The 229,685-nt window shown below is 68.9% G+C and carries 200 protein-coding genes, 3 rRNA genes and 2 pseudogenes (2 of these 205 only partly in view); 101 read left to right on the forward strand and 104 right to left on the reverse strand.

All coding sequences use genetic code 11. The features are described 5' to 3' along the window. From BMW26_RS14685 to BMW26_RS14705, 5 genes are all read left to right on the forward strand, one after another. On the forward strand, positions 1-183 hold the end of the coding sequence (locus tag BMW26_RS14685) for a DUF2975 domain-containing protein (RefSeq protein WP_053097734.1). It extends 438 nt beyond the left edge of the window; only the last 183 of its 621 coding nucleotides appear in the window; its start codon lies off the left edge, out of view; the stop codon is at positions 181-183. A gap of 2 nt (positions 184-185) precedes the next feature. Then, positions 186-821 carry a hypothetical protein gene (locus BMW26_RS14690; RefSeq protein WP_157557447.1) on the forward strand — a complete coding sequence of 212 codons (636 nt, stop codon included), beginning with the start codon at positions 186-188 and terminating at the stop codon, positions 819-821. Further along, positions 818-1,048, forward strand: a complete 231-nt coding sequence (locus tag BMW26_RS14695; RefSeq protein WP_053097736.1) for a helix-turn-helix domain-containing protein — start codon at positions 818-820, stop codon at positions 1,046-1,048. Before BMW26_RS14690 ends, BMW26_RS14695 begins: the two co-directional genes overlap by 4 nt. Positions 1,049-1,189: 141 nt before the next feature. Next, positions 1,190-1,528, forward strand: a complete 339-nt coding sequence (locus BMW26_RS14700; RefSeq protein WP_053097737.1) for a hypothetical protein — start codon at positions 1,190-1,192, stop codon at positions 1,526-1,528. Positions 1,529-1,672: 144 nt separating this feature from the next. Then, a complete protein-coding gene (locus BMW26_RS14705) occupies positions 1,673-3,100 on the forward strand; it encodes a dicarboxylate/amino acid:cation symporter (protein WP_072591880.1) in 1,428 nt (475 codons plus the stop codon). Positions 3,101-3,163: 63 nt separating this feature from the next. Here the strand turns inward: BMW26_RS14705 and BMW26_RS14710 are convergent, their stop codons facing one another. Both BMW26_RS14710 and BMW26_RS14715 read right to left on the reverse strand, forming a co-directional pair. Further along, a complete protein-coding gene (locus BMW26_RS14710) occupies positions 3,164-4,894 on the reverse strand; it encodes a cation:proton antiporter (protein WP_072591881.1) in 1,731 nt (576 codons plus the stop codon). A gap of 75 nt (positions 4,895-4,969) precedes the next feature. Further along, the gene (locus BMW26_RS14715) at positions 4,970-5,254 is read right to left on the reverse strand and encodes a MerR family transcriptional regulator (RefSeq protein ID WP_053097740.1); all 285 of its coding nucleotides are present in this window, start codon (positions 5,252-5,254) and stop codon (positions 4,970-4,972) included. A 123-nt stretch (positions 5,255-5,377) separates the two neighbouring features. On the opposite strand from BMW26_RS14715, the gene BMW26_RS14720 reads away from it, so the two are divergent. From BMW26_RS14720 to BMW26_RS14765, 11 genes are all read left to right on the forward strand, one after another. Then, positions 5,378-5,800: an Hsp20/alpha crystallin family protein gene (locus BMW26_RS14720; protein ID WP_053097741.1), complete on the forward strand. Its 423-nt coding sequence runs from the start codon at positions 5,378-5,380 to the stop codon at positions 5,798-5,800. Positions 5,801-5,864: 64 nt separating this feature from the next. Further along, a complete protein-coding gene (locus BMW26_RS14725; RefSeq protein WP_072591882.1) occupies positions 5,865-6,101 on the forward strand; it encodes a DUF2795 domain-containing protein in 237 nt (78 codons plus the stop codon). 63 nt (positions 6,102-6,164) lie between these two features. After that, a complete protein-coding gene (locus BMW26_RS14730) occupies positions 6,165-7,205 on the forward strand; it encodes an LLM class flavin-dependent oxidoreductase (RefSeq protein WP_157538247.1) in 1,041 nt (346 codons plus the stop codon). 308 nt (positions 7,206-7,513) lie between these two features. Next, the gene (locus BMW26_RS14735) at positions 7,514-8,434 is read left to right on the forward strand and encodes a hypothetical protein (RefSeq protein ID WP_072591883.1); all 921 of its coding nucleotides are present in this window, start codon (positions 7,514-7,516) and stop codon (positions 8,432-8,434) included. A 231-nt stretch (positions 8,435-8,665) separates the two neighbouring features. Then, positions 8,666-8,875: a hypothetical protein gene (locus tag BMW26_RS14740; RefSeq protein WP_053099248.1), complete on the forward strand. Its 210-nt coding sequence runs from the start codon at positions 8,666-8,668 to the stop codon at positions 8,873-8,875. A 108-nt stretch (positions 8,876-8,983) separates the two neighbouring features. Next, positions 8,984-10,216: a molybdopterin molybdotransferase MoeA gene (locus BMW26_RS14745; RefSeq protein ID WP_072591884.1), complete on the forward strand. Its 1,233-nt coding sequence runs from the start codon at positions 8,984-8,986 to the stop codon at positions 10,214-10,216. After that, complete coding sequence (gene mobA, locus BMW26_RS14750; protein ID WP_157557448.1) at positions 10,213-10,950, forward strand: molybdenum cofactor guanylyltransferase; 738 nt, start codon at positions 10,213-10,215, stop codon at positions 10,948-10,950. The genes BMW26_RS14745 and mobA overlap by 4 nt, the downstream gene beginning before the upstream one ends. After that, the gene (locus BMW26_RS17660; RefSeq protein WP_198032343.1) at positions 10,947-11,231 is read left to right on the forward strand and encodes a DUF6457 domain-containing protein; all 285 of its coding nucleotides are present in this window, start codon (positions 10,947-10,949) and stop codon (positions 11,229-11,231) included. Before mobA ends, BMW26_RS17660 begins: the two co-directional genes overlap by 4 nt. 125 nt (positions 11,232-11,356) lie before the next feature. Further along, complete coding sequence (locus BMW26_RS14755) at positions 11,357-12,748, forward strand: MFS transporter (protein WP_053097747.1); 1,392 nt, start codon at positions 11,357-11,359, stop codon at positions 12,746-12,748. A gap of 2 nt (positions 12,749-12,750) precedes the next feature. Next, positions 12,751-14,295 (forward strand): FAD-dependent oxidoreductase, encoded by a 1,545-nt coding sequence (locus tag BMW26_RS14760; RefSeq protein ID WP_072591885.1) that lies wholly within the window; start codon positions 12,751-12,753, stop codon positions 14,293-14,295. Then, positions 14,292-16,358 (forward strand): molybdopterin oxidoreductase family protein, encoded by a 2,067-nt coding sequence (locus tag BMW26_RS14765; RefSeq protein WP_072591886.1) that lies wholly within the window; start codon positions 14,292-14,294, stop codon positions 16,356-16,358. Before BMW26_RS14760 ends, BMW26_RS14765 begins: the two co-directional genes overlap by 4 nt. Positions 16,359-16,373: 15 nt before the next feature. On the opposite strand, the gene pheA is transcribed toward BMW26_RS14765, so the two are convergent. Further along, entirely contained in the window at positions 16,374-17,324 is a 951-nt protein-coding gene (gene pheA, locus BMW26_RS14770; RefSeq protein WP_053097750.1) for a prephenate dehydratase, read from the reverse strand. Between the two features lie 62 nt (positions 17,325-17,386). Here pheA and pgm point away from each other — a divergent pair, with 62 nt between their 5' ends. After that, a complete protein-coding gene (pgm, locus tag BMW26_RS14775) occupies positions 17,387-19,030 on the forward strand; it encodes a phosphoglucomutase (alpha-D-glucose-1,6-bisphosphate-dependent) (RefSeq protein WP_072591887.1) in 1,644 nt (547 codons plus the stop codon). A 490-nt stretch (positions 19,031-19,520) separates the two neighbouring features. On the opposite strand, the gene BMW26_RS14780 is transcribed toward pgm, so the two are convergent. From BMW26_RS14780 to BMW26_RS14815, 7 genes are all read right to left on the reverse strand, one after another. Then, positions 19,521-20,621: a glycerate kinase gene (locus tag BMW26_RS14780; RefSeq protein WP_072591888.1), complete on the reverse strand. Its 1,101-nt coding sequence runs from the start codon at positions 20,619-20,621 to the stop codon at positions 19,521-19,523. Next, positions 20,618-21,676, reverse strand: a complete 1,059-nt coding sequence (locus BMW26_RS14785; protein ID WP_083569389.1) for a LacI family DNA-binding transcriptional regulator — start codon at positions 21,674-21,676, stop codon at positions 20,618-20,620. Before BMW26_RS14785 ends, BMW26_RS14780 begins: the two co-directional genes overlap by 4 nt. 71 nt (positions 21,677-21,747) lie before the next feature. Beyond that, complete coding sequence (locus BMW26_RS14790) at positions 21,748-22,506, reverse strand: sugar phosphate isomerase/epimerase family protein (protein WP_083569390.1); 759 nt, start codon at positions 22,504-22,506, stop codon at positions 21,748-21,750. A 741-nt stretch (positions 22,507-23,247) separates the two neighbouring features. Next, complete coding sequence (locus tag BMW26_RS14800; protein WP_072591891.1) at positions 23,248-24,111, reverse strand: sugar phosphate isomerase/epimerase family protein; 864 nt, start codon at positions 24,109-24,111, stop codon at positions 23,248-23,250. Next, positions 24,108-25,280 (reverse strand): dihydrodipicolinate synthase family protein, encoded by a 1,173-nt coding sequence (locus BMW26_RS14805; RefSeq protein WP_056279283.1) that lies wholly within the window; start codon positions 25,278-25,280, stop codon positions 24,108-24,110. The genes BMW26_RS14800 and BMW26_RS14805 overlap by 4 nt, the downstream gene beginning before the upstream one ends. 2 nt (positions 25,281-25,282) lie before the next feature. After that, on the reverse strand, positions 25,283-26,446 hold the full coding sequence (locus BMW26_RS14810; RefSeq protein WP_053097757.1) for a Gfo/Idh/MocA family protein: 1,164 nt from the start codon (positions 26,444-26,446) through the stop codon (positions 25,283-25,285). A gap of 259 nt (positions 26,447-26,705) precedes the next feature. Beyond that, a complete protein-coding gene (locus tag BMW26_RS14815; RefSeq protein WP_072592369.1) occupies positions 26,706-27,659 on the reverse strand; it encodes a LacI family DNA-binding transcriptional regulator in 954 nt (317 codons plus the stop codon). 158 nt (positions 27,660-27,817) lie between these two features. Here BMW26_RS14815 and galT point away from each other — a divergent pair, with 158 nt between their 5' ends. The 3 genes from galT (at position 27,818) to galE (ending at position 31,303) form a co-directional block, all read left to right on the forward strand. Next, positions 27,818-29,038 carry a galactose-1-phosphate uridylyltransferase gene (gene galT, locus BMW26_RS14820; RefSeq protein WP_072591892.1) on the forward strand — a complete coding sequence of 407 codons (1,221 nt, stop codon included), beginning with the start codon at positions 27,818-27,820 and terminating at the stop codon, positions 29,036-29,038. Beyond that, positions 29,035-30,231 carry a galactokinase gene (gene galK, locus BMW26_RS14825; RefSeq protein WP_072591893.1) on the forward strand — a complete coding sequence of 399 codons (1,197 nt, stop codon included), beginning with the start codon at positions 29,035-29,037 and terminating at the stop codon, positions 30,229-30,231. The genes galT and galK overlap by 4 nt, the downstream gene beginning before the upstream one ends. A 94-nt stretch (positions 30,232-30,325) precedes the next feature. Next, on the forward strand, positions 30,326-31,303 hold the full coding sequence (galE, locus tag BMW26_RS14830; protein ID WP_072591894.1) for a UDP-glucose 4-epimerase GalE: 978 nt from the start codon (positions 30,326-30,328) through the stop codon (positions 31,301-31,303). A gap of 6 nt (positions 31,304-31,309) precedes the next feature. Here the strand turns inward: galE and BMW26_RS14835 are convergent, their stop codons facing one another. Genes BMW26_RS14835 through BMW26_RS14845 form a run of 3 tightly spaced genes read right to left on the reverse strand, consistent with a single transcriptional unit; the run spans position 31,310 to position 34,676 of the window. Continuing rightward, a complete protein-coding gene (locus BMW26_RS14835) occupies positions 31,310-32,635 on the reverse strand; it encodes an MFS transporter (protein WP_072591895.1) in 1,326 nt (441 codons plus the stop codon). Beyond that, the gene (locus BMW26_RS14840; RefSeq protein WP_072591896.1) at positions 32,632-33,540 is read right to left on the reverse strand and encodes a polysaccharide deacetylase family protein; all 909 of its coding nucleotides are present in this window, start codon (positions 33,538-33,540) and stop codon (positions 32,632-32,634) included. The genes BMW26_RS14835 and BMW26_RS14840 overlap by 4 nt, the downstream gene beginning before the upstream one ends. Then, positions 33,537-34,676: an ROK family transcriptional regulator gene (locus BMW26_RS14845; protein ID WP_072591897.1), complete on the reverse strand. Its 1,140-nt coding sequence runs from the start codon at positions 34,674-34,676 to the stop codon at positions 33,537-33,539. The genes BMW26_RS14840 and BMW26_RS14845 overlap by 4 nt, the downstream gene beginning before the upstream one ends. 157 nt (positions 34,677-34,833) lie before the next feature. Between BMW26_RS14845 and BMW26_RS14850 the strand changes: the two genes are divergently transcribed. After that, entirely contained in the window at positions 34,834-35,121 is a 288-nt protein-coding gene (locus BMW26_RS14850) for a hypothetical protein (protein ID WP_053097764.1), read from the forward strand. Between the two features lie 14 nt (positions 35,122-35,135). Here BMW26_RS14850 and BMW26_RS14855 read toward each other — a convergent pair whose 3' ends face one another. Then, on the reverse strand, positions 35,136-36,569 hold the full coding sequence (locus BMW26_RS14855) for a gamma-aminobutyraldehyde dehydrogenase (protein WP_072592370.1): 1,434 nt from the start codon (positions 36,567-36,569) through the stop codon (positions 35,136-35,138). 100 nt (positions 36,570-36,669) lie between these two features. Here BMW26_RS14855 and BMW26_RS14860 point away from each other — a divergent pair, with 100 nt between their 5' ends. From BMW26_RS14860 to BMW26_RS14870, 3 genes are read left to right on the forward strand one after another with little or no spacing between them, the layout of a single operon-like run. Beyond that, positions 36,670-37,137 carry an Lrp/AsnC family transcriptional regulator gene (locus BMW26_RS14860; protein ID WP_053097765.1) on the forward strand — a complete coding sequence of 156 codons (468 nt, stop codon included), beginning with the start codon at positions 36,670-36,672 and terminating at the stop codon, positions 37,135-37,137. A gap of 28 nt (positions 37,138-37,165) precedes the next feature. Next, positions 37,166-38,572: an NAD(P)/FAD-dependent oxidoreductase gene (locus BMW26_RS14865; protein ID WP_072591898.1), complete on the forward strand. Its 1,407-nt coding sequence runs from the start codon at positions 37,166-37,168 to the stop codon at positions 38,570-38,572. After that, positions 38,569-38,931: a cupin domain-containing protein gene (locus BMW26_RS14870; protein ID WP_072591899.1), complete on the forward strand. Its 363-nt coding sequence runs from the start codon at positions 38,569-38,571 to the stop codon at positions 38,929-38,931. Before BMW26_RS14865 ends, BMW26_RS14870 begins: the two co-directional genes overlap by 4 nt. Positions 38,932-38,961: 30 nt before the next feature. On the opposite strand, the gene BMW26_RS14875 is transcribed toward BMW26_RS14870, so the two are convergent. The 3 genes from BMW26_RS14875 to BMW26_RS14885 form a co-directional block, all read right to left on the reverse strand. Next, positions 38,962-39,741, reverse strand: a complete 780-nt coding sequence (locus BMW26_RS14875; RefSeq protein ID WP_232224479.1) for a CPBP family intramembrane glutamic endopeptidase — start codon at positions 39,739-39,741, stop codon at positions 38,962-38,964. Positions 39,742-39,851: 110 nt separating this feature from the next. Beyond that, positions 39,852-40,517 (reverse strand): hypothetical protein, encoded by a 666-nt coding sequence (locus BMW26_RS14880; protein WP_157557449.1) that lies wholly within the window; start codon positions 40,515-40,517, stop codon positions 39,852-39,854. Positions 40,518-40,631: 114 nt separating this feature from the next. Continuing rightward, on the reverse strand, positions 40,632-41,489 hold the full coding sequence (locus tag BMW26_RS14885) for an alpha/beta hydrolase (RefSeq protein ID WP_072592372.1): 858 nt from the start codon (positions 41,487-41,489) through the stop codon (positions 40,632-40,634). Between the two features lie 35 nt (positions 41,490-41,524). On the opposite strand from BMW26_RS14885, the gene BMW26_RS14890 reads away from it, so the two are divergent. After that, positions 41,525-42,073 (forward strand): AAA family ATPase, encoded by a 549-nt coding sequence (locus BMW26_RS14890; RefSeq protein ID WP_072591901.1) that lies wholly within the window; start codon positions 41,525-41,527, stop codon positions 42,071-42,073. Between the two features lie 27 nt (positions 42,074-42,100). Here the strand turns inward: BMW26_RS14890 and BMW26_RS14895 are convergent, their stop codons facing one another. Next, a complete protein-coding gene (locus BMW26_RS14895) occupies positions 42,101-42,670 on the reverse strand; it encodes a TetR/AcrR family transcriptional regulator (protein ID WP_072591902.1) in 570 nt (189 codons plus the stop codon). 147 nt (positions 42,671-42,817) lie between these two features. On the opposite strand from BMW26_RS14895, the gene BMW26_RS14900 reads away from it, so the two are divergent. From BMW26_RS14900 to BMW26_RS14935, 8 genes are all read left to right on the forward strand, one after another. After that, a complete protein-coding gene (locus tag BMW26_RS14900; protein WP_072591903.1) occupies positions 42,818-44,476 on the forward strand; it encodes a CocE/NonD family hydrolase in 1,659 nt (552 codons plus the stop codon). Continuing rightward, entirely contained in the window at positions 44,473-44,907 is a 435-nt protein-coding gene (locus BMW26_RS14905; RefSeq protein WP_042541469.1) for a DUF3237 domain-containing protein, read from the forward strand. The genes BMW26_RS14900 and BMW26_RS14905 overlap by 4 nt, the downstream gene beginning before the upstream one ends. A 110-nt stretch (positions 44,908-45,017) precedes the next feature. Continuing rightward, complete coding sequence (locus BMW26_RS14910; RefSeq protein ID WP_072591904.1) at positions 45,018-46,667, forward strand: ABC transporter substrate-binding protein; 1,650 nt, start codon at positions 45,018-45,020, stop codon at positions 46,665-46,667. A gap of 30 nt (positions 46,668-46,697) precedes the next feature. Next, positions 46,698-47,645: an ABC transporter permease gene (locus BMW26_RS14915; RefSeq protein WP_056279229.1), complete on the forward strand. Its 948-nt coding sequence runs from the start codon at positions 46,698-46,700 to the stop codon at positions 47,643-47,645. Continuing rightward, complete coding sequence (locus BMW26_RS14920; RefSeq protein WP_072591905.1) at positions 47,642-48,505, forward strand: ABC transporter permease; 864 nt, start codon at positions 47,642-47,644, stop codon at positions 48,503-48,505. The genes BMW26_RS14915 and BMW26_RS14920 overlap by 4 nt, the downstream gene beginning before the upstream one ends. After that, on the forward strand, positions 48,502-50,199 hold the full coding sequence (gene nikE / locus BMW26_RS14925) for a nickel ABC transporter ATP-binding protein NikE (RefSeq protein ID WP_072591906.1): 1,698 nt from the start codon (positions 48,502-48,504) through the stop codon (positions 50,197-50,199). The genes BMW26_RS14920 and nikE overlap by 4 nt, the downstream gene beginning before the upstream one ends. After that, positions 50,196-50,663 carry a DUF3237 domain-containing protein gene (locus BMW26_RS14930; protein ID WP_072591907.1) on the forward strand — a complete coding sequence of 156 codons (468 nt, stop codon included), beginning with the start codon at positions 50,196-50,198 and terminating at the stop codon, positions 50,661-50,663. The genes nikE and BMW26_RS14930 overlap by 4 nt, the downstream gene beginning before the upstream one ends. Before the next feature lie 4 nt (positions 50,664-50,667). Then, positions 50,668-52,344 (forward strand): amidohydrolase, encoded by a 1,677-nt coding sequence (locus BMW26_RS14935; RefSeq protein WP_232224480.1) that lies wholly within the window; start codon positions 50,668-50,670, stop codon positions 52,342-52,344. A 42-nt stretch (positions 52,345-52,386) separates the two neighbouring features. On the opposite strand, the gene BMW26_RS14940 is transcribed toward BMW26_RS14935, so the two are convergent. From BMW26_RS14940 to BMW26_RS14960, 5 genes are read right to left on the reverse strand one after another with little or no spacing between them, the layout of a single operon-like run. Then, a complete protein-coding gene (locus BMW26_RS14940; protein ID WP_072591908.1) occupies positions 52,387-53,970 on the reverse strand; it encodes an ABC transporter ATP-binding protein in 1,584 nt (527 codons plus the stop codon). Continuing rightward, a complete protein-coding gene (locus tag BMW26_RS14945) occupies positions 53,967-54,833 on the reverse strand; it encodes an ABC transporter permease (RefSeq protein ID WP_072591909.1) in 867 nt (288 codons plus the stop codon). Before BMW26_RS14945 ends, BMW26_RS14940 begins: the two co-directional genes overlap by 4 nt. Continuing rightward, complete coding sequence (locus BMW26_RS14950) at positions 54,830-55,786, reverse strand: ABC transporter permease (RefSeq protein ID WP_082586693.1); 957 nt, start codon at positions 55,784-55,786, stop codon at positions 54,830-54,832. Before BMW26_RS14950 ends, BMW26_RS14945 begins: the two co-directional genes overlap by 4 nt. Further along, a complete protein-coding gene (locus BMW26_RS14955; RefSeq protein ID WP_072591910.1) occupies positions 55,783-57,441 on the reverse strand; it encodes an ABC transporter substrate-binding protein in 1,659 nt (552 codons plus the stop codon). The genes BMW26_RS14950 and BMW26_RS14955 overlap by 4 nt, the downstream gene beginning before the upstream one ends. Then, a complete protein-coding gene (locus BMW26_RS14960; RefSeq protein ID WP_072591911.1) occupies positions 57,438-59,138 on the reverse strand; it encodes an amidohydrolase in 1,701 nt (566 codons plus the stop codon). The genes BMW26_RS14955 and BMW26_RS14960 overlap by 4 nt, the downstream gene beginning before the upstream one ends. Positions 59,139-59,300: 162 nt before the next feature. Between BMW26_RS14960 and BMW26_RS14965 the strand changes: the two genes are divergently transcribed. From BMW26_RS14965 to BMW26_RS14980, 4 genes are all read left to right on the forward strand, one after another. Next, positions 59,301-59,957, forward strand: coding sequence for a TetR/AcrR family transcriptional regulator (locus BMW26_RS14965; RefSeq protein ID WP_072591912.1), 657 nt, complete (start codon positions 59,301-59,303; stop codon positions 59,955-59,957). Positions 59,958-60,051: 94 nt separating this feature from the next. Further along, positions 60,052-61,314, forward strand: a complete 1,263-nt coding sequence (locus BMW26_RS14970; protein ID WP_072591913.1) for a flavin-dependent oxidoreductase — start codon at positions 60,052-60,054, stop codon at positions 61,312-61,314. Next, positions 61,311-61,766 carry a MarR family winged helix-turn-helix transcriptional regulator gene (locus tag BMW26_RS14975; RefSeq protein ID WP_072591914.1) on the forward strand — a complete coding sequence of 152 codons (456 nt, stop codon included), beginning with the start codon at positions 61,311-61,313 and terminating at the stop codon, positions 61,764-61,766. The genes BMW26_RS14970 and BMW26_RS14975 overlap by 4 nt, the downstream gene beginning before the upstream one ends. Beyond that, a complete protein-coding gene (locus BMW26_RS14980; protein WP_072591915.1) occupies positions 61,763-62,236 on the forward strand; it encodes a DUF3237 domain-containing protein in 474 nt (157 codons plus the stop codon). The genes BMW26_RS14975 and BMW26_RS14980 overlap by 4 nt, the downstream gene beginning before the upstream one ends. A gap of 56 nt (positions 62,237-62,292) precedes the next feature. Here the strand turns inward: BMW26_RS14980 and BMW26_RS14985 are convergent, their stop codons facing one another. Then, complete coding sequence (locus BMW26_RS14985) at positions 62,293-63,759, reverse strand: carboxylesterase/lipase family protein (RefSeq protein WP_072591916.1); 1,467 nt, start codon at positions 63,757-63,759, stop codon at positions 62,293-62,295. Positions 63,760-63,883: 124 nt separating this feature from the next. Here BMW26_RS14985 and BMW26_RS14990 point away from each other — a divergent pair, with 124 nt between their 5' ends. Further along, positions 63,884-64,429: a hypothetical protein gene (locus BMW26_RS14990; protein ID WP_072591917.1), complete on the forward strand. Its 546-nt coding sequence runs from the start codon at positions 63,884-63,886 to the stop codon at positions 64,427-64,429. Positions 64,430-64,480: 51 nt separating this feature from the next. Here BMW26_RS14990 and BMW26_RS14995 read toward each other — a convergent pair whose 3' ends face one another. The 5 genes from BMW26_RS14995 to BMW26_RS15015 all read right to left on the reverse strand — a co-directional run bounded on the left by BMW26_RS14995 (position 64,481) and on the right by BMW26_RS15015 (position 69,130). Then, positions 64,481-65,446: a DNA-methyltransferase gene (locus BMW26_RS14995; protein WP_232224481.1), complete on the reverse strand. Its 966-nt coding sequence runs from the start codon at positions 65,444-65,446 to the stop codon at positions 64,481-64,483. Positions 65,447-65,484: 38 nt separating this feature from the next. Beyond that, the gene (locus BMW26_RS15000) at positions 65,485-66,534 is read right to left on the reverse strand and encodes a lipoate--protein ligase family protein (RefSeq protein WP_072591918.1); all 1,050 of its coding nucleotides are present in this window, start codon (positions 66,532-66,534) and stop codon (positions 65,485-65,487) included. A 49-nt stretch (positions 66,535-66,583) separates the two neighbouring features. Beyond that, complete coding sequence (locus tag BMW26_RS15005; protein WP_072591919.1) at positions 66,584-67,321, reverse strand: DUF1684 domain-containing protein; 738 nt, start codon at positions 67,319-67,321, stop codon at positions 66,584-66,586. Between the two features lie 161 nt (positions 67,322-67,482). Then, positions 67,483-68,337, reverse strand: a complete 855-nt coding sequence (locus tag BMW26_RS15010) for an alpha/beta fold hydrolase (protein ID WP_072591920.1) — start codon at positions 68,335-68,337, stop codon at positions 67,483-67,485. Positions 68,338-68,392: 55 nt separating this feature from the next. After that, on the reverse strand, positions 68,393-69,130 hold the full coding sequence (locus BMW26_RS15015; RefSeq protein WP_072591921.1) for a copper homeostasis protein CutC: 738 nt from the start codon (positions 69,128-69,130) through the stop codon (positions 68,393-68,395). A gap of 81 nt (positions 69,131-69,211) precedes the next feature. Between BMW26_RS15015 and BMW26_RS15020 the strand changes: the two genes are divergently transcribed. From BMW26_RS15020 to BMW26_RS17495, 3 genes are all read left to right on the forward strand, one after another. Then, positions 69,212-69,652, forward strand: coding sequence for a MarR family transcriptional regulator (locus tag BMW26_RS15020; protein WP_056279186.1), 441 nt, complete (start codon positions 69,212-69,214; stop codon positions 69,650-69,652). Between the two features lie 5 nt (positions 69,653-69,657). After that, the gene (locus BMW26_RS15025; protein ID WP_082298048.1) at positions 69,658-71,004 is read left to right on the forward strand and encodes an MFS transporter; all 1,347 of its coding nucleotides are present in this window, start codon (positions 69,658-69,660) and stop codon (positions 71,002-71,004) included. Between the two features lie 91 nt (positions 71,005-71,095). Beyond that, on the forward strand, positions 71,096-71,536 hold the full coding sequence (locus BMW26_RS17495; protein ID WP_083569392.1) for a hypothetical protein: 441 nt from the start codon (positions 71,096-71,098) through the stop codon (positions 71,534-71,536). Between the two features lie 70 nt (positions 71,537-71,606). Here BMW26_RS17495 and BMW26_RS15035 read toward each other — a convergent pair whose 3' ends face one another. Then, positions 71,607-72,158 carry a hypothetical protein gene (locus BMW26_RS15035; protein WP_072591922.1) on the reverse strand — a complete coding sequence of 184 codons (552 nt, stop codon included), beginning with the start codon at positions 72,156-72,158 and terminating at the stop codon, positions 71,607-71,609. Between the two features lie 134 nt (positions 72,159-72,292). Between BMW26_RS15035 and BMW26_RS15040 the strand changes: the two genes are divergently transcribed. Then, entirely contained in the window at positions 72,293-74,821 is a 2,529-nt protein-coding gene (locus tag BMW26_RS15040) for a LuxR C-terminal-related transcriptional regulator (protein WP_157557450.1), read from the forward strand. Between the two features lie 111 nt (positions 74,822-74,932). Here BMW26_RS15040 and BMW26_RS15045 read toward each other — a convergent pair whose 3' ends face one another. Continuing rightward, the gene (locus BMW26_RS15045) at positions 74,933-80,125 is read right to left on the reverse strand and encodes a beta strand repeat-containing protein (RefSeq protein ID WP_072591923.1); all 5,193 of its coding nucleotides are present in this window, start codon (positions 80,123-80,125) and stop codon (positions 74,933-74,935) included. 302 nt (positions 80,126-80,427) lie between these two features. Here BMW26_RS15045 and BMW26_RS15050 point away from each other — a divergent pair, with 302 nt between their 5' ends. The 5 genes from BMW26_RS15050 to BMW26_RS15070 are packed head-to-tail and all read left to right on the forward strand — an operon-like array spanning position 80,428 to position 85,150. Further along, entirely contained in the window at positions 80,428-81,363 is a 936-nt protein-coding gene (locus BMW26_RS15050; RefSeq protein ID WP_072591924.1) for an ABC transporter substrate-binding protein, read from the forward strand. Continuing rightward, complete coding sequence (locus BMW26_RS15055; RefSeq protein WP_083569394.1) at positions 81,360-82,412, forward strand: iron chelate uptake ABC transporter family permease subunit; 1,053 nt, start codon at positions 81,360-81,362, stop codon at positions 82,410-82,412. The genes BMW26_RS15050 and BMW26_RS15055 overlap by 4 nt, the downstream gene beginning before the upstream one ends. Next, complete coding sequence (locus BMW26_RS15060) at positions 82,409-83,473, forward strand: FecCD family ABC transporter permease (RefSeq protein ID WP_232224482.1); 1,065 nt, start codon at positions 82,409-82,411, stop codon at positions 83,471-83,473. The genes BMW26_RS15055 and BMW26_RS15060 overlap by 4 nt, the downstream gene beginning before the upstream one ends. Then, positions 83,466-84,302, forward strand: coding sequence for an ABC transporter ATP-binding protein (locus tag BMW26_RS15065; protein ID WP_053097784.1), 837 nt, complete (start codon positions 83,466-83,468; stop codon positions 84,300-84,302). The genes BMW26_RS15060 and BMW26_RS15065 overlap by 8 nt, the downstream gene beginning before the upstream one ends. Then, positions 84,299-85,150, forward strand: a complete 852-nt coding sequence (locus tag BMW26_RS15070; RefSeq protein WP_072591925.1) for a siderophore-interacting protein — start codon at positions 84,299-84,301, stop codon at positions 85,148-85,150. Before BMW26_RS15065 ends, BMW26_RS15070 begins: the two co-directional genes overlap by 4 nt. Before the next feature lie 73 nt (positions 85,151-85,223). Here the strand turns inward: BMW26_RS15070 and BMW26_RS17665 are convergent. Beyond that, positions 85,224-85,343: pseudogene (locus BMW26_RS17665) on the reverse strand (class 1b ribonucleoside-diphosphate reductase subunit beta); the annotation flags it as partial. Between the two features lie 365 nt (positions 85,344-85,708). On the opposite strand from BMW26_RS17665, the gene BMW26_RS17670 reads away from it, so the two are divergent. Continuing rightward, positions 85,709-85,951, forward strand: coding sequence for a tyrosine-type recombinase/integrase (locus BMW26_RS17670; RefSeq protein WP_072591926.1), 243 nt, complete (start codon positions 85,709-85,711; stop codon positions 85,949-85,951). 596 nt (positions 85,952-86,547) lie between these two features. On the opposite strand, the gene nrdF is transcribed toward BMW26_RS17670, so the two are convergent. The 4 genes from nrdF to nrdH are packed head-to-tail and all read right to left on the reverse strand — an operon-like array spanning position 86,548 to position 90,404. Next, positions 86,548-87,528: a class 1b ribonucleoside-diphosphate reductase subunit beta gene (gene nrdF / locus BMW26_RS15085; protein ID WP_056279164.1), complete on the reverse strand. Its 981-nt coding sequence runs from the start codon at positions 87,526-87,528 to the stop codon at positions 86,548-86,550. Between the two features lie 33 nt (positions 87,529-87,561). After that, positions 87,562-89,682, reverse strand: a complete 2,121-nt coding sequence (gene nrdE / locus BMW26_RS15090) for a class 1b ribonucleoside-diphosphate reductase subunit alpha (RefSeq protein ID WP_056280194.1) — start codon at positions 89,680-89,682, stop codon at positions 87,562-87,564. Positions 89,683-89,702: 20 nt separating this feature from the next. Continuing rightward, a complete protein-coding gene (gene nrdI, locus BMW26_RS15095; RefSeq protein WP_053097788.1) occupies positions 89,703-90,164 on the reverse strand; it encodes a class Ib ribonucleoside-diphosphate reductase assembly flavoprotein NrdI in 462 nt (153 codons plus the stop codon). Between the two features lie 6 nt (positions 90,165-90,170). Further along, a complete protein-coding gene (gene nrdH, locus BMW26_RS15100; RefSeq protein ID WP_042537838.1) occupies positions 90,171-90,404 on the reverse strand; it encodes a glutaredoxin-like protein NrdH in 234 nt (77 codons plus the stop codon). A gap of 434 nt (positions 90,405-90,838) precedes the next feature. On the opposite strand from nrdH, the gene BMW26_RS15105 reads away from it, so the two are divergent. The 6 genes from BMW26_RS15105 (at position 90,839) to BMW26_RS15130 (ending at position 96,820) form a co-directional block, all read left to right on the forward strand. After that, entirely contained in the window at positions 90,839-92,002 is a 1,164-nt protein-coding gene (locus BMW26_RS15105; protein WP_056279162.1) for an MFS transporter, read from the forward strand. Beyond that, positions 91,999-92,913 (forward strand): sugar kinase, encoded by a 915-nt coding sequence (locus BMW26_RS15110; protein ID WP_072591928.1) that lies wholly within the window; start codon positions 91,999-92,001, stop codon positions 92,911-92,913. Before BMW26_RS15105 ends, BMW26_RS15110 begins: the two co-directional genes overlap by 4 nt. Before the next feature lie 44 nt (positions 92,914-92,957). Next, a complete protein-coding gene (locus BMW26_RS15115; RefSeq protein WP_072591929.1) occupies positions 92,958-93,716 on the forward strand; it encodes an alpha/beta fold hydrolase in 759 nt (252 codons plus the stop codon). After that, entirely contained in the window at positions 93,713-94,873 is a 1,161-nt protein-coding gene (locus BMW26_RS15120; protein WP_072591930.1) for an acyl-CoA dehydrogenase family protein, read from the forward strand. The genes BMW26_RS15115 and BMW26_RS15120 overlap by 4 nt, the downstream gene beginning before the upstream one ends. Positions 94,874-94,961: 88 nt before the next feature. Further along, a complete protein-coding gene (locus BMW26_RS15125; protein ID WP_053097793.1) occupies positions 94,962-95,429 on the forward strand; it encodes an Lrp/AsnC family transcriptional regulator in 468 nt (155 codons plus the stop codon). Then, positions 95,426-96,820: an aspartate aminotransferase family protein gene (locus tag BMW26_RS15130; protein ID WP_072591931.1), complete on the forward strand. Its 1,395-nt coding sequence runs from the start codon at positions 95,426-95,428 to the stop codon at positions 96,818-96,820. Before BMW26_RS15125 ends, BMW26_RS15130 begins: the two co-directional genes overlap by 4 nt. A gap of 1 nt (position 96,821) precedes the next feature. Here BMW26_RS15130 and BMW26_RS15135 read toward each other — a convergent pair whose 3' ends face one another. Beyond that, positions 96,822-98,285: a PucR family transcriptional regulator gene (locus tag BMW26_RS15135; protein ID WP_232224483.1), complete on the reverse strand. Its 1,464-nt coding sequence runs from the start codon at positions 98,283-98,285 to the stop codon at positions 96,822-96,824. A gap of 174 nt (positions 98,286-98,459) precedes the next feature. Here BMW26_RS15135 and BMW26_RS15140 point away from each other — a divergent pair, with 174 nt between their 5' ends. Continuing rightward, positions 98,460-99,944 carry a CoA-acylating methylmalonate-semialdehyde dehydrogenase gene (locus tag BMW26_RS15140; RefSeq protein WP_072591932.1) on the forward strand — a complete coding sequence of 495 codons (1,485 nt, stop codon included), beginning with the start codon at positions 98,460-98,462 and terminating at the stop codon, positions 99,942-99,944. A 36-nt stretch (positions 99,945-99,980) separates the two neighbouring features. Further along, a complete protein-coding gene (locus BMW26_RS15145; RefSeq protein ID WP_072591933.1) occupies positions 99,981-101,369 on the forward strand; it encodes an aspartate aminotransferase family protein in 1,389 nt (462 codons plus the stop codon). A 34-nt stretch (positions 101,370-101,403) separates the two neighbouring features. Here the strand turns inward: BMW26_RS15145 and BMW26_RS15150 are convergent, their stop codons facing one another. From BMW26_RS15150 to BMW26_RS15170, 5 genes are read right to left on the reverse strand one after another with little or no spacing between them, the layout of a single operon-like run. Beyond that, positions 101,404-102,132: a FadR/GntR family transcriptional regulator gene (locus BMW26_RS15150; protein WP_072591934.1), complete on the reverse strand. Its 729-nt coding sequence runs from the start codon at positions 102,130-102,132 to the stop codon at positions 101,404-101,406. A gap of 33 nt (positions 102,133-102,165) precedes the next feature. Then, positions 102,166-102,945: a 3-oxoacyl-ACP reductase gene (locus tag BMW26_RS15155; RefSeq protein ID WP_053097800.1), complete on the reverse strand. Its 780-nt coding sequence runs from the start codon at positions 102,943-102,945 to the stop codon at positions 102,166-102,168. 47 nt (positions 102,946-102,992) lie between these two features. Continuing rightward, positions 102,993-104,354, reverse strand: a complete 1,362-nt coding sequence (locus BMW26_RS15160; protein WP_072591935.1) for an aldehyde dehydrogenase family protein — start codon at positions 104,352-104,354, stop codon at positions 102,993-102,995. Continuing rightward, positions 104,351-105,103, reverse strand: a complete 753-nt coding sequence (locus BMW26_RS15165) for a gamma-glutamyl-gamma-aminobutyrate hydrolase family protein (protein WP_072591936.1) — start codon at positions 105,101-105,103, stop codon at positions 104,351-104,353. The genes BMW26_RS15160 and BMW26_RS15165 overlap by 4 nt, the downstream gene beginning before the upstream one ends. Then, a complete protein-coding gene (locus BMW26_RS15170; RefSeq protein ID WP_072591937.1) occupies positions 105,084-106,439 on the reverse strand; it encodes a glutamine synthetase family protein in 1,356 nt (451 codons plus the stop codon). The genes BMW26_RS15165 and BMW26_RS15170 overlap by 20 nt, the downstream gene beginning before the upstream one ends. A gap of 156 nt (positions 106,440-106,595) precedes the next feature. On the opposite strand from BMW26_RS15170, the gene BMW26_RS15175 reads away from it, so the two are divergent. Next, positions 106,596-108,143 (forward strand): amino acid permease, encoded by a 1,548-nt coding sequence (locus BMW26_RS15175; protein ID WP_072591938.1) that lies wholly within the window; start codon positions 106,596-106,598, stop codon positions 108,141-108,143. 22 nt (positions 108,144-108,165) lie between these two features. Here BMW26_RS15175 and BMW26_RS15180 read toward each other — a convergent pair whose 3' ends face one another. From BMW26_RS15180 to BMW26_RS15190, 3 genes are read right to left on the reverse strand one after another with little or no spacing between them, the layout of a single operon-like run. Beyond that, positions 108,166-108,438, reverse strand: coding sequence for a metal-sensitive transcriptional regulator (locus tag BMW26_RS15180; protein ID WP_053097810.1), 273 nt, complete (start codon positions 108,436-108,438; stop codon positions 108,166-108,168). 29 nt (positions 108,439-108,467) lie between these two features. Further along, positions 108,468-108,881 (reverse strand): type II toxin-antitoxin system VapC family toxin, encoded by a 414-nt coding sequence (locus BMW26_RS15185; protein ID WP_053097812.1) that lies wholly within the window; start codon positions 108,879-108,881, stop codon positions 108,468-108,470. Continuing rightward, positions 108,878-109,159 carry a type II toxin-antitoxin system prevent-host-death family antitoxin gene (locus BMW26_RS15190; protein WP_053099257.1) on the reverse strand — a complete coding sequence of 94 codons (282 nt, stop codon included), beginning with the start codon at positions 109,157-109,159 and terminating at the stop codon, positions 108,878-108,880. Before BMW26_RS15190 ends, BMW26_RS15185 begins: the two co-directional genes overlap by 4 nt. A gap of 127 nt (positions 109,160-109,286) precedes the next feature. Between BMW26_RS15190 and BMW26_RS15195 the strand changes: the two genes are divergently transcribed. Beyond that, a complete protein-coding gene (locus tag BMW26_RS15195) occupies positions 109,287-110,564 on the forward strand; it encodes a DUF445 domain-containing protein (RefSeq protein ID WP_053097814.1) in 1,278 nt (425 codons plus the stop codon). Positions 110,565-110,699: 135 nt separating this feature from the next. Further along, positions 110,700-112,160, forward strand: coding sequence for a cardiolipin synthase (cls, locus tag BMW26_RS15200; protein WP_072591939.1), 1,461 nt, complete (start codon positions 110,700-110,702; stop codon positions 112,158-112,160). Positions 112,161-112,182: 22 nt separating this feature from the next. Here the strand turns inward: cls and BMW26_RS15205 are convergent, their stop codons facing one another. Genes BMW26_RS15205 through hutH form a run of 4 tightly spaced genes read right to left on the reverse strand, consistent with a single transcriptional unit; the run spans position 112,183 to position 117,496 of the window. Next, complete coding sequence (locus BMW26_RS15205) at positions 112,183-113,088, reverse strand: arginase family protein (protein WP_053097818.1); 906 nt, start codon at positions 113,086-113,088, stop codon at positions 112,183-112,185. Next, a complete protein-coding gene (hutI, locus tag BMW26_RS15210) occupies positions 113,069-114,286 on the reverse strand; it encodes an imidazolonepropionase (protein ID WP_072591940.1) in 1,218 nt (405 codons plus the stop codon). The genes BMW26_RS15205 and hutI overlap by 20 nt, the downstream gene beginning before the upstream one ends. Further along, positions 114,283-115,962 carry a urocanate hydratase gene (gene hutU / locus BMW26_RS15215; RefSeq protein WP_072591941.1) on the reverse strand — a complete coding sequence of 560 codons (1,680 nt, stop codon included), beginning with the start codon at positions 115,960-115,962 and terminating at the stop codon, positions 114,283-114,285. The genes hutI and hutU overlap by 4 nt, the downstream gene beginning before the upstream one ends. Further along, entirely contained in the window at positions 115,955-117,496 is a 1,542-nt protein-coding gene (hutH, locus tag BMW26_RS15220; RefSeq protein WP_072591942.1) for a histidine ammonia-lyase, read from the reverse strand. Before hutH ends, hutU begins: the two co-directional genes overlap by 8 nt. A gap of 52 nt (positions 117,497-117,548) precedes the next feature. Here hutH and BMW26_RS15225 point away from each other — a divergent pair, with 52 nt between their 5' ends. Further along, positions 117,549-118,325 carry an IclR family transcriptional regulator gene (locus tag BMW26_RS15225; protein WP_442922970.1) on the forward strand — a complete coding sequence of 259 codons (777 nt, stop codon included), beginning with the start codon at positions 117,549-117,551 and terminating at the stop codon, positions 118,323-118,325. A gap of 104 nt (positions 118,326-118,429) precedes the next feature. Here BMW26_RS15225 and rrf read toward each other — a convergent pair. The 11 genes from rrf to BMW26_RS15280 all read right to left on the reverse strand — a co-directional run bounded on the left by rrf (position 118,430) and on the right by BMW26_RS15280 (position 133,547). Next, positions 118,430-118,547: ribosomal RNA gene (gene rrf, locus BMW26_RS15230) — 5S ribosomal RNA — on the reverse strand. Positions 118,548-118,656: 109 nt separating this feature from the next. Beyond that, a 23S ribosomal RNA gene (locus BMW26_RS15235) occupies positions 118,657-121,761 on the reverse strand. Positions 121,762-122,173: 412 nt separating this feature from the next. Then, positions 122,174-123,698 (reverse strand): 16S ribosomal RNA (locus tag BMW26_RS15240). Together the 16S, 23S and 5S rRNA genes form the textbook arrangement of a ribosomal RNA operon. 595 nt (positions 123,699-124,293) lie before the next feature. Further along, a complete protein-coding gene (gene rocD, locus BMW26_RS15245; protein ID WP_072591944.1) occupies positions 124,294-125,505 on the reverse strand; it encodes an ornithine--oxo-acid transaminase in 1,212 nt (403 codons plus the stop codon). Next, positions 125,502-126,389, reverse strand: coding sequence for a dimethylargininase (gene ddaH / locus BMW26_RS15250; protein WP_053097827.1), 888 nt, complete (start codon positions 126,387-126,389; stop codon positions 125,502-125,504). The genes rocD and ddaH overlap by 4 nt, the downstream gene beginning before the upstream one ends. A 165-nt stretch (positions 126,390-126,554) precedes the next feature. Further along, entirely contained in the window at positions 126,555-127,571 is a 1,017-nt protein-coding gene (locus BMW26_RS15255) for an NAD(P)-dependent alcohol dehydrogenase (protein ID WP_072591945.1), read from the reverse strand. Position 127,572: 1 nt separating this feature from the next. Beyond that, positions 127,573-127,803 (reverse strand): helix-turn-helix transcriptional regulator, encoded by a 231-nt coding sequence (locus tag BMW26_RS15260; protein WP_053097831.1) that lies wholly within the window; start codon positions 127,801-127,803, stop codon positions 127,573-127,575. Beyond that, the gene (locus BMW26_RS15265) at positions 127,803-128,237 is read right to left on the reverse strand and encodes a hypothetical protein (protein WP_072591946.1); all 435 of its coding nucleotides are present in this window, start codon (positions 128,235-128,237) and stop codon (positions 127,803-127,805) included. Before BMW26_RS15265 ends, BMW26_RS15260 begins: the two co-directional genes overlap by 1 nt. Positions 128,238-128,325: 88 nt before the next feature. Next, on the reverse strand, positions 128,326-132,027 hold the full coding sequence (locus tag BMW26_RS15270; RefSeq protein WP_072591947.1) for a proline dehydrogenase family protein: 3,702 nt from the start codon (positions 132,025-132,027) through the stop codon (positions 128,326-128,328). 130 nt (positions 132,028-132,157) lie between these two features. Next, positions 132,158-132,982 (reverse strand): hypothetical protein, encoded by an 825-nt coding sequence (locus tag BMW26_RS15275; RefSeq protein WP_230101220.1) that lies wholly within the window; start codon positions 132,980-132,982, stop codon positions 132,158-132,160. 4 nt (positions 132,983-132,986) lie between these two features. After that, a complete protein-coding gene (locus BMW26_RS15280) occupies positions 132,987-133,547 on the reverse strand; it encodes an acyl-CoA thioesterase (RefSeq protein ID WP_072592381.1) in 561 nt (186 codons plus the stop codon). Positions 133,548-133,677: 130 nt separating this feature from the next. Here BMW26_RS15280 and BMW26_RS15285 point away from each other — a divergent pair, with 130 nt between their 5' ends. After that, positions 133,678-134,184 (forward strand): GNAT family N-acetyltransferase, encoded by a 507-nt coding sequence (locus tag BMW26_RS15285; protein WP_053097837.1) that lies wholly within the window; start codon positions 133,678-133,680, stop codon positions 134,182-134,184. Between the two features lie 110 nt (positions 134,185-134,294). Here BMW26_RS15285 and BMW26_RS15290 read toward each other — a convergent pair whose 3' ends face one another. The 3 genes from BMW26_RS15290 to BMW26_RS15300 are packed head-to-tail and all read right to left on the reverse strand — an operon-like array spanning position 134,295 to position 137,738. Continuing rightward, positions 134,295-135,986 carry a cytochrome b/b6 domain-containing protein gene (locus BMW26_RS15290; RefSeq protein ID WP_072591948.1) on the reverse strand — a complete coding sequence of 564 codons (1,692 nt, stop codon included), beginning with the start codon at positions 135,984-135,986 and terminating at the stop codon, positions 134,295-134,297. A gap of 2 nt (positions 135,987-135,988) precedes the next feature. Beyond that, positions 135,989-136,960, reverse strand: coding sequence for an electron transfer flavoprotein subunit alpha/FixB family protein (locus tag BMW26_RS15295; RefSeq protein ID WP_072591949.1), 972 nt, complete (start codon positions 136,958-136,960; stop codon positions 135,989-135,991). Between the two features lies 1 nt (position 136,961). Beyond that, positions 136,962-137,738, reverse strand: a complete 777-nt coding sequence (locus BMW26_RS15300) for an electron transfer flavoprotein subunit beta/FixA family protein (protein WP_053097843.1) — start codon at positions 137,736-137,738, stop codon at positions 136,962-136,964. A 133-nt stretch (positions 137,739-137,871) separates the two neighbouring features. On the opposite strand from BMW26_RS15300, the gene BMW26_RS15305 reads away from it, so the two are divergent. The 3 genes from BMW26_RS15305 to BMW26_RS15315 are packed head-to-tail and all read left to right on the forward strand — an operon-like array spanning position 137,872 to position 139,320. Further along, complete coding sequence (locus BMW26_RS15305) at positions 137,872-138,408, forward strand: MarR family winged helix-turn-helix transcriptional regulator (RefSeq protein WP_053099260.1); 537 nt, start codon at positions 137,872-137,874, stop codon at positions 138,406-138,408. Position 138,409: 1 nt separating this feature from the next. Then, a complete protein-coding gene (locus BMW26_RS15310) occupies positions 138,410-138,880 on the forward strand; it encodes an SRPBCC family protein (protein ID WP_053097845.1) in 471 nt (156 codons plus the stop codon). After that, positions 138,877-139,320, forward strand: a complete 444-nt coding sequence (locus BMW26_RS15315; RefSeq protein WP_053097846.1) for a YdeI/OmpD-associated family protein — start codon at positions 138,877-138,879, stop codon at positions 139,318-139,320. Before BMW26_RS15310 ends, BMW26_RS15315 begins: the two co-directional genes overlap by 4 nt. Before the next feature lie 121 nt (positions 139,321-139,441). Here the strand turns inward: BMW26_RS15315 and BMW26_RS15320 are convergent, their stop codons facing one another. The 4 genes from BMW26_RS15320 to BMW26_RS15335 are packed head-to-tail and all read right to left on the reverse strand — an operon-like array spanning position 139,442 to position 143,872. Next, positions 139,442-140,218, reverse strand: coding sequence for an enoyl-CoA hydratase-related protein (locus tag BMW26_RS15320; protein WP_053097849.1), 777 nt, complete (start codon positions 140,216-140,218; stop codon positions 139,442-139,444). A 44-nt stretch (positions 140,219-140,262) separates the two neighbouring features. Further along, positions 140,263-141,165, reverse strand: a complete 903-nt coding sequence (gene mmsB, locus BMW26_RS15325) for a 3-hydroxyisobutyrate dehydrogenase (RefSeq protein WP_072591950.1) — start codon at positions 141,163-141,165, stop codon at positions 140,263-140,265. Next, a complete protein-coding gene (locus BMW26_RS15330) occupies positions 141,162-142,343 on the reverse strand; it encodes an acyl-CoA dehydrogenase family protein (protein WP_072591951.1) in 1,182 nt (393 codons plus the stop codon). The genes mmsB and BMW26_RS15330 overlap by 4 nt, the downstream gene beginning before the upstream one ends. Positions 142,344-142,369: 26 nt before the next feature. After that, positions 142,370-143,872, reverse strand: coding sequence for a CoA-acylating methylmalonate-semialdehyde dehydrogenase (locus BMW26_RS15335; protein WP_072591952.1), 1,503 nt, complete (start codon positions 143,870-143,872; stop codon positions 142,370-142,372). 169 nt (positions 143,873-144,041) lie between these two features. On the opposite strand from BMW26_RS15335, the gene BMW26_RS15340 reads away from it, so the two are divergent. Then, positions 144,042-146,081: a beta-galactosidase gene (locus BMW26_RS15340; RefSeq protein WP_083569395.1), complete on the forward strand. Its 2,040-nt coding sequence runs from the start codon at positions 144,042-144,044 to the stop codon at positions 146,079-146,081. Positions 146,082-146,150: 69 nt separating this feature from the next. On the opposite strand, the gene pulA is transcribed toward BMW26_RS15340, so the two are convergent. Together pulA and BMW26_RS15355 are read right to left on the reverse strand one after the other, a co-directional pair. Beyond that, positions 146,151-152,183 (reverse strand): pullulanase-type alpha-1,6-glucosidase, encoded by a 6,033-nt coding sequence (pulA, locus tag BMW26_RS15350; RefSeq protein WP_083569396.1) that lies wholly within the window; start codon positions 152,181-152,183, stop codon positions 146,151-146,153. 407 nt (positions 152,184-152,590) lie between these two features. Beyond that, positions 152,591-153,775: a thiolase family protein gene (locus tag BMW26_RS15355; RefSeq protein ID WP_072591953.1), complete on the reverse strand. Its 1,185-nt coding sequence runs from the start codon at positions 153,773-153,775 to the stop codon at positions 152,591-152,593. A 349-nt stretch (positions 153,776-154,124) separates the two neighbouring features. Between BMW26_RS15355 and BMW26_RS15360 the strand changes: the two genes are divergently transcribed. Further along, positions 154,125-154,712, forward strand: a complete 588-nt coding sequence (locus BMW26_RS15360) for an antibiotic biosynthesis monooxygenase (protein ID WP_053097861.1) — start codon at positions 154,125-154,127, stop codon at positions 154,710-154,712. A gap of 437 nt (positions 154,713-155,149) precedes the next feature. Here BMW26_RS15360 and BMW26_RS15365 read toward each other — a convergent pair whose 3' ends face one another. After that, the gene (locus BMW26_RS15365) at positions 155,150-156,049 is read right to left on the reverse strand and encodes a LysR family transcriptional regulator (protein WP_072591954.1); all 900 of its coding nucleotides are present in this window, start codon (positions 156,047-156,049) and stop codon (positions 155,150-155,152) included. Between the two features lie 93 nt (positions 156,050-156,142). Here BMW26_RS15365 and BMW26_RS18095 point away from each other — a divergent pair. Further along, a pseudogene (locus tag BMW26_RS18095) lies at positions 156,143-156,550 on the forward strand (DJ-1/PfpI family protein); the annotation flags it as partial. Between the two features lie 623 nt (positions 156,551-157,173). Here BMW26_RS18095 and BMW26_RS15375 read toward each other — a convergent pair. From BMW26_RS15375 to BMW26_RS15395, 5 genes are all read right to left on the reverse strand, one after another. Then, the gene (locus BMW26_RS15375; protein ID WP_072591955.1) at positions 157,174-158,103 is read right to left on the reverse strand and encodes an aldose 1-epimerase family protein; all 930 of its coding nucleotides are present in this window, start codon (positions 158,101-158,103) and stop codon (positions 157,174-157,176) included. After that, on the reverse strand, positions 158,103-159,626 hold the full coding sequence (araA, locus tag BMW26_RS15380) for an L-arabinose isomerase (RefSeq protein WP_072591956.1): 1,524 nt from the start codon (positions 159,624-159,626) through the stop codon (positions 158,103-158,105). The genes BMW26_RS15375 and araA overlap by 1 nt, the downstream gene beginning before the upstream one ends. 48 nt (positions 159,627-159,674) lie before the next feature. Continuing rightward, on the reverse strand, positions 159,675-161,276 hold the full coding sequence (locus BMW26_RS15385; protein WP_072591957.1) for a xylulokinase: 1,602 nt from the start codon (positions 161,274-161,276) through the stop codon (positions 159,675-159,677). Continuing rightward, a complete protein-coding gene (locus BMW26_RS15390) occupies positions 161,273-161,992 on the reverse strand; it encodes an L-ribulose-5-phosphate 4-epimerase (protein ID WP_072591958.1) in 720 nt (239 codons plus the stop codon). Before BMW26_RS15390 ends, BMW26_RS15385 begins: the two co-directional genes overlap by 4 nt. Positions 161,993-162,236: 244 nt before the next feature. Continuing rightward, entirely contained in the window at positions 162,237-163,250 is a 1,014-nt protein-coding gene (locus BMW26_RS15395) for a LacI family DNA-binding transcriptional regulator (RefSeq protein WP_072591959.1), read from the reverse strand. Positions 163,251-163,307: 57 nt separating this feature from the next. On the opposite strand from BMW26_RS15395, the gene BMW26_RS15400 reads away from it, so the two are divergent. Next, positions 163,308-164,153: an NAD-dependent epimerase/dehydratase family protein gene (locus BMW26_RS15400; protein WP_072591960.1), complete on the forward strand. Its 846-nt coding sequence runs from the start codon at positions 163,308-163,310 to the stop codon at positions 164,151-164,153. 464 nt (positions 164,154-164,617) lie between these two features. Beyond that, the gene (locus BMW26_RS15405; protein ID WP_232224485.1) at positions 164,618-165,358 is read left to right on the forward strand and encodes a hypothetical protein; all 741 of its coding nucleotides are present in this window, start codon (positions 164,618-164,620) and stop codon (positions 165,356-165,358) included. Positions 165,359-165,406: 48 nt separating this feature from the next. On the opposite strand, the gene BMW26_RS15410 is transcribed toward BMW26_RS15405, so the two are convergent. After that, positions 165,407-166,429, reverse strand: a complete 1,023-nt coding sequence (locus BMW26_RS15410; RefSeq protein WP_053097877.1) for a LacI family DNA-binding transcriptional regulator — start codon at positions 166,427-166,429, stop codon at positions 165,407-165,409. A 192-nt stretch (positions 166,430-166,621) separates the two neighbouring features. Between BMW26_RS15410 and BMW26_RS15415 the strand changes: the two genes are divergently transcribed. The 4 genes from BMW26_RS15415 (at position 166,622) to BMW26_RS15430 (ending at position 171,657) form a co-directional block, all read left to right on the forward strand. Continuing rightward, positions 166,622-167,920 (forward strand): ABC transporter substrate-binding protein, encoded by a 1,299-nt coding sequence (locus tag BMW26_RS15415; RefSeq protein WP_072591962.1) that lies wholly within the window; start codon positions 166,622-166,624, stop codon positions 167,918-167,920. Positions 167,921-167,990: 70 nt separating this feature from the next. Continuing rightward, the gene (locus tag BMW26_RS15420) at positions 167,991-168,896 is read left to right on the forward strand and encodes a carbohydrate ABC transporter permease (RefSeq protein ID WP_053097880.1); all 906 of its coding nucleotides are present in this window, start codon (positions 167,991-167,993) and stop codon (positions 168,894-168,896) included. Positions 168,897-168,901: 5 nt separating this feature from the next. Next, positions 168,902-169,792, forward strand: a complete 891-nt coding sequence (locus tag BMW26_RS15425; protein WP_082297903.1) for a carbohydrate ABC transporter permease — start codon at positions 168,902-168,904, stop codon at positions 169,790-169,792. After that, entirely contained in the window at positions 169,789-171,657 is a 1,869-nt protein-coding gene (locus tag BMW26_RS15430; RefSeq protein WP_157557451.1) for a beta-L-arabinofuranosidase domain-containing protein, read from the forward strand. The genes BMW26_RS15425 and BMW26_RS15430 overlap by 4 nt, the downstream gene beginning before the upstream one ends. Before the next feature lies 1 nt (position 171,658). On the opposite strand, the gene BMW26_RS15435 is transcribed toward BMW26_RS15430, so the two are convergent. The 11 genes from BMW26_RS15435 to BMW26_RS15485 form a co-directional block, all read right to left on the reverse strand. Beyond that, on the reverse strand, positions 171,659-171,943 hold the full coding sequence (locus BMW26_RS15435; RefSeq protein WP_072591964.1) for a WXG100 family type VII secretion target: 285 nt from the start codon (positions 171,941-171,943) through the stop codon (positions 171,659-171,661). After that, complete coding sequence (locus tag BMW26_RS15440; RefSeq protein ID WP_232224486.1) at positions 171,943-172,338, reverse strand: hypothetical protein; 396 nt, start codon at positions 172,336-172,338, stop codon at positions 171,943-171,945. The genes BMW26_RS15435 and BMW26_RS15440 overlap by 1 nt, the downstream gene beginning before the upstream one ends. Before the next feature lie 145 nt (positions 172,339-172,483). Beyond that, a complete protein-coding gene (locus BMW26_RS15445; protein ID WP_072591966.1) occupies positions 172,484-173,797 on the reverse strand; it encodes a putative T7SS-secreted protein in 1,314 nt (437 codons plus the stop codon). Beyond that, positions 173,797-174,087, reverse strand: a complete 291-nt coding sequence (locus tag BMW26_RS15450; protein ID WP_072591967.1) for a type VII secretion target — start codon at positions 174,085-174,087, stop codon at positions 173,797-173,799. The genes BMW26_RS15445 and BMW26_RS15450 overlap by 1 nt, the downstream gene beginning before the upstream one ends. 166 nt (positions 174,088-174,253) lie before the next feature. Continuing rightward, positions 174,254-175,291, reverse strand: a complete 1,038-nt coding sequence (locus BMW26_RS15455) for an ABC transporter permease (protein ID WP_072591968.1) — start codon at positions 175,289-175,291, stop codon at positions 174,254-174,256. Beyond that, positions 175,288-176,355: an ABC transporter permease gene (locus BMW26_RS15460; RefSeq protein WP_053097897.1), complete on the reverse strand. Its 1,068-nt coding sequence runs from the start codon at positions 176,353-176,355 to the stop codon at positions 175,288-175,290. The genes BMW26_RS15455 and BMW26_RS15460 overlap by 4 nt, the downstream gene beginning before the upstream one ends. Beyond that, a complete protein-coding gene (locus tag BMW26_RS15465) occupies positions 176,352-177,959 on the reverse strand; it encodes a sugar ABC transporter ATP-binding protein (RefSeq protein WP_072591969.1) in 1,608 nt (535 codons plus the stop codon). Before BMW26_RS15465 ends, BMW26_RS15460 begins: the two co-directional genes overlap by 4 nt. Before the next feature lie 86 nt (positions 177,960-178,045). Continuing rightward, the gene (locus BMW26_RS15470) at positions 178,046-179,041 is read right to left on the reverse strand and encodes a substrate-binding domain-containing protein (RefSeq protein ID WP_072591970.1); all 996 of its coding nucleotides are present in this window, start codon (positions 179,039-179,041) and stop codon (positions 178,046-178,048) included. A gap of 180 nt (positions 179,042-179,221) precedes the next feature. Continuing rightward, positions 179,222-180,769 carry a sugar ABC transporter ATP-binding protein gene (locus BMW26_RS15475; RefSeq protein ID WP_056280582.1) on the reverse strand — a complete coding sequence of 516 codons (1,548 nt, stop codon included), beginning with the start codon at positions 180,767-180,769 and terminating at the stop codon, positions 179,222-179,224. Further along, entirely contained in the window at positions 180,766-181,785 is a 1,020-nt protein-coding gene (locus BMW26_RS15480) for a LacI family DNA-binding transcriptional regulator (RefSeq protein ID WP_053097905.1), read from the reverse strand. Before BMW26_RS15480 ends, BMW26_RS15475 begins: the two co-directional genes overlap by 4 nt. Positions 181,786-181,868: 83 nt before the next feature. Next, on the reverse strand, positions 181,869-183,128 hold the full coding sequence (locus BMW26_RS15485; RefSeq protein WP_072591971.1) for a D-arabinono-1,4-lactone oxidase: 1,260 nt from the start codon (positions 183,126-183,128) through the stop codon (positions 181,869-181,871). Between the two features lie 79 nt (positions 183,129-183,207). Here BMW26_RS15485 and BMW26_RS15490 point away from each other — a divergent pair, with 79 nt between their 5' ends. From BMW26_RS15490 to arfA, 5 genes are all read left to right on the forward strand, one after another. Beyond that, positions 183,208-184,254 carry a LacI family DNA-binding transcriptional regulator gene (locus BMW26_RS15490; protein ID WP_072591972.1) on the forward strand — a complete coding sequence of 349 codons (1,047 nt, stop codon included), beginning with the start codon at positions 183,208-183,210 and terminating at the stop codon, positions 184,252-184,254. A gap of 93 nt (positions 184,255-184,347) precedes the next feature. After that, positions 184,348-185,685: an extracellular solute-binding protein gene (locus BMW26_RS15495; RefSeq protein WP_056280572.1), complete on the forward strand. Its 1,338-nt coding sequence runs from the start codon at positions 184,348-184,350 to the stop codon at positions 185,683-185,685. Beyond that, complete coding sequence (locus tag BMW26_RS15500; protein WP_053097910.1) at positions 185,682-186,632, forward strand: carbohydrate ABC transporter permease; 951 nt, start codon at positions 185,682-185,684, stop codon at positions 186,630-186,632. Before BMW26_RS15495 ends, BMW26_RS15500 begins: the two co-directional genes overlap by 4 nt. Then, a complete protein-coding gene (locus BMW26_RS15505; RefSeq protein WP_053097912.1) occupies positions 186,632-187,537 on the forward strand; it encodes a carbohydrate ABC transporter permease in 906 nt (301 codons plus the stop codon). The genes BMW26_RS15500 and BMW26_RS15505 overlap by 1 nt, the downstream gene beginning before the upstream one ends. A 38-nt stretch (positions 187,538-187,575) precedes the next feature. Further along, positions 187,576-189,099 (forward strand): arabinosylfuranosidase ArfA, encoded by a 1,524-nt coding sequence (gene arfA / locus BMW26_RS15510; protein WP_072591973.1) that lies wholly within the window; start codon positions 187,576-187,578, stop codon positions 189,097-189,099. Positions 189,100-189,290: 191 nt separating this feature from the next. On the opposite strand, the gene BMW26_RS15515 is transcribed toward arfA, so the two are convergent. Continuing rightward, positions 189,291-191,453 (reverse strand): S1 family peptidase, encoded by a 2,163-nt coding sequence (locus BMW26_RS15515; RefSeq protein ID WP_072591974.1) that lies wholly within the window; start codon positions 191,451-191,453, stop codon positions 189,291-189,293. Between the two features lie 305 nt (positions 191,454-191,758). On the opposite strand from BMW26_RS15515, the gene BMW26_RS15520 reads away from it, so the two are divergent. Next, positions 191,759-192,190 carry an META domain-containing protein gene (locus BMW26_RS15520; RefSeq protein ID WP_162253870.1) on the forward strand — a complete coding sequence of 144 codons (432 nt, stop codon included), beginning with the start codon at positions 191,759-191,761 and terminating at the stop codon, positions 192,188-192,190. Positions 192,191-192,261: 71 nt separating this feature from the next. Here the strand turns inward: BMW26_RS15520 and BMW26_RS15525 are convergent, their stop codons facing one another. The 5 genes from BMW26_RS15525 to BMW26_RS15545 all read right to left on the reverse strand — a co-directional run bounded on the left by BMW26_RS15525 (position 192,262) and on the right by BMW26_RS15545 (position 197,546). After that, positions 192,262-193,395: a bifunctional 2-methylcitrate synthase/citrate synthase gene (locus tag BMW26_RS15525; protein ID WP_072591975.1), complete on the reverse strand. Its 1,134-nt coding sequence runs from the start codon at positions 193,393-193,395 to the stop codon at positions 192,262-192,264. A gap of 2 nt (positions 193,396-193,397) precedes the next feature. Then, complete coding sequence (prpB, locus tag BMW26_RS15530; protein WP_053097922.1) at positions 193,398-194,300, reverse strand: methylisocitrate lyase; 903 nt, start codon at positions 194,298-194,300, stop codon at positions 193,398-193,400. Next, positions 194,300-195,826 carry an MmgE/PrpD family protein gene (locus BMW26_RS15535; protein WP_072591976.1) on the reverse strand — a complete coding sequence of 509 codons (1,527 nt, stop codon included), beginning with the start codon at positions 195,824-195,826 and terminating at the stop codon, positions 194,300-194,302. Before BMW26_RS15535 ends, prpB begins: the two co-directional genes overlap by 1 nt. After that, a complete protein-coding gene (locus BMW26_RS15540; RefSeq protein WP_056280558.1) occupies positions 195,823-196,491 on the reverse strand; it encodes a GntR family transcriptional regulator in 669 nt (222 codons plus the stop codon). The genes BMW26_RS15535 and BMW26_RS15540 overlap by 4 nt, the downstream gene beginning before the upstream one ends. A 74-nt stretch (positions 196,492-196,565) precedes the next feature. Then, positions 196,566-197,546 carry an EamA family transporter gene (locus BMW26_RS15545; protein ID WP_072591977.1) on the reverse strand — a complete coding sequence of 327 codons (981 nt, stop codon included), beginning with the start codon at positions 197,544-197,546 and terminating at the stop codon, positions 196,566-196,568. A 39-nt stretch (positions 197,547-197,585) separates the two neighbouring features. On the opposite strand from BMW26_RS15545, the gene BMW26_RS15550 reads away from it, so the two are divergent. The 8 genes from BMW26_RS15550 to BMW26_RS15585 all read left to right on the forward strand — a co-directional run bounded on the left by BMW26_RS15550 (position 197,586) and on the right by BMW26_RS15585 (position 204,682). Continuing rightward, positions 197,586-198,122, forward strand: coding sequence for a CGNR zinc finger domain-containing protein (locus BMW26_RS15550; protein ID WP_053097930.1), 537 nt, complete (start codon positions 197,586-197,588; stop codon positions 198,120-198,122). Positions 198,123-198,162: 40 nt separating this feature from the next. After that, positions 198,163-199,149 (forward strand): acetylxylan esterase, encoded by a 987-nt coding sequence (locus BMW26_RS15555; RefSeq protein ID WP_072591978.1) that lies wholly within the window; start codon positions 198,163-198,165, stop codon positions 199,147-199,149. A gap of 172 nt (positions 199,150-199,321) precedes the next feature. Continuing rightward, positions 199,322-199,912, forward strand: coding sequence for a glucose-6-phosphate isomerase family protein (locus tag BMW26_RS15560; protein WP_072591979.1), 591 nt, complete (start codon positions 199,322-199,324; stop codon positions 199,910-199,912). A 9-nt stretch (positions 199,913-199,921) separates the two neighbouring features. Next, positions 199,922-201,424 carry a xylulokinase gene (gene xylB, locus BMW26_RS15565; protein WP_072591980.1) on the forward strand — a complete coding sequence of 501 codons (1,503 nt, stop codon included), beginning with the start codon at positions 199,922-199,924 and terminating at the stop codon, positions 201,422-201,424. Further along, positions 201,424-202,380 carry a phosphoglycerate dehydrogenase gene (locus BMW26_RS15570; RefSeq protein ID WP_083569397.1) on the forward strand — a complete coding sequence of 319 codons (957 nt, stop codon included), beginning with the start codon at positions 201,424-201,426 and terminating at the stop codon, positions 202,378-202,380. The genes xylB and BMW26_RS15570 overlap by 1 nt, the downstream gene beginning before the upstream one ends. A gap of 11 nt (positions 202,381-202,391) precedes the next feature. Further along, entirely contained in the window at positions 202,392-203,345 is a 954-nt protein-coding gene (locus BMW26_RS15575; RefSeq protein WP_072591981.1) for a shikimate dehydrogenase family protein, read from the forward strand. Further along, on the forward strand, positions 203,345-204,313 hold the full coding sequence (locus BMW26_RS15580; RefSeq protein ID WP_072591982.1) for a phosphotriesterase family protein: 969 nt from the start codon (positions 203,345-203,347) through the stop codon (positions 204,311-204,313). The genes BMW26_RS15575 and BMW26_RS15580 overlap by 1 nt, the downstream gene beginning before the upstream one ends. 72 nt (positions 204,314-204,385) lie before the next feature. Continuing rightward, entirely contained in the window at positions 204,386-204,682 is a 297-nt protein-coding gene (locus tag BMW26_RS15585) for a putative quinol monooxygenase (RefSeq protein WP_053097943.1), read from the forward strand. Positions 204,683-204,763: 81 nt separating this feature from the next. Here the strand turns inward: BMW26_RS15585 and BMW26_RS15590 are convergent, their stop codons facing one another. The 4 genes from BMW26_RS15590 to BMW26_RS15605 all read right to left on the reverse strand — a co-directional run bounded on the left by BMW26_RS15590 (position 204,764) and on the right by BMW26_RS15605 (position 209,405). Further along, complete coding sequence (locus tag BMW26_RS15590; protein ID WP_056280540.1) at positions 204,764-205,762, reverse strand: ABC transporter substrate-binding protein; 999 nt, start codon at positions 205,760-205,762, stop codon at positions 204,764-204,766. A 49-nt stretch (positions 205,763-205,811) separates the two neighbouring features. Continuing rightward, complete coding sequence (locus BMW26_RS15595) at positions 205,812-206,846, reverse strand: ABC transporter permease (protein ID WP_171821947.1); 1,035 nt, start codon at positions 206,844-206,846, stop codon at positions 205,812-205,814. Further along, on the reverse strand, positions 206,846-208,348 hold the full coding sequence (locus tag BMW26_RS15600; RefSeq protein WP_056280538.1) for a sugar ABC transporter ATP-binding protein: 1,503 nt from the start codon (positions 208,346-208,348) through the stop codon (positions 206,846-206,848). The genes BMW26_RS15595 and BMW26_RS15600 overlap by 1 nt, the downstream gene beginning before the upstream one ends. Before the next feature lie 187 nt (positions 208,349-208,535). Further along, the gene (locus BMW26_RS15605) at positions 208,536-209,405 is read right to left on the reverse strand and encodes a sugar phosphate isomerase/epimerase family protein (protein WP_072591983.1); all 870 of its coding nucleotides are present in this window, start codon (positions 209,403-209,405) and stop codon (positions 208,536-208,538) included. A 190-nt stretch (positions 209,406-209,595) separates the two neighbouring features. Between BMW26_RS15605 and BMW26_RS15610 the strand changes: the two genes are divergently transcribed. Next, complete coding sequence (locus BMW26_RS15610) at positions 209,596-210,597, forward strand: LacI family DNA-binding transcriptional regulator (RefSeq protein ID WP_072591984.1); 1,002 nt, start codon at positions 209,596-209,598, stop codon at positions 210,595-210,597. Positions 210,598-210,734: 137 nt separating this feature from the next. Here the strand turns inward: BMW26_RS15610 and BMW26_RS15615 are convergent, their stop codons facing one another. After that, positions 210,735-211,700, reverse strand: coding sequence for an aldo/keto reductase (locus BMW26_RS15615; RefSeq protein WP_072591985.1), 966 nt, complete (start codon positions 211,698-211,700; stop codon positions 210,735-210,737). After that, a complete protein-coding gene (locus BMW26_RS15620; RefSeq protein WP_072591986.1) occupies positions 211,687-212,982 on the reverse strand; it encodes an L-fuconate dehydratase in 1,296 nt (431 codons plus the stop codon). Before BMW26_RS15620 ends, BMW26_RS15615 begins: the two co-directional genes overlap by 14 nt. Before the next feature lie 135 nt (positions 212,983-213,117). On the opposite strand from BMW26_RS15620, the gene BMW26_RS15625 reads away from it, so the two are divergent. Further along, on the forward strand, positions 213,118-213,978 hold the full coding sequence (locus BMW26_RS15625) for a fumarylacetoacetate hydrolase family protein (RefSeq protein WP_056280521.1): 861 nt from the start codon (positions 213,118-213,120) through the stop codon (positions 213,976-213,978). Next, complete coding sequence (locus BMW26_RS15630) at positions 213,960-214,733, forward strand: SDR family NAD(P)-dependent oxidoreductase (protein ID WP_053097956.1); 774 nt, start codon at positions 213,960-213,962, stop codon at positions 214,731-214,733. The genes BMW26_RS15625 and BMW26_RS15630 overlap by 19 nt, the downstream gene beginning before the upstream one ends. A 46-nt stretch (positions 214,734-214,779) precedes the next feature. Here BMW26_RS15630 and BMW26_RS15635 read toward each other — a convergent pair whose 3' ends face one another. Then, positions 214,780-215,760 carry an amidohydrolase family protein gene (locus tag BMW26_RS15635; RefSeq protein ID WP_072591987.1) on the reverse strand — a complete coding sequence of 327 codons (981 nt, stop codon included), beginning with the start codon at positions 215,758-215,760 and terminating at the stop codon, positions 214,780-214,782. 46 nt (positions 215,761-215,806) lie between these two features. Here BMW26_RS15635 and BMW26_RS15640 point away from each other — a divergent pair, with 46 nt between their 5' ends. Further along, complete coding sequence (locus BMW26_RS15640) at positions 215,807-216,484, forward strand: FadR/GntR family transcriptional regulator (protein ID WP_053097960.1); 678 nt, start codon at positions 215,807-215,809, stop codon at positions 216,482-216,484. Positions 216,485-216,656: 172 nt separating this feature from the next. On the opposite strand, the gene BMW26_RS15645 is transcribed toward BMW26_RS15640, so the two are convergent. Next, entirely contained in the window at positions 216,657-217,319 is a 663-nt protein-coding gene (locus BMW26_RS15645; protein WP_053097962.1) for a transaldolase family protein, read from the reverse strand. A 107-nt stretch (positions 217,320-217,426) separates the two neighbouring features. On the opposite strand from BMW26_RS15645, the gene BMW26_RS15650 reads away from it, so the two are divergent. The 6 genes from BMW26_RS15650 (at position 217,427) to BMW26_RS15675 (ending at position 222,260) form a co-directional block, all read left to right on the forward strand. Next, a complete protein-coding gene (locus BMW26_RS15650) occupies positions 217,427-218,377 on the forward strand; it encodes a ribokinase (RefSeq protein WP_072591988.1) in 951 nt (316 codons plus the stop codon). A gap of 18 nt (positions 218,378-218,395) precedes the next feature. After that, positions 218,396-218,800 (forward strand): D-ribose pyranase, encoded by a 405-nt coding sequence (gene rbsD, locus BMW26_RS15655; protein WP_072591989.1) that lies wholly within the window; start codon positions 218,396-218,398, stop codon positions 218,798-218,800. 1 nt (position 218,801) lies between these two features. Then, on the forward strand, positions 218,802-219,605 hold the full coding sequence (locus BMW26_RS15660) for a GntR family transcriptional regulator (RefSeq protein WP_053097965.1): 804 nt from the start codon (positions 218,802-218,804) through the stop codon (positions 219,603-219,605). A gap of 113 nt (positions 219,606-219,718) precedes the next feature. Continuing rightward, positions 219,719-220,531 (forward strand): hypothetical protein, encoded by an 813-nt coding sequence (locus tag BMW26_RS15665; RefSeq protein ID WP_072591990.1) that lies wholly within the window; start codon positions 219,719-219,721, stop codon positions 220,529-220,531. A gap of 20 nt (positions 220,532-220,551) precedes the next feature. Further along, positions 220,552-221,610: a PLP-dependent cysteine synthase family protein gene (locus BMW26_RS15670; protein ID WP_072591991.1), complete on the forward strand. Its 1,059-nt coding sequence runs from the start codon at positions 220,552-220,554 to the stop codon at positions 221,608-221,610. Between the two features lie 134 nt (positions 221,611-221,744). After that, entirely contained in the window at positions 221,745-222,260 is a 516-nt protein-coding gene (locus BMW26_RS15675) for a glycine cleavage system protein R (RefSeq protein ID WP_072591992.1), read from the forward strand. A 120-nt stretch (positions 222,261-222,380) separates the two neighbouring features. On the opposite strand, the gene BMW26_RS15680 is transcribed toward BMW26_RS15675, so the two are convergent. Further along, positions 222,381-223,097, reverse strand: a complete 717-nt coding sequence (locus BMW26_RS15680; RefSeq protein ID WP_072592383.1) for a FadR/GntR family transcriptional regulator — start codon at positions 223,095-223,097, stop codon at positions 222,381-222,383. A gap of 165 nt (positions 223,098-223,262) precedes the next feature. On the opposite strand from BMW26_RS15680, the gene BMW26_RS15685 reads away from it, so the two are divergent. Genes BMW26_RS15685 through BMW26_RS15700 form a run of 4 tightly spaced genes read left to right on the forward strand, consistent with a single transcriptional unit; the run spans position 223,263 to position 227,728 of the window. After that, on the forward strand, positions 223,263-224,498 hold the full coding sequence (locus BMW26_RS15685; protein WP_072591993.1) for an aminotransferase class V-fold PLP-dependent enzyme: 1,236 nt from the start codon (positions 223,263-223,265) through the stop codon (positions 224,496-224,498). Positions 224,499-224,558: 60 nt separating this feature from the next. Next, positions 224,559-225,872: an ABC transporter substrate-binding protein gene (locus BMW26_RS15690; RefSeq protein WP_072591994.1), complete on the forward strand. Its 1,314-nt coding sequence runs from the start codon at positions 224,559-224,561 to the stop codon at positions 225,870-225,872. Positions 225,873-225,875: 3 nt separating this feature from the next. Continuing rightward, positions 225,876-226,826 (forward strand): carbohydrate ABC transporter permease, encoded by a 951-nt coding sequence (locus BMW26_RS15695; RefSeq protein ID WP_053097971.1) that lies wholly within the window; start codon positions 225,876-225,878, stop codon positions 226,824-226,826. Continuing rightward, positions 226,823-227,728, forward strand: a complete 906-nt coding sequence (locus tag BMW26_RS15700; protein ID WP_198032345.1) for a carbohydrate ABC transporter permease — start codon at positions 226,823-226,825, stop codon at positions 227,726-227,728. The genes BMW26_RS15695 and BMW26_RS15700 overlap by 4 nt, the downstream gene beginning before the upstream one ends. Positions 227,729-227,790: 62 nt before the next feature. On the opposite strand, the gene BMW26_RS15705 is transcribed toward BMW26_RS15700, so the two are convergent. Continuing rightward, positions 227,791-228,804, reverse strand: coding sequence for an aldo/keto reductase family protein (locus BMW26_RS15705; protein WP_072591995.1), 1,014 nt, complete (start codon positions 228,802-228,804; stop codon positions 227,791-227,793). A 39-nt stretch (positions 228,805-228,843) separates the two neighbouring features. Next, positions 228,844-229,685: the 3' portion of a DUF4407 domain-containing protein gene (locus BMW26_RS15710; protein ID WP_072591996.1), read on the reverse strand. Its footprint extends 787 nt past the window's final position; the window shows 842 of its 1,629 coding nt (coding positions 788-1,629); its start codon lies beyond the right edge, outside the window — the gene reads right to left on this strand; its stop codon occupies positions 228,844-228,846.

The following is a 229,685-nucleotide window of genomic DNA, read 5'->3' on the forward strand; positions in this document are numbered from 1 at the left end:
CGCTTCTTCGACAACATGCTGGCCAACGCGACGGTCGCCAGGATCACCGACAACGGGGTGGACAACGCCGTGATCAGCGTCGAGCCGTTCACGTTCGTCCTCGGGGCGTTCGTCATCGCCCTCATCAGCACGGTCTTCGTGATCGGCGACCGGCTGCAGCGCGACACGGACGGGCTCGTCTGATGATGAGCACGACCACCGCGACACGTTCGCAGACCGCGGATGCGATCACCGTGATCCTCTTCGGCGCAGCCGCTCTGGTCGTGACCGCGATCAGCACCGTCCTCCGCGTGCTTGGAACCTTCCGAGATCAAGGTATCGCGTGGTCCATTCCGATCGACGAGCAGCCGATCGACGCGACCGTCGGCTCAGGATCCGCGTCGGTCGAGGGGATCGCTCGGGAGGCGATGGTGTTCGCCACCGGGGTGGACGCCGCTTCGACCGCAGCGATCATCGGCTCTCTCGTCCTCTGGGCGCTCGCCCCGCTGATCGTCATCGTCGGCGTGATGCTCGTCGCCTGGAACTTCCTCCGCGGACGCTTCTTCGTGCGGAGCAACGCACGGGCCTTCGACGCGATCGGCTGGACCCTCGTGCTCGCTCCGATGTTCATCGTGCTGCTCGAGAAACTGGGGCTGAACGGGGTGTCCGCCGCGGTGGGCATCGGCTCGGGCGAGCCGGTGCATCCGATCGAGTTCTGGTCCATCGTCCCGATCTTCGCGACCGGCGTCGCGGTGGGCCTCATCGCAGCAGCGTTCCGTCAGGGCATCCGCCTGCAGCGCACGAACGCGGCCCTCGAGGATGAGACTCGGGGTCTCGTATGAGCCCGGCGGAGAACGACGACGAGCTCACCGGCATCCACTGCCGACTCGACGAGCTGCTCGCCGAGCGAGGGATGACGCTGACCGAGCTGAGCGCACGCGTCGGGGTGAGCATCGTCAACCTGTCGGTGCTCAAGAACGACCGCGCGCGGGCGATTCGGTACTCGACCCTGCGCGCGATCTGCGACGCGCTCGACTGCGAGGTCGGCGACCTGCTGGTGCTCGCGTAGGGGGGACCGCGATGCGCGGCTCCGGTTCCGATGACCGCCCTTGGTGACGGACGTGGATGACGGCCGCGGGACAGCATCACGGACGGCACGCTCAGCGCAACCCCTTCTATGAATCTCCTGTGGGTCGATAGCGTTGACGGCATGAAGCTCAACGACCGGAACCTGCGCACACCCTCCCGCATCCTCATGGCTCTGCCCATCGCCGCACTCGCCTTCTCGCTGGCCGCCTGCGGAGGAACGTCCCGCCCCGCGGTCGACGACGTCGCCGACGGCATCCAGAAGGTCTACGAAGAGCAGGGACTCGGTGATGTCGTGACGGACGACGTCGCGACCTGCTTCGCCGACGCCCTCGTCGACTCCGACCTGAGCAACGAGACCCTCACCTACATCGCCAACGGCGAGGACAAGCAGTCCAGCGAAGAGGACAAGGCACTCACCACGCAGATCCTCACCGACAACCTGGAGAAGTGCGCGGGCTGACCCCCGCCGGGCCGACCCCGAAGGATGACGGATGCTGCGGCATCCGTCATCCTTCGTCATCTCCGCCTCCGGTCGCGGGCGCGGCTCCTAGCGTGGACGGATAGCGCGCACACGGCGCGCACCGATTCTGGAGTCCCCGATCCAATGAGCACCACCGTCCGCGCCACGAAGGCGCCAGACACCCGCGGTCCCGTCCGGAAGCTGCTGACGTCGTTCGGCTTCCAGATCCTCGCCGCACTCGTCCTCGGCATCGCCGCCGGCCTGATCGCCCGTCAGCTCGGAGCGACCGGCGACGAGCCGAACGGCCTCTCGGCCACCCTCGACACGATCGGCAGCTCGTACGTCACGCTGCTGCGCACGGCCGTCGTGCCGCTGATCTTCACCGCGATCGTGGCGAGCATCTCGAACCTGCGGCGGGTGCAGAACGCCGCACGCCTGGCCGGCCAGACGCTGCTGTGGTTCGCGATCACCGCGTTCATCGCCGTGAGCATCGGCATCGTGCTCGGACTCGTGATCCAGCCCGGGTCGCGCGCCGGCGACGACCTCGCCCCGAGCGCGCCCTACACCGTGGGCACCTGGTGGAACTTCCTGCTCGGTCTGATCCCGCAGAACTTCCTCGGCCTCAGCGTCAGCACCAACCCCGGCGCGACCGAGGGCACGTTCTCCTCGAGCGTCAACTTCAACATCCTGCAGGTCATCGTGATCGCGGTCGCCGTCGGCATCGCGGCGCTCAAGGCCGGCAAGAAGGCCGAGCCCTTCCTCGCGTTCACGGAGTCGCTGCTCAAGGTCATCCAGCGCGTGCTGTGGTGGATCATCCGCATCGCCCCCATCGGCACCTTCGGCCTGATCGGCGCCGCAGTCGTCGAGTACGGCTGGGAGAAGCTCGCCTCGCTCGGCTGGTTCGCGATCGCCGTGTACATCGGTCTCGCTCTGGTGCTCTTCGTCGTCTACCCGGTGCTCGTGAAGACCAACGGCCTGTCGATCAGGCAGTACTTCTCGGGCGTCTGGCCCGCCGTGCAGCTGGCGTTCGTCAGCCGCTCGTCGATCGGCACCCTGCCCCTCACCGAGCGCGTGACCGAGCGCAACCTCGGCGTTCCCCGCTCGTACGCCTCCTTCGCCGTGCCGTTCGGCGCGACCACCAAGATGGACGGCTGCGCCGCCATCTATCCGGCCATCGCCGCGATCTTCGTCGCGCAGTTCTTCGGCATCGAACTCACCCTCGTGCAGTACCTGCTGATCGTGCTCGTCTCGGTCGTCGGCTCGGCGGCCACCGCGGGCACCACGGGAGCGACCGTGATGCTCACCCTGACGCTGTCGACGCTCGGCCTGCCGCTCGAGGGCGTCGGCCTGCTGCTCGCGATCGACCCGATCCTCGACATGGGCCGCACCGCGGTCAACGTCGCGGGCCAGGCGCTCGTGCCCACCATCGTCGCCAAGCGCGAGGGGATCCTCGACGAGGAGCTCTACAACGCGCCCCGCGAGGGCCTGCCGTTCGCCGACGACTCGGCCGACGACGACGCACCCGAGGAGGATGCCGCGGCATCCGAGACCGAGCCGGCCAGCACCCGCTGACCTCTCTCCGTCACCGCCCGAGCGCCTCGTCCCTTCCGGGGCGGGGCGCTCGTCCGTCTCCCGCTATGCGCGACCCTGCTGGCGGGTGGCACCGCGGGTGTCGAGCGCGAGCTCCTCGGCATCCATCGCCGTCATCAGCTCGCGCATGAGCTCTTCATCGAGGTTGCCCGCGTCCCTCTCCGCGAGAAGGATGTCGCGGCGCACCTGCAGCCATCCCCGGCTCAGGGCAGCCAGGTCGTCGAAGGACGGGCGAGCTGCGGCATCCTCGACCTGCTGCGCGTCGTCGGTGTCCTTCTCGACGCGGGTCATGCGCTTCGTGAACGCATCGAACACTCCCAGGTCGACCTCGCCGTACTTGGCCTCCCACTCGACGCGCTTCTCGGCCAGGAACGCCTTGCCGGCCTCTCGGCTCTTCTCCCGCACCGCGGCGAGCGCACGCTGGTCGTCGTCGTGATCGACGTCTCCCTCGATCCCGAGGCGGCGGATCAGCATCGGCAGCGTGAGCCCCTGCAGCAGCAGCGTGCCCACGGTCACCACGAACGCCACCACGACGATCGCGTGCGAGGCCTCCTCGTCGAGCGTCGCGAGATCGGCGGCCGCGAGAGCGATCGCGAGCGTCACGACGCCGCGCATACCGGCCCATGAGATCACCGCGCTGTCCTTCCAGGTCAGCTGCAGCCCGGCCATCTGGTCGCGCACGATGTGCGTGCGCAGCTCGTCGGCCGTGAACTGCCCCCACCGCCGGGACTTCTCATGACGTTTCTCGAACTCCCCGCTCTCGACGCCGCGATCCCAGCGCTGAAGGCGCTTGCGGTCCTGGAAGTTCGCCCACGCGCTCGTCGGATAGATGTACAGCGGACGCACCACGAGCACGACCAGCAGCACGATGCCCGACAGCACGAGGATCTGCTCGACGGACTCGCTGCCGAGGTCGCGGAGCACCCGGGGGAACTGCAGACCGATGTACGCGAAGACGAAGCTCTCGAGCAGCAGATCGGCCGACAGCCAGAGCGGCTTCTCCTGCTGGCGGGTCGTGTAGTCGGTGCGAGGCGAGTTGTATCCGACGTACAGGCCCATCGCGACGACCGCGAGCACTCCGGAACCCAGCAGGTGCTCGGCGATCGCATAGGCGCCGAACGGTGCGAGCAGGCCGAAGGTCCCGATCACGACCGCATCGTTGATCCTCATGCGGAGCTGATGCAGCAGGATGCCGAAGACGAGTCCGATCGCGACACCCACGGCGACGGCCAGCAGGAACTGCCCCACGCCGCCCCACACCGACACGGTCGCGCCCGCGAGGATCGCCGCGAACACGCGGTACAGCGTCAACGAGGTCGCATCGTTGATCAGACTCTCGCCCGAGAGCACCGTCATGATGCGGCGCGGCAGACCGAGCTTGCGGCCGATCGCGGCGGCCGACACCGCATCCGGCGGCGCCACGATCGCGCCGAGCAGCAGGGCGCCCGGCAGGGTCAGCGACGGCATGATCCACCAGGCCACGAACCCCACCGCGAGCGCCGTGAGCAGCACGAGCCAGATGCCGAGCCGGCGGATCTGCGGGAGGCTGCGCTTGAAGCCGACGAACGAGACGTCCAGGGCCGCCGAATAGAGCAGCGGCGGCAGCACGAGGTTCAGCAGCAGATGGCCGTCGATCTCGACATCCGGCACGAAGGGCAGGAAGGATGCCGCGAGCGCCACGACAGTGACGAGGAGCGGCGCCGGCCAGCCGCGCCATCGGGCGATCGCGGCCACCACGACAGCACCGACGAGCACGTAGAAGATCTCGGCATCCATGCCCCTAAAGTACTGCCCTCCCGCGTCGGTCGCGGGGCGCAGCCGCGTCGGTCACGGGGCGCAGCGGGCCGCGGATCAGGGGCGATCGTCGGCGAGCTCGTCGCGGAGGCCGGCGTTCTCGTCCTCCAGATCGAGCACGCGACGGATGCCGACGATGTTGATGCCCTCGACGCGGAGCCCGGTCACCCGGCGGATGCGCTCGAGGTCGTCATCGCTGTAGCGGCGCGTGCCGCCCTCGCTGCGCGCGGGCGTGACCAGCCCCTTCGCCTCGAAGAGTCGGAGGCTGGCCTCGGGGACCCCGCTGAGCTGCGCGGCGACGGCGATGCCGTAGACCGGCATGCTCGGATCACGATCACCCATGGGCACCTCCCTCTCGACGCACTTGCATTCTATCTCGCGTTGTTCTATAAAAAATCTATAGCAACGATTGCAGATAATCTGCACCGGAGAACGCCCGCTCGGGCCACACGAAAGGAGACACTCATGGCCATGTCCTTCGATCCGTTCAGTCAGCTCGACCGCTTCGCTGCGAGCGTGCTGGACTCCGTCCGCGCACCGCGTCTCATGCCGGTGGACCTCTACCGCGACGGCGACAGGTACATCCTGCACGCCGACCTCCCCGGCATCGATCCGGGCTCGATCGACGTCGACCTCGACGGCGGACAGCTCACGATCCGCGCGCAGCGCACGGCCGACGGTCGCGAAGGCGTCCGCTGGCTCGCACGCGAACGCGGCGCGGGCTCGTTCCTCCGCCAGTTCTCGCTCGGCGACGGCGTCGACCTCGACGCGATCAGCGCCTCGTACGAGAGCGGCGTGCTCTCGGTGATCATCCCGGTCAGCGAGCGCGCGAAGCCCCGCAAGATCGAGGTCGAGTCGAGCGACAACCGACAGTCGATCACCGCCTGACCCTTCGGTGGGCCGGGGCGCACACCCCGGCCCACCCCGCTCTCCCTTCGGAAAGGACGATCCCATGCGCCCCTCTTCTGCTCTCGACCGGTTCCTCCGCGGCATGGAGTACCCGGCGACACGAGACGACCTGCTCCGCGAAGCAGCCCGCGACGGCCTCGGCCCCGATGACCGAACGGCCCTCGCCCAGCTTCCCGAGCAGAGCTTCAGCGCCGCCTGGCACATCCGCTATCACCTCACGCGACGCGCGCTCACCGAGGAGTTCGCGCCCTCGGCATCCGCAGGTCTCGTCGCTGTCTGAGACGCACCGGCGACGATGGGGCGGACGGGAATGCCCCGCCCGCCCCCGCCGTTGCATTCGGGGATGACTTCCACCGCGCTCTCCGTCCTCGACCTCGTCCCGGTTCGCACCGGCCAGACCAGTGCCGAGGCGATCTCCTCCTCCCTCGATCTCGCCGCGACCGCCGACCGGCTCGGCTACCGCCGCTACTGGTTCGCCGAGCACCACAACATGCCGGCCGTGGCATCCACCACTCCTCCGGTGCTGATCGCCGCCGCCGCGATGCGCACGACGCAGATCCGTCTCGGATCCGGCGGAGTGATGCTCCCCAACCATGCACCGCTCATCGTCGCCGAGCAGTTCGCCGCCCTCGAGGCCATCGCGCCCGGACGCATCGACCTCGGCCTCGGTCGCGCCCCCGGCAGCGACCCCGTCATCACCCAGCTGCTGCGTGGATCGGGCACGACCAGCGACGTCGAGCAGTTCCCGCGCAACGTGCAGGACATCGCCGCACTCATCTCGGGCGAGGGCGCCACCGTGCGCTTCACCTCGGGTGGCGAGTACACGGTGCACGCGACCCCGGCCGCCACCGGAAGCCCCGAGGTGTGGTTGCTCGGATCGAGCGACTACTCGGCGCAGCTCGCGGCATCCCACGGCCTGCCCTACGTCTTCGCCAACCACTTCTCGGGACAGGGCCTCGAGCGCGCGCTCGACCTCTACCGCACCGGCTACCAGCCGAGCGAAGAGCACCCCGAGCCGCGGACGTTCCTCACGGTCAACGTCGTCGCCGCGCCGACGCAGGAAGAGGCCGAGGCGCGCGCCCTTCCGCAGCTGCGCATGATGTCGCGCCTGCGCCTCAACAAGCCGCTCATCGCACTCGAGACCGTCGAAGAGGCCCTCGCCGCAGAATCGGATGCCGCGACCGACCAGGTCGTCGAAGCCGCCCGCTCGCGCTGGTTCGTCGGCACCGGCGAGTCGGTCGCCGCCGAGGTGCGCGCGTTCGCCGAGAAGTACGGCGTCGACGAGGTCATGCTGTCGCCCGTCGCCGGTGCATACGAGTCCGAGCCTCGTGACGCCGCCGCCGGCCGCGCCCAGACGCTCGAGCTCATCGCCGCCGCCCTGTAGGCGCCGCGGGCGCCGCTCGCGCTTGTCGCCGCGCGCGCTCGCGCACGCGAGCGGGGCCACTTCCGCATCCCGCCGCCAGGCGGGGCCACTTGTGCATCCGAAACGCCGGTTTCAGATGCAGAAGTGGCCCCGCTCGCGGCACCCGATGCAGAACTGGCCCCGCTCGCGGCACCGGATACAGAAGTGGCCCCGCCCCACGCCGGAAGAACGCGGCGCTCAATCTGTCCACAGGCGCGACTTGTCCACATCTCTCGGGATCTCGCGGTCATCAGGCCCGGAAGACGCATCCGACCAGCGAGCCTGATGGGATGCGCCATCGGATACTCCTGCCCGACGAACTCGGGCACCATTTCTCCGTGCGGCAGGCCGCGGCCGCCGGTGTCGGTCGGGGTCGCGCATCCGCGCGCGATCTCGACAGGCCCTTCCGCGGGGTGCGTTCGGTCACGGCTGCGGAGACACCACTCGATCGCGTCGTCGCCCTCGCGCCCCTCCTGCACCGTGGTCAGCTCATCGGCGGGGAGACGGCGATGCGGGTGTGGGGGTATCCGCATCCCGGCATCTGGAACGTCGAGACAGCGATTTTCGTGGTCGTGACGACGGGTTCGGCGCGCGTCCGCAGCCGCGGCGTCACCGGCCGACGCCTGGCAGAGGGACGGGCCCATCCCTGGCGAATCGGTGGAATTCCGGTCGTCGATCCGGCCGCGGCTCTGTTCATGTGCGCCGCGACGATGACCGACGACCATGTGGTCATCGCCCTCGACGCAGTGCTGAGCACGGCCGACAACTATCCCGGGCTGCGTCAGGGGCGCCCTCCCCTGACAGAGACCGACATCGAACAGCGCCTGCAGGCCTGGGGCCGCTTCCCCGGCTCTCGACGAGTCCGTGACGCGCTGTCCCGTGCGCGCGAAGGAGTGGAATCGCCCAAGGAGACCGAGACGCGGTTGCTCATCGTCGCGGGAGGTCTTCCTGAACCCGTCGTGCAGTACGAGATCCACGAGAACGGACTCCTCATCGCGCGCAGCGACATGGCCTATCCCGACCTCAGGATCTCGATCGAGTACGAGGGCGACGGCCACCGCACGAGTCGCGATCAGTGGCGCCGCGACATCCAGCGGCAGCGAGATCTCGAGGACCTCGGCTGGATCGTCATCCGCGTGACTCAGCTCGACCTGGACGACGGGCGACCGCTGATGGACCGCATCCGTCGCGCGATGGCATCCCGTCGCTGACGCTCGCACATCTCTGCGTCCCGCCCCACCCCTCCCACGCCCGCAGGCGGGGCCATTTCCGCATCCGGCGTCCAGGCGGGGCCAGTTCCGCATCCGGATCATCCGTTTGCGATGCACAACTGGCCCCGCATCGCCGGCGCCATGTGGCGAAAGCCGCCAAGACTCCGCGTCAGGGGCTGGTATTCCGGTGCGCCGGGGCGTAGGGTCACCCGCAACGGAAGGGGTTCGATGATGAGCACTACCAAGACCCTGGCCCTCTGGGTGGCGTACGGCACGAACGGCGTCGTCGGCAGCATCCGACATGACGACGAGGGATACACCGTCGTCATGGCCGGATCCGATGCGGCGACAGGCACGTACCCGACCTTGGAATCGGCGAAGGGCGCGTTGCATTCGCACATGCTGCCGGGCAGCGGTTGGCCGATGTTCCGCGAGCACTGACTTTCGAACGGGGAAACAAGGGGCAGAGGGGCGGCGCGGTCGCGGGGCATCCCCGCGACCGTCGTACGCTGACTGCATGCGAATCACCACTCCCCTCGCTCCTCCGGCATGCTGACGGTCGAGGAGCAGCGGGCGAAGGTGATCGCCGCCACCCGACCGCTGGATGCCGAATCGGTGCCGCTCGCACGGGCGGCGGGCCGCGTCCTCGCCACGACCGTGCACGCTCGGGTCGATGTGCCGGTGTTCGACAACTCGGCGATGGACGGATATGCGGTCCTGTTCACCGACGTCGAGTCGGCCACGGCCGTGCACCCCGTCGAGCTCGCGGTGGTCGCCGACCTCCCGGCGGGGTCAGCCGACGAACCCGAGCTGCGTGAGGGACGAGCCGCACGCATCATGACCGGCGCCCCTGTGCCGCACACGGCCACCGTCGTCGTGCCGTTCGAGCACACCCGCGACGGCCTGCAGGCGTGGGACGCGCCTGCGATCGTGGTCACCGCGCCGACTCGCGCGGGTGCCAACATCCGCCGCCGCGGCGAGGAGCTGCGCGCCGGAGCCGTCGTCGCGACAGCGGGCACCACCCTCGGCCCGCTCCAGCTCACGGCCATCGCGGCCACCGGCATCGACACGGTGCCGGTGCATCGTCGTCCTCGCGTCGCGGTCATCTCGACCGGCAGCGAGCTCGCCGACCCCGGCGCCGACCTCGCCCGCGGGCAGATCCCCGAGTCGAACTCGGTGCTGCTCGCTGCGCTGTGCGCGGAGACGGGCGCTGACGTCGTCTCGGTCGACACGGTGACAGACGAGGATGCCGCCTTCACCGCACTCCTCGATCGCGCGCTCGTCGATGCGCGCGTCGATGTCGTGGTCACGTCCGGCGGAGTCAGCGCCGGCGCCCACGAGGTCGTGAAGAACGTGCTGCGCGATCGCATCGAGTTCGTGGCGGTCGCCATGCAGCCGGGCAGGCCTCAGGCTTTCGGACGCCTCGGCGACGCGCTGGTGTTCGGACTGCCCGGCAATCCGGCGAGCGTCGCCGCGTCGTTCGAGGCCTTCGTGCGGCCGGCGCTGCTCGCCCTCCAGGGTCGCGCAGGCCTGCAGCGCCCGATGCTCCGCCTCGCCAGCACCGCAGCGTGGCGCAGCCCGGTGGGACGACAGCAGTACGTGCCCGTCGCCCTCGACCGATCCGACCCGGCCGCCTGGTCGGTGCGCCCGGCGGCCGCCGACGGGTCATCGGGCGCGCATCTGGCGGCAGGACTCGCCAGAGCGGATGCCTATGCCGTCGTGCCCGCCGACGTATCAGCCGTCGCAGCAGGCGACCTGGTCGATGTGATGCTGCTCTCATGACAGGGACGCGCACGACCGAGACACCGGACGCCGCGACACCGGCGTCCGGGCCGACTGCCGCGATCATCCTCGCCGGCGGGCGGGCCTCACGACTCGACGGGACTGCCAAGCCGTTGCTCGAGGTCGGCGGCCGCACCCTGCTCGACCGCGCCATCGCCGCCGTCGACGGCTGCGACCCCATCGTGGTCGTAGGTCCGCCGGCGCCGACCCGTGTTCGCGTCGTATGGACCCGGGAGACCCCGGAGTTCGGCGGACCGGTCGCCGGCATCGCCGCAGGCCTCGCTCTCGTCGACACCGCCGACGTCCTGCTGCTGGCGGCCGACCTGCCGAACGCCGAAGGCGCCGTGGCGCTGCTGCACCGGCATCCGCCCCTCTCCGCCGACGCCGACGGCAAAATCGGCAAGGCCGACGCCGACGGCAAAATCGGCAAGGCCGACGCCCCCAGCACGAATGGTGCGCACGGCATCGACGGCGTCTGCCTGATCGACGCGTCGGGACGCATGCAGTGGCTCGTCGGCCGCTACCGCACCGATGCCCTGCGATCCGCCGCCGCGGCTCTCCCCGACGGCGGCCGCAACGCGTCGTTGCGATCGCTGCTGGCGCGCCTGCGCATCAGCGCGATTCCGGCGGGAGACCTGGCAACGGATGTCGACACGTGGGACGATCTCGAACGGGCCCGCGCCGCGGCACCGATGCCCCCGCGCGACGGAGCACCAGACGAGGAGACGACATGACCGACAAGCCGCAACACCTTCCGGTCGAAGCCCTGGACGACTGGACCACGGCGGTCTGCAGCGCGCTCGGGATCGATCGCGAGTCCGTCGATGTCGCCCTGCTCCTGGATCTCGCCCGGGATGTCGCGCACGGCGTCGCCCGCCCGGCCGCACCGCTCAGCGCCTACCTCGCCGGCCTCGCCGCAGGTCGCGCGGGCGGCAGCCGCGAGGACACCGCTGCGGCGGTCGCCACCATCACCGAGCTGGCCGGGGAATGGCGCGCCGACGAACAGGATTCCTGAAGTTCTCTCATCGCCCACCTCGCCGATGTGATCGAGAAGTAATCGTCCGGTAATCGCACTCGTGCGGCCCTGCAACATCCGCCGCCTACGTTCAGAGCATTCACCTCTCGAACGCAGGAGCCGCGATGTCCCAGATCACCGGAAGAAGCAGCGTCGACACCCCCGCCGTGACCCTCACGCGCCGCCCCGGCCGGTGGATCGACGGCTGGAACCCCGAGGATTCGGCCTTCTGGGCCACCGAGGGCAAGGCGATCGCCCGCCGCAACCTCGGCTGGTCGATCTTCGCCGAGTTCCTCGGGTTCATCATCTGGCAGCTCTGGAGCATCGTTGTCGTGCTGCTCCCCGCCGCCGGGTTCACGCTGAGCACCACCGAGTCGTTCTGGCTGATCTCGCTGCCGAGCCTCGTCGGCGCGACGCTGCGGTTCCCGTACACGTTCCTCGTCGCCCGCTTCGGCGGACGCAACTGGACCATCGTCTCGGCGCTGCTGCTGCTGATCCCCGCCGTCCTGCTCGGCATCGTCGTGCAGGATCCCGAGACCCCGTTCGGCGTGCTGCTCGCCGTCGCGGCTCTCGCCGGTTTCGGCGGCGGCAACTTCGCCAGCTCCATGGCGAACATCACCTACTTCTTCCCGCAGAAGGAGAAGGGCTGGGCGCTCGGGCTCAACGCCGCCGGCGGCAACCTCGGCACCTCGGTCGCCCAGCTCGCGGTGCCGATCGTCGTGTCGATCACCGCCGCGTCGACCTTCAGCCTGTCGTTCGCCGGCTGGATGTGGGTGCCGCTGATCCTCGTGGCCGTGTGGGGAGCATGGCGCCACATGGACAACCTGTCGTCGGCCAAGGCGGACTTCGCCGGGGCCGCCGCCGCACTGCGCGAACCGCACCTGTGGGTGCTGTCGCTGCTGTACATCGGCACGTTCGGATCGTTCATCGGCTTCTCGAGCGTCTTCCCGAAGCTCATCGCCGACACCTTCCCCGAGTTCTCGACGTTCCAGATCGGCAGCGCCTCACTGTCGCTGGCCTTCCTCGGAGCCCTCGTCGGCTCGCTCGCCCGCCCCTACGGAGGAAAGCTCGCCGACCGCTTCGGCGGAGCACGGATGACGATCGCCGCGTTCTCGCTCATGATCGTCGGCGCCCTGTCGCTGCTCGTCACTCTCGAGGCGAACAGCTTCGCGCTCTTCCTCGGATGCTTCCTGCTGCTGTTCGTCGCGGCGGGCGTCGGCAACGGCGCGACCTACCGGATGATCCCCAACGTCTTCGCCGCACGCGGTGCCGCGACCGCGGGCGACGCGCTCGCTGTCAGCACCCAGCGCAAGGGTGCGGCCGCCCTGGGGCTGATCTCGGCAATCGGCGCCTACGGCGGATTCGTGATCCCGCAGGTTCTCGCGGCGGCGAAGAGCGGCACAGGTTCGTACGCTCCGGCATTCGGCGGATTCGTCGCCGCCTACATCGTGCTGCTCCTCATCACGGTCTTCGTCTATCTGATGCCTCGGCCCTCGCTCGCCGGACACCGGATCTGACCATGACCGAGCGCATCGTCGTCATCGGCGCGGGGCCTGTCGGCATCCGCTTCACCGAAGAGCTCCTGCCGCTCGTGGCAGGGGGTCGGGCGACGGTCACCGTGCTGGGCGCCGAGACGGCGGATCCGTACAACCGGGTGCTGCTCGCGGAATACGCCGTGGGCGAGGCCTCGTCCGACGAGCTCACTCTCGCCACTGCCGCGAGCCTCACCGGTGTGGATCTGCGGCTGGGGGCGCGAGCGGTGCGGATCGATCGGGATGCGCGGGTCGTCGAGCTGGTCGACGGATCGACCGTCGGGTATGACCGCCTGGTGCTCGCGACCGGCGCGCGATCGATCGTCCCGTCGCTCGAAGGCCTCGAGACGCTCGGTCCGGACACCACCGGCCTCGACAGCAGTCTGACCACAGGGGTCTGCGTGCTCCGCGATCTGTCGGATGCCGAGCAGGTGCGCGCCGTGGTCGCACGCGGCGGCCGGGTCGTGGTGCTCGGAGCCGGCGTGCTGGGGATCGAGCTCGCCATGCTGCTCGCTGACGCCGGCGCCGTGCCCTCCGTGGCCCACTTCGGTCCGATGCCGATGCCCCGCCAACTCGACCGGGGGTCGGCGAGCATCCTCTCGACCGCTCTCGCCTCGGCCGGCGTCACGCTGGTGCCGCACACCCGAGCCGAGGGAGTGATCGGAGTCGAGGGCGACGACGGCATCCGCCGGTTCCGTGCACTCGCGAGCTCCGACGGCAAGCGCATCGAGGGCGATCTGCTCGTGCTGTCGTGCGGCGTCAGGGCGCGCACCGAGCTCGCCGAGGCCGCGGGACTCCGCGTCGGCAACGGCGTGCTCGTCGACGGCGCACTGCGCTCGTGGTCGGATCCGCGCATCCATGCGATCGGGGACTGCGCCCACATCGCCGACCCCGCCGAGTTCCTGCACGACCGCCAGGTGCCGGGCGGACCGCACGGCCTCGTCGGCCCCGGCTGGCGTCAGGCGAGCTGGCTCGCCGCGGCCATCGCCGCCGAGCTCGACAGTGCCGACGACCACCCGGGCGAGTTCGCCGACGAGCACCCCGGCGTCGTCGTGCTCAAGGGCGAGCTGGTCGACATCGCATCCGCGGGCGACGTCTCGGCCGACCCCTTCGCCCCTGTCCCGGCCGGTGAGGATGCCCCCGGCATCGCCGTCTGGGCCGACCCCGAGCACGGCACCTACGTGAAGATGGCGACGCGCGACGGCATCCTCACCGGATTCGTGGCGGTCGGGATGCCGCGGGCCGCCGCCGAACTGAGCGTGCTGTACCTGCGCGGCGGCGAGCTGCCCGCCGACCGCTCGCTGCTGCTGCGTCTCGATGATCCTGACGCTGATGCGATCGCACCGGCCGGTCGTGACGCGACCCTCTGCATCTGCAACGCCGTCACCGTCGGCCAGATCGAGGACGCGATCGACGACGGCTGCTCGTCGGTGGCTGCGGTCGGCGAGTGCACCCGCGCCGGCACCGGATGCGGAGGATGCCGCGCCCGCATCACCGAGATGCTGCACGCCCACGCGGGGGCCGTCGCATGACCGACACCCACTGCCCCTACTGCGCGCTGCAGTGCGCGATGACGCTGACCCCGACCGTGGGCGCACCGCTGCCGGTCACCGTCGCCGGACGCGACTTCCCGACAAACCGCGGCGGGCTGTGCAAGAAGGGGTGGACCTCGGCCGAGCTGCTCGCCGACGCCGGTCGCCTCACCACTCCCCTGGTGCGCGGGACCGACGGCGAACTGCACCCGGCGGACTGGGACGTGACTCTCGATCTGATCGCCGCGCGGCTGCGTCTGATCGCCGAGGAGGACGGCCCCGATGCGGTCGGCGTCTTCGGCGGCGGCGGGCTCACGAACGAGAAGGCGTACCAGTTGGGCAAGTTCGCCCGCATCGCGCTGCGCACGTCGCGCATCGACTACAACGGCCGCTTCTGCATGTCATCCGCTGCGGCCGCCGCCAACCGCTCCTTCGGAATCGACCGCGGCCTGCCGTTCCCGCTGACCGACCTCGACACCGCCGAGACGGTGCTGCTGCTGGGATCGAACGTCGGCGACACCATGCCGCCGTTCGTCTCGCATCTGCAGGGCGCCAGGGCCCGCGGCGGTCTCATCGTCGTCGATCCTCGCCGCAGCTCGACGGCACGATTGAGCGCCGACGGCGCCGGGATCCACGTGCAGCCGGTGCCCGGCACCGATCTCGCGCTGCTGCTCGCAGTGATCCATGTCGTGATCGCCGAGGAGCTCTACGACGACGGCTATGTGCGCCAGCGCACATCGGGCTTCGACGCCCTCCGCCAGTCGGTGTCGGCGTGGTGGCCCGAGCGCGCCGAGACCGTCACCGGGGTGGCGGCGCGCAGCATCCGCGATCTGGCACGCAGACTGGCGGACTCCGACTCGACCTACATCCTCACCGGCCGCGGCGTCGAGCAGCATGTCGACGGCACCGACACCGCCACGGCCGCCATCAACCTCGCACTGCTCCTGGGTCTTCCGGGGACACCGGGGTGCGGCTACGGCACGCTGACCGGGCAGGGCAACGGCCAGGGCGGACGCGAGCACGGACAGAAAGCCGACCAGCTTCCGGGGTACCAGTCGATCAGCGACCCGGCCGCCCGCGCCTCGGTCGCGGCCGTGTGGGGCGTCGACCCCGACGACCTTCCCGGGCCCGGCATCCCCGCGGTCGAGCTGCTACAGAGCGCCGGACTCCCGGGCGGCGTGCGAGCGCTGCTCGTGCACGGCTCGAACGTGTTCGTGTCGGCGCCGAACGTGTCGACCGTGCGCGAGGCCCTGGGCCGGCTCGATCTGCTCGTCGTCTCGGACTTCTTCCTCTCGGAGACCGCGAAGGCCGCCGACATCGTGCTCCCCGTGCTGCAGTGGGCCGAGGAGGAGGGCACGATGACCAACCTCGAGGGCCGCGTGCTGCGTCGCCGCCGAGCGGTCGACGCCCCCGCCGGCGCCCGCAGCGAGCTGTGGATCATGGCCGAGCTCGCCCGTCGCCTCGACGCCCCCGGCACCTGGAGCCTTGTGCCGTCGGAGGTGTTCGGCGAGCTGGCCCGCGCCTCCGCCGGCGGCCGCGCCGACTACTCCGGCCTCAGCCACGAGCTGCTCGACCTCGGCATCGAGGCGCACTGGCCTTTCCCGATCGGGAGCCTCGGCACCCCTCGACTGTTCGCCGACCGCTTCGCGCACGCCGACGGGCGCGCGAAGCTCGTCGCCGTGCGGGCTCGGGAGCATCCGACGGCGAGCGCCGACCGGCTCACCCTGATCACCGGGCGCCTGCTCGAGCAGTACCAGAGCGGAGCGCAGACCCGCCGCATCCCCGAGCTCACCGAGAAGCGGCCCGATCTCGTCGCGCAGCTGCACCCTGCGACCGCGCGTCGTCATGGGATCGGCGAGGGCGACGGCATCCGTCTCTCGAACTCCCGCGGCACCCTGCGGGCGCGGGCCGAGCTGACGCACGACATCAGGCCCGACACGGTGTTCCTGCCGTTCCACTACGCGGATGCCGAGAGCGCCAATCTGCTCACCGACGACCGGGTCGATCCGCACTCGGCGATGCCCGAGTTCAAACGGGCTCTGGTCGAGCTCCGAGCCGTCTGATCGTGGAGGCGGCGCTCAGTCGTCCGGCTCGCCGCTGAGGATGCCGCGCAGCCAGTCGCGCGCCTCGACGAAGATGTCGTCGGAGTAGCGCTCGGGATACTGCACGATCTGCCGGTCGGCTCGCGGATACGACCCGAGGAACACCACGCGCGGGCTGAAACGGCGGATGCCGAGCAGGGCGTCGGCCATGCGCTCGTGCTCGATGTGGCCGTCGGCGTCGATCACGAACCGGTAGCGGCCGAGCTCGTCGCCGATCGGACGCGACTGGATCAGCGAGAGGTTGATGCCGCGGGTCGAGAACTGCTCGAGCATCTCGAGCAGGGATCCGGGATGATCGTTCGGCAGCTCGACGATCAGCGAGGTCTTGTCGGCCCCGGTCGGCGCCGGCGCCGTGGTGGTGCGGGTCACGAGCACGAAGCGGGTGACGGCCTGGGCGTTGTCGCCGATGTCCTCGGCCAGCACGTCGACGTCGAGGTGCTTCACGACGCCCGGGGCGGCGATGGCCGCCTGGGCGGGAAGGCCGCCGTCGAGCATGCCGATCGCCGACGCGACGTTGCTCGCCGCAGGCACATGCGAGTGCCGGGGCAGGTGCTCCCCGAGCCAGCCGTGGCACTGGGCGTAGGCGACCGGGTGAGCGGCGATCACGCTGATGTCCGCCAGGGTCGTGCCCCGAGGCGCCACGAGCACGAAGTTCACCGGCACGAGGTACTCGCCGATGATCCGCAGGCCCGGCAGAGTGGCCAGCGCATCCTGCGTGGTCGAGACGCCGCCCTCGATCGAGTTCTCGATCGCGATCATCGCGGCGTCGCTGCGCCCCTCGAGCACATCCGCGAGGGCTTCTCCGACGTTGTGCACGGCACGCCAGTCCTGACCCCGTGCTTCAGCGACCTGTTCGAGCGCCGCTTCGGTGAATGTTCCGGCGGGGCCGAGATAGCTGTAGGTGCGGCGTTCAGTCACGCGTTTCACCTTAGGGCACCGGCACACGCCCAGAAGATGCGCGGATGCCGAGATGGGGGCAGACTGTCTGCATGACGAGCCGCGCCGGCCTCCCTGCCGAGGAATCTGATCTGATCGATGTCGACGAGCTGATCGCCGCTTACTACGACCGCGTGCCCGACCCCGGGGTCGCCGCCGAGCGGGTCGCGTTCGGCACCAGCGGTCACCGCGGGTCGTCGCTGACCAAGAGCTTCAACGAGAACCACATCCTGGCGACCACCCAGGCGATCGTCGACTACCGTGCGAGCCAGGGGATCACCGGTCCCCTGTTCCTCGGCCGCGACACCCACGCGCTCTCGCTGCCCGCCGAGCGCAGCGCCATCGAGGTGCTCGTGGCCAACGGCGTCGACGTCCGCGTCGACTCGCGCGACGCCTGGGTGCCGACGCCCGCGCTCAGCCACGCGATCCTCACCTTCAACCGCGACCTCGCGTCGGATGCCGCCGGCCGCGCCGACGGCATCGTCGTCACCCCGTCGCACAACCCGCCTCGCGACGGCGGCTTCAAGTACAACCCGCCGCACGGTGGACCGGCCGACACCGACGCGACCGGCTGGATCGCCGACCGCGCCAACGAGCTGATCGCCGGCGGTCTCGTCGACGTCAAGCGCGAGCGGTTCGCCGACATCGACTGGGACGCGCTTCCGGGGTACGACTTCCGTGACGCCTACGTGCGCGACCTGACGACGATCATCGACATCGACGCCATCCGCACCGCCGGCGTGCGCATCGGCGCCGACCCGCTCGGTGGCGCATCCGTCGAGTACTGGGCGCTCATCAAGGAGGTCTACGACCTCGACCTGACCGTCGTGAACCCCGAGGTCGACCCGACCTGGCGCTTCATGACACTCGACTGGGACGAGAAGATCCGCATGGATCCGTCCTCCCCGTCGGCCATGGCCTCGCTCGTCGCCAAGAAGGGCGACTACGACGTGCTGACCGGCAACGACGCGGATGCCGACCGCCACGGCATCGTCACCCCCGACGCCGGGCTCATGAACCCGAACCACTACCTCGCGGTCGCGATCGACTACCTGTTCTCGCACCGCTCCGAGTGGCCGCGCGACGCCGCGATCGGCAAGACCCTCGTGTCGTCGATGATCATCGACCGGGTCGCCGAATCGCTCGGACGCCGCCTCCTCGAGGTGCCGGTGGGCTTCAAGTGGTTCGTGCCCGGTCTGCTCGACGGCTCGGTCGCGTTCGGCGGCGAGGAGTCTGCCGGAGCATCGTTCCTCCGCAAGGACGGCACCGTCTGGTCGACCGACAAGGACGGCATCCTGCTGTGCCTGCTCGCGGCCGAGATCATCGCGGTCACCGGCAAGACGCCGTCGGAGCGGTATGCCGAGCTGGAGCAGGCCTTCGGCTCGTCGGCCTACCAGCGCGTCGACGCCCCGGCGACGCCCGCGCAGAAGGCGACGCTGGGCAAGCTCGCTCCGGATGCCGTCTCGGCGACGACCCTCGCGGGTGAGGAGATCACCGCCAAGCTGTCGCACGCTCCCGGCAACGGTGCGGCGATCGGCGGCCTCAAGGTGCAGACCGAGCACGCCTGGTTCGCCGCCCGCCCCTCGGGCACGGAAGACGTCTACAAGCTGTATGCCGAGAGCCTGCGCGGCCCGGAGCACCTCGCCGAGGTGCAGGCCGAGGCGCGAGCCGTGGTGTCCGCCGCCCTCGGGGGCTGATCCCCGCGTCCTTCGGGCTGTTCTTCTGCCCCCGCACGTCGCCCGTGTGGGGGCAGAAGTGCATCCGGACCGGAACGCTTTCGTGGCGGAACGCCCCCGTGGCGGAACGCCCGCGTGGCGGACTGCCCCACGGCATCCCCTCCTTGTGCGTGCGGGGTCAATTACGCACCCGAAACGGCTGATCCCGATGCGAAAGTGGCCCCGGCTGGCGTCCGCGATGCGAAACTGACCCCGACTGGCGGGCGAAAATGCCCTCGCGTCCCCTATCTCGCCGCCCCTGCGTGTGCGGGGTCAGTTACGCATCCGAAACGGCCATCCCCGGTGCGAAAGTGGCCCCGGCTGGCGAGCCGGCTGCGAAAGTGGTCCCGACTGGCTGGCGGGCGGATGCTGCGGGGGGCGGGGCAACCCGGGCGGAAGAATGCGGACGAATGCGGACGGATGCTGCGCACCAGCGACCCCACCGTGGGCCGACGCGCGCCGAGGCGATGCGTCAGACCGAGCGGGCGAGCAGGGCTCCGGCCTCGCGCAACCAGCGGGCGGGGTCGGCGAGCGCGGCATCCGACGATCCGGCGATCTCGGTGAGCGACGCGGATGCCGTGAACAGCGCGGTGTCGGAGTCGGCCGTGATGCGTCCGGCGGCGAGCAGGGCGGTCGCACCGGTCGTCGACGCGAGGCCGGCGATGAACGAGGGCACCTTGCCGTCTCCGGACTGACCGTCGTACGACCCCTCCCCTGTGATGACATGGTCGGCGTCGGCGATCGCGTCGGCGAGGCCGATCAGGTCCGCCACCTCGGCAGCGCCCGGGGCGAGCGTCGCACCCCAGACGACCAGCGCACCGCCCGTGCCACCGGCGGCTCCGGTGCCCGGCAGTGCGGAGTCGAGGCCGAGCAGTTCGGCGAGGCCCGCTAGTCCGGCATCCACTTCGGCGAGCTCCGGGCCGACGAGACCCTTCTGCGGTCCGAACACGGCGGCGGCGCCCCGCGGGCCGACGAGGGGATTCGTGACGTCGGTGAGCACGCGCACCTGCGGCGCCGTGCGCAGGCCGCTCAGGTCGACGGAGGCGATGTCGGCGAGACCGCGGGCTCCTCGCGCGACCGGCTCACCGGCGTCATCGAGGAATCGCGCACCGAGGGCGGTCAGCATCCCGGTGCCGCCGTCGGTCGACGCGCTCGACCCGATGCCGACGACCAGTCGCGTGACGCCGTGGTCGAGGGCGGCGGCGATCGCCTGACCGAATCCGGTGGTGTCGGCATCCCACGGACGCAGTTCGTCGAGCAGTTCGATGCCCGAGGTCGACGCGAGGTCGACGACGGCGGTCCCCCCGGGAGAATCCCCCGAGACGGGAAGCAGCAGCCAGCTCGTCTCCAGCGGCAGCCCCGCGGGTCCGTCGACGACGACCGGCATGCGTCGCGCTCCCGGCACGGCCGCCTCGAACGCGGCGACGGTGCCCTCGCCGCCGTCAGCCATGGGACGGTGCACGAACGTCGCGGTCGGCTCGACCGATGACCAGCCTTCGGCGAGCGATGCCGCCGCATCCGCCGCGGTGATCGTGCCCTTGAAGCTGTCCGGCGCCAGCACCACGCGGGTCATCGGGTGAGTCCGGGGGTGCTCGCCCGCACGATGACCTCGAGCGGAAGCGGAGCCTGCTGCCAGTCGGCGTCGACCGTCGCACGGAAGGCCTGATATCCGACCTCGCTGAGCGGCACGCGCACGGTGGTGAGCGCCGGGGTGACATCGCTGCTCGAGGGCACGTCATCGAAGCCGCAGACCGCGATGTCGGCACCGACCTCACGACCGGCCCCGCGGATCGCCGCCATCGCTCCGATCGCGACCACGTCGCTCATGCCGAACACGAGGGTGCCGGGTTCGACGCCGTCGGAGAGGGCCGCCGTCATCGCCTGCGCACCCGATTCGCGGCGGAAGTCGCCGCGGATCACCCGCCCGATCGCCCCGCCGTCGGTCTCGAAGCCGGCGCGGAATCCGGCGAGACGCTCGTCCGACGTCAGCACTCCCTCGGCCGCGCCGATCGCGATGGCGGAGCGGTATCCGAGAGACGCCATGCGGCGACCGAGCGCTTCGGCGCCGGCGCGGTTGTCGATCTCGACGTGGCGGTTGTCTGCGCTGCCGGCGCCGAACGTGACCACGCGTCCACCGAAGCGGGCGTACTCCGCGAGCTCGCGTGAGGTGTCGGAGTCCGTCGGCTCGTTCGTGCGCGATGCGGCGAGGATCAGGCCCTGGGGTCGCTGCCCACGGAGGGCCCGCACGATGCGCGCCTCGCGTGCCGGATCTCGCTCGGTGATCGCGATCGTCACGACCAGGCCCTGTTCGTCGGCTCCGCGAGCGACACCGGCCGCGATGAGTCCGAAGTAGGGGTCGGCGATGTCGGCGACCAGCAGTGCGATGACGGGCGAGCTTCCTCGGGCGGTCGCCTGCGCCGATGCGTTCGCCGTGTAGCCCAGTTCGGCGGCCGCCTGCTCGACGCGCTCACGGAAGGACTCGGCCACCTTGCGCTCGGATCCGTTGAGAACACGGGATGCCGTGGCGAGCGAGACCCCGGCCTCACGGGCGACGTCGTGCAGGGTCGGGGCCGCGCCCCGCGAATGCCGCGGCTGACGCACGCGGGAAGGGCTTTCCTGCTGACTCATGCCCTGAGCATACTGCGCGGTGAGGGCGATGCCGGGGAGGGTCCGGCAACCGGGCTGCGGGGGCGCATGGCTCAGAGGGAGAGGTAGGCGCGCAGCGTCGCCGCCTCGCCACGCAGCAGCGTCGGATCATCGCCGGGTACGAACTCGAGCAGCGCATCGCGGGGCGGAGTCGTCGCGGACAGCGCATCCGCGAAGAAGCGGGTCCACAGGGCATCCCTCGCCCGCAGCGGAAGCCTCTCGTGATCCGGCCACCACGAGAACACGTGCGCGGCGCTGACCCGGTCGGCGACCGCGCGGTACTCGTCGAGCACCGCATCGACCGTGGCACCGACCGTCGGCTGCCAGTACGAGCTGAGCGTCGGCCGAGCCACCTCATCGAGCACCCGCAGCGTCGTCGGGGCGGTGTCGGCGAGCGTCCCGGAGTGGAACTCGAGCGCGAGCGAGATTCCCCGGGCGGCGGCCTCATCGACAGCATCCTGCAGTCGGGCGATCGTCGACGCCCAGTCCTGCGGCGACGCCTCGTCGGAGCCGATCGGCCCAGCCCAGACGCGCACGCGATCGACACCGAGCGCCTCGGCGGTGTCGAGCACGGGGGTGATCGGCTCGTCGGCACCGGCACGGAAGTACGAGCCGTAGGAGCACGCGACGAGCCCGGCATCCGTCGTGAGTGTCGCCACCCTCGCGGCCTGCTCGACGTCGCCGGGCAGCACATGCGAATCGGCTCCCCACTCGATGACCTCGAGTCGGGCGTCGGCGGCGAGGTCGACCACCTGGTCGGCGCTCAGCGACCGGAAGGTCACCGAGCAGAGCCCTGGGCGGATCTTCGTCATGACGTCATCCTCTCAATCGTTCGGCGGGGTGTCTCGGGGCTTGCGCCGTGCGCGACCGCCGCGTACAGGTGGGCGGTTCCCGGGTGGGGATCCGGTCTTCGGCGGCGTTCTGTACGTCCGGTCTTTTCCGGTCCGGTCCGGTCCCGTCGGACGAGAAGACCGCCGTCCCCCGTCCCATCTGCAGGTCCCAGGCACGGATGCAGGACAGAAACCGTGTTACGGCCCTGCATCCGTGCTCGGGTCCTGCACGTGCTCCGGCGAACGGTCCGGTCCGGTTCCGGCGAACGGTCCGGTCTTTTCCGGTCCGGTCTTTTCCGGTCCGGTCCCGTCGGACGAGAAGACCGCCGCACCCCCTCCCATCTGCAGGACGCAGACACGGATGCAGGACAGAAACGGTGCCACGGCCCTGCATCCGTGCTCGAGTCCTGCACGTGCTCCGGCGAACGGTCCGGTCCGGTTCCGGCGAACGGTCCGGTCCGGTTCCGGCGAACGGTCCGGTCCGGTTCCGGTTCCCTCGGCCGGTCCGGTTCGGTCTTGTCTTGTCTGGTCCGGTCCGGTCCGACGAGAAGACCGCCGCACCCCGTCCCACCTGCAGGACCCAGGCACGGATGCAGGACAGAAACGGTGTCACGGCCCTGCATCCGTGCTCGAGTCCTGCAGACGGTAGAAGCGTGGCCCACTCGCGGACGTTCGCGGCCGGTGCCCGAGCGAAACCCGACCCCGACCGGATCCCGGCGGCCGTCAGCGCAGGTGCGGCGAGATCGCGATGCCGAAGGTCTCGGCCGTCCGACGGACGACGTGCTCGGGAGCGTCCGCCCAGATGTCGGCGTTGAAGATCTCGACCTCGATGTCACGGTCGTATCCGGTGTCGATCACGGCTCGCGTGAGCGAGCCGAAGTCGATCACGCCGTCACCCGTGTAGTGCCGCGACAGCAGCACATCGGCGGCGAGCGGGGTCTTCCAGTCGCACACCTGGTACGTCGCGATGCGCCCTTCGCGACCGGCGCGCGTGATCTGCTCGAGCACCTGCGGATCCCACCAGATGTGGAACGTGTCCACCGCCGCGCCCACGACGTCGGCATCGAAATCGGCCGCGATGTCGAGCGCCTGCCCGAGCGTCGAGACGACCGCGCGGTCGGAGGCGTACATCGGATGCAGGGGCTCGATCGCGAGCGTCACGCCCGCCGCTTTCGCGTCGGACGCGAGCACGCCGATCGCGTCGCGCACACGCTCGCGTGCGCCGATCAGATCGCGCGATCCCACCGGGATGCCGCCGGCCACGAGCACGAGAACGGCCGTCGATCCGTCGGCGCCCGCGGCGGCGAGGGTCGCGGTCTCCTCGATCGCTCGGCGGTTGTCGTCGAGCGCAGCAATGCGATCCGGCCCCTCCGGAAGGGTGAAGAAACCACCGCGGCAGTGGGTCGTGAAGCGCAGCCCCGAATCGGCGAGCATCTGCGCGGCGACGTCGAGCCCGACCTCGTTCACGGGCTCGCGCCACAGGCCGATCGCCTGGATGCCGGCATCCGCCGTCACCCGCAGCGCCGTCGCGAGGTCTGCGTGCTTGATCGTGGCCTGGTTGATCGACAGGCGCGGGTCGACGGTCACAGGTCCACTCCGTTCAGGCGGAGCATCCCGTGCCAGCGCTCGCGTGCGAGTTCGGGATTCTCGAGGGCGAGCGACGCGTTCGCCAGCTCGACGATGCGGCTGAGGTGCGGAAGGCTGCGCGCCGAGTGCAGTCCGCCGACCATCTGGAACGCGGGCTGGTGCCCGTTGAGCCAGGCGAGGAAGGCGACACCGGTCTTGTAATAGAAGGTCGGCGCGGCGAACACCTGGCGGCTGAGCTCTTCGGTCGGGCCGAGTATCTCGAGGTAGAGCTCGGGGTCCCCGGCATCGAGCGCCTGGATCGCCGCGGAGGCGACCGGGGTGATGGCGGCGAACGCGCCGAGCAGCGCGTCGGAGTGCCCGTCACCCTGCCCCACGGTGTCTCCGCCGATGAGGCCGACGTAGTTGAAGTCGTCGCCGGTGAACATGCGCACACCCTGCGGCAGTCGCTCGCGCACCGAGATCTCCGACTCGGCGTTCAGGAGGCTCATCTTCACGCCGGCGACCTTGTCGGGGTTCTCGGCGATCACGTCGAGCAGCACAGCGGATGCCGTCTGCCAGTCGTCCGCTCCGAAGTACCCGGCGAGCTCGGGGTCGAAAGCCGTGCCGAGCCAGTGCAGCACGACCGGGACGGTGGCCGCCGAGAGCACCTCGCGATAGACGCGACGGTAGTCGTCGGCGTTCTCAGCGACACGGGCGAGGTGGCGAGAGGCCATGAGCACCGGGCCCGCCCCCTGCTCCTCGGTGAAGTGCAGCTGCTCCTTGTAGGCGTCGATCACCTGGTCGAGCGAGATGTGCGACTCGGCGACGTGATCGGTGTTGACGCCGACCACGACCGAGCCGCCCTCCTCGCGGGCGACCTCGGCGCTGCGCGCGATGAGCTCGCGCGTCGCCGCGGCATCCAGCCCCATGTTCCGCTGAGCGGTGTCCATGGCGTCGGCGACGCCCAGACCCCACGAGTACACGTTGCGGCGGAACGCCAGAGTCGAGTCCCAGTCGATGTCGGCGGGCTGCCCCGGGGTGTTGTCGGCGTGCACCTTCGGCACGACGTGGGCTGCGGCGTACGCGACGCGGCTCTGCAGCGGAGAGGCCGGACGCGTATACCCGCCGCCCTCGCGCAGCTCGGCATCCGTCACCGCGCCCGCGGCGTCGAGAAGTCGGAGAGTGGTCATGCTCAGCCCAGCGTCAGCGGGGTGAGCGCGACCTTGCGGCCTTCGGCGCTGGAGGTCAGCCCCGCCTCGGCGAACTGCACGCCGCGGGCGCCCGAGAGCAGGTCGAAGGGGTACTTCGTGCCCTCGACGAACGAGACCAGGTACTCCTCCCACTGCTGACGGAAGCCGTTGAGGAAGACGTCGTTGGTCGGGACGTTCTGCCAGTCGGCGTCGTAGTCGTGGCTGTCTTCGAGGTCGGGGTTCCAGACCGGCTTCGGAGTCGCGTTGCGGGGCTGGATCTTCGCGCCGAAGAGTCCGACGACCGCGGATCCGTGGGTGCCGTCGACCTGGAACTCGACGAGCTCGTCGCGGTTGACGCGCACCGTCCAGCTGGAGTTGATCTCGGCGACGATGCCGCCCTCGATCTCGAAGATGCCGTACGCGGCGTCCTCGGCGGTGGCGGTGTAGTGCTCGCCGTTCTCGTCCCAGCGGTCGGCGATGTGCACGGCGGCCTGCGCGTAGACGCTCTTGACCTCGCCGAACAGGTTCTCGAGCACGTAGTTCCAGTGCGGGAACATGTCGACGATGATGCCGCCGCCGTCTTCGGTGCGGTAGTTCCAGCTGGGGCGCTGCGCGGGCTGCCAGTCACCCTCGAAGACCCAGTACCCGAACTCGCCGCGCACCGAGAGGATGCGGCCGAAGAAACCGGAGTCGATGAGGCGCTTGAGCTTCTGCAGGCCCGGCAGGTAGAGCTTGTCGTGTACGACGCCGGTCTTGACGCCGGCCTCGTCCGCGAGACGCGCGAGCTCGAGGGCCTCGTCGAGCGACTCGGCGGTCGGCTTCTCGGTGTAGATCGCCTTGCCGGCCGCGATCGCCTTGCGCAGGGCCGAGGCGCGGGCCTTGGTCACGAGGAAATCGGCGTAGATCTCCCACTTCGGGTCGGCGAGCGCTGCGTCGAGGTCGGTCGTGTAGTCGTCGATGCCGTGCTTCGCGGCGAGCTCGGCGAGCTTGGCCTCGTTGCGGCCGACAAGCAGCGGCTTGACCGTGATGCGGGATCCGTCGGGCAGCTCGATGCCGCCCTGGTCGCGGATCGCGAGGATCGACCGCACGAGGTGCTGCCGGTAGCCCATGCGCCCGGAGACGCCGTTCATGATGATCCCGATCTCGCGGGGTGTCGCCTGTGACATTGCTGGTCCGTTCTGTGGGAAGCCGGTGCGCCGGTCGCCCGATGTGGGTAAGCGCTTTCCGTCAGCATGCCACGACTCCGTCGGGCGCGCAAGCGGCGGGTGGAAACCGCTATCCGGGTTCGCGGGGCGGTGGCGTGGCCGCCCCTGCCGCGTGCGTGGTCACAAACGCATCCGAAAGGCGCGATTCAGGTGCGTTTCTGGCCACGCACCGTAGGGGGCGGGGCCGGGGTGCGGGGGCAGAGGGTGCGGGCGGCGCGGCTCAGCGCGTGCTGGAGCGTTCGACCAGAAGCGTCGGCACGACGACAGCGGATGCCGCACCGCCCGCGGCACCCTCGATCTCGGCGACGAGCAGGCCGACCGCCCGGTGGGCGAGGGCGGTGAAATCCTGACGGATCGTCGTCAGCGGTGGGCGGTAGTTGGCGGCATCCGGCACGTCGTCGAAGCCGATGACGCTGACGTCCTCGGGAACCCGCCGCCCCGACTCGGCGAGCGCACGGAGGAGCCCGAGCGCCATCTGGTCGTTGGCGCAGAAAACGGCGGATGCTGCTCGCAGCGCCTCGCCCGCGGCGAACCCTGCCTCGGCGGTCCAGTCGCCGCGGACGACCTCGGTCGCCTCGACCCCGACCTCCGCGAGCGCCTTCCGCCATCCGCGCTCGCGCTCGGCGGCCGCGAACGAGTCGGCAGGCCCGGCGAGGTGGTGCACCGTCTCGTGTCCGAGGCCCAGCAGGTGAGCGGTCGCCGCAGCGGCGCCTCCGACATGGTCGCTGTGCACGACGGCGAGATCCGCAGACCCCGGGGCGTCGACGACCACGAGGCGCAGTCCCGGCGGCCGATCGGCTGCGGGTACCAGCGCCGACGCCTCGTTCAGCACGATCGCGCCGTCGACCTCCTGCTCGGCCAGGCGCTCGAAGGCGTCGGCCACGCTGTCGCCCGCGGTGACGAGGGTGAGGGCGTAGCCGCGTTCAGCCGCGGCCTCGGCGGTGGCCTGCAGCATCCGCGAGTTGCCGACCGTCGCGAGAGTGGTGACGACGAGTCCGATGGTCTGCGAGCGTCCTGTGCGCAGAGCGCGCGCTGCGCGGTGGGGGCGGTAGCCGAGCTCGGCCATCGCGGCTTCGACGCGCCGGCGGGTCGCGGGGTCGACGCGAGGGCTGTCGTTGACGACGCGCGACACGGTCTGACCCGAGACGCCGGCACGGGAGGCGACCATCGCCATCGAGACACGACCGGACGGGGCCTGGCGGCGGCGCGGGCGCGCGGCGCCGCGACGCAGATCATCGTCGCGCAGCAGCTCGTCGTCCACGGGCACCCTCTCTACGCGCTCACAACTCCGGAATGTTGACGTTACCACGGCGCTGTGCGTACCATGTTTACGTGAACACGCCCGAATCTCCCGAGTTGCGAACCGAGACCCTCTCCGCCGGCATCGTCAAGCGCGCGACGACGCTCGCCGACGGCCGCGAACTGATCTACTTCGACGATCCCGACACGACGCTCGGCGCCGACCGCGCCGTCGACAGCCGCACGCTCGACGCCCGCGGCGAGACCGCCACGATGCGCCTCGATGTGCTGACCGGCGACTGGATCACGGTCGCCGCCAACCGGCAGAACCGGGTGATGATGCCGAGCGCCGATGCCGACCCGCTCGCTCCGCAGTCGCCGACCAACCCGTCTGAGGTGCCGTCGCTCTACGACGTCGCCGTCTTCGAGAACCGCTCGCCCGCGTTCGGCCCCGCTCTCGCCGAAGCCACCGGCACCGCCCCCGCAGCGAGCAACCCTCCGCGCGGGCTCGACGACCTCAGCGCCCTCGGACTCGGCCGCACCCGCACCTCGGTCGGACGCTGCGAGGTCGTGTGCTTCAGCCCCGAGCACACCGGCTCGTTCGGCACCCAGTCGGTGACGCGCGCCCGCACGGTGATCGAGGCCTGGGCCGACCGCACCGCCGCCCTCTCGAAGCTGCCGGGCATCCAGCAGATCTTCCCGTTCGAGAACCGCGGCGAGGCCATCGGCGTCACGCTGCCCCACCCCCACGGCCAGATCTACGCCTACCCCTACGTGACGCCGCGCACCACGCGCCTGCTCGACTCGATCGACCGCACCGCGCCCGACCTGTTCCAGCACATCCTCGAGTCCGAGCAGGCGTCCGAGAGGGTCGTCTTCCGCGGGGAGCACTGGACGGCGTTCGTGCCCTTCGCCGCCCGCTGGCCGCTGGAGGTGCACCTCATGCCGCACCGCCACGTTCCGGACTTCGCCGAGACGACGGATGCCGAACGCGACGAGCTCGCGCCCCTCTACCTGCGACTGCTCCGCGGTGTCGACGCGCTCTACGACACCCCGACGCCCTACATCGCCGCCTGGCACCAGGCCCCGGTGAACGTCGGCCGAGACAGCGTGCGCCTGCACCTGCAGCTGACCAGCCCCCGCCGGGCGGTCGACAAGCTCAAGTTCCTCGCGGGATCCGAGGCCGCGATGTGGGCCTGGGCCGCCGAGGTCACCCCCGAGCAGGGTGCGGCCCGCATCCGCGAGGCCATCGCGAAGGCCGACGCCGCACACACCGCATCCGCAGACCAGAACGCAGACGAGGCATCCGCATGACCACCACCCAGGACGCCGCGCGCGCACTCTTCACCGACCTCACCGGTCGCACCCCCGAAGGCGTCTGGTCGGCGCCGGGGCGCGTGAACCTGATCGGCGAGCACACCGACTACAACGACGGATTCGTGCTGCCCTTCGCCATCCCGCATCGCACAGTCGCCGCCGTGGGAATCCGTGACGACCGCCGCATCCGCGTCGCCTCGACCTTCGCCGACGAGCCGGTCGAGGTCTCCCTCGACGACCTCGACGAGCTGTTCCCGACCCCGACCGGCACCGCGCCGCGCGTGCCCGAGTGGGCCGCCTACCCCCTCGGCGTCGCGTGGGCGCTGCGCCAGGCCGACGGTGTCGCTCCGTCCGCGGCCACCGGTTCAGGACTCGACATCGCCATCGCGTCCGACGTGCCCGTGGGTGCGGGGCTCTCGTCGTCGGCGGCGATCGAGGGTGCCACGGCATCCGCGCTCAACGACCTCTGGGCCGCCGGGCTCGACCGCGTCGCCCTCGCCCGTGTCGGCCGGAAGGCCGAGAACGAGGCGGTCGGCGCACCGACCGGCATCATGGACCAGATGGCGTCGGTGCTCGGCGAGCCGGATGCCGCGATCTTCCTCGACTGCCGCTCGCTCGATGCGAACCTCGTGCAGGTCGGCATCGCCGAGGCCGGCCTCGCGATCCTCGTGATGGACACCCGGGTCAAGCACGCGCACTCCACGGGCGGATACGGCGAGCGCCGTGCGGCCTGCGAGCGCGGTGCCGCGATCATGGGCGTGCCGAGCCTGCGCGACGTCTCGGTCGACGACCTGCCCCGCGCCGAGGAGCTCATGGACGACGTGACGTTCCGCCGCGTGCGGCACGTGGTCACCGAGAACCAGCGCGTGCTCGACACCGTCGTGGTGCTGCGCGAAGACGGTGCCCGTGCGATCGGCGACCTGCTCGTGGCCTCGCACGCCTCGATGCGCGATGACTTCGAGATCTCGGTCCCCGAGCTCGACACGGCGGTCGAAACGGCCATCGCGGCCGGCGCACTCGGTGCTCGCATGACCGGCGGAGGCTTCGGCGGTGCGGCGATCGCGCTGATCGAGCAGGACTCGGTGCAGCAGGTGACGGATGCCGTGTCGGCGGCGTTCGCCGCATCCGGTTTCACCTCCCCCGTGATCTTCACCGTCACGCCGTCGGCCGGAGCGCATCGCGACGCGTGACCGCTGCCCGCTCGACCACGTCGTGAACGAGCGGCCTCAGAGTCCGCCGATCGCGACCTGAGATACTGAACACTTCCCCACCCTGAGGAGCACAATGTCCTGGATCGTGACCGGCGGCGCCGGCTACATCGGCTCGCACGTCGTTCGCGCACTGGCGGATGCCGGGCTCACGCCCGTCGTCCTCGACGACCTCTCGAGCGGCGTCGCATCGTTCGTGCCCGAAGGCGTGGCTTTCGTGCAGGGCAGCATCCTCGACCGTGAACTGGTCGAGAAGGCGCTGCGCGATCACAACGCCGAGGGCGTCATCCACGTCGCCGGATACAAGTACGCCGGCGTCTCGGTGCAGCGTCCGCTGCACACCTACGCGCAGAACGTCGAGGGCACTCGGGTGATCCTCGAGGCGATGGATGCCGCGGGCGTCACCAACATCGTGTTCTCGTCGTCGGCGGCCGTGTTCGGCACTCCCGATGTGGCGCTCGTCGTCGAGGAGACCGCCAAAAAGCCGGCGAGCCCCTACGGCGAGTCCAAGCTCATCGGCGAGTGGCTGCTCCGCGACCAGGCGATCGCGACCGCCGACTCCGACAAGCCGCTGCGTCACACCTCGCTGCGCTACTTCAACGTGGTCGGCTCGGCCGACCCGTCGGTCTATGACGTGAGCCCGCACAACCTCTTCCCGATCGTGTTCGAGAAGCTCATCGCCGGCGAGACCCCCCGCATCAACGGCGACGACTACGACACCGAGGACGGCACCAACGTGCGCGACTACGTGCACGTCGGCGACATCGCCGCCGCCCACGTCGCGGCAGCGAAGCGTCTCGCCGGTGGCGAGCCGATCGAGGCCGCGTACAACCTCGGCTCGGGCGACGGCCTCAGCGTGAAGCAGATCATGGACGCGGTCGCACGCGTCACGGGCATCGACTTCACCCCTGAGATCGGCCCTCGGCGTCCGGGAGACCCCGACCGCATCGTCGCGACCGGCGAGCTCGCCGCGCGTGACCTCGACTGGAAGATGCGATACACGGTCGACGAGATGGTGCGCACGGGCTGGGAGGCCCGTCGGGCCGCGTCCTGACGTCGGTCAGAGATCGCGCGTGCGGATCGGGTAGAGCCAGAAGCACAGCCACGCGAGGGCGGCGAAGACGAGCGGGACCACCGCGACCATGACGCGGATCCCGCCGTCGACGGCCTCCGGCTGCGCATCTCCGAGCGAGGCGTCGAAGCCGGATGCCGTGAGCACCACCGCCGCCACGACGGCCTGCAGCACGACCGAGCCGCGCACGACGAAGCCGTTCACCCCGAAGTACGCGCCCTCGCGTCGATGACCGGTGCGCGTGGCGTCCTCGTCGATGATCTGGGCGAGCACGACCTCGAGCAGCTGCAGCAGACCGCCGACGCCGACGCCCACCGCGACGCCGATGAGCGCCGCGGCGAGCACGGTCGACGGCAGCAGGTAGCCGAGCACGGAGATCCCGAACACGGCGACGCTCCACAGCAGCGCGGCGCGGGGTGAGGTGCGGCGCACGATCGCGCTCCACAGCACGATCGACGGGATGGCTGTGACGAAGATCGCCCCCAGCAGCAGGCTCGCCTCTCCCTCGGCGGCGCCCAGCGAGTAGCGCACGTAGAACGGCAGCGCCGCGAGGATGACGGCGATCGAGGTCTGGATGAACAGCGAGCCGAGCACGTAGGGCACGAACGCCCGGTTCGCGAACGTGTACTTCAGCTGGTCGCCCCAGCGCATCGCCTCGGATGCGGCCTCGGGCACTCGACGCTCGATCATGCCGCCGAAGAACGACCAGACGAGCAGCACGAGGCAGACCGCCGAGAGCACGAGGGCCATTCCCGGCCAGCCGATCGAGTCGTACAGCGCAGGGGCACCCGCGGTGCCGAGCACCATGCCGAGGATCGCGAAGATCTGCCGGGGCACGTTGCCACGCGCCCGCTCATCGGTGGTGCGGAAGATCTCGGGGAACAGCGCCGAGATGTTCAGCACGACCACGACGAAGGCGATGTCGTACACCGCCACCACGATCAGGAACCAGACGATCAGCCCGGCGGTCGGCAGCTCAGGCGGCATCCACACCAGCGCGAAGGCGACCACGAGCGGCACGATGCCGAGACCGATCCACGGGATGCGGCGGCCCCACGGCGTGCGGATGCGATCGGACAGCGCCCCGACGACCGGGTTGAGCACCGCGTTCAGCACGCCGTGCGCGATCATCGCCGCGGCCACCCACGCTGGCGCGACACCGAGGTGGGTGACGTAGAAGTAGACGACGAACGCCGAGAACGTCTGCGCCATGAGCTGGGTCGGGAACCCCGATGCTCCGAACGCGATGGCCTGAGCCCTCGTGGGGGCGGCGTCGAGTCGTCGGTCGCGCAGCCGCGTCGTCAACGAGGTCATGCGCGTCGGCTCCGCTGCAGATCGCGCAGATCGCGCCATCCGAGCCGCACCAGTCCCTCGTCGTCGAACACCTGCAGCACCTCGGGGTCGGAGAGCAGGCGAAGCTCGTGCCCGCGTTTGGCCGCACCGAAGTCGACGGCCGCGCGCAGCTCGTCGTCGTCGACCATCGGATGCAGGTAGATCTCGGTCACTCCGGCCGGAACCGCGCGCAGCAGCGCGATGAACCCGTCGCGCACCTGTTCGTACGACTCGTCCGGCGCCTCTTCGAACGGGTGGCTCCACAGCCGATCGATGATCTCGACGCCGAGCGCGTCGGCGGCGGCCGAGGCCTCGGCGAGCTTCGCCTGCAGGGCGGCGTCGTCGCCGGTCCCGTCCATGCTGCGCGGCAGCCGGAACGGCAGGCCGTTGCGGGCGGCGAGCTCGAACACCGGGCCGAGGAAGTCCCGCCCGGTCAGCAGACCGTAGACAGACCCCATGTGGTTGTCGAGATGCGTCACGTCGACCCCGGCATCCAGCGCCGTCTGCAGCTGTGCGGCGATCTCGGCGGTGACGTCGTCGACCGACGCGAGCTCTTCGATCGCGAGAACGCCGGCGGGAAAGTACCCCGCGTCGTCGACGAGGGTGGTGTCGGTGCCGGTCAGGGGCCGCCAGCGGTAGTCGGTCCACTCGCTCGTGAGCACGAGGTGCACGCCGACGTCGAGGTCGGCGCGCGAGGCCGCGAAAGCGAGCGCCTCGGGTGCCCACGCGCACGGCACCATGAGCGTCGTCGAGTCGATGTGCCCCGCATCGAGCAGCTGCATGATCGCCGTGTTGGCCGCGTGGCACATGCCGAAGTCGTCGGCGTTGATGATCACGCCCCTGGCTCCGGGCGCAAGGCCGAGGCGATCCGCGAGGTCCGAGGTCATCGCCGACTCCTGTCCGATGCGGGAAGCAACCGCGAGAAGACGGTCGCGCGAAGAGCGGATGCCGCCTCACCGACCGCCCCGACCAGCGGCGCCTCTGGGCCGAACGACGAGACGAGGAGGGTGAGCGGGAGCTGCGGGGCGAGCTCTTCGGCGAAGGCGACCGCCGCTCGGGCCAGCGCCGGGTGGGCGGCCGTGCCGCTGAGGAGGAACGCCTCGGGGTCGAGCACGAGCGCGATGCTGCCAGCGATCAGGGTGAGTCTGCGTCCCATCTCGGCGGCCATGGCGAGTGCGGCCGGATCGCCGGCGGAGGCGGCGTCGAGATGCTGGTCGATCGTCTCGTCCGGGTCACGCCCGTTCGCCAGGGCGAGGTCGCGCACGACGGCGTCACCGAGCACGGGAGCGCCGATCGGCAGCGGACTCTGCGGCAGATACATGACCTCGCCGGCCACGCCCGAGAAGCCCCGGTGCAGGGAGCCGTCGATCACGATGCCGGCGCCGAGTCCGTCGTCGAGGAGCAGCAGCGCGAAGCTGCTGAGCGCCGCGCCGGCGCCCTCGGAGAGCTCGGCGAGCGCCGCGAGGTTGACGTCGTTCTCCACCCGCACCGGGCAGCCGAGGCGCGTCGACAGGGCGTTCTTGAACGCGCCGCCGTCGGGACCCTGATCATCGCGGATGCCCCCGTCGGCGGTGACGATGCCCGGGATGCCGACGACCGCCAGCAGCAGCGGACCGGCCACCGCCCTCTGACAGGCATCGATGAGGCCGGCGATGTGCTGCACGCGGTCCCCGCGCACGGGGAAGGCGGCGTGGCTCTCGGCCCGCACGGCTCCGGTGGGGTCGACCAGCGCGACGTGGGCGGCGTGGGCGTCGACGTGCACTGCCGCGGCGAGTCCGAGATGAGGATGCAGCGAGACGCGCCCTGCTGCCGGTCCCCGCGTGTCACGGTCGACGCCCGCAGCGGCGACCGCCGACGATGATTCGAGCATCCGCAGCACCTGCGTCACCGCAGTGCGCGAGAGACCGGTCTCGGCGACCAGTTCGGCGCGGGTGAGCGGGCCTCGGCGCGCGAGCGTCTCGAGGATCGCGCGGCCGTTGAGTGTTCGGAGCAGGGTCTGGGGCCCCGCAAGTGGTCGTGCCAAGTTGATCCCCCCGGATTCGACGTCCGCCCCAGCTTGACACATCGCGTCATACGTGTCGAGAGATCCGGACCCTGATCCGCGTCATGATCCACGGCCGTGCGCGTCTTGCTTCAGGGAGCCACCGCGGCCCCGTACGACCACAGGGAGGAGGCATCCGATGCGACCGACCATCCCGCACCGACTCGACCGACGTCCGTCGTCGCGCATCGACACTCCGACCCCGGCCGTGTACCCCTATGAGGTGACGGCCCTGCTCGAGCGCGGATGGTGGGTGCTGCACGTCGCCGACCTCGACGTGCGCGGCGTCGCCGCGACGCTCGCCGAGGTCAGATCGGCCGCCGAGCTGCTGCTCGCGCGAGCGCTCGATGCCCCCGTCGGCAGTGTGCCGATGACGATCTCGGTGGTGCGGTTCACGCGAGGGTCGCTCATCCGCTCGCGCTGGTAGCCCGAGACCCTGTCTCAGTCCAGCGCGGACATCACGTGCTTGATGCGCGTGTAGTCGTCGAAGCCGTACTGCGAGAGGTCTTTGCCGTAGCCCGAGTGCTTGAAACCGCCGTGAGGCATGTCGGAGACGAACGGGATGTGGGTGTTGATCCACACGCAGCCGAAGTCGAGGTCGCGCGAGAAGCGCATCGCGCGGGCATGATCGGTGGTCCACACCGAGGATGCGAGGGCGTAGGGCACGTCGTTCGCCATCTCGAGCGCCTGCTCCTCGGTCTCGAACGACTGCACGGTCAGCACCGGGCCGAAGATCTCGCCCTGCACGGCCTCGTCGTCCTGATGCAGACCCGACACGATGGTCGCCTCGAAGAAGTAGCCCTTCTCACCCTGACGCGCACCGCCGGTCTCGATCGAGGCGTGTGCAGGCAGGCGGTCGACGAAGCCCTGCACCTGAGCGAGCTGGGCAGCGCTGCTGAGAGGACCGTAGAGCACGCCCTCCTCGTGCGGGGCGCCCGTGCGGGCATCCGTCTTCGCCTTCGCGACCAGCGCGGCGACGAACTCGTCGTGCACAGACGAGTGCACGAGCACGCGGGTGGCCGCGGTGCAGTCCTGTCCGGCGTTGAAGAACGCGCCGGTGACGATGCCGGATGCCGCCTTGTCGAGGTTCGCATCGGGGAAGACGATCGCGGGCGCCTTGCCGCCGAGCTCGAGGTGCACCCGTTTGACGTCGTTCGCCGCGGATCGCGCGACGGCCATCCCGGCGCGCACGGATCCGGTGATGGCGACCATCTGCGGCGTCGGATGCTCGACCAGCGCCACGCCGGTGTCGCGGTCGCCGAGCACGACGTTGAGCGTGCCGGCGGGCGTGTGCAGCGCGACGATCTCGGCGAGCAGCAGGGTGGTCAGGGGCGTCGACTCGGCGGGCTTCAGCACCACCGTGTTGCCTGCGGCGAGCGCCGGGGCGATCTTCCACACGGCCATGTTCAGCGGATAGTTCCAGGGGGTGACCTGTCCGATCACGCCGATCGGCTCGCGTCGCACGAACGAGGTGTGGCCGGCGAGGTACTCCCCCGCCGCGCGTCCTTCGAGACTGCGGGCGGCTCCGGCGAAGAAGCGCAGCTGGTCGATCGACTGCAGGATCTCGTCGGCCACGAGGCTGGCACGCGGCTTGCCGGTGTCCTTCGACTCGAGGTCGGCGAACTCCTCGGCGCGGGTCTGCATCTCATCGGCGATGCGGAACAGCGCGAGCTGGCGATCGGCGGGAGTGGTGTCGCGCCAGATCGGGAACGCGGCGGATGCGGCGGCATAGGCGGCGTCCACGTCGGAGGCGTCCGAGACCGGCAGCTCGCCGTAGGCCTCCTCGGTCACCGGGTCGATCAGCGGCATCCGCTTCTGTCCGCTCAGGGGAACGTACTGCCCGCCGATGAAGTTCTGAAGGAGTTCTGTGGCCATGCTCGCCATGCTAGCGACCGGATCACGAATACAGAAGAGTGAAGTGACCTTAACGATGGAATCAGTTGCCAGGGAGCGCCGATCCTGTCAATATCGACACATGAGCACCACGCCGAAGCAGCCCGTGTTGGACGACATCTCGAAGCGGATCGTCGAGCTGCTGCAGGAGGACGGTCGACGGCCCTATGCCGAGATCGGCCGAGAGGTGGGGCTCAGCGAGGCGGCGGCGCGTCAGCGCGTGCAGCGGATGACCGAGGCGGGCATCATCCAGATCGTCGCGGTGACCGACCCGATGCAGCTCGGCTTCAACCGCATGTCCATGATCGGCATCCGCGTCACGGGCGACCCGCGGCTGATCGCGGAGGAGCTGACGAAGATCACCGAGCTCGCGTACGTCGTCGTCACGCTCGGCACGTTCGACATCCTCGTCGAGGCGGTGTGCGAGAGCGACAGCCACCTGCTCGATCTGATCGCGACCCGCATCCGTACGATCCCCGGCATCACGCACACCGAGAGCCTGCTCTACGCAGGGCTCTACAAAGACCTCTACAACTGGGGCACGCGCTAAGGCGCGGGTCCGGAACCAGGAGAACACCATGGGAACCACGGTCTTCGAACGTCGCCGCCCCGCGGATGCCGTGATCGATGCCTCGCTGCGCAACACTGCGTTCAGCGTGTTCTGGCTCGATGATGTCGAGCGCGTCTCGCACCCCGCGCTCACCGACCGCATCACCGCCGACCTCGCCATCGTCGGCGGGGGCTATGCCGGCCTGTGGACCGCCGTGCGCGCGAAGGAGCGCGATCCTCAGCGCAAGGTCGTGCTGCTCGAGGCGTCGCGCATCGCGTGGGCGGCGTCGGGCCGCAACGGAGGGTTCTGCGAGGCGAGCATCACGCACGGACACGAGAACGGCCTCACGCGCTGGCCCGACGAGATCGACCGCCTGGAAGAGCTGGGGATCGAGAACCTCGACGGCATCGAAGAGACCGTGAAGCGGTACGGCATGGATGCCGACTTCGAGCGCACCGGTCAACTCGCCGTGGCCGTCGAGCCGCACCAGGTGGAGTGGCTGCGCGAGGAGGAGGGATTCCTCGACCGCGAGGCCGTGCAGGCCGAGGTGCATTCCGACACGTTCCTCGCCGGCGCCTGGGAGCGCGATGCCTGTGCGCTCGTGCACCCCGCCAAGCTCGGTCTCGAGCTGGCGCGCGTCGCGGTCGAACTCGGGGTCGAGATCTACGAGCAGTCGCTCGTGCGCGAGGTCATCGGCGACGGATCGAGCGCGATCACGCTCGTCACACGTGACGGCGGGCAGGTGCGAGCGGATGCCGTGGCTCTCGCCACGAACGTCTTCCCCTCGCTGCTCAAGCGCAACCGCCTGATGACCGTTCCCGTCTACGACTACGTGCTCATGACCGAGCCGCTGACCGACGAGCAACTGGCGTCGATCGGGTGGTCGAACCGCCAGGGCCTGGCCGACAGCGCCAACCAGTTCCACTACTACCGCCTCACCGCCGACAATCGCATCCTGTTCGGCGGATACGACGCGGTCTACCATTTCGGCGGCAAGGTGCGACCCGAGTACGAGGATCGCGCCGAGAGCCACCGCAAGCTCGCCTCGCACTTCTTCACGACGTTCCCCCAGCTCGAGGGGCTGCGCTTCACGCATCGGTGGGCGGGGGCGATCGACTCGTCGAGTCGCTTCTGCGCGTTCTTCGGCACCGCCCGCAAGGGACGCGTGACCTACGCGACCGGGTTCACCGGGCTCGGCGTCGGCGCCGCGCGCTTCGCCGCCGACGTCATGCTCGACAAGCTGTCGGGCGAGCCGACCGAGCGCACCGAGCTCGCGATGGTGCGCGAGAAGCCGATCCCGTTCCCGCCCGAGCCCGTCGCCTCGATCGGCGTCAACCTCGTGCGAGCCGCGATGAACCGGGCCGATCACAACGAGGGCAAGCGCAACCTGTTCCTCAAGACGCTGGATGCCGTCGGCATGGGCTTCGACTCGTGAGCGAGCTCGCGCCGGGCGAGCTCGCGCCGGGAACCGGAGTGGATGCCGCGGCGCTGCCGCTGATGCACGAACCGCTGCCCGTGGAGGACGTGCTCATCGGTCGCCCGACGACGGCGGCGCAGGCGTTGGGGACTCTGGGTGAGGTCGAGATCGGCATCTGGGAGATGACGCCCGGCACGGCATCGGACACCGAGGTCGACGAGGTGTTCGTCGTGCTGACCGGTCAGGCGCGGATCGAGTTCGTCGACCCCCCGCTGCCCGCCGTCGAGGTCGGCCCCGGGTCGGTCGTGCGCCTCGCCGCGGGGCAGCGCACCGCGTGGACGGTCACCGAGACGCTGCGGAAGATCTATATCGCCTGAGGAGTGACGGGGTCGCGCGAGCGCTTCCCCTCAGGCGCTCGCTGGCGCTGTCGACCTCGCTGCGGCGACCGGCTTCTCATCCGTGCCTTTGATCACCCAGTAGACGACGGCGACAGCGAGGATGCCGATCACCGGGCTCAGGAACGCGGCCCACGCCGTGCCGAGCGGGGCGAACCCGACCGCGAACACCGAGACATCCCAGAGGCCGTGCAACGCCATCGCCCAGATGAGCGACCCGGTCACTCGACGCACGATGTAGAAGCAGGTGCCCGACATCGCGGCGAGCACCACCTGTCCGAGCGTGGGCCCGACGGGGGCGCCCAGCGCGGCATTGATGATGTGCATCCCGCCGAAGAGCAGGGAGGTGAGCAGCCACACCCATACCTCAGAGAGGCGCGAGCGGAGGGCAGTCAGCAGGAGTCCTCGCGACATCAGCTCTTCGCAGAATCCGACGGCGAGCCCGAGGGCGAGCAGCGACAGCAGGAACGATGCGTCGAACTTCGACCAGTCGGTGTTGAGCAGGTTCACGACAGCGACGACGAGCATGATCGCGGGCACGAAGATCGGCCACTTGTGGTGCGAGCGCGTGCGCTCGAACAGCGCGGGCCTCCACCACCCCAGAAGCCAAGTGGTGATGGCGAGCAGCACGGCGCCGACTGCGAGGTCGAGTACCGCTCCTCGCCAGGTGAACTCGGCCGAGGTCCCGATCTCGGTGTAAGCCACCCCGCTCAGTTTCGATACGACGAAGATGACTGCGACATAGCCGACGTAGATCGCGAGGCCGATCCAGACCCGAGGGGTGACGCGCATGAGGTTGTGCCTTCCGTCGGCGAGGGGGTTCCGATCACCCAACATATCGGTGGACAGGGTGGAGATGGTGACGCCGGAGCGGCCACCATTCTCGCGCTCGTCACGATCAGCTACGTGGGGTCCGCATCGAGGACTATCCCGAGTCTGCTGGCGACATCACGCGACCGCCTCTCAGCGTCGGCTGCTGTGCGTTCGAGGCCGGGCAGGTCCTCCGGGCGGAAGTACCAGGTCGACCGGTCACCAGGGGAGACGTATCGTTCTTCGTCAGTGAGCTGCGCATCGGCGCGGGCCTTCCGGAGGTCGGCCTCGGCACGGTCCCGCTCGTCGAGCACCCGCGACGCGAGCATGATGTCTCCAGCTGGCAGATCTGCCGGGGCCCCGGCCTCCACAAGAGGATGGATCAGCACGGACGGCAGGGGCTTCGGGATGGAGGTGGCCGGTCGCGCACGCGAGGCGATGACCGCGGTCACTACCGCACCCAGGACGAACAGCAACCCGACGGCGATGGCCGCGCCTCGAAACGACAGTCGGAGCGACGCGATCACCACGCCGGCCACGGCCGCGAGCAGGAGACCTCCGGCGATCGGGACGACGCACCCGATCGCATCCCTCTTGCCGCGGGCAGCTCGCACTCGCCGATGGCTCTCGATGATCGCCGACGCGTCGGTCTCGCTGTCCGGCGGCACGAGGTGCAGCTGATCCGGGTGCGTCCGGATCGCCGCGGCATCGACGGCCGGCAGGAGGAAGCAATCCGGGCGGTCGGAGGAGATCGGCACCACCCCATCCTCTCGTGCCGGGGCCCTGTATCGGCCCGTCGCGGAAGCAACGTGACCGACGGCGACCCGAGCTCGCGTCCACCGTTCCCGCCGAAAACGATCGATAGCCGCCGACTATTTCGGCGCAGGCGTGGCATCTCGCCAGATCCATCGGAGCGCGTCCGGCAGCAGGACGCCGCCGTGGTTAGCGCTGTGGCCGCCGTCTCCGAGCACCAATCGGAAGTCGTAACCCGCTTTGGCCAGAGCGGCGGCGACTTCGAGGTTCTCGGCGAGCCAGTTCATCTCGGGCTGGTTCCAGCCGTCGTCACGGTGAGCCGCCTGCATGAAGATCGTCAGTGGCCTGCGGGGTTCAGACATCAGTAGCCGGGGGTACGGGTTTCCGTCGGGCATCTGCGAGAAGCTCGACAGGTACGCGATCACGCGCCTGAAGGCGTCTGGCCGTTCCCAGGCCGCGGTGAAGGCCGCGTTTCCTCCTGAGCTTCCTCCGCAGATTCCTCGCATGTCGGGGTCCGACGAGACGCGGAACCGGGCGGTGACGACCGGTAGGACTTCGGTGAGCAGGAACGACGCATAGCGGTCGTCGAATGCGTCGTACTCCGCGTTCCGATTCTTCGGGTTGTCAGCGCCTGGGAAGACACCCGGATCGACGAACACACTGACAGTGACCGGCATCTCACCGCGGTGAATGAGGTTGTCGAGAACGATGCCACCGCGAACGTCACCGTCAGGATCCAAGTACCACCAGCCGTCGTTGAAGACCATCAACGCCGCCTCGCCCTGCGGGTCGTAACCAGCGGGCACATGGATCCAGCACCGTCGGGTGGTGCCGGGATAGACGACGCTGTCATCGATCGTGAATTCCGTGATCTCTCCCGGTGTCACATCGGCTTGACGCTCGGAGTCCGGGCCGAACCGGTACGTCACATCATCGAGCTCGGCGGGCAGCTCGCGGTACGGGATCTCGGTGGCCATCCACGACACCATAGCGACTCAGGCATACTCGGGGAATGCCTGAAGTCCGCGACCCCACAGAGCCGTCCTGCATCATCGTGACCGGCATGCCCGGTGCCGGGAAGTCCACCGTCACCGAACTCATTGCGAAGAGCCTGCCGCGAGCAGCGCGACTCAGCGGCGACGAGGCATCCGGCATGATTCGCTCCGGACGAGTATGGGCTCTCGGCAGCCCCCGTGATGAAGCCGAGCGACAGATCCAGCTGATGCTCCGCAATGTGGCGGCTCTGGCGAACAACATGGCGGCGGCACGTTTCACCGCGGTTGTCGACGTGGTGCTCGAGTCGCCGGCAGAGCTCGCGACTCTGACGGATGCACTCGTGTGCGCCTGGGACCTCGTCGTCCTCGCACCGGGTGCCCAGGTATGTCGAGATCGCAATGCTGCGCGCGACATCGACGACCGATGGGACTTCACCGGCTACGACCGGCTCGACCTGAAGATGCGCGAGAGCTTCAGCGACAACAGCCATTGGATCGACACGTCGAACCACACCGCGGAAGAGTCCGCAGCCGACGTTCTCCGACGGGTCCGCGTCGGGAGCTGAGGGCCGCCGCGCGCACGACGCGGAAGCTCAGAGCGCGGCGAGCAGCGTCTCGACGGCGCGGCGCACCCGGGCAGTGCGGACCTCGTCGGGGTTGAAGTCGCCCATGAAGACGTTGCCGAGCGCGGCCGAGAGCGTGCCGTCGGCGACGAGCTCGCAGGTCGCGGCATCCGCCTTCGGGTACTCAGCGGCGGCGAGCTCGGCCAGGGTCGTGCGAGTGTGGCCGTATGCCTCCGTGAGCACCTCGGCGATCGGCGGGTTGGTGCGCGAGAGCTCGACGAACCCGAGGACGACCGCATTCTCGGTGTCTGATCGGGTGAACTCCTCGCCGAACAGGTAGTCGAGCGCATCGGTGAACGTCACCAGCGTCGACGGCAGGATCGTCAGGGTGCCCGTCTCGTCGGCGAAGACGTGCCGCGCGGTGTCGGCGAGCAGCTGATCGCGGTTGCCGACGAAGTGGCGCACATGTCCGCGCGACATGCCGGCGGCTTCCGCGATGCGATCGAGAGAGGTGCCGGCGATGCCGTGTTCGGCAATCGTCTCGAGCGTCGCTTCGATGATCTGGTCGCGGCGCTCAGCGGCCACGCTCGGACGTGCCATCGTTCCCCCTTCACCCCTGCATCTGCAGGATACATAGATGTTACAAGTTTTTAGTCTAGTCAGACTTGACTATTAACTTCCACGGACTTACGTTGTGATTCATCGAGCCGCGCGGCCTCCCCGGCGCCGAGGTTCAGAAGGAGAGTCATGACCAGCTTCATCCGCATCCCCGCGGCTCCGGAAAGCGATCTGGCACGCCCCGCCCGTGTCCGGATGCGTGACGGAGTGCTGCTCGCAGCCGACATCTATCTCCCCGCTGACGACGGCGATGCGGCCGGCGACACCATCCTCATCCGCCTCCCCTACGACAAGAGCGGCAGCTACACCTACATCCCCCTCATCGCCGAGTACCTGATGGCTCACGGCTACCGCGTGGTCGCTCAGGACGTGCGGGGCAAGTTCCGCTCCGAGGGTGAGGCACTGCTGTTCGTCAACGAGGTGCGCGACGGCGAAGACACCCTCGACTGGATCGTGCAGCAGCCCTGGTCGAACGGCCGGGTGGCGATGTGGGGCGACAGCTACTACGGCTACACGCAGTGGGCTGCGGCCGCGACCGGTCACCCCGCGCTCAAGGCGATCGCCCCCCGCGTCACGGGAACCGGCCTCGGCGAGCCCGTGCACCGCGTACCCGGCGAGCGCACCTCGAACGTCGAGTGGACCATCACCTACCTGTATCCGGTCAGCCACTTCCACGGCAACGACACCTACATGTGGGAGCCCGACTGGACGCGACGCGACTTCGCGGCTCAGGTCGAGGAGTTCCTCGCCGACGCGGGCGAGCGATCGATCTCGTACGACCAGTGGTACCCGCGCCCGGTGCACCTGCCCCGTTTCCCCCACGGCTCGCCCTTCGCCGCCCGCTCGGTTCCGGCGCTGCACACGATCGGCTGGTGGGACAACTGCTCGCCCCTGTCGTGGGCCGACGTCGCGGACATCACGAAGAACCCGGCGTGGGCCGCACATCACCACCTGCGCATCGAGTCGATCGATCACGAGGGCTACGAGCTGCTCAGCGACCCCGCCGAGCGCGTCGCCGAGCGCACCGACGAGCAGATCCGCGCATTGCTCCCCCGGACCCTCGACCCCACGCTCGAGTTCTTCGAGGTGTACGTGCGCGGCAACGGCATCCCCGCCGACATCCCCGCCGTGCGGTGGAACCTCGCGGGCACAGACGAAGAGCGGACTGATGCGGCGTGGCCGCCCGCCGGCATCAGCTCCACCTCTCTGCACGCGACCGCCGACGGAGGACTGACACAGGATGCCGCCGCGCACCCGACCGAGGTGACGTGGACCCACGACCCCGCTGACCTCGTGCCGTCGAGCGCCGAGGATGCCTTCTCTTTCCTGCTCGAGCTCCCCGATGAGGCGCCGATCGGCGATCGCGACGACGTGCTCGTATTCACGTCCGCAGCGGTCACCGCCGACGTCGACCTCGCAGGCCCCGTGACCGCCACCGCGACCGTTCGCTCGGACGGCCCCGTGATGGATCTCTTCGTCCGACTGCTCGACGTCGCACCCGACGGCACAGCGCTGCGCATCTCCCGCGGGCAGCGTCAGATCGCCGATGCCACAGAACCCGCGACCCTCGACCTCGATCTCGGTCAGGTCGGGTACCGCCTGCGCGCCGGACACCGCCTTCGGGTGCACGTATCGAGCAGCGACTACCCCGAGTTCGTGCCGCAGACCGGCACGGGCGCCGACCCCTGGGCCTGGGGGCCGACGGCGACCAATCTGCAGCACCTCACGATCGGTGGATCCGACGGCCTCACGATCCACCTTCCCGTCCTGGATGGAGAACTGTCATGACCACGCCCTCCCCTCAGCCCGAGCCGATCCTCGAGTACGCCTTCGAGATCCGCGTCGACGTCGACACCGACATCCACCTCGGCCGCGGCCCGCACGAAGTGCTCGCCTTCACGCCGATCACCGGCGGCACCGTCGACGGCCCGCTGCTGCAGGGCTCGGTCATCGCGGGCGGCGGCGACTGGTCGGTCGAGCGCGACGGCACCTTCCAGCTCGAAGCGCGCTACCTGCTGCGGGCATCAGACGGATCGGCGATCGACATCCTCAACCGGGGCTACTACCGCGAAGAGGCCGACGGCACCTCGTACTTCCGCACGGCTCCCGTGTTCCAGACCGACGCCCCGGCGCACAGCTGGTTGAGCCGGAACCAGTTCATCGGCCTCGCCCGCGACGAGGACGAGCAGATCTGCATCCGCGTCTACGTCGTCAGATGAGCCGCACCACCTGAATCACCCGCACCATCCGCTCCACCAGCACTGCCTGCACCACCCACTTCCGGCGGGGTCGACGACGCCCCCGCTGCACGCACCTGAGAGGACCCGACATGACCCGCACCACCCGACGCCGCCGGCTCACTGTCGCCGCCGCACTCGCGACAGTGACCGTTCTCGCCGCCACCGCCTGCGCCCCGCGCACCGGGACGACCGACTCGTCACCTGAGAAGATCGATGCCGCCACCCTCGTCACCTCGCTGCCCGCGGCCACCACCGCCGTCGACGAGGTCACCTGGGCGGTCGTCGAGGGCGAGCCGCAGACGCTCGACCCCTCGTCATCGGCCAACATCATCATCCCCAACCTCTGCGACAGCTTGCTCACGGTCGAGCCCGACTTCACTCTCGAGTCCGGCATCGCCGAGACGGCCGAGTGGATCGATCCGGTGACCTTCGAGATCACGGTCCGCGACGGCGTCGCCTTCTGGGATGGCACCCCCCTCACCGCTGCGGATGTCGCCTACAGCCTCGAACGCAACCGCACCCCCGCGTCGCAGTGGTACGCGGCGTTCGCTCTGATCTCGAGTATCGAGACCTCCGGAGACGACACCGTGCTCGTGCACTTCACCGCACCCGACACCACGTTCCGCGACGCCCTCGGCGGCGGAGGCGGCGCTGTGATGAGCAAGGCCTTCGGCGACACCGTCGGCCAGGATCTCGGCACCTCCGGCGGCGGCCTGATGTGCGCGGGCCCGTACCGGCTGGACGAGTGGAAGCCCGGCACCGAGATCTCGGTCACCGCCAACCCCGACTACTGGAACGGCGCACCGCTCACCGAGCGCATCCGATTCGTCTTCGTGACCGACGGCGCCACCCTCACCTCCGCGCTGACCGCCGGCGAGATCGACGGCGCCTTCACCGTGCCGCCGGGGTCGCGTCAGAGCTTCGAAGCCGAAGGTGAGGGCCGCCTGATCGCGGGGCCCTCGACCGCCTCGTACAGCTTCGGCCCGGCCTCGGCCGACAGCGCGGCCGCCGACCCGCGCGTGCGCCAGGCACTGAGCCTCGCGATCGATCGCAGCACCTACATCGACACCGTCCTGCAGGGGCTCGGCGAGGTGCAGAAGACGATCGTGCCCCCGTTCGTGTGGAGCGGCATGGAGGCGAAGGACATCTACCAGGATGCCTACGACGCCCTCCCCGCACCCGAGGTCGACCTGGATGCGGCCAAGAAGCTGATCGCCGAGTCCGGCATCGACACCTCGGTGCCCCTTGTGCTCGCGGTGCCTGCCGGCGCGAAGGAGTTCTCGCAGACGGCATCCATCGTGCAGAGCGCGGCCAAGGACATCGGCCTCACCATCTCGATCGACGAACGCCAGCCCGCCGACTTCGGGGCACTGTTCTACACGCCCGAGCTGCGCGAGGGCATCGACTTCGTCGCGACGACCGGATACCTCGAGGTGCCCGGCGTGCTCGGCTACCCGCAGCTGTTCATGCTGCCGGCCGAGATCGGCGGCATCTTCAACTGGTCGGGCTATGCGAACGACGAGGTGACGGCCGACCTCCAGGCGGCGCGCACAGCGACGGATGCCACCACAGCGGCCGACGCGTTCGTGAGCGCACAGGAGATCTTCGCCGCCGACCAGCTGCAGGTCACCCTCGCCGGCGCCTACCAGCTCACCTACCTGTCCGACGACCTCACCGGGATCACCACCTCGGTCGCGATCTACAGCTCCCCCTGGGCGCTGCACCTCGGCGGCGAGTGAGTCGTCCAGGACGACAGAACGGATCCCCTCATGATCAGGATGGTGCTCGGAAAGCTGGGCGGACTCGCGCTCACGCTCTTCCTCGCCAGCGTCATCATCTTCTCGGCGCTGCTGCTGACGCCCGGAGACCCGGTGTCGGCGCTGGCGGGCGGTGCTCGTCCGACCCCGGAGCTCATCGCGGCCATCCGCGCCGAGTACCGACTCGACGACCCGGTCTGGTTGCAGTACCTGCACTGGCTCGGCGGCGTCGTCACCGGCGACTTCGGCCGGTCGTTCGTCTACAAGACCGACGTCTCCGTGCTCGTGGGGGCCCGCTTCGAGGTGACCTTCCAACTGGTGCTGCTCACGACGGCCCTGATCGCGGTGTTCGGCCTCGGCTCCGGCATCCTCGCCGCGGTGAGCGGCCGCCGTACCGACATGATCGTCTCAGTCTCGACATCGCTCGGCATGGCTCTGCCGACGTTCATCGTCGCGATCCTGTTGATCTGGATCTTCGCCACCTCGCTCGGCTGGTTCCCGACCTTCGGGGCGGGTGACGAAGGACTCGATCGGCTCTGGCACCTCGTTCTGCCGGCGGCGTCGCTCGCGCTGATGTTCATCGCGTACATCAGCCGGGTGACGCGCAGCGCTCTCGTGGCGCAGCTGCACTCCGAGCATGTCGAGACGGCCCGGGTCCGCGGCATCCCGTGGCCGCGGGTGTTCCGTCGTCACGTCTTCCATAACGCGGCGCCGCAGATCCTGGCGATCTCGGGCACGACGATCGCCGGGCTCTTCGCGGCCTCGGCAATCGCCGAGCAGGCCTTCGGCCTCGGCGGCATCGGCTCCCTCCTCACCGAGGCTGCGGCCCGCAAAGACCTCCCGGTCGTGCAGGTCGTCTCGCTGCTGCTCGTCACGCTGTTCGTGGTGCTGAACGCGATCGCCGACCTGCTGGCGGCGGCGATCGATCCCGACAGTGCGGGAACCAGGAGGAACGCATGAGCGTCGGTCAGCTCGCCGCGGGGCGCATCCCCGTCGCCGCACGTCGTCTCGCCCGACGGGACCCGCTCGTCGTCGTGGCCGCCGTCGTGCTCGCGGTCATCGCCGTGATCGCCGTCGCCGGCCCCTGGCTCGCCCCCTACGCACCCGACCAGCTGTACGTCGGGCCCACGAACGGCGTGGTCTCCCTCGACCATCCGTTCGGCACCGATGACCTCGGCAGGGACATCCTGTCGCGGGTTCTCGCCGGCGCCTCGGCCAGTGTCGCGGCCCCGGTCATCGTCGTCGTGCTCTCCACCACGCTCGGCATGGCGCTGGCCGTCACCTCCGCCTGGTTCGGCGGATTCGTCCGCGGCACGATCGCGCGCATCATCGACGTGATCTTCGCCATCCCGGGCCTGGTGCTCGCCGTCCTCGCCGTGGCCATGTTCGGCAAGGGACTCGTCGCCCCGGTCGTGGCACTGTCGATCGCGTACATCCCGGTCGTCGCGCGCCTCACCCAGACGGCGGCCTCGCGCGAACTGGGTCGTCCCTACGTCGCAGCGCTGCGGGTGCAGGGGGTGTCGAGCGCGGCGATCTGCTTCCGTCATCTGATCCCCGCACTCATCCCGGTCGTCGCCGCCCAGGCGACGGTCGGCTTCGGCTACGCGATGCTCGACCTCGCCGCGATCTCGTTCCTGGGTCTCGGCCAGCAGCCTCCCGCCGCCGACTGGGGATCCATGATCGCCGGAGGGCAGGCCGCCATACTCGCCGGGGCTCCCGAGCAGTCGCTCTTCCCGGCGGCGCTGATCGTCGTCACCGTGCTCGCGGTCGGCATCATCGGCGCACGCACCACCACCTGGGCAGAGGAGAAGGAACGATGACGGCACCGGTGCTCGAACTGCACGGCCTGGCGATCGGCATGCAGACTCCCGAGGGGCCTCGCATGCTGGTTCACGACTGCACGCTCGACGTCGACCTCGGCGAGTCCGTCGGCCTCGTCGGCGAGTCCGGCTCGGGGAAGACGCTGAGCGTGCGGGCGATCGCCGGCCTCCTGCCCGAGTCCTTCACGACGGCGGGAAGCATCCGCGTCGAAGGCCAGGACCTCGCGTCCCTCGACGACCGCGGGCGGCGCGAGCTGCGGGCGCTGCGCATCGGCATGGCGTTCCAGACGCCCCGCGCGCACCTCAACCCGCTGCGGACGATCGGCGACTTCCTCACCGAGGCGCTGGTCACCGTGGCAGGCTTCACCGTCGACGCCGCCGAGCGTCGTGCGATCGAGCTGCTCGACGAGGTCGGAGTTCCCTCTCCCGCCCGTCGACTGCGCCAGCGACCGGCCGAACTGTCGGGCGGCCTGCTGCAGCGGGTCATGATCGCATCCACTCTGGCGATGGATCCCCGTTTGCTGCTCGCCGACGAGATCACCACCGCCCTCGATGTGACCACACAGGAGGAGGTCATGGCGGTGATCGGCGACCTGCGTCGCCACCGCGACCTGTCGCTGCTGTTCATCACCCACGACCTCGCTCTCGCCGGTGCCGTCTGTGATCGGGTCGTGGTGATGAAAGAGGGGCGCACGATCGAGACGCTGCGGGCGGGGAGCATGAGAGAGGATGCCGCGCAGGACTACACGCGCATCCTCATGTCGGCCTCGCTCGACGCCGTGCCGCTGACCGCGGGGCCGTCGAGTTCCGCCGAGACCGAGCCGCTCCTGCGAGTGGACGGTCTCAGCAAACGATTCCGCGTGCGAGCGGCCCGTGGGCGCGGGCACGAGGTGCTCACCGCCGTCGACGACGTCTCGTTCACCCTCGCTGCCGGAGGATCTCTGGGCATCGTCGGGGAATCCGGGTCGGGTAAATCCACCACGGCCCGCATCATCTGCGGCCTGGAGCGCGCGGATGCCGGCACCGTGCACGTCGGCGGCTCCGATTGGAGCACACCCGCCGCCTCGGGCACCGAGCGCCGCATCCGCGCGAAGACCGCGCAGATGGTCTTCCAGGATCCGTATCAGTCGCTCGACCGACGCCAGACCGTGCGACAGTGCCTCACCGAAGCGATCCGCGTGCACCGCCGCGACGACGACCGCGCCGCGCTCTCCGCGCGAGTGGGCGCACTGATGGACTCCGTGCGCCTCGACCCCGCCCTGCTCGACGCGCGTCCGCGCTCGCTCTCCGGAGGCCAGCGGCAGCGTGTGGCGATCGCGAGGGCACTGGCCGCCGAGCCGCGCATCCTCGTGCTCGACGAGGCCGTGTCGGCGCTCGACGTCACCACCCGAGTCGAGATCCTGACGCTGCTCGAACGCATCCGCCTCGAGACCGGCGTCGCGCTGCTGATGATCACACACGACCTCACCGTCATCCGCCGACTGTGCGACGACGTGGTGGTGATGCGCGAGGGCCGCATCGAGGAGCGCGGCGCTACCGGCACCGTGCTCGACGACCCTCAGGCTGAGTACACCCGCCTGCTTCTCGACTCGATCCCGAGCGAGGGCTGGGCACCGCAGCGGCGCATTCCGGTGCGCACCACTCCGATCCCGACGATCGGACTCGACCGACCGACCACGAGGAGACGGCGATGACCGACACCGAGCTGATGACCCCCGCATTCGAGTTCTGCTTCGAGCTGCAGGTCGATGTGACCCCGCCTCAGCGCATCGGTCGGGGTGAGGGCGGCCAGCTGCACTTCACTCCGATCATCGGCGGCCGCGTCACCGGGCCTCGCGCTGAAGGGCGTGTCGTTCCGGGCGGAGGTGACTGGTGGGTCGACCATGGCGTCACCACCCAGCTCGATGCGCGGTATCTGATCGAGATCGACGGCCATCTCGTCGATGTCATCAACCGCGGCTATTGGCGGGCGAACGAGGCGGCGATCGCGCAGTTCGAGTCGGGCGGACAGCCGTCCGAGCACGATCTCTACTACCGCACGGCGTTCGTGTTCCAGACGGATGCGGAGCCCCTGCGTTGGCTCGCCGAGTCGCAGTTCGTCGGCTACGCGCGACCGGGAGACGACCAGGTCGTCATCCGCGTCTTCCGAGTGGTGTGACGAGATGATCGACGAGCACGACCAGAGCGGCGCAGCCGCCACGACGAGAGGCATGACCATGACCCGCACCCTCACCGCCGATCTGTGCATCGTCGACGGCCACGTGTTCGACGGCCGGGTGGGCACCGCCGACACCGCCGTCGCCATCCGCGGCGAGCGCATCATCGCGATCGGCTCCGACGACGAGATCCGTGCCCTGGCTGGCCCGGACACCCGGGTGATCGAGGCGGCCGGCGGCGGCATCCTTCCGGGTTTCGTCGACGCGCACATCCATGCCGCGTTCGCGGGTGTCGAGCGGCTCAGCTGCGATCTCACCGGCGCGAGCACGGTCGACGAGACGCTGTCGCTGATCGCGGCAGCGGCCGAGGCGACGGATGCCGAGTGGATCACCGGCGGCGGTTGGAGCCACGAGCTGTTCCCGCACCCGACCAGGCAGCTGCTCGACGCGATCGTGCCCGACCGCCCTGTGGCGCTCAGCGACGCCGGGCACCACACCCTCTGGGTCAACTCGCGCGCGCTGCAGCTCGCCGGAGTCGACCGCGACACCCCGGCGCCGCCGAACGGTCACATCCACCATGACGACGAGGGCGAACCGACCGGATACCTCAACGAGACGGCGGCCGAGCTCGTCGGTCGAGCGATCCCGGCGTCGACCGATGCCGATATATCGGCTGGTCTGCTCAATGCGCAGGATTTCCTCTGGACGCTCGGCATCACCGGCTGGCATGAGGCCATCCTCGGCGAGTACAACGGCAAGGCCGACTGCACTGCCGCATATCTCGCGACCATCGCAAACGGCACTCTCCGTAGCCGCACGTCCGGCGCGCTCTGGGTTCCCCCCGGCACCACCGCCGCGCAGGTGCCCGAGCTGGTCGAGCGCTTCGTCGCTCTGCGAACAGCGAACGCGGCGGCCGGATTCGACACATCGACCGCCAAGGCGATGGTCGACGGCGTGCCCCACGGCGAGACCGCGGCGCTGCTCGAGCCGTACTGCAGCCACGCCGGCAGCGGAGAACTGCACATCGACGCCGAGGCACTGGAGGCACTCGTCGTCTCGCTCGACGCCGCGGGGTTCGCGATGCACCTGCACATCATGGGCGACCGCGGCGTGCGTGTCGCCCTGGCCGCGGTCGAGGCTGCCCGACGCGCCAACGGCACCGGTCAGCGCCATCACTTCGCGCACCTGTCGATGGTCCACCCCGACGATGCCCGCCGCTTCGGCCCTCTCGGCATCACCGCGAACATCCAGGGCCTCTGGGCATCCGTCGACCCGGCCGTCGTGCCGATGATCGGTGACGCGCGGATGCGCGCGGGCTACCCGTTCCGGGCGATCGCCGACAGCGGTGCCGCGATCGCCATGGGGTCGGACTGGCCCGTATCGCCGGCCGACCCGTGGCTCGCGATCCACGTCGCCGTCAATCGCACTCTCCCCGGCCCCGACGGGCAGCCGCGCGAACCCCTCGACGCCACCCAGCGTCTCACCCTCACCGAGGCGCTCGCCGCGTACACCAGCGGATCCGCCGAGCTCGTGCTGGGCGGAGGGGGGATGCTGCGCATCGGCGGCCGTGCCGACATCGCGGTGTCGACCGTCGATCCGTTCGCCATCCCGGCCGAGGCGCTGATCAGCGTGGGCACCGCCGTCACGATCGTGGGCGGAGCCGTCGTGCACACGCGCGAGTGAACCGACGCGGCGACGCACCGTCCCGTGCGTCGCCGCCTCGGTTCACGTGATCGGCACGGGCACCGAGTCGATCAGCAACCGGGTGTATTCGTGCTGGGGATCGCTCAGCAGACGCTCTGTCGCGCCCGCCTCCACGATCTCCCCGCGACGCATCACGATCGTCTCGGCGCAGACTCTTCGCACGACCGCCAGGTCATGACTGATGAAGAGCAGGGTCAGCCCCTGCTCCCGGCGGATCCGGGCGACGAGATCGAGCACCTGAGCCTGCACGGACACGTCGAGTGCGCTCGTCGCCTCATCCATCACCAGCAGCTCGGGTTCGACGGCGAGCGCCCTGGCGATCGCCACACGCTGACGTTGGCCGCCTGACAGCGTGCGCGGGCGGGCGGTGAGATGCTCTTCTCCCAGCCCCACGGCGGTGATCAGTTCGCGCACGCGCTCGGCCGCGTCGTTCCCCGTGCGGCCGCCGTGGAGTCTCAGCACATCCTCTATCGCTCGCCCCACGGGAATTCGCGGATCGAGCGAGAGGTACGGGTCTTGGAAGACCATCTGCACGCTCTTGGCACGCTCCAGCCGCTCGGCGCGCGATCGCGGGATGCCCGCCATGGATCGGCCGCCGATCGTGATCGCTCCGGCATCCGGCTCCTCGAGTCCGACGATCATCCGCGCCAGAGTCGACTTGCCCGACCCGGATTCGCCCACGACGGCGAGCGCACCGCCGCGGGGAACGACCAGATCCGCATCGATCACGGCGGAGACCGGCTCTGCACCGCGGCGCCGATAGGTCTTGCCCACCCCCGTCACGACGAGTTGCGCCTCGGCACCCGACACGGCCGTCGGCGGTGAGATCTCCCCCGAGATGCGGGGGGTCGCCGCGACCAGACGCCGGGTGTACTCGGCGGTCGGCGCCACCAGCACGTCCCGCGCCACTCCCTCCTCGACGATCGCGCCGTCCTTCATGACGACGAGCCGATCGCAGAGCGACCCCGCGAGGTTGAGGTCGTGGGTGATGAACAGCATCCCCATCCCGCTCTGCTCGCAGAGATCCCGCAGCACCTGGATGATCTCCGCCTGTGTCGTGACGTCGAGAGCGGTGGTCGGCTCATCGCAGACGAGCAGGCCGGGAGATGTGCTCAGGGCCCCGGCGATCATGACCCGCTGCAGCATGCCGCCCGACAGCTCGTGCGGATGCTGCGACAGATGTTCCGCCGGAGCGGGAAGCCTGACGGCGGAGAGGAGCTCGACGGCGCGGGTGCGAGCGGCCTCCTTCGCCCACCCCTCGCAGAGCCGCAGCCCTTCGGTGATGTGATCGCCGATCGTCCGCATCGGGTTGATGCCGGCGCGCGGATCCTGGAAGACCATCGCGGCCTCGTGCCGACGGATCTCCTGTCGCTCCGCCGCGCCCGCGAGCGGGGACCGTCCGTTCACAGCGACGGCTCCGCCGACGGTCGCACGATCGGGAAGAAGACCCAGCACCGCACGGGCCGTGAGCGACTTGCCCGAGCCGGACTCGCCGACGAGGCCGACGGTCTCGCCGGAGGCGATCCGCAGCGAGATGCCGTGCAGCAGTCTGGTGCCGTTCGGAAGATCGAGCGTCAGGTCGCGGATGTCGAGCAGAGCGTTCATGAGGGGTTCCCTCCGCCGATTCGGTCGGACAGTTCTTCGCCGATGATGTTCACGCACACGACGACGAGCACGACGGCTACGGCCGGGGCGATCGCCGGCAGGAACTGCCCTGCGGCGACTCCCGACTGCGCCTCGTTGATCATCGCGCCCCAGTCGGCGGTCGGCGCCTGCACGCCGAGCCCCAGGAACGAGAGGCCGGCGAGCTCGGCGAGCACGTATCCGAAGTTGAGGGTCGACTGCGCGCCCACGATCGGCGTGACGTTCGGCAGCACTCGCCGCGAGGCGATCCAGCCTCCGCCGAATCCCTGCACCCGATAGGCCGAGACATACGGCCTCGAGCGCTCGGCCATGACCAGCGACCTCGTGAGCCGTGCCACGAACGGCGCGTACGCGATGCTCATGGCGATGACCGGGGCGACCAGCCCCTTGCCGAACAGCGCGACCGCCATGATCGCGATCAGCAGAGACGGGAAGGCGAACAGCACGTCGAACATCCGGCTGAGTGCGGCATCGATCCACCCTCCGCGCCACCCGGCCCACAGCCCCAGCAGGATGCCGAGGACGGTGGAGAACAGCACGACGAGCAGCGGGCCGATGAGCGCCGTGCGACCGCCGTAGATGAGGCGGCTCAGCAGGTCACGTCCGAGGGAGTCGGTGCCGAGCCAGTGGGCCGCGGACGGCGGCGCGAGGAACGACGTGAAGTCCACCGCATCCGGGTCGTAGGGTGCCACGAAGGGGGCGAAGATCGCCGCCAGCACGACCGCGCCGAGAACGACGACGCTGGCCAGGTAGAGGAATCGCGGGCGGCGCCCGCGAGGTGCGCGCAGCACCCGCATCGCGAGCGTCGGAGTCGAGGAGGTCATCGGGCACCAGCTCCTGCAGCGGATCGGGGGTCGATCCAGGGTTCGAGGACGTCGACGATCGCGTTCATGACGACGAACGCGCAGACGACGAAGAGGACGATGGCCTGCACCACGGGGAAGTCGAGCCGATCGACGGACTGCACGAGAAGCGACCCGATCCCCGACAGCCCGAACGCCGCCTCGACGATCGAGCTGGCGACGATGAGCCCCGCCACGAGCACGCCGCTCACGGTCAGGATCGGACCGAGGGCGTTGCGCAGCACGTGCCGCCGCACGACGATCGATCGACGCACGCCCCGACTCGTCGACACCTCGACGTGCTCACGGCTCAGCTGATCGACCATGGCCGACCTGGTGACCTTGCCGACCAGCACGATGAAGACGAGCGCCAGGGCGATCGACGGCAGGGTCAGGTGATAGACCATGTCGATGAAGCCCTGGCCCGACCCGAAGGAGGGGAACCAGCCGAGCTGCACGGAGAACACCGCGATGAGGACGATCGCCCCGACGAACGACGGGATCGCGCCGAGCACCGTGAGTCCGATCAGGACGAAGCGATCCAGCGCCCTCCCGCGGTTCAGCGCCGCGACAGCACCGAGCACGACGCCGGCGACCAGCACGATCGTCCCCGCCATCGTGACGAGCATGAGGGTCACGGGAAGCCGGTCGCCTATCACCTCGGTGACGTCCTGCCGGTACTGCAGCGAGCGCCCGAGATCGCCGTGGAGCAGACCGAGAACCCATCGCAGGTACTGCTCCCACGGCGGCAGGTCCAGTCCGTACTGGGCGGTCACCTGCGCCACCGCCTCTGCACTGGGCTTGCGCCCGCGCAACAGGAAGCTCACCGGGTCGCCGGGCACGAGGAAGCGCGAGAAGAAGACGAGCAGCGATGCCAGGAACAGGGTCAGCAGCAGCCCACCGAGCTTCCCGGCGACCCGGCGCGCGGCTGTCATCGGGCGCCGATCGTGGCCGCCCACGGGTAGTACATGAAGGCGATCGACGGCTGGACTCCGGTGATCCTCTCGCCCAGATAGAGCGATATCGGCGCCTGATACAGCGGGAGCCACGGCAGCTCCGCATTCGCGATCCGCTGGGCCTCGGCTGTGAGCTCGCTGCGCGCGGCCGGATCGTCGATCGTGACGGCCTCCTGCAGGATCGCGTCGAACTCCGGGTCGGACCACCCGCCGTAGTTGCTGAAGTCGCCTGTCCGAAGCACGGAGTACATCTCCAACGCATCCGGGCTCGAGAGATACCAGCTCGTGTAGAAGAGGTCGACGCCTTCGCGGGCGGTGGGGTCGGAGAACAGCGCGGTGTAGGCGTTCGGGGTGACGGTCTCGACGTTCACCGTCAGCCCGATCGACCGGGCAGCGGCGACGGTCGCCTGCGAGATGACTGCGAAGTCGTTGCTGATCGGCGCGGTGACGTAGGTCAGCTCGGCTCCTTCGGCGCCGGCTTCGGCGATGAGGCTCTTCGCCTGCTCGAGGTCCTGCTCGTAGGAGGTGACGTCGTCGAACGCAGCGGTGCGCGCGGCATCAGAGGCGTCCTGCCAGACCGACGGGGTGGTCATCACGTCGGTCGTCTCGCCGACGCCTCGGTACGCAGCCTGAAGGATGCCGTCACGGTCCATCGCGAGCAGCAGGGCCTTGCGCACGCGCACGTCGCCGAGGGGACCGTCGAGATCGCTGACCACGATGTTGCCCACCGCGGTGCTCATCCCGAAGAGCACGTCTCCCTTGCCCGCCGATCGGAGCGTGGAGACGGCCTCCATGGGAACCATCCACGATCCGTCGACGCTTCCGGACTTGAGTGCGTTGATGCGCGCGGTGGGGTCGGTCATGAAGACGAACTCGACCTCGCCGGACCGCGCCCGGAGTCCCTCATCCCAGTAGTCGTCGTAGCGGGTCATCGTGATCGACTCACCGGACTCCCACGAGGTCAGCTCGAAGGGACCGGTGCAGTTCACACCGCCCGTCGAGTTGCCGTAGTCGGCGCCCTTCTCGGCCAGGGTCGCGGCCGACTCGATCACGCCGGCGGACCCGCCCATGCCGAGATTGAACTGCGAGTCGGGCCCGGTCATCGTCACCGTCACCTCGCGCTCGCCGGTCTGCTCGATCGACTTCACGTTCTGGTAGACGGAGTACCAGAACGATCCGACGGCCGGGTCGAGGTGTCTGCTCATCGACGCGACCGCATCGGCCGCTGTGAGCGCAGTGCCGTCGTGGAAGGTGACGCCCTCTCGGATCGTGTACACCCAGGTGTCGGGCGTCGGATGCGCGAACGATTCCGCGAGGCCGGGGCTGAGGGAGTAGTCCGGGTTCAGCCGCAGCAGAGACTCGCAGGTGTTGGCGAGGATCGAGTTGTCGGCGTAGTCGAAGGCGTAGGCGTAGTCGAGCGAGTAGGGCTCGGCATAGGTCGCGAACGTGAACGAGTCGATGTCGCCGCTGGGCGCGGCCGTCGTCTCGGTCAGCTCCCAGTCGATCGGCTCCTCCGACCCGGAGCCGGTCGTGTCGGCCGGGCCGCAGCTGGCGAGCGCCGCGACGGCGAGGACGCCGACGAGCGCGGTCGCGCCTCCTCGGGCGAGGGAACGGGAGCGGAGCGTGCGGTTCATCGGGACTCCTTGCGGTCGGTGCCGGGCGAGGTGGAGGCGAGAGCGTCTGCCGTGTGGACGCGGCGCCCGTCTATCCAGGTGGACGTGACGCGCGCCCGGTGCAGTTCCGCCACCGGCAGTCGGAAGGGATTCGGTTCGATCACGACGAGATTGGCGAGGTATCCCTCGCGGATGCTGCCGGTATCGTCATCGCGTCGGTTCACGTACGCGGACCCCGAGGTGTACGCGGCGAATGCCGTCTCGAGGTCGAGTCGCTGATGCGCTCCCCCGAGCGGCGGCCGCTCGGACCCCGGATACGAGCGGTTCACGGCGACATGGATGGCCGCGAGCGGATCTGCCGTGGAGACCGGCCAATCGCTGCCCGCCGCCAGTCGCGCACCCTGTCGCACGAGATCGCCGAACGGATACTGGCGGTCCACCTGTCCGTCCTGCAGGAACGGCAGCGTCAGGTCGTCGAGCTGGTCTTCGTGGGTCGCCCAGAGCGCCTGGATGTTGGCGATCGCGCCGAGCGGCGCGAAGCGGGTGGTGTCGTCCTCCGAGACGACCTGGAGGTGCGCGAGGTGGTGGCGTCCGTCGGTGTCGCCGTTGGCGTCACGGGCGACCTGCAGGGCGTCGAGGGCCTCGCGCACGGCGCGGTCGCCGAGCGCGTGCATGTGCACCTGCTGACCCGAGGCGTCGAGGGCCGTCACGTATTCGCGCAGCCGGTCCGGGTCGATGAAGCTCAGTCCGTGATTGCAGGTGTCGTGTCCGGACTCGTCCCGATAGGGGGTGAGCATTGCCGCGGTCTGGTTCTCTGCGACGCCGTCGACCATGATCTTCGTGGTTCCGAGGTCGATCCGGCGATCGGGATGAGCGGCGGCGGCGCGCTCGCGGCGTTCGGTCATGCGGGCGACCTGGTCGACTCCGCCGTCTCGCAGCCACCATTGCGCCCCCACGACGTGCACGAGCAATCGCCCCTCGGCTGCGGCCCGCTCATACGCGGCGAGCGGATCCGAGATCCCGCCGGAGTCCGCACCGACCATGGCGTCCTGCCACCCGGTGATCCCGAGGGCGATGAGCTCTTCCTGTGCACGCAGAAGTCCCTGGTAGGCGAGATCGGCAGAGGTCGCGGGGCGCACCGCGGCGAAGAGGTCGCCGGCGCCCTCGTGGAACGTACCGGCGGGAGAGCCGTCGATATCGCGGACGATCCGGCCGTCCGCCGGGTCCTCCGTCTCGGCCGTGATCCCCGCCCGCTCGATGGCCGCCGTGCTCGCCCACGTGCTGTGGTGATCCCGGCTCTGCAGCAGCACGGGCCGACCGCCTGTCGCGTCGTCGAGCAGTTCACGCCGCGGGTTGCCCCCGGCGAAGTGGTCCATGCTCCAGCCTCCGCCGAGGATCCATTCCTCCTCCGGGTGCGCCTGTGAGTACGCGCGGATGATCGCGACGGTGTCGTCCGCATCGGCCGCGTCCGAGAGATTGCACTGCAGCAGCTCGATTCCGCCGCCCACCGGGTGGATGTGCGCGTCCTGGAAGCCGGGGCTGAGCAGCGCCCCGCCGAGGTCGATGCGGCACGAGTCGGGGAAGGTGTCGAGGTCCGCCTCGGATTCCGGGACGACCGCCGCGATGCGACCGTCGCGTACGACGACGGCATGATCCGCGAGCGGAGAACCGCTGCCGGTGAACACGAGACCTCCGTGGAAGACGAACTCGCTCGCCATAGTGGACCTTCCCTCATCGTCGATGCTGCTGGAACGCGACAAACGTATCCTCGGTCATCTATGGTGTCAACAGTGTTGTCAGAGGCGATGCGATTCCGTTGCCATCGGCTCGGGATCGCCGCATCGCATGGCACGATGGAGCAGAGAAGACCGGAGAGACGAATGGCGAACAAGGCATCCGCGCGCGTGCGGCTCGACAGGGCGACGATCATCGACGCCGGCATGGAGCTCGCCGAGACCGGAGCGGCATCCATCTCGGTGCGAGAGCTCGGTGCCCATCTCGGCGCCGACCCGACCGCCATCTACCGTCACTTCGCGAGCAAGGACGCCCTGATGGGCGCACTCCTCGACGAGCTCAACGGCCAGGCCGCAGCAAGCGTCGACCTTCCGGTCGACGACTGGGCGGGCCGCCTGCGCATGCTGAGCGAAGCGACCCTCGCCTCCTTCACCCGCTACCCGGCCATCGGCGCGGAGGCGACGAGCCTGACCACGCACGGCGCGGGCGAGCTCGCGGCGATCGAGCTGATGCTCGATGCCTTCCACCGCGCCGGGCTGCGAGGGCAGGAGCTGGTGCGGCACTACGCACTGCTCGCCTCGCACGTGCTCTCGGGCGCCGCGGGGATCGCTCGAGCGAGAGCGGATCGCAGCCACGACGGCGAGGACAGCCCCTGGATCGACTCGCCGCTGCTCGCCGATCCGCGACAGTTCCCCCTGATCGCCGAGAACAGCGCGCTGCTGTCGGACCTGCAGGACCGGGAGCTCTTCCTGCTGGGCGTCGACGTGATCATCGAGGCCGCACGCACGGCCGCCGCTCGCTGAGGAGCTCTGTCGATCCGCCTCTTGCGCTGGATATGGTTTTGTGACAAAACTATATCTGACGGCGGCTCGGATGAGCCGCGAACAGGAGCGATCAATGAAGATCATCATCATCGGGGCGGGGATCGGCGGACTCGCCACAGCGGTCAGCCTGCATGAGGCCGGGTTGCGCGACGTCGCCGTGTTCGAGCGGAGCACGGCGATCCGTGGGCTCGGCGTGGGCATCAACCTGCTGCCGCACGCACTGCGCGAGCTCACCGAACTCGGCATCGCCGACACCATCGCCGAGCTGGGGGTCGAACCGCAGACGCTGGCCTACTACAACCGCTTCGGGCAGCCGATCTGGAGCGAACCGCGCGGGCGCGAGGCCGGATACCGCTGGCCGCAGCTGTCGGTGCACCGCGGTCGTCTGCAACTCGCTCTGCGTGACCTCGCTGCAGCGCGACTCGCAGAGCCCATCCGCCTCGATCACCGCCTCATCGACGTCACCACGAACGATGACGGCACCGAGACCGCGCGCTTCGCCACCGCCGACGGCACGGTCGAGGAGACCGCCGACGTGATCATCGGCGCCGACGGCATCCACTCGGCACTGCGTGCTCTGCGCTACCCGAGTGAAGGAGCCCCGCCCTGGAGCGGCCTCACGCTGTGGCGCGGGGTCACGCGGATTCCGGCGTTCCTCGACGGCCGCACCATGATCATGGCGGGCGACGGCGAGCAGAAGTTCGTCGCGTATCCGCTCGCACCCGCAGACGCCGACGCCGACGGACGGATGCTGGTGAACTTCATCGCCGAACGCCGCGTCGGCGGCACGGGAGACGCCGACTGGAACCGCCAGGTCGAGCCCGGACCGATCGCCGAGCTCTTCCGCGACTGGCGCTTCGACTGGCTCGATGTGCCGGCCGCGATAGCCGCCGCCGACGAGATCCTCGAGTACCCCATGGTCGACCGAGACGCACTGCCGCAGTGGACGTTCGGTCGCACCACGCTGCTGGGTGATGCCGCGCACGCGATGTACCCGAACGGATCGAACGGCGGATCCCAGGCGATCCTCGATGCGCGCACGCTGGCCTTCCACCTCGCGACAGCCCCGAGCATCGACGAGGGTCTCGCCGCATACGAGCAGGACCGCCGCCCCGCGATGACCGCTCTGCTCGCCGGCACTCGCGCCACGGGGCCGGAGCGCGTGATGCAGCTGGCTCGCGAGCGCGCGCCGCAGGGCTTCGCCGACATCGACGACGTGATCCCCTCTGACGAGCGCGAGCGGATCGCCGCCGACTACAAGAAGGCGGCCGGTTTCCTTCCCGAGATCCTCAACGAGCGCCCCTCGCTCACCCCGGCGTCGGCGGTGGGTCGATGAGCGGTTTCGATGCGGCTCGACTCGCCGGCGTCATCTCCCCCCTGCGGCGCGCGCTCCTCGCCGCGACGCGGGCGGAGGCTGGGCTTCCCGAGCTGTCGGATGCCCAGATCGACGTGATCCGGGCCCTGCCACGCGGCACCTCGAAGGGTCCGGCGGAGATCGCCGCGCGGCTGCGACTCAGCCGATCGACCGTGAGCAATCTCCTCGGGGCGATGGAGGGCGAGGGCCTCATCGAACGACGCCCGGCGCCCTCCGACGGCCGTCGGGTCATGGTGCAGGCATCAGCGAAGGCGCTCGACCTGTTCGACCGGTTCGACGCCGCGAACTCCGCTCTCGTCGCACAGGCGACGAGTCGGCTCGACGACGAGGAGCGAACCGCGCTCGCGGCCGCGGTTCCCGTGCTGGAGAGACTCTGCGACCTGCTCGCCGCCGACCATGAGGAGACCCGATGACCTCGCACGATGAACTCCCCCGACCCGACCTCGAGTTCGCCTTCGACGTCACCGTCGACCTCGGCCCGCTCGAAGATCACCACGCCACCAGCGTCGGCCATCGCCGTGTCGTGCCGATCCTCGGCGGGCGCATCACGGGCGCCGTCGAGGCCGAGATCCTGCCCGGCGGAGCGGACTGGCAGATCGTGCGACCCGACGGGACGATCGAGATCGACGGCCGCTACTCGGCACGGACCGACGGAGGCGATCTGCTGCTGCTGCACGCGAAGGGACTCCGCACAGGGACTCCCGACGTGCTCGAGCAGCTGCGACGCGGTGAGGACGTCGACCCGGGCGCGTACTACTTCCGCACGACCGTGCAGATCGAGACGGCCGCGCCGGCACTGGCCCACCTGCAGCGAACCCTGTTCCTCTCGGCCGCTCAGAGGCAGGCGGATGCCGTGCGCTACCGCGCCTACCGGGTGAACTGAGCCCCGCAGCCGGGCACGGGCCCGGCTCGGGCCCGGCTCGGGCCCGTCGAGGCGTGTCAGACCAGCGCACGCACCGACGCGTACGCATCGGCGACGTCGCGGGTGGGCAGGTCGTACACCCGCACGATTCCGGCATCCCCCTGGTGCTCCGGCCAGCCGGGATCACCCGTGGTGAGGAACGCGACGGCGGCATCGTGCAGCTCGTCGGCGAGTTCCTGCGGCGGATTCGGTCCGGCGAGCGCCTCCATCGAGGGGCCGTCGAGGCAGTCGAAGAAGAACGGCACGTCGAGGCAGTGCTCCGCGAAGCCGAAATGCCCTGACGGCCACGAGAACCGGTAGAGCCAGGTGGGCGCGTCGCCCCGGGCGGCTGCGATGCGGGGAACTCCGCTGCGGAACATCCGATCGGTGAGGACGCGACCGGCGAGGCGGGCCTTGCCGAGACGGGCGACGTCGGCGTTCGCGGCGAGATAGTCCGCGCGGATCGTCTTGCGCAGGCCCAGCCGGGTCAAGAGGACGCCCTGCGGCACCCAGCGCAGCGCCCTCGCGGCGCTGCCCGTGAACGCCATGGTGAACTCGTCGTCGGCTGCGCCGATCACGAGCGGCTTGTCGGCACCGACGCCGGCACGCAGAGAGTCAGGGGTCGGACGTACGAGAAGGTCGCCGTCGATCGCGGGACCGAGCGGAAGCCCCTCATCGATCATGCTGGTCATCGACGACGGACCGAGCTGGGTGGCCTTCTTCTGCAGGGCGAGCAGACGCTCCTCCGCGACCGATGAGAATCCGGCCACGGTGGGGTCGACGCTCGCCGCCGCAGCGAGCGCCCGCCCGAATGCCTCGGCTCGCGGTGCCGCGACATCGCCGAGCGCTCCCGAGATCGCATAGACGCCGTGGAACAGGTGCTGCGCCTTCTCCATGCCGAGCAGGGTCAGCACGGCGCCGCCGCCCGCGGACTGCCCGGCGATCGTCACCCGCTCGGGGTCTCCGCCGAATGCGTCGATGTTCTGCTGCACCCATTCGAGAGCGAGCAGCCAGTCGCGCACGCCACGGTTCGACGGGGCGTCCTCGATCCAGCCGAATCCGTCGAAGCCGAGCCGGTACGAGATCGACACGGTGACGACGCCGTCGCGGTTGAAGTTCCGGCCGTCGTACCAGGGGCTCGCCGGAGAGCCCGCGAAGTATCCGCCGCCGTGGATCCACACCAGCACGGGAAGACCCGCCGCCGTGGGATCGGGCGTGAAGACATTGACGTTCAGAGTCGAGTCGCCCTCGACACTCGGCTCGGGGATCAGTGTCACCCCGGGATCGCCGCGCTGGGCGGTCGCAGCGAACTCGAGGGCGTCGAGCATGCCGTCCCAGGGCGCCTTCGGCATCGGCGCCTGGAACCGCAGGTCACCGACCGGCGCCTCCGCGAACGGGATGCCGAGGAAGGCCGCCGACCGCGGTGCGCCCCTGCCTCCGGTGGTCGGGCGCCAGCGCCCGCGAACCCGCCCCGCGGCGGTCTGCACCTCGACGTACTCGGTCATGACTCTCACACTCTCACGCCGAGACTCTCTCCCGCCGAACGGCAGCCCGGGATGTGTCCCGTCGGTCGATCCTCGTCCCGCATGTTCCCGCCACGGACCGCGCCCGTCGCCTAGTGTCGACGTCATGGTCTACCCCCGCGCCTACTTCTCCGCGATCACGAACGAGGCCGAGTTTCTCGCCGACTACGAGCCCTCGCTCGCACGGTGGGCAGACGAGGACGGATCGACCCTGCTGATGCGAGCCCTCCGCAACGCCGATCCCACCAGCCGGGTCGCGATCGCCACGCGACTGCTCGACGACGGCGCTGATGCCGCCGCAGCGACCGAGAGCCACGTGAACGCTCTGCACGTGTTGCTGAGCGCGACAGCACACGATTTCACCGCCGAAGCGCCTCTGCTCGCCCGCCTGATCGATGAAGGTGCGGATATCAATGCCGACAGCGGCAGTCGGTGGGGCACGCCGCTGCAGACGCTCAGTCGCACGCTCAAGTTCTCCGACGAGACTCTCGGTCCGTTCTACGACGTCCTGTTCGCCCGCCCCGGTCTCGATGTGACCACCCCGAGCAGCGTGGGACGCAGCGTCACCGAGAGCGCACAAGCCGCCATCAGACGCCGGGCCGACCTGCTCGCGCGTTGCCACGCGCACACGAGAACCCACGCACCACGCTGACGCCTGTGGCGGCAGGCGAGCATCCTTGCTGAGAGTGCTCCGCGTGCGGGGCTACTCCCCGACGCGGGTCACCACGGCATCGGGCATCCGCTCGGTCATGACGCGCACGGCCTCGGGGTTGTCGTCGACGAGCACCGCGTCGCGCCCGAGAGCCGAGGCGACGGCCCCGGTGGTGCCGCTGCCGGCGAAGAGGTCGAGCACACGGTCGCCCGGACGGCTGGACGCCCGCACGATGCGCCGCAGGATGCCCTCGGGTTTCTGCGTCGGATATCCGGTCTTCTCGCGGCCAGTCGTCGGCACGATCGTGTGCCACCACACGTCGGTGGGCAGCTTGCCTCGGGCGGCCTTCTCTGCCGTGACGAGGCCGGGAGCCATGTACGGCTCGCGATCGATGTCGTCGGAGTTGAACACGTACTCGCGGGGGTTCTTCACGTAGACGAGGATCGTGTCGTGCTTGGTGGGCCAGCGACGGCGGGACTTCGCACCGTAGTCATAGGCCCAGATGAGCTCGTTCAGGAAGCAGTCGCGGCCGAAGACCGCATCGAGCATCACCTTCGCGTAGTGCGCCTCGCGGTAGTCGAGGTGCAGATAGAGGGTGCCGTCGTCGGCCAGCAGTCGCCACGCCTCCTCGAGCCGCGGCATCAGGAAGGCACCGTAGTCGTCGAAGCGATCGTCGTAAGTGCGCAGCATCCCGCGCACCCGCTCATAGGCGTGGCCGTGGAACCCGTGCCGCACCTCGGCCGGCGGCGCCGCCGGTTCAGAACTCAGCACGATCGGCGTGACCGCCGCATCCGACCCGCGGGATTCCGGGAGTCCGACTCCGGACGCACCCGGTTCTTGCTGAGTCGTGAACGTGCGACGGGCGGTGACCACCTGTCGCTCCTGCGTCCGGCCGGTGTTGAACGGCGGGTCGAGGTAGACGAGCGTGAACGACGCCGACGGCAGGGTCGCCGCGACGGCGAGGTTGTCGCCCTGGATGATCGAGACGTCACCGCGGACGACGGGAGCGGGATCCACCGCCCCGGGATCAGACGAGGGGTCAGGCGCGGGGTCGGTCACGGAACCCGGTGCAGCCACGTGTCGGTGGCGAACTTCGACTCCACCAGAGCCTCGGCATCCGCGTACTCGTCGGAGCTGATCGTGCCGTCCTCCGCCGAGGTGAGCGAGCGGAAGGTGTCCTTGAAGCGCTCGATGATCTCGGCCCGCGCGAGGCCGGTCTGGCTGCGCAGCGGATCCACCCGCTTCGCGGCCGACGTCGTCCCCTTGTCGCTGAGCTTCTCGCGGCCGATGCGCAGCACCTCGGTCATGGTCTGGCCGTCGATGTCGTACGACAGGGTGGCGTGGTGCAGCACTCCCCCGTTGGCGAGGCGCTTCTGCGCGGCTCCGCCGATCTTGCCCGACGAGCTCGCGATGTCGTTGAGCGGCTGATAGATCGCATCGATCCCCAGCGAGCGCAGCGCCTGCAGCACCCAGTCGTCGAGGAACGCATAGGAGTCGGCGAAGGTCATGCCCTGCACGAGGGATGCCGGCACGTAGAGCGAATAGGTGATGATCTGCCCTGCGGCCATGAGCATCGCGCCACCGCCGGAGATGCGGCGCACGACGTCGAAGCCGTGCCGGGCGGCGCCCTCGGGGTCGACCTCGTTGCGGTACGACTGGAATGAGCCGATGACGACGGCCGACTGATCCCACTCCCAGATGCGCAGCGTCGGACGACGGCGCCCCTCGCCGACCCGAGAGGTGAGCACCTCGTCGAGCGCGAGGTTCATGCGCGGCGAGACCGCCTTCTCGTGCACGATCTCCCAGTCGAAGTCGTTCCATCCGGGAGCCGTGACCAGGGCGCGACGCACGGCGGTGCCGACGGCTTCGGGCGTGAAGCCCAGCAGCTGCGCGCCCTCGGGGAGCGCACCGCGCACCGCGGCGGCGATGGCCGTGGCGTCCGTCTCGACGGGCAGCCCGGTGACCGCCCGGTCGATGTCGTCGAGCGCCGTGTCTGGTTCGAGGAAGAAGTCGCCGGCGAGCCGGAAGCGGGCGATCCTGCCGTCTTCGACCTCGAGGTCGACGACGACGAGCTTTCCTCCTGGAACCTTGTATTCACCGTGCACGGTTACAGCTTAAGGCGGGGCCGTCAGGTCGGCGCGGTACGCCGCGGACTCAGCGCCCGTGCACCACCGCGCGCTCTCCGGCGCGGATCGGCGCCGAGAAGCGGTTGCCCGGCGGCGGCTGAGGACACACGTACTGGTCCGAGAAGGCGCAGGGCGGCAGGTAGGCGCGGTTGAAATCGATGACCACCGAGCCGTCTGATGCCGGTTCCTCGACCGGCAGGAAGCGGAACCGATAGGTCTCGGTGCCGTTGGTCCCGTCGGCGAAGACGGCGCTCAGGCCGCCCTGCGGCGCACGCGTCGCGGCCAGCGCCACCGCGACACCGTCGAGCGTGAACCGCAGCCGTCCGGCGAGATCGGTGTCGTGCGAGCGCCCGTCGATCGAGGTCACGGTGATCGTCTCGCCCGGCGTGGGCTCGAACACCGCCGGGATCCGCCATCCCTCCCGAGGCGGATACGCGTCGATCGCGCTGAACCGCTCGCGCTCGGGGCGTCGGGGGTTGAACACCCGCAGCGCGACGTCGCCGCGCCGGTCGAACACACGCAGCTCGCGGCGTCCGAGCCGCAGCGTCTCACGGCCCCTCAGCGTGACGACCGACCCGGCCGTGCCGAGATCGCTGCCGCGGATCCCTCCGTCTCCCGTGAGCGCCCAGAGACCCGGGACCCCCTCCACGGCGGCGGGTTCGGTGATGAGCCAGTTCGTCGACTCGAGCGCGGCCGGACCGTACTCCGCACCGGCATAGCGCTCTCGCGCGTCGTGCCATGCACGCCACTCGTCTTCGAATCCCACCCCGCACCTCCCTCTCGCCGCGAATCTATGCGGAGGAGAGGCCGATATGCCGGGATGACGTCACGCGGATTCACCCGCTGTAACGTCCGTTCACGGGGCGTAACACGCCGACGCGCGAGCCGACCGGATGATGGCGCGGCTCGCCCGGATCGAGGCGACGGTCAGCGAGCGGGAATGCGGGTGTCGAGCCACGACAGGATGTCTGCGCGCACCTCGTCCTGCTGCAGCTCGTTGAAGATCTCGTGACGCGCATCGGGGTAGACCAGCGTCGTGATGTCGGTGAGTCCCGATCGGGTGCGGTACTCGTCGGCGAGCTTGTGCACGCTGCGCGGGCCGCCGACCGGGTCGTCGCGGCCGACGAGCAGCAGCAGCGGGATGTCGCGGCCGAGGTCCTTGCGCGGACGGCCGTAGAGCTTGGCCGCCTCGACGGGGCCGAACAGCTTCAGCAGCGGCTGGTTGGTGGTGAGCGGATCCTCGTCGAACGCCGTCCACACCGCCGGATCGCGGCTCAGCCATTCGAGGCCCGTGGCGTCGTCGGCGGCCCAGCGGGCGTTGAGCGGTGCAGCGTTGAGCGATCCGGGCGTACGCAGAGCCGAGCCCGAGAGGATCACCGCATCCCATGCCTCGGGGTGGTCGTTCACGAGCATCTGCGCGAGGAATGATCCCCACGAGTGCCCCAGCAGCACGAGGGGCAGGTCGGGGTGCTCGTCCTTGATGATGCCGGTGAGGTGCCAGATCGCCGCCTCCGCCGCACGCAGACCGCCCTTGCCGAGTCGACCGAGCTTCTCGGGTCCGCCGTGCTGACGGATGCCGGTGCGCCCGTGCCCCCGATGATCGTCGGCGTAGACGATGAATCCGGCCTCCGTGAGCGCGGCGATCAGCGCGCCGTACCGACCGGCGTGCTCGCCCACCCCGTGCAGCAGCTGCACGACTCCCCGCGCATCACCGACCGCCGGGTGCACGTCGTAGACGATGGCGATGCCGTCGGCATCCGTGAATTCGCGCGTATCGGTCACGCCCCCACCCTACTGAGAGTGCGCGACATGCGTCAGGCCGACCGCGTCGGACGCGTCAGCTCGACAGCGCGGCGATGACGCCCTGGGCGATCTCGAGGTCGGTGACCTCGTATCCTCCGACGCCGTCGGCGGCCGATCCCATGCGCACGCCGCCGTCTTCTCTCACCGTGCGCTTCGCGGAGAAGTGCAGGGCGTCGACACCGGCGGCGGCGAGGGCGGCGGCGCTCGCGGCATCCACTCCGCTGCCCGCCATGATCTCGATCTCGCCGGCGGCCTCGGCGACGAGCGCCCGGAGCGTGTCGATGCCGTCGATCGCGACCGAGGCGCCGCCCGAGGTCAGCACGCGGCGCAGGCCCAGCGAGCGAGCGGCGACGAGCGTGGCGACGGGGTCGGGGGTCACGTCGATCGCGCGATGCAGGGTGACGGATGCTCCCCCGGCGGCGTCGCGCAGACGCCGCATGGCGGGGATGTCGAGCAGCCCTTCGTCGTCGAGGGCGCCGATCACGACACCGTCGGCCCCCGCCTCGATCGCACGTCGGACATCGTTCTCGGCGATCGCGATCTCGTCGGCGGAGTAGCGGAAGCCGCCCGCCCGAGGCCGGACGAGCACGTGCACCTCGACACCGACGGCATGCGCGGCGTCGATCGACAGGTCGAGGGTCGCCGGCGACGGAGTGAGACCGCCGAGCGCGAGGGCCTGGGCCAGCTCGACGCGCGCGGCGCCGACGGCCCCGGCGATGCGCACTCCGGCGGGATCCTGGACGGCGATTTCGATCGCGGGGGTTCGGGTCACCCGTCCATTGTGACCTGTGCGGCGGGTGCGTCCTGCCACCGACTTCCGATCCGGGCGTAAATTACTTAGACTGTCTAAGTAATGTCTGCGCCTGATGATTCCCTCCACCTCACCGCGACAGACCTGCGCATGGCGACGTTCCGGCTCGCACGGCGCCTGCGATGCGCTCGCGCCGTCGACGCGATGAGCGACGCGCAGCTCGCGGTGCTCGCGACGCTGCGCATGCACGGCCGCCGCACCATCAGCTCCCTGGCCGAGCGCGAGCGGGTCACCGCGCCGTCGATGACGAACATGATCAACGGGCTCGAAGAGCAGGGATTCGTGCTCCGTACTCCGGATGCCGAAGATCGCCGCCGCGTGCAGGTCGACATCACCGAGGCAGGCACCGAGATCGTGGAGCAGACCATCCGACGAAGAGACGAGCTGCTCGCCGAGATGCTCGGCGAACTGGACTTCACGGAGGACGAATTGGCGACGCTGCGCGCAGCGAGCGCCCTGATGCGAAAGGTGGTCGACCGATGAGCGCGATGTTCCGTTCCTTCTCGAACATCAACTACCGCATCTGGTTCGCCGGCGCCCTCGTCTCGAACATCGGCGGGTGGATGCAGGCGACCGCCCAGGACTGGGTCGTGCTCACCGAGCTCACCGACAACGACGCCGCGGCCATGGGCGTCACGATGGCGCTGCAGTTCGGTCCGCCGCTCGTGCTCGTGAGCCTCACCGGATGGGTCGCCGATCGCTTCGAGCGCCGCCGCATCCTGCTCGCCACCCAGAGCGCGCTGCTGATGCTCGCGATCGCCGTCGGCGTGCTGCTGCTCAACGGCGTGATGACGCTGCCGATGATGTTCTGCTTCGCTGCGGCGTTCGGTGTCGTCAACGCCTTCGACGCCCCCGCGCGGCAGGCGTTCGTCTCCGACATGGTCTCCGCCGGCGACACGTCCAACGCGGTCGCCCTCAACTCGGCATCCTTCAACCTGGCCCGCATGATCGGCCCGGCCGTCGGCGGCCTGCTGATCGTCGCGATCGGCTCGGGCTGGGTGTTCATCGCGAACGCCGTGACGTTCCTGGCGATGCTCGTCGCGCTGCTGATGCTGCGCACCGGCCAGCTCGCACCGCGCCTGAAGAACCGCCGCCCCGGCGGACTCGCCGAGGGCTTCCGCTATGTGTGGGGGCGCAGCGATCTGCGCGTCGTGTTCGTGACGGTGTTCCTGATCGGCGCCTTCGGCATGAACTTCCCCATCTTCGCCTCGACCATGGCGATCGAGTTCGGGGCGGGCGCCGACGGGTACGGAGTGCTGAGCTCGGTGCTCGCGATCGGCTCGCTCGCCGGTGCGCTCCTGGCTGCCCGGCGTGACCGAGCCAGGGTGCGTGTCGTGATCTTGGCTGCCGGGGGATTCGGCGTTGCGGCGTTCGTCTCCGCATCCATGCCCACGTATCTGACGTACGCGATCACGCTGACGTTCACCGGGTTCATGATCGTGACGCTGCTGACGACCGCCAACGGCTACGTGCAGATGACCACCGCGCCTGCCCTGCGCGGCCGTGTGCTCGCGCTGTACATGGCCGTGATCATGGGCTCGACGCCGGTCGGCGCCCCGATCGCCGGGTGGGTGGCCGACACCTTCGGGCCGCGCACGGCGATCATGCTCGGCGGCACCGCCGGTTTCGTCGCGTGCGCGATCGGCGCCATCTGGGTCTTCACCTCCGGACGACTGCACCGCTCCGAGGGCAGCCGATTCCTGATGACGCTCGACGAGACGCGACCGCTGAACATCGTCGACGAGGCCGAGATCCTCGAGAAGAAGGCCGAACCGGTCGAGTTCAGCGACGAGGCAGCCGTCACCACGCCGATCCGCACCTCGAAGAAGGACTGACCGCGTTCTGACCGGGCATCGCGGGCGGAACGCGTGAGACCGGTTTGTCAATGCCCTCCACGCGCAGGCGGGGTGGACGTACCGTCACGTCATGGACCAGAACACAGGACGCACCCCGCACCCCGAGCAGCCCGCAGAAGGCTCCCCCGACGTGATCCCCGAGCACAACACCGCTCCTGACGGCCAGTCGACGGCAGACGCCGGGCGTCAGCCCGACGAGCTCGACGGAAACGCCCAGGGCTCCAATCAGGGCGGCGCGATCCAGGGCGACAGCTCACACGGCGACTCGCCGCGCGGTGCCATCCAGGGCGACGCCGACGAGGAGAACGCACAGGGCGCTGCCCAGGGCGGCGCCATCCAGGGCGACAGCTCGCACGGCGAATCACCCCGCGGCGCCATCCAGGGCGACGCCAGCCCCGACCGCGACGCGGCCATCGGCGGCGACGAGAACACCGAAGACCAGCTGACGGCCGACAATGAGGTCGAGCAGGACACCCTGCGCACGCTGGACCCGAACGACACCCCGGCCTGAGCGCGCGGGAACGACGAAGGGGGCGGATGCCGCAGCATCCGCCCCCTTCGTGCGCCGTCTGACAGGGCGTTCAGCGAATCGTCCCGGCCCGCACGAGCAACCGCCGCACTCCGATCACGCCTGCCGCCACCGCCAGTTCGCCGACGATGCGCGCGCCGAACGTCGCCGTCAGCACGCCGGGCACCAAGTGCTCGGGGGAGAACACCGGCAAGGCGACGAGGAACAGCACGACGCCGGCGACCGCAGCGGCAAGGAGGATGCGGCGTGCGCTCGCCGTCGTTCCCCGCTGGAGCGGCAGGACCAGATCGAGCGCGATGGCGGCGCAGACCATCGGCACCGCAGCGATCGGACCGATCGGGGAGATCACCGACGTCAGCACCCCTGTGACCGCAGCGGTGAACGTGGCCATGCCCGGCACGCGGGTGACCACACGGGCGAGCAGCGGCATCGCGGTGTGCACGGCGGCGACGAGCGCGTACGCGGGCGGAGACGACACGGCGAGCAACGAGGTGATGGGCACGACCATCACGAACACCAGCGCCTGAACCGCCGCGAATGCCGCGCTGATGAGCAGCGCGCTCGTCGGCACCCGCCTCACGGTTCGGGGTCGGGCCTCATGCATCCCTCCAGCCTAGATCCGTGCAACTGCAGCGCGGATCCGTGACCGACGTCCCTCTGTCGCAGGAAGACCCTGACGCGCCTCCCCGACGATGTTTCGGAATATCGTAGAGACGCACACCATCCGGGGAGGAGACGATGCCAGCTTCTGCCGCGCTCGCGCATGTGGACGTCCCCCGCCTGCCGAGCGATGTCACCTCGCGCCCGAGACTGGTGGCCGCGCTGGAGAACCGCAGTCCGCTGACGGTGCTCCGCGGCGCGTCGGGACTCGGGAAGACGGTCGCGCTCGCGGAATGGGCGCGCGTCACCGAGTCGACGACCGTCTGGGTCACTGTCGATCCGACGAGATCCAGCAGCACCGAACTCGCCCGCGCCGCTCTGCGCGCGCTGTCCCGTGCCGGACTCACCTCACCGACCGACGACGATCTTCTGCATCCGTGGAGCGCCGTCGCGCGGTGTCTCAGCGAAACCGCGGAGGAGCTCGTCCTCGTACTCGACGACGCTGCCACCCTGTCGCCGGACAGCATCTTCGACCTGTGTCGGACGGTGGCCGCAGCGCCCCGAGCGCGCGCGATCGCAGCGACGAACCGGCGCAGCGCGTTCGATCGCGACGGCTTGAGCCTGGTGATCGATCGAACCGTGATAGGACCGGACGACCTTCTCTTCGACATGGAGGAGATCTCCCGTGCCCTGCGGATCGACGAGTCGGACGCGGCGGACGTGCTCCAGGCGACGGGCGGATACCCGGCACTCATCCACGCGGCCTCGAAGCGGTCTGCACTCGGCGACGATCCGGCGGCGGCGATCGAGGCCGCCTCGCCCGCAGTCGAGGAGTACATGCAGTCACGCCTCGAAGCCTCGGGGATCGACCCCGACGTCCTCGAGGCGCTGGTGCGCATCAGTGTCGCGGATGCCGTCGACCTCGCCTCGGCGCGCGCGCTGTCGGGCGTCGACGAGATCGAGAGTCCCCTCGACGACGCGGAGGCGTTCGGTCTCGGAAGCTGGTCGACCGACCGCCTGTTCCTCTTCGCTCCGGTCGTGCGGACGCTGCTGCGCCGCGAACTCGTGAGGTCGCACGCGGACGAGCTCCCGCGCCTCATGAACCTGGCCGTCGAGGGCGCGCTCCAGCGGCGAGCGCCCTTGGAGGCGTTGCAGCTCGCGATGGAGTACGACGATCTTCCGCTCGCATCGCACGTGATCATGTCGGGGTGGAGCCAGCTGCTCGACCACCACGGGCCCGCCGCAGTGCGCCTGCTGCGCAGGCTTCCGGTGTCCCGATTGAAGGACCAGCCACTCATCGCCATGCTGCTCGCCATCTGCTACAACGCCAGCAAGCTGAGGCGTCTGCGCGGCCTGCAGCTGATGCGCGTGGCGATCTCGGCAGCGAACTCCCGCCGCACTGATGTGGCCACGACCGAGCGCATCTTCATCTGGGCTGCCGAGAGCGCGGCCCTGCGAGTCATCGGGATGTCGGAGCGCGCCGCTCAGGTCGCTGCCCGAGCACTAAGCCTCTACCGCGAGACGCCGGAATCGGTGTGGCAGCCATACGCCCTGGAGATGCCGCTGCTCTGCACGCATCTCGGCATCTCCCTCTACTACGGCGGGCGCGAGGATGACGCGATCGAGTGCTTCGAGAACGCGGCGGCGATGGCGGCGTCGCGTGACCTGAGCAAGGCCTTCCACAGCATCGCGCTGCTCAGCGGCATCCACGCGCTGAACGGCGATATGCCAGAGGCACGCCACTACGCCGAGCTGATCCGCGAGAGCTCGTGGGAGCAGCAGCAGCGCGACGGCTACCGCGGCACCTTCTATCGCGTCGCGGAGGCGCTGCTCGCGGTCGAGGACGGCGACGTGGCCGCGGCTCGCGAGCATGTGGGCGTGTTCGGACCTCACCGCTCGACCAGCGAGCACTGGGCGACGATGGGGCTCGCTGAGGCCTGGGTCGCTCTGCACGAGGGCAGAGCCGCAGCCGGACTCGAGCAGCTGGAGTCTCTGCGACGGCTGCGACGGCGCGAGACAGGGAGCACCCACGCACGGCACGTGCTCAGCCGCGCCCGGACCCTGCTGCATCTCGCCGTCGGCGACGTGGCCGCGGCTCGAGCGACGCTGCGGCACGATGCGAGGCCCGACGAGTTCGGCACGACCATCGAACGCGCACGCCTCGCGGTGGTCGAGGGCGACGCCTCCGAGGCGGCTCGGCTGCTGGCTCCGAAGCGGGAGATCCCGCAGACCTCGCGTCAGCGCGCCGAGGCGGCCGCGATCCAGGTCGTCGCCCTGCGCCGCACGGCGGGCGCGACCGCGGCCGCGAAGGCTGCGGTCGCCCTGGGAATCCAACTGGATGATCGTGAGCTGACGACGCCGGCCACCCTGTTCGCCCCCGACGACGTCGAGCTGCTGCAGGACGCTCTGGCGACCCACGCCCCCGGGCGGCCGGTGACCGCGGTGCTTCCCGCGACATCCGATCGCCCGCGTCTATCGGCCCGCGAGCTCGTCGTGCTGCGCGCACTCACCTCGGGTGCGTCGCTGCCGTCGATCGCGGCCGACCTGAGCGTGTCGCAGAACACCCTCAAGACGCAGCTGCGGAGCATCTACCGCAAGCTCGATGCTCGCAACCGCGCCGACGCGATCGAGCAGGCCGCGAAGCACGACCTCCTCACCGACCGCTGAGTCTCGACGGCAGCAGAGTCGACGCAGGACAGCAGAGTCGGATCACGACACCGAACGGCCCTCGGCACCTGAGGGGGGCAGGTGCCGAGGGCCGCTCTTCGTGCGGGTCGCTCAGTCGATCGATGCGCGGCGGCGCAGGATCAGGAGCGCTGCTCCCCCCAGGAGCAGGGTCAGCGCGAGCACCAGCACCCAGGGTGCGAGCTGACCGCCCGTGATCGCCAGAGGCGACTGGACCGGATGAACGGTCGCGCTCTCGACGACCGGGAGAGGCGCATCCCCCGGGCTCGTCGCCAGCGCCGTGGCCACGTTCTCCAGCGTGGCCCCCGCGGCATCCGCATCCACGGTCACCGAGTACGTGACCGTCACCGTCTCCCCCTCGGCGAGGGCGCCGACCCAGTGCAGCCCGCTGTCCGTGACCACGGGTGCGGCGACCTCGTGATCGCCGACGGTCGCGGTGACGACACCGGTCAGTGCCGCGTGGTCCAGCACCTTGGAGAGATCGTCGCTGACGACGACCTCGTCGAGGTCGGTCTCCCCGGTGTTGACGCCGGTGAGCGTGTAGGTGACCACGCTGCCCACGGCCACGGCCGTCCCGGAGCCCACGTTCGCGGTCTTCGCGAACGTGAAGCCCGGAGCGCCGACACTGTGCTCCGTCGATGCCGGAGGAGGCGTGAGCTCGGCGCCGCCGGGGGCGGTGGCGGTGCCGTCGGCGACGTTCGAGATCGTCGCACCGCCCGCGTCGGCATCCACCGTCACGGAGTACGTGATCGCGACCCGCTCGCCGACCGCGAGAGCACCCTGCCACGAGAGCTCATCGCCCTGCACGATCGGCGCTGCGACGGGCGTGCCGTCGACAGCGGCCGACACATCGCCGTTGTATTCGGCGTGGGCGAGGACGTTCGAGAGGTCGTCACTGATCGTCACAGGGTCGAGCGCGGTCGCACCGGTGTTGATGCCCGTCACGGTGTAGGTGATGATGCTTCCCGGGTCGACCCGCGTCCCCGAGGCCGGGTCGGCGGTCTTCACGAGCTCGAATCCGGGCTCGTTGATCGGGTTCACCGTGACCGCCGGGGGCGTCTCGATCGGAGGCACCCCTCCGGGAGGAGTCGCGCCGCCCGTCACCGAGTTCTCGAGCGTCCCGCCACCGGCATCCGCGTTCACTGTCACCGAGTAGGTGATCGTGACGGTCTCTCCGATCCCGAGTGCGCCCGTCCACGAGAGCGTCTCGCCCACGAGTTGCGGAGCAGAAGCCGGTGAACCGTCCACCAGGGCGATCGCGTCGTCGTTGAACCCGGCGTCGTCGAGCACGTCCGAGAGGTCATCGCGGATGTCGACGGGGTCGAGCACGGTCTCGCCGGTGTTCACGCCGGTCACCGTGTAGGTGACGACGGCACCGGGGTCGATGGCCGTGCCCGAAGCGGGAGCGGCGCTCTTCGACACCGAGAAGCCGGGCTCGTTGACCGGGTTCGTCGTCGTGGCCGGGGGCGGTGTGATCTCCTCGCCGCCCGGAGGCGTCGCGATGGCCGTCGCCGAGTTCTCGATCAGTTCGCCGGCGGCATCCGGTCCGACCGTCACCGAATAGGTGATGGTGACCGTCTGTCCGACGGCGAGCGCACCCGTCCACGAGAGCTCGCCGTCGACGACCGCGACAGGCGTCTCCACGCCGCCGATGATCGTCGCGACGGGATCGGCGTCGAGCGAGGCGTGATCCAGGACGCTCGAGAGGTCGTCGACGATCTCGACGCTGTCGAGCGCCGTCTCGCCGGTGTTCACTCCGGTCAGCACATAGGTGATCACGGCGCCCGGGTCCACCGCGGTTCCGGATGCCGGATCGGCCGTCTTCGAGAACGCGAAGCCGGGCTCGTTGACCCGGTGTTCGGTGACCGCGGTCGGCGGCACGATGGGCGCGCCCGGTGTCGTCGGGCTCGCCGGGTCACTCGGATCGGACGGAACCAGCGGCGTCGCCTCTCCCGTCACCGTGTTGGTGATGGTCTCGCCTCCGGCACCGCCGTCGACGGTCACCGAGTAGGTGATCACGACGTCCTCACCCGGCTCGAGCGAACCGATCCAGGTGAGAGTGCTGTCGGTCACCGCGGCGTCACCACGCGTGGCATCGACATCGTCGTTGTATGAGGCGTTCGCCAGCACACCGGCGAGGTCGTCCGAGATCGCGGCCGGGTCGAGCACGGTGTCGCCCGTGTTCGTGCCGGTCACGGTGTACTCGATCACGCTGCCCGGGTCTACAGCGGTGCCGGTGACCGGGTCGGCGGTCTTGCTGACCTCGAAGCCGGGCGCCACGACCGGATGCTGGGTCGTCGCGGGAGGCGGCGACACCGGAGTGCCCGGAGTGGTCGGGCTCTCCGGATCGGTCGGGTCCGACGGGATCAGCGGCGTGGCCGCACCCTCGGCGGTGTTGCGCAGCAGCACGCCGGTCGCGTCGTCATCCACGGTCACCGTGTAGGTGATCACGACGTCATCACCGGCTCCGAGTGCGCCCGTCCAGCTGAGCTGGGATCCGGTCACATCGACCGTGCCTGTGGTCGCCGAGACGTCGCCGTTGTAGACGGCGTTCGCGAGAACGGCCGACAGGTCGTCGGTGATCGCCGCGGGGTCGAGCACGGTGGTGCCCGTGTTCGTTCCCGTGACCGTGTACTCGATGGTGTCGCCAGGACTCACGGCCGTGCCGGAGGCCGGATCAGAGGTCTTGGTGACCTCGAAGCCGGTGTCGACGACGGGATGCGCGGTCTCCACCTGCGGCGGAGTGATCGGCGTGCCGGGAGTCGACGGACCCTCGGGGTCGCTCGGGTCGGCGGGTATCCGCGGGGTCGCCACACCGTTCGCGACGTTGCGGAGCAGGGCGCTCTCGACGCCGGCGTCGACGGTGACCGAGTACCGGATCGTGACGGATTCGCCCCGCGGGATCGAGCCCGTCCAGGTGAGCATGCCGTCTGCCGCGATCGCGCTGCCGCGATCGGCAGTCACATCGTCGTTGTACGCGGCGTCATCGAGCACGGCCGTGAGGTCGTCGGTGATGGCCACTGGAGAGAGGTCGGTGTCGCCGGTGTTGGTTCCGGTGACCGTGTACTCGATCATGTCGCCGGCCGAGACCGCGGTGCCCGATGCCGGGTCGGCGGTCTTGCTGATCGTGAAGCCCGACCCGAGCACGGGATGCTGGGTCACCGCCGTCGGAGGGACGATGGGCTCGCCGGGGATCTGCGGGCCGGTCGGGTCTGCGGGATTCGGCGTCGTCGGGGTGGCGGTGCCTGAGGCGACGTTGCTGAGAACCTGGCCTGATGCGTCGTCGCCGACGGTCACCGAGTAGGTGATCGTCACGACCTGTCCGGGCTGCAGCGTGCCGCTCCAGGCGAGGTCGGTGCCCGTGAGGGTGGCTGCGCCGGCGGCGACCGGGGTGCCGTCGACGGCGGTCGCGATGTCCGCGTTGTACTCGGCGTGCGCGAGCACGTCGGTGAGGTCGTCGGCGATGGAAGCCGGGTCGAGAGCGGTGGCACCGGTGTTGGTGCCGGTGACGGTGTAGTCGATGATCTGGCCCGGCTGCACCACGGCGCCCGAGGTGGGATCAGCCGTCTTGGTGAGGGTGAAGCCCGCGACCGGGTGCTCGGTCGTGACGACCGGAGGAACGATCGGGTCGCCTCCCGGAGGCGTGCCCGAAGCCGTGACGCTGTTGGCGATGCTCTCGCCCTCGACGTCGTCGTCGACGATCACCGAGTAGGTGAAGGTCATGATCTGCCCCGGCTCGAGGGCTCCCGTCCACGTGAGCATGCCGCGGGTGATGGCGGCACCGCTCTCGACGAGATCGATGCCGTCGACGGTCGTCGCGAGGTCGTCCTGGTACTCGGCGAACGAGAAGACCCCGCTCAGGTCGTCGGCGATCTCGACATCGTTCAGCACGGTGTTCCCGGTGTTCTCCACCGCGACCTGGTAGGTGATCCGCTGCCCCGCCGCGACGGCGGTGCCGTCTGCCGGGTCGGAGGTCTTGCGCAGGTCGAGCCCGGGCGTGAGGAGGACGTTGGAGTAGACGCAGGTGACGTCGGTGCCGAGAGGACCAGCCGGCTGGGTGACCTGTCCGGAGTCGCTCACGGCGACGGGTGTGGTCGAGCCGTCTCCGTTGATCTGCTCGCAGACCAGAGAGGAGTCGTAACCTGTCGGGTCGGCCGAGCCCGCGGCCGCCTCTGCGAGGTCGAACGTGTCGCCCTGGTTCGTGAACACCGGACCGGCGTAGTCACGCTGGACGCCCGGCTCATCACCGGTCGTCGTGGCGGAGGTCTGCGCGACGCTGTATCCGTCGGGCGACTGGATGCTGAGCGCGAACTGGTCGGTCGGCGCGTGGCGCCCATCCGGCAGGTCCTTCTTGAGCGTGAGGGTGTTCGGGAACGTGCAGCTCGACATGTCGGTCGGCGAGAAGCTGCCGAGGAGTGTCGTGTTGACCGTCTCGCCTCGCGGAAGGTCGACCTCGATGATGCGGTTGCCACCGCTCGAGACCGAGACGAAGATGTGGCCGAGGTTGCCGAAGGCGATGCCGTTGCCCTGCACACCGTCACCGAGGTCATGCACCTGCTTGGCGTCGATGGTGGCGGTGCTCGACACGAGTTCAGTGGGCAGGTCGGCGGCGTAGATGTCCTGATCTGCGACGAGCACGAGCTGGCCGGAGGCGCTGAAGGCCATGTCGCCGTTCGCACCGAAGGCGCTGCTGCCTGCGGTGGGACGCAGCGTGCCGACCTGCACGTAGGTCTGCGGGGTGACGCCCTCGTTCCAGGCGTAGATGTTGATCGCGTTGCCGGCAGTGCCGCTCGCGAAGTAGTAGACCCCGGTCACCGGGTTCACTGCCCCACGCAGCACGGCGGAGCTGAGCGTGAACGGGGTGCGCGTGGTCTGATCGGTGACCCGGTCGTGCTTCGCCAGCACCTTGTTCGACGACGTGTTCGTCACCGTGTAGGCGTAGCGGCCACCGGCAGAGATGCCGAGACCGTTGTCGGAGTGGCCGGTGCCGAAGCTGATCGTGCCGAGGGCGCCGCCGTCACCGGGCGCGCCGCCCTGCTCGTTCACCGCGAACTCGCGGATCTCCGTCGTGCTCTGCACGAAGACCGCCCCGGGCGTGCAGAGGAACGGGTCGGCGGCCGCAGCGGGGGCGGCCGTGACCGTACCGCCGATCAAGACCATCGACGACGCGACGACCGCTGTGGTGACGAGACCGCTGACGAGCTTGCGCGCCGTCCTCCCCCAGCGTGGCGTCGCCTGCTGTGTCTCGGTCGGTTGATGGCGCTTTCGCGCACCACGAATACTCACGACTGCTCTCCCCTTGTCGCATCCGGTGCGCACTCGCGCACACGGGGCCCGCCACCCCCTTCGGCGGCATCCCTGGAGCACTGTCGACTGACCGCGCGCTCGAACCGGGCCTCCGAAAGACTGCCGTGCCGGCAGATTCACCCCCGCCCGAATGAGCCGAATTCACCCCTCGTTTTCACCCCTTGCTCGGAACGGTGGGGCGTCATGGTGCACGGCACGAGTGACCAAACTGTTAGGGTTGCCTAACCAACATCGATCTGGTCGGTGTCGTTCCCCTCCCCGGTCCCGAAAGGTCATTCACCATGCCCTCCAGCCTCCGTCTTCGCGCCGTCACGGCCTTGGCCGCCTCAGGATGCGCACTGCTTCTGCTCGCCGGCTGCGCCGCTGAGCCGACCGCCGTCACCGATGCGGCGGGGGAATCCGCCGGCACCCACGACGTCGAGCATGCCCGCGGCACCACCGCGGTCCCCGACGAGCCGCAGCGCGTGGTGACCCTCGAACCGCTCGAGCTCGACACCGCCGTCGCGGTCGGCATCGAGCCGGTCGGCGCTGCGGTCGCGAGCAACGTCGCAGGAGCACCGGCATACCTCGGCGCCGACGACGTCGAGCCCGTGGGCACTGTTCCCGAACCCGACCTCGAGGCCATCGCCGCGCTCGAGCCCGATCTGATCCTCGGAACCGAGGCCCGGCACTCCGAGCTCTACGAGCAGCTCTCGGCGATCGCCCCGACCGTGTTCATCGAGACCCAGGCCGACCCGTGGCGAGACAACGCCATGCTCATCGGCGAAGCGCTGGGCCGCGAGGCCGAGGTCGCCGATCTGCTCTCGGCCGTCGACGACCGGTGCGAGTCGCTGGCCGGCGAGTATGCGATCGACGGCGAGAGCGTGCAGCTGATCCGCCCCCGCGACGAGACGACCCTGAGCCTCTACGGACCGGTGTCGTTCTCGGGCAGCCTCCTCGAGTGCGCCGGGTTCACGATCCCCGCGCAGGAGTGGGCCGATGGGCTGCAGGCAGACATCTCGCCCGAGAACATCGTCTCGGCGGCAGCGGACCATGTGTTCGTCACCGTGACCGACGTCGACGAGGCCTCGGAGATCCCCACCGCGATCACGCAGAACGCCGCAGCCTTCCCCTCGGTCACCCCTGTCGACACGAGCTACTGGGTCTCAGGAGTCGGGCCGAAGGGCGCACAGGCCGTGCTCGATGACATCGAGGCGTACCTCGAAGAGAGCCGGTGACGACTCTCACCCCGGTCGAGACGTCGGGGGCTCCGCACGCGCGGATCCCCCGACGCGGCCGTCGTGCGGTCGTCGGTGCGATCGTCCTTCTTGCTGCGCTCGCGGCCGCCGTCGTCCTCTCCCTCGCGATCGGCGCGAATCCCCTCTCCCCCGAAGCGGTCTGGACGACCCTGCGGGGCGCGGGCACGACCGAGATGGATTACATCGTGCTCGAGTTGCGCATACCTCGCACCGTCACGGGGATCGTCGCCGGTGCGGCGCTGGGTGTGGCCGGCGCTCTCATCCAGGCCTTCACCCGTAATCCGCTCGCCGACCCGGGCATCCTCGGCGTGAACGCCGGCGCCGCGCTCGCGGTCGCCCTCGGCGTGAGCCTGCTCGGCCTGCGCGACGTCTCGCAGTTCGTCTGGTTCGCCTTCGTCGGCGCCCTCATCGTCACGGTGGCCGTCTACCTGATCGGCTCGGCGGGACGCGGCTCCGCTGACCCGCTCCGCCTCACGCTCGCCGGGGTCGCACTCGGAGCCGTGCTCTCCGGCATCACGACGGGCATCTCCCTCAGCGATCCGGAAGCCTTCGACTCGATGCGCAGCTGGAACGCCGGAACGCTGCTCGGACGTGGTTTCGACGTCATCGTTCCCGTCCTCCCGTTCGTCGCTGCCGGGGTCGTGCTCGCGCTGCTGCTCGGTCCGGGTCTGAACGCCATCGGCCTCGGCGAAGACGTCGCTCGGGCACAGGGCGCGAATGTTGCAGGCATCCGCGTCGGGGTCATCATCGCCGTCACACTTCTCGCGGGCGCGGCGACCGCCCTCGCCGGCCCGATCTCGTTCATCGGGCTGATGGTGCCGCACGTGATCCGCTGGACGTTCGGCGTCGACCAGCGAGTGATCCTGCCGCTCTCCGCCGTGCTGGCACCGGTGATCCTGCTTCTCGCCGACGTCCTCGGCCGGGTCATCATCGCCCCGGCGGAAGTGCCTGTCGGAATCGTCGCGGCATTCGTCGGAGCGCCGGTGCTGATCGCGCTGGCGCGACGAGGCCAGGTGAGTGCCCTGTGAGCGCGTCGATCGCCTCGGCGCTCACGGACGCCTCCCGCTCCAGGATGATCCTGCACCTGGGGCCGCTGCGGATGCCGGTTCGCCGGCGCAGCATCCTCGTCGGCGTCGCTGCAGCGGCCACTCTGATCGTTCTGGGCATCCTGGCGCTGGGGCTGGGGAGCTATCCCCTCATTCCCCAGGAGGTCGTGCAGACGCTGCTCGGCGGGGGCGACGCCCTGCACCGCACGGTCGTGATCGACTGGCGCCTGCCACGCGCGATCGCGGCGATCACCGTCGGTGCGCTCCTGGGCATCGCCGGCGCGCTCTTCCAGACCGTCACGAGGAATCCGCTCGCGAGCCCCGACATCCTCGGCCTGTCCAACGGCGCGTTCACGGGCATGCTGATCGCGCTGGTGCTGGTCTCGGGGAGCTGGCCGGTACTCACCGCCGGGTCTCTCATCGGCGGCTTCGCGACAGCCGTGGTGATCTGGCTGTTGTCGGCACGAGGCGGTGTGCACGGCTTCCGCCTCATCGTCGTGGGCATCGGAGTCTCGGCGATCCTCGCCTCTCTCAACACCTGGCTGCTCCTGCAGATCGAGCTCGAGACCGCGATGTTCGCGTCTGCCTGGGGCACTGGATCACTGAACGGCGTCACGGCAGGCCCGCTCGCGGGCGCGCTCCTGTGCGCCCTGCCGTTCGCCGTCGCAGCCCTTCTCCTGGTGCCGCGACTGCGCCAGCTCGAGCTGGGCGACGACACGGCCGCAGCCACAGGGGCCCGGCCGGGGCGGATCCGGGTCGTGGCGCTGCTCATCGGCGTCGCACTCGTCGCCGCCGCGACGACCGTCGCCGGCCCCGTGGCGTTCGTCGCGCTCGCTGCACCGCAGATCGCGCGCCTTGTGGCCCGCACCCCGCACCTCTCGCTGATGCTGTCGGCGCTGTTCGGAGGAGTCCTCCTGCTCGGTGCCGACCTCATCGCCCAGCACATGCTGCCGACTGCTCTGCCTGTCGGCGTCGTGACCGTGTCGGTCGGCGGCGCCTACCTCGTCCTGATGATCATCCTGGAGATCCGCCGCCGTGCTTGAGAACTCGACCTCGCCCGACCCCAGCGCCGCCTCGCGCCTCAGAGCCGAGAGCATCACGCTCACATACGACCGCACCGAGATCGTCCGCGAACTCTCCGTGGCTGTGCCCGCAGGAGGCTTCACGGTGATCATCGGGCCGAACGCGTGCGGCAAGTCCACGCTGCTGCGCGGGCTGTCACGCCTGCTGCCTCCCTCGAGCGGGCGCGTCGTCCTCGACGGCCGGTCGATCAGCGAGTACCCGGCGAAGGAGGTGGCCCGCCGGCTGGGTCTGCTTCCTCAGAGTGCGACAGCGCCGGACGGCATCACCGTGGCCGACCTGGTCGCCCGCGGGCGCTACCCGCACCAGAGTCTGATGCGCCAATGGTCGGATGCCGATGAGAGTGCTGTGCGGCACGCTCTCGACGCGACAGGAACAGCAGATCTCGCGTCACGCCCCGTCGATGCTCTCTCCGGTGGGCAGCGCCAGCGCGTCTGGGTGGCGATGGTGCTCGCGCAGGAGACGGATCTGCTGCTGCTCGACGAGCCGACCACTTTCCTCGACGTGGCCCACCAGGTGGATCTCATGGAGCTGCTCGCGCATCTCAATACGCAGGGACGCACACTCGTCGCCGTTCTGCACGACCTCAATCACGCCGCACGCTACGCGAGCCACATCATCGCGATGCGCGAGGGCCGCATCGTCGCTCAAGGCCCACCCCGCGAGGTCATCACGAGCGAACGAGTGCAGCAGGTGTTCGGCCTGGCGAACGTCGTGATCGATGATCCCGTCACCGGAGGACCGCTGGTGGTGCCGCTGCGCGGCTCGGCTCCTGCGGGAGTGCGGTCGTGACCGCCGAGCGCCCATGGGCATACAGCGCTTTCTCGGTGGAGGTTCGCGCACGCGTGATGCTCAGCCCGCATTTCGTCAGGCTGACCCTGGGCGGTGAGAGTCTGCGGAACTTCGCCGACTGGGGCATGGATCAGCGCATCAAGGTCGTCCTGCCGCTGGCCGACGGGGGCATCGCCGACTTCGGACTGCTCGACGAGCCGACACCGCATCCCTCCGACTGGTACACACGGTGGCGCGCCCTCCCAGAAGACGAACGCAACGTGCTGCGCACCTACACCCCCGCCGCGATCAGAGCCGAGGACCGCGAGATCGACATCGACTTCTTCCTCCACGAGCCCGCCGGGCCCGCCTCTGCATGGGCGGCCGCGGCGTCCCCGGGTGACCGCCTCGTCGTCAACGGTCCCGACGCGCGGATGGGGTGGACCGGGTACGGACTGCACTGGCATCCCCGCGATGCGGGGCGGTTCTTGATCATCGCCGACGAGACGGCATTCCCGGCTGTGCGCGGCATCCTCGACTCCCTCGGGCCGGACGCGCGCGCCGAGGTCATCCTCGAATGCGGTCACCCCGCCGATGACCTCATCTCGCCGGCTGCCCCCGACACCGCGCGCGTGCATCGCGTGCTGCGCGACGCCCCGGATTCGACGGCGATCGAACGGGCGGTGTACGCCTGGGGCGCCACCCACGGTGCGTCGGCCCGCAAGGACACCGCCTTCTACGCATGGATCGCGGGTGAGTCCGGCATGACCACCGGTATTCGCCGGTATCTGACCTCCGACCTCGGCATTCCGAAGGAACGGGTCTCCTTCCTCGGCTACTGGCGTCGAGGTGGGCCACTCGTCGGGTGATCCGCGGAGCGGAGCACGACGAAGGGGGCGGATGCCGCAGCATCCGCCCCCTTCGTATCGTTCAACAGGTGACTCAGAAGTCCCAGTCGTCGTCTTCCGTCGCCTCGGCCTTGCCGATGACGTACGACGATCCCGAACCCGAGAAGAAGTCGTGGTTCTCGTCGGCGTTCGGCGAGAGCGCGGGAGCAAGAGCGCCGCGAGAAACCGCTACATTTCGTATCCGCTCAGCCCCCGTCCGATCCGGCTCGAATCCGTGAACCTGTGGGCAAAATGTGGGCGCGCCGCGTTCGTTTCATGCCCCCCCAGTCGTCGTACTCAAGCTTGCGGCGAGCGGAGTCAAGGCTGCCCCTACAGTGCAGCACCGCACCCTCAGGGATATCGAGCTCTTCACGCGGCACATAGTCGATCCGGTCGGCACGCCGAAGTCTGGAGCGTCCCGCGAGATCCCTATTCCGCCCCACCTTGTGAAACGAATCGCGCGACTGTGCGAGGGCAAATCGCCCGACGACTTCCTGCTCGGCGACGGTGCCCTACCCGCACGCGACCAGCGGATGGTTCGTGAAGACGGTTCGCAGCGCCCACCTGATCGACAAGAGGACCCCGGCAATCACGCCGCACGACCTTCGCCACACTGCCGCGTCACTTGCCGTCTCATCCGGCGCCCACGTGAAGGCCGTACAGCGCATGCTCGGACACGCCTCGGCAGCTATGACACTCGACGTCTACGCGGATCTGTTCGACGACGATCTGGAGGCAGTGGCGCAAGCGATGAGCGCCGCGCGAGCCACGGCCGCCTCATGACACGCCGTCGTTTCATTGGTATTGCAAAGCAGGGCATACCTGGCGCATGCTTGGTGTTGTTCTCGCTGTGATCGACCGCAAGGGATCTGACCGCCAACGACAAAGACCCCCGACCGAAGTCGGGGGCCTATGCCTTTCCTAGAGGTTCACCGGATCAAGCTGCAGCAACAGCTTCAACCAGGTAGCGGTACGCGCATTCTCCCTTGCGGTCGATGCACGGCGGGAACGTAGCTCCGCGCTCGTGGCGCGTGACGACTCCGTACTGGTCGGCCCAGTCTCCGTCGAACGGAACCCGCTGGCCCGTCTTCCAGGCCCCATCGGGACCCATTGGCATATGCATGGTCATACTTTTTCACCTCCTCTCGGTCTGAGCGCGTGCCGGCGCTGGCACGACAAAGAGGAGGGGTCCCCACAGATGCGTGGGGACCCCTCAGTCGGGTTGTCAAGGAGCGCGACGTTCCCGTCGCGCCGACTCCATGTCGATGAAGCGTGGGCAAAACGTGGGTACGAGCGTTGTGTACTGCCCTCCACTCGAGCGTGATCCCATCGCTGCTCATCTTCACCCCCTGATACATATTCAATGCTGACCTGGCTTTTTAGAAGTCCCAGTCGTCGTCTTCCGTCGCCTCGGCCTTGCCGATGACGTACGACGATCCCGATCCAGAGAAGAAGTCGTGGTTCTCGTCGGCGTTCGGCGAGAGAGCCGACAGGATCGCCGGGTTCACGTTCGTGACGGTCGAGGGGAACATCGCTTCGTAGCCGAGGTTCATCAGCGCCTTGTTGGCGTTGTAGTGCAGGAACTTCTTGACGTCCTCGGTCAGGCCGACGCCGTCGTAGAGGTCCTGCGTGTACTGCACCTCGTTGTCGTAGAGCTCGAACAGCAGGTTGAAGGTGTAGTCCTTCAGCTCCTGGCGGCGCTCCTCGGTCTCCTTCTCGAGACCCTTCTGGAACTTGTAGCCGATGTAGTACCCGTGCACGGCCTCGTCACGGATGATGAGGCGGATCAGGTCGGCCGTGTTCGTGAGCTTCGCCTTCGACGACCAGTAGATCGGCAGGTAGAAGCCCGAGTAGAACAGGAACGACTCGAGCAGCGTCGAGGCGACCTTGCGCTTGAGCGGGTCGTCGCCCTGGTAGTAGTCCATGATGATCTGAGCCTTCTTCTGAAGGTTCGGGTTCTCAGTGGACCAGCGGAACGCCTCATCGATCTCCTTCGTCGACGCGAGCGTCGAGAAGATCGAGGAGTAGCTCTTCGCGTGCACAGACTCCATGAACGCGATGTTCGTGTACACGGCCTCTTCGTGAGGCGTGATCGCGTCGGGGATCAGCGAGACGGCGCCGACGGTGCCCTGGATCGTGTCGAGCAGCGTCAGACCGGTGAAGACGCGCATGGTGAGCAGCTGCTCATCGGGCGTGAGCGTGTTCCACGACTGGACGTCGTTCGACAGCGGCACCTTCTCAGGCAGCCAGAAGTTGTTCACCAGGCGGTTCCAGACCTCGAGGTCCTTGTCGTCCTGGATGCGGTTCCAGTTGATCGCCTGAACGCTGTCGACCAGCTTGAGCGGGGGGTGAGGAGTCATGATTCTTCGTCGTTTCTCGTGTTCAGGGCCGGATCAGAGCATGCACGAGACGCACTCGGTCATGTCGGTGCCCTCGAGCGCCATCTGACGCAGACGGATGTAGTAGATCGTCTTGATGCCCTTGCGCCATGCGTAGATCTGAGCCTTGTTGATGTCACGCGTCGTGGCGGTGTCCTTGAAGAACAGCGTCAGCGACAGGCCCTGGTCGACGTGCTGGGTGGCGGCGGCGTAGGTGTCGATGACCTTCTCGTAGCCGATCTCGTACGCGTCCTGGTAGTACTCCAGGTTGTCGTTCGTCATGAACGGCGCCGGGTAGTAGACGCGGCCGAGCTTGCCTTCCTTGCGGATCTCGATCTTCGACGCGATCGGGTGGATCGACGACGTCGAGTTGTTGATGTACGAGATCGAGCCGGTCGGGGGCACCGCCTGCAGGTTCTGGTTGTAGATGCCGTGCTCCTGGATCGACGCCTTCAGCGCCACCCAGTCCTCCTGCGTCGGGATGTGCTTGCCCGCGAAGAGCTCCTTGACCTTCTCGGTCTCGGGAACCCAGGCGCGCTCGATGTACTTGTCGAAGAACTCCCCCGACGCGTAGGTCGAGTCCTCGAAGCCGTCGAAGGCCTGCTTGCGCTCGATCGCGATGTTGTTCGAGGCGCGCAGCGCGTGGAACAGCACCGTGTAGAAGTAGATGTTCGTGAAGTCGATGCCCTCTTCGGAGCCGTAGTGCACGTGCTCGCGGGCGAGGTAGCCGTGCAGGTTCATCTGGCCGAGGCCGATCGCGTGCGAACGGTCGTTGCCGTCCTCGATCGAGCGGACCGAGCGGATGTGGCTCTGGTCGCTCACCGCGCTCAGCGCACGGATCGCGGTCTCGACCGTCTGGCCCAGGTCATCGGCATCCATGGACAGCGCGATGTTCATCGAGCCGAGGTTGCAGGAGATGTCCTTGCCGATCTGGTCGTACGACAGGTCGTCGTTGTACGTGGTCGGCGTGTTCACCTGCAGGATCTCGCTGCAGAGGTTGGACATGTTGATGCGGCCCTTGATCGGGTTGGCCTTGTTCACCGTGTCCTCGAACATGATGTACGGGTAGCCCGACTCGAACTGGATCTCGGCGATCGTCTGGAAGAACTCGCGCGCGTTGATCTTCGTCTTCTTGATGCGCGGGTCGTCGACCATCTCACGGTACTTCTCGGTGACAGAGATGTCGCCGAAGGGGACGCCGTAGACCTTCTCGACGTCGTACGGCGAGAAGAGGTACATGTCCTCGCCGTTCTTCGCCAGCTCGAACGTGATATCGGGCACGACGACGCCGAGCGACAGCGTCTTGATGCGGATCTTCTCGTCGGCGTTCTCACGCTTGGTGTCGAGGAAGCGCATGATGTCGGGGTGGTGTGCGTTGAGGTACACCGCGCCCGCACCCTGACGCGCACCGAGCTGGTTGGCGTAGCTGAAGCTGTCTTCGAGGAGCTTCATCACGGGGATGATGCCCGAGGACTGGTTCTCGATCTGCTTGATCGGCGCACCGGCCTCACGGATGTTCGAGAGCAGGAGCGCCACTCCGCCGCCGCGCTTGGAGAGCTGGAGGGCGGAGTTGATGCCGCGGGCGATCGACTCCATGTTGTCCTCGATGCGCAGCAGGAAGCAGCTGACGAGCTCGCCGCGCTGGGCCTTGCCCGAGTTGAGGAAGGTCGGGGTCGCGGGCTGGAAGCGGCCGGAGATGATCTCCTCGACCAGTGCGACGGCGAGCTGCTCGTCGCCGCCGGCGAGGCCGAGGGCCGTCATCACGACGCGGTCTTCGAAGCGCTCGAGGTAGCGCTTGCCGTCGAACGTCTTGAGCGTGTAGCTCGTGTAGTACTTGAAGGCGCCGAGGAACGTCTCGAAGCGGAACTTCTTGCCGTAGGCGAGGTCATTGAGCTTCTGGATGAACTCGAGCGAGTACTGCTCGATCACGGCCGGCTCGTAGTACTCCTTCTCGACGAGGTAGTCGAGGCGCTCCTTGAGCGAGTGGAAGAACACCGTGTTCTGGTTGACGTGCTGCAGGAAGTACTCGCGCGCCGCCCGCTTGTCGGCGTCGAACTGGATCTTGCCGTTCGCGTCGTACAGGTTCAGCATCGCGTTGAGGGCGTGATAGTCCAGGCCCTCGTAGGTCGGGTTCATCTTGAACGCCACCGTATCCGTCACTGAGTCGGCTCCTGCCTGCTCGTCAACTGCGGTACCCACCGTCGCTCCAATCCGTCGCTCACGCGATCTACATCGTCTTGTGTGCCGAAGATCTCGAGCCGATACAAGTGAGGCACGTTGCACTTGCGGCTGATGATGTCACCGGCGAGACAGAACGAGTCGCCGAAGTTGGTGTTGCCCGCCGAGATGACTCCGCGGATGTGACGCCGGTTGCGCTCGTCGTTGAGGAACCGGATGACCTGCTTGGGCACCGCGCCTCGTTCGACGCCGCGCCCCTCACCCCCGCCATAGGTGGGGGTGACCAGCACGAAGGGCTCGTCGACGACGAGTTCTTCCTGCTGTCGGAGAAGGGGAATGCGTCGGGCCGGGAGCCCGAGCTTCTCGACGAAGCGCGCGGTGTTACCCGAGGCGCTCGAGAAGTAGACCAGGAGCGGCGCGGCGGTCGCGACGGCGCTCATGGCGGATCACGCCAGACGCGAGGCGAGCTCGTCGATCTTGTCGGGGCGGAAGCCCGACCAGTGACCCTCGTCGGTGACGACGACGGGTGCCTGCATGTAGCCGAGCGCCTTGACCTGCTCGAGCGCCGTGGCGTCCTCCGACAGGTCGAGGATCTCGTACTCGATGCCCTTGGCGTCGAGCGCGCGGTAGGTGGCGTTGCACTGAACGCAGGACGGCTTCGTGTAGACCGTGATCGACATCTTTTCGCTTCCCCTCACATCTCTGGCCTGCATCTGAATCAGGCTGTTTTCCGGTAGACCCTCACCGGGATCTCAATACTACATATAGGTACGGACATTCAGGGTGACCACTAGGGGTAGTAGTTACATACGTGTAGTTTTCCACCGCTCTCCACTGTTACAACACAGGTTCTCCACCGTTTCTTCCACAGGCACAGCCCCCTTGACAGTGCCTGCGAACCGCGAGAAATCGCGGCTGGGAACGACCTGTGAGAGATCCATCCACAGGGGGGACGATACGGCCGACCTCGGACATCGGATTTTCTGTGGAAACTCGGTTTGGGCGTGTCGCGGCGTGTCGCGGAGGAGCCGCTTGGACCCGCGTCCGCGCCTCCCGGTAGCGTTGACCCGTGGCGGGATATCGGGACCTTCTTCGCACGCCCGGAGTGGCGCGCATGATCGCTGCACAGCTGACCGCTCGCTTCCCCAACGGGATGACCTCGCTCGCGATCCTGCTGCACGTCGAGCAGCAGACCGGGTCGTACGGCTCGGCTGGCCTCGTGCTCGCCGCGACGAGCGTCGGGCAGGCCGTCGCCGGCCCGATCACGAGTCGGTGGATGGGCGCCTGGGGCATGCGCCGCGTGCTCACCCTGACGCTCAGCGTCTGCGTGGTCGCCGTGCTGGGGCTCGCGCTCCTCCCCCTCAGCATCCCCGGCTACATGATCCTGGGCATGATCGCCGGCCTCTCGACCCCGCCGGTGCAGGCCGCCGTGCGCACCATCTATCCGAAGCTCGTGAACTCGAAGCAGCTCACTCCGCTGTTCTCCCTCGATGCCTCGCTGCAGGAGATCATCTGGGTCATCGCGCCCGTCGTGATCACCCTCGTCTCGACCCAGGTCGGCACCGCCGAGGGTCTCCTGCTCGTCGCCGTCGTGCTGGTGGGCGGCGGAGCGTGGTTCATCCTCTCGCCCGAGGTCGGTCGCGTGCGCATCCCCCGCAGCCGCAACGCCCTCGGCAAGGTCGTCCTCAAGCCGCCCGTGCTGCTCGCCACCGTCATCGGGTTCCTCCTCATCGGCGCCTGCTCCGCCGTCGAGGTCGGCGTCGTCGCCACGTTCGAGCACGGCAGCCTCGCCGCCGGCCTCGTGCTCGCCGTCTTCTCGGTCGGCAGCCTCGCCGGCGGACTCGCGTTCGGACACATCCCCATCGGCCCCTGGGCGATGGCCCGCCGTCTCGCGATCGTCACCGTCGGCCTGGCGCTCACCATGTTCTCCCTCAACGTGTTCTGGCTCGGCGGCACGCTGGTCCTCGCCGGCATCGGCATCGCGCCGGCCCTCGCCGTGCTGTTCGCCATCACGACCGCGAGCGTGAAGTTCAGCGAGACCGCCGAGGCGTTCGGCTGGGCGGGCACGGGACAGCTCATCGGTGCCGCGGCGGGCTCGGCGGTCGCCGGCTTCCTGGTCGACGCGACGGATCCGCGAGGCGCCTACCTCGCCGCGACACTGTTCGCCGCAGCCGGCCTCGTCGTCTCGATCGTCTTCGTCCGCTCCTTCCCCGACCTGCGCCATCGCGACGCGAGTCCCCACCCCGACACCGAACCCCTGGCGGTCACCCCTTCATGAGCTCTGCCCCCTCCCCCGCATCCGCCGCCCCCGAGGTCGTCTGCATCGGCGAGTCCATGGGACTCGTCACCGCTCTCGGCGCCCCGCTCGCCGAGACCGAGACGGCTGCGCTCGGTCTGGCGGGAGCCGAGGGCAACGTCGCGGTCGGGCTCGTGTCGGCAGGGCACCGCGCCGCGTGGGCCTCACGCCTCGGTGACGACCCGATCGGCGTGCGCATCTCGACCGAGCTCGAGCGGCGCGGCGTCGACCTCTGGGTGACGACGGATGCGGATGCTCCCACCGGCGTCATGTTCAAGGACCCCGGCGTGGAGTCGTCGTCGGTCTACTACTACCGGCGCGGTTCGGCCGCCTCGCTGATGGCACCGGGGTTCCTCGACGCCGCCCAGCTCGCCGGCGTCCGCATCGTGCACACCACGGGCATCACCCCGGCGCTCTCGCCGTCCTGCCGCGCGATGGTCGATCAGCTGTTCGTCGACGCTCGCGCCGCCGGCGCCCTCGTGTCCTTCGACGTCAATGATCGCCGCGCACTGTGGACGATGCAGGATGCCGCCGACACTCTCGCCCGCCTCGCGGACGCCGCCGACATCGCCTTCGTCGGACGCGACGAGGCCGAGCGCATCTGGGGCACCGCGACCGCCGCCGAGATCCGCACCCGTCTGCCGCACTGCGGGCTGCTCATCGTCAAGGACGGCGACGTCGGGGCGACCGCGTTCCTCGGCGACGACGAGCCGGTGTTCGTGCCCGCTCCCCGTGTCGAGGTCGTCGAGCCGGTCGGCGCCGGAGACGCGTTCGCGGCCGGGTTCCTCGCCGCGACCCTCGACGGCGCAGATCTGTCGGCACGGCTGTCCGCGGGCCACACCGCAGCGGCCCGCGTGCTGACGACGCACGGCGACCTGCCGCCCCTCGACTGAGCTCCGCAGGCCTCACCGCCGCGAGCCGGTCGTAGGCTTGCTGCATGCCCGCACCGCTCACGCTGCCCCGCATCTCCTGGGGCGACCCGGCATCCGATCGTCGCGTTCTCCTCGTGCACGGGCTCGGCTCGTCCGCGGCTCTCATGTGGCGCGTCGGCACCGACCTCGCCGACGCCGGATGGCATGCGACCGCCGTCGACCTGCGTGGCCACGGCGACGCCCCGCGCGCCCTCGACTACTCGGTCGCCGCCTACGCGGCAGACCTCGCCACGACGACGCCCGACGGAGGGGGACCCTGGGATGCCGTCGTCGGCCACTCGCTCGGCGGGGCCTCCAGCACGGCGGCGGCGGCATCCGCTCCCGAGTGGACGCGCCGACTCGTGCTGCTCGATCCGGCGATCCTCGTCGGCGGCCGGGATGCCGCGATCGTCCGCAGGAGCCAGGAGCGCGCCTTCGCCGACAACAGGGTGGAGTTGGTGCGGCAGGAGCATCCGCACTGGCACCCGCAGGACTGGGAGCTGAAGGTCGACGCGGTGCACCGCGCGAGCGCCTGGGCGGTCGAGCAGACGAGTGCGCAGAACACTCCGTGGGACGTCACTGCGGATGCCGCCCGGCTGACCGTTCCCACCCATGTGATCGCCTCGGATCCCGCGGTCTACAGCATCTTCACCGGCGAGGTCGCGGCCGGCGTCCTCGCCTCCAACCCCCTCGTCACGATGTCGGTCGTCGAGGGCGCCGGGCACTCGCTGCACCGCGACAAGCCCGAAGAGACCGTCCGACAGCTGAGAGAGGCACTCGCGTGAGCACCTTCGATCCGACCGCCTACCTTCCCGACGACCTTCTCGAGCGCATCCGCGAGCGGGCCCCGATCCACGACCGCGAGAACACGTTCCCCGAGCAGGACCTCGATGAGCTCCGCGATGCGGGATATCTGTCGATACTCGTGCCGGCCGAACGCGGGGGCGCGGGGCTCGGCCTCGCCGAGGCGGCGATCCTGCAGCAGCGTCTCGCGACCGCCGCTCCCGCCACGGCGCTCGCGATCAACATGCACCTGGTGTGGACCGGCGTCGCGAAGGTCTTCTCCGACCGCGGCGTGCCGGGTCTCGAGTTCGTGCAGGACGGCGCGGTCGCGGGCGAGGTCTTCGCCTTCGGAATCAGCGAGGGCGGCAACGACCTGGTGCTGTTCGGCAGCGACACCGAGGCCACGCCCACCGCCGACGGAGGCTACGCGTTCACCGGCACCAAGATCTTCACCTCGCTCGCGCCCGTATGGACGAGGCTCGGGCTGCACGGCCTCGACACGACGAGCGCCGACGCTCCGAAGCTGGTCTTCGCCTTCGTCGACCGCACCGACGCGGTCGTCACGGGCGACGACTGGGACACCCTCGGCATGCGGGGCACCCAGAGCCGCACGACGCGTCTCGACGGAGCCGTGGCGGATGCCGCGCACGTGGTGCGTCGCATCGATCCGGGCCCGAACCCCGACCCCATCGTCTTCGGGATCTTCTCCGTCTTCGAGATCCTGCTCGCCTCCGTCTACACGGGCATCGCACGTCGTGCCCTCGACCTGGCGGTGCTCACCGCGCAGATGCGCCGTTCGAAGAAGACGGGTGCGACGTACAGCCAGGATCCCGACATCCGCTGGCGCATCGCCGACATGGGCCTCGCGTACGACGCGCTCCCGCCGCAGATCGCGGTGCTCGCCCGCGATGTCGATGAGAGGGTCGACAACGGCGCTCGGTGGTTCACGCTGCTGTCGGGCGTCAAGCACCGGGCGATCACGATGTCGAAGCACGTCGTCGATCAGGCGATGCTCGTCGCCGGCGGCGGCTCGTACTTCTCGTCGAACGAGCTGTCGCGTCTCTACCGGGACGTCCTCGCGGGCGCATTCCATCCCTCCGATCCCGAATCGGCGCATTCCACTGCGGCGAGCGCCTGGCTCGGACCCCTCGAGGCATAAGCGCGATATTCTGCGGTTTCACCCCTGAGGCTCTGCCGATTCTGCGGAATCAGTTGAAGACCGGCCGCTGCGGTGCGAGGATCGCATCATGGCGTCCTCGAAGAAGCACCCCCCACTGGACGATGTCGCGAAGACGATCATCGAACTGCTGCAGGAGGACGGGCGACGCTCGTACTCCGACATCGGGCGAGAGGTGGGGCTCAGCGAAGCCGCCGTCCGCCAGCGCGTGCAGCGGCTCACCGAGTCCGGCGTGATGCAGATCGTCGCAGTGACCGATCCGATGCAGCTCGGCTTCCCCCGGCAGGCCATGATCGGCGTCCGCGTCTCGGGCGACACGAGGGTCGTGGCCGAGGCCATCGCCGAGATCGCCGCCATCGACTACGTCGTCATCACCGTGGGCTCGTTCGACATCCTCGCCGAGGTCGTCTGCGAGGACGACGAGGACCTCCTCGCCCTCATCAACGATCACATCCGCCCGATCGACGGGGTCCTGTCGACCGAGACCTTCATCTACGCCAAGCTGCAGAAGCAGCTCTACAACTGGGGGACCAGATGAGCACGCAACGCCCGACACCGTCCGAGGCCGAACTCCAGACCATGGCCAAGGACCACCTGTGGATGCACTTCACACGGCAGTCCACGATGGAGAAGAGCGGCGTCCCGATCATCGTCAAGGGCGACGGTCACCGCATCTGGGACTCGAAGGGCAAGGAGTACTTCGACGGCCTCGCCGGACTCTTCGTCGTCAACGCCGGCCACGGCCGTCGTCGGCTCGCCGAGGCCGCGGCGAAGCAGGCATCCGAGCTGTCGTTCTTCCCGCTGTGGTCGTATGCGCACCCGGCGGCCATCGAGCTCGCCGACCGACTCGCGGCCGAGGCGCCCGGCGACCTGAACCGCGTGTTCTTCTCGACGGGCGGCGGCGAGGCGGTCGAGACCGCGTTCAAGCTCGCGAAGCACTACTGGAAGCTGATGGGCAAGCCGACCAAGCACAAGGTCATCTCGCGATCGGTCGCCTATCACGGCACCCCTCAGGGCGCACTGGCCATCACCGGCATCCCGGCGATGAAGTCCATGTTCGAGCCCGTCACCCCGGGTGGGTTCCGCGTGCCGAACACCAACTTCTACCGCGCGGCCGAGATGGGCGGCCCGAGCGACGACCTCGAGGCCTTCGGTCGCTGGGCCGCCGACCGCATCGAGGAGATGATCCTGTTCGAGGGCGCCGACACGGTCGCCGCGGTGTTCCTCGAGCCGGTGCAGAACTCGGGCGGATGCTTCCCGCCTCCTCCCGGATACTTCGCCAGGGTGCGCGAGATCTGCGACCGCCACGACGTGCTGCTCGTGTCGGACGAGGTCATCTGCGCGTTCGGTCGCCTGGGCCACACCTTCGCGTGCACGGGCCTCGGCTACGTGCCCGACATGATCACGTGCGCCAAGGGCATGACGAGCGGCTACTCGCCCATCGGCGCGACCGTCATCAGCGACCGGATCTACGAGCCGTTCTCGAAGGGCGACGTGTCGTTCCCGCACGGCTACACGTTCGGCGGGCATCCGGTCTCGGCGGCCGTGGCCCTCGAGAACCTCGCGATCTTCGACGAGGAGGGGCTCAACGAGCACGTGCGCGAGAACTCGCCCCTGTTCCGCGCCGAGCTCGAGAAGCTCCTCGACATCCCGATCGTGGGCGATGTGCGCGGAGACGGCTACTTCTTCGGCATCGAGCTCGTGAAGGACAAGGCGACGCGGGAGACCTTCGACGACGACGAGTCCGAGCGGCTGCTGCGCGGCTTCCTCTCCCCCGCCCTGTTCGAGGCCGGGCTCTACTGCCGCGCCGACGACCGCGGCGACCCCGTGATCCAGCTCGCACCGCCGCTGACGGTGGGATCCGCGGAGTTCCGTCAGATCGAGCAGATCCTGCGGAGCGTGCTCACCGACGCCCAGTCGGTGCTCTGACTCAGTCGGTCACCGCGGTGCGCCGCCTCGCGAGGAGCGCGAGGTGGAGCGCCGCGATCGTCTCGCCGTCGTCGAGGTCGGCACCGAGCAGATCGCCGATCAGCGTGAGGCGCTGATAGAACACCGACCGCGACAGGTGACTCGCGGCGGCCGCCGCCGAGCGGTTGCCCGGGTGTGCGACGAGAGCCGCGAGCACGGCGAGCAGGTCGCCGCGACGCTCTCGGTCGTGACGGATCAGCGGCGCCAGCATCCGCTCGCTGTGCTCGTGCAGCCGGTGATCGTCGCGCAGCGTGGCGACGAGCCTCTCGAGCGGGCGATCGTCGACCCGCCGCACTCTGGCCCCCGCCTCGGCGCGGTCGCTGTCGGCGAGGTCGCGCGCGGCGCGCAGCGAGCCGAGCAGTCCGACGACGTCATCGGCGACCGGGCCGACGAACACCGCGCGGTCGGGACCGGCGATGCGCAGCACGACCTCGTCGGACAGCACTGCGGATGCCGGAAGTGACAGCAGAGCGACGTCGTCGCCCTCGACCCTGGCCGCCATGACGGCGAACCCCGCCTGCCGTGCGCGATACGCGAGCTCGCTGATCGACGCCGACCCTCGGGCGACGATCCCGTGGCACTGCCGGTCGGCGAGGGCGAAACCGCCGGCACGCAGCCGCGCGTCGATGTCGTCGGCCTTCGCGAAGCGCGCCCCCAGCAGATCATCGATCACCGTGCGCTGCGCGAGCAGCGACCATTCGGTGTCGCCGCCGTCGGCGATGCAGCCGAACGCGAGGGCCGTCGCCCCCTGTTCGAGCACCGTGACCCGCCCGGCGGGGTGAGCCGGTCCCGGCTGGGCGAGCAGCGTGCCCCAGCGCACTCCCCGCGCCTGCACCGGCACCCGCTCGGCGTCGCCACGCGAGCTCAGGACGTCGGCGATCGGAGAGTCGAGCCCCTCGGCCGCGATCACCTCACCTGCGAGGTTCTCCAGGATCACCGGTGCGCGTAGCGCCCGCGCGGTCTCGGACACCACGACATCGGCCGGCGCGCCCTGCAGGCTCAGCGCGGTGAAGAGCTCGTGCAGGTGCTGACGCTCGTGCAGCGCGTGCGTCTGCGCGGCGATGAGGGCATGATGCACCGCCTCGGTCACCGCGACGAACTTGACCTCTCGGGTCAACGCGATGAGCGCCAGTCCGACCGTCGCGCACAGGTCGACCAGCGGCTGGGGCACCGCCTCCCGGGCTGTGCCGAGCTCGAACACGATGCCGGCGATGCCCGCGCGGTGCAGGCTGGTCGCGAAGTCCCGCAGCTGCTCGACGTCGCTCGGCCACCCGGCTCCCGTGGTCAGCAGCAGCTCGCCGCCGTCGAGAAGCCGCGCGACGTCCGGGCTGTCGGAGACATGCACCCACCGCACGGCGACATCGAGAGCGGCGCCGCCCACGAGCACCGACGGGCCGCCCTGCTGCACGGCGGGCTCGGAGAGCACGTCGGAGACGCTGAGAAACGTGCTGCCGTCCGGACGTTCTGTCCGACCCAGCTCGAAGTCGCTACGTTCTGACACCTGTTCGCCCTCTCGTGCTCTGTGATCATGGGAGAGAACCCAGCGTATCGCTGCTCGGTCAGAGTGTTCGATACGGATCACGCAGCACGAAGGAGCCCCGTGGACATCGTCCGTCACCTCATCAATGGAGCAGAGACCGCCGACGCGGCGCGCACGGGACAGGTCTTCGACCCGGCCACCGGTCAGGTGTCGAAGCAGGTCGCCTTCGCGTCGACCGCCGAGGTCGACCAGGCCATCGCCGCCGCGGCATCCGCTCTGCCCGCCTGGCGCGAGACGAGCCTCATCAAGCGCGCCGACGTCTTCTTCCGCCTGCGTCAGCTGCTCAAGGAGCGCACGCCCGAGCTCGCGGCGATCGTCACCTCGGAGCACGGCAAGGTGCTCTCGGACGCCGCCGGCGAGGTCTCGCGCGGCATCGAGAACGTCGAGTTCGCCGCCGGCCTCGTGCACCTGCTCAAGGGAGAGCGCAGCGAGCAGGTCTCGCGCGGCGTCGACGTGCACTCGGTCAAGCAGCCCGTCGGGGTCGTCGCGGCGATCACGCCGTTCAACTTCCCCGTCATGGTGCCGCTGTGGATGGTCGCTTCGGCGATCGCCTGCGGCAACACGGTCGTGCTCAAGCCGAGCGAGAAGGACCCGTCGGCGGCCATCTGGATCGCGAAGCTCTTCCAGGAGGCAGGATTGCCCGACGGCGTGCTCAATGTCGTGAACGGCGACAAGGAGGCCGTCGACGCGCTGCTCGAGTCGCCGCGGGTGAACGCGATCAGCTTCGTCGGATCGACCCCGATCGCCCGCTCCATCTACCAGCGGGCGGCGAACGCGGGCAAGCGCGTGCAGGCTCTGGGCGGCGCGAAGAACCACATGGTCGTGATGCCGGATGCCGACATCGACGCCGCGGCCGACGCGGCGGTCTCGGCCGCATACGGCTCGGCCGGCGAGCGCTGCATGGCCGTCTCGGTGCTGGTCGCGGTGGGAGACATCGCCGACGACCTCGTCACAGCGATCGCCTCGCGCATCGACGGACTCACGATCGGCGCGGGCACGGACGCCGCGAGCGAGATGGGCCCGCTCATCACCCGCGAGCACCGCGACCGCGTCGCCTCCTACGTGACCGGCGCCACCGCGGAGGGTGCGACCGTCGTGGTCGACGGCACGACGAAGGAGTTCGACTCCGACGGCTTCTTCATCGGGGTCAGCCTCATCGATCGGGTCGCTCCCGGCATGAAGGTGTACGACGACGAGATCTTCGGCCCGGTGCTCTCGGTCGTGCGCGTCGAGACCTATGCCGAGGCCGTCGAGCTCGTCAACGCGAACGCGTACGGCAACGGCACCGCGATCTTCACCCGCGACGGCGGCACCGCCCGCCAGTACGAGTTCGACATCGAGGTCGGCATGGTCGGCGTCAACGTGCCGATCCCCGTGCCGATCGGCGCCTACTCGTTCGGCGGCTGGAAGGACTCGCTCTTCGGCGACTCGCACATCTACGGACCCGAGTCGGTGCACTTCTACACTCGGTCGAAGGTGGTCACGACGCGCTGGCCCGACCACACGCCCTCGCAGATCGACCTGGGCTTCCCGAGCAACCACTGAGCCCCCGAGCAGACACTGAGAACCGAGACACGAGACATGACGAACTTCATCGATCGCCACGGCGCATCGCATCCGCTCCCCGCCCCCGAGGCCGAGGCGCAGGTGCGGGCGGACGACCGCGGCCACGTCTTCCACTCCTGGAGCGCCCAGGGACTCATCGATCCGCTGCCCGTCGCCGCGGGTGAGGGCTCGACGTTCTGGGACTACGCCGGCAACGCCTACCTCGACTTCTCGAGCCAGCTGGTGAACCTCAACCTGGGGCACCAGCATCCCGACCTCGTGGCCGCGATCCAGCAGCAGGCGGGTCGCCTCTCGACCATCCAGCCGGCGATGGCCAACGACGTGCGGGGCGAGCTCGCCCGACTCATCATCGAGGTCGCGCCCGAGGGCTTCGAGAAGGTCTTCTTCACCAACGGCGGCGCCGAGGCCAACGAGTACGCCGTGCGCATGGCGCGCCAGTCGACGGGCCGCCACAAGGTGCTCTCGATGTACCGCAGCTATCACGGGTCGACCGCGACGGCGATCTCGCTGACGGGTGATCCTCGCCGGTGGGCGAACGGCACACCGGATTCCGGAGCCGTGCGCTTCTTCGGGCCCTACCTCTACCGCTCGCCGTTCCACGCCGAGACGCCGGAGCAGGAGTCCGAGCGCGCCCTCGCCCACCTCGAGCAGACCATCCAGCTCGAAGGACCCTCGACGATCGCGGCGATCATCATCGAGACCGTCGTCGGCACGAACGGCGTGCTCGTGCCGCCGCCCGGCTACCTGCAGGGCGTGCGCGAGCTGTGCGACCGCTACGGCATCGTCTACATCGCGGACGAGGTCATGGTCGGCTTCGGCCGCCTCGGCGAGTGGTTCGGCATCGACGCGTACGACGGGCGTCCCGACCTGATCACCTTCGCGAAAGGCGTGAACTCCGGGTACGTGCCGCTCGGCGGCGTCGTCATCTCCGAGCGCATCGCGAAGGCCTTCGACACCACGCCGTTCGCGGGAGGGCTCACGTACTCCGGGCATCCGCTCGCGTGCGCCGCGGGCGTCGCCACCTTCGAGGTGTTCCGCCGCGACGGCATCCTCGAGCGGGTGCGCGACCTCGGCGAGCGCATCGTCGAGCCGACCCTGCGCGGCTGGGTCGACACCCACCCGAGCGTCGGAGAGGTGCGCGGCCGCGGGCTCTTCTGGGCCGTCGAGCTGGTGCGCGACAAGGAGACGCGCGAGCCGCTCGTGCCGTTCAACGCGAGCGGAGCGGATGCCGCGCCCGTCGCCGCCTTCGCCGCCGCCGCCAAGAAGGCGGGTGTCTGGCCGTTCACGCACTTCAACCGCATGCACGTGGCACCGCCGCTCGTGATCGGCGAGGACGATCTCGTGCGCGGTCTGGCCGTGCTCGACGAGGCTCTCGCCGTGGCCGACGAGGCAGCCACGAGCTGACAGTGCCGTGAGGTGCAGCCGCTGCTGCGCGGGTTCAGATCAGGAATCCGCGCAGCAGCGCTTCGGAACCGGCGAGGTGATCGCGCATCGCCGCCTCGGCGACGTCGGGCCGCCCGGCGAGGATCGCCGTCACGATCTGCTCATGCTGCTCACCCGAGTGCTGGATGTTGCGCGGCATCAGCGGGAACGTGTCGAGCCACGCATTGACGTCGGCCCGGTTCTCGGCGACCAGCGCGACGAGCGAGGGGATGCCGGCCGCCTCCGCGATCGCGAGGTGCAGCAGCGTGTCGAGACGCCGATACTCCTCGGGCCCGGCGGGCAGCGCGGCCTCATGTCGCGCCCACAGGTCGGCGCGGGTCGCGGCATCCAGCGTCCGGCTCGCCGCAGCCCGCACCGCTCCCGTCTCGAGCACCCGCCGCAGCCCCAGCACATCGTCGATCTCGTCCGCCGTGACCTCCCCGGCATCCGAGGGCTGGGGCAGCGGATCGGCGATGAACGTGCCGCCGTAGCGCCCCCGCTTGGGCACCAGGTATCCGGTGTCGGCGAGTTCGCGGATCGCCTCGCGCACGGTGTCGCGACTGACGCCGAACGAGGCGGCGAGCTCTCGTTCCGGCGGCAGCGACTCCCCCGGGGCGACGACGCCGAGGCGGATGGTCTGCACGAGGCGAGCCACCGCATCCTCGAGGGCGTTGCCTCGGCGAAGCGGCCGGTAGACCGCCCGGCGCACCTCGACGAGATCGCCATCGGAAGGGTGCTCGCTCATGCTTTCACCTTGTCACAGTGACATGATCCCGCTTCACAGCGGGGTGACGTAGGCGTTCGTGATGCCGCCGTCGACCACGAAGGCGCTGGCGGTGATGAACGATGAGTCGTCCGAGGCGAGGAAGGCCACAGCGGCGGCCAGCTCGGACGGCTCGGCGAAGCGCCCCATGGGCACGTGCACGAGTCGTCGCTGCGCGCGCTCGGGATCCTTGGCGAACAGCTCCTGCAGCAGCGGCGTGTTCACCGGCCCGGGGCACAGCGCGTTCACCCGCACGCCCTGTCGCGCGAACTGCACGCCGAGCTCGCGCGACATCGCCAGCACGCCGCCCTTCGACGCGGTGTAGCTGATCTGCGAGGTCGCCGACCCCAGCAGGGCGACGAACGACGCGGTGTTGATGATCGATCCGCGACCCGCCGGCACCATGTGGCGCAGTGCCGCACGGCTGCACAGGTACACGCTCTTCAGGTTCACGTCCTGCACGCGATCCCAGGCCGGCAGCTCGGTCGTCTCGATCGAGTCGTCGTCAGCGGGCGAGATGCCGGCGTTGTTGAAGGCGATGTCGATACGGCCGAACTCCGCGGCGACGCCGTCGAAGAGGGTGTTCACCATGGTCTCGTCGGCCACGTCGACGGGACGGAACGCACCGCCCACCTCGGCCGCCGCCTTCTCGCCCGTGGCGGGGTCGACGTCGGCGATGACGACGAACGCGCCTTCGGCCGCGAAGCGCTGAGCGGTGGCGAAGCCGATCCCGCTCGCCCCTCCGGTGATGATCGCGACGCGGTCCTTGAGGCGCTGGGTCAGATCGATGGTCATGTGTGCTCTCCGTTGCAGGTGGGGATGGTCGGGCCGGGTGTCGCTGGTCAGGATTCGTCTGTCGCGAAGAAGACGTTCTTGGTCTCGGTGAAGTGCTCTGCGGCGTCGGGACCCAGCTCGCGCCCGAGTCCGGATGCCTTCATGCCGCCGAACGGCGTCGCGTAGCGCACCGACGAGTGCGAGTTCACCGAGAGCACGCCGCTCTGCACGCCGCGCGAGACTCGCACCGCCCGTCCGAGGCTCTCGGTCCAGATCGACCCGGCGAGACCGTAGACGGTGTCGTTCGCCAGGCGGATCGCATCGGCCTCGTCCTCGAACGGCATCACCGCGACGACCGGGCCGAACACCTCCTGCTGGGCGATCCGGTCGGACGGGTCGGCGAGCACCACGGCGGGCGCGAACCAGAATCCGTCGCCGCTCGGAGCGCTGCCGCGGAACGCGATGTTCGCGTCGTCGAGGAAGCCCGACACGGTGTCGCGATGCGCGGCAGAGATGAGCGGCCCCATGTCGGTGTCGGCACTCGACGGGTCGCCCACACGCCACGCCCTGACCGCGGGTTCGAGCATCTCGAGGAACCGGTCGTACACCGATCGCTGCACGAGCAGCCGGCTGCGGGCGCAGCAGTCCTGGCCCGCGTTGTCGAACACCGAGCCGGGCACCGCGGCGACGGCCTTCTCAAGGTCGGCGTCGGCGAAGACGATGTTGGCGCTCTTGCCGCCGAGCTCGAGCGTCACGGGCTTGAGCGCGCGAGCGCATCCGGCGGCGACCTCGATGCCGACCTCGGTCGACCCGGTGAACACGACCTTGCGGACGTCAGGGTGCTCGACGAGACGCTGCCCCACCACGGATCCCGACCCGGTGACCACCTCGAACAGCCCTTCGGGAAGGCCCGCCTCGAGGGCGAGCTCGCCGAGTCGGATGGCTGTCAACGGCGTGAGTTCGGCGGGCTTCAGGACGACGGCGTTGCCTGCGGCGAGCGCCGGCGCGAACGCCCACGCCGCGATCGTCATCGGGAAGTTCCACGGCACGATGACTCCGACCACGCCGTAGGGGTCGTGGAAGGTGACGTCGAGTCCGCCGGCCACCGGGATCTGCCGACCCGACAGTCGCTCGGGATCGGCCGAGTAGTAGTTGAGCACCTGCGCGACGTGTCCGGCCTCCCAGCGGGCCGAGCCGATCGGATGCCCGGAGTTCCGCACCTCGAGCTGTGCGAGCTCCTCTGCGGCGGCCTCGACCGCACGAGCGAAGGACCGCAGCGCGTCAGCCCGCGCGACCGGGGCGAGAGCCGCCCACCGTCGCTGCGCTGCGACAGCGCGCGCGATCGCGGCATCCGTCTCTCCGATGTCGGCGCGCGCGACCTCGCGGATCGCCGCGCCGGTCGACGGGTTGATGACTGTGAACGCGCTCATCGGGCGTCCTCCTTCCGCCGCGCGGCGAACGCACGGGCCTGTGAGACGAGATCGGTGAAGAGCCGCCGATCCTCGGCGTTCTCCTCGGGGTGCCATTGGACGCCGACGATGTGGCCGGCTGACGTGTCGACGAAGGCCTGCACGAGGCCGTCGTCCGAATGCGCGGCGGCGACGAGCCCCTCGCCGAGACGGTCGACCCCCTGGTGGTGGTAGCTGTGCACCCGCATCTCGGTCTCGCCGATGATGTCGGCGAGGGGTGTGTCGGTCGACACCGCGACGTCGTTCTCGGCGAAGACACCGCCGCCGATGCGGTACTTCTCGGTGCCGAGCGACTCGGGCAGGTGCTGCTGCAGGGTTCCGCCGCGGGCGACGTTCACGAGCTGCAGACCGCGGCAGATGGCGAGCACCGGGATGCCACGACGCTCGGCCGCCTGGAAGAGCGCGAGCTCCCACGCGTCGCGGTCGACCCTCGCGGGGTCGGTGAGCGGATGCCGGTCCTCGCCGTACAGCTCGGGCGCGACGTCCGCCCCGCCGGAGAGCACGAGGCCGTGCATGCCCGAGATCGCCGCATCTGCAGCACCCGGATCCTGTGGTGGAAGAAGAAGGGCGATGCCGCCGGAGGAGGTCACGCTTGTGAGGTACTGCTCCGGCAGGAACGCGGCCCTGACATCCCACACCCCCTGCTGCGCGCGCTCGAGATAGGTCGTGACGCCGATCAGCGGCGCGGGGTCAGAGGCGCTCGAAGCCACGGATGCGCTCCCAGTCGGTGACGGCCGCGTCGTAGGCTTCCACCTCGATGCGGGCCTGGTTCAGATAGTGCTCGACCACGTCGTCGCCGAACGCCGCCCGCGCGACGATCGATTCGCTGAACAGCTTCGCCGCCTCGCGCAGGGTGGTCGGCAGGTGGTCGACCGCATCCTCGTAGGCGTTGCCGGTGAAGCGCTCGGGCAGCGGCAGTTCGTTCTCGATGCCGTGCAGACCGCCCGCGATGATCGCCGAGATCGCGAGGTACGGGTTCACATCTCCGCCGGGCACCCGGTTCTCGACCCGCAGCCCCGATCCATGGCCGACTACCCGCAGAGCGCAGGTGCGGTTGTCGATGCCCCATGCCACACCGGTCGGCGCGAAGCTGCCCTTCGCGAAACGCTTGTACGAGTTGATGTTGGGCGCGAGCAGCAGGGTGAATTCGCGCAGAGTGGCGAGGATGCCGGCGATCCAGTGCTCCATGACGGGACTGAAGCCGTGCTCTCCGTCGCCTGCCATGACCGGGGCACCCGACTCGTCGCGCAGCGACAGGTGGATGTGACAGCTGTTGCCCTCCCGCTCGTTGAACTTGGCCATGAACGTGAGCGCCTTGCCGTGCTGCTCGGCGATCTCCTTCGCGCCGTTCTTGTAGATCGCGTGCTGGTCGGCGGTCTCCCGCACCTCCGCATACCGGAACGCGATCTCCTGCTGACCGAAGTTGCACTCGCCCTTCACGCCCTCGCAGTACAGGCCCGCGCCGTCCATGCTGTTGCGGATGTCACGCAGCAGCGGCTCCATGCGGGTCGAGGCGAGCAGGTTGTAGTCGACGTTGTAGTCGGTCGCGGGTGTCAGCCCGTCGTACTTGCGCGCCCAGGCGTCGCGGTAGGTGTTGTCGAAGACGATGAACTCGAGCTCGGTGCCCGAGTACGCGGTCCAGCCCCGCTCGGCGAGGCGGTCGCGCTGGCGATCGAGGATCGCCCGGGGCGAGGGCCCGACGGGTTCGCCGTTCTGCCACACGAGATCGGACATGACCAGCGCGGTGCCCTCGAGCCACGGGATGTTGCGCAGGGTCTCGACGTCGGGCTTCAGCACCATGTCTCCGTAGCCGCGGTCCCACCCCGACATCGCATAGCCGTCGACGGTGTTCATGTCGACGTCGACCGACAGCAGGTAGTCGCAGGCCTCGGCCCCGTGAGCCAGGATGTCCTCCTGGAACAGCCGCGCCGACACGCGTTTGCCGACCAGTCGCCCCTGCGCATCCGCGAAGGCCACGATCACCGTGTCGATCTCACCGGCGGCGATGCCGGCATCCAGCTGTTCGATGCTCAGGTTGCCCGACATCTGACGCTCCGTTCTCGTGCGGTGAAGCGATCGGCCGACCGGCTTCGCCCTCAGAGTAGATCAACTCGTCGTTTAAAGGTAGACGAAACCACCATTGACTGTCACAATCATCCGCAAGGTGCACCCGGCGCCTGCACGCATGCGAACGGAGAGCGGATGTCCCAGCAGAGCAATGAATCCCGCAAGGTCGCCGGAGCGACCTATACACGTGCCGGGAGTGACTACTTCGAGAAACGGACGCTGAAGAGGTCGGCCGGCGTCTGGGGCCTGTGGGGTCTGGCGGTCGCCGCGGTGATCTCGGGCGACTTCTCCGGCTGGAACTTCGGCATCGACTTCGCGGGTTTCGGCGGGATGCTGATCGCGTTCGCCATCCTCGTGGCGATGTACTACGGCATGATCTTCGCGATCGGCGAGATGGCGGCCGCGATGCCGCATACCGGCGGCGCGTACTCCTTCGCCCGCTCGGCCATGGGTCCGTGGGGCGGTCTCGTCACCGGAGCCGCCGAGACCATCGAGTACGTCGCGACCACGGCGGTGATCGTCTACTTCTCGGCGTCGTATGCCAACGGCATCACGAGCGAGCTGCTCGGTCTCGAACTGCCGGGCTGGGTCTGGTACCTCATCCTCTACGTCGTCTTCATCGCCCTGAACTCCGCGGGCGCCGCCATCTCGTTCCGCTTCGCGATCGTCGTCTCCGTGATCTCCATCGGCATCATCCTGGTGTTCTCCGCCATGGCCCTCTTCTCCGGCGCGTTCTCGTGGGATGCCCTGTGGGACATCGTCCCCGACGAGGGCCAGACCGCGTTCCTTCCGCACGGCGTCCTGCCGATCCTGTTCGCGCTGCCGTTCGCGATGTGGTTCTTCCTCGGCATCGAGGAGCTCCCGCTCGCGGCCGAGGAGTCGCACAACCCGACCCGCGACATCCCGAAGGCAGGATTCTGGGCACGCGGCACCCTGATCGTCACCGGACTCCTGGTGCTGTTCCTGAACACCGGCGTGATCGGCGCCGAGGCCACCGGCACCGCCGGTGAGCCGCTGCTCGACGGCTTCCGCGCGATCGTCGGCGACCAGCTCGCCGCCGTGCTCGCGCTGTTCGCCCTCATCGGCCTGCTCGCGTCGCTGCAGGGAATCATGTTCGCCTACGGACGCAACATGTACTCCCTGTCCCGCGCCGGCTACTACCCCCGCTTCCTCTCGCTCACCGGAAAGCGGCAGACCCCGTGGGTCGCGCTCACTGTCGGCGCGGCGGTCGGCTTCGTCGCGCTGATCGTGCTCGACGTGCTCACGGCCGTCGACTCGGAGGGTGCCGGAACGGTCGCCGGCGCGATCGTGCTGAACATCGCCGTCTGGGGAGCCGTCGTCGCCTATGGACTGCAGCTCGTGTCGTTCATCATCCTGCGCAAGAAGTTCCCCAACGTCGACCGTCCGTACGTCAGCCCGTGGGGCATCCCCGGCGCGGTGATCGCCCTGGTGATCGCGGCACTGATCTTCGTGGGCTTCCTGCTCAACCCGACGTTCGGCCCGGCGATCATCGCGATCGCGATCGTCTACGCGATCATCCTGCTCGGATTCGGCCTGTTCTTCCGGCACCGCCTCGTGCTCTCGCCCGAAGAGGAGTACGCGCTGTCAGGCGGTTCGCACGGCGACCCGCAGGCCGAGGGCTACGACGCCATGGAGGGCGAGGTGTTCGGCGGCGGACGCTGACGCGGAGCGGAGGAGCGCGGCGCTACTTGCGGTCGAAGTCGAACGCCTTGAGCAGCTCGTCGACGGCCTTGTCGCGCTCCTCCCCGCCCTCGTCGAACATGTGCGTCACGTGCGTGCGCAGATGGTTCTCGAGCAGCAGGCGGTTGAGGGACTCGAGCGAACGCTGGATCGCGCGGGACTGCGTGATGATGTCCATGCAGTACTCCTCGCTCTCGATCATCCGCGCGACTCCGCGCATCTGACCCTCGAGGATGCTGGTGCGGTGCAGCGCACGCTTCTTGATGTCTTCGATCACGATTCGAGGGTACTCGGATCCTGCCTCGGTCAGCCCGAGAACGGGTTGAGGACAGCGAGTCCCGGGATGTCGAAGTCTCTCTCGTTGCGGGTGACCAGCGTCAGTCCGTGGTGCAGCGCGGTGGCCGCGATGAGCGAGTCGCCGAGCGGACGCCGGTTCGGCACTTGGATGGCTGCGGTGATCTGAGCGATCGCCTGCGTCACCTCGAGAGCGGGGTGCACCAGTCCGCTTCTGACCGAATCCAGCCACCGTTCCAGAGACGCGGCGGCGACGGCATCCCGTCTCCGCGCCAGGAGGACGCCGCGCTCGAGTTCGAGCCCGGTGATCACGCTGATGTGAATGGACTCCCGAGCCGTCGCGCCGAACCACCGCGCCACGCCGAGGTCGGGCCTGGGCCGACGGATCTCCGAGATCACCTTCGTGTCGACCAGGAACGGTGTCACAGGTCGATCTCTCGTCCGAAGTCACGCGATCTGTCGGCGGCGATCTCGTCCATGATCTGACCGAAGACGTCATCGGGATCCGCCCCCTCAGGGAGGGGCCGGACGACGTCCAGGAAGGATCGCGTGTCCTCCGTCAGAGCGGCGGGCCGGAGGCGTTCGTACTCTCCGATGCTCAGCAGTACGTAGGCGGGCTCGCCACGTCTCGTGATCATCACGGGCTGCCCGTCGGCGACGCGCTGAGCGCGCGCGACGGACTGGTTGAACTCTCGAGCGGTCATGGTGAACACGATGGACCCCGTTTCGAACTGTAGTGAGAGTACTACACAGCGTGGACTCGGTGAAGGGCGAACGGACCGGACGCTGCAAGCCGACCTCAGCGAGGACTCCCCGTGAAAGGATGACGTCATGCCGCGAACCCCGATGGCGCTTCTGTCGCCCGCAGACCAGGTACGACTTCGCGCTCTTCGCCGCATGAAGGCGGTGGCTCTCGGAGCGCTGATCTTCATGGCGGTCGTGTTCGTGATCGCGTTCGCCTTCCAGGAGCGTCAGCCGTGGTTGGCCTACGTCCGCGCCGCCGCCGAGGGCGGCATGGTGGGTGCTCTCGCCGACTGGTTCGCCGTGACCGCGCTCTTCCGTCGGCCGCTGGGGCTGCCCATTCCGCACACCGCGATCATCCCGAACCGCAAAGACGAGATCGGCCGCACGCTGGGCGAGTTCGTCGAGACGAACTTCCTCGAGGCGAGCGTCGTGCGCACCAAGCTCGCGAGCACGGCGATCGCGAAGCGCGCCGGTGAATGGCTGCGTGAGCCCGCCCACGCCGAACGCGTGGCGGCCGAGGGGGCGACGATCGCGACCGCCGTCCTGAACGCTCTCAGCGACGACGACGTGCGCGACCTCATCACCGACCTCGCCCGCGAGCACCTCGTCTCTCCCGAGTGGGGACCGCCCGCCGGCGCCTGGCTCGAGAAGATCGTCGAGGCCGATGCGCATCACGGGGCGGTCGACCTCGCCGCCGACAGCATCGGCCGCTGGCTGGATGCGAACGCCGAGTCGTTCTCGGGACTCATCTCGCGCAGGCTCCCCGGGTGGGTGCCGAAGCTCGCCCACCGATTCGTCGACGACACCGCCTACAACGAGGCGGTCAAGTTCGTCCGCGCCGTGCAGGCCGACCCGAAGCATCCGGCACGCATCGCCGTCGACGGCTACCTCGCCCGCCTCGCCGACAGCCTGCAGAACGACCCCGCGACGAGGGCCAAGCTCGAGAACGCCAAGGCATCGCTGTTCGACAGCCCCCGCGTGGGCGCCCTCGCCGCCGAGGCCTGGGACACGGCGAAGAACGGACTGCTCACCGCCCTCGCCGACCCCGAGAGCGGTCTGCGTGTGCGCGCGGCGCAGGCTCTGCAGGAGATCGGCGACAGGCTCACGACGGATGCCGCGCTGCAGCACCGCGTCGACACGTGGGTGTCGGATGCCGCGGTGTTCCTCGTCGACCGCTACCGCCACGACATCGCGTCGATCATCACCGACACCGTCGAGCGGTGGGACCCGGTCGAGACGACCGAGAAGATCGAGCTCATGGTCGGCCGCGACCTGCAGTACATCCGTCTGAACGGCACGTTCGTCGGCGCGCTCGCGGGCCTGGCGATCTTCACGATCGCGCACCTGCTGATCCCCGGGGTCTGAGCAGCGCGGACGGCATCGCACCCTCCGGGTGAGGGCCTGTGGAGGGGCGGCCGCGCCACTGCTAGCGTGCACCTCACTCGCGCAGGTCGCACGGGGAACCCCTCTGGCATGCCGGCATCCCTCGAAGGAGGAGTCATGGACTCGCTGCTCTCCGCGAACCTGGTCTGGTCGGTGCTCGCGATCGCGGCGTTCTGCATCAACGTGCTCGCGCTGATCTACATCCCGCGCGATCGCAAGCCCACCGCGGCGATGGCGTGGCTGCTGCTCGTGTTCCTGCTTCCTTTCATCGGCATCGCGCTCTACCTGCTCATCGGAGACTTCCGGCTGCCGAAGAAGCGCCGTGACGAGCAGCAGCGCATCACGGCGATGATCGCCGAGCGCGCCCTCGACGTTCCGGATGCCGAGGCTCCGCGGTGGCTGCAGCGTGTCGCGCAGCAGAATCACGCCCTCACCGGCCTGCCGATGGTCGGTGCCTCGTCGGCGCAGCTGATCGACGACTACCAGGCATCGATCGACGCGATGGCCGCAGCCATCGACTCCGCCGAGCGATACGTGCACGTGGAGTTCTACATCGCGGCGCGCGACGAGACGACCCGGGGCTTCTTCGACGCGATGGAGAGGGCCGTCGCCCGCGGGGTGACGGTGTGCCTGCTGGCCGACTACATCGCCTCGCGCAAGATCCCGAAGTCGGAGGAGACCTTCGCGGAGCTCGACCGGGTCGGCGTGACGTGGGCATGGATGCTGCCGGTTCGCCCGCTCAAGGGCGAGTACCAGCGCCCCGATCTGCGCAACCACCGCAAACTCGTCGTCGTCGACGGCCACGTCGGTTTCATCGGCTCGCAGAATCTCATCTCCCGCGACTACAACTCGGAGAAGAACATCAGACGCGGCCTCATGTGGCAGGAGCTGGTGTCCCGCGTCGACGGACCGGTCGTCGCCCAGGTCGATGCGGTGTTCCTGTCGGACTGGCTCATCGAGACCGGCGAGGACCTGTCCGCGGTCGAACGCGTACCGGCCACCGCCGTTCCCGCACCTCCACCCGCCGATCTGCACTGCCAGATGGTGCCGAGCGGGCCGGCATACGGCACCGAGAACAACCTGCGGATGTTCCTCTCGCTCATCCACGGCGCGACCGAGAAGGTCATCCTGACGAGCCCGTACTTCGTCCCCGACGAGGCGATGATCTATGCCATCACCACGGCATGCCAGCGCGGACTCGACGTGCAGCTGTTCGTATCGGAGCTCGGCGACCAGGCGATGGTCTATCACGCACAGCGGTCGTACTACGAGACGCTGCTGCGAGCCGGAGTGCGCATCTTCCTCTACCCCGCGCCGTACATCCTGCACGCCAAGCACTTCTCGATCGACGACGACATCGCCGTGATCGGCTCGAGCAACATGGACATCCGCTCCTTCAGCCTCAACTCCGAGATGTCGCTGCTGGTGCGGGGCGGGTCCTTCGTCGCGCAGATGCGCCAGGTCGAGCAGAAGTACCGCGCCGCCGGGCGGGAGCTGACACTCGACGAATGGCTGCGCGAGCCTGCGAAGTCGACCTTCCTCGACGGCCTGTTCCGGCTGACGTCGGCGCTGAACTGAGTGGCGCTCTCCCGACGCCGTGTCAGCGGGACGCGAGCGCCGCGAGCATCTCGAGCACGCACAGCGCGGCGAGCCTCACCGTGCGCAGGTCGTCGGTGTCAGCGGTCGCATCGACCTCGGCGATGTCGGCGCTGACCACACGCGGGTCGCCGACGATCGCGCGCACGAGGTGGCGCAGCTCCCACGCGGCGAAGCCGCCGGGAACGGATGCCGGGCAGCCCGGCGCCGCGGAACGGTCGGCCGCGTCGACATCGACGTCGAGGTGGATGCGGGCGGCGGCACCCGCTCCGGCGATGCGCGTCGCCTCCGCGACGACGTCCTCGATGCCCCGGCGGCGAACCTCGTCGAGGGTGATCACGCGGATTCCCCACCCGGCAGCACGCGCCGCGTAGGCGGCGGAGTTCGCGAAGTCCGCGATGCCGATCTGGACGATCCTCGTCGGGTCGATCCTCTCGCCGTCGGGCGCGTCTTCGATCAGCCGACGGACGGGCGATCCGTTCGAGATGCCGTCACGCAGATCGAAGTGCGCGTCGATGGTGATGAGTCCGGTGGCCCCGGCACCGCGCGCGACCGGATAGGTCAGGGCGTTGTCGCCCCCGAGTGCGATGACGAGACGGGTGGCGTCAGCGAGCTCGCGCACGCGCCGGACGGTGGTCGCGATGCCGTCCTCGCCGTCCGGCTCGTCGACGTCCCCGGCATCGAGCACGCGGAGTGCCGCCCCGAGATCGACCACGGGCGGCCCCATGAGCGTCGCGCTGTACCGGGTGAGCGCCTCGCGGATCGCGGCGGGCGTCGCGTGCGCTCCGGTCGGTGACAGCGAGGTGCGCCAGGTCGGCACGCCGAGCAGCACGGCATCCGCGTCATCCCCTGTCTCGAACCCGGGCCAGGAGCCCGCGCGCGGCCAGAGCTCATCGTGCGACAGTGCCATGGTTCGTCCCCTCTACCGTTCCGGATGCTGCGAAGACCCCGACGCCGTCCTTCCACACCCGCTCGACGAGCGGGACTCCGGGTCGGTAGGCGAGATGGATGCGGGTCGGCGCCGACAGCAGCACGAGGTCCGCCCGCGCGCCCGGCGTGATCACGCCGACATCGTCGCGGCGCAGCGCCAGAGCGCCCCCGGCGGTCGCCGCCCACACCGCCTCGGCGGGGGTCAGGCCCATGTCGCGCACCGCGAGCGCGATGCAGAACGGCATCGACGACGTGAAGCTCGATCCCGGATTCGTGTCGCAGGCGATCGCCACGGTCACGCCCGCGTCGATGAGTCGTCGCGCGTCGGGATACGGCTGGCGCGTCGAGAACTCCACCCCGGGGAGCAGCGTGAGCACCGTGTCGGATGCTGCCAGCGCCTCGATGTCGGAGTCGGTCAGGTAGGTGCCGTGGTCGACGGATGCCGCGCCGAGGTCGACGGCGAGGCGTACTCCCTCACCCGGGCCGAGCTGACTCGCGTGCACTCGGGGAACGAGCCCCTGTGCGATGCCCGCCTCGAGCACGCTTCGCGACTGCTCGACCGAGAACGCACCCGTCTCACAGAACACGTCGATCCACTTGGCATGCGGAGCGCACGCGTCGAGCATCGGCCCTGTCACCAGGTCGACGTACTCGTCCGCGCGGTCGGCGTACTCCACCGGCACCACGTGCGCTCCGAGGAAGGTGACCTCGGGCGTGACTTCCGCCGCGAGGCGCACCAGGCGCTCCTCGTCTCGCACGCTCAGGCCATAGCCGCTCTTGATCTCGACCGTCGTGGTGCCCTGGGCGAGCATCTCGTCGACGAATCCCCGCAGACGCGCGCGCAGCTCGTCGTCGCTCGCCGCTCGTGTCGCGACCACGGTCGAGCGGATGCCGCCGGCGGCGTATCGCTGCCCTGCCATCCGGGCCTCGAACTCCGCGGCGCGGTCGCCTCCGAAGACCAGGTGGCTGTGGCTGTCGACGAAACCGGGGATGACGGCGCGACCCGCCGCGTCGAGGACGACGTCGGCCTCTGGCGCATCCGCGGCGGACCCGACCCATGCGATCCGCTCGCCGTCGATGAGCACTGCCGCGTCGACGAGCGTGCCGAAGCGGTCGCCGTCGGGCGAGGCGACGTTGGTCGTCAGCTCGGCGATGTTCGTGATCAGCGAGGTGCTCACAGCATCGGCACCTTGAGTCCACGCTCACGGGCGATGTCCCGAGCGTGCTCGTATCCGGCGTCGACATGGCGCATGACGCCGGTGCCCGGATCGTTGGTGAGCACGCGTTCGAGCTTCTCGGCGGCGAGCGCCGATCCGTCGGCGACGGTCACCTGCCCTGCATGGATCGAGCGCCCGATGCCGACTCCGCCGCCATGGTGCAGCGACACCCACGATGCACCGGATGCCGTGTTGAGCAGCGCGTTCAGCAGGGGCCAGTCGGCGATCGCATCCGAGCCGTCCTTCATGGCCTCCGTCTCACGATACGGCGACGCCACGGAGCCGGAGTCGAGGTGGTCGCGGCCGATCACGATCGGCGCGGCCAGCTCCCCCGAGGCCACCATCTCGTTGAACTTGAGGCCGGCGAGGTGGCGCTCCTTGTATCCGAGCCAGCAGATGCGCGCGGGCAGGCCCTCGAAGTGCACCTTCTCGCCGGCCTTCTCGAGCCAGCGGTGGAGAGCCTTGTCTTCGGGGAACAGCTCGGCGATCGCACGGTCGGTCTTGTAGATGTCCTCGGGGTCGCCCGAGAGCGCCGCCCAGCGGAAGGGTCCGCGACCCTCTTCGAACTGCGGGCGGATGTACGCCGGCACGAAGCCCGGGAACTCGAAGGCGCGATCGAATCCGCCGAGCTGCGCCTCGGCCCGGATCGAGTTGCCGTAGTCGAAGACCGCGGCCCCGGCATCCTGGAACGCGACCATGGCCGCGACATGCTGAGCCATCGACTCGCGCGAGCGGCGGGTGAACTCCTCCGCATCCCGCTCGGCCTCGGACTTCCAGTCGGCGACGGCCATGCCGACCGGCAGGTAGGCGAGCGGGTCGTGCGCGCTGGTCTGATCGGTGACGATGTCGATCGGCACCCCGCGACGCAGCAGCTCGGGGAAGACCTCGGCCGCGTTGCCGACCACGCCCACCGAGAGCGCTTCGCCCGCATCCTTCGCCGCGACGACCCGCGCGATCGCCGCATCGAGATCGGTGGTGTACTCGTCGAGGTAGCCGTGCTGCACACGACGGGCGAGACGCGATTCGTCGACGTCGACGATCAGCACGGCGCCGTCGTTGAGGGTCACCGCGAGCGGCTGAGCGCCGCCCATGCCACCCGCACCGCCGGTCAGCGTCAGCGTTCCCTTGAGCGAGTCCTTGCCCAGCGAGCGGGCGACCGCGGAGAACGTCTCGTACGTGCCCTGCAGAATGCCCTGGGTGCCGATGTAGATCCACGACCCCGCGGTCATCTGGCCGTACATGATCAGACCGAGCTCTTCGAGCTTGCGGAACTCGGGCCAGTTGGCCCAGTCGCCCACGAGGTTCGAGTTGGCGATCAGCACGCGCGGCGCCCACTCGTGCGTGCGGAAGACGCCGACCGGCTTGCCCGACTGCACGAGCAGCGTCTCGTCCGGCTCGAGCTCATCGAGCGTGCGGACGATCGCGTCGTACGCCTCCCAGCTGCGCGCCGCCTTGCCCGTGCCCCCGTAGACGACGAGGTCTTCGGGGTGCTCGGCGACCTCGGCGTCGAGGTTGTTCATCAGCATCCGCTTCGCCGCCTCCGCACCCCAGCTCTTGGCGGTGCGCTGGTTGCCACGGGCGGCGCGAACCGTGCGCGGCCCGGCGGTCGGAGTCGTATCCGTCGTGATGTCAGTCATTCGCGTGCTCCTTTGCGATGCGGGCGACGGCGCCGGACTGCACGAGTGCGGTCACGGCCTCCATGTCGGGTGAGAGGAATCGGTCGGGTCCGGGGCCCGCGGCGACCGTGCGCACCAGGTCGCGCACCGCTCCGGTCGCAGGGCCGGCCTGCAGCGGAGCGCGCAGATCCAGCGCCCGGGCACCGGTGAGCACCTCGATCGCGAGGACACGGCCGAGTCCGTCGATCGCGCGGCGCAGCTTGCGAGCAGCAGCCCACCCCATCGACACGTGGTCCTCCTGCATCGCCGAGGACGGGATGGAATCGACGGATGCCGGGACGGCGAGCCGCTTGAGCTCCGAGACGATTCCGGCCGCCGCGTACTGCGCGATCATCAGCCCCGAGTCGACACCGACCTCGTCGGCGAGGAAGGGAGGCAGCCCGTGGTTACGCGCCGGATCGAGCGCGCGGTCGGTGCGGCGCTCGGAGATGGAGGCCACGTCGGCGACCGAGATGGCCAGGAAGTCCAGCACCGCTGCGACCGGTGCACCGTGGAAGTTGCCGTTCGACTCGATGCGCCCATCGACCGTGATCACCGGGTTGTCGATGACGCTGGCGAGCTCGCGCTCGGCGATGGTCGATGCGTAGCCCATCGTGTCGCGCGCGGTGCCGTGGACCTGCGGCGAACAACGCAGGGAGTATGCGTCCTGCACGCGTCCGTCCTCCGGTCCCTTGTGGCTGTGCACGATCGGCGAATCGTGCAGGAAGGCCCGCAGGTTCGCCGCCGACTCGGCCTGGCCGGACTGCGGTCGCAGCGCCATGAGGTCGGCCGCGAAGACGGCATCCGTGCCGAGCTGCGACTCGACCGACATCGCCGCCGCCATGTCGGCCGTCACGAGCAGCGTCTCGAGGTCGTGCAGCGCCAGCACGAGCATGCCGAGCATGCCGTCGGTGCCGTTGATGAGCGCGAGGCCCTCTTTCTCGACGAGAGTGAGAGGCTCGACGCCGGCGGCGGCCAGAGCATCGGATGCCGGGATGAGCGTCCCCTCGGCGTCACGGACATCGCCCTCTCCCATCGCCGCGAGCGCGATGTGCGCGAGCGGGGCGAGGTCGCCGGAACACCCCAGCGATCCGTATTCGCGCACGATCGGGGTGATGCCCGCGTTCAGCAGAGCAGCGTAGGTCTCGACCACGACGGGGCGAACACCCGTCCGGCCGGAGGAGAGCGTCTGAAGGCGCAGTAGCTGCAGGCCGCGGACGACCTCGCGTTCGACCTCCGCGCCGGTGCCGGCCGCGTGCGAGCGGATGAGGCTCGCCTGCAGCTGAAGGCGGCGGTCGGGGGCGATGAACGTCGTCGCGAGCGCGCCGAAACCCGTCGAGACGCCGTAGTGCGGGTGCGGATCTGCCGCGAGTCCGTCGATCACGCGCCGCGTCTCGGCGACCCGGTCGAGAGCGGCGGAGCTGATCGTGACGCTCGCGCCATAGCGCGCCACCGCGACGACGTCGGCGGGGCTCAGGGGTGCATCGCCGATGAGGACGGCGGGAAGATCGGTCATGTCTCGATTCCACACCCGACGGGTCGCGCGTGGCAGGTGATCGTGACATCCTGTGTCTGTGATCCCAGACAATGAAGTGGCCGCCGCGCAGGTGCCCGCCGCCCACAACACGCTGCGGATCCTGAGTTATCTGGCCGGGCGCCCCGCGCCCGTCGCCGCCTCGGCGATCGCCCGCGAACTCGAGCTGCCCCGGTCGACCGTTTATCACCTGCTCACGACCCTCGCTGCGCACGGGTTCGTGCTGCATATGAAGGAAGACCGGCGCTGGGGCCTCGGCACCTCGGCATTCGAACTCGCCGGCGGATACGCGCGGCAGCAGCCGCTCGCACGGATCGGGCGGCCTCTTGTGGCCGCCCTCTCAGATCGTCTCGGCGAGAGCACCCACCTGGCGGTGATGAGCGGCGGCGACGTGCTCTATATCGTCGAGGAGCGCGCTCCCCGACGGCAGGCTCTCGTGACGGATGTCGGCGTCCGCTTGCCTGCGCACCTCACCGCCTCGGGGCGGGCCATGCTGGCTGCGCTCCCCCGCGAGCAGGTGCGTGCGCTGTATCCGAGCGCGTCTGCGTTCCCCGACCGTACGGGACGCGGCCCCAGGAAGCCGAGTGAACTGCGCGAGCTGCTGCGCACCGTTCGTGAACGCGGCTATGCGACCGAAGACAGCGAGGTGGCAGACGGACTGCGCAGCGTCGGCGCCGTCGTCCGCGATCATGCGGGCTGGCCTGTGGCCGCGGTCGCTGTGACCTGGGCCGGCGGCGAGCTCGATGAGCGTATCCTTGCGGACGCCGTGATCGAGACGGCGTCCGCGCTCGAGTCACGGCTCAAGCGTTGACGCTGCGCATTCTCTGCCGCGCCCGGTCAGTCAGCGACTGCGCTTGCGCACACGTTAACGCAGAAAAGCCACCCAACATTGGGTGGCTTTTCTGTTTAGAAGAAGTCCGGCGGTGTCCTACTCTCCCACAGGGTCCCCCCTGCAGTACCATCGGCGCTGTGAGGCTTAGCTTCCGGGTTCGGAATGTAAACCGGGCGTTTCCCTCACGCTATGGCCGCCGAAACACTATTGATGTTTCAATCAAACCTATAGACAAATCATTGTTGTCTGTAGGGTTCTCGACCGTACATCGAGAACCACTCAGTGGACGCGTAGCACCAACAAACGGTGTGTTATCAAGTCATCGGCTTATTAGTACCAGTCAGCTGCATGCATTACTGCACTTCCACATCTGGCCTATCAACCCAGTAGTCTGGCTGGGAGCCTCTCACCCGAAGGTATGGAAATCTCATCTTGAGGCCGGCTTCCCGCTTAGATGCTTTCAGCGGTTATCCATCCCGAACGTAGCTAATCAGCGGTGCTCCTGGCGGAACAACTGACACACCAGAGGTTCGTCCAACCCGGTCCTCTCGTACTAGGGTCAGATCCTCTCAAATTTCCTACGCGCGCAGCGGATAGGGACCGAACTGTCTCACGACGTTCTAAACCCAGCTCGCGTACCGCTTTAATGGGCGAACAGCCCAACCCTTGGGACCTACTCCAGCCCCAGGATGCGACGAGCCGACATCGAGGTGCCAAACCATGCCGTCGATATGGACTCTTGGGCAAGATCAGCCTGTTATCCCCGAGGTACCTTTTATCCGTTGAGCGACAGCGCTTCCACAAGCCACTGCCGGATCACTAGTCCCGACTTTCGTCCCTGCTCGACCTGTCAGTCTCACAGTCAAGCTCCCTTGTGCACTTACACTCGACACCTGATTGCCAACCAGGTTGAGGGAACCTTTGGGCGCCTCCGTTACTTTTTGGGAGGCAACCGCCCCAGTTAAACTACCCACCAGGCACTGTCCCTGAACCGGATTACGGTTCGAAGTTAGATATCCAGAGTGACCAGAGTGGTATTTCAACAATGACTCCACATGAACTGGCGTCCATGCTTCACAGTCTCCCACCTATCCTACACAAGCCACACCGAACACCAATACCAAGCTGTAGTAAAGGTCACGGGGTCTTTCCGTCCTGCTGCGCGTAACGAGCATCTTTACTCGTAATGCAATTTCGCCGAGTTCGCGGTTGAGACAGTTGGGAAGTCGTTACGCCATTCGTGCAGGTCGGAACTTACCCGACAAGGAATTTCGCTACCTTAGGATGGTTATAGTTACCACCGCCGTTTACTGGGGCTTAAATTCTCAGCTTCGCCTTGCGGCTAACCGGTCCTCTTAACCTTCCAGCACCGGGCAGGCGTCAGTCCGTATACATCGTCTTGCGACTTGGCACGGACCTGTGTTTTTAGTAAACAGTCGCTACCCACTAGTCTCTGCGGCCTCCAAACGCTTTCGGAGCAAGTCCTAATACGTCGAAGGCCCCCCTTCTCCCGAAGTTACGGGGGCATTTTGCCGAGTTCCTTAACCACGATTCTCTCGATCTCCTTGGTATTCTCTACCTGACCACCTGAGTCGGTTTGGGGTACGGGCGGCTAGAACCTCGCGTCGATGCTTTTCTTGGCAGCATAGGATCATCCACTTTTTATCCGCATCGTGTCTCAGCCTATGTGAGAGACGGATTTGCCTATCTCTCGGCCTACGCACTTGCACCAGGACAACCATCGCCTGGCTTGGACTACCTTCCTGCGTCACACCTGTTAATACGCTAACCGCACCAGAATGGGGTCGTGCGCTAGGCCCAACGCGTCACCCCGAAGGGATCAGTCACTGGGATTCAGACACTTAGCACTACTGGATTAGCTTGGGCGGTTCTTCGCCGGTACGGGAATATCAACCCGTTGTCCATCGACTACGCCTGTCGGCCTCGCCTTAGGTCCCGACTTACCCAGGGAAGATTAGCTTGACCCTGGAACCCTTGGTCTTTCGGAGGACGTGTTTCTCACACGTCTTTCGCTACTCATGCCTGCATTCTCACTCGTGTAGCCTCCACGGCTGGTTTACACCGCCGCTTCGCTGGCCACACGACGCTCTCCTACCCATCAACACGGCTGGACCACGAAGGCCTACCAATAATGTCAATGCCACAACTTCGGTGGCGTGCTTGAGCCCCGTTACATTGTCGGCGCGGAATCACTTGACCAGTGAGCTATTACGCACTCTTTCAAGGGTGGCTGCTTCTAAGCCAACCTCCTGGTTGTCAAGGCAACTCCACATCCTTTCCCACTTAGCACGCGCTTTGGGACCTTAGTTGGTGGTCTGGGTTGTTTCCCTCTCGACTATGAAGCTTATCCCCCACAGTCTCACTGCTGCGCTCTCACTTACCGGCATTCGGAGTTTGGCTGACGTCAGTAACCTTGTAGGGCCCATCGGCCATCCAGTAGCTCTACCTCCGGCAAGAAACACGCAACGCTGCACCTAAATGCATTTCGGAGAGAACCAGCTATCACGAAGTTTGATTGGCCTTTCACCCCTATCCACAGCTCATCCCCTCAGTTTTCAACCTAAGTGGGTTCGGTCCTCCACGACGTCTTACCGTCGCTTCAACCTGGCCATGGATAGATCACTTCGCTTCGGGTCTAGGACATGCGACTGAATCGCCCTATTCAGACTCGCTTTCGCTACGGCTACCCCTCAACGGGTTAACCTCGCCACATATCGCTAACTCGCAGGCTCATTCTTCAAAAGGCACGCTGTCACAGCTACTAAGGCTGCTCCAACGGTTTGTAAGCAAACGGTTTCAGGTACTATTTCACTCCCCTCCCGGGGTACTTTTCACCTTTCCCTCACGGTACTTGTCCGCTATCGGTCATCTGGGAGTATTTAGGCTTATCAGGTGGTCCTGACAGATTCACACGGGATTTCACGGGCCCCGTGCTACTTGGGATACTCTTCGCGCCACGGTTGGCATTTCGACTACGGGGTTGGCACCCTCTATGACCGGCCTTTCAAGACCGTTCGTCTATACCATCGTGTAACGCCGCCATCTCGGCAGAGATGACTGAAAAGTCCCACAACCCCCAACGTGCAACGCCTGCCGGCTATCACACACGCTAGGTTTAGCCTGTTCCGGTTTCGCTCGCCACTACTAACGGAATCGCGGTTGCTTTCTCTTCCTGTGGGTACTGAGATGTTTCACTTCCCCACGTTCCCTCTACCCGCCCTATATATTCAGGCGGGAGTCACTAGGTCGGCACGCCGCCCAGCGGGGTTTCCCCATTCGGACACCCTCGGATCAAAACTTGCTTATCAGTTCCCCGAGGCTTATCGCAGATTGCTACGTCCTTCTTCGGCTCCAGATGCCAAGGCATCCACCGTTTGCTCTTAAAGACTTGAAATCACATGAGTTTGAATCAGAATCGACACCAGACCCGAAGGTCTGGCATGAAATTGACTAATGATCTTTAAGATCATCTTGTGCAACCGACCGAAGCCGGCTGCAAGATGCTCGCGTCCACTGTGTAGTTCTCAAAGTACGGGCGGTACCCCTTCTCGCCACCCCCACAGGGGAAACAACAAGAGGCCCAGAGGTACAGAAACGATCCGAAGATCGCATCCGGTCCCTCAGGACCCAACAGCGTGCAGACACCTCGCTCACGAAGCCCCACTTTCCAACCAACCCGAAGGTCAGCGTACTCACGAGACTCAGCTGCGCTGATGTCATGTCAAATGTTCCACCCATGAGCTCCCAGCGAAGAACGAACGTCTTCGATCTGGGTTCTGGACTCCGAAGAGTCAGATGCTCCTTAGAAAGGAGGTGATCCAGCCGCACCTTCCGGTACGGCTACCTTGTTACGACTTAGTCCTAATTACCGATCCCACCTTCGACGGCTCCCTCCACAAGGGTTAGGCCACCGGCTTCAGGTGTTACCGACTTTCATGACTTGACGGGCGGTGTGTACAAGACCCGGGAACGTATTCACCGCAGCGTTGCTGATCTGCGATTACTAGCGACTCCGACTTCATGAGGTCGAGTTGCAGACCTCAATCCGAACTGGGACCGGCTTTTTGGGATTCGCTCCACCTCGCGGTATTGCAGCCCTTTGTACCGGCCATTGTAGCATGCGTGAAGCCCAAGACATAAGGGGCATGATGATTTGACGTCATCCCCACCTTCCTCCGAGTTGACCCCGGCAGTATCCCATGAGTTCCCACCATTACGTGCTGGCAACATAGAACGAGGGTTGCGCTCGTTGCGGGACTTAACCCAACATCTCACGACACGAGCTGACGACAACCATGCACCACCTGTTTACGAGTGTCCAAAGAGTTGACCATTTCTGGCCCGTTCTCGTATATGTCAAGCCTTGGTAAGGTTCTTCGCGTTGCATCGAATTAATCCGCATGCTCCGCCGCTTGTGCGGGTCCCCGTCAATTCCTTTGAGTTTTAGCCTTGCGGCCGTACTCCCCAGGCGGGGAACTTAATGCGTTAGCTGCGTCACGGAATCCGTGGAATGGACCCCACAACTAGTTCCCAACGTTTACGGGGTGGACTACCAGGGTATCTAAGCCTGTTTGCTCCCCACCCTTTCGCTCCTCAGCGTCAGTTACGGCCCAGAGATCTGCCTTCGCCATCGGTGTTCCTCCTGATATCTGCGCATTCCACCGCTACACCAGGAATTCCAATCTCCCCTACCGCACTCTAGTCTGCCCGTACCCACTGCAGGCCGGAGGTTGAGCCTCCGGATTTCACAGCAGACGCGACAAACCGCCTACGAGCTCTTTACGCCCAATAATTCCGGATAACGCTTGCGCCCTACGTATTACCGCGGCTGCTGGCACGTAGTTAGCCGGCGCTTTTTCTGCAGGTACCGTCACTTTCGCTTCTTCCCTGCTAAAAGAGGTTTACAACCCGAAGGCCGTCATCCCTCACGCGGCGTTGCTGCATCAGGCTTGCGCCCATTGTGCAATATTCCCCACTGCTGCCTCCCGTAGGAGTCTGGGCCGTGTCTCAGTCCCAGTGTGGCCGGTCACCCTCTCAGGCCGGCTACCCGTCGACGCCTTGGTGAGCCATTACCTCACCAACAAGCTGATAGGCCGCGAGCCCATCCCCAACCAATAAATCTTTCCAGTAACTGACCATGCGGTCGCTACTCGTATCCAGTATTAGACGCCGTTTCCAGCGCTTATCCCAGAGTCAGGGGCAGGTTGCTCACGTGTTACTCACCCGTTCGCCACTGATCCCACAGAGCAAGCTCCGTGTTCACCGTTCGACTTGCATGTGTTAAGCACGCCGCCAGCGTTCATCCTGAGCCAGGATCAAACTCTCCGTAAAAAAGAAATGCATACGACACCGGGAAAACGGTGACGCAGCGAGTTTGATGCTGACCAAAGAGACAAATCATTGCTGACTTTATCCGTTGCCAACCCCACAAGGAGGTTGGTCTTTGATCCAAAGGAATCTCATCCAGCCGAAGCTGAATCGAGGTTATTTGGCATTTGACAAGTGCACGCTGTTGAGTTCTCAAGGATCGGATGCTCCCACGACCCAGTCATCACAACCAGGCCCGAAGGGCAACTTCTCTATCTTATCTGTGCCATTCGGCCTGTCAAATCGACACGCCGTGAGGCTCAGAACCAGATCTGCAGCTCGGGGCTCAAGGCCGCCGAGGCAACTTCACTAGCTTATCCGTTCCGGAGTCGCTGTCAAATCGACCGTTTCTCCGAAGTGGAAGCTCCAGGTCAGACAGAAGTATGTCTGCGATCTGCTCCGAGGAGCTGATCGAGTGGAGGTGGTTCTCCGCTTGAGGGGGGTAAGGCTCTCGGCCTCTCCGCTTCCCTGTGGGGCGAACAAGTTATAAGTTACGTGGGTTCCGGGGTTCCGGCAAATCCGGGCTGTCCGCCGGGCGTGTCGCCCGGCGGACAGGGCGTCACGCCCCGAGAACCAGCTTCAGCTGCTCGACCGCCCAGTCGAGTTCGGTCGCGCGGATCACCAGCGGAGGGGCGATGCGGATCGTCTGACCGTGGGTGTCCTTGACGAGCACACCCCGGTCGAGGAGCTTCTCCGCGATCTCGCGGCCGGTGCCCTTGGCGGGGTCGATGTCGACGCCGGCCCACAGCCCGGCGATGCGCACCTCGGTCACCCCGTGCCCGATCAGCGGCTCGAGGCCGGCGGCGAGGTGGGCTCCGAGTGCGCGAGCGCGCTCCTGGAACTCCCCGGACTCGAGCATCTCGACGACCCGCAGGCCGACGGCCGCGGCGAGCGGGTTGCCCCCGAACGTCGAACCGTGTTCACCCGGGCGGATGACTCCGAGCACATCCGCGTCGCCGACGACCGCCGACACCGGAAGGATCCCGCCGCCTAGCGCCTTGCCCAGGAGATACAGGTCGGGCACGACGCCCTCCCGATCGCAGGCGAAGGTCTCGCCGACCCGGCCGAGACCCGACTGGATCTCATCGGCGATGAACAGCACGTTCTTCTCGTCGCAGATCTCGCGGATGCGGCGCAGGTATCCCTCCGGGGGGATCACCACTCCGCCCTCGCCTTGGATCGGCTCGATCAGCACGGCGGCGGTGTTCTCGGTGATGGCCGCTGCGACGGCATCCGCGTCCCCATAGGGAACCACGTCGAATCCCGGCGTGTACGGGCCGAAGTCCGTCCGCGCCTCGGGGTCGTCGCTGAAGCTGACGATGGTCGTGGTGCGGCCGTGGAAGTTGCCGGCCGCGACGATGATGCGCGCCTGGTCGTCCGCGATGCCCTTGACGCGATACCCCCATGCGCGAGCGACCTTGATGCCGGTCTCGACCGCTTCGGCGCCGGTGTTCATCGGCAGCACCATGTCTTTGCCGGCGAGAGTCGACAGCGCGGCGGCGAACGGCTCGAGCCGATCGCTCATGAAGGCGCGGCTCGTGAGGGTGACGCGACCGAGCTGCTCGGTCAGGGCCACCACGAGAGCCGGATGCCGGTGCCCGAAGTTCACCGCCGAATAGGCGGCGAGCAGATCGAGGTACCGCTTGCCCTCGACATCCGTCACCCACGCACCCTCACCCCGGGCGATGTTGACCGGCAGCGGGTGGTAGTTGTGGGCGACGTGCGGCTCCGCCGTCACCTCGGCGCTCACGCCCGGGTCGACGGCGGTCACACCGCACCGCGCAGTTCGAGGGTGCAGCATTTGATGCCGCCGCCGCCGAGCAGCAGCTCGGACAGGTCGATCATGATCGGGTTGTAGCCGCGCTCGCGCAGCTGCTTCTCGAAGCCCTTCGCGCGCGGCGAGATGATCACGTTGTAGCCGTCGCTCGCGGAGTTGAGACCGAAGACGGATCCGTCCTCGTCGGACACGAGGATCGCCTCGGGGAAGCGCTCCTCGAGGATCGCCCGGCTCTCGTCGTCGAACGCGCCGGGAAGATACGCGATGTTCGCGCGCTCGGGGCCGCCGTTCTCTACGCCCTGCACGGGGTCGAGCACCGCGATCGCGGTGTCCAGGTGGTAGAAGCGCGGGTCGACCAGGTTGAGCGACACGACCTCACGGCCGAAGACGTCGCCGACCTCGCGGTGGCTGTCGCCGGTCGAGCGGAACCCCGTGCCGGCGAGGATCACGTCGCCGACGAGCAGGAAGTCGCCCTCGCCCTCGTTGACCTCTTCGGGGATCACGGTGTCGTAGCCCGCGGCGCGGAACCAGTCGGCGAACGCGGGCGCCTCGCCCTGGCGCTCGACGAAGCGGAACTTCGGCACGTAGGCGCGGCCGTCGATCAGGAACCCGCCGTTCGCCGTGTAGACCATGTCGGGGAACCCGGCGAGAGGCTCGATCAGCTCGACCTCATGGCCGAGCTCGAGGTACAGGTCGTGCAGCTTCTGCCACTGCTCGACCGCCCTGGCCGTGTCGGTCGGCTTCGAGGGCTCCATCCACGGGTTGATCGAGTAGTTCACCGTGAAGTGCGACGGCGTGCACATCAGGTAGTGACGGTGGTGTGCGGTGCGGACCGGGGCTGCGGTCTCGGATGCCGGCGCAGTGGTTTCGACAGACATGGGGCTCCTCGAACGGATGCGGCGGACGCTGTCCAGGGGCCCGGCGGTCCTTCGACCCGCGCCGCTCGATGAGAGCCGGCGCCCGGGGAAGATGCGACTCGGGCACGCCAGCATCCATTCTGTCACCCGTCCCCTGGACGCCGCCAGAGCGCGGGCGCTTCTCGCTCAGGCTCCGCGGACGACGACCTTGCCGACCGTATGACCGGCCTCGAGGTGCGCGAGGGCCGCGCGAGCCTCGTCGAATCCGAATTCGCGCTCGATCACGGGTGTGATCCGCCCCTCGGCGGTGAGCTCGAGCAGCTTCGCCAGGATCTCCGAACGAGGGCTCGCAGCCAGCGGGCGGATGCGGCGGCTCGAACCGATCGACAGGAACGCCGCCTTCACCATCCGCGGGATCGGGCCCAGCACGGGGCCGCCGTCACCCGTCACGAGCACCACCCGTCCGCCGGAGATCACGAGGCGCTGCAGGTCGCGCAGCGGCATCCCTCCGGCGATGTCGATCACCGCGTCGAAGTGCGCTGCGGGCAGCTCCGTCAGCGGCGAGCGACGGTGGTCGAGGGTGCGCACGGCGCCGAGGTGCTCGACGAGGCGCGCGTTGCGTTCGCCGCACGTCGCCCAGACCTCGGAACCACGCAGCGCCGCGAGCTGCACCACGAAGGTGCCCACTCCCCCGGAGGCGCCGAGCACCAAGACTCGAGGGACATGGCCCGCCGCAGTGTGCTTGACGGAGCGGAAGCCGATCCCCGCGTGGTCGAGGGCCTGCCATGCGGTGCCTGCGGCGATCGGCAGGCAGGCCGCAGTCACGGAGGTCACATCCGGCGGGATCGGGACGAGGCGCGTCGCGGGCACAGCGACATGCGATGCGAGTCCCCCTCCTCCGACGAGCTCGCCCACCACGCGCTCGCCGACCTCGGCGCCGATCTCCTGGGATCCGACGGCGACGACGGTGCCGGCCACCTCCATTCCCCGCACCGGATGCTTCGGGCGCGTCAGGCCGAAGACCGGACGCACGAGCAGGGGGTCTCCGAGCATGAGGCGGATATCACCGGCGTTGAGGGCGGTCGCCTCGACGCGCAGCACCACCTCGCCCGGACGCGGGATCGGAACGGGGATCTGCTCGAGGTGCACTCCGTCGGACGGGCCGTACGTCTCACGCACCCAGGCAGGCATCGTCTCGGTCATCTCACACCTCCGTGGTCGTGGGCTCGGGGTACTGGAACAGGTCGTCGATGCCGACGCCGAATGCCCGGGCGATCTGAAAGGCCAGTTCGAGGGTCGGCGAGTACTTCTCCTGCTCGATCGCGATCAGCGTCTGGCGAGTCACGCCGACGCGGCGGGCGAGCTCGGCCTGGGTCAGACCGGCGGCCTCCCGATGCGCACGGATGCGGTTGGAGACGAGCGTCGGCTTGACCATCAGACGAGACCCCTTCGATAGGCCACGACCCGCGCGATCCCGCCCACGATCGTCGCGATCGCGAAGCCCGCGAACATGGCGTGGGCGATCCAGAAGACGTCCGCGTTCATCGCGCAGAGCAGGATCACGCCGGTGCCCGCGATGGCCACGAACGCCTGCTCGACACGACTCCCCATGCGACCGATGTCCCGATCGCGGATGTCGGACTTGCCCACGCCCTCGGGGTCACGTGCGCCGGCGATCATGCCCCAGATGATGCTGATCGCGATGGTCACGACGATTCCGCCGCCGATCATCCACAGCATCAGCGGCGGCCAGTCGACCTCGGTCACGGGACCGCCGGCCGCCTGCTGCAGCACCGCGACGACGTACGCCGTGATGGCGATCAGGCTGACGACGAGACCGACCCAGACGTTGCGCTCCTCGTAGACCATGACACCCTCCCGTGTAAAAGATTCTTGACACGAGGTTACGCCTGCGGCATCCGCTGTGTCAAGAATTCTTTACACCGCTCGCGCGGCGTCAGATGACGGAAGCGCTCCAGGCGTCGGGGTTGCCGTAGCGGTGCGCGGTGATCGCGATGGCCTGCTCGTGCACGAAGGGCAGCAGCTCGATGCGCCCGGCGGAGGTGACCTCGCCGTCGTACACCGCGAGGTCGGGATCGCCGCCGACGGCTGTCGCCAGTGCGCGGTGCAGCGCTGCCACGGAGTCGCGGGGCCCGACCAGTCGCACCCGGCTCGGTCGCAATTCGTCGTCGAGGGATTCGAGCGTCGTGGACGGCTGCTCGCCGCGCCGCCGCATCCGCTCGATCCACTCGTCGTCGCTCTCCATGTGGACGATGGCGCCGAGCTCGCCGAGAGCGCGGCGAACCGGCGCCGGAAGACCGACGGGCGTCGACAGCACGAACCGGGCGCCGGCGCGCACCGCGGCGACGACGACGCGCAGCAGCTCCTGCCAGCCGGCATCCGCGGTGGCTCTGATCGCGACCGGCACCGGGCGGTAGCGGAACAGGTTGCGCTCGATCCCGAGGTGCGACACGTCGCGCACCTGCCCGAACTCGCGGTCCCAGGCGAGCGCATCCGAGAGCGCAGAACGACGCAGCCACTCGAAGGCCTCGAAGTCGAGCGACGGCTGCGCTGACTCGATGAGGTCGGTGATGCGCGAGTCCAGCCCGCGCAGATGGAGAGTGCTCGAGACGGTGCCGGACCCGCTCGACCGCCAGGATCCGAGTCCGATGAGGTAGTTCGGGCCGCCGGCCTTGGCGCCGGGGCCCACCGAGGAGCGCTTCCACCCGCCGAACGGCTGGCGCTGCACGATCGCACCGGTGATGCCCCGGTTCACGTAGAGGTTGCCGGCCTGCACGCGGTCGAGCCAGAGCGCGAGCTCAGCCGGGTCCTGCGTGTGCAGTCCGGCGGTCAGACCGTACTCGACCGCATTCTGCAGATCGATCGCCCGCTCCAGCGTCGGCGCGTGCATGACGCCGAGCACCGGGCCGAAGAACTCCTCGGTGTGGAACCGAGAACCCGGCTGCACTCCCACACGGATGCCGGGTCGCCAGAGGCGCCCCGTGGGGTCGTCGGTCGAGACGGCGGGCTCGATGAGCCACTGCTCGTCGCCTTCGAGCTCGGTGAGCGCCCACGCGAGCTTGCCCTCGGGTCGCTCGATCACGGGTCCGACCTCGGCGAGCGGATCGGTGGGCCAGCCGACATGCAGCGACCGAGTGGCATCGGCCAATTGACGGGCGAAGCGCTGGGAGCGTCCGACGGGTCCGACGAGGATCGCGAGGGAGGCCGCCGAGCACTTCTGCCCCGCGTGCCCGAAGGCGCTGCGCACCAGATCGGCGACCGCGAGATCGAGATCAGCCGAGGGGGTGATGATCATCGCGTTCTTGCCGCTGGTCTCGGCGAGCAGCGGAAGTTCGGGGCGCCACGAGCGGAACAGCGCCGCCGTCTCCCACGAACCGGTGAGGATGACCCGATCGACGGACTCGTGCGAGATCAGCTCACGGCCGAGATCGCCCTCTTCGATGTCGACGAGGGCGAGCACGTCACGGGGAACGCCGACCTCCCAGAGCGTCTCGGCGATGACCGCCGCGCAGCGGCGAGCCTGCGGAGCCGGCTTGAAGACGACTCCGGAGCCCGCGGCGAGCGCGGCGAGCACGCCGCCCGCGGGGATCGCGAGAGGGAAGTTCCACGGTGGGGTGACGACCGTCACGCGCGCCGGGTCGAACGTGGCGCCGGCGACGGCATCCAACTCCCGCGCCTTGGCGGCGTAGTAGCGCGCGAAGTCCACGGCCTCGCTGACCTCGACGTCGGCCTCGGCGAAGACCTTGCCGGTCTCGGAGGCGGCGACCTCGATCAGGTCTCCGCGGCGCCCTTCCAGAGCGGCGGCCGCGCGCAGCAGCACTTCGGCCCGCTCGGCGGCGGGGCGAGCACCCCAGAGCGCCGCGGCGTCGTGCACGCCCGCGATCGTGGCCTCGAGCGTGTCCGCATCGTCGATCCGGGCGGCCTCGATCGTCGAGACGCCGAGGGTGGAGTCGTCGATCCGGGCGGTGATCTCGCGGGCCCAGTCCCGGTTGGCCGGAAGCGACGGGTCGCTGTCGGGCGTGTTCGCGAAGCCCGGCGCGCCGCCGGTCGCCTCATCGATCTCGCGTGGGGCGTAGACCGCGGTCTCCAGGAACGGCCCGGTCGGGTCATCCGATCCGCGCGAGATTCCGAGCACCGCCTGGGTCAGCCCCTCCTCGGGCGCAGGCGCCACGGGCACGGGCCGCATGGACTCGTGCACGGGTGCGAGTCGGTCCTGGCTGCGCAGCGCCCCCACCTGCAGCGTCGGGGACGCCGAGCGGTCGACCGCATCGAGGAACCTGTCGCGCTCACGCACGAACAGCGCCTCATCGTCACCGAGGCGGAATGCTGCGGACAGGAAGTTGTCGCTCGACGCGTTCTCTTCGAGCCGGCGCACCAGGTAGCTGATGGCGACGTCGAACTCGCTCGGCTTCACGACCGGGACATAGAGAAGCACCTCGCCGACCTCGCGGGAGACGGCCTGCACCTGCCCCTGCGCCATGCCGAGGAGCATCTCGAATTCGATCGGCGGCTGCGAGTTCGCGGCGGTCGCCGATCCCGGATCGAGAGCGCGGACACCCCGCTCCCCCGCGAGCAGCCACGCATAGGCGATGCCGAACAGGTTGTGACCCGCGATCCCCAGACGCACGGCGGCGACGTTCTCGGGGCGCAGCGCCCAGTCGAGGCAGCGCAGATAGTTGGCGTCGGTGTCGAGCTTCGTGTCGTACGTCGCCTGCGTCCATCCGTGCATCCGCGCCTCGACCCGCTCCATCGCGAGGTTGGCTCCCTTGACGAGCCGCACCTTGATGGGGGCGCCGCCGTGGTCGACGCGCTCGCGAGCCCAGGCGGTGAGCTGCTGCAGCGCCGGCAGGGCGTCGGGCAGATAGGCCTGCAGCACGATGCCGGCCTCGAGACCTTCGAGCCGCGGATCCTCGAGGATGCGTGTGAACACCGCGATCGTCAGATCGAGGTCGCGATACTCCTCCATGTCGAGGTTGATGAAGGTGCGATCCGACGCGGCGGTCAGATACAGCGGAAGGAGTCGCTCGACGACCGACTCCACGACCTCGTCGAACGCCCACATCGAGATGTGGCTGACGATCGCCGACACCTTCACCGAGACGTAGTCGACATCGGGACGACGGATCAGCTCATGGATGCCGTCGAGCCGCCGCTGCGCCTCGGCCTCGCCGAGCACGGCCTCTCCCAGCAGATTGAGGTTGAGTCGTGCGCCCGATTCGCGGATCTTCGCGATCGCAGGACCGAGCTTGGCCGGTCGGGCGTCGACGACGAGGTGACCGACCATCTCGCGCAGCACCCTGCGGGCGATGGGCACCACGGGGCTCGGCAGCATCTGCGCGACTCCGCCGCCGATGCGCACGGCCGACTGCAGGTACCACGGCAGGAACTCGGGCACGATCGGGGCGATGCGGTGAAGCTGGGATGCCGCGGCGCTGAGGCTCTCGGGGCGCATGACCCCGTCGACGAATCCGAGCGTGAACGGCAGCCCGTTGGCATCCTGCAGCACACCGGCCAGGCGCTCGGCCGCCGGATCGACATCGGCGGCCGCGGCCTCGATCACCCAGCGGCGGGCGAGCTCGACCGCACGGTCCGCGAGCGAGACGGATTCGGGATCCGTGGAGGGCATCGGGTCGGCCATGAGCTCAGCCTAGGACCGCGGTGAGCGCCTGGCCCTGAGCGACGATCGCGTCGTGCGGTTCCGGTCGCAGTTCGTGCCGTCGAACGCGCGGGCGGGCGGCACGAACTGCGACCGGAAGAGGTGGAACCGCTCAGAGCGCGGCGATCATCTCGTCGTATCCCTCGCGGAAGGTCGGGTAGTCGAGATCGCCGAGGAACTCCTGCAGCAGATGCCCGTCGAGCACCGTCCCGCCGCCGACCTCGGGGTCGAGGTGCGGCGGCGGCTCGACGCCGAGCCGGGTGGCGATATGCGCGACCACGTCTCCGAGCAGCACCGGCTCCCGATCGACGGCGTGGATCAGCGGCGGCGCGGAGTCGGCGCGCAGCATCGCCTCGAGCAGCCGCACGAGGTCCGTCTCGTGGATCCGGTTCGTGCGACGCGTGTGGTCGACCGGTGCCGCCTCTCGCACCCGTCGGATGAGAAAGTCGCGTCCCGGGCCGTAGATGCCGGCGGGCCGCACGATGCGGGCACCGAACAGCTCCATGGCCAGCTGCTCGCCCTCGACCAGATCGCCGCCTCGCTCGCTCGAGACCCGCGTCGCGTCGCGCTCGGTCAGCGGTGTCTCGCCGGGACGCCCCTCGAACACGCGCGTCGATGACACGAACACGACCCGCTCAGGCATCGACGGCAGGGCCTTCGCGAGCCCGCGCAGCGCCGGTGGATAGATCGAGTCGCCCTCGGTGCTGGGCGGCAGCGTGACCACGACCGAGTCGAAGGCCGGAAGGTCGCGGTCGAGCGGATGCCGCAGATCCGCCTCGATCGTCGGGAAGGGCAGCTCCCCCGCACTCCGGCGCATGGCCGTGACCTGCGCGCCCTGCTCGACGAGCCGCTCGCCGAGTCGCACGCCGAGTTTGCCGCATCCCACCAGCAGCACCGAGCCCGGTGCGCGCGTCTCGAGACCCCACGGATCGGTCACGGGGTCAGTTCCACACGCTCGGCGCGGAGGTGCGCACGGGAGGCAGAGCGGATGCCGCGGCCCAGTCGTGCACCCACGGATCGATCTCGGGCACGCCCTCGGGCTTGCCCACTGCGGCGAACAGCTCTTCGTTGCTGACCGTGCCTCCGGTGCGGCGCAGCATCCGCGAGCGCACGATCACCCGCGCGTAGATCTCGCCGCCGACGACGGCTCGGTGCTCGAGGAACACGGCCTTGTCGTCGTGTCCGATGAACCGGGACTCCACCTCGAACCGCTGCCAGAGCTGCAGGGACTTGCGGAAGGTGACGGTCTCGCTCGACACGACGGCGTACCAGCCGCGCTCGTTCATCGCGTCGAACAGCCCCGTGCGGATCAGCAGGTCCCAGCGACCGAGGTCGAACAGCGACAGGTAGCGACCGTTGTTCATGTGGCGCAGGATGTCGATGTCGGTGGGGAGCGTCGTCAGTGTGATGCTGCTGACGGAGCCCGCGTCGAGGGTCTTGCCTCGCCGCACGCGGCGACGGGCGGAGAGGATCACGAGGAGAGTGCGCCAGATCACGTTCACGAGCACTGATCGTAGCCAGCGACGAACGATTCGCGAACATCGTTGTGCGATGTCTCCAGCGGCATATCGGTGCTGCGGGAACGCTTCCGTTCGATTTCCTCTTCGCGGACCCCGCGCGTAGAGTCGCGATATGAGCGCCGAAGCCCAGCCTGAAGTCATCGTCCGTCCGGTCCGTGATGTGGATGCGGAAGCCCTGGGTCGCGTGCACGCGCAGTGCTGGCACGAGACCTACGACCACCTGATCAGCAAGGCAGCCCTCGAGAAGGTCTCTCCCCGCCGCATGGCCGAGCTGTGGACGCACTGGGCCTCGCAGGGCCCCGAGTTCACCATGCGCGCCGCGCTCGTCGACGGAGAGATCGTCGGGTTCGTCGGCTCCGGCCCCGCTCGCGACAAGGACGCCCCGGCGTTCCGCGAGCTGTACTTCATCTACCTGCTCGACGCGTATCACTCCACGGGCATCGGCCAGAAGCTGTTCGACGCCGCCGTCGAGAAGGACGAACCTCTCTACCTGTGGGTCGCGGAGGACAACCCCCGCGCCCACCGCTTCTACACGCGCAACGGATTCACGCTCGACGGCGCGAGCCACACCGAGCCGTTCCTCGGCGAGACGCTGACCGAGGTGCGCTTCGTGCGCTGAGCCCGCGCCTCGTGGCCCTCGCGCTCACGTTTTCGCATGAACGGCCCCCTGCCTCAGGCAGGGGGCCGTTTCGCTGCGTCGGAAGCAGTCTGGGCTGAATCGTGGACGGGTCAACGTCCGGAGACGGTGCCGAACAGCTTCGCGATCGGGGCGATGACGAGCGGCCGGGCGGCGACCCAGCCGAGGGCGATCACCACGAGGGATGCCACGAAGACCCAGAACCCGGTCCAGCCGACGGCGTCCGAGGAGGCGTACATGTGGTTGAGGTTGCGCAGGAACCCGGTGAGGAACACCAGCGCGACGTGTCCGATGATGAACACCACGAAGTAGATCATGATCGGGAAGTGCAGCGCGCGGGCCCACTCGATCGGGTAGGCCTTCGAGAGACGCTCGGCCTTCTTCGGCCACATCCCCGACATGCGGAACCCGGTCGCCGCCGCCAAGGGAGCCGCGATGAACACCGTGACGAAGTAGGCCAGCTGCTGCAGGCTGTTGTAGTTCACCCAGCCGTGTTCAGTCGGCCAGTCGAACGACACGTACTGCAGCGCGGCCGACAGCGCGTTAGGGATGACCTCCCAGCTCGTCGGCACGATGCGCGCCCAGTGTCCGGTGACGAACAGCAGCACCACGAAGATCACGCCGTTCACGAGCCAGAGGATGTCGAGCGCCTGGTGGAACCAGATCGTCAGGCTGACCTTGCCCTTGGGATCGTTGCGCGGGGTCCAGAACGCGGTCGGGCGCTTCTCGTTGCGGATGCGGAGGCCCGACCGGATGATGAGCACCATCAGGAACACGTTGAAGAAGTGCGCCCAGTTGGTCCACGGGGCGAACCCCGGTTCGACGGCGACGGCCGGCTCGTATTCGCCGGGGAACGCGGCGAGGAAGTCCTGCATGAACGGGAAGCTCAGCAGCGCCCGCACGAACGCCACGGCAGCGGCCGCCAGGATGCCGAGAGCCGCGGCGCCCAGAAGGACGGCGATCGCCTGGGTCCAGGTCGGCCGAGGTCGGTCGGATGCCGGAGCGGTCGCCGTGACGTGCCGAGGCGCACTGCCGTTCCAGACGGTGCGGGGAGCGGGCAGCGGGATCGAAGGATCCCCGAGCGCGAACGCGGCGGCGGTGGCGACGGCCGTGGTGGGTGCGGATGCCGGAGCGGCGGCCGGTGCGGATGCCGCGACCTCGGGGGCTGCATCAGCGGAGGCATGGGCATCCGCGGCAGCCGGGGCGTCCGCGGCAGCCGGGGCATCGACGGCGATGGAGGAGGCCGCGTCCGAGGCGACTGCGATCAGCGGAACGGTATCCGCCGGGGGCCAGGGATCTCCGCCGGCGACTCGCGGCAGACCGCGACGCACGGATCCCGTCTGCGCGACGACCGGGGCCGACTCAGGCGTCGGCTCGTCGAGCGTGGACGGCCAGGCGGACCGGGTCGGCACGTCTGCCGCGGCGTCGGTGGCAGCATCCGCCGGCTCCGGCGTCGAAGACGATGTCCGCGCCGCGGCAGCGCCTGCGACAGCCGCCACGCTCGCGGGAGGCCACGGTTCGCCGCCCGGCGTGCGCGGAAGGCCTCGGCGAAGGGACGCGCCACTCGCCGCAGACGGCACCGCGTGCTCGACGACCGAGGACTCGGGCTCCGGCACGGCAGCCGCCGGGGCGGCCTCCTCCGACTCATCGAGCGAGGTCGACGGCGCCGAGAGCGGCGATGCGTACTCGGCATCCGCAGGCGCCTCAACGGCGATGTCGCCGGGAGGCCACGGCTCGCCGCCGGGAACGCGCGGGAGCCCGCGCCTGAGCATCCGCGTCGCCATGGCTACTTCTTCCGCGCCTCGAGGGCCGCGATCACCTGCGGGACGATCGTGAACAGATCGCCGACGATGCCGAAGTCGGCGACGTCGAAGATCGGCGCCTCGCCGTCCTTGTTGATCGCGACGATGTTCTTCGCCGTCTGCATGCCCGCGCGATGCTGGATCGCACCCGAGATGCCGAGGGCGACATACAGCTGCGGCGAGAGCGAGACGCCCGTCTGACCGACCTGATGCGACTGGGGGATGTAGCCGGCGTCGACCGCCGCGCGCGAGGCGCCGACCGCTGCGCCGAGAGCGTCGGCGAGCTCTTCGACGAGCACGAACTTCTCCTTCGAGGCGAGGCCGCGACCACCCGAGACGACCCGCGTGGCGCCGCGGAGCTCAGGCCGCGTCGACGTGGACTCGACGGCCTCGACCGCGCCGACGGTCGCCCCGACGGTGCCGGATGCCGACACGGAGAGCGCGTCGATCGTCGGCGACTCCACCGCCTCGGCTCGCGCGTCGACCGCGCCCTGACGCACCGTGATGACCGGTGCGCCGAACGTGGGAGCCGAGTCGGTGAGGTACGCGCCTCCGTAGACGGAGTGGTGGGCGACGATGCCCTCGTCATCCCTCGAGACGCCGACGGCGTCGACCGACAGCGCCAGCTTCGCGCGCACGGCGAACCTCCCGGCGACATCGCGTCCGCTGATCGAGTTCGAGATCAGCACAGCATCCGGCCGCACCTGCTCGAAGGCCGCGTGCAGTGCATCGACGATCGGCACGGTGAGCACTGACGGGTCGCCGTCGGCCGTGAGCACGACCGACGCTCCGGCCGCGGCGACCTGAGCCGCCGCGTCTGCGGACCCTCCGACGACGAGCGCGACCGGAGCGCCGACGGTCGAGGCCGCGCCGATCAGTGCCGCCGTGCTGCTGGCGGGGTTGCCCGCGGGGTCGAGGTCGACGAGGACGAGGATGGGGTTCTCGGGGTAGGTCATGTCACACCAGCCTGTTCTGCACGAGGTACTCGACCAGCTTCTCGGCGGCATCGCCCTCATCGACGATCTTCACGCCGGCCGCACGCGGCGGCTTCTCGGCGACCGACGTCATGATGGTGCGGGGTGCGGCCGCCGGGTCCGCGGAGACACCGAGGTCGTCGAGGGTGAGCACCTCGAGCGGCTTCTTCTTCGCCGCCATGATGCCCTTGAAGTTGGGGAAGCGCGCGTCGGGCAGTGCCTCGGTGATCGAGATCACCGCCGGGAGGGATGCCGAGATCGGCTGCGCTCCGGCATCCGCCCCTCGGGTTCCGGTGATGCCGTCCGAGGAGATCTCGACCGAGGTCAGCGCCGTCGCCTGCGCCCACCCCAGGTGCTCGGCGAGCATCGCCGCCATGACGCCGCCCGAGCCGTCGGTCGACAGGTTGCCGGTGATCACCAGGTCGGGTTCGCCGCGACGGATCGCCGCGGCCAGCGTCTCGGCAGTGAGGCCGAGGTCGGCCCCCGCGAGCTGCTCGTCGGCGATGTGCACTGCGGAGCCTGCGCCGATCGCGAGCGCTCGGCGCACCGATGCGGTCGAGCCGCCAGGAGCCATCGCGACCGCGACCACCTCGGTGCCCTCATTCTTGTCGGCATGACTCAGCGCGACCTCGAGCGCGCGCTCCGTGATCTCATCGAGCACCACGTCGCCGGCGCCTCTGTCGGCGAGGCCGGTCTCGAGGTTCAGCTTGCGGTCGCCATAGGTGTCCGGCACCTCTTTGACCAGGACGAAGATCTTCATCGATTGCTCCTCACGACTGCGTCGATTCTAGTCCCTTGATACTGAGTTCCACCCGACGAGCGACTGAGGACCACCAGTCGGCTCCCGGGTGCCGGGTCCCGGCTGCGGCGACGCGATGGCCTACCGTAGAACCGTGAACCGACCGCGTCCGCTGCCCGTCGATCCGCTCGCCGAGGCGAAGCGGCAGTGGCTCGCGCACGGATGGACCGATGCCGCCGACGGCATGACCGTCGTCACCTCCGTCATGCGCGCGCAGCAGCTGCTGCTCGCGCGGGTCGACGCGACGCTCAAGCCCTTCGCGCTCAGCTTCGCCCGATACGAGATGCTGCGTCTGCTGGCGTTCAGCCGGTCGGGCCGACTGCCGCTGTCGAGCGTCGTCGCCCGACTGCAGGTGCACGCGACGACCGTCACGAGCACCGCGGAGCGCCTCGTGCGCGACGGACTCATCGTGCGCGAACCGCACCCGCACGACGGCCGTGCGGCACTGCTCGCCCTGACCGAGTCGGGCCGAGAACTCGTGGCTCGCGCCACGGACGCCCTGAACGCTGACGTCTTCGCCGACCCGGGGATGAGCCGCGAGGATGCCGCCGAGCTCGTCGCGATCGTCGCCCGCATGCGCAAGGCCGCCGGCGACTTCACCGACCCCAGGCCGCAGCCCGAGCCGCTCTGACATGGCCGCGTTCGTGCTCGAGACGGTCATCGCCGCACCGCGTGAGACGGTGTTCGCAGTCGCTCTCGACCCCGGGATGCACCTGCGGTCGATGGCGCGATACCGGGAGACCATGATCGAGGCTCCCGCCGGCGGCGTGTTCACGGAGGGGTCGACCGTCACGTGGCGGGCACGGCACTTCGGCATCCCGTTCCGGCTGCGGACGATCGTGTACGACGTCGACCCGCCGCGTGGGTTCCGCGATCGGCAGCTCTCCGGGCCTTTCGGAGCGTTCGAGCACGAGCACGTGTTCGAGGAGCATCCGCAGGGAACCCTGGCCCGCGACACGATCGTCTTCCACTCGCCGTTCGGTCCGATCGGACGCCTCGTCGACCGTCTGATCCTTCGCGAGTACATGCGACGCCTGATCGAGGAGCGCAACGCCCACCTGGCATCCGAGGCCGAGGGACGCGGGCGTACACTGCCCGCATGAGCGAACTGCGCCTGCACACCATCCTCGAAGGCCGTGGCCCCGCCGCCGCGATCATCCTCACCGACGAGCAGGTCGCCTCGTTCGGAGCGGGGAAGGCGTTCCCCGTCGCGGTCACGATCGGAGGACGCACCGCCCGTCTGCGCCTGGCCCGGATGGGAGGTGCGAACATGATCGGCTTCAGCAAGGCTGTGCGCACCGACCTCGGCGTCGAGATCGACGAGGAGGTCGATGCGGTGATCCGGCTGGATGCGGCCGAGCGCACTGTCGAGGTGCCCGCCGCCCTCGCGGAGGCGCTCGACGCCGACACCGCGTTGCGCGCCGCCTTCGACGCGCTCCCCTATTCCGTGCGCAAAGAGCACGCCCGCTCGGTGGCGGAGGCCAAACAGGATGCGACCCGCGAGCGGCGCGTGGCGAAGATCGTCGACGCGCTGCGCGGCTGAGGTCTCCCGCCGCCTGCGTGCAGGCTCTGCTCCATGACTCCGGAGATCCGAGGAGGCTCGGGCTTGCCGGCGGGTGCTCGGCGCGGAACGGGCGCAGTCCTCCGGCGTTGTGGAGCGGCGCTCAGCGGTTCTGGAAGTCGGGCGCACGCTTCTCCCGGAAGGCGGACATGCCTTCCTTCTGGTCGGCGGTGTCGAACAGCTCGGCGAACGCCCGCTTCTCGTGGGCGAGGCCATCGGCGAGCGTCGTCTCCATCGCCGCGTCGAGCGCGGCCTTCGCGGCGAACACCGACGGCAGCGATTTCGACGCGATGGTCTCGGCGAGCCTCGTAGCCTCGGCGAGGAGGTCGGATGCCGGCACGACGCGCGACACGAGGCCGGAGCGCTCCGCCTCCTCGGCGCCCATGAACCGACCGGACAGCACGAGTTCGGCCGCCTTGTAGTAGCCCACGGCGCGGATGAGCCGCTGCGTGCCGCCCATGCCGGGAATGACGCCGAGGTTGATCTCGGGCTGCCCGAACTTCGCGGTGTCGGCGGCGAGGATGATGTCGCACATCATCGCGAGCTCGCATCCTCCCCCGAGTGCGAACCCCGAGACGGCGGCGATCACGGGCGTGCGCACCGCGGCGAACTCATGCCAGACGCCGAAATGATCGGTCTCGAGCATCTCGGAGGCCGACATGCCCTCCATCTCCTTGATGTCCGCGCCAGCGGCGAACGCCTTCTCAGACCCGGTCACGACGATGGCGCCGACCCCGTCGTCGAGGTCGAAGGCCACAGCGGCCGCGGTGACCTCGTCGGCGAGGCGACTGTTCAACGCGTTGAGCGCCTCGGGGCGGTTCAGGGTGATCCACCCCACACGTCCGCGCTGCTCGACCAGGATCGTCTCGTATTCCGTCATCGTGAAGGCCTCTCCGTCGTGGTCATCTCAGTATCTCGCGTGGCTCACACACTGCCGTCGCGGATGTCGGTGATGATGCCGGAGAAGTCGCGGGTCGCGCCGTCGCCCGCAGCGAAGGCGGCGTAGAGCTGCTGGGCGAGCCGCCCCATCCGCGCGTCGGTCGACGTCTGCTCGATCGCCTGCAGCGCGAGCCCGAGATCCTTCGCCATCAGAGCACCGGCGAAGCCCGGCTGGTAGTCGCGGTTCGCCGGGCTCGTCGGAACGGGGCCGGGGACGGGGCAGTTGGTCGTGATGGACCAGCACTGACCGGACGCCTGCGACACCACGTCGAACAGCGCCTGGTGCTCGAGCCCGAGCCGCTCGCCGAGCACGAAAGCCTCGGCCACCGCGATCTGCGAGACGGCGAGCACCATGTTGTTGCACACCTTCGCGGCCTGGCCGAGCCCCGGCCCCCCGCAGTGCACGATGCGCGTGCCCATGATCTCGAGCACCGGCAGTGCGGCGGCGAAGTCCTCGTCCGAGCCGCCCACCATGAACGCGAGCGTGCCGTTCTCGGCACCGACGACGCCGCCGGACACCGGGGCGTCGACATTGCGATGCCCCGCGGCGAGCGCGAGCGCGTGGGCGGCACGGGCCTCGTCGACCGCGATCGTCGACGACTCGATGAACAGGGTGCCGGGGCGGGCTGCGGCGAGCAGCTCGGTGCGGTACGCGTCGATCACGTGCCTTCCCGCCGGGAACATCGTGATGACGACGTCGGCGTCGGCGACGGCGTCCGCTCCGCTGGCCGCGACGGGGATGCCGGCGGCCTGCGCCGCCTCGATCGCCGCGGGCACCAGGTCGAACCCGTGCACCTCGTGCCCTGCGGCGACGAGGTTCTTCGCCATCGGCAGCCCCATGTGGCCGAGTCCGAGGAAGGCGATCCGGACGCTCGACGACTCGCTCATGATGCGCTCCGCATCGAGGCGGATCCCGCCGGTCGCAGCATCTCGCGCCCGACGATCAGGCGCATGATCTCGTTCGTGCCCTCGAGGATCTGGTGCACCCGCAGGTCGCGCACGACCTTCTCGATGCCGTAGTCCTGCAGGTAGCCGTAGCCGCCGTGCAGCTGCAGCGCGCGGTTGGCGACGTCGAATCCGGCATCCGTGGCGAAGCGCTTGGCCATCGCGCATCGCATCGTGGCATCCGGGGCGTGCTCGTCGACCGCCAGCGCCCCATCGGTCACCATGAGGCGAGCGGCCTGCAGGTCGGTGCGCATGTCGGCGATCGCGAACAGGATCGACTGCTTCTCGGCCAGCGGCTCGCCGAACGCCACGCGCTCGTGCACGTACTGCACCGCCCGATCCAGGGCCCACTGGGCACCTCCGATGGAGCAGGCCGCGATGTTGAGGCGACCGCCGTTGAGCGCCGACATCGCGATCGCGAAGCCACGGCCCTCGTCGCCGAGCATTCCGGATGCGGGGATGCGCACGCCGTCGAGGATCACCTGACGGGTGGGCTGGGCGTGCCAGCCCATCTTCTTCTCGGGCGCCCCGAAGCTGAGTCCCTCGGCATCGCCGGGAACGAGGAAGGCGCTGATGCCCCGGGCTCCCGGCTCGCCGGTGCGGGCCATCACCACGTACACGGCGGCCTCGCCGGCACCCGAGATGAACTGCTTCACGCCGGTGAGGAGGTAGTCGTCTCCGTCCCGCACCGCGCTCGTCGCGACGTTCGCGGCATCGGATCCGACGCCCGGCTCGGTCAGGCAGTAGCCGCCGAACTCCTGCATGGCGGTGAGGTCGGGCAGCCAGCGGCCGCGCTGTGCATCGTCGCCGTAGGTGTCGATCATCCACACCACCATGTTGTGGATCGAGATGTAGGCGGCGACCGCGGGATCGCCCTTCGCGAGCTCTTCGAAGATCGCCACGGTGTCGGAGCGGCTGAGGCCCGTGCCGCCGAACTCCTCGCTCACGTAGATGCCGCCGAGGCCCAGTTCTCCGGCCTTGCCGAGCGACTCGCGGGGGAAGATGTGCTTCTCGTCGCGCTCGGCGGAGAAGGGTGCGAGCTCGGTCTCGGCGAACTCGCGGACGGCGTCGAGAATGGCCTCGCGCTCTTCGGCGGTGGTGGTGACGGTGGTCATTGTCATGTCGATTCCTTGTGGGCGTCGCGAGGTCAGTGCATGGTGGGGATCACGAAGCTGGCGCCGTCGCGGATGCCCGCCGACGGCCAGCGGCTCGTGACCGTCTTGGTCTTCGTGTAGAAGCGGAAGGCATCGGCGCCGTGCTGGTTGAGGTCGCCGAACCCGCTGCGCTTCCAGCCGCCGAACGTGTAGTACGCGATCGGCACCGGGATCGGCACGTTGACGCCGACCATCCCGACCTCGACCCGTGCGGCGAAGTCGCGTGCCGCGTCTCCGTCGCGCGTGAAGATCGCGACGCCGTTGCCGTATTCGTGCTCGGATGCCATGCGCAGCGCCTCCTCGTAATCGGCGGCGCGGGCGATCACGAGCACCGGTCCGAAGATCTCCTCGCGGTAGATCGCCATGTTGGTGGTCACGTCGTCGAACAGCGTCGGTCCGAGGTAGAAGCCCTGCTCATGACCGGGCACCGTGAAGCCGCGACCGTCGGCCAGGAGGGTCGCGCCCTCGTCGACCCCCTGCTGGATGTACCCCTCGACCCGCTCGACGGCAGCCCGGGTGACGAGTGGCCCGTAGTCGACGTCGGAGGCGAGGGACGGGCCGATCCGCAGCTGCGCCACGCGCTGGGTGAGCTTGGCGGCGAGAGCATCCGCCGTCTCCTGACCGACCGGCACCGCGACCGAGATCGCCATGCAACGCTCGCCCGCCGATCCGTATCCCGAGCCGATCAGCGCGTCGACGGCCTGGTCGAGGTCGGCGTCGGGCATGACGATCATGTGGTTCTTGGCGCCGCCGAAGCACTGCGCGCGCTTGCCGTGCGCGGCCGCCGTCGAATAGATGTACTCGGCGATCGGCGTCGAGCCCACGAAGCCGACGGCGCGGATGCGGTCGTCGGTGAGCAGCGCGTCGACGGCCTCTTTGTCACCGTGCACGACGTTGAGGACCCCGGCGGGCAGCCCCGCCTCGAGGAACAGCTCGGCGATGCGCACCGGCACCGAGGGGTCACGCTCGCTGGGCTTGAGCACCACGGCGTTGCCGGCGGCGAGGGCGGGGCCCGCCTTCCACAGGGGGATCATCGCCGGGAAGTTGAACGGGGTGATCGCCGCCACCACTCCGAGCGGCTGCCGCATCGAGTAGACGTCGATGCCGGCGCCGGCACCCGTCGAGTACTCGCCTTTGAGCAGGTGCGGCGCGCCCGCGGAGAACTCGATGACCTCGAGACCCCGCTGGATGTCGCCCTTCGCATCGTCGACCGTCTTGCCGTGCTCGCTCGCAAGCAGCTCGGCGAGCTCGGTCATCTCGCGCTGCACGAGATCGAGGAAGCGCAGCAGCACACGTGCGCGCTTCTGGGGGTTGGTCGCCGCCCACTCGACCTGCGCGGCCTCGGCGTTCGCGATCACATCGGCGACCTCGTGCGCGGAGGCCAGCGGCACGCGCGCCTGGACGGATCCCGTGCTCGGATCGAACACGTCGGCGAAGCGCCCTCCCTCGGGGGTGAGGTGCTTTCCGCCTACGAAGTGGGGAATGGTACGAGTCATTGTGCGATGTCCCTTCGCGCCGTCGTTGGCACTATGACGATGGTACTTCGGCATCCGCATATTTACTAGGGCGTCCTTGCAGTTGCGGAAGTACGCCGGACGACTGTGTTGGAAAGCGCTTCCCCGCTAGGGTCGAGAGAGCAGGCCGAACACCCGACCCAGGAGACTCATGCACTACGGCGCCGACTACAACCCCGAGCAGTGGCCGCGAGAGGTGTGGCCGGACGACGTCCGGCTGATGCGCGAGGCCGGCGTGACGCTCGTGAGCCTGGGGATCTTCTCGTGGTCGCGCATCCAGCCGGCCGAGGGCGAGTTCGACTGGGAGTGGCTCGACGAGATCATCGGGCTGCTGCACGAGGGCGGCATCCAGGTCGACCTCGCCACCGCCACCGCATCCCCGCCGCCGTGGGCCTCGACCGCCTACCCCGAGATGCTGCCGCAGGATGCCGACGGCTCGACGTTCTGGCCCGGCAGCCGCCAGGCGTTCGCGCCCTCCTCTCCCGTCTACCGTCGCCTCGCGGCCGAACTCGTCACCGCTCTCGCGGAGCGCTACGCGCAGCATCCTGCCGTCGTGCTGTGGCACGTCAACAACGAGTACGGATGCCATCTGCACTACGACTACTCCGACGCCGCGCGCGACGCGTTCCGCGCGTGGTTGCAGCGCAGGTACGCGACGATCGACGCCCTCAACCACGCCTGGGGCACGGACTTCTGGTCGCAGCGTTACACCGCCTTCGATCAGATCGTGCCGCCGCGCAAGGCGCCCTACAGCATCAACCCGACCAGCGTGCTGGACTTCAAGCGGTTCACCTCCGACACCCTGCTCGAGCTGTACGTGATGGAGCGCGACATCATCCGCGCTGCAGGGGCGACCCAGCCGATCACGACCAACTTCATGGGCGCGTTCCCGCCGGCCGACTACTGGAAGTGGGCGGCCGAGGTCGACGTGATCAGCGATGACAACTACCCCGATCCCAACGACCCCGAGTCGTTCCGCGGGGCCGCGTTCGCACGCGAGCTGATGCGCGGTCTCAAGCCCGGGGTGCCCTGGATCCTCACGGAGCAGTCCACCAATGCCCTGAACTGGCGTCCCACCAACGCCCCGAAAGCACCCGGTCAGATGGCGGCGATCAGCGCGCAGGCGGTGGGCCGAGGCGCCGACGGGATCATGTTCTTCCAGTGGCGGCAGTCGCGCCGCGGCAGCGAGAAGTTCCACTCGGCGATGGTGCCGCAGGCCGGGCTCGACACCCGCACCTGGCGGGAGGTCGTCGAGCTGGGCGGACAGCTCGCGCAGCTCCCCGAGATGCCGGACGTCTCGTCGGGGGCGAAGATCGCTCTCGTCTTCGACTGGGAGAACTGGTGGGCGATCGACGGGCGCGACCACCCGATCGTGCTCGACTACCTGACGCTCTCCCACCGCTGGCATGCGGCGCTGCATCGGCAGAACCTCGCGGTCGACATCGTGAACACGACGAGCGATCTCCGCGGCTATTCACTCGTGGTCGCGCCTCAGCAGTATCTGCTGAGCGATGAGGGCGCCGCGAATCTCACGGCGTATGTCGCGCAGGGCGGCAACCTGTTCGTCTCGGCGTTCAGCGATGTCGTCGACCAGGACGACGCGTTCCGCGAGGGCGGCTTCATCGTCTCGCTGCGGGACGCGCTCGGCGTCGCGCTCGAGGACTTCGGGGCGCTGGTGCCGCCCGAGTCGGTGCGATCGGCCGACTCTGCCGGAGAGGTCGCGAGCCACGCCGTGCCCGACGGGCCGGGCCAGTCGGAGGCGCCAGTGGACGGCCCCGCGGGGACGATCGTCGGCCAGTACTTCGCGGAAGAGCTCCTCGTGCAGGATGCCGAGGTGCTGGGCCGCTTCACCGAGGGTCGCACCGCCGGGCGAGCGGCGTTCACCCGCAAGCCCTTCGGAGACGGCAACGGCTACTACCTCGCGACGATCCCGGACGACGCCGGCATGGCAGCCGTGCTGCGCTGGCTCGCCGCCGAGGCGGGAGTGACCGCCGAGATCGAGGGCCTTCCCGAGCACGTCGAGATCGCACGCCGAGGCGGCATCCTCACCGTCATCAACCACAGTGCGGAGCCGTTCGCGGTCGATGTGCCCGGCCGCGATGTGCTCACGGGGTCGACCGCGGCGCGCCGCGAGCTCGGTGCATACGGCTGGGCGTTCATCGACACGAGCGGGGTCGACGCGCGGGACTGATCACGCGAGGACGGCCGGGGTCGCGCGAGTCGAGAGGTGCGGCGCGCGGCCGCACCCCTCGCCTCGACCTCAGTAGACGATCACCGGGAGGCTGCGCGTGCTGCGGGAGTCCTGCCACGGCTCCGTGCCGTCGAAGCGGACCGTGAGCAGGTGCACCCCACGGCTCAGCTTCGGCACCGAGACGGTGACCCTGCCCTTGTCGGAGGGAGCCAGCTCGACCGTGGCGACGACCTTGCCGCGGTCGTGCACCGTCACCGTGCCCACCGCCGCGCTGTCGTCGTCGGCCGCCACGGTGACCTTCACGGTGGCGCTCTTGCCCGACTTCACCAGCAGGTCGGAGGAGGCGCGCACCCGCGTATCGATCGGCTGCATCTGGTCGTCGACCAGCACGGCGACCGACCGGGCGGGGATCGTCACGGTGCCGGTCGCGGCGTCCCAGGTCGTGGTCTTGACCACGGCATCCGCTCCGTTCGCCTGAGCCGGGGTCAGCGCGAACGAACGCCCGGCCAGGCCGGCGACGGTCTGCGTGACCGGCGCAGGAGAGGAGTTGAACGCGACGAGCGCACCGTCGAGATCGGCGTCGGCGTCGGGACCCGTCAGGTCGTCGATCTGCATCAGGATCACGCCCGGAGCCGCCCCCGCCCCGCCGTTCGGGAACGTGACCTTCTGCTGGATCAGCTCGGCCGAGCCGAGCCGCAGCAGATCGACCTCGTCGCGGATGCGCAGCAGATCGAGAGCGGATGCCTCTGCGGCCGCCATGTCGGCCGCGGCCGGCTTGAGCGCAGGATCGGCGAGCAGCGGCGCCATGATCGGCCACTTCTCCTCGTTGTCCGCGGCGGTCGGCAGCCCCGAGCCGAACGTCGACTCCTGACCGGTCCAGTCGATGCGGTTGAACCAGTCACCGGAGTTGTAGCTGTTGCGATCGAGGGACTTCGACCGCAGCAGCTCGGTGCCTGCGTGCCAGAACGACGGCGACTGCGAGAGCGTCACGGTCGCGAGCTCCAGCGTGTTCATCCGCACGCGGTCGGCCATCGTCGTGTCGACCGGGAGCTTGAGCACCGAGAGGTCGTAGAGCGTCTCGTTGTCGTGCGCATCGACGTAGTTGATCGTCTCGTCCGGCTGATCGGCATAGCCCGCCGCGGAGCCGCGATAGTCGATCGCCTCTCCCGCCGTCACCGAGCCGTCGCTCGTGGTGAACTCGAAGTCGCGCAGATTGCCCGCCAGCCCGAGCTTGACGAGATCGGCCTCGTGGCCGAGGTCGGCGAGCGCCTGCTCGACCGTGCCGTTGATCGGATCGCCGTTCGGGTCGGTGCCGAGACCGGTGCCGAAGCCCTGACGGAACGTCGACGAGGAGTCGACCGGGCTGCCGCCGTGCACGGCGTCGCGCAGGCGGTCGTTGAACGTGCCGATGCCGGTGCCTCCCAGCTGCCCCTGGGTGGCCTGCTCGAACAGCGCATCGTCCGCCACCTCGCCGAAGTTCCAGCCCTCGCCGTACAGATGGATCGCCGAACCGTCGACGCCGTCCTTCGCCAGGGTCAGGGCGTCGAGCGCGTCGCGGATCGCCTGCATGTTCGTCGTCGAGTGGTGACCCATGAGGTCGAAGCGGAAGCCGTCGACCTTGTAGTCGCGCGCCCAGGTCACGATCGAGTCGACCATGAGCTTCTGCGCGGCGAGGTGCTCGGTCGCGACGTTCTGGCAGCACGTCGAGGTCTCGACGCCGCCTGCCGCGTTCAGCCGGTGGTAGTAGCCGGGCACGACCTGGTCGAGCACCGACTTCTCGGCCTGACCGGATGCCGCCGTGTGGTTGAACACCTCATCGAGCACGACCTGCAGGTCCATGTCATGGAGAGCGCCGACCATAGACCGGAACTCGCTGACCCTGGCGCCGCCGTCGGCGTCGACTGCGTACGAGCCCTCGGGCGTCGAGTAGTGGTACGGATCGTAGCCCCAGTTGAAGCCGTCGGCATCCGCGACCGCCTGGATGCACGCCTGCTGTGCCGCGTCGGCCGGGCCGAACGAGGCGAGGTCGCAGTCGGGCACCGCCTGAGCCGCGCGGTCCTCCTCGATCGAGGCGATGTCGAAGGAGGGCAGCAGGTGCACGGTGTTGATTCCGGCATCCGCGAGCTGCTTCAGCTGATCGGTGCCCGCGCTGTCGCGGGTGAACGCCAGGTACGTGCCGCGCTCGTCGGCCGGAACCGTCTCGTCGCTGATCGAGAAGTCGCGGATGTGCAGCTCGTAGATCGCCCGGTCGACCGCGCGCTCGACGACCGGCGCTTCGGCCTTCTGCCACTGCTTCGGCTGCCAGGCCTTGTCGTCGAGGTCGATGGCGACCGAACGCCGCGAGTTCAGAGTGAGCGCCGTCGAGTAGGGATCGGTGACCCGGTTCGTCTCGATCGCACCGGTCGTCGGCGCATAGACCACGACCTCCCACAGGAACTCGTCGCCCTTGAGATCCTTGGCGCCCGCGACCGACCAGACGCCGGACGCCGCATCCCACGTGGCCTCGTGCCGAGCGGGGTCGCCCTCGGCGCCCTCGTCCCAGGTGAGAAGGGTCGCGCTCTGCGCCGTCGGCGCCCACAGCCGGAACGTCGGCTTCTTGCCCGAGAACGTCACGCCCAGGTCGACGTCGTCGAGGGCTGCGGCATAGAGATCGTCGAGAACCCCGGCGATCTGCACGCCGGTGAATGCGGAGGGCGCACCCGTCTCGTCACGTTGGACGACCGCGAGCTGCGATCGCAGCAGTGCCGCCGCATCGGCATCCGTCACCCGCAGGGCGAGGTATCCGTCGAGCGCGGGGAACCGGGCGAGCTGCTCGTCCGTCAGGCCGCCCTCGATCACCTCGAGCGCGATCGACTCGCCACCCGCGATGTCGCCGTCTGCCACCGCGAGCGAGGCGTCCGCCGAGGAGTACAGCTGATAGGCGGCCTTGTCGACAGACCCGAGAGCCGCCGGCCAGGCGATCGTCTCGGCGTCGACCCACTGTGCGCGCTGCTCTCCGGCGCCGGGGAGCTGCGGGTCCGCGCTCACGACCTCGAGAACGTGCGTCGCCAGCGTGTAACGGAACGACGTCACGCTGCCCTCGGCCGCGCTGAACGAGATGTTCGCGCCGCCCGGCACTCCGTCGGCGCCGTAGTTCTCAGCCCAGCTCAGGCCGTGCGCCACCTTGAGCTCGTAGGCTCCGGTGGGGAGGTCGGCGGTCGAGAACTCGTAGACGCCGTCGCGGTCGCCGTCGGCCATGAGGGTGCCGAGGCAGTCGGGAGACCAGTCCGCCGCGCAGCCGAGCTCGTCCTGCAGAGAGCCCGGCAGCGTCACGATGGGTCCGTCGGCCGAGGACTGCACGATGTTGGTGCGCGGGTCGAAGTAGAAGGTGATCGGCCCGCCCGCGTGGGTGAGCGTGACGTTCGAGCCGTCCGGCACACCGTTCGCACCGTAGTTGACGGCCCAGCTGCCGTTGATCGCGGCCTTGTACTCGTAGTCGCCGGCCGGCAGATCGAAAGCCCCCTCCCATACGCCGTCGGCGCGCAGGGTCAGCTTCGCCTTCTCGCAGGCAGGGTCCCAGTCGCCCGCACAGCCCATCTCGGAGTTGAGACTGCCGGGCACGGTCACCATGTCGATCGGAGACTCGGGCTCCTCGCCGGCCGTCAGCGTCACGGCGTTGCCGACCGACGCGTACGTCGAGGCTGCGGCGTGGTTGCCCGCGGCATCCGTCGTCACGGCCCGGTATTCGACGAGCGTGCCGTTCGCGAGATCGCGGATGTCGTGGAAGACGCGGGGGTCGGTGTCCTCCGCGGTGCCGAGCGCCTGCCACTCCTCGGAGCCGACGACGCGCCAGGCGAAGCTCGTCTGCGCCCACTGATCGGCGATGTCGGCCTGCACGGCGGACTGTCCGGTGACACCGGCTCCGGCGGCGGGCACGACGACCTCGACGGATGCCGCCTCGGACGGCGCCGTGACGGTCGAGTCGGCTTTCCAGACCACCGCCGACAGAGCCGGCACCGTGATCGAGGCGGCCGCACCGGCATCCGTGGCGAGGGACGCGGCGTCACCGTAGAGCACCTCGTACGAGGCGTCGGCGGTCAGCGTGGTGAGGTCGACCGTCTGCGCGGTGGCGGCGTTGTTCACGGCCACCAGGTATTCGACCTTGTCGTCGGCATCCACGCGGGAGAACGCGTACACACCAGCACCGGACGCCGCGTACCGCTCGATCTGCGCGCCCTCGCTGAGCGCCGGGTTCGACTCCCGGAGCTCTGACAGCGCGGCGATGTGCTCGTAGAGCGCGGCATCCGTCGCATAGCGGTCGACCGAGCCGGCCTGCTCACCGGTGATGAGGTTCTGATTCGCGTAGTCGTCGACCTGGGTGGCGAAGAGCGACTGCCGGGCGTCCTTGTCGCCGCCGGGGCCGGTGAAGCCCTGCTCGTCGCCGTAGTAGACGACCGGCTGACCCCGGGTGAGGAACATGAGCTCGTGCGCCAGCTCGTCGCGCTCGAGCGGAGCATCCGTCGTCTGCAGGAAGGATCCCACCCTGCCCATGTCGTGGTTGCCGAGGAACGTGGGCAGTGCCGTCGCCGACGAGTCGGGTGTCGTGTAGCGATCGTCGCCCGCGAACAGGGACTGCAGGCCCTTGGCCGAATTGCCCGACGCGTAGCTGACGGCGGAGGACTGGAACGTGAAGTCGAGGATCGAGTTCATGTCGGTGTCTCGCACGTACGGTGCGAGCTTCACGGGGTCGGCGTCGTAGACCTCGCCGAACATGAAGAAGTCGTCGTTGCCCTTCTCGTGCGCGTAATCGAGGACGTCGGCCGTCCATTTCTCCCAGAACTCGAAGTTCACATGCTTGACGGTGTCGATGCGGAAGCCGTCGATGCCGAGGTCGATCCACTTGTCGTAGACCTCGACGAAGCCGTTGACCACCGTCGGGTGCTCGGTCATCAGGTCGTCGAGTCCGCTGAAGTCGCCGTATGTGACCGACTCCCCCGACCAGGTCGAGTCTCCGCGGTTGTGATAGAGCGACGGGTCGTTCAGCCAGGCCGGCACCTTGACGTCGGCCTCGCTGTCGTCGATCACCGGCGTGTAGGGGAAGCTCGTCGCCAGGTCGAGTTCGGGGAACCCGTCGGTGCCCGCGTGGTCGGCCGGGTCGAACGCCGTGCCCGCGGCATCCGTGTAGGGACTGGTCGCCTGGTCGATGTAGGAGTACTGCCCCTCGGCGTAGTCGATGACGTCGGCGGTGTGGTTGGTGATGATGTCGAAGTACACCTTGATGTCGCGGGCGTGCGCGTCGGCGATCAGGGCCTGCAGCTCCTCATTGGTGCCGAGGTGCGGGTCGATGCGGGTGAAGTCGGTGATCCAGTAGCCGTGATAGCCGGCAGAGGCGTTGGCGCCCTCACCCTGCACCGGCTTGTTGGCGAAGCTCGGCGTCAGCCAGATCGCCGATGTGCCGAGCCCCTCGATGTAGTCGAGGTTCTCGCGGATTCCGGCGATGTCGCCGCCCTGATAGAAGCCCTTGTCCGTGGGGTCGAAACCGGTGGTGAGCCGGTCGCCCTCGAGACCGCCGGTGTCGTTGGCCGTGTCGCCGTTCGCGAAGCGGTCGGTCATCACGAAGTAGAACTGCTCGCCGGCACCCGCCTGTCGGGCCGGGCTCGCGATGAGCGCCTCATCGTCGGAGGTGTAGCCGCCGCGCAGGTCGGCGGCCTCGAGCCCGACGCGCTTGAGCGTGTCGTCGAACGTGAAGCGGAGGGTCGTCGGGCCGGCCACCGTCAGAGGGATGTCGTCGGCCCCGCCGTCGAGCCCGTACGCCTCGTCCCAGCTGTCGTTCACCGCGACCTTGTACTGCCACGTGCCCGCAGGGACCTCGAACTCGGCCGAGTAGATGCCCTCGGCGCCCGTGGGCTGGAGCTCGGTCCCGGTGCAGTCGGGCGCCCAGTCCGCCGCGCAGCCGAGCTCGGACTGCAGCGAGCCCACGAGAGCCACGGTGCGATCGGCCGCCGCGGCGGATGAGCCGCCGAGAGTGCCGGCCGCGCCGAAGCCCGAGACGACGAGCGCGGTGGCGGCGAGTAGAGCGAGCGGACGTGAAGCGGTCGTCTTCGACCGAGCCGACTTGAACAAATGATGCTCCCTGATGGCGGCGGACACGACGACGTGTCCGGAGGCTTGCGAGTGAAGCTAGCAGGGCGGGCTCTATGACTGCAAGCGCTTGCAGTTGCGTTCTGGCGAAAAGTCAGGGGTGTGAATGCTGCTGCTGGCCTTAAGTCGCAAACGCTTCCAGGATTGCGAATCCCGGGTGAGGAGGATTTCTCGCCGCGTTCACCGCCCGGACACCTTCGCCGACTACAACTGCAGATGCGCGGACACAGACTCAGACCGGATCGGGTAGTCACGTCATCCGCGCATACGGTGAGCGTCTGCTCCCGAAGAGACCCCCGCCGAATCGGGTCGGCGGGGGTCTTCTCTGTCCTGTCCGGCGAACATCGACCCGGCAGGGGCACAGCGGATGCCGGGTGCCGGCCGCTGGCCTACAGCCGTTCGATGATCGTGGCGTTCGCCATGGCACCGCCCTCGCACATGGTCTGGAGTCCGAAGCGGCCGCCGACCGCGTCGAGGTGGTCGATCAGGGTGCCGAGCAGGCGGGTGCCCGACGAACCGAGTGCGTGCCCGAGGGCGATCGCCCCTCCGCGCGGGTTGAGCTTGGCGGCATCCGCCCCGAGTTCCGCGGCCCAGGCCAGTGGCACCGACGCGAAGGCCTCATTGACCTCGTAGGCGTCGAGGTCATCGATCGTGAGTCCGGTGCGTTCGAGAATGCGCCGCGTCGCGGGGATCGGGCCGGTCAGCATCATGAGCGGATCGTCGCCGACCACCGTGAACGCCTGGAACCTCGCCCGCGGCGTGAGTCCCAGCTGTTCGGCACGCTCGGCGCTCATCACGAGCGCAGCGGATGCTCCGTCGGTCAGCGGCGAGGAGTTGCCGGGAGTGATCCGCCAGTCGACGTCCGGGAATCGGGCGGCAAGAGCGTCGGTGCGGAACGCGGGGCTGAGTCCCCCGAGCCCCTCGGCCGTCGTGCCGGCGCGCACGGTCTCGTCGCCCGCGGCATCCGGAGCCTCGGCGACCGGAATGACGGTGCGGTCGAAGAATCCCTCGTGCCACGCGGCGGCCGCGCGGCGATGCGACTCGGCGGCGTACTCATCCAGCGCTGCGCGATCGATGCCCCAGCGCTGGGCGATCAGCTCGGCCGAGACGCCCTGGTTCACGAGTCCCTCGGGGTAGCGCTCACGCAGGCGAGGCGACATCGGCGACCCGCCGGACGCAGACGATCCGAGCGGCACCCGACTCATCGACTCGACGCCGCCGACGATGACCGCGTCATACGCGCCGGCCATGATCCCCTGGGCGGCGAAGTGCACGGCCTGCTGGCTGGACCCGCACTGGCGGTCGATCGTCGTCGCGGGGATCGACTCGTCGAAACCCGCGGCGAGCACAGCCTGCCGCGCGATGTTCGACGACTGGTCCCCCACCTGACTCACGCAACCGAGCAGCACGTCGTCGATCTGCCTCGACTCGAGCCCGCTGCGCTCGAGTATCGCGGCGAGAGCACCCGCCGCGAGGTCGACAGGATGCACACCCGAGAGCGCGCCGCCCGGCTTGCCGCGTCCGACGGGAGTGCGGACGACATCGATCAGGACGGCTTCGCTGCGCGTGCTCATGCCTCCTATTCTCGCCCTGTCGCGGAGTGCGGGGACGGATGCCGCGTCGCTGCCCTGCACCAGCCTCGGCCATGCGCGCCCGCGACGGCCGGATTCCCGGCATCCGGCCGTCGCAGGCGCATTCGGCCTTCTGAAGCACCCGGCATCGGTACCCGGCATCGGCACCCGGCACCCGGCATCGGCATCGGCATCGGCATGCACCCCGAGATGCCGTCTTCGCGCGCGGCGAAAAACGACCGGCGACACCCGGCATCCGAAATACAATCGAACACGCGCCCGCACCCCGGCGCATCCCCCACCGTCGAGGCGCCCGTGACCCGGGCGATCCGCTCTCTCCGAGGACCCCACCATGTCCAGCGAACCCATCACCGTCTCCATCCGCCGCGAGGTCGACCCCGAGCATGTCGCCGCCGCCACCGCCTGGGTGCAGACCGGCGTGAATCTGGCGCACCGATACCCGGGGTTCCTCGGATCCGGCTGGGTGCGCGACGGCGAGGACTCGCATGTCTGGCACATGCTGTACCGCTTCTCCGACGAGAAGTCGCTTGTGGCGTGGGAGCAGTCGGGCGAGCGCGAGTGGTGGAAGTCGACCGGCGAGCAGTTCGTGCGCAGCGAGCGCGTGCGCCGCCGCACGGGCATCGAGGGCTGGTTCGACGAGCCGACCACCGACACCATCACCCTCCCCCGCGCTGACGGCTCGACGACCACCGTCGCGATGGTCAGCACTCCGCCGCGGTGGAAGCAGGCCGTGTCGATCTGGCTCGGGTTCTTCCCACTGAACCTCGCCTTCACCTATGCGCTGAGCCCCGTGCCCGGCTGGAACGAGCTGCCGATCTGGCTGCGCGTGCTCGCCACGACCGTCGTGCTCACGCCGATCATGACCTACTGGGTGCTGCCCTGGGTCACGCGCACGCTGCGCCACTGGCTCAACCGCTGAGGCTCGGTCGCCTCTGCCGCATCGGGTCTGCCGCACCTGCCGTGTGCGGTCCGTCCGTGAGTCGTGCGTCCGTGAGGTGCGTGCGTCCGTGAGGTGCGTGCGTGAGGTGCGTGCGTCCGTGAGGTGCGTGCGTCCGTGAAGTACGGCATCCGTGAGTCGCGTGCGTCCGTGAGGTGCGTGCGTGAGGCGCGGCATCCGCGAGACGCGTGCACCCGCGAGACGCGCGCGTCCGTGAGGTGCGGCATCCGTCCGTCGTGTGCGTTCGGCGCGCGAGCGGCCGCACATCTGTGAGGCCGGGCAGTGCATCTGTGCGGGGCCACTACCGCATCCGAATCGGGCGTTTCCGATGCGAAACTGACCCCGCACCGAATGGTGGATGCGAAACTGACCTTGCACCGGACTCCAGATGCGCACCTGACCCCGCACCGCCACCGCCGTCAGAGGTCGGCGACGGCGGCGCGCAGCGCCTTCTCCACGGCCGCGACCCCGTCGGACAACGGACCCGGTCGCCGCACGAGATACAGCGTGTTGATCGGCGGGTCCTTGGTGGGTCGCAGGTCGACGAGTCTGCCATCGGCGAGTTCGTCGGCGATCAGGTAGGTCGGCAGGGCGGTGACGCCCGCCCCCGCAACCGCAGCGGCGGCGAGCGCGCGCAGGTCGGGGAAGACGAGAGCCGGTTCCCGGTCGAGGCGGATGCCGAACACGTGGCGCCAGTACCGTCGGACGATCGGGACGTCTCGGTCGTATGCCAGCAGAGGCACGTGCGCGAGCGCGTCCGGCGAGAGGGCCGGAGACGGGTCGATGCTCAGCGACGGCGAGGCCACGAGCACGAATTCCTCGTCGAACAGCGGCATGCTCGGCAGCGCCCGTCCGCGAGGACGCACGGCGGAGATCACCAGGTCGAGGCTGCCGACCCTCAGCTGATCGAGCAGGTCGTCGGCCAGGCCCGTGGTCACCGCAAGCCGCAGTCCGCCGGCCACAGCACTCGCGAGAGCCGGGGCGGCGACGGCGGCCAGGAACTCCCCCGCCCCGCCGAGGCGGATGAGCGGCGGTTCGAGGGCCGGGTGGGTGCCGAGAGCATCCGCCAACGCGTCGAGCGGGCCCGAGAGCCGCGCGGCGAGCTCGTCGGCTCGGGGCGTCGGACGGATGCCGCGGGCATGACGGACGAACAGCGGCTCGCCGACGCTCGCCTCCAGCGCCTGCAACTGCGTCGTGACCGACGACTGCGCGAGTCCGAGCCTGCGCGCTGCCGCCGACACCGACCCCGATCGGTGCGCGATGAGGAAGGTGCGCCACAGCCCCAGATCGGGCAATCCATCGGCATTCCGATTGCTCATATCGGCAATCTATCGGAATCGTTCTTCACGGCGGGCCGTTGTCCTGGATATCGCATCCGCACGGCATCCGTCGTCCGAACCTTGGGAGCATCCATGTCATCCGTCCTCTTCGTCGTCTCCGGCGCCCGCACCTGGACCCTGTCCGACGACACCGAGCACCCCACCGGCTACTGGGCCGAAGAGCTGCTCGCCCCCTACCGCCTGCTCACCGCCGCGGGGCACGACGTGGTGTTCGCGACACCCGGCGGTGTCGAGCCGGTCGCCGATGCGTCGAGCCTCGGCGACGGGGATGCCGCGGCGCTCGCGGAGATCCCGGGGCTCAGCACTCCCCTGGTGCTCGCCGATGTCGACGGCGCCGCCTACGCGGCCGTCTACTACCCCGGCGGGCACGGACCGATGCAGGACCTCGCTGTGGATGCCGATTCGGCGGCGCTCATCTCGGCGACCGTCGCGGCGGGACGTCCACTGGCCGCGGTGTGCCACGGACTCGCGGCTCTGCTGCCCGCACGCGATGCTGCGGGCGAGCCGCTCGTCGCCGGACGGCGCATCACCGGATTCTCCGACGAGGAGGAGCGCCTCGGAGGGCTCGCGGACCGCGCGCCGTTCCTGCTCGAGACCTCTCTGCGCGAGCTCGGCGCCGACATCGACGTGACCGACCCGTGGAGGTCGTCGACGGACTGCTCATCACCGGCCAGAACCCGCAGTCGTCGGCATCCGCAGCCCGGGCCCTGGTCGCGGCACTCGCCTGATCGGAGAGGCGCGGTCCGCAGCCGCGACATCCGGCACCCGCACCCGCACCCGCACCATGCGTGCGGGGCCAGTTGCGCACCGGAAACGCCCCATTCGGATGCCGAACTGGCCCCGCATACGATCCCTGGTGCCGAACTGCCCCGCACCCGGCAGCATCGCCCGCTCTCGCACGGCATCACGCGTGCGGGGCCAGTTGCGCACCGGAAACGCCCCATTCGGATGCCGAACTGACCCCGCACCGAGTCCCGGATGCCGAACTGGCCCCGCACCGGGTCCCGGATGCCGAACTGGCCCCGCACCGAGTCCCGGATGCCAAACTGGCCCCGCATCGGCGCCACGACCGTGCCGCGAGCGACTCGGCCGGCCGCCACGCGTCAGACGGCGGCGATCCGCCAGGATGCTGCGTGCGTCGCGCCGGGTTCGAGCACGACCAGGTCGGTCCCCGAGTTGAACGCGTCCGGCGGACAGGTCATCGGCTCGACCGCGAGGCCGATGCGATGGATCGCGTCGATGCCGGGGTTGTCGGCCGTGTGCACCTGCACCCACGGGCAGCGCTCGTCGAAGGTCATGACGACGCCGCTTCCGGCATCCGTCACCACGCGCACCTCGGCGACTCCGCCCTCGCGGGCGAGGCCGGAGAACGCGTGGTCGATGAAGACGTCGGCGATCGGGCGCGCAACGCGGAAGTCCCACTGCGGATGCGCGGACACTCCCTCGAGCGCCACCGGGCTCAGCCGGTCGTCGGTGACGGTCAGCACCTCGGATGCCGGCAGGGTCAGCGTCCAGTCATCGACCCGGCCATCGGGTCCGGCGACGAGATACGGGTGCGGCCCTGTGCCCCAGGGCGCGGCATCCGCCCCGAGGTTGCGCGCGGTGACGGTCTGCTGAAGGCCGTCACCGTCGATGCGGTACTCGGTCTCCACCTCGACGCGGAACGGATAGCCGGTCTGCGGCTCGATCACGGCCGCGAGCACGACGCGGTCGTCGAGCACCAGTCGGTCTTCGAACTCCGCCCAGGCGAGCAGCCCGTGCAGCGCCTGTCCGCGGGCGGGCTCGGTGAGGGCCAGCTGATGCTCGGCGCCGCTGAACGTGTAGCGACCGTCGACGATGCGATTGGGCCACGGTGCGAGGGTGGTGCCGCGGTATCCGGGCCGCACCTCGTCGGCGTCGAAGGGCACGACCAGGTCGCGTCCTTCGAATGCGAGCAGGCGCAGCGAGGCGCCGACGCTCGCGATCACGGCTTCGTATCCGTGCCCGGTGATGCGCAGCTGACGCCCCGAGCGCGGCCGGCCGGCTCCCGTCATCACAGCCCCTGCGCGAGTCGGTAGTAGGCCTGGTTCCAGCGGACCTGCTTCTGGAACTCGGGCAGGGTGGTCGCATCGTCGATCACGAGCAGCTCGACCTCGGCCATCTCGGCGAAATCGCGGAAGGCCTCGAGCCCGACGGCGGTCGACATCACCGTGTGGTGCGCAGCACCCGCGGTCAGCCAGGCGGCGGCCGAGGTGGTGAAGTCGGGCTGCGGCTTCCACACGGCGCGGCCGACCGGCAGCTTCGGCAGCGACTGGCGCGGGGGCACGTTCTCGACGACGTTCGCGGTGAGGCGGAAGCGGTCGCGCATGTCGCTGAGGGCGACGACGATCGCGGGGCCGGGGTCGGCGGTGAAGACCAGACGCACCGGGTCTTCCTTGCCGCCGATGCCGAGCGGGTGGATCTCGAGGGTCGGCTTCGCCGTCGTGAGCGAGGGCGAGACCTCGAGCATGTGCGCCCCGAGGATCAGCTCGTCGCCGGGCGTCATGTCGTAGGTGTAATCCTCCATGAGGCTCGCCCCGCCGGGCAGGCCCGCGCCCATGACGTTGGCGACGCGCACGAGGATCGCGGTCTTCCAGTCGCCCTCGGCGCCGAAGCCGTAGCCCTCGGCCATCAGACGCTGCACCGCGAGGCCCGGCAGCTGCTTCAGGGCGCCGAGGTCTTCGAACGAGGTCGTGAAGGCGCCGAAGCCGCCCTCTTCGAGGAACGTCCGCAGACCGATCTCGATCGCGGCCCCGTCGCGCAGCGACTGGTGGCGGTCGCCACCGCGACGAAGCTCCGGCACGACCTCGTACAGCTCTTCGTACTCGGCCACGAGGGCGTCGATCTCGGAGTCGGATGCCGCGGCGACGGCATCCGCCAGGTCGTTCACGCCCCACGTGTTGACCTGCACGCCGAAGCGCAGCTCGGCCTCGGTCTTGTCGCCCTCGGTGACCGCGACGAAGCGCATGTTGTCGCCGAAGCGGGCGAGCTTGAGCGAACGGGATGCCGCGAGGCCGGCGGCCGCACGCTGCCACGTCGCGATCTCCTGGCGCACCCGCGGGTCGCTCGCATGACCGACGACGGTCTTGCGCGGCACGCCGAGACGCGTCTGGATGTAGCCGAACTCGCGGTCGCCGTGCGCCGCCTGGTTCAGGTTCATGAAGTCGAAGTCGATGTCGGCCCACGGCAGCTCGACGTTCGCCTGCGTGTGCAGGTGCGCGAGCGGCTTCTGCAGCGCGTCGAGACCGGCGATCCACATCTTCGCGGGGCTGAAGGTGTGCATCCATGCGATCAGGCCGATGACCCGGTCGTCGGCGTTCGCCTCGAGGGCCGTGCGCTTGATGGCTGCGGCATCCGTCAGCACCGGCTTCCAGACGATGGTCACGGGCACCTCGCCGGCCTCGTCGAGGATGCGGGCGATCTCCTGCGACTGCTCGGCGACCTGCGCGAGCGTCTCGGGGCCGTAGAGGTGCTGACTGCCGGTGAGGAACCAGACCTCGTAGCCGTCGAGCGAAGTGGTGAGCGGGGTGCGGGGCATGAGAGTCCTTGGGTGTTCCGGTGTCGGCGTGAAGAGTGCGCGTGGGGGTCAGAGAGCGGTGGTCGCGGCGGCTTCGATCGCGAGGCCCGCGCGGTAGCGGTCGAGGTAGGCGGTGAAGCCGGCGACGTCGGCAGGGTCGGGGTCGGCGACCGCGAGGGATGCGGAGGCGAAGACGTCGCGCTCGAGGTACTCCCCCAGCGACGCCGTCTCGGAGTGCGCGAGATACGACGCGAGCACCGCGATGCCCCACGCGCCGCCCTCGGAGGCGAGCTCGCCCACCGCGACGGGAGCGCCGAGCGCTCCGGCCAGGAAACGCTGCGCGACCCCCGCGGTGCGGAACATGCCACCGTGCGCGAACATGCGGTCGAGTTCGACTCCTTCGGCGGCGAGCACCTGCATCCCCAGCGCGAGCGTGCCGAACACGCCGTACAGCTGCGAGCGCATGAAGTTCGCCAGCGTGAAGGCGCTGTCGGGGGTGCGCACGAACAGCGGGCGCCCCTCGGTGAGGCCGGCGATCGGCTCGCCCGCGAGGTGGTTGTACGCCAGCAGGCCGCCGGCATCCGCCTCTCCGTCGAGAGCCTCGCGGAAGAGTGCGTCGAAGACCGCGTCATCGCTCAGCGGCTGCCCCGCGGCGGCGGCGAAACGGGTGAAGAGCCCTGCCCAGGCGGCCAGTTCGCTCGCGCCGTTGTTGCAGTGCACCATCGCGACGGCGTCGCCCGCGGGTGTCGTCACGAGGTCGAGCTCATGGTGCACTTCGGCGAGCGGGCGCTCGAGCACGACCATCGCGAAGATGCTGGTTCCGGCCGAGACGTTGCCGGTGCGCGGCGACACCGAGTTCGTCGCGACCATGCCGGTGCCCGCGTCGCCCTCGGGCGGGCAGAGCGGGATGCCGGGGGGCAGCGCGCCCGACGGATCGATCAGGGCCGCGCCCTCGGCGGTGAGCGTCCCGGCGGCGGCGCCGGCGGGAAGGACGGTCGGGAGCAGGTCCTTGGCTGCGGCGGGAAGACGGTCGGCGGCGAGGGCGTCGTAGGCCTGCAGCATCCGCTCGTCGTAGTCTCCGGTGGCCGAGTCGATCGGGAACATGCCGGAGGCGTCTCCGACGCCGAGAACGCGCTCGCCCGTCAGCCTCGTGTGCACATAGCCCGCGAGGGTGGTGACGAAGTCGAGCTGCGGCACGTGCGCCTCGCCGTCGAGCACTGCCTGGTGCAGGTGCGCGATCGACCAGCGCAGGGGGATGTTCACGCCGAGCAGGTCGGTCAGCTCGGCCGCCGCGGCGCCCGTGTTGGTGTTGCGCCAGGTGCGGAACGGCGTGAGCAGCTCGCCCCGCGCATCGAACGCGAGGTATCCGTGCATCATGGCCGAGATCCCGATCGCGCCGAACGTCTCGGGGCGCACGCCGTGGCGCTCGTCCGCGTCGGCGACGAGACCGGCGTATGCCGCCTGCAGGCCTGTCCACACCTCGTTGATCGCGTAGGTCCAGAGGCCGTCCTGGAGGCGGTTCTCCCACGAGAACGACCCGGTCGCGAGCACCTCGGTGGCATCGGATCCGATCAGACAGGCCTTGATGCGCGTGGAGCCGAGCTCGATGCCGAGGCTCGTGCGGCCGGCGAGGATGTCGTCGCGGGCGGTCGTGCGGGTCGTGTCGCTCATCGTCGGGCGTCCGAGTTCTGTCCGTAGACGTTCTGGTAGCGGTTGAAGAGGCTGTCGATGGCCTCCTGCGGAATCGGGATCAGCGGTCCGGCCTCGCGGGCGTAGTGCACGGTGCGGGCCACGTCTTCGACCATGACGGCGGCCTTCACGGCATCCTTCGCGTCGACTCCGATGGTGAAGGGACCGTGGTTCTGCATGAGCACCGCGCGGCTGCGGTGACCCGAGAGCGTCTGCACGATGCCGCGGCCGATCGAGTCGTCGCCGATGATCGCGAAGGGACCGACAGGGATAGGACCGCCGAACTCATCGGCCATGGCCGTGATGACGCAGGGGATCTCTTCGCCACGGGCTGCCCACGCGACGGCGAACGTCGAGTGCGTGTGCACGACTCCGCCGACGTCGGGCATGTGGCGGTAGACGTAGGCGTGGGCGGCAGTGTCGCTCGAGGGAGAGCGGTCGCTGCCCGGAGTGCCGGGGATCACGGCGCCGTCGAGGTCGCACAGGATCATGTTCTCGGGCGTGAGGTCGTCGTAGCTGACGCCCGACGGCTTGATCACGAACAGGTCGGCTCCGGGCACGCGGCCCGAGACGTTGCCGCCGGTCCAGACGATGAGGTCGTAACGGACCAGTTCACCGTGCAGACGGGCGACATCCTCGCGGACGGCCTGGATGGAGGCGTCGATCTCAGGGGAGAAGACGGGGGCTTCGTTGCTCACGGATACCTCAGGGTCGGCGGTGGTCACTGTGACCGGTCACAGAAGTGTGTCACGGAGGTCGGCGGACCGTCAAGACACCGGCACCGCTCGGCGCCGCCGAGTGCGGGGCCACTTTCGCATCTCCCGTCTCGTGCGGGGTCACTTTCGCATCGGATACGGCGTATTCACGTGCAGAACTGGCCCCGCATCGCGCCGCACATGCAGAACTGACCCCGCAGCGAGCCGGCACACACCCTGGCGCCGTTCAGCGCGGCGGCGCCACCGAATCGCGGGTCACGAGCACCGGTGCCACCGGCGCGAGGTCGGATGCCGCGGCTCCGGCACTGCCCACCAGCACCGCCGCCACCGCACGACGCGCCAATTCCGAGAAGTCCTGCCGCACGGTCGTGAGCTTCGGCCAGTAGTAGGCGGCATCCGGAGTGTCGTCGAACCCGACGACACTGATGTCTGCGGGCACCGAGAGCCCGACTTCCTGCAGACCGCCGAGCAGACCGAGGGCCATCTGGTCGTTCGCCGCGAATACCGCCGTCACACCCGAGTCGCGCACGGCGCGAGCCGCTGCATAGCCCGAGCCGGCGGTCCAGTCGCCCTCGATGACCGGTCCGGCGGCGAGTCCTCGTGCGGCGAGCTCGGCCTGGAACCCCTCAGCGCGGGACTCGGCCTCGAGCCAGTCGGCGGGGCCGGCGAGGTGCGCGATGCGTGTGTGCCCGGCGTCGGCGAGTGCCGCGACGGCGAGTCGTGCCCCGGCCTCCTGATCGACCGAGAGGCCGCGCGCGCCGCGATCGGCTGCGTGCAGGGTGACGACGGGCACGCCGATGCGCACCGAGTCGAGCGCGTCGAGGGTGTGGGCGTGAGGCGCGACGACGACGATGCCCTCGACTCCCTGCATGACGAGGTGGTCGACCGCGGCGACCACGGCATCCGTGTCCCCCGCATCCGCGAAGGCCGCACTCAGCCAGTAGCCGACCTCGCGGGCCGACGCCTCGAGCGCTGCGATGCTGCGCGACGGGCCATAGTGCAGTGCGTCGGTGGCGAGCACCCCGAGGGTGCGGGAGCGGCGGGTGCCCAGCGCTCTGGCCGCGTTGTTCATGCGGTAGCCGAGCTCGGTCATCGCGGCAAGCACCCGTTCGCGAGTCTCGGCGGCGACCTCGGGGTGGTCGTTGAGCACGCGCGACACCGTCTGCCGAGACACCCCTGCGCGCACGGCGACGTCGCGCACGCCGACGGTGCGGCGGGGCTCGCTGCTCGTGTCACTCACGCCGACGAGTGTATGCCGAGCGGCCCCGGCGCCTCGTCTTCGTGCCACTCTGGTGACATGCGCATCGCACTCACCGGATCATCGGGCAAGCTCGGCAGCGTCGTCGCGCGGGAGCTCCGCGCTCACGGACACGAGGTCATCGGCATGGACGTCTCAGGCACCCGCGGCCCTGACTTCGTGCAGGTGGACCTCACGGATTACGGCCAGGTCGTGGATGCTTTCACGGCCGTCGGCGACCGTCACGACGGCATCGACGCCGTGGTGCATCTCGGCGCCATCCCGGCGCCCGGCATCCGCAGCGACGTCGCCACCTTCCACAACAACATGCCCGCCACGTTCAACGTCTTCTGGGCGGCGGTGCGCCTCGGCATCCGCCGCGTCGTCTACGCCTCGAGCGAGACCGTCCTCGGTCTGCCGTTCGACGTGCCGCCGCCCTACGTGCCGGTCGACGAGGACTACCCCGCCCGCCCCGAGTCGGTCTACTCGCTCGTGAAGACCCTCGAGGAGCAGCTCGCGAGGGAGCTCGTGCGCTGGCATCCCGACCTGTCGATCACCGCACTGCGGTTCTCGAACGTGATGAACCCCGAGGACTACGCCGAGTTCCCCGACTTCGACGCCGATGCGCTGCGCCGCAAGTGGAACCTCTGGGGATACATCGACGCACGCGACGGTGCGCAGGCGGTGGAGCGTGCGCTCGAGGTGGCGGCACCCGGGTTCGACAACTTCATCATCGCGGCGGCCGACACGGTGATGACGCGTCCGAACGCCGAGCTGCTCGCCGAGGTCTTCCCCGATGTGCCGGTCGCCCGCGAGTTCGGCCCGAACGAGACGCTGCTGTCGATCGACAAGGCCCGCCGCGTGCTCGGGTTCGACCCGCAGCACTCCTGGCGCGACGACGCCTGACCCTGTTCGACACGATGCTGGGCAAGCAACAAGTCGGTCGCTTCTGACGAGCCGCTGCCGATAATGGAATCCCACCATATCGGCCGTCAGCTCGTAGTCTCACCCCATGAAACAACGTAGTTTCGTTCGTATAGGCATTTCTCTCGCAACGGAATTACCGGTGAAGTTGTGCTCGCCGAAAACGTATTAGGTCAGTACATCTGCACAAAGCGGATGCCGGCAGTCGCGCGATGCGATCAGGCCAGTCTGATATTCAATATTCGTTCGTCATGGCTGCAGGCACGCACATGGGGATGGAGCGACGGACAACTGGCAAATGCACGCCGGAACGTCCTTTGCCATGAGATTGGGCACGCCGTCGGTCTTTATCACGAGACCGGCGTCGGAGGATGCATGGATTCCACTCTATCGACGCAAGTCTTTTACTATCCACAGCACCACGTTGATCACATCAACGTTGCGCATTGATGAAGACAGCACCGATCATGAACGCACAACGCAGTCGACGATCGCATGTAAGCCTGATACTGGTGCCGGCACTGGCGCTGCTGCTGACCTCGTGTGCCACGGCACCGGGAACCGACCCGGCAGCGGCATCTGTGACGCAGGACGCAACACAATCTGACGCCGCCGAGATGCTTCTGTCTCTCGACATCAGTGCCGTCTCGACGATCGTCTTCCAGAACACGACAGACCTCGGCCATCGCTCCGCGGCTGTGGTCACCGGTACCGTGCATCGCTGGCTCGCGGGAGACAAGGTCACCACCGCCACCGGAACCCCCGTCGGCGCAGCACTCCTCGCCGAAGTCGAGGTCATCGAGGTCACTGAGAACGGCGGGTCACCGCTTCAACCGGGAGACATCGTCTACATTCCCGTGACCTCTCCATCACTGGATCCTCAGGAGGTCGCAGATGCGTTGCCTCGCGACCTCGACGTGGTGGCGTATCTCGACGATGCGTTGACGGACGAAGAGCTCCAGATATCCGAGGAATATCGAGTCGAGCCAGGCGACGCTGAGGCGGCGGGCAAACCCCGATGGCCCCTCCTGAGCCCTCAAGGATTCATCGTCACGAACCCGTCCGACCCTGGCGAACAGCTTTGGCCCTTTCTGGGAGCGCGGGCAGCGGGGAAACTCACCGACGTTCTTCCTGGAGGACGGTTGGATGGTCTGACGGAGGAGCAACGTAAGCTCGTCATCGGCTGATAGACGGCGCGACGACGCCTGGCCTGACTCCGGCGCGCGCAGCGCCCCTCAGCGCCGGGCGATGGTCGATCCGCGGATCACGAGCCGCACCGGCAGGTGGTGCGCGCCTTCGCCGATGTCGATGCCGTCGATCGCATCGAACACCCGCAGCGCCGCCTGACGACCGAGCTGCTGCAGGTTCGCGTCGATGCTGGTGAGCTCGGGCCGGGCGTTGGTCGCGAGCACTTCCCAGTTGTCGTAGCCGATCACCGCGAGGTCGTCCGGCACGGTGCGGCCGAGATCGCGGGCCGAGTCGAGCACACCGCGAGCGATCTGGTCGGATCCGCAGAACACGGCGTCGATGTCCGGATGCCGCTGCAGCAGCATCGCCGCGGCATCCCGACCCCAGTGCTCGGTCCACTCCGAGAACATGGGCTCGCCCACGAGTTCGAGCCCCGCCTCGCCGAGTGCCGCTCTGGCGCCGGCGAGGCGGTCTTGGGCTGCGGCATAGGTCGGGTCGCCCGAGATGTGCGCGATGCGCCGACGTCCGCAGGCCAACAGGTGCTCGATCGCGAGACGCCCGCCCGCGTAGTTGTCGGGGGTCAATGAGAGGTCGCGCGGGTCATCCGAGGGGGCGTACGCGTAGACCACGGGCACGGGGATCTCCTGCCCGAGCGAGGGGCGCGGATCCGTCTGACGGCCGACGACGATGATGCCGTCGACCCTGCGGCTCAGCAGCTCCTTCAGGTGGTGCTGCTCACGGATCGCGTCACCTCGCGCATCGCACAGGAAGACGTTGATGCGACCTGCGCCGAACGCATCCTCCGCGCCCATGAGGATCGGCAGCATGAAGCGGCCCTCGAGGTCGCTGGTGAGAAGGCCGACCGTGCCGGTGCGCCCGGCGAGGAGTCCTCGCGCCATGGCATTGGGGGTGAAGGACAGCTCCTCGGCGATCGCGCGCACCTTGGCGCGGGTGGCGACCGATACGTCGCCCCGATCGTTCAGCGCCTTGGATGCGGTCGAGATCGAGACTCCGGCGCGCGCGGCGACGTCACTGAGGGTCGCAGCTCGTGCTCCAGTCGTATCCGTCATCCCACTCCTTCGTGCTGAAAGGTTATCGGAACGAGGGTTGACGCGCCCTCCGAAACCACGCTATACCTTTTCGAAAGGGTTTTCGTAACTTTCGAAGAACCTGATCTCCACCCTCATCTCCACTCCCGGCGCTGCACTGCCGAAGCGCCACACCGCACCCGCTCGAGGACGAGCCCAGAGGAGCCCCCGCCCATGAACACCATTCGCACCCACGCCGCACGTCGGGCAGCAGCCGCCGTCATCGCGGCCGGCCTGCTCGTCGGCGGACTCGCCGCCTGCGCCCCCGCCGGCGATGACGCCGCCTCCGACGAGCCCATCCCCGCCGAAGGCACCGACGACGGCACGACCCTGACGCTGTGGACCCGCGCGCCGATCGAGCGCCAGGCCAAGCTGCTCGTCGACGCCTACAACGACAGCCACGAGAACCAGGTCGAGCTGACAGTCGTGCCCAACGACGACTACGTCGCGAAAGTCGGCGCCGCCGCAGGGTCGAGCGGCCTGCCCGACCTCTTCGCCGCCGACATCGTCTACGTGCCGAACTGGGCGCAGCAGGGCCTGTTCCAGGACATGTCCGAGCAGATCGACGCCCTCGACTTCAAGGACGAGATCAACCCCGGGCACCTGTCGGCCGGCACCGTCGACGGCGCCGAGTACGTGCTGCCGTTCGCCCTCGACCTCTCGATGCTGTTCTGGAACAAGGAGCTCTTCGCCGAGGCCGGCCTCGACCCCGAGAAGGCGCCCGCCACGCTCGAGGAGTTCGCCGAAGCGGCCATGGCCGTGCAGGCGCTGAACAAGCCGGACACCTACGGCACCGCGACCGGCCTCAACTGCGGTGGATGCCTGGTCTTCACCTGGTTCCCCTCCATCTGGGCATCGGGCGACGAGGTCATGAGCGACGACGGCACCGAGTCCCTGCTCGACGGCGACTCGGCTCAGGCCGTCTACGACACGTGGGCAGGCCTCGAAGAGGCGGGTGCGGTTCTCCCGAGCTCGACCGATGAGGCCGGCCCCACCTGGACCGCCGCGTTCAGCGAGGGCAAGGTCGGCGTGATGCCGTTCCCCGCGACGCTGCTCCCCTCGCTCGAGTTCGACGCGGGAGTCGCCGGCATCCCCGGTGTCGACGGCGGCGCCTCGACGTTCGTCGGCGGCGACGGCATCGGCATCTCGAAGGACTCGAAGAAGGCCGCGCAGGCCTGGAACTTCCTCAACTGGATGATGTCCGAGGACGCCCAGGTCGAGGTGCTCGCGAAAGACGGCAACGCCGTCTCCCGCGGAGACCTGGCCGACAACGAGTATGCGGCCGCCGATCCCCGACTGGTGACGATCAACGAGGTCGCAGCCCAGGGCGACACCCCGGTGGCCCTGAACTTCCAGCAGGCGTTCAACGCCCCGGGCAGCCCGTGGCTCACCCTGGTGCGCAACGCCGTGCTCAACGGCGACGACTCGGTGCCCGCCGACAACGAGGAGATCACGGCGATCCTGTCGCAGTGATCATGCGGGGGCGGCGCGCCGCGTCGCCCCCGCATCCCCCCTCGTCAGTCCCCCATCGAAAGAGAACGTGATGACCCAGGCCACACTCCCGCTGCATCGCCGCAGACGGCGCACCGCCTTCGGCGGCCCGGTGCAGGGCTGGCTGTACGCGGCCCCCACGGCGATCTTCGTCGCCCTGCTGTTCATCGTGCCGCTGGTGCTGGTGCTGCAGATGTCGGCCTCGGACTGGCCCCTGCTGAGCGGCAACCAGGGAATCAACTTCCCGGAGAACTATGCGGATGCCGTCACGCACCGCCTCTTCTGGGATTCGATCCGCTTCACCCTGCTCTACACCGTCATCACGACCGTGATCCTGATCGGACTCGGGCTCGGCCTGGCCCTGCTCGTGCAGGAGTCCACCCGCTGGAAGGGGTTCCTGCGCACGGCCTTCCTGATCCCCAGCGCGCTCGGCCTGGCATCCGCGTCACTGCTCTTCTACGTGCTGTACTCCCCCATCGCCGGCCCGTTCGCGAACCTCATGAAGTCGTGGGGCATCACGTTCCTCGGCACGCCGGAGGGCGCACTGTGGTCGACCATCTTCCTGATCGTCTGGCGATACGCGGGCTTCTACATGCTGCTGATGCTGGTGGGCCTGCAGGGAATCCCGGATGACGTCTACGAAGCCGCCCGCATCGACGGCGCGAACCGCTGGCAGACCTTCCGCGACATCACCGTGCCGCTGCTCAAGCCGACCTTCGCGCTCACGACAGTGATGTGCGTGACCGGGTCGCTGCTCGCGTTCGAGCAGTTCTACATCCTCACCAAGGGCGGCCCCGACAACAGCACCATGACCGTCGTGCAGCTCATCTACAACGTCGCATTCCAGGGGCAGAACAGCCTCGGCATCGCCGGCGCCCTCTCGGTGATCGTGCTGCTCGCACTCATCGTCATCAACGTCTTCCAACTGCGCGCGTTCCGCCGCACGGATGAGAGCTGAGAATCATGTCCCAGACGCTGACGCGCACGATCGTCGCTCCGAACCATCAGCCGACCCCGCCGCGCTATCGCTCGAAGGCCGCTCGCGTCGTCCTCGGCATCCCGTACTGGGTGTTCACGACCGCGCTGGCCGTGATCTTCCTCTATCCGCTCATCTGGACCGGCGTCTCGTCGGTCAGCCCGATGGCCGGCACCAGCCAGACCGACGGCTGGGGCTTCGGCAACTACGCGGCCCTCGGCGAATACCAGGCCGGCATCTGGGTGTATCTGGGCAACTCGCTCTTCGTCTCGGTGCTCACCGTCGCGCTCACCCTGTTCATCTCGCTGCTGGGCGGATACGCGTTCGCGCGCTTCTCGTTCCCCGGCAAGAACGCACTGTTCCTCCTCACCCTCGCCATCCTGATGGTGCCGTATGCGACCCTGCTCATTCCGCTCTACGTGATCCTCAATGCGGTCGGCCTGCAGAACTCGCTGGTCGGCGTCGCGCTGGTGATCACGATGTTCCAGCTGCCGTTCTCGATGTTCATGATGCGCATCTCGTTCGAGTCGATCCCGCGGGAGATGGACGAGGCGGCGATGGTCGACGGATGCTCGAGCTGGGGCGCCCTGTGGCGGGTGCTGCTCCCCGCCGTCAAGCCCGGGCTCGTGACCGTCGGGCTGTTCGCGTTCCTCACCGCCTGGAACGACTTCATGGCACCGCTGATCCTCATCAACGACACCAACCGCATGACGCTGCCGCTCGCGGTGGCGAACCTCCGCGGACAGGTGCAGGGCGTCGTCGACTACGGCGCGACCGAGGCGGGAGTCGTCGTGCTGGCGCTCCCCTGCATCCTTCTCTTCCTGATCCTGCAACGACACTACGTGCGCGGCTTCATGTCCGGCGCCTTCAAGGGATGACCATGTTCGACACCACTGCACCGGCCGCCCCGGTGGTTCCCACGCACGGGCGTCTGCGCCCGCTCGGCCTCGACGAGGTGCGCATCACCGGAGGGTTCTGGGCCGACCGCCAGGCCGTCAACGGCACTGCCACTCTCAGCCACATCGAGTCGCGACTCGAGTCCGAGGGATGGCTGCCCAACTTCGACCTCGCCGCCGCCGGCACGCTGCCGGACGGGCGTCGGGGACGGGAGTTCGCCGACTCCGAGATCTACAAGTACCTCGAGGCGCTCGCGTGGGAGATCGGGCGGACGGATGCCGCAGCCGACAGCGACCTCGAGCAGCGATTCCGCCGGGTCGTCGACCGGGTCGCCGCCGCGCAGGAGCCCGACGGGTACCTCAACACGATGTTCGGCCGCGAGGGCCAGGACGAACGCTGGTCTGCGCTGCAGTGGGGGCACGAGCTGTACTGCCTCGGGCACCTGTTCCAGGCGGCCGTCGCCCGGGTGCGCACGAGACCGGATGCCGACGACGGTCTGATCGACATCGCTCGGCGCGCCGCGGATCTCGTCTGCCGCGAGTTCGGCGTCGACGGCCGGGACGCGATCTGCGGGCATGCCGAGGTCGAGGCGGGGCTTGCCGAGCTCGGCCGAGCGCTCGGCGAGCAGCGTTACATCGATCAGGCCGCGCTGTTCGTCGAGCGGCACGGTCGCGGGTCGCTCGGCGAGATCGAGTGGGGGCGCAGCTACTTCCAGGACGACGTGTCGGTGCGCGACGCCGAGGCTCTTCGCGGGCACTCCGTGCGGGCGAACTACCTCTCCTCCGCTGCGGCCGACGTCGCCGCCGAGCTCTCCGACGACTCGCTGCTCGACGCCCTGCGGTCGCAGTGGGATCGCACGGTCGAACGCCGCACCTATGTGACGGGGGGCCAGGGGTCGCACCATCAGGACGAGGCCTTCGGCGACGACTGGGAGCTGCCGCCGGATCGCGCCTACTCCGAGACCTGCGCCGGCATCGGGTCGATCATGTTCTCGTGGCGGCTGCTGCTCGCGACCGGTGAGGCGCAGTACGCCGACCTGATCGAGCGGACCCTGTTCAACGTCGTCGCGACCTCGCCCGGTGACGACGGGCGCTCGTTCTTCTACGCCAACACCCTGCATCAGCGCACGCCGGGGATCCCGGCGGATCCGGATGCCACGTCGCCGCGCGCCTCGTCATCGCTGCGCGCGCCGTGGTTCGAGGTATCGTGCTGCCCGCCGAATGTGGCGCGCACGTTCGCGAGCCTCGCCGCGTATGTCGCCACGGCCGATGATGACGGCGTGCAGCTGCATCAGTACGCACCGTCGACCGTGCGCACGACACTGCCGGACGGCCGGATCGTCGCGTTCGATGTCTCGACGGGCTACCCGGCGAAGGGCGATGTTCGCGTCACGATCACCGAGGATGCCGAGTTCACACTGACGCTTCGCGTGCCGTCGTGGGCGTCAGGAGCGACGGTGCGTGTGCACAGCGGGAATGAGGTCACGGAGCTGCCTGCACCTCCGGGTGCGGTCGAAGTCGCTCGTGCGTTCCGCGTCGGCGACATCGTCGAACTGAACCTGCCGATCGTGGCGAGGACCACGTCACCGCATCCGATGGTGGATGCCGTGCGCGGCAGCGTCGCGATCGAACGCGGCCCCGAGGTGCTGGCACTCGAGTCGATCGACCTCGGTGGCGACATCGGCGACGCGGTCGCGGCCGGGGAGCCCGTCGAGCGCGACGGTCACGTGGTGCTGCCGGTGCGCCACCGCTCGACCGGCGAGACGGTTGACGCCCCCTTGATCGCCTATCACGACTGGGCGCGGCGCGGTCCGTCGACCATGCGGGTCTGGATTCCGACGGTGTGAGTCAGCTCCAAAGGTCGGCGACGTGAGCCTCGGCCTCGCGAGTGCGTGCTTGCGCGCGGGCGGCCGCGGTGGCGGCGCTGGTGAGAGCGGTCTGCATGCCGTCGGCACACTCGTTCCATTCGCGGTGAGCGCGGGAGTAGGCATCTTGGGCGGCCCCGGTCCACAGGTGCCTCAGCCCGGTTGCTTCGGCGTCCAGGTCGTCGAGGAGCGCTCGGATATGCTGCGCGGTGTCGGCCAACGTCGCGATCGACTGGGCGAGCGGTTCGTGCTCGACACGGATGCGCATCAGCTGTCGCCCTCTTCGGTGCCGGGTTTCGGCCAGCTCAGGTGCAGATCGCGGAGCTCGTAGGGCTGAGACACGTCGTCGGTGAGGAAGTACGTGTAGAAGACGACCGCCGCCTCGTCGGCGGTGAAGACCTCGTGCGGGTAGACCGTGGTGCGGTGGCGACCGTCGTCGTAGTGGATCACCTCGGTGGGCTCGCCTGTGCGGTCGCCGCCGGGCTTGCCGATCGCGTACTGGCGGGGAGTGCCGTCGGCGTCGATGCGGCGCACCTCCAGCGCCAGCGCCTCAGCGGTTCCCGCGCACTGCATGTACTCCTCACTGAACGGCAGATCTCGGAGAAGGTCGGCTCCTTCCGGCGCCCGCCACAGGCCCCACGCCCAGAACGATGACCCATTCATCCGGCTCAACGAGAATCGGATCTGATCCGGATACGGGCGGACACTATCGATCAACGCCATGCGACTGTAGCCGTTTCGCTGTGTGACGTGTGTGCGTGTGATGGCCATACGGTGACTCTCTTCTCGGCGTTGGCGGCCGGCAGGTTCACGGAACATGTTTGAGGATCACATCCACGATCCGGATGGGCTGGCCGTTCAGCGTCGCGATCGCGGGCCGCTCGCGACTGACCATCGCGTCGAATCCCTCCTGCGCCGCATCACGGGACCCGGTACCGCCCTTCACTTCGATCGCTGTCCAAGTCCCGTCGCCGTTACTGTAAAGGCCATCAAAGTATCGGTGTTGATCCGAAGCCATTCCAGGCCGGTGACGGTACCCCTCGATCGTCGCACGCACCTTGTCGCGGATGACATCCGTTCCGACATCATCCGCGACTTCGTCGAGCCCGATCTTCTCGGTGTCGACCCAGGGTCTTTGCCCGTCTCCGTTCCAATGGCCCTTGATGTCCCGGCCCCCATACTCGGGATGCGGCGGCGGTCGTCGGGCGACGGAGGCCGCGTCGTCACCGGCCGCCTCATTCATCCAGCGAATGCCGGCGTGCCCGGCAGCCGCGACCCCGGCCCCGACGACCCCCGCGCCGGCCCACGCCAGGCCGCCGCCCGGGGCTGCGCCGACCCCGGTGATCGCGAGGGCACCTCCGCCGCCGATCATCGTGCCGCCACCGACCACGAGCGCGACTCCGCCGAGGAGTTCGAGGAGGATGTCGGGGTGGTTGATGAGCGCGTTGCCCATCGAGGCGATGAAGTTCAGTTGCTCGATCGCCGGGTTGAGTACGGCGGTCTCGAACATGATCGAGCCGACCGCCCCGACGACTGCCCAGTTCGTCGCGGCTTCGGCCTGCTTCGGCGTCTGCAGGGGCGCGGCATCCGCCGCTACGTGGATGGCGTTGGCAGCGTCGACGGCGTAGCGATCCAGCACACCCCGTGCGTTCGTCAAGACGTCGACCGCCTGCGCGCGCAGGTCCGCGCCGCCGTCGACGAACGGGACGTCGAGTTCGACGTGTCGCAGGTGAAGGTCGCGTTCCAGCTCACGCACCTTCACCTGGTGCTCCTGGCGTGAAGCGATCGTCGCTGCTTCCGCCTGCTCCCACAGGTCGATGGCGCGTGCGGCTTCGTCCTGCGCCCATCGCAGAGCATCGCCATAGGCCGACAGAGCGGCGGCGCCACTCATCAAGTACTCGCCGCACCTCTGCCACGACGACCGCACGTATTCCGCCCGCTCGAGGTACTTCTCATACGGGTACCCCGTCCACGCGGAATCGACCTCGAGGCCCCGCAACCCGTCCCGAAGGGCAGTGGCGGCCTCGGACCGAGACCGCCACGCGGACGCGACCGTATGCGCTGCGGCATACGAGCCCGGTATCAGCGCGACCGGGTCGTTCGTCATCCCCAGCTCGGACATCAGTAGTCGCTCTCGGCCCAGATCATCTGGTCGAGTTCGCTGCTCGACGCTTCATCGCCCCGGTCGAACACCTCGGCCGTCTGCCGCAGGTTCTCCGCCACCATGTCGACGTCCGCGAGACGGCACCCCAGTGCCGTCGTCCATGCGTCGCCGAATCGCGCCACCGCCGCGGTGATCGAGCGTGCGCCCAGCCCCGACGACTGCGCGACCACCGCCGAGCCGAAGTCGCCCCGCAGACTGGCGGCCTTCGTCGCGAAGGCGCGCAGCTCGTCGGTCTCCACATCCGTCATCGCACGCCATCGGTCACGAACGACAACGTTACGTCTTCATATGAGGACGTGACCGATATCCGCAGCTCGAATACCGGTGTTCCGAGATGGGACCTTCAGGGTGCTCAGACATGCGAATGGCCCCACCTCGGTGCGAGATGGGGCCATTCGGGCGATGGAGCGGAAGCTACTCCCGTTTGCGTGTCACTGCGCGCTGGAGCAGCACGAACACGAGCAGGATGCCGCCCGTGATGATCGTCGTCATCTCGGGCGGGATGCCTCCGTCACGCGTGATGAGCACGTTCATCAGACCGAGCACCAGCGCACCGACGACCGAGCCGAGCACGTATCCGTAAGCCCCTGTCAACACGGTGCCGCCGATCACTGCCGCGGCGATCGCGTCGAGCTCCCACCCGATGCCGGTGATGTTCTGAGCGGTGCCGAGTCGTGCGGTGTAGAGCACCGCCGCGAGACCGGCGAGACCGCCGCTGATCACGTAGACGAGCACCTTGGTGCGCTGCACGGGCAGACCCATGAGCAGCGCCGAGCTCTCCGATCCTCCGATCGCGTACACGGTGCGGCCGGTGCGCGTGCGGTGCAGAACGAAGAACGCGGCGGCCACGACGATCACCGCGATGAGCACTGCGGGGGTGATCACGAGGTCGTTGACCTTCGGGCCGTCGATGATCTTCAGCTGGGTGCCGATCCAGCGGATCGGCGACTCCTCACCCAGCCGCTCGGGCTTGGTGCTGAGCAGCGAGGCGAGGCCCCGACCGAGGAACATCATCGCCAGTGTCGCGATGAAGGGCTGCACGTCGAAGTACCGGATCAGCACTCCCGAGACGATGCCGAAGAGCACTCCGATGCCGATCATCGCGACGATCACGGCGAAGGCGTTCCAGCCGGCGTTCGAGAGCATCACACCGGCGACCGACGAGACCGCGATGATCGATCCCACCGAGAGGTCGATGCCGCCCGTGAGGATCACGAAGGTCAGCGCGACCGCGAGCACGATGAGGTGCGCATTGTTGATGAGCAGGTTCGACAGCGTGTTGAACTGCAGGATGCGGCCGTAGGCCACCTCGCCGAAGATCACCATGCCGACGAAGATGACCACCGAGGCGATCGTCGGCAGCACCGAGGGGTTCGCCGTGATCATGCGTCGCAGACGGTCGGCGACGCTCTCTGTCGCCTGAGGGGCCGGAGGGGCGGTCATGACGCTCATGCGGACACCTCTTCTTTCGCGATGATCTGTTCGACCGGGCGGGCTCTGCGTCGCGTCCGGAACCAGCTGCGCACGCGCTGCGACTGCAGCAGGCACAGGACGACGATCACGATGGCCTTGAACGCCGGGGTCGCCGACGACGACACGCCGAGATACAGCACGGTCTTGTCGAGCGTCGCGATGAGCAGCGCGCCGACGAAGGCGCCGCTGAGTGAGAACTTGCCGCCAGCCAGCGATGCGCCGCCGATGACGACCGCGAGGATCGCGTCGAGCTCGAGCTGGTAGCCGGTGCGGGAGATGTCGACGGTCATGACGCTGCCGACCGACATGATGCCCGCGATCCCGGCGAGGATGCCGCTCATGATGTACGCCGTGAGCAGCAGTCCCTTCGGCTTGATACCCGCCATGCGGCTGGCCCGCGGGTTGATGCCGATCGCCTCGATCATGAGGCCCAGCGCGCTGCGCCTCACCACCCAGCCGACGGCGATCACGATCAGCACCGCGAGGATGAACACCACGGGGATGCCGATCACGAAGCCGTTCGCGATCCACCGGAACGCATCGTTGGATGCCGTCGTGTTCTGCCCGCCGGTGATCACCTTGGCGATGCCTCGGCCGGCGAGCATGAGCACGAGCGTGGCGATGAAGGGCTGCAGGCCGACATAGGCGACGAGGACGCCGTTGACCGCCCCCAGGATGCCGGTGATGACCAGCGCGAGTCCTACCGCGGCGAGCGCTGCGCCGAAGGAGTCGCCTGCGGCGCTGAGGAACTCCATCGAGACGGCTCCGGCGACGGCCATCAGCGATCCGACCGAGAGGTCGATGCCACCGGTGGCGATCACGAGCGACATCCCGATCGCGATCATCATGATCGGCGCCGCCTGGCGCAGGATGTCGATGAGGTTGCCGACGAGGTTGCCGTTGTTGGGGTTGATCGAGAGCGCGAGGTACGTCGGGTCCTTGATCACGTTCAGGGCGAGCAGCGCGAAGATCGCGACGATGCCCCAGAAGAACGGCTTGTGGATCAGGTCCCGCCAGATGGTGGTGCCGGCTGACGCGGTCATCGCGCTGCCTCCTTGTCGGTCGTGGGGGCGATGCTATCGGGCACGGCGCCGTCGGTGTCGTCGAGCGTCTCGGCAGCGGCCTCGACTCCGTGAGCGGCGATCACATCGACGATCACCTGCGCGGTGACGTCCGGTCCGTTCTGGATCTCGCCGATCTTCCGGTGGTCCTTCAGCACGACGATCCGCTCGGAGAGGCGCACGACCTCTTCGAGCTCGGAAGAGATGAACACCACGGCGACGCCGTCTTCGGCGAGCTCGGCCACCGCCTCCTGGATCTCGGCCTTCGCACCCACGTCGATGCCGCGGGTCGGCTCATCGAGGATCAGCAGCTCGGGCTGCGTGGCGAGCCAGCGGCCGAGCAGCACCTTCTGCTGGTTGCCGCCGGAGAGGTTCTTGATCATCCGGTCGGGGTCGGCCGGACGGACGTTGAACTGCGCGATGTAGCGGTCGACGATCGCATCCTGTTCCTTGCGGCTCATGGGACGCGCCCATCCGCGCTCCGCCTGCACGGCGAGGACGATGTTCTCGCGCACGGTCAGGTCTCCGATGATCCCCTCGTCGCGGCGGTTCTCGGTCGAGAAGGCGATCCGACGAGGCAGCGCATCGGCGGGCGACTTGAGGTCGACCCGGCGTCCATGCAGCTCGATCGTGCCTTCGTCGGTGCGGTCGGCGCCGTAGAGCAGTCGGGCGAGCTCGGTGCGCCCGGAGCCGAGCAGCCCGGCGAACCCGATGACCTCGCCGGGGCGGATGTCGAGGTCGGTCGCCTCGACCGCTCCGCGGCGTGCGATTCCGGATGCCGCGAGCAGCGGCTTCTCATCGGCCTCGCGTGGCGCGCGGCGGCGGTTGCCTCCGAGCGACTTGAGCGCATCGAGGTCCTTGCCGATCATCTTCGAGATGAGAGCGTGGCGGTCGAGGTCCCGGGTGAGGTACTCACCCTCGTACAGTCCGTTGCGCAGCACCGTCAGGCGGTCGCTGATCGCGTAGACCTGATCGAGGAAGTGCGAGACGAAGAGGATCGCGACCCCCTGGTCTCGCAGTGCCCGGATCACGGTGAAGAGGCCTTCGACCTCGGCGGCGTCGAGGCTGGAGGTCGGCTCGTCGAGGATGAGCACCTTGGCCTTGATCGCCATCGCGCGGCTGATGGCGACGAGCTGCTGCAGCGCGATCGAGAGGGTCGAGAGCGGCCGGCGGGTGTCGAGGTGCCCCAGGCCGAGTCGGGAGAGGGCGTCGGTCGCAGCGCGGTGGGTGGCCGTCCAGTTGATGCCGAACACACCTCGCGTCTCATGACCGAGCATCACGTTCTCGCCGATCGAGAGGTTGGGGGCGAGGTTGACCTCCTGGTACACCGTCGAGATCCCGGCATCCTGCGCGTCGCCGGCGCCGCCGAAGCTGCGCTCCTGCCCGGCGACGACGATCGACCCGGAGTCGATCCGGTAGACGCCGGTCAGGGCTTTGATCAGGGTCGACTTGCCCGCGCCGTTCTCGCCCATGAGCGCGTGGACCTCGCCCTGGAACAGCCGGAAATCGACCTTGTCGAGGGCTTTCACGCCAGGGAACTCGATCGAGATCCCACGCATCTCGACGATGGGCAGTGCTTCGTTCATCGGTGTCTCCTCCTCCGGAAGAGCCCGGGCGGTGCGGCTGTGGCGGCACCGCCCGGGCTCACTGGCTGATCGCTCCGGCGGCGGGGTCAGTACTTGCGGTCGGCGAGCACGGCCTGTGCCGCCTCTGCGGAATCGAACGCCTCGCTGGGGACGACGATGTACGAGTCGACGTCTTCACCGGCGAGAGCCTTCTCGACGACCTCGAGGGCCGTCTCGCCGAACAGCGGGTTGTACTCGTGCACGTAGCTGAGCTGGCCGTCAGCGAGCGCCTGCATGGCGTTCTTCGTGCCGTCGATCGTGGCGATCTTGACGTCCTCGCCCACCACCAGGCCGGCTTCCTCAGCGGCCTGCGCAGCGCCGAGACCCATCTCGTCGTTCTGTGCGAACACGAGCTGGATGTCGTTGTTCGAGGACTTGAGTATCGTCTCGAAGACGCTCTTGCCCTCTTCCGCCGACCAGTTCGCCGTCTGCGCGTCGAGCTTGGTGAGCGACGAGTCGCCGAGGCCCTCGTCGAAGCCGGTGTTGCGCTCGTTCACGACGCCGACGCCGGCCGGGCCCTCGAGCACGACGTAGTTGCCTCCGTCGGGGAACGTCGCCGCAGCCCAGGTGCCGACCTCCTTCGCGACCTCGACGTTGTCGGGAGCGATGCGGGTGACGTACAGGCTGTCGTCGTCGGGCTCGATGCCGCGGTCGAGCAGGATGACGGGGATCTCCGCCTCCTGTGCGCGCTTGAGCGAGTCCTCCCAGCCCGAGGCCTCGGTGGCCGAGAGCAGGATCACATCGACGCCCTCGTCGACGAACGACGTGAACGCGTCGATCTGCGACTTCTGGTCGAGGTTGGTGGCGGGTGCGTACTTGAGGTCGTATCCGGCTTCCTCCGTGAAGGTGTCCTGGATGTTCTGCTCGTTGGCCTCGCGCCATGCGCCCTCGGGACCGACGGCCACGAAGCCGACCGTGGTGACGTCGTCGCCGTCGCCACCCCCGTCGCCCGAGTCGTCGGTCGAGCAGGCCGCAAGGCCGATGGTGAGTGCGCCGACTGCTGCCAGGCCGAACGCGATGCGAATGCGCTTCTTCGCGGACATTTCTTCTCCTCGTTGAGATGCCGGTGGTCACTCCGGCGGTGGTGGACCAGTCATGGTCCGATCGTGATTGCAGGACACCTGCATCGCATGTCCTGCGGTGATGTTACCGGGAACAATTTCTGGAACACAAGAGGTCGGACGAAAATCAACGGTGCATGAAGGGAAAGATCTTGTTACCGATCACAGCTCGACGCTGTGACTGAGCTCAGCGGCGATCATCTCGACCACGGTGTCGACTGTCACACCGGGACCGTTGCTGAGCTCGCCGATCTTCTCGCGGTCCTTCAGCACGATGATGCGATCGCTCAGCCGCACCACCTCTTCGAGTTCGGACGAGATGAAGACCACGGCCACTCCGTCACCGGCGAGCTGGCTGATGCGTCTCTGGACATCGATCTTCGCCGCGATGTCGATACCCCGAGTGGGCTCGTCGAGGATCAGCACGTGCGGACGCACCGCCAGCGCACGGGCCAGCAGCACCTTCTGCTGGGTTCCGCCCGAGAGCAGGCCGACCGGGCGGTCGAGGTCGGCGGGATCCAGATGCAGGGCCTCGACGTACGTCTCGACGAGTCCCCGCGACTCCGCGTGCGAGAGCGGACGAGTCCACCCGCGCAGCGCCTGCAGCGACAGGATGATGTTCTCGCGCGCCGTGAGCTCGCCGATGATGCCCTGCGTCCCCCGGTTCTCGGCCGACAGCGCGATCCGGTGTCGCAGCGCCGCCGACGGGCTCCGCAGCTGCACCCGTTCGCCGTCGACCCAGAGCTCGCCGCTGTCGGCCCGCGCCGAACCGCTGAGCAGCGACGCGAGCTCGGTGCGCCCGGAACCCCGCAGCCCCGCGAGGCCCACGATCTCTCCGCGTTGGATCTCGACATCCATCTGCTCGAGCTCACCGCGTCGCCCCACACCGGACGCCTGCATCGCGGGCTCTCCGTCGTACGCGTAGTGGTGGGCCTTGCGCTCAGAGCCGAGCGCTCGGAGGCTGTCGATGTCCTTGCCGAGCATCTTCGAGATCAGGTCGGCCCGGTCGAGGTCTCGCGTCGCATACTCCCCCACGCGCCGCCCGTTGCGCAGCACGGTCATGCGGTCGCTGATCGCGAACGCCTGCTCGAGGAAGTGCGAGATGAACAGGATCGCGACCCCCCGCTGCCGCAGACCGCGGATGACGCGCATCAGGGTCGCGACCTCGGCGACGTCGAGGCTGGAGGTGGGCTCATCGAGGACGAGCACCCTCGGCTCGTCGACGACCGCGCGCGCGAGTGCGACGAGCTGCTTCTGCGCAGGCGTGAGCAGAGAGAGCGGCGTCTTCGGATCGAGGCCGTCGAGCCCGAGTCTGGCCAGCGCCTCCGCGGCATCCGCTCTCGTCCTCCGCCAGTCGATGCCGAACCGTCCTCGGCGCTCCCGCCCGAGCATCACGTTCTCCGCGACACTGAGATTCGGGCTCAGCTGGGTCTCCTGGAACACCGTCGCGATCCCCGCCGCTCGACTGTCGGCGACCCCCGAGAACCGACGGGGCTCGCCGTCGACGAGGACCGTGCCCTCCTCCGGCGCGAGGGTGCCGGTGATCACCGCGACCAGGGTGGACTTGCCGGCGGCGTTCTCGCCCATGACGGCATGCACCTCGCCGGGGAACAGCCGGAAGTCGACGTCGTCGAGCGCGCGCACGCCGGGGAACTCGACCGTGATGCCCGCAAGCCGCACGACCGGCGCGGGACCACGGTCGGAGGTCATCGCACCTCCCGAGGTGCGGCCGACGAGCCGCGGGCGACGAGCTCGGTCGGGATCCGGGTGAGCGTGGGGATGTCCCGCCCTTCGATCGCCGCGCGCAGCATCTCGACCACTGCGACGCCCAGCGCCCCGAAGTCCTGGCGCACCGTCGTGAGCGGCGGGATGAAGTGCCGCGCCAGCGGGATGTCGTCGAAGCCGACCACGCTGAGATCCCGCGGCACCTCGAAGCCCCGGTCGTGCAGGCCGTGGATCAGCCCCATCGCCATATCGTCGTTCGCGGCGAAGATCGCCGTGTAGTCGGGCAGCCGCGTGAGCCCCTTCGCGAAGTCGTAGGCGAAGTCGGCCGACCAGTCGCCGACGACGATGGGCCGTTCGCGGATGCCCCACGACTTGGCCCGCGAATGGAAGGCCCGCTCCCGCGCCCTCGCGTCGAGCCAGTCGAGCGGACCCGAGAGGTGCAGGATATCGCGGTGGCCGAGCGCGACGAGGTGGTCGACCACGGATGTCGTGCCCGCATGCTGGTCGATCGACACGGTGAGGAACGTCGGGTCGGCGTCTGCCTTGACGACCAGCATCGGCACGGTGATGGCGATGCGGCGCAGCGCCGCCACGGACGACGAGCGGGGCGCGATGACGCAGAGCGCATCGACTCCCTGGGTCACGAGATTGTCGACCGCCTCCTGCGGAGACAGCGGGTCGCCCTCGTGCAGAGCGATCGGCGTGACGGAGTATCCAGTGGCACGTGCGGAGAGCTCCACGGCGCGCAGGATGCTGGTCGGACCGTGCGCCACCGCGCTCTCGACGATCACGCCGATCCGGCGGGTGCGCTGCGTGGCGAGAGCCCGCGCGACGAGGTTCGGGCGGTAGTCGAGCTCCTCGATCGCCTCGAGCACGCGGCGTTTCGTGTCGGGCTTGATGTTCGGGTGATCGTTGAGAACACGCGAGACCGTCATGTGCGAGACGCCCGCGATGGTCGCCACCTGACGGATGTTGGGCTTGTCTGAACCGACGTTCGCCATGCACACCTCCGTCGGCCGAGCCTCGGAGAATGTTACCGAGAACAAGCCCAGTGGTGCAATGGATCCCGCGGCAGCGGCAGGCGCTAGAGGCCCAGGCGCTCCAGGTAGGGGTTCACCAGTCGGCGCTCCGGGTCGAACCGCGCCGCGAGGTCGGCGAAGTCATCCCAGCGCGAGTAGCGAGAGCGCACCTCGGCGGCATCGAGCGTGAACACCTTTCCCCAGTGCGGGCGGGCGGTCTCGGGCAGTGCCGCCTCGAGCGTGGGCAGGAACTCGCGAACGGCCGCCTCGTCGGGCTTCCAGGTGAAGTGGATGCCGACGGCATCCGTGCCCTGCGATGAGCTCAGCCAGAGGTAGTCGGGGGCGACCGTGCGGATCTCGTTCACGAGCAGCAGCGGCGCGATCTGGCCGGCGAGCGTGCGGACCGCCTGGATCGCGGCGACCGCATCGGCGCGGGGCACCAGGTACTCGCTCTGGATCTCGGCGCCCGCCGACGGCGTGAACTCGAGCTTGAAGTGCGCAAGACGCTCGAACCACGGCCCCGGCACTCCGAGCTGCTCGGTGCAGGCCACCGGGTCGACGCCGATGATCGGATGCCGCTTCGCTGTCGCAGGCTCCGCTCCGAGTCGGTCGAAGAGATCGGCGCGGGTGTTCTCGCGCGCCTCGGGCTGTCGCTGCTTGACCCAGATCTGGTCGGCGACGTCGGTGTGCTCCCACCGCGAGAAGATGCTGACGCTCGTTCCGATGCTCGTCACCTCGTCGAAGTCGGCGAGGATCGCATCCCACGACGGATGCTCGAACACGTGCTGGGCGACCTCGTAGGCGGGCTCGACATCGAGCGTCACGTCGACGACCGCTCCGAGTGCGCCGAGGCTGACGACCGCGCCGTCGAAGTCGTCGTCTCCGCGAGCGAGCGAGCGGATCTCCCCTGCCGGCGTGATGATCGTCAGCGCGCGCACGGCGGAGGCCAGCGATCCCGTCGCGTCGCCCGAGCCGTGCGTTCCGGTCGCGACGGCTCCCGCGATCGAGATGTGCGGCAGCGAGGCGAGGTTCGCGAGCGCGAGCCCCTCGGCATCGAGCAGCGGGGCGAGGTCCCCGTAGCGCAGCCCGCCCGACACGCGCACGGCGTCACGGGCGTCGGCGACCTCGAACACGACGGGCAGCCGGTCGAGCGCGATGAGCACCCCGTCGGTGTCGGCGATGTCGTTGAAGCAGTGCCGCGACCCGAGGAAGCGCACGGCCCCGCCCCGGGCGAGCAGTCCCTGCAGCTCATCGATCGAGCTCGGGTGCTCGATCGCGGATGCGCGATAGGTGAGGTTGCCGGCCCAGTTGCGTTCGATGGTCATCGGGCCATAGTAGCCACGGCAGCCTCGCCCACCATCGGAGAGGCACCGCGCTCGGCACGCGCATGGATAGGCTGACCGGATGACTGCGATGCCGCCGCCGCGCGCGACGATGAAGGACGTCGCCGCACTTGCCGGCGTCTCACCCAAGACGGTCTCGAACGTCGTCACCGGCACGGTCGCCGTTCGCGAGGAGACGAGGCTCAGGGTCGAGTCGGCGATGGTGGAGCTCGACTTCGTGCCCAACCTCAACGCCCGCGGGCTCCGCAAGGGCCGCTCGGGCATCATCGCCGTGGCCCTGCCCGACCTCGCCACCGCGTTCTCGGCCGAGCTGATGCATCGCATCGTCGACGCTGCGCACGATCGGGGCCTGGCGGTGCAGATCGAGGAGACCGCGACCGATCCCGAACGCGAGCGGGAGCTCGTCTCGCGCGCTCGCGCGCACCTGGTCGACGGGCTGATCCTGAACCCCATCCGCCTCGAGGACAGCGTGCTGAAGTACGCCGACCGGCTGCCCCCGCTCGTCATGCTCGGGGAGGTCGAGCAGAACAGGGCCGACCACGTGCGGATCGACAGTCGCCGCGCCGCCGCTGACGTGACCCGGCATGTGCTGTCTCGCGGGGCGACCCGCATCGCGGTGATCGGCGCCGATGACGACGCGGCGGTCGCGACCGCCACAGGTCGCCTGCGACTCGAGGGCGTGCACGACGCGCTGCGAGAGGTCGGCATCCCGCGCGACACCGCTCTCGAGATCAACCCGATGCCGTGGTCGATGACGGGTGGGGCGGATGGCGTCGCCACGCTGTTCCGGCGGGGTGTGGCATTCGACGCGATCATCGCCTTCACCGACTCGCTCGCGCTCGGAGCGCTGCACGCGCTGCACGATCACGGCGTGAGCGTGCCGGACGATGTGATCGTGACGGGCTTCGACGATGTCGAGTTCTCGCGGTACACGTCGCCCTCGCTCACGACGATCGCCTTCGATCGTCGCGCGTTCGCCGACGCGGCCCTCACGCTGCTCGAGTCGCGCATGGACGACCGCTCCGCTCCCCCGCGCGCGCTCACCCTCTCGCATCATCTGCTCGAGCGCGACAGCACGCGGGGCGCCCCGCGCGGCTACCGCCCCTGACGCGGCCCGGAAGCATCGGCTCACTCTTGCGCCGCTGATTACATCGATGTAATGATGTACCCCGACCCCGCCCGCTGTCACGAAGGAGTGACGATGACGCCCCCGCTCGATATGTCCAGACGGCAGTTCCTGACTGCCGCCTCCGTCACGGCCGCCGCGGCGCTGCTCGCCGGCTGCGCCCCCGGAACAGTCCCGGGCTCGAACACCACGACCCTCCAGTTCTGGCATCTGCTCTCGGGTGGCGACGGCGTCACCATGTCGCAACTGCTCGACACCGCGAACGCGGCGCAGAACGCGTACCGCATCCGCCCCACCGTGCTCGCCTGGGGCACCCCGTACTACACGAAGCTCGCGATGGCGGGCGCCGGTGGCCGCGCCCCCGACGTCGCGATCATGCACGCCACCCGCACGGTCGGCTGGGCCCCCGGCGGTCTGCTCGACCCGTGGGATCTCGACCGACTGGCAGACCTCGGCGTCGACGCCTCGACGTTCCCGAAGCCCATCTGGGAGAAGGGCTTCGTCGGCGAGAACATGTACAGCGTCGCGCTCGACGCGCATCCGTTCGTCGCGATGTTCAACACCGACATCTGCGATGCCGCCGGAGTGCTCGACAGCGACGGTCGCCTCGCAGAGACGTCGTCTCCTGAGGAGTTCGTCGAGCAGCTGCGCACGATCGGCGGCAAAGCCGACGGCCACGCGCTGTCCTACGGATATCTCGGCGACGGCGCGCAGATGTGGCGCCTCTTCTACACCTTCTACTCGCAGCACGGCGGTGCGATGGAGCTGCCCGCCGGCGGCAAGGCCGTGATCGACAAGGATGCCGCGGTCGAGTCCCTCTCGCTCATGCGCACTCTGCTCGACGGCGAGATCGCCCTCGCCCAGGCCGACTACGGCAGCGCCGTCGCCGAGTTCGCGACCGGCAAGAGCGGCATGCTGTTCACCGGCGTCTGGGAGCTCCGCACCATGCAGAACGCGGAGATCCCGTTCGATGCGACCATGATCCCCACGCTCTACGGCACCCCGGCGGTCTACGCCGACTCGCACTCGTTCGTGCTGCCGCATCAGACCGACGCCGACGAGAAGAAGCGCGACCTGACGTACCAGTTCGTCGCCGACATGCTCAAGGGCTCGTTCGGCTGGGCCGAGGCCGGGCACATCCCCGCCTTCCTGCCGGTCACCGAGTCCCCCGAGTACGCCGATCTCGTCCCCCAGGCCCACTACGCCGAGGCCGCGCAGCACGTCGTGTACGACCCCACCGCGTGGTTCACCGGATCGGGATCCAACTTCCAGGGCGAGTTCGGCGCCGCGGTGCAGGGCGTCCTGCTGTCGGGCGATGACCCCGCGGCGGCGATCGACCGGTTCGAGGCACGGGTGAACACCCTGCTCCGTCAGCCCAACCCGGCAGACCCCGAGGGGACGTTCGCATCATGACCACGGCAACCGACTCCACGCGCACCATCGTCACCGGCTCCAAGGCCGCCATCCCGATCCGTCGCGCCGGCTCCCGCAACCGCGAGCAGCTCATCAGCTGGGCGTTCCTCGCTCCGTTCCTGCTCGCGTTCGTGCTGTTCCTCGCCTGGCCGATCGTGCACGGCATCATCCTCAGCTTCACCGACCAATCGCTCACGGGCGCCGGCGGCTCCTTCATCGGATTCGCGAACTACGCCGAGGCGCTGACGGATCCGAAGATGTGGCAGTCGATGGGCAACACGGTGTGGTTCACCCTGCTGTCCACTGTGCCGCTCGTCGTGATCGCTCTGCTGATGGCGGCTCTCGTCGACCGCGGCATCCCGGGTCAGTGGCTGTGGCGACTGTCGTTCTTCATGCCGTACCTGCTCGCCTCGACCGTGATCTCGCAGATCTGGGTGTGGATCTTCAACCCGCAGATCGGTGCCGCGAACAACATCCTCGAGTTCTTCGGTCTCGAGCCGCTCGCCTGGCTCCAGAATCCCGACACCAACATGCTGTCGATCGTGATCGCCACCGTCTGGTGGACGGTCGGATTCAACTTCCTGCTGTACCTCGCGGCGATGCAGAACATCCCGCCGCAGCAGTACGAGGCGGCATCGCTCGACGGCGCGGGGCCGTGGCGCCAGTTCTGGTCGATCACTCTTCCGCAGCTGGGACCGGCGACCGTGCTGATCCTGATCCTGCAGATCCTGGCGTCGCTCAAGCTCTTCGATCAGGCGTACCAGATGCTCGGCGGTGTCGCGAGTGACACGACCCGCTCGATCGTCCAGTACATCTACGAAGCCGGCTTCGTCAGTTACCGATTCGGCTACTCGGCCGCGATCTCCTATGTGTTCTTCGCCCTCATCGTCATCATCGGCGTCGCGCAGGCTCTGATCACGCGCCGCCGGAAGGAGTCGCAGCTGTGATGTCCACCGCCACTCTCACCGAGACCATCACCACGACCAAGCCCGCGCGGGCCCGTCGCCCGCACCTGCCGGGCGAGAAGCCGTTCGGCGTGCTGCGCATCAGCGCACTCGTCGTCCTCATCGTCCTGGCGGTCGGCTGGCTGCTGCCCTTCCTCTGGGCGATCGCGACGGCGTTCAAGACCGAGACGGATGCCGCCAGCGGCGACCCGTCCTGGATCGGCGCCTCGGGCCCGACGATCGAGGCGTTCACCGCGATCCTGTCGCAGGGCAACGTCTACACCTGGGCGTTCAACAGCCTGTGGACGTCGATCGCCGTGACCCTGATCACGCTCACGATCTCGGCATTGGCCGCCTACGCCTTCTCCCGGCTCGACTTCACCGGTCGCAAGTGGCTGTTCGTCGCCATCATCGCCTCGATCGTCGTGCCGCCGCAGGTGCTCATCATCCCGCTGTTCTACGAGATGCTCGCGTTCAACATGATCGACACCTACTGGGGTCTGATCCTGCCGCAGGTCGTTGCGCCGGCCATGGTGTTCATTCTGAAGCGCTTCTTCGACGCGATCCCGATCGAGCTCGAAGACGCCGCCCGGGTCGACGGCGCCAGCCGACTGCGCATCTTCTGGTCGATCGTGCTGCCGCTGTCGCGCCCGATCCTGGCATCCGTCGCGATCTTCGTGTTCATCGGCGCCTGGAACAACTTCCTCTGGCCGTTCCTCGTCATCAACGACACCACGCTGATGACGCTGCCGGTCGGCCTCCAGACGGTGATCAGCGCCTACGGCGTGCAGTACGCCCAGGTGATGGCTCAGGCCGTGCTGGCGGCGCTGCCGTTGATCATCGTGTTCATCATCTTCCAGAAGCAGATCGTCAAGGGCGTCGCGACCAGCGGCTTCGGCGGTCAGTAGTCCCCCACCCGGCTCGAGAGCCAGAAACAAGGAGAGCAATGTCTCAGGCCCGCATCACCATCGATCGCGACTTCACCATCGCCGACGTCCCCCGGAGGCTCTTCGGGTCGTTCGTCGAGCACATGGGGCGCTGCGTGTACACCGGCATCTACGAACCGGGGCACCCGCAGGCCGACGAGCGCGGCTTCCGTCAGGACGTCCTCGCCCTGGTGAAGGAAATGGGTCCGACCGTGGTCCGATACCCGGGAGGCAACTTCGTCTCGGGCTACCGCTGGGAAGACGGGGTGGGCCCGGTCGAAGACCGCCCGGTGCGCATCGACGGCGCCTGGCACACGATCGAGACCAACGCCTTCGGCCTGCACGAGTTCATGGACTGGGCGAAGGATGCCGATGTCGAGGTCATGGAGGCCATCAACCTCGGCACCCGGGGTGTCGAGGAGGCCAGGTCGCTCGTGGAGTACGCCAACCACCCGGGCGGCACGTACTGGTCGGACCTTCGCCGCAAGAACGGTGCCGAGCAGCCCTTCGACATCAAGCTGTGGTGCCTGGGCAACGAGCTCGACGGCCCCTGGCAGATCGGCGGCAAGACCGCGACGGAGTACGGGCGGCTGGCGCAGGAGTCGGCCAAGGCCATGAAGCTCGTCGACCCGACGATCGAGCTCGTCGCCGTCGGCTCGTCCGGCCGGTCGATGCCGACGTTCGGCACCTGGGAGCACACGGTGCTCACTCACGCGTACGACGAGGTCGACTTCATCTCGATGCACGCGTATTACCAGGAGCATGACGGCGACGCCGAGTCGTTCCTCGCGGAGTCGGTCGACATGGATGCGTTCATCGACGGCGTCATCGCGACGATCGATGCGGTGAAGGCGGCGGGCAAGCACACGAAGCAGGTCGACATCTCGTTCGACGAGTGGAACGTGTGGGACCAGGTGAAGTTCAACGACGTCGAGTCGGTCGAGATCGCGAAGGCCGGGTGGAAGAAGCACCCGCGTCTGATCGAGGACACCTACAACGTGACGGATGCCGTCGTCGTGGGCACGCTGCTCAACAGCCTGCTGCGTCATGGCGATCGCGTGAAGATCGCGAACCAGGCGCAGCTCGTGAACGTGATCGCGCCGATCCGCTCGGAGGAGAACGGTCCGGCCTGGCGTCAGACGAGCTTCTGGCCCTTCGAGCGCATGGCCCGTCTCGCCAAGGGCCGCATCCTGCGCCTCGCGGTGGCGGCTCCGCAGATCGAGACGAAGCGCTACGGCGGAGTCGACTCGGTTGATGCCGCGGCCACGTGGGACGAGGAGACCGGACGAGTCGTCGTCTTCGTCGCGAACCGCTCGCTGACCGAAGAGAGCGACCTGACCGTCGAGCTGCGCGGCCTCACCGGCCTCCGCGTCGTGAACGCCGAGACGCTGACGATCCCCGAGGGTGGCGACCGTCGCACCGCGAACCTCGAGACCACGCAGGATGCCGTGCACATGGTGCCGCTCGGCGCCGCCGAGGTCGTCGACGGGTCGGTGCGTGCGACGCTGCCGCCGCTGTCATGGTCGGTGATCGAACTCGCCTGAGGTTCGGCTCGACAGGAGAGGGCCCGGCATCGGATTCCGATGTCGGGCCTTCTGCGTGTCCGGCATCCCGCGCGCCTGCACCACGAAGCACCCCGCAGACGCGAAGAAGCCCGGTATCGATCGATACCGGGCTTCTCAGCGATGGGGTTCACGGCCGAGGCCTGTCACTCCGTCAGATCGTGATCAGGCGATCAGCTCTGGATCTGCTGGCGACGACGCACGACCAGCAGCAGTCCGCCCGAGAGCAGGGCGAGCGCGATGGCTCCGGCCGTCAGCGGGACGAGCATGTCGGAACCGGTCGCGGCGAGACCGCCGTCACCCGGGGCGGCTGCGCCACCCTCACCGGGAGCGGGAGCGGCTCCGCCACCGCCAGCGACCGGTGCGGCGAGAACAGCGAACGCCAGGTCGGTCGGAGCCGACGAGACGCCGTCGATGGCCTGCGTGGCCGAGACCGTGTAGGTGCCCGACTCGAGAGCCGCACCGAAGTCGACGCTCCAGGCGCCGTCCTCGACAGTGGCCGTGAACGTGCCGCTCGCCGCGGCGAAGGCGCCCGCGAGGGCCGCCGTGTTCGCCGTGGTCGGCTCGGCGCCGGTGAGCTTCACCGTCACGGTCGCTCCGTCGATGCCCGAGCCGGCGAGTCCGGAAGGACCGTCGTTGTGGGCGAACTCCGCGCCGTTCGCGACCGAGGTCACGGCCGGCGAGACGGGGATGACCGAGAACGACGAGGTGGCCTCAGGCGAGACCTCGTCTTCGCCGTCGATCGTGCGGGTCTGCGTCACGACGACGCTGTGCGAGCCGTACTCGAGGGTGAGTCCGTCGACGGTCCAGGAACCGTCTGCGGCGACCTCGGTCGTGCCGAGCACGTCATCGGTCTTGGCGTCGGTCACCGTGATGGCGGTGGTCGGCAGGCCGGTGCCGCTGATCGCGGTGACCGTCTCGTTGACGGTCGATCCGTCGGCGGGCGAGGTGATGACCGGCGCGACCAGCGGGGCCGGCACGACCTTCACGTCGAGCGTGACGGTCTCGGAGGAGCTGAAGCCGGTGCGGGCACGGACCGAGATGGTCTGCTCGCCGAGCTCGACCGGGCCGACCACCGAGAACGCGCCGTCGACGACGCGGACGGTCTGGTCTGCGCCGAAGCCGCTGACCGTGACCTTCTCCGCGCCGGGAGCGGTTCCGGTGATGGCCGTTCCGGGCTGCACCTCGGCGCCATCGGTCGGGCTGGTGACGACCGGTGCGTCGAGGTCGAGAGCGACCTGGTAGCCACCCGTCTTCGGCAGGGCGGTCACGAGCGATGCCGCCCAGGTGAACTGCTCCTGGGTCTCGGTCGCTTCCGTGCCACCGCTGATGAGGCCGACGGCCGCGTTGCCCTGGATGACCGATCCACCGGAGTCTCCGGGGCCTGCGAGCGTGTTGCTCGAGAAGCCCTGCACCCAGTGACCGTCGATGTTGGCCCATCCGTCGAGGATGTCGTCGCTGGCGACGACGCCGGTGGTGAAGCCGGTCGTGCGACCGCTCTTCGAGACCTCGCCGAGCGTCGGTGCCGCGACGGACTTGATCTCGATGACGCTGTCTGCGAGCGAGCTCAGCGAGTCGCCGGCGGTGGTCCAGTCGGTGACCGCCGGTACCGGGTTCCAGCCTGCGGCCTCGTTGATGTCGATGGTCGAGATGTCCGTCGCGGTGGTGTCGCCGTTCGAACCGAGGCCGCCGTCGCCGCCGCCGAACTGAGCGAAGCCGAACGTACCGAGCAGGTCGATCGTGGCCGGCAGCGCGGTCCGGGTGCCACCGGCTGCGTCTTCGCTGCTGGGAACGGTCAGGGTGGTGTCGCGGAGCGGCTCGCCGTCTTCATCGAACGCGCAGTGTCCGGCACTCAGGAGCGCCGGGTCGCCGGTGGGCGTGAAGGCCGCGAAGCCGATGGAGCACGACCAGGCGTTGCTCCCGGGCTCGCCGGCGACGAAGCTCTCGAGATCGGGGCTCACCGAGAGGTAGCCCTGACCGCCGACGATGTCGCCCTCGGCGAAGGACGAGAGTGCGGTGTCGACCTTGACGACGGATGCGTCGGTGACGCCGTTGTCGCTCGCGATCTGCGTGATCTCGGCGTCGCTCTTGCCGGTGTCGGCGGTGACGACGACGACGTTCTCGCCACCTGCGGTCTGACCGAGCGCGACCATGTCGGTGTCGGCCTCGGCCAGGTCCGCCTTCGTGTTCAGCACCTGGGCAGGAGCGTCCTGTCCGGGTGCTTCTGCGGAGTCGTCCGCGAACGCCACAGGCGCTCCGAGGAAGAGCCCCGAGAGGGCGAGCGTGGTGGCGGCCGTCAGCGCCAGTGGGCGGCGGCCTGTCACTCTGTGCTTCATGTGATGTATGTCCTTGCTGGTCACGGATCGTCAGTCAGTTTCATAGTCGGCAGTGTGCTGTGCACACAGAACCGTTCGCCTCCCGGTGGAGGCGTGAACTGCGACGCTGGCCCCCCGACAAGCAGGATCCTGTTCGTCGAGACGAGCAGGGATCTCCAGAAGCGTACCCAGTAAATCCACAGAATGGGGAAATTGTTTACCAGAATTTCGCCTCTTGACCTGGCCCTCTCGTTTGCGATACGGCAGGACGACCGCCCGCCGCACAACGGATTGCGTTCGCAGACGACACGGTTACCATGGCCACCATGAGCACCCACCGCAGAGCACGCACCCTCGTCGGCCTCGCGATCCTGGGAGCCTTCGCCGTGATGGGCGCAGCCTGCGCGACCGGCGGCCCCAGCAGTGCGCCGACGTCGAGCGCCGACCCGAACGGCGAAGACAGCGCCGTCGTCGAGAAGCTCGTCGGACTGTGGGGAGAGGATGCCTCCGGTCAGCCGCACCTCGAGTTCACCGCCGACGGCGAGGTGCACGGCAGTGACGGCTGCAACGGCATCACGACGACCTACTCGGTGAACGGCGACCGTGTCGATCTCGCCCGATTCGCCTCGACGCTGAAGGCGTGCCCCGGAGTGGACGGCTGGATGCGGGGCGTGCGTGCGGTCGAGATCGACGGCGACGTCCTCGTGATCAAGGACGCGTCCGGCACGGAGCTGGGCACCCTCCCGCGCGCGAGCTGACGTCGCGCCGCGGAGTGCGGCATCCGATCCGGCGACCGACCCGGGTTCGTCGACCCGGGCCGGTGCGCCGATCAGTTCTCGATGTGGCGTTCGTCGACGCCGTCGTAGAACGACAGCGGGCGGATCAGAGCGTTCGCACCGGCCTGTTCGATGATGTGCGCCGTCCACCCTGTGACCCGCGCCGCGACGAACAGCGGCGTGAAGGTGAGGGTGTCGAAGCCGATGAGGTTGTAGGCAGGACCCGACGGGTAGTCGAGGTTCGGGTAGATGCCCTTGCGCGCCACGAACTCCGACTCGAGAGCGTCGTACAGCTCTGCCACCTCGGCCTTGTCGTAGTGCTCGACCAGGGTGTCGAGCGCCGCCTTCATCGTCGGCACCCGCGAGTCGCCGCTCTTGTAGACGCGGTGCCCGAAGCCCATGATCTTGCGCTTCTCGGCCAGCGCCTTGTCGAGCCACGGCACGACGTTCGAGGCCTCGCCGATCTCGTCGAAGATGTGCAGCACAGCCTCATTGGCGCCGCCGTGCAGCGGCCCCTTGAGCGCGCCGATCGCCCCGACCACCGCCGAGTAGAGGTCGCTGAGGGTGGAGGTGATCACGCGGGCCGTGAACGTCGAGGCGTTGAACGAGTGCTCGGCATACAGGATCATCGAGCGGTTGAACGCGTCGACGACCACCGGATCGGGCTCCTCGCCGAACGTCATCCAGAGGAAGTTCGCCGAGTAGTCGAGGTCGTCGCGCGGTGCGATCGTCTCCTGCCCCCGGCGGCGGCGCTGACCGTACGCGACGATCGCGGGGAGAGCGGCGAACAGACGGATGCTGCGCTCGAGGTTCTCCTCCGGGCTGCCGCCGGCATCGAGCACCGATCCGCCCGCGCTCGTGTCGGAGGCACCGATCAGGCTGACCGCCGTGCGCACCTCGTCCATCGGATGCGCGTCGAGCGGAACCAGGTCGATCGCGGTCTTCACGCTGTCGGTCAGAGCGCGATGGAGGCGCTCCTCCGCGCGGAAAGCGGCCAGCTCGTCGGCCGTCGGCAGCTCGCCGTGCCACAGCAGGTAGGCCACCGCCTCGAAAGGCTGGGTCGCCGCCAGCTCCTGCACGGGATATCCGCGGTAGAGCAGGCTGTTCGTCTCGGGGTTGACCTTCGAGATCGCGGTCGTGTCGACGACGACCCCGGCAAGGCCCTTCTTGATGTCCGGCTCGGTCATGCTCACTCCTTCGTGACGGTGAAGCCTGCGACGCCGGAGTCGAACTGCTTGTAGGACTCGTAGTCGATCAGGTCGTAGAGATCGGCACGGTGCTGCATCTCACCGAGCTTCGAGGTGAGGTGCCCCTCCTCGTTCAGCGTATCGAGCGCACCGCCCGCCGCGCCCATCGCGATGCGCAGCAGCGACACCGGCCAGATGACCATGTTCACACCGGCATCCCGCAACTGGTCGACCGAGAACAGATCGCTCTTGCCGAATTCGGTCATGTTGGCGAGGATCGGCACGTCGAGCGCATTCGCCATCGCCTCGAACTCACCGAGGGTGCGCATCGCCTCGGGGAAGACGGCATCCGCCCCGGCATCCACCAGCGCCTTCGCACGATCGATCGCGGACTCGAGTCCCTCGACCGCGCGGATGTCGGTGCGCGCCATGATGAGGAAGTTCGGGTCGCGTCGAGCGTCGGCAGCGGCACGGATGCGACGGATCGCCGTGCTCTCGTCGACGACGCTCTTGCCGTCGAGGTGGCCGCAACGCTTCGGGTTGATCTGGTCTTCGATGTGCGTGCCGGCGAGGCCGGCATCCTCGAGCTCCTGGATCGTGCGGGCGACGTTCATCGGCTCGCCGAAACCGGTGTCGGCGTCGACGATCGCGGGGATGTCGGTCATCCGCGCGATCTGCTTGGCCCGACCGGCGACCTCGGTCAGCGTGGTGAGGCCGATGTCGGGCACCCCGAGGTCGGCAGAGAGCACCGCACCCGAGATGTAGACCCCGTCGAAGCCCTTCTGCTCGATCAGTCGGGCGCTCAGCGGATTGAACGCGCCGGGGAAGCGCAGCAGCTCGCCACTCGCGAGCCGTTCGCGGAACAGACGGCGCTTCTCGGCCGGGGTGACGTGCGAATACAGCATCAGAACAGGCCCTTCGGGGCATCGGCGCCCTCGAGCAGGCCGGGCTTCGCGATGATCGACAGCTCGCCGACCTCCGCGGCCGTGAGCTCGGGCAGACGCTGCACGAGCTCGAGGAACCGCTCGATCTCCGCGGGCTCGAGCACGGGCTCGGCCAGCAGGCGGAACTTCGCGATGTAGTTCTCACGGGCGAACGGACGAGCACCCAGCGGGTGCGCGTCCGCGACGGCGATCTCATCGACCACGGTCGTGCCGTCGGTGAGGCGGAACTCGACGCGCCCGCCGAACGCCTTCACGTCGGGGTCTTCGGAGTGGTAGCGGCGGGTCCACTCGGCATCCTCGGCCGTGGTGATCTTGTGCCATAGGGCGACCGTGTCCGCGCGACCGGCCCGCTCGGGGGTGTACGAATCGACGTGGTGCCAGCCGCCGTCCTGCAGCGCGACCGCGAAGATGTACGGGATCGAGTGGTCGAGCGTCTCACGGGATGCAGTGGGGTCGTACTTCTGCGGGTCGTTCGCACCCGAGCCGATCACATAGTGCGTGTGGTGGCTGGTGTGCAGCACGATGGCCTCGATGTTGGCGGGGTCGCGCAGCGCCGGATTCTCGGTGCCGAGCTTGCGGGCGAGGTCGATCCACGCCTGCGCCTGGTACTCGGCCGAGTGCTCCTTGGTGTACGAGTCAAGGATCGCGCGCTTCGCCTCGCCCGCGGCAGGAAGCGGCACCTCGTAAGCGGCGTCCTTGCCGTCGAGCATCCAGGCGATCACGCCGTCTTCGCCCTCGTAGATCGGCGCGGGACTCGTCTGACCGCGCATCGCCCGGTCGACCGCCTCGACGGCGAGCTTGCCGGCGAAGGCCGGGGCGTGCGCCTTCCAGGTCGAGATCTCGCCCTTGCGGCTCTGACGCGTGGCGGTGGTGGTGTGCAGGCCCTGACCGACGGCCTGGTAGATCGTCTCGACGTCGAGCCCGAGCAGCGTGCCGATGCCGGCGGCGGCCGACGGGCCGAGGTGCGCGACGTGGTCGATCTTGTGCTTGTGCAGGCAGATCGCGCGCACGAGGTCCATCTGGATCTCGTAGCCGGTGGCGATGCCGCGCAGCAGCGCGCGGCCGTCGGCCTGCACGTGCTGGGCGACGGCGAGGATCGGCGGGATGTTGTCGCCCGGGTGCGAATACTCGGCCGCGAGGAACGTGTCGTGATAGTCGAGCTCGCGCACGGCCACGCCGTTGGCCCACGCCGCCCACTCGGGGCTGGTGCGGTGGTCGAGCGCCGCGCCGAAGACCGTGGCGCCGATGCCGCCGGTCGAGACGGGGTGGCTGAACGCCTGGGTGCGAGCCGCGTTGATGGGCCCGCGGGTGAGGGATGCCGCGGCCACCGACGCGTTGTCGATGATGCGGTTGATGATCATGTCGGTGACGTCCTGGTCGACCTCGACCGGGTCGGCGGCGACCTCGGCGATCTTCCAGGCGAGTTGGTCTTCGCGGGCGAGGTTCTCATCACTGCGGTGGACGCGGACGTGGTGGGTGACGGTCATTTCACACCTTCTGGGTTGGCGGTCAGGGAGTCGAGGATGCCGGTCAGCGCATTGTGCAGATGCACGTGCGTGGCGTGGGCGGCGAGGTCGCCGTCTCGGGCGGCGAGGGCCTGCGCGATCGTTCGGTGCTCGGCGGCTGAGGCTGCGAGGCGGGCCGGCTTGTCGCGGGCCATGCGGCGGACTCGCACGAGGTGGGTGCGCACGGTGCGCAGGGCCGAGGCGATGTAGTCGTTGTCGACCGCACCGTCGAGAGCGGCATCGAAGCGGGCGATCAGGGCGTAGTACGCGTCGCGGCCCTCGACGGCGGTGAGGTCGACGTGCGCGAACTCGTCGGCGAGGGCGGCGAAGAGGGCGGCGTCACCCCGCTGGGCCGCGAGTCGGGCGGAGGTCTCTTCGAGCGCGCGGCGGATCTCGAACAGCGCGCGGATGTCGTCGGCATCCAGGTCGGCGACCACCGTCACGCGCGGCGACTGCTGCACGACGAGGCCGTCGGCGGCGAGGCGGCGCAGCGCTTCGCGCATCGGGGTGCGGCTGATGCCGAGGCGGGCGGCCTGCTCGACCTCGCCGAGCACGAACCCCGCGGGGAGGGCGCCGGACTGGATCTCCTCGAGCAGTGCGGCGTGGGCTCGATCGCCGGCGGTGATGCGATCGGCGACAGAGCTCATGCCCTCAGTGTATACACAAATACGTTTCGTATGACCAGGGGCGCGGTCATCTGGTGCTTCGCGTATACATTGCGCTACCGCTGCGGCCGCTCCACGGCATCCGGCACCGGCTCGACGAACTCGGCGGGACGCGGCTCGCCGAGCTTCACCACGACGACGCCGACCAGCACCAGCGCCCCGCCGAGGGCCTGCAGCAGATCGGGCAGCTGTCCGAGCAGCAGCCAGCCGAAGAGCAGCGCGGCGACCACCTCGGAGAGCGCGACGAAGGATGCGAGGCGGGAGCCCAGCATCCGCGTCGACGCGATGCCGAGCACATAGGCGAGTGCCGTCGCGACCAGGCCGATCGCGAGCACCGGCACGAACCACGGCACGGTGCCGAAGCGATAGGTGATGTCGTCGGTCGTCCAGGCGATGGGCAGGATGCCGGCGAGTCCGGCGACCGTCAGCGCGATCGCGCCGAGCAGCAGCCCACCCCCGGCGAGCGCGATCGGAGGCAGTCCGGTGTCGGCCTTGGCCGAGAGCAGGAAGTACGTCGCCGCACCCACCATCGCGGCGAGTGCCCAGAGGATGCCGGCGACATCGACCTCGGCGCCGGTGATGATGTCGAGCATCAGCACGAGTCCGACGAAGGCGATGGCCGCGCCGATCACGCTGCGCCGACTCGGCCGCTCGCCCCGGCGGAGCCACAGCCAGAGGATGACGGCGATCGGCGCGGTGTATTCGATGAGCAGTGCGAGACCGACGTCCATCACGGCGACGGCCTGGAAGTAGCAGAGCTGCGTGGCGGTGACGGCGAGCAGTCCGTAGGCGGCGACCATCCCGGCGTTCTTGCGGAGCACTGCCCACCGCCCGCGCAGCGACAGGACCGTCGGCACGAGCAGCACGAGTGCGGCGACCCAGACACGCGCGGTCACGGCAGCACCGGGCGTCCACCCCGCATCGATGAGCCCGCGAGCCCAGGCGCCGGACATCCCGAACGCGAAGGCCGCGCCGATCGCCAGAGGCAGACCGAGACGCACGCCGCGCATCGAGATGTCATTCGCAACTTTGCTCATGACAGGTGACGCTACTCGTGCACGTTGTAAGGTGTCAACATGAACTTCACCGATGACACGGAAGAGGCGCTCCGCGCAGCCATCCGGCTCGTGAACTCGGCGGAAGAGCCCGAGACCCTCGAGACGCTCGCCGACTACGACGCCTTTCTCGCGGACTTCCCCTACTCCGGCCGCCTCGACCGCGACGACGCCGAGCTCTCCTCGCTGCGTGCGATCCGCCCGCGCCTGCGCTCCATGCTCATCGCGCCACGAGACGAGATGGCCGAGCACGTCAACGCCGCGCTGGCCGAAGCGTCTCTCGCCCCGCGACTCGTGCGCCATGACGGCGTGGACTGGCACCTGCACGCCGTCGCCGACGAGCGCCCCCTCGCCGAGCGCGTGCTGATCGAGACCGCGATGGCGCTGATCGACGTCATCCGCACCGACGAGGGATCCCGCATCTCGATCTGCGCCGACGACACGTGCGAGGCGCTCGCTCTCGACCTGTCCCGCAACCGGTCGAAGCGCTACTGCTCGACGACCTGCACGAATCGCAACGCGGTGGCGGCGTATCGTGCGCGGCGCGCGAGCGCCTGAGCCGCGGCATCCGGAGGACGTTCGGTAGCGTCGTCTCGTCATGACCTTCCCCCCTCCCTACGACACCTGGTTCGCCGACGCCGAGTTCGACGCCGCTTACGGACACACGCTCGCCACGCTCCGCGAGATCGCACCGGTTCCAGCGCCGGACGGCTTCACCGCGCGATGGCAGGCGTGGCGCGCACAGGCGAAGACGGTGGATGCCGCACCCGCCGTGCTGTCCACCGAGAGCATCCACGGCCGGCGGGTGTCGATCATCGAGCACGCCGGAGTCGACGGCATCCGACTGCGTGCCTGGCTCGTCGAGCCCGTCTCGCCGCCCGCGCAGGTGGGCGTCGTGCACAGCCACGGATACGGCGGGCGGGATGCGATCGACCTCGCTCGTATTCCCGAGGACGCGGCGGCGATCTTCCCCGTAGCCCGCGGGCTGCCCACGCTGAACACGGGCATCGGCGCCCCCGAGATCCAGGCCGAGCATGTGCTGGCCGGGATCGAGAACCCCGACGACTACGTGCTGGGACTCTGCGCCCGCGACCTCTGGCTCGCGGCGGATGCCCTGACCGCGCTCGTCGGACGCGTGCCGCTCTACTACGTCGGCGAGAGCTTCGGCGGCGGCATCGGAGCGCTCGCCCTGCCGTGGGACGACCGGTATATCGGGGCGACCCTCATCGTCCCGAGCTTCGGGCAGTATGACGAGCGCCTCGCCGTTCACTGCCTCGGCAGCGGGGAGACCGTGCGCGATCACGTCGCCGCGCATCCCGACGCGCGCGAGGCGCTGCGCTGGTTCGACGCCTCGTCAGCCCTCGGCTTCGCCCGCGTTCCGGTGCGCGTGGAGGCGGCACTGTGGGACCCGTACGTGCCGCCGCCCGGACAGTTCGGCGTCGCGAACGCGGCGCGGATGCTCGAACTCGCCGTCCTCCCCGCCGGCCATGCCGACTACCCAGGGGCCGACGAGGTGACAGCCGAGGCCGTCAGAGGCGGCCGCGCCCACCTCGCGCGCGCACTGCGCGCCGCCTCCGCTCCATGACTCCGGAGAAACTCGCATGGCGAGCCCGACGGGTTCGGGCGATCCAGGAGCAGCGCACACCCGCGCTCCCCGGCCTGCGCATCCGAGCACTGGACGCCACTTGTCATCACAGGTACACTCAACTTGTCATTACAGGTTGCGCAGCGCCGCAGCATCCGCACGAGGAGCACCGATGCCCCAGTTCCACACTCCCCCGATCTCGCCGATGGCGATCGCCTTCGACGCCGAGAAGCTCACGCTCTCCCCGGAGGGACCCACTCTGACGCGGCGCATGTCCGACCTCGAGGGACTCTTCCTCGACGCCGACGCCTGGGCTGCCGCGGCCGCCGGCGACAACCCCGTCGTCTACACCGTGGTCAGCTCTCCCGTGCCCGAGGTCGACCGCGAGCTGCCGCAGTCGATCACCACGATCATGCCCGGCGACACCTCGGGAGAGCTCTGGATGACCAAGGGCCACCAGCATCCGAACCACCAGGGCGAGATCTACCTCGCGCTGAAGGGCCGCGGCGGGCTGCTGATGTTCGACGGCGAGCGCACCGAATGGCTCGACATGCTGCCCGGCACGATCGGCTACATCCCGCCGGGCTGGGCGCACCGCTCGGTCAACACGGGCGACGAGCCCTACTCGTTCCTCGCGGTGTACCCGGGCGACGCCGGCCACGACTACGGCTGGGTCCTCGAGCACGGGATGGGCTCTCGGGCCTATCGCGCCACCGAGGGCGTGGACCTGCGCCCCTATTCCGCGTCCCCCTCCGCGGAATAGGCTCCGGCCATGCTGATCGCGCACGATCTGGGGACCACCGGCGACAAGGCCTCCCTGCACCATGACGACGGACGCCTCGTCACCTCGGTCACGGTGCCGTACCCCGCGCACTTCGCCGCGGGCGGCATCGCCGAGCAGGATCCGGCGGACTGGTGGGATGCCGTCGTCTCGGCGACCCGACAGCTGATCGACCGTGCGGGCGTCGACCCGTCGACCGTCAGCGGACTCGTCGTCAGCGGCCAGATGATGGGCACGGTGCTGCTCGACGCACACGGCGAGCCGGTGCGCCCCGCGATCATCTGGGCCGACACCCGCTCGGGCGCGCAGACCCGTGAGCTCGAAGAGCGTCTCGGCGCACAGGACGCCTACCGCGTGCTCGGCCATCGACTGAACCCCACCTACTCGGTCGAGAAGATCATGTGGGTGCGCGACAACGAGCCGGATGTCTGGGCGCGGGTGCGGCACTTCTGCGTCGCGAAGGACTACATCGTCTACCGTCTCACCGGGCGCCTCGCCACCGAGCGCTCCGACGCCTCGGGCACCAACGCCTACGACCAGGTGCGCGGCGAGTGGTCGGCCGATGTGCTCGCCGCCGCGGGACTCGACCCCGCTCTCTTCCCCGAGATCCTCGAATCGACGACGATCGCCGGGTCCCTCACCGCCGAATCGGCCACCGACCTCGGGCTTCCGGCATCCGTCCGCGTCGTCATGGGCGGCGGAGACGGCCCCTTGGCCGCCGTCGGTTCGGGCATCGTCGCGCCCGAAGACGGCGCGTACGTGTGCCTGGGCACCTCGTCGTGGATCTCGTTCGCGAGCCTCACACCGCTGCACGACCCGCAGATGCGCACCATGACGTTCGACAACGTCGTGCCAGGATCCTTCGTGCCGACCGCGACCATGCAGGCCGGCGGCGCCTCGGTGCAGTGGATCGCCGAAGCCCTCTCCCCCGACCCCGCGCGCCCCTACACCGCCCGGCTCACCGCGGAGGCCGGGGGCGACCTCGACACCGAGGACCTCTACTTCCTCCCCTATCTGCTCGGCGAACGATCCCCGCTGTGGGACCCGCACGCCCGCGGAGCCTTCGTCGGCCTCGCCCGGCATCACACCCGCGCGCACCTCACCCGAGCCGTGCTCGAGGGTGTCGCGTACAACCTGCTCACTTGCATCCAGGCGTTCCGCGAATCCGGTGCGTCGATCGACCGCATCGACGCGGTGGGCGGCGGAGCGCAGAGCGACGCCTGGCTCGGCATCCTCGCCGACGTCTGGGGTGTGCCGATCCGACGGCGCACGATCGTCGAAGAGGCCAACAGCCTCGGCGCCGCTGTCACCGGTGCCGTCGGCCTCGGCCTCGCCGACTTCTCGGCGGCGCGGGCGCTCAGCGAGGTCACGGCGGAGTTCACTCCGGACGCCGGCCGGCACGCCGTGCACGCGCAGCGGCATTCGCGCTTCGTCGGCGCCTACGCCGCGCTCGAGCCGTGGTTCGCCCAGGCCCCCGCCACTCGAGGCGCCTGATGGGAGTCATCCTTGCGACCAGCCGGTCGTTCTCGGACGGAGACCTCGACCTCGTCGGCCGAGCAAGGGCCGCCGGCCACGAGATCGTCCGGGGCCCCGCCCACCATGGGCTCACCGAGCTCGCACCCCTGCTCGCTGCCGCCGAGGGGTGGATCGCGGGCACGGGTCCGGTGACCGACGACCACCTGGCCGCCGCGCCGAACCTCAGGGTCGTGGCCCGCTACGGCGTCGGCACCGAGGCGGTCGATCTCGACGCGGCGCTGCGGCGCGGCATCCCGGTGACGAACACCCCGGGGGCGAACGCGGATGCCGTCGCCGACCACGCGGTCGGCCTCATGCTCGCGGCGCTCCGGTTCATCCCCGACGGCGATCGCCGCGTGCGGGCCGGCGACTGGGCCGTGCGGCGCGGTCGCGAGCTCGGAGCCGCCACGGTCGGCATCGTCGGGTTCGGTCGCATAGGCCAGGGCGTCGCGCGACGTCTGAGCGGTTTCGGCGCACGCGTGCTCGCGGCCGATCCCTTTCTGCCGGCCGACGTGATCGCCGAGCGCGGCGCCGAACCGGTCGACCTCGACGAGCTGTTCCGCACCGCCGACGTCATCACCCTGCACGCCCCGGGCGGGCAGACGCTCGTCGATGCGGCGCGACTCGACGGCCTCCGCCCCGGCACGATCCTGGTGAACACCGCCCGCCCCGATCTCGTCGACGAGGCGGCACTGGCCGCCGCCCTGCGTGACGGACGCCTCGGCGGATACGCCGCCGACACGTTGACCGGCGACACCGCGGCGAGCGCAAGTCCGCTGCTCGCCGACGACCTCGCCGACCGTGTCAGCGTGACACCGCATCTCGGCGCGCAGACGACCCAGGCCGTCGACAACATGGGCTCGATGTCCCTCGACGATGTGCTCGCGGTTCTCGCGGGCACCGCGCCCGCCCACCCCGTCTCTTCCCGACCCTGAAGGACCCAGCGATGACCATCACCGAGAACACCGCGACCCCCGCGACCACGACCGGCGGCTACATGGGCTTCGTCGGCGTGAGCACCGGCTCGTCGTCGATCATGAAGGTGTTCCCGAAGTGGGCCGAGGTGCTGGGCCTCCCCACCGAGAACCTCATCGGACACGACCTTCCGATGGATGCGACGCCCGAGCAGTACGTCGCCATGGTCGAGCAGATCCGCGACGACCCGCAGCACCGGGGCGCACTGGTCACGACCCACAAGATGAACGTGTTCGCCGCGGCATCCGACCTGTTCGACGAGCTCGACCCGTTCGCCGTCTCGTGCTCCGAGATCTCGAGCATCTCGAAGCGGGGCGACCGCCTGATCGGCCGCGCCAAAGACCCCCTCACCGTCGATCTCGCACTCAAGGACTTCCTGCCGACCGACCACTTCGCCCGTACCGGGGCGGAGGTCGTGATCCTCGGCGCCGGCGGCTCGGGCACCGCGCTCAGCTGGGCGCTGGCGGAGAGGGCGGATGCTCCGGCGAAGATCACCGTGACCGCTCGCGACGACGACAAGCTCGACCACCTGCGCGAGGTGCACCGCCAGCACGGCACCCCCGACGGGCTGATCACGTACGTGCGCACCGACACGGTGCAGGATGCCGCGGCCATCGTCGCAGGCGCTCCCGCGGGCTCGCTGATCGTGAACGCCACCGGCCTCGGCAAGGACCGCCCGGGCTCGCCGCTGCCCGACGACGTCGCGTTCCCCGAGGACGCGTGGGTGTGGGAGTTCAACTACCGCGGCTCGCTCGAGTTCCTGCATCAGGCGCGTGCGCAGGAGGGCGCGCGCGGTCTGCACGTGGTCGACGGCTGGCGCTACTTCATCCACGGGTGGTCGCAAGTCGTCGCCGACGTGTTCGAGATCGACCTCACGCCCGAGATCGTCGAGCGGCTCGCCCAGGCCGCCGAATCGGTGCGCTGATGCCCGTCGTGCGGACGGTGCTCGGCGACATCGACCCGACGCGTCTCGGGGCGACGGACTATCACGAGCACCTGTTCCAGATCTCGCCGCTGCTGGTCGGCGATGAGCTCGACGATGAGGAGCTCTCCGGCCAGGAGGCCGCCCTGCTGCGGGCCAGCGGCTTCGCGGCGATGGTCGATGCGACGCCGTTCGGGCTCGGGCGCGATCCCGAGGGGGTCGCACGCATCAGCGCCGGCACCGGACTGCACATCGTCGCCACGACGGGGCGCCACCGCGAGGCGCACTACGGCGAGGACCATCCGATGCAGGTGTGGGATGTCGAGCGCCTGGCCGAGCTGTTCATCGCCGAGGTGATGCGCGGGATGCTCGTCGACGATGCGCTGGTGTTCGAGACCCCCGACGTGCCCCGGGCGGCTGCGCCCGAGGGACCGCCGGTACGCGCCGGGATGCTGAAAGCCGGCGTCGGCTACTGGAGCATCACCGCCTTCGAGCACACGACCCTGCTCGCGGTCGCAGCGGCGCACCGAGCGACCGGCGCGCCGGTCATGGTGCACCTGGAGTTCTGCACCGCCGCGCACGAGGTCCTCGATCTGCTCGAGGGCGAAGGCGTGGCATCCGATCGCGTCGTGCTCGCGCATGCCGACCGCGATCCGGATGCCGGGCTGCACGCGTCGCTCGCCGAGCGCGGTGCCTACCTGGGGTACGACGGCTTCGCGCGTCCGCGCACGAGGTCGGATGCCGAGCTGCTCGCCCTGACCGAGAAGGCCGTCGCCCTCGGATGCGGAGACCGCATCCTTCTCGGCGGCGATGTCGCCCGCCGCACCCGCTACCTCGCGTACGGCGGCATGCCGGGTCTCGCCTATCTCGGCGAGCGCTACCTGCCGCGGCTGCGCTCCGCGCTGGGCGACGACGTGGTCGAGCGGATGCTGGTCGCCAACCCCGCGCGCCTGCTCCCCCTGTCGACCTGACCCTGTCAGCCCGACCACACCGCTGCCTGACCGCACCGTCCCGCCCCGCCAGCCCACACCCGAGGAGCCCGCATGACCGAGCCGACCATCCTGCATGCCGTGTTCACCGCACGCCCCGAGAAGGGCGACGAGGTCGCGGCGCTGCTGCGCGACTTCGCCGCGGTGGTGCGCGCCGAAGAGGGCAACGTCGTGTTCGATGCGACGCGGCTCGTCGACGACCCCGACCGCTTCTTCGTCTACGAGGTCTACCGCGACGAGGCGGCCTTCCAGGCGCACATCTCGGCCCCGGCCGGCGTCCCGTTCAATGAGGCGCTGCAGCAGCTGATCGTCGAGCCGGCATCCGTGCTGACCTTCCTCCGACGTATCTGACGCCCCCTGCCACGCGCCCCCCGCACCCCCGGCACGCAAGAAGCCCCCCACCCGAAGGTGAGGGGCTTCTTTCTCAGCGGGTCACTCGTAGAGGACCGCTGCGATGTCCTCGTCCTCGAGGTTCGTGCTGTCGTACCAGTACGAACCCGTGTCGTAGAACTCCTCGACGTCCTCGCCGTTGGCCGCGTCGTACGCCGCCTGGACGACCTGCGCGCCGATGCCGATCGGGTCCTGCGTGATGGCGCCGGCCATGGTGCCGTCCTTGATCGCGTTGATCTGGGCAGCTCCCGAGTCGAAGCCGACGATCGTGATCTTGCCCTTCTCGAGGCCGAGCTCGTTCACGGCGTTCACGACGCCGATGGCCGAGCCCTCGTTGGTGCCGTAGATGCCCTTGAGATCGGGGTGAGCGGCGATCAGCGTCTTCGCGATGTCAGCCGACTTCAGGTGGTCGCCGTCACCGTACTGGATGTCGACGATCTTGATGTCGGGGAAGTCCGCCTCGATCTTCTCGACGAATCCGTCACGACGCTCGACACCGGTCGAGTTGATGTTCGAGTGGCCGACGATGGCGACTTCGCCCTCGCCGCCGATCAGCTCGGCCATGTGCTCTGCGGCGAGCGCACCGGCGACCTTGCTGTCGGTCGCCGACAGGCTGAGTCCGACATCGCCGTCGCAGGGAGCGTCGAAGTACACGACGGGGATGTCCTTGGCCTTCGCCTGCTCGAGCGGGGCGACGCACGCCTCGGGGTCGAGGGCGGCGTAGGCGATGGCATCCGGGTTCTTGTCGATCGCGGTGGTGAGCATCTCGAGCTGCTGGGCGATCTCGGTCTCGGCGGCCGGGCCCTCGAACGTGATCTTCACGCCGAGCTCGTCCGCCTTCTCCTGAGCACCGGTCTTGACGGCCTGCCAGAACTGGTGCTGGAAGCCCTTCGAGACGAGCGCGATGTACATCTCGCCGTCGCCGCTGCCTCCGTCGCCGCTGCCTTCTTCGATGACGTCACCGCCGCCTGCGCAACCCGCGAAGACGAGGGCGGATGCGGCCACGAGTGCCGCGAATGCGGTCTTCTTGCCGAATTTCATGGAAACTCCATTGTTCTCTGTGTGGTGGTGGGGGGTGTAGATCTGTGGGTCAGGTGCGCTGGCGGTTGCGCAGCGAGTCGAGGAAGACGGCCAGCAGCACGACGATGCCGACGACGATGTTCTGCCACTCCGACTGGATCGACATGATGCGCAGGCCGTTGACGAGCACGCTCATGATGAGCGCACCGATCACGGTGCCGAGGATCGAGCCTCGTCCGCCGAGCAGCGACGTTCCGCCGATGATGACGGCGGCGATCGCCTGCAGCTCGTAGCCGGTGCCGATCTGCGGCTGCGCCGAGTCGAGACGGGCCGCGATCACGATGCCCGCGATGCCGGTGAAGGCGCCCGCGAACATGTAGATGAGGATCGTCCAGCGGCGGGTGTTCACACCCGACAGCCGGGTGGCCTCCTCGTTCGAGCCGATCGCGAAGGTGTAGCGGCCGAGGAGCGTCTTCGACAGCACGAGCCACGCGATGATCGCGGCCACGGCGGTGATCAGCACGGCGTTCGGGATGCCGGGGATGATCACGCCGAGCGCGATCTTCTTGAAGTCGGGGGCCGAGGTCGAGAAGTAGATCGGCGAGACGTTCGAGATGACGAGGGCGAGTCCGCCGGCGATCATCATCATCGCGAGGGTCGCGATGAAGGGCGGCAGCCGGAGGAACGTGATGTTGATGCCGTTCACGAGTCCCATGAGGACACCCGTGAGCACACCGCCGATCACGCCGACCCAGACGGGGAGCCCCATGTTGGTGACGAAGACACCCGTCATCACGGCGCACAGCGCCATACCGGTGCCGATCGAGAGATCGATGCCGCCGGTGATGATGACGAAGGTCGTGCCGAGGGCGAGGATGCCGATGACCGCCGTCGACAGCAGCACCGTGGCGATGTTGCTGAAGGTGAAGAAGTTCGGGCTGGCGATCGAGAAGAAGATCACCAGGACGATCAGCGTGCCGAAGGCGAGTGACTGCTGCAGCTGGCGGCGGAGGAACCCGCCGAAGTCGCGCTTGTCGGTGTTCTCATCGACCGCCGTCTGGATGATCGTCGTCGTCGACGATCCGGACTGCTGTGGGGTGCTCATCAGTCTTCCTCCCCGTGGGCTGCGAGTTGCATGATCTTCTCCTGGCTGGCTTCCTCGTTGCGGAGCGTCCCGGTGATCCGACCGTTCGCGAAGACCGCGATGCGGTTCGCGACGCGGAGGATCTCGGGGAGCTCCGATGAGATGACGATGATGGATTTGCCCTGGTCAGCGAGCTGCTGCATGAGGCGGTAGATCTCCTCCTTCGCGCCGACGTCGATCCCTCGGGTCGGCTCGTCGAAGATGAGGATGTCGCAGTCGCGCATCAGCCACCGGGCGATGACGACCTTCTGCTGGTTCCCTCCCGAGAGCAGCTTCACGACCTGGTTCACCGAGGGCGTCTTGACCCGCAGCTGCTGCACGTACTCCTTGGTGCGGTTCTTCGCCTTCGCGTCGCCCATCCAGCCGATGCCGTTGGCGTACGACCCGAGCGAGGCGAGCACGGTGTTGAAGGTCACGTCCTGCTCGAGCATCAGGCCCAGCAGCTTGCGGTCCTCCGAGAGGTAGCCGAGGCCGTGCTTGACCGCATCCGCCGGCTGTCCGATGCGCACCGGGTCGCCGCCGATCGCGATCGTGCCGCCGTCGCGGTGATCGGCACCGATGATGGCCCGCGCGGTCTCGGTGCGCCCGGCGCCCATGAGCCCGGCGAAGCCCAGGATCTCGCCCTTGTGCAGCTGGAACGAGACGTCCTTGAGGAGGTTCTTGGTCGAGAGTCCCTGCACGTCGAGCACGATCGGGTCGTTGATGTGATCGCGGGCCTGCGGACGGGTTCCCTCGTCGATCACGCGGCCGACCATCATCTCGATGATCTTCGGGACGCTGACCTCTGACTTCTCCAGTGATCCGATGTATGTGCCGTCACGGAGCACCGTGACCCGGTCGGCGAGACGCCGCAGCTCGTCCATGCGGTGCGAGATGTAGACGATGCCGGTCCCCGAGGCGCGCAGCTGCTCGATCAGCAGGAACAGGGTCTCGGTCTCGGAGTCGGTGAGCGCCGAGGTGGGCTCGTCCATGATGAGCACCTTGGCGTTGAACGAGAGCGCCTTGGCGATCTCGACCATCTGCTGCTCGGCCACGGTCAGCTCGCCGACGAGCTGTCGGGGGTTCACCCTGATGCCGAGGCGCTGCAGCAGTTCGGCCGTCTGCGCGTTGAGCTTGCGCTCCGACAGGAAGGGGCCGGTGGTGGGCTCGCGACCCACGAAGATGTTCTGCGCCACGGTGAGATCGGGCATCAGGTTGAGTTCCTGGTGGATGATCGTGATGCCGAGCTGCTGCGCCTGCAGCGGGCTGGTGAGTTCGACCTCCTGGCCCTCGAACGTGATGGTGCCCTCGTCCTTGGTGTAGATCCCCGAGAGGATCTTCATCAGGGTCGACTTGCCGGCGCCGTTCTCGCCCACGAGCACCAGCACCTCACCGGCTCGCACCTCGAGGTGCACATCCTTGAGAGCCTGCACACCGGGGAATCCCTTGCTGATCCCGTCGACTCTGAGAATGGGGTCACTCATGTGCTCACCTGCTTCCTTGAAGGTCGTGATGCGATATTCCGGTCGGGTCCGGAAACATCGGATCAATTCTGCGTCTTACGCCCCACCCTGCGCAAGTTGTATCTAAATGTAACTAAGACTTCTTCGGATGGGAAGACCTGTAATAACAAGTTGGCAACAGGTCGGCGGATCGAGGCGACGGCCCGGCTCAGTGCAGCCGGATCGAGTCGACCGCGACGAGCTTGTCGCGGATGTAGGCGTTGGCGTGCGCTCCGAGCTCGACGTTGTCGGTCCACAGGTTGCGCCAGATGCCGAGCATGCGGCTGAGATCGGGGGCGACGACCGCTGACGAGAACGACTCGAACACGATCGGACCGTCGTAGCCGATGCGGCCCAGCGCCTTGAAGAAGGTGTCGAAGTCGACGGTGCCGGTGCCGAGATAGCCGCGGTGGCTCTCCCCGATGTGCACGTAGCGCAGGGCCGGAGCCGCGTCGAGGACCGGCGCGAACATATCCGACTCCTCGATGTTCATGTGGTACGTGTCGAGGTGGATGCCGAGGTTCGGCCGATCGACCTCGGCGAGGTAGGCGAGCGCCTGGCGTGCGGTGTTCAGCACGTTCGTCTCGTAGCGGTTCACGACCTCGAGCGAGACCGAGATGCCGCGCTCTGCGGCATGGTCGGCGACGCGGGCGATCGTGCGCCGGCTGCTCTCCAGCCCCTCGGCCGTCACCGGGTCCATGTACTTCTGCATCGCACTGTAGATCACGCCGCAGAAGTGCTGGCCGCCGAGGTCGGCGAGCACGTCGACCGCCCTGAGCAGCAGCGCCTCTCCCGCGGCCACGACGGCCGGGTCGGAGCTCGTCACGTCGGTCGCGCCCGAGAGTCCGAGCGAGGCGCTGACGGCGAGATCGTGCTCTTCGAGCGCGTCCTTCGCCGCGGTGACGTCGAACGAGAACGGGTCCATCAGCGGGAACTCGATCAGGTCGAATCCGGCCGCCTTCGTCTTCTCGACGGAGAGACGGATGCCGTCGGCATCGAAGTGTCCGGTCCAGACGAGCCCGTGGCATCCGATGTTCATGAGACCTCTCGGAGACGGGTGTGCGGCACCTTCGCCTCGGCAGGATTGGCACGTTGCAACTCTGCGTTCAGGTCACCGTACGCGGGTCAGGGATGCGGTGTCAAGAACTTTCTTGGCACGTTGCAATCGCTGGGCTACTCTGGACTCGCCGCCGACCGTCCTGCGTCGTCGCGCCGTCGACAGGAGCTCCATGCCCGCCAGCGTCAAAGACGTCGCCGCTCTCGCCGGGGTGTCCTCCTCGACCGTCTCGAACTACCTCAACCACCCGCATGTGCTCGGCGAATCGAGCGCGGCGAAGGTGAGGGAGGCGATCGCCCAGCTCGGCTACGTGCCCAACGAATCCGCCCGTCAACTGCGAGCCGGCTCCAGCAAGGCGCTGGCGCTGATTCTTCTCGACGCCTGGCTGCCGTACTTCCACGAGCTCTCGCGCGGGGTCGAAGACGTGGCCCGCGAGGGCGGCTGGTCGCTGTTCTTCAGCAACAGCAACCGCGACGCCGACACCGAACGCGGCAACATCGACATGTTCGAGGCGCACCGCGTGCAGGGCATCGTCATCTACCCGCTCGAAGACGTGGTGCCCCGGCTCGAGCAGCTCGCCGACCGCGGCATCCGCTCGGTCGTCGTCGGCCCGATCCCCGATTCGCCGACCGTCGGTTCGGTGCTGTTCGACGACCGCGGCGGCGGACGGCTGGCGGGCGAGCACCTGCTGTCGCTCGGCCGCCGCCGCATCCTCTTCCTGGGGGCGCCGAGCGTCAGCCAGTCGAACGACCGACTCCTCGGGCTGCGCGATGCCGTCACCGCGGCCGGGGCGACGGCCGATGTGATCGACGTGCCGCACCTGACGACCGAGGACGGCCTCGACGTCGGCGCGCGGATCGCCGAGATGCCTGCCACCGAACGCCCCGACGCGATCTTCGCCGCCAACGACATGGTGGCGATCGGCGTGCTCACCCAGTTGCTGCGCCGGGGCATCCGCGTGCCCGAGGAGATCGCGCTGGTCGGCTTCGACGACGTCGCGCAGGCCCACCAGAGCGTCGTGCCGCTGACGAGCGTGCGGCAGCCCGGGTACGAGATCGGCCGGGCGGCCGGCGCGGCACTCATCCGTCAGCTCACCGACCCCACCGCCGACCTCCCCGCGCCGACGCCGTTCGCCGCCGAGCTGATCGTCCGCGAGTCGACCGTCGGCCGCTGAGCCTCGTCTCCGCCGTCGCGTCGCCGGTGCAGGCCCGGTTCACAATTCAGCACGAACCCGCACTGATGCCGCCGCCGAAGCCCCAGACCGCCCACCAGCGCAGACCTATGCTGAATTGTGAACGCGCGCCGTCCGGCTCAGCCCGGGATCAGCCCCTCTGCGGCGAGCTCGTTCCACAGCGCGCCAGGAATCTCGAGCGCCGCATACTCGGCATTCTGCGTCAGCTGCCCTGGCCGGCTTCCTCCGACCACCACCGAGCGCACCACGTCTGACTGCAGTGGGAACTGGATCGCGGCGGCGGGCAGCGGCACGTCGTGCTCGGCGCACACCCGTGCGATGCGCAGCAGCCGTTCCCACAGCTCGTCGGGAAGCTGCCCGTACTCGTATCGCCCGTCGCGGCGAGGTTCGTTCGATGCCAGCAGCCCGGAGTTGAAGACGGATGCCGCGACGATGCCTGTCCCGGTCTCTCGGCACGCCGGCAGCACCTCGGCCGCCGCCGGCTGTTCGAGCAGCGTGTATCTGCCCGCGACCATGACCAGGTCGAGGTCGGCCGACCGCACGGAGGCGGCGAGCGCATCCGACACCATCGAGCCGATGCCGACCGCAGTCACCTCGCCGTCGCGACGCAGCTGCTCGAGCGCCGGCAGCGCCTCGGCGAGCGCGAGATCCAGGTCATGCCGCTCGGGGTCGTGCAGGTAGACAAGATCGATGCGCTCGATCCCGAGACGCTCGCGGGACTCATCGAGACTGGTGCGTATCCCCTCAGCCGAGAAGTCCCACACGCGCTGCAGATCGTCGGGAACATGGAAGTCGTTCGCGGTGTCGAGGCCGCCGTCGTGGTCGGGGTTCGGTCGCAGCAGGCGCCCGACCTTGGTCGACAGCACGTACTCGTCGCGCGGTTTGGTCTGGAGGAACGCCCCGAGACGACGCTCCGAGAGCCCGAGCCCGTAATGCGGAGCGGTGTCGAAGTAGCGGATGCCGCTGTCCCACGCCGCATCGAGCACCGCCCACGCCTCGTCATCGCTCAGCGCGCGGAAGAGGTTGCCGACGTTCGCGGCCCCGTATCCGAGGGGCGGAACCGCCAGAGCATCAGACTCCGACATGCTGCCCCGTCCACGTGTACGCGGCGATGCTCTCGGCCTTCATCTCCATGCCGGATCCGGGCACCGTGGGTGCCATGTATGACCCGCCCTGGATGTCGGTGGGGATCACGAAGTGCTCGTGCAGGTGGTCGACGAATTCGATCATCCGTCCTTCGCGGGTGCCGGTGACGGCGACGAAGTCGAACATCGAGAGGTGCTGCACGGCCTCGCACAGCCCGACGCCGCCGGCATGCGGGCAGACCGGCACACCGAACTTCGCGGCCAGCAGCAGGTTGGCGATGTTCTCGTTGACGCCCGCGACGCGCACGGCGTCGATCTGCATGACCGAGATCGCCTCGGCCTGCAGCAGCTGCTTGAAGATGACGCGGTTCTGCGCGTGCTCGCCGGTGGCGACGCGGATGGGTGCTACCCCCCTGGCGATCTCGGCGTGACCGAGCACGTCGTCGGGGCTCGTGGGCTCTTCGATCCAGGCGGGGTGGAACTCGGCGAGCGCGCCTATCCATTCGATCGCCTCCGACACCTCCCACCGCTGGTTGGCGTCGATCGCGATGGGGAAGTCCGGTCCGCACACCTCGCGGGCCTTGCGGAAACGGCGGATGTCGTCGTCGAGGTCGGCGCCGACCTTGAGCTTGATCTGGGTGAAGCCGTCGGCCATCGCCTCGCGGGCGAGCCGCTCGAGCTTCTCGTCGGAGTATCCGAGCCATCCGGGGCTGGTCGTGTAGCCGGGGTATCCGGTGGCGAGCAGTTCTCGTTCGCGCTCGAGGCGTCCCGGCTCGGCGGCGCGCAGGATCTCGAGGGCGTCCTCGGGCGTCAGCGCATTGGTGAGGTAGCGGAAGTCGACGAGGCCCACGAGCTCCTCGGGCGTCATCCGCGCGAGCAGCTGCCACAGCGGCAGCCCGGCCCGCTTGGCCTTGATGTCCCACAGCGCGTTGATGACCGCGCCGATGGCCATGTGCATGACGCCCTTCTCGGGGCCGAGCCAGCGCAGCTGCGAGTCGCCGATGATGTCGCGGAACGTCGTGCCCATGTCGTCGAGCAGCGGCTCGATCTCGCGACCGACGAGGTGCCCGGCGAGCGCGTCGATCGCGGCGACCTGCACATCGTTGCCGCGCCCGATTGTGAAGACGAACGCGTGGCCGTCGATGCCGTCCTCGGCATCCGTGCGCACGATCACGTATGCCGCCGAGTAGTCGGGGTCGGGATTCATGGCATCCGATCCGTCCAGACTCAGCGATGTCGGGAAGCGGATGTCGGTCGTGTCGAGGGCGACGATGCGGCTCACGGGTTCCTCTCGTGCACGGGGCGGATATCCGTGCAGATCTCTTGGAGTGTAAACATCGGATGTCTATACTGTCAACGAGACGGGCCGCACTGACGCGCCTCGTCACCCACGGACACCTCACTGAGCAGGAGAGACATGAAGTTCGCACGGCTAGGCACCCCCGGCGCCGAGATCCCCGTCCTCGTCGAAGGCGACCGCTACCTCGATCTGCGCTCTGTGACATCCGATGTGAACGGTGATTTCCTCGCCGGTGATTTCCGGGCTCGCGTCGCCGCGGCCCGCGCCGCCGACGAACTGCCGGTTCTCGGGGATGCCGCGGCGATGCGCATCGGCGCGCCGATCGCCCGCCCGAGCGCCGTCATCTGCATCGGCCAGAACTACGCGGCGCACGCCCGCGAGTCCGGCTCCGAGCCGCCGACCGTCCCGATCATGTTCCTGAAGACGCCGAACACCGTCGTCGGCCCGAACGATGCGGTCACGATCCCCCGCGGCAGCGAGAAGACCGACTGGGAGGTCGAGCTCGGTATCGTGATCGGCGCCCGCGCCGCCTACCTCGATTCGCCCGACGACGCCGACGCCCACATCGCCGGCTACGTGGTGGCGAACGACGTCTCGGAGCGCGCCTTCCAGATGGAGGTCTCGGGCGGGCAGTGGTCGAAGGGCAAGATCGCCCCCGGTTTCAACCCGACCGGCCCCTGGCTGGTGACACCCGACGAGGTCGACGTCGACGACCTGCGGCTGCGCAGCTGGGTGAACGGCGAAGCGCGTCAGGATTCGAACACCGACGACATGATCTTCGACGTGCGCGTGATCGTGCACCACCTGTCGCAGTACGTCACGCTCGAGCCGGGCGACCTGATCCTCACGGGCACTCCCCAGGGCGTGGCCTTCGGGGGCAAGTTCCCGTATCTGACGGCGGGCGACGTGGTCGAGATCGAGATCGAAGGACTCGGGCATCAGCGCCAGGAGTTCGTGGCATGGGAGGCACAGAAGTGAGCAGCGCACTCGACGGACTCGTCGCGATCGTGACCGGCGGAGCATCCGGGATCGGCGCGGCCATCGCCGCCCGGCTGCACGCCGACGGCGCGCAGATCGCGGTGCTCGACCGCGACACCTCAGGAGCGGATGCCGCCTTCGCCGCTTTTACGGCCGACGTGTCGGACCGTGCATCGGTGGATGCCGCCGTGGCCGCCGTCGCCGAGAGGTTCGGGCGCATCGACATCGTCGTGAACAACGCCGGGGTCGGCGCCCAGGGAGACATCAGCGCCAACGACGACGACGAGTGGGCGCGTGTGCTCTCGATCAACGTCACGGGCATCGCCCGCGTCACGTCGGCGGCGCTGCCGTGGCTCAAGAAGTCGCCGAGCGCGGCGGTCTGCAACACGGCATCCATCGCCTCGACCACCGGCCTTCCCCAGCGCGCGCTCTACAGCGCGTCGAAGGGCGCCGTCTCGGCTCTGACCCGTGCCATGGCCGCCGATCACCTGCGCGAGGGCATCCGCGTCAACGCCGTCAACCCCGGCACCGCCGACACCCCGTGGGTCGGCCGGCTGCTCGACTCGGCCGACGACCCGGCCGCCGAGCGCGCCGCCCTCGAGGCCCGCCAGCCGCATGGCCGCCTGGTCTCACCCGACGAGGTCGCCGCGGCGGTCGCCTACCTGGTGAGCCCCGCCGCGGGCTCGACCACGGGCACGTTCATCGAGGTCGACGGCGGCATGGCTCAGCTGCGGCTCCGTCCCGTCGGGGGCTGACCGCCGCGTCGCCCACTGTCCTGGTCCCGGCCCCGGACAGTGGGCGCTACGAGCGACCGCCTCGCAGCCAACCCAGGATGCCGCGGCGCGGCCGCTCCTCCCGAGAGTCCTCATGCGTCGGCCGCTCTCCGATCCGGTAGAACTCCTCGGCGTTCGTCCACATGATCGCGTCGACGTCGTGCCCGCGGCGCTCGGCCCAGGCGATCACCGCATCCGCCCATCTGATCCGAGCCGTCGGCTGGTACATGGGCGATCCGTCGACGTTCGCGTACGGGTCGCCCTCCTCCGGGGGTCCGATGACCGAGACTGGCCAGTCACTGCCCCACATCAGCCGCTCGACGCCGAACGCGTCGGCCGCGGCGTCGAGGAACGGGTGCAGCTGCTCGGCCGACCAGTCGCCTCCGGCCTCTCCCGGCAGCCCCGAGAGCTTGCACCACACATTCGGATGCCGTGCCAGGTCGTCGAGATCGCGCACCCATTCCATGGTCGGCGCCACCGGGGCCTTCGCCGTGCCGACCTCGGGCTTGCCGAGGTGATCGAGCACCATCCGCAGCTCGGGCACCGCCCCCGCGAGTCGGGCCACCTCGGGCAGCTGCGCGGCGCGCACGCACGCGTCGAAGGCCCAGCCGCGCGCCGCGACCTCGCGCGCCCCGGTGACGAAGTCTGCCGAGACCGCCAGTCCGTCGGGTTCGCCCTGCAGGTTGTGCCGCACGCCGACCACGAGCGGCTCAGCGGCGAGTCCTTCGAGGTGCGCGGTGGTGTCGGTGCCGCGATCCAGACGCGCCCCCGCGACGATGCCGACCACCCCGACGCGGGGCGCGAGCCCGGCCACCCACCGCACTTCTTCGAGGAAGTCGTCTTCGACGGTCTCGGCCTGCACGAACACCGCGCGCTCGGTCGTCGCGCGGGCGATGCGGGCGTGCTCGATCTCGGTCGCACCGAACAGCCAGGCGAGCGGACCCTCGAGCCACGTGTAGTGCAGAAGCTCGGGGTCCCAGAGGTGCAGGTGCGAATCGAGTACGCGCATGCCCCCATCCTGCCGCAGACATCCGATGAATGGCTAGGATGACGCCATGGCAGTGACTGACGACGCGATCGAGAAGATCAAGGCGATGATCGTGTCGGGCGAACTCGCACCCGGCGATCGCCTCCCTCCCGAGAAGGAGCTGTCCGAGCGGCTCGGCCTGTCACGCAACTCGATGCGCGAGGCCGTGAAGGCGCTCGAGGTGATCCGGGTGCTCGACGTGCGCCGCGGTGACGGCACCTATGTCACGAGCCTGGAGCCCCACCTGCTGCTCGAGGCGATCTCGTTCGTGGTCGACATGCACGACGACGACTCGATGCTCGAGATCTTCGCGGTGCGACGGATGCTGGAGTCGCAGGCGACCGGCCTCGCGGCCACCCTCGGCAGCGACGACGCGATCGCCGGCCTCGAGAGCGAGGTCGCCTCCATCGATCCGACGGTCAGCATCGAAGAGCTCGTCGAGCACGACATCCGCTTCCACCGTGAGATCGTCGGCATGGCCGGCAACGCCTATCTCGCCAGCCTCATCGAGCACCTGAGCAGTCAGACCGTGCGCGCCCGCGTGTGGCGTGGTCTCACCGAGGGCGGAGCGGTCGAGCGCACCCTCTCGGAGCACCGGGCGATCGCCGACGCCATCGCCCGGCGCGATTCGGGTCTCGCCACCTCGCTCGCCACGGCGCACATCGCCGGCGTCGAGCGGTGGCTGCGCCAGGCGGCATCCGCCTGACGCAGCGACGCCTTTTCTCGGCCACGCGTCCCTCCGGCCTTACCTGCACGCCTTTCGTCGCCCGGGCCCTGACAGGCACGTTCGGCCAGATGCGCTTCGCTCGGCCGTATCCGTGACGTCGGGCCGAATCTGGCGCGTCTGGCCGACGCTGGCCCACTCGCCGAATCGCGACTCAAGCCCCGAGCCGCCCCATCGCCGCGTCGAACTCGGCGGCGGAGCTGTCGCTGACCTCGTGGAACAGCACCTGCTCGATCACGTCGGGTGCCGCCGTGAAGTACGGCACCCCCGCGAGACGCAGACCGGTGATGTCGTCGGGTGATCGCAGGCTGGCCGCGAGCACGTTCGAGTCGCTGCCCGCGCACACCTCCTGCATGCGGGCGATCACCGCATCCCCGTCGATGCCGGCATCCCGCATCCGTCCGAGGTAGGGGGCGATGTACTGCGCCCCGATCGAGGCGCATGCCAGCGCCTGTGCGACCGAGTAGACGGCGGTGACGAGCACGGTCGCGCCGTCGCGCACCAGAGCGGATGCCGCGGCGAAGCCGTCGCGGGTCGCCGGCACCTTCACGGCCACGCGATCGCCCAGCGCACGGATGCCCTCGGCGTTGCGGAGGAAGGATGCGGTGTCGCCGCCCCACGTCTGGAAGAAGATCTCGCGGGCGCCCTCGTCCGACCAGCGGGCGTAGAGGTCGGGGATCTCCGCGGCGGTGCGGCCACCGCGCTCGAGGATCGTGGGGTTGGTCGTCACGCCATGCACGACGCCCGCGGTGAGGAGGGAGGCGACGCGGTCGACGTCCGCGCTGTCGACATAGAGACGGGGGGCCAGCGCGGTCATCGGGTCTCCTTGTGCACAACCTGTCGTTACAGGTTCGGATTCGGCTAATGTAATGACAGCCGCGGAGGATGTCAAAGCGCCCCGCATCGACGACGATCAGGAGTGCCATGACAGCCGCCACCTCGCCCGATCGCACCGGCGTCGTCATCGTCGGCAGCGTGACCGCAGACGTTACGACCTTCTCGACCAGGCTCCCCGCCCGCGGAGAGACCATCCTCGGCGACGAGTTCACCCTGATGCTCGGCGGCAAGGGCGCGAATCAGGCGGTCGCCGCCGGACGATCGGGGGCCCGCACGAGCTTCGTCGGATGCGTGGGAGACGACCTCTTCCACGACCTCGTCGTCGACGGGCTGAGCGAGGCCGGGGTCGACCTCACGCACCTGCGCACGGTGCCGGGCCCGACGGGCATCGCGCACATCCGCGTCGACGCCTCGGCGCAGAACGACATCGTCATGGTGCCTCTGGCCAACGCCGCGCTCAGCACCGAGCAGATCGACGCGGCGCTCGAAGCCCTCGCGCCGACCACGTCGGTGCTGCTCACCCAGCTCGAGACGCCCTCGGCGCTCACCGCGCACATCACGTCACGAGGACGCGAGCACGGCATGACCGTCATCCTCGACCCCGCCCCCGCCGCTCCGCTGGATGACGCCGTGTGGGCGAGCATCGACATCGTCACCCCGAACGAGACCGAGGCCTCGGTGCTCAGCGGCGTCGAGGTGACGGATGCCGCGTCGGCGGAGATCGCCGGACGCTGGTTCCTCGACCGGGGCGTCGGCGCCGCCGTGATCACGCTCGCGGGTCAGGGCTCGTGCGTCGTGACCGCAGCGGGAGCATCCGTCATCCCGCCCTTCCCGGTCGAGGCCGTCGACACCACCGCGGCCGGCGACGCCTACGCCGGGTATCTCGGCGCCGCCCTCGCCAACGGCTGGGGGCTGACGGATGCCGTACGCCTGGCGACCGCCGCCGGAGCCCTCGCCGTCACGAAGCAGGGCGCCTCGCCCAGCCTGCCGCTGCGGGCCGAGGTCGACGCCTTCCTGGCCGCCCGAGAAGCCCACTGACATCCCCGAGGAGACATCATGCGCAAGACAGCGACGACCATCAACCCCGCACTCTCGCGCGTGATCAGCGAGACCGGCCACACCGATCTGCTGGTGGTCACCGATGCCGGCCTGCCCATCCCGCCCGGATCCGAGCGCATCGACCTCGCCTATCGTCCCGGCGCTCCGGCCTTCTTCGACGTGCTCGACACCGTGCTGGCCGAGCTCATCGTGGAGGGAGCGACGGTGTCGGCCGAGGTCGCCGAGAAGAGCCCCGAGGTGCTGGCCGCGCTGCGCGAGCGCTTCGCCGACCAGGACTTCGAGATCGAGCTCATCCCGCACGTCGACTTCAAGAAGCTGACCCACTCGGCGCGCGCGTTCGTGCGCTCGGGAGAGTTCACCCCCTACGCGAACGTGATCCTGCACGCGGGAGTGGCGTACTGATATGAACGACACGATCGACCGCCACTCCGCCGCGCCCATGTACGACCAGCTGCGTCAGCTGATCGTCGACGGCATCTCGCGAGACGGCCTGCAGCCCGGCGACCCGCTGCCCGGCGAGCACCGCCTCTGCGAGCGGTACGGCATCTCGCGCACCGTGGTGCGCCAGGCGTTGGCCCAGCTCGAGCACGAGGGGCTCGTCGAACGCGTCAAGGGCAAGGGCACGTTCGTGTCGCGTCCCCGCACGAGCGAGAGCCTGGTGCACACGCTGATCGGCCTCTACGACGACGTCGAGCGCCGCGGCGGGCACGTGCACAGCGACGTCCTGCGCCACGAGCAGACTCTCGCCGACGACGAGATCGCGGCGGCACTCGAGGTCGACCCTGGCGCACCGGTCGTGGTGCTCGACCGTCTGCGTCACGTCGACGGCGAACCCTGGTCGCTCTCGACCACCTGGATGCCGGATGCCGTCGGCGGAGTCACGCTCGGCGTCGACCTCTCGGAGCGGTCCCTGTACCGCCTGCTCGCCGATCACGACATCGTGGCGACCAGCGGCGTCCGCTCGGCCGAGGCCACCGTCGCGACCCACGAGCAGGCGCAGCATCTGGGGGTGAGCGCCGGCTCCGCCCTGCTGCGACTGCGCAGCGTGAGCCGTTCCTCCGACGGCACGCCGATCGAGTACTTCGTGGCGCACCACCGCGGCGACCGCTCGCGCTTCGAGTTCCAGCTGCAGCAGGAGCAGTCGCAGGCGTCGCTGCTGCACGTCGACGGCGACGGCAGCACCTCGCGCGCCGGCACCGTCCGCTAGCCGCATCCGCACGCGGCATCCACTCACAGGTGGGTCGGCCGAGCACGGGTCGCGGACTAGCCTGGAACGAGAGCACGCATCGCACGGGGCGATGCGATCGGGGGGAAGACACGATGGTCGACGACGCGCATCCACCGGCATCCGACTCCGACCCGGTCATCCCTCCGCCGCCTGCCGCGGCGCCGGGACAGCTCGGATCCTCCGTCCCGCTGGCCCCGCCGCTGGGCGGGATGCCCGGGCCGCCCGCCCCGCCGCTGCCGCCGTACGCCTCTGCCCCCCAGCCGGGGCAGCATCCGCAGATGGCCGCGTACCCGCCGCCGCCCCCGGGGCAGCCGTCGCCTCCCTACGGCGCCGCATATGCTTCCCCGTCCGCGCCTCCTCCTCCGCGTTCAGGACGGACCGTCGGCATCGTCATCGCAGCGGTCGCGGCGTTCGTGCTGATCGTCGTCGTGGGCATCGCGGTGGCCGTGAGCCTGCTGCTGAGCTCGCGCACCGAACCGGCGACCGCGCCTCCGGCCACGAGCGTCACGGAAGAGCCCGCAGCGCCTTCCGAGGCACCGCAGGGCGACCCGGACTCCGACGGCTCGGGCGACGCCGATGCCTCCGCCATCGCCGACGCGCTCCAGGCGAAGATCGACGAGTACAAACGCCTGCGCGACAGCGGCGCGCTCTGGCAGAGCATCCCCGACACCCAGTTCAACCGCACGGCCGTCTCCGCCTTCCTCTACTTCCTCACCGACATGAAGGTCGCCACCATCTGGGGTGTCGACGATGCGCAGGCGCAGGAGTACGAGGAGCGCATGACGATGCTCGAGGAGCGTCTGCTCGCCGAGCAGCCCCTCGGCGACGACATCCAGATCACCCTCGAGGACGAGGTCTTCACGTACGACGGCGAGACGGGCGAGGGCGGCTACACGCCCCGCTAGAGGAGCGTTACGCTCGAAGCATGAGCGACTGGACCAGCACCGCGATCGCCCTGCTGGAAGCCGACGCCAACCGCAGCGCCGACACCCATCTGCACCTCTTCCCACTGCCACCCGAGTGGGGCATCGACCTGTACCTGAAAGACGAGTCGGTGCATCCGACCGGGTCGCTCAAGCACCGTCTCGCGCGCTCGCTGATCCTGTACGGACTCGTCAACGGACGCATCACCGAGGACTCCACTCTCGTCGAGTCGTCCAGCGGATCGACGGCCGTCTCCGAGGCGTACTTCGCGCGGATGCTGGGGCTGCCCTTCGTCACCGTCGTACCGCGCTCGACCAGCCAGGAGAAGATCGACCTCATCGAGTTCTACGGTGGACGCTGTCACTTCGTCGACCGCGCCGAGGACATGTCTCCTGAGGCTCAGCGCCTGGCCTCCGAATGCCATGGCCACTACCTCGACCAGTTCACGTTCGCCGAGCGGGCGACCGACTGGCGCGGCAACAACAACATCGCCGAGAGCGTGTTCAGCCAGCTGTCGCAGGAACGCCACCCGATCCCCCGCTGGATCGTCGTGGGCGCAGGCACCGGCGGCACGAGCGCCACCTTCGGCCGGTACGTGAAGTACCGCCGCCACGAGACGCAGATCGCGGTCGTCGACCCCGAGGGTTCGGCGTTCTACGACGGATGGGCGGGCACCGTCGACGCTCCGGCCGGACGCCCCAGTCGCATCGAGGGCATCGGCCGCCCGCGCGTCGAGGCCTCGTTCGTGCCCAGTGTGATCGACGAGATGATCCGCGTTCCCGACGCGGGGTCGATCGCCGCGATCCGGATGCTGCGCGAGCGCACCCTGCACTGGGCCGGAGGTTCGACCGGCACCAACCTGTACGGCGCATTCCAGCTGATCGCGCGCATGCGCGCGGCGGGCGAGACCGGCAGCATCGTCACGCTCATCTGCGACAGCGGCATCCGCTACGCCGGCACGTACTTCAACGATGAGTGGGTCGCCGAGCAGGGCTGGGACCTCGACCCGCATCGCACGCGCCTCGATCACTTCCTCGAGACCGGGGTCTGGGTCGACTGACCCTCGTTCCGCTTCCATGACTCCGGAGATCCGGGCAGGTCACCCGGGAGAACACGCTTCCTCGGGCTCGAGCGGCCACATTCTCCGGAGTCATGGCACGTCGCGGGCCGAGGCGCTCCGGCTACGCTGGCCGCATGACTACTCTCATCCTCACTGTCGCGGGTGCCGATCGCCCCGGACTCGTCGCAGCCGTCGCCGATGTCGTCGATGCCCACGGCGGCAACTGGGAGAACAGCTCGCTGGCTGAGCTCGCGGGCACCTTCGCCGGAGTGATCGAGGTCTCGGTCGCCGCCGACCGTTCCGACGAGCTGCAGACGGCGCTCCGCGGACTTCAGGGACAGGGGCTCCTGACGCTCGCCGTCCTCACCGGAACGCCTGATGACGACGCGGAGGACGAGCAGCGACTCGAGATCCGAGTGCTGGGCAACGACCGATCCGGCATCGTCCGCGAGGTCTCGAGCGTGCTGAACGCGCACGAACTCAGCATCGAGGAGCTCGCGACCGAGACCCGGGATGCCGCGATGGCCGGCGGCCGTCTGTTCGAGGCCTCCGTGATCGCACGGGTTCCGTCGTCGGTCGACATCGATGCCCTGCGTCGCGACCTCGAGCGCATCGCCACGGAGATCCAGGTCGACATCACCCTCGCCTGACCGCGGCGTCCCCTCCGCCCGATACGCACACAGCGCCCCGCACGGCCCCCGAGGCGACCGCACGCCCGTGCAGACCGAGGCGAACTGTGCAGACCGGGCGAGATGAGAGGGCGATCGTCGTCACTCAGGGCGATCGACGGACGACCCTTCGGCGCGCATATCCGTATCGGTGTACCGGCGCACCCAGTACTCGGTCTGAGCCACGTGGGCGGATGCCGCAGCCGACGCCGCGACCGGGTCCGCCGCAGCGAGTCCGCGGAGGATCGCCCGGTGCCCGGCATCCGAGTGGAGCTTGAGTTCGGCGGCGTCGCCGGCATCCGGGATCCGATAGGCCCGCGACCGAGAGCGCAGCACGTCGATCAGGCTCGTGAGCGCGTCGTTGCCGGCGACCTCCGAGATCGTCATGTGGAAGGCGTGGTCGAGGCGGGAGTGGTCCTCGAAGTCGTCGCTCGCCTCGATCTCATCGAGCACGCCGCTGAGCGTCTCGATCGTGGCGGCGTCGATGCGGGCCGCGGCGAGCGCAGCCGCGTGGGGCTCGAGCACCCTGCGAAGCTCCGTCAGTTCGAGCACCCCGGCCATGGGCAGGAGTCCGACCGTGAGAGAGAGGCTGCCGATCAGGTCGGCGGCGCGCAGCTCGCTGACGTAGCTGCCCGAGCCGTGCCGGGTCTCGAGCACACCGAGGGCGGCCAGCATGCGGATGGCTTCGCGCAGCGATCCGCGTGAGACGCCGAGCGTCTCGCACAGCTCACCCTCGCTCGGCAGACGGTCGCCGGGACGCAGCTCGCCGTCCGCGATCAGCGCACGCAGCCCGTGCAGCGCTGTGTCCAGTGCGCTCATCGTCATCCTCCTGACACCGCCCGATCCCCTTGCTGAGTCTGTCGGACGCAGACCCTTCGTCAAATTCGTATGACAACTATGTTTCATCCTCGCCTTTTCGTAGCCATTTCGAAAGCCGTGTGGCAAAGTTGTGCAACAACTCCCCCACTGCACCGACGAGGACCGATGCCCGCACCACTCTTCCCCGCACCGCTCACGCTGAACTCCGGCATCCGAGCCCGTGATGCGTGGCCGCTCGATCCCGACGTGATCCACCTGAACCACGGCTCGTTCGGCGCGGTTCCCACGGCCGTCGTCGAGCAGCAGGATGCCCTGCGACGTCGTGCCGACCTCAGCCCGGTCGAGTGGTTCCCTCGCATCGCCGAACGGGTGCGCGACGCTCGCGAGCGCACGGCTCCGTTCCTCGGCGCCCATGCCGAAGACAGCGTCTTCGTCCCGAACGCCTCCGCCGCCGCCACCGTCGTCTACAACGCCCTGCACCTCGAGCGCGGCGACGAGATCCTCGTCACCGACCAGGGCTACGGAGCGATCACCATGGGCGCGCAGCGCCTGGCCCGCCGCTTCGGAGCATCCGTCCGCGCCGTCGAGCTGCCGCTGCTCGCCTCCGACGACGAGGTCGTGCAGCGCTTCGCCGACGCACTCACTCCGGCCACCCGCCTGATCGTGGTCGACCAGATCACCTCGCCGACCGCGCGGATGCTGCCGACCCGGCGCATCGCCGAGCTCGCGGCGGAACGGGGCATCCGCACCCTCGTCGACGGCGCCCATGCTCCCGGTCTCGTCGCCGATGCCGCCGCGGTCGCCGGCGGCGACTGGTGGTTCGGCAACCTGCACAAGTGGCCCTGCGCCCCGCGCGGTTCCGCCCTGCTCGTCACGAACGCCCCCGACCGCGACGACCTGTGGCCGCTCATCGACTCGTGGGCGGCGAACGAGCCCTACCCCGAGCGCTTCGACACCCAGGGCACGATCGACGCGACGACCTACCTCGCCACCCCGGCATCGATCGAGTTCATCGAGTCCGAGTTCGGGTGGCACAACGCCCGCCAGGCGATGGCCCAGATGGCGGATGCCGGGGCCGAGATCATCGCCGAGGGTCTGCGCCCCTACGGCGACGAAGACCCCCTCACTCCGTTGCCCTCGCCCGTGCCGCCGATGCGACTCGTGCGACTGCCGCTCGGACTCGGCTCGACCCGCGAAGAGGCCGATGCCCTGCGCATGGACCTGCTCGACGAGACCGGCGTCGAGACCGCGTTCACCAGCTTCCGCGGCGTCGGCTACTTCCGCCTGTCGGCGCACCTCTACACGGAGGCGTCCGACTTCGAGGCCTTCGTCGAGCGCTGCATCCCGCAGATCCTCCGCCGCGCCGGCATCCGCACCGCCGACTCCATCATCGTCTCCTGACCCGACCCACCCCTCCACCCACCACCCGACCCACCACCATCACCAACTGAGAGGCACCTCGTGAAGAAGAACAGAATCTTGACGACCGCCGCGGGAATCGGCACCGTCGCCGCACTCGCGCTCACCGGCTGTTCCGCAGGCAGCGGCGAGTCCGCCGACGGCACCGTCACCCTGCAGATGGTCGAGAGCCTGACCAATCCTGCCCGCACCGACCTGCTGCGCGGACTCCTCGACGACTTCGAGAAGGAGAACCCCGACATCAAGGTCAAGCTCGTCTCGCCGCCCACCGAGCAGGCCGACGCGAAGATCCAGCAGATGCTGCAGTCGGGCAAGGGCGTCGACGTACTCGAGGTCCGCGACATCACCGTCGGACCGTTCGCGAACAACGGCTGGCTGCACGACATCTCGGCCGACCTCGAGAAGTGGGACGGCTGGGATGCCCTCACCGACAACGCGCAGTCGGCGTCCGTGGCCGCAGACGGCAAGAGCTACTTCGTGCCGTACGGCTTCTACGGCCTGTCGCTCTTCTATCGCACCGACCTCGTCGAGGAGGCGGGCTTCGACGGCCCGCCGCACAGCTGGAAGGATCTGCTCGAGCAGGCCAGCGCCATCCAGGACCCCGCGAACAACATCTACGGCTACGCGTTCCGCGGTGGCCAGAACGCGAACAGCAATGTGGTCGCGGCTATCGAGGCCTACACGATCGACGGCCTCGACGTCGATGACGCCTTCCTGATGGAGGACGGGTCGACGATCTTCGCCGCTCCCGAGGCGCAGGAAGCCGTCGACGACTACTTCGACCTCTTCAAGGAGGCGTCGCCGCCGTCCGCCGTGTCGTGGGGCTACCCCGAGATGGTCGCCGGTTTCACCAACGGCACCACGGCGTTCCTGCTGCAGGACCCCGAGGTCATCGCGACCGTGCAGGACTCCTCTCTGACCGAGGATCAGTGGGACACCGCCCCGCTGCTCGTCGGCCCGTCGGGCAAGGCCGCGCAACCGCTGGCCGTCGCCGGCTGGGGCGTCGCGGAGAACAGCGAGCACCAGGATGCTGCGGTCAAGCTCGTCGAGTTCCTCTCGTCGGCCGAGCCGGCCACCGAGTTCGCGCAGGCCAACAGCCTCGTGCCGATCATCTCCGAGGCCGCCGATGACGAGTTTTACTCCTCGGGCCCGTGGACGAGCTATGTCACGATGACCGAGGACCCCGAGACCTACGTCAACGTCAAGCAGCCTCGCGGCGTCAGCTGGTGGACCGAGTGGATCCAGAAGTCCGACCAGGACGTGCAGAACGTGCTGCTCGGCAACATGTCGACCACCGAGCTGCTCGAGTCGTGGGACACCTTCTGGACCGAGAAGTACGCTGCGGAAAAGGGCTGATCCGTGACCCGGACCACTCTCGAAGGGGGCTCCGTCGGCACCGCCGGCGGGGCCTCCCCGGCATCCCGCCGGCGCCGCCCCTTCCGTGGCCGCCACGCGCTGACGCTGCTGGCCTTCATGGCCCCGGCGATCGTGTTCGTGTGCTGGTTCACCTACTGGCCGATGCTGCAGGGCGCACGCATGGCCTTCCACGACTGGAACCTGTGGGATCTCACCTCCACCCCGTGGGTGGGTTTCGACAACTTCGTCACCGTCTTCCAGGACCCTGCCTTCCCGATCGTCGCCTGGAACTCCGTCCTGTGGGTCGTCGGCTCGCTCGTGCCTCAGCTCGTGATCGGCTTCCTGATCGCGCTCGCCCTGCGCAAGCGCTTCCGCTTCCGCGGCCTCTACCAGGCGCTCGTGTTCTTCCCGTGGGCCGTCTCGGGCTTCCTGATCGGGATGCTGTTCCGCTGGATGTTCAACGCCGAGTTCGGCGTCGTGAACGACCTGCTCATGAAGGCCGGCCTGATCGACGCCCCGCTGCCCTGGCTGGCGGATCCGAAGCTCGCGATGTTCGCGGTCATCGTCGCCAACATCTGGTACGGCGTGACCTTCTTCGCGATCATGATCCTCGCGGCTCTGCAGTCCGTGCCCGATGAGATGCTCGAGGCCGCGAGCCTCGACGGCGCAGGCAAGGTGCGTCAGCTGTTCTCGATCATCATCCCGTACATCTCGATGACGCTGCTGCTGACGATCCTGCTGCGCATCATCTGGATCTTCAACTTCCCCGACATCATCTACGCGATGACCAACGGCGGGCCGGCGAACCAGACCCACATCATCACGACGTGGATGATCAACTACACGCAGCAGGGCAACTACGGCATCGCGAGCGCCATCGGACTCATCGTCGTCGCGTTCCTGTTCGTGTTCTGCGCGTTCTACCTCATGGCGATGCGGAGGGTCCAGCGATGACCGTCACCGGAACCACGGTCACCGAGACCCGGCGTCTCACCGTCCCCGACATCGCGAAGGCACCGCGTCCGAAGCGCAAGGTCTCGCTCGGCGGCGTCGTGCGCGTCGTCGGTCTCGCCCTCTGGCTCGTCATCACGCTCTTCCCGCTGTACTGGATCGCGCTGACGTCGTTCAAGTCGCCGGGAACGATCAACTCCTTCCCGATCGAGTACTGGCCCAGCGAGCCGTCGCTCGACAACTACGTGAGCCTGTTCGAGCAGAGCTCGTTCGGGGTCTTCCTCGGCAACTCGGCTCTGGTGGCGACGATCGCGGGTGCGGTCGCGACGCTCATCGCTCTGCTCAGCGCCTATGTGATCGCGCGCTTCGAGTTCCGCGGCAAGGGGACGGTGCTGGTGGCGTTCCTGCTCACGCAGATGATCCCCGCGTTCATCGCGCTGGGCCCGCTGTACTCGATGATGACCGACCTGGGCCTCGTCGACACCAAGCCCGGCCTGATCCTCGTGTACATCGCGGTCTGCATCCCGTTCTCCACGGTCATGCTGCGCGGTTTCTTCGAGAACGTGCCGGACGCGCTCGAAGAGGCGGCGATGATCGACGGATGCTCGCGCTTCGGCGCGCTGTTCCGGGTGCTCGTGCCGGTGATGACCCCGGGCATCATCGCGGCCTTCATCTTCAACTTCGTCAACTGCTGGAACGAGCTGTTCCTGTCGGTCGTGCTGATGAACACCGACGAGAACCGCACCGTGCCGTCGGCGCTGAACGGGTTCATCTCGACGTTCAACATCGACTGGGGCTCGATGAGCGCCGCAGCCGTGCTGACGATCCTGCCGACCATGGTGATGTTCGCACTCGCGAGCCGCTGGATCGTGCAGGGCCTGACCGCCGGCGCCGTCAAGGAGTAGGCGCATCCGGATATGACGAAGGCCGCCGCCCCTCAGGGACGGCGGCCTTCGTCATGCATCCGTCAGACCAGGCGGGCCTTCGGCGACACCGAGTACGTGGCCTCTGCATCGCGGTTGACCGTGTCGCCCAGTGCGGTGTCGATCGCCGCGAGCGTGTCGGCGTCGAGCGTCACGCCCGAGGCCTTGACCGTCTCGGCGAGCTGCTCGGGGCGCGAGGCTCCGACGAGAGCTGCGGCGACGTTCGGGTTCTGCAGCACCCAGGCGATCGCGAGCTGCGGCATCGACAGGCCGGCCTGCTCGGCGATCGGCTTGAGCTTCTGCACGGCGGTGAGGATGTCGTCCTGCAGGAACCCCTTGATGAAGTCGGAGCCGCTGTGCGGATCCGTCGCGCGGGAGCCCTCCGGAACCGGCTGACCCGGCAGGTACTTGCCCGACAGCACGCCCTGCGCCATCGGCGACCAGACGATCTGCGAGATGCCGAGCTCCTCTGATGCGGGCACGACCTTGCCCTCGATCACACGGTGCAGCATCGAGTACTGCGGCTGGTTCGAGATCAGCTGCACGCCGAGCTGCTTCGCGAGGGCGTGCCCCTCGCGCAGCTGCTCGGCCGTCCACTCCGAGACGCCGATGTAGAGGGCCTTGCCCTGGCGGACGACGTCGGCGAACGCCTGGAACGTCTCCTCCAGCGGGGTCTCGTAGTCGAAGCGGTGCGCCTGGTACAGGTCGACGTAGTCGGTGCCGAGGCGCGTCAGCGAGCCGTTGATCGATTCGAGGATGTGCTTGCGGCTCAGCCCGGTGTCGTTCGGTCCCTTGGGGCCGGTCGGGAAGTAGACCTTCGTGAAGATCTCGAGACCCTCGCGGCGCTGACCCTCGAGCGCCTTGCCGAGCACGACCTCTGCCGCGGTGTTCGCGTAGGTGTCTGCGGTGTCGAATGTGGTGATGCCGACGTCGAGCGCCGCGTGCACCGTCTTGACGGCGGCGTCGTCGCCGACCTGCGAAGCGTGCGTGACCCAGTTGCCGTAGGTGATCTCAGAGACCTTGAGACCGCTGTTGCCGAGATAGCGATAGTTGACCATGCCATAACGCTACCGGCCGCGGCAGGCGCCGGGCCCGGATCAGACGCGCGGTTCGACCAGCTGCTCCTGCTCGGCGAGCGTCTGCGCCTGGGCGCGCTTCTCGGCGAGCTCGCGCTCCTGCGCCGCGTCACGCGCTTCGGCGGCCTGGGCGGCCTCCTTGCGCTCGGCGCGGGTCTGCGGCTCGCCTGATCCGGCATCCGCCTGGATCCCCTGCGACTGCACGGTGACGATCGCCGCGCGGTCGCGGAACCCCTCGGCGGTCACCTTGTCGAGCGCGACCTGCTTGCGGATCGCGACGGCCTTCTCGTAGAGCGACGGGTCGCCGTAGGAGGTGAGCACCTTCACGAGCACGGGCAGCAGCTCGATCATGAAGAACAGTGCGGCGATGAGGATGTGCGCCCACAGGATCGTCGGCTCCTTCTCGCTGAGCCTGTTCAGACCGCTGATCTGGCTGAGCAGACCGATCGCGCCCGCGTTGCCGGACGCCACCGATTCGGCGCGCGCGTTGTACGCGGCGAGCGCGGTGTCATAGCTGTCGCGCGCGGCGGGCAGCTGAGACTGCGCCTCTTCACGGTTCCGCGACTCCGACGTGCTGGTGTTCTCCTTGGCGGCGGTGCCCGCGGCTGCCAGCTCTTCGTTGGCGGTGCGCAGCTGCGCGGCGAGCGCGTCGTAGGTCTGCTGCGCCTCGGCGAGCTGGGCCTGGGCGGCATCCGAGCTCGCGCCCTCGCCGTTCACGCCGGTGCAGCCGGGAACCGTGCCTGCACCTTCGCCGGTGAGCTCGCACTGGTAGAGGACGCGGGCCTGGTCGATCACGGCCTGCTGCTCGGTCATCTTGGCCGTGAGGTCGTCGACCGTGGCCTGCGCGGCCGATTCGGTCGCCG

The organism is Microbacterium sp. 1.5R (assembly GCF_001889265.1).
Taxonomy (GTDB): domain Bacteria; phylum Actinomycetota; class Actinomycetes; order Actinomycetales; family Microbacteriaceae; genus Microbacterium.

Excerpts from the sequence above, each read along its gene's own strand:
- BMW26_RS14690 (WP_157557447.1), top strand. The coding sequence starts at position 186 with ATGAGCACGACCACCGCGACACGTTCGCAGACCGCGGATGCGATCACC.
- BMW26_RS14695 (WP_053097736.1), top strand. The coding sequence starts at position 818 with ATGAGCCCGGCGGAGAACGACGACGAGCTCACCGGCATCCACTGCCGA.
- BMW26_RS14700 (WP_053097737.1), top strand. The coding sequence starts at position 1,190 with ATGAAGCTCAACGACCGGAACCTGCGCACACCCTCCCGCATCCTCATG.
- BMW26_RS14705 (WP_072591880.1), top strand. The coding sequence starts at position 1,673 with ATGAGCACCACCGTCCGCGCCACGAAGGCGCCAGACACCCGCGGTCCC.
- BMW26_RS14710 (WP_072591881.1), bottom strand. The coding sequence starts at position 4,894 with ATGGATGCCGAGATCTTCTACGTGCTCGTCGGTGCTGTCGTGGTGGCC.
- BMW26_RS14715 (WP_053097740.1), bottom strand. The coding sequence starts at position 5,254 with ATGGGTGATCGTGATCCGAGCATGCCGGTCTACGGCATCGCCGTCGCC.
- BMW26_RS14720 (WP_053097741.1), top strand. The coding sequence starts at position 5,378 with ATGGCCATGTCCTTCGATCCGTTCAGTCAGCTCGACCGCTTCGCTGCG.
- BMW26_RS14725 (WP_072591882.1), top strand. The coding sequence starts at position 5,865 with ATGCGCCCCTCTTCTGCTCTCGACCGGTTCCTCCGCGGCATGGAGTAC.
- BMW26_RS14730 (WP_157538247.1), top strand. The coding sequence starts at position 6,165 with ATGACTTCCACCGCGCTCTCCGTCCTCGACCTCGTCCCGGTTCGCACC.
- BMW26_RS14735 (WP_072591883.1), top strand. The coding sequence starts at position 7,514 with ATGCGCCATCGGATACTCCTGCCCGACGAACTCGGGCACCATTTCTCC.
- BMW26_RS14740 (WP_053099248.1), top strand. The coding sequence starts at position 8,666 with ATGAGCACTACCAAGACCCTGGCCCTCTGGGTGGCGTACGGCACGAAC.
- BMW26_RS14745 (WP_072591884.1), top strand. The coding sequence starts at position 8,984 with ATGCTGACGGTCGAGGAGCAGCGGGCGAAGGTGATCGCCGCCACCCGA.
- mobA (WP_157557448.1), top strand. The coding sequence starts at position 10,213 with ATGACAGGGACGCGCACGACCGAGACACCGGACGCCGCGACACCGGCG.
- BMW26_RS17660 (WP_198032343.1), top strand. The coding sequence starts at position 10,947 with ATGACCGACAAGCCGCAACACCTTCCGGTCGAAGCCCTGGACGACTGG.
- BMW26_RS14755 (WP_053097747.1), top strand. The coding sequence starts at position 11,357 with ATGTCCCAGATCACCGGAAGAAGCAGCGTCGACACCCCCGCCGTGACC.
- BMW26_RS14760 (WP_072591885.1), top strand. The coding sequence starts at position 12,751 with ATGACCGAGCGCATCGTCGTCATCGGCGCGGGGCCTGTCGGCATCCGC.
- BMW26_RS14765 (WP_072591886.1), top strand. The coding sequence starts at position 14,292 with ATGACCGACACCCACTGCCCCTACTGCGCGCTGCAGTGCGCGATGACG.
- pgm (WP_072591887.1), top strand. The coding sequence starts at position 17,387 with ATGACGAGCCGCGCCGGCCTCCCTGCCGAGGAATCTGATCTGATCGAT.
- BMW26_RS14780 (WP_072591888.1), bottom strand. The coding sequence starts at position 20,621 with ATGACCCGCGTGGTGCTGGCGCCGGACAGCTTCAAGGGCACGATCACC.
- BMW26_RS14785 (WP_083569389.1), bottom strand. The coding sequence starts at position 21,676 with ATGAGTCAGCAGGAAAGCCCTTCCCGCGTGCGTCAGCCGCGGCATTCG.
- BMW26_RS14790 (WP_083569390.1), bottom strand. The coding sequence starts at position 22,506 with ATGACGAAGATCCGCCCAGGGCTCTGCTCGGTGACCTTCCGGTCGCTG.
- BMW26_RS14805 (WP_056279283.1), bottom strand. The coding sequence starts at position 25,280 with ATGACCACTCTCCGACTTCTCGACGCCGCGGGCGCGGTGACGGATGCC.
- BMW26_RS14810 (WP_053097757.1), bottom strand. The coding sequence starts at position 26,446 with ATGTCACAGGCGACACCCCGCGAGATCGGGATCATCATGAACGGCGTC.
- BMW26_RS14815 (WP_072592369.1), bottom strand. The coding sequence starts at position 27,659 with ATGGCGATGGTCGCCTCCCGTGCCGGCGTCTCGGGTCAGACCGTGTCG.
- galK (WP_072591893.1), top strand. The coding sequence starts at position 29,035 with ATGACCACCACCCAGGACGCCGCGCGCGCACTCTTCACCGACCTCACC.
- galE (WP_072591894.1), top strand. The coding sequence starts at position 30,326 with ATGTCCTGGATCGTGACCGGCGGCGCCGGCTACATCGGCTCGCACGTC.
- BMW26_RS14835 (WP_072591895.1), bottom strand. The coding sequence starts at position 32,635 with ATGACCTCGTTGACGACGCGGCTGCGCGACCGACGACTCGACGCCGCC.
- BMW26_RS14840 (WP_072591896.1), bottom strand. The coding sequence starts at position 33,540 with ATGACCTCGGACCTCGCGGATCGCCTCGGCCTTGCGCCCGGAGCCAGG.
- BMW26_RS14850 (WP_053097764.1), top strand. The coding sequence starts at position 34,834 with ATGCGACCGACCATCCCGCACCGACTCGACCGACGTCCGTCGTCGCGC.
- BMW26_RS14855 (WP_072592370.1), bottom strand. The coding sequence starts at position 36,569 with ATGGCCACAGAACTCCTTCAGAACTTCATCGGCGGGCAGTACGTTCCC.
- BMW26_RS14860 (WP_053097765.1), top strand. The coding sequence starts at position 36,670 with ATGAGCACCACGCCGAAGCAGCCCGTGTTGGACGACATCTCGAAGCGG.
- BMW26_RS14865 (WP_072591898.1), top strand. The coding sequence starts at position 37,166 with ATGGGAACCACGGTCTTCGAACGTCGCCGCCCCGCGGATGCCGTGATC.
- BMW26_RS14875 (WP_232224479.1), bottom strand. The coding sequence starts at position 39,741 with ATGCGCGTCACCCCTCGGGTCTGGATCGGCCTCGCGATCTACGTCGGC.
- BMW26_RS14885 (WP_072592372.1), bottom strand. The coding sequence starts at position 41,489 with ATGGCCACCGAGATCCCGTACCGCGAGCTGCCCGCCGAGCTCGATGAT.
- BMW26_RS14890 (WP_072591901.1), top strand. The coding sequence starts at position 41,525 with ATGCCTGAAGTCCGCGACCCCACAGAGCCGTCCTGCATCATCGTGACC.
- BMW26_RS14895 (WP_072591902.1), bottom strand. The coding sequence starts at position 42,670 with ATGGCACGTCCGAGCGTGGCCGCTGAGCGCCGCGACCAGATCATCGAA.
- BMW26_RS14900 (WP_072591903.1), top strand. The coding sequence starts at position 42,818 with ATGACCAGCTTCATCCGCATCCCCGCGGCTCCGGAAAGCGATCTGGCA.
- BMW26_RS14905 (WP_042541469.1), top strand. The coding sequence starts at position 44,473 with ATGACCACGCCCTCCCCTCAGCCCGAGCCGATCCTCGAGTACGCCTTC.
- BMW26_RS14910 (WP_072591904.1), top strand. The coding sequence starts at position 45,018 with ATGACCCGCACCACCCGACGCCGCCGGCTCACTGTCGCCGCCGCACTC.
- BMW26_RS14915 (WP_056279229.1), top strand. The coding sequence starts at position 46,698 with ATGATCAGGATGGTGCTCGGAAAGCTGGGCGGACTCGCGCTCACGCTC.
- BMW26_RS14920 (WP_072591905.1), top strand. The coding sequence starts at position 47,642 with ATGAGCGTCGGTCAGCTCGCCGCGGGGCGCATCCCCGTCGCCGCACGT.
- nikE (WP_072591906.1), top strand. The coding sequence starts at position 48,502 with ATGACGGCACCGGTGCTCGAACTGCACGGCCTGGCGATCGGCATGCAG.
- BMW26_RS14930 (WP_072591907.1), top strand. The coding sequence starts at position 50,196 with ATGACCGACACCGAGCTGATGACCCCCGCATTCGAGTTCTGCTTCGAG.
- BMW26_RS14935 (WP_232224480.1), top strand. The coding sequence starts at position 50,668 with ATGATCGACGAGCACGACCAGAGCGGCGCAGCCGCCACGACGAGAGGC.
- BMW26_RS14940 (WP_072591908.1), bottom strand. The coding sequence starts at position 53,970 with ATGAACGCTCTGCTCGACATCCGCGACCTGACGCTCGATCTTCCGAAC.
- BMW26_RS14945 (WP_072591909.1), bottom strand. The coding sequence starts at position 54,833 with ATGACCTCCTCGACTCCGACGCTCGCGATGCGGGTGCTGCGCGCACCT.
- BMW26_RS14950 (WP_082586693.1), bottom strand. The coding sequence starts at position 55,786 with ATGACAGCCGCGCGCCGGGTCGCCGGGAAGCTCGGTGGGCTGCTGCTG.
- BMW26_RS14955 (WP_072591910.1), bottom strand. The coding sequence starts at position 57,441 with ATGAACCGCACGCTCCGCTCCCGTTCCCTCGCCCGAGGAGGCGCGACC.
- BMW26_RS14960 (WP_072591911.1), bottom strand. The coding sequence starts at position 59,138 with ATGGCGAGCGAGTTCGTCTTCCACGGAGGTCTCGTGTTCACCGGCAGC.
- BMW26_RS14965 (WP_072591912.1), top strand. The coding sequence starts at position 59,301 with ATGGCGAACAAGGCATCCGCGCGCGTGCGGCTCGACAGGGCGACGATC.
- BMW26_RS14970 (WP_072591913.1), top strand. The coding sequence starts at position 60,052 with ATGAAGATCATCATCATCGGGGCGGGGATCGGCGGACTCGCCACAGCG.
- BMW26_RS14975 (WP_072591914.1), top strand. The coding sequence starts at position 61,311 with ATGAGCGGTTTCGATGCGGCTCGACTCGCCGGCGTCATCTCCCCCCTG.
- BMW26_RS14980 (WP_072591915.1), top strand. The coding sequence starts at position 61,763 with ATGACCTCGCACGATGAACTCCCCCGACCCGACCTCGAGTTCGCCTTC.
- BMW26_RS14985 (WP_072591916.1), bottom strand. The coding sequence starts at position 63,759 with ATGACCGAGTACGTCGAGGTGCAGACCGCCGCGGGGCGGGTTCGCGGG.
- BMW26_RS14990 (WP_072591917.1), top strand. The coding sequence starts at position 63,884 with ATGGTCTACCCCCGCGCCTACTTCTCCGCGATCACGAACGAGGCCGAG.
- BMW26_RS15020 (WP_056279186.1), top strand. The coding sequence starts at position 69,212 with ATGTCTGCGCCTGATGATTCCCTCCACCTCACCGCGACAGACCTGCGC.
- BMW26_RS15025 (WP_082298048.1), top strand. The coding sequence starts at position 69,658 with ATGTTCCGTTCCTTCTCGAACATCAACTACCGCATCTGGTTCGCCGGC.
- BMW26_RS17495 (WP_083569392.1), top strand. The coding sequence starts at position 71,096 with ATGGACCAGAACACAGGACGCACCCCGCACCCCGAGCAGCCCGCAGAA.
- BMW26_RS15035 (WP_072591922.1), bottom strand. The coding sequence starts at position 72,158 with ATGCATGAGGCCCGACCCCGAACCGTGAGGCGGGTGCCGACGAGCGCG.
- BMW26_RS15040 (WP_157557450.1), top strand. The coding sequence starts at position 72,293 with ATGCCAGCTTCTGCCGCGCTCGCGCATGTGGACGTCCCCCGCCTGCCG.
- BMW26_RS15050 (WP_072591924.1), top strand. The coding sequence starts at position 80,428 with ATGCCCTCCAGCCTCCGTCTTCGCGCCGTCACGGCCTTGGCCGCCTCA.
- nrdF (WP_056279164.1), bottom strand. The coding sequence starts at position 87,528 with ATGACTCCTCACCCCCCGCTCAAGCTGGTCGACAGCGTTCAGGCGATC.
- nrdE (WP_056280194.1), bottom strand. The coding sequence starts at position 89,682 with ATGAACCCGACCTACGAGGGCCTGGACTATCACGCCCTCAACGCGATG.
- nrdI (WP_053097788.1), bottom strand. The coding sequence starts at position 90,164 with ATGAGCGCCGTCGCGACCGCCGCGCCGCTCCTGGTCTACTTCTCGAGC.
- nrdH (WP_042537838.1), bottom strand. The coding sequence starts at position 90,404 with ATGTCGATCACGGTCTACACGAAGCCGTCCTGCGTTCAGTGCAACGCC.
- BMW26_RS15105 (WP_056279162.1), top strand. The coding sequence starts at position 90,839 with ATGATCGCTGCACAGCTGACCGCTCGCTTCCCCAACGGGATGACCTCG.
- BMW26_RS15110 (WP_072591928.1), top strand. The coding sequence starts at position 91,999 with ATGAGCTCTGCCCCCTCCCCCGCATCCGCCGCCCCCGAGGTCGTCTGC.
- BMW26_RS15115 (WP_072591929.1), top strand. The coding sequence starts at position 92,958 with ATGCCCGCACCGCTCACGCTGCCCCGCATCTCCTGGGGCGACCCGGCA.
- BMW26_RS15125 (WP_053097793.1), top strand. The coding sequence starts at position 94,962 with ATGGCGTCCTCGAAGAAGCACCCCCCACTGGACGATGTCGCGAAGACG.
- BMW26_RS15130 (WP_072591931.1), top strand. The coding sequence starts at position 95,426 with ATGAGCACGCAACGCCCGACACCGTCCGAGGCCGAACTCCAGACCATG.
- BMW26_RS15145 (WP_072591933.1), top strand. The coding sequence starts at position 99,981 with ATGACGAACTTCATCGATCGCCACGGCGCATCGCATCCGCTCCCCGCC.
- BMW26_RS15150 (WP_072591934.1), bottom strand. The coding sequence starts at position 102,132 with ATGAGCGAGCACCCTTCCGATGGCGATCTCGTCGAGGTGCGCCGGGCG.
- BMW26_RS15155 (WP_053097800.1), bottom strand. The coding sequence starts at position 102,945 with ATGACCATCGATCTGACCCAGCGCCTCAAGGACCGCGTCGCGATCATC.
- BMW26_RS15160 (WP_072591935.1), bottom strand. The coding sequence starts at position 104,354 with ATGAGCGCGTTCACAGTCATCAACCCGTCGACCGGCGCGGCGATCCGC.
- BMW26_RS15170 (WP_072591937.1), bottom strand. The coding sequence starts at position 106,439 with ATGTCGGGCAACCTGAGCATCGAACAGCTGGATGCCGGCATCGCCGCC.
- BMW26_RS15175 (WP_072591938.1), top strand. The coding sequence starts at position 106,596 with ATGTCCCAGCAGAGCAATGAATCCCGCAAGGTCGCCGGAGCGACCTAT.
- BMW26_RS15190 (WP_053099257.1), bottom strand. The coding sequence starts at position 109,159 with ATGACCGCTCGAGAGTTCAACCAGTCCGTCGCGCGCGCTCAGCGCGTC.
- BMW26_RS15195 (WP_053097814.1), top strand. The coding sequence starts at position 109,287 with ATGCCGCGAACCCCGATGGCGCTTCTGTCGCCCGCAGACCAGGTACGA.
- cls (WP_072591939.1), top strand. The coding sequence starts at position 110,700 with ATGGACTCGCTGCTCTCCGCGAACCTGGTCTGGTCGGTGCTCGCGATC.
- BMW26_RS15205 (WP_053097818.1), bottom strand. The coding sequence starts at position 113,088 with ATGGCACTGTCGCACGATGAGCTCTGGCCGCGCGCGGGCTCCTGGCCC.
- hutU (WP_072591941.1), bottom strand. The coding sequence starts at position 115,962 with ATGACTGACATCACGACGGATACGACTCCGACCGCCGGGCCGCGCACG.
- hutH (WP_072591942.1), bottom strand. The coding sequence starts at position 117,496 with ATGACCGATCTTCCCGCCGTCCTCATCGGCGATGCACCCCTGAGCCCC.
- ddaH (WP_053097827.1), bottom strand. The coding sequence starts at position 126,389 with ATGTCTGTCGAAACCACTGCGCCGGCATCCGAGACCGCAGCCCCGGTC.
- BMW26_RS15255 (WP_072591945.1), bottom strand. The coding sequence starts at position 127,571 with ATGACCGAGACGATGCCTGCCTGGGTGCGTGAGACGTACGGCCCGTCC.
- BMW26_RS15260 (WP_053097831.1), bottom strand. The coding sequence starts at position 127,803 with ATGGTCAAGCCGACGCTCGTCTCCAACCGCATCCGTGCGCATCGGGAG.
- BMW26_RS15265 (WP_072591946.1), bottom strand. The coding sequence starts at position 128,237 with ATGGTCTACGAGGAGCGCAACGTCTGGGTCGGTCTCGTCGTCAGCCTG.
- BMW26_RS15270 (WP_072591947.1), bottom strand. The coding sequence starts at position 132,027 with ATGGCCGACCCGATGCCCTCCACGGATCCCGAATCCGTCTCGCTCGCG.
- BMW26_RS15285 (WP_053097837.1), top strand. The coding sequence starts at position 133,678 with ATGAGCGCCGAAGCCCAGCCTGAAGTCATCGTCCGTCCGGTCCGTGAT.
- BMW26_RS15290 (WP_072591948.1), bottom strand. The coding sequence starts at position 135,986 with ATGGCGACGCGGATGCTCAGGCGCGGGCTCCCGCGCGTTCCCGGCGGC.
- BMW26_RS15295 (WP_072591949.1), bottom strand. The coding sequence starts at position 136,960 with ATGACCTACCCCGAGAACCCCATCCTCGTCCTCGTCGACCTCGACCCC.
- BMW26_RS15300 (WP_053097843.1), bottom strand. The coding sequence starts at position 137,738 with ATGAAGATCTTCGTCCTGGTCAAAGAGGTGCCGGACACCTATGGCGAC.
- BMW26_RS15310 (WP_053097845.1), top strand. The coding sequence starts at position 138,410 with ATGGCCGCGTTCGTGCTCGAGACGGTCATCGCCGCACCGCGTGAGACG.
- BMW26_RS15315 (WP_053097846.1), top strand. The coding sequence starts at position 138,877 with ATGAGCGAACTGCGCCTGCACACCATCCTCGAAGGCCGTGGCCCCGCC.
- BMW26_RS15320 (WP_053097849.1), bottom strand. The coding sequence starts at position 140,218 with ATGACGGAATACGAGACGATCCTGGTCGAGCAGCGCGGACGTGTGGGG.
- mmsB (WP_072591950.1), bottom strand. The coding sequence starts at position 141,165 with ATGAGCGAGTCGTCGAGCGTCCGGATCGCCTTCCTCGGACTCGGCCAC.
- BMW26_RS15330 (WP_072591951.1), bottom strand. The coding sequence starts at position 142,343 with ATGACAATGACCACCGTCACCACCACCGCCGAAGAGCGCGAGGCCATT.
- BMW26_RS15335 (WP_072591952.1), bottom strand. The coding sequence starts at position 143,872 with ATGACTCGTACCATTCCCCACTTCGTAGGCGGAAAGCACCTCACCCCC.
- BMW26_RS15340 (WP_083569395.1), top strand. The coding sequence starts at position 144,042 with ATGCACTACGGCGCCGACTACAACCCCGAGCAGTGGCCGCGAGAGGTG.
- BMW26_RS15355 (WP_072591953.1), bottom strand. The coding sequence starts at position 153,775 with ATGAGCACGCGCAGCGAAGCCGTCCTGATCGATGTCGTCCGCACTCCC.
- BMW26_RS15360 (WP_053097861.1), top strand. The coding sequence starts at position 154,125 with ATGTCCAGCGAACCCATCACCGTCTCCATCCGCCGCGAGGTCGACCCC.
- BMW26_RS15365 (WP_072591954.1), bottom strand. The coding sequence starts at position 156,049 with ATGAGCAATCGGAATGCCGATGGATTGCCCGATCTGGGGCTGTGGCGC.
- BMW26_RS15375 (WP_072591955.1), bottom strand. The coding sequence starts at position 158,103 with ATGACGGGAGCCGGCCGGCCGCGCTCGGGGCGTCAGCTGCGCATCACC.
- araA (WP_072591956.1), bottom strand. The coding sequence starts at position 159,626 with ATGCCCCGCACCCCGCTCACCACTTCGCTCGACGGCTACGAGGTCTGG.
- BMW26_RS15385 (WP_072591957.1), bottom strand. The coding sequence starts at position 161,276 with ATGAGCGACACGACCCGCACGACCGCCCGCGACGACATCCTCGCCGGC.
- BMW26_RS15400 (WP_072591960.1), top strand. The coding sequence starts at position 163,308 with ATGCGCATCGCACTCACCGGATCATCGGGCAAGCTCGGCAGCGTCGTC.
- BMW26_RS15410 (WP_053097877.1), bottom strand. The coding sequence starts at position 166,429 with ATGACGGATACGACTGGAGCACGAGCTGCGACCCTCAGTGACGTCGCC.
- BMW26_RS15415 (WP_072591962.1), top strand. The coding sequence starts at position 166,622 with ATGAACACCATTCGCACCCACGCCGCACGTCGGGCAGCAGCCGCCGTC.
- BMW26_RS15420 (WP_053097880.1), top strand. The coding sequence starts at position 167,991 with ATGACCCAGGCCACACTCCCGCTGCATCGCCGCAGACGGCGCACCGCC.
- BMW26_RS15425 (WP_082297903.1), top strand. The coding sequence starts at position 168,902 with ATGTCCCAGACGCTGACGCGCACGATCGTCGCTCCGAACCATCAGCCG.
- BMW26_RS15430 (WP_157557451.1), top strand. The coding sequence starts at position 169,789 with ATGACCATGTTCGACACCACTGCACCGGCCGCCCCGGTGGTTCCCACG.
- BMW26_RS15435 (WP_072591964.1), bottom strand. The coding sequence starts at position 171,943 with ATGCGCATCCGTGTCGAGCACGAACCGCTCGCCCAGTCGATCGCGACG.
- BMW26_RS15440 (WP_232224486.1), bottom strand. The coding sequence starts at position 172,338 with ATGAATGGGTCATCGTTCTGGGCGTGGGGCCTGTGGCGGGCGCCGGAA.
- BMW26_RS15445 (WP_072591966.1), bottom strand. The coding sequence starts at position 173,797 with ATGTCCGAGCTGGGGATGACGAACGACCCGGTCGCGCTGATACCGGGC.
- BMW26_RS15450 (WP_072591967.1), bottom strand. The coding sequence starts at position 174,087 with ATGACGGATGTGGAGACCGACGAGCTGCGCGCCTTCGCGACGAAGGCC.
- BMW26_RS15455 (WP_072591968.1), bottom strand. The coding sequence starts at position 175,291 with ATGAGCGTCATGACCGCCCCTCCGGCCCCTCAGGCGACAGAGAGCGTC.
- BMW26_RS15460 (WP_053097897.1), bottom strand. The coding sequence starts at position 176,355 with ATGACCGCGTCAGCCGGCACCACCATCTGGCGGGACCTGATCCACAAG.
- BMW26_RS15465 (WP_072591969.1), bottom strand. The coding sequence starts at position 177,959 with ATGAACGAAGCACTGCCCATCGTCGAGATGCGTGGGATCTCGATCGAG.
- BMW26_RS15470 (WP_072591970.1), bottom strand. The coding sequence starts at position 179,041 with ATGTCCGCGAAGAAGCGCATTCGCATCGCGTTCGGCCTGGCAGCAGTC.
- BMW26_RS15475 (WP_056280582.1), bottom strand. The coding sequence starts at position 180,769 with ATGACCTCCGACCGTGGTCCCGCGCCGGTCGTGCGGCTTGCGGGCATC.
- BMW26_RS15480 (WP_053097905.1), bottom strand. The coding sequence starts at position 181,785 with ATGGCGAACGTCGGTTCAGACAAGCCCAACATCCGTCAGGTGGCGACC.
- BMW26_RS15485 (WP_072591971.1), bottom strand. The coding sequence starts at position 183,128 with ATGACCATCGAACGCAACTGGGCCGGCAACCTCACCTATCGCGCATCC.
- BMW26_RS15490 (WP_072591972.1), top strand. The coding sequence starts at position 183,208 with ATGACTGCGATGCCGCCGCCGCGCGCGACGATGAAGGACGTCGCCGCA.
- BMW26_RS15495 (WP_056280572.1), top strand. The coding sequence starts at position 184,348 with ATGACGCCCCCGCTCGATATGTCCAGACGGCAGTTCCTGACTGCCGCC.
- BMW26_RS15500 (WP_053097910.1), top strand. The coding sequence starts at position 185,682 with ATGACCACGGCAACCGACTCCACGCGCACCATCGTCACCGGCTCCAAG.
- BMW26_RS15505 (WP_053097912.1), top strand. The coding sequence starts at position 186,632 with ATGTCCACCGCCACTCTCACCGAGACCATCACCACGACCAAGCCCGCG.
- arfA (WP_072591973.1), top strand. The coding sequence starts at position 187,576 with ATGTCTCAGGCCCGCATCACCATCGATCGCGACTTCACCATCGCCGAC.
- BMW26_RS15515 (WP_072591974.1), bottom strand. The coding sequence starts at position 191,453 with ATGAAGCACAGAGTGACAGGCCGCCGCCCACTGGCGCTGACGGCCGCC.
- BMW26_RS15520 (WP_162253870.1), top strand. The coding sequence starts at position 191,759 with ATGAGCACCCACCGCAGAGCACGCACCCTCGTCGGCCTCGCGATCCTG.
- BMW26_RS15525 (WP_072591975.1), bottom strand. The coding sequence starts at position 193,395 with ATGACCGAGCCGGACATCAAGAAGGGCCTTGCCGGGGTCGTCGTCGAC.
- prpB (WP_053097922.1), bottom strand. The coding sequence starts at position 194,300 with ATGCTGTATTCGCACGTCACCCCGGCCGAGAAGCGCCGTCTGTTCCGC.
- BMW26_RS15535 (WP_072591976.1), bottom strand. The coding sequence starts at position 195,826 with ATGACCGTCACCCACCACGTCCGCGTCCACCGCAGTGATGAGAACCTC.
- BMW26_RS15540 (WP_056280558.1), bottom strand. The coding sequence starts at position 196,491 with ATGAGCTCTGTCGCCGATCGCATCACCGCCGGCGATCGAGCCCACGCC.
- BMW26_RS15545 (WP_072591977.1), bottom strand. The coding sequence starts at position 197,546 with ATGAGCAAAGTTGCGAATGACATCTCGATGCGCGGCGTGCGTCTCGGT.
- BMW26_RS15550 (WP_053097930.1), top strand. The coding sequence starts at position 197,586 with ATGAACTTCACCGATGACACGGAAGAGGCGCTCCGCGCAGCCATCCGG.
- BMW26_RS15555 (WP_072591978.1), top strand. The coding sequence starts at position 198,163 with ATGACCTTCCCCCCTCCCTACGACACCTGGTTCGCCGACGCCGAGTTC.
- BMW26_RS15560 (WP_072591979.1), top strand. The coding sequence starts at position 199,322 with ATGCCCCAGTTCCACACTCCCCCGATCTCGCCGATGGCGATCGCCTTC.
- xylB (WP_072591980.1), top strand. The coding sequence starts at position 199,922 with ATGCTGATCGCGCACGATCTGGGGACCACCGGCGACAAGGCCTCCCTG.
- BMW26_RS15570 (WP_083569397.1), top strand. The coding sequence starts at position 201,424 with ATGGGAGTCATCCTTGCGACCAGCCGGTCGTTCTCGGACGGAGACCTC.
- BMW26_RS15575 (WP_072591981.1), top strand. The coding sequence starts at position 202,392 with ATGACCATCACCGAGAACACCGCGACCCCCGCGACCACGACCGGCGGC.
- BMW26_RS15580 (WP_072591982.1), top strand. The coding sequence starts at position 203,345 with ATGCCCGTCGTGCGGACGGTGCTCGGCGACATCGACCCGACGCGTCTC.
- BMW26_RS15585 (WP_053097943.1), top strand. The coding sequence starts at position 204,386 with ATGACCGAGCCGACCATCCTGCATGCCGTGTTCACCGCACGCCCCGAG.
- BMW26_RS15590 (WP_056280540.1), bottom strand. The coding sequence starts at position 205,762 with ATGAAATTCGGCAAGAAGACCGCATTCGCGGCACTCGTGGCCGCATCC.
- BMW26_RS15595 (WP_171821947.1), bottom strand. The coding sequence starts at position 206,846 with ATGAGCACCCCACAGCAGTCCGGATCGTCGACGACGACGATCATCCAG.
- BMW26_RS15600 (WP_056280538.1), bottom strand. The coding sequence starts at position 208,348 with ATGAGTGACCCCATTCTCAGAGTCGACGGGATCAGCAAGGGATTCCCC.
- BMW26_RS15605 (WP_072591983.1), bottom strand. The coding sequence starts at position 209,405 with ATGAACATCGGATGCCACGGGCTCGTCTGGACCGGACACTTCGATGCC.
- BMW26_RS15610 (WP_072591984.1), top strand. The coding sequence starts at position 209,596 with ATGCCCGCCAGCGTCAAAGACGTCGCCGCTCTCGCCGGGGTGTCCTCC.
- BMW26_RS15615 (WP_072591985.1), bottom strand. The coding sequence starts at position 211,700 with ATGTCGGAGTCTGATGCTCTGGCGGTTCCGCCCCTCGGATACGGGGCC.
- BMW26_RS15625 (WP_056280521.1), top strand. The coding sequence starts at position 213,118 with ATGAAGTTCGCACGGCTAGGCACCCCCGGCGCCGAGATCCCCGTCCTC.
- BMW26_RS15630 (WP_053097956.1), top strand. The coding sequence starts at position 213,960 with ATGGGAGGCACAGAAGTGAGCAGCGCACTCGACGGACTCGTCGCGATC.
- BMW26_RS15635 (WP_072591987.1), bottom strand. The coding sequence starts at position 215,760 with ATGCGCGTACTCGATTCGCACCTGCACCTCTGGGACCCCGAGCTTCTG.
- BMW26_RS15640 (WP_053097960.1), top strand. The coding sequence starts at position 215,807 with ATGGCAGTGACTGACGACGCGATCGAGAAGATCAAGGCGATGATCGTG.
- BMW26_RS15645 (WP_053097962.1), bottom strand. The coding sequence starts at position 217,319 with ATGACCGCGCTGGCCCCCCGTCTCTATGTCGACAGCGCGGACGTCGAC.
- BMW26_RS15650 (WP_072591988.1), top strand. The coding sequence starts at position 217,427 with ATGACAGCCGCCACCTCGCCCGATCGCACCGGCGTCGTCATCGTCGGC.
- rbsD (WP_072591989.1), top strand. The coding sequence starts at position 218,396 with ATGCGCAAGACAGCGACGACCATCAACCCCGCACTCTCGCGCGTGATC.
- BMW26_RS15660 (WP_053097965.1), top strand. The coding sequence starts at position 218,802 with ATGAACGACACGATCGACCGCCACTCCGCCGCGCCCATGTACGACCAG.
- BMW26_RS15665 (WP_072591990.1), top strand. The coding sequence starts at position 219,719 with ATGGTCGACGACGCGCATCCACCGGCATCCGACTCCGACCCGGTCATC.
- BMW26_RS15670 (WP_072591991.1), top strand. The coding sequence starts at position 220,552 with ATGAGCGACTGGACCAGCACCGCGATCGCCCTGCTGGAAGCCGACGCC.
- BMW26_RS15675 (WP_072591992.1), top strand. The coding sequence starts at position 221,745 with ATGACTACTCTCATCCTCACTGTCGCGGGTGCCGATCGCCCCGGACTC.
- BMW26_RS15680 (WP_072592383.1), bottom strand. The coding sequence starts at position 223,097 with ATGAGCGCACTGGACACAGCGCTGCACGGGCTGCGTGCGCTGATCGCG.
- BMW26_RS15685 (WP_072591993.1), top strand. The coding sequence starts at position 223,263 with ATGCCCGCACCACTCTTCCCCGCACCGCTCACGCTGAACTCCGGCATC.
- BMW26_RS15700 (WP_198032345.1), top strand. The coding sequence starts at position 226,823 with ATGACCGTCACCGGAACCACGGTCACCGAGACCCGGCGTCTCACCGTC.
- BMW26_RS15705 (WP_072591995.1), bottom strand. The coding sequence starts at position 228,804 with ATGGTCAACTATCGCTATCTCGGCAACAGCGGTCTCAAGGTCTCTGAG.